The 220,206-nt window shown below is 63.5% G+C and carries 213 protein-coding genes, 2 rRNA genes and 6 pseudogenes (2 of these 221 only partly in view); 99 read left to right on the forward strand and 122 right to left on the reverse strand.

What is annotated here, in order from left to right; genetic code table 11:
* The 3 genes and pseudogenes from ACOAPY_RS09545 to ACOAPY_RS09555 all read left to right on the forward strand — a co-directional run.
* A 23S ribosomal RNA gene (locus ACOAPY_RS09545) occupies positions 1-2,588 on the forward strand (it extends 303 nt beyond the left edge of the window).
* Positions 2,589-2,725: 137 nt separating this feature from the next.
* A 5S ribosomal RNA gene (gene rrf, locus ACOAPY_RS09550) occupies positions 2,726-2,841 on the forward strand.
* Between the two features lie 188 nt (positions 2,842-3,029).
* A pseudogene (locus ACOAPY_RS09555) lies at positions 3,030-3,149 on the forward strand (IS3 family transposase); the annotation flags it as partial.
* Positions 3,150-3,266: 117 nt separating this feature from the next.
* On the opposite strand, the gene fabI reads toward ACOAPY_RS09555, so the two are convergent.
* The 6 genes from fabI to ACOAPY_RS09585 are packed head-to-tail and all read right to left on the reverse strand — an operon-like array spanning position 3,267 to position 11,460.
* The gene (gene fabI / locus ACOAPY_RS09560) at positions 3,267-4,061 is read right to left on the reverse strand and encodes an enoyl-ACP reductase FabI (RefSeq protein ID WP_076583297.1); all 795 of its coding nucleotides are present in this window, start codon (positions 4,059-4,061) and stop codon (positions 3,267-3,269) included.
* 20 nt (positions 4,062-4,081) lie between these two features.
* On the reverse strand, positions 4,082-5,695 hold the full coding sequence (locus ACOAPY_RS09565) for an ABC transporter ATP-binding protein (RefSeq protein WP_465156433.1): 1,614 nt from the start codon (positions 5,693-5,695) through the stop codon (positions 4,082-4,084).
* A gap of 1 nt (position 5,696) precedes the next feature.
* Complete coding sequence (locus ACOAPY_RS09570; protein ID WP_076428791.1) at positions 5,697-6,716, reverse strand: ABC transporter permease; 1,020 nt, start codon at positions 6,714-6,716, stop codon at positions 5,697-5,699.
* 3 nt (positions 6,717-6,719) lie between these two features.
* The gene (locus ACOAPY_RS09575) at positions 6,720-7,805 is read right to left on the reverse strand and encodes a microcin C ABC transporter permease YejB (protein ID WP_076428789.1); all 1,086 of its coding nucleotides are present in this window, start codon (positions 7,803-7,805) and stop codon (positions 6,720-6,722) included.
* The gene (locus ACOAPY_RS09580) at positions 7,805-9,634 is read right to left on the reverse strand and encodes an extracellular solute-binding protein (RefSeq protein ID WP_465156435.1); all 1,830 of its coding nucleotides are present in this window, start codon (positions 9,632-9,634) and stop codon (positions 7,805-7,807) included. Before ACOAPY_RS09580 ends, ACOAPY_RS09575 begins: the two co-directional genes overlap by 1 nt.
* On the reverse strand, positions 9,631-11,460 hold the full coding sequence (locus ACOAPY_RS09585) for an extracellular solute-binding protein (RefSeq protein ID WP_465156437.1): 1,830 nt from the start codon (positions 11,458-11,460) through the stop codon (positions 9,631-9,633). Before ACOAPY_RS09585 ends, ACOAPY_RS09580 begins: the two co-directional genes overlap by 4 nt.
* A 202-nt stretch (positions 11,461-11,662) precedes the next feature.
* Between ACOAPY_RS09585 and ACOAPY_RS09590 the strand changes: the two genes are divergently transcribed.
* The gene (locus tag ACOAPY_RS09590; protein WP_465156760.1) at positions 11,663-13,084 is read left to right on the forward strand and encodes an HDOD domain-containing protein; all 1,422 of its coding nucleotides are present in this window, start codon (positions 11,663-11,665) and stop codon (positions 13,082-13,084) included.
* A gap of 37 nt (positions 13,085-13,121) precedes the next feature.
* On the opposite strand, the gene ACOAPY_RS09595 is transcribed toward ACOAPY_RS09590, so the two are convergent.
* On the reverse strand, positions 13,122-14,699 hold the full coding sequence (locus tag ACOAPY_RS09595) for a LysM peptidoglycan-binding domain-containing protein (RefSeq protein ID WP_465156439.1): 1,578 nt from the start codon (positions 14,697-14,699) through the stop codon (positions 13,122-13,124).
* A 93-nt stretch (positions 14,700-14,792) separates the two neighbouring features.
* Positions 14,793-15,575: a hydroxyacylglutathione hydrolase gene (gloB, locus tag ACOAPY_RS09600; protein ID WP_465156441.1), complete on the reverse strand. Its 783-nt coding sequence runs from the start codon at positions 15,573-15,575 to the stop codon at positions 14,793-14,795.
* A 72-nt stretch (positions 15,576-15,647) separates the two neighbouring features.
* Here gloB and ACOAPY_RS09605 point away from each other — a divergent pair, with 72 nt between their 5' ends.
* The 5 genes from ACOAPY_RS09605 to ACOAPY_RS09625 all read left to right on the forward strand — a co-directional run bounded on the left by ACOAPY_RS09605 (position 15,648) and on the right by ACOAPY_RS09625 (position 21,359).
* Positions 15,648-16,406 carry a class I SAM-dependent methyltransferase gene (locus tag ACOAPY_RS09605; protein WP_465156443.1) on the forward strand — a complete coding sequence of 253 codons (759 nt, stop codon included), beginning with the start codon at positions 15,648-15,650 and terminating at the stop codon, positions 16,404-16,406.
* A gap of 8 nt (positions 16,407-16,414) precedes the next feature.
* A complete protein-coding gene (gene rnhA / locus ACOAPY_RS09610; RefSeq protein ID WP_021699579.1) occupies positions 16,415-16,870 on the forward strand; it encodes a ribonuclease HI in 456 nt (151 codons plus the stop codon).
* Complete coding sequence (gene dnaQ / locus ACOAPY_RS09615) at positions 16,863-17,606, forward strand: DNA polymerase III subunit epsilon (RefSeq protein ID WP_021699578.1); 744 nt, start codon at positions 16,863-16,865, stop codon at positions 17,604-17,606. Before rnhA ends, dnaQ begins: the two co-directional genes overlap by 8 nt.
* A gap of 128 nt (positions 17,607-17,734) precedes the next feature.
* Positions 17,735-19,975 (forward strand): Orn/Lys/Arg family decarboxylase, encoded by a 2,241-nt coding sequence (locus tag ACOAPY_RS09620; protein ID WP_465156445.1) that lies wholly within the window; start codon positions 17,735-17,737, stop codon positions 19,973-19,975.
* A 40-nt stretch (positions 19,976-20,015) separates the two neighbouring features.
* Positions 20,016-21,359 carry an amino acid permease gene (locus ACOAPY_RS09625; RefSeq protein WP_465156447.1) on the forward strand — a complete coding sequence of 448 codons (1,344 nt, stop codon included), beginning with the start codon at positions 20,016-20,018 and terminating at the stop codon, positions 21,357-21,359.
* On the opposite strand, the gene nhaB is transcribed toward ACOAPY_RS09625, so the two are convergent.
* On the reverse strand, positions 21,343-22,845 hold the full coding sequence (nhaB, locus tag ACOAPY_RS09630) for a sodium/proton antiporter NhaB (RefSeq protein ID WP_465156449.1): 1,503 nt from the start codon (positions 22,843-22,845) through the stop codon (positions 21,343-21,345). The two genes, ACOAPY_RS09625 and nhaB, sit on opposite strands and share 17 nt — an antisense overlap.
* A 220-nt stretch (positions 22,846-23,065) precedes the next feature.
* Here nhaB and ACOAPY_RS09635 point away from each other — a divergent pair, with 220 nt between their 5' ends.
* Genes ACOAPY_RS09635 through nudC form a run of 3 tightly spaced genes read left to right on the forward strand, consistent with a single transcriptional unit; the run spans position 23,066 to position 26,412 of the window.
* Entirely contained in the window at positions 23,066-23,878 is an 813-nt protein-coding gene (locus tag ACOAPY_RS09635) for a crotonase/enoyl-CoA hydratase family protein (RefSeq protein ID WP_076583615.1), read from the forward strand.
* Positions 23,879-23,905: 27 nt separating this feature from the next.
* A complete protein-coding gene (locus ACOAPY_RS09640; RefSeq protein WP_465156451.1) occupies positions 23,906-25,579 on the forward strand; it encodes a ferrous iron transporter B in 1,674 nt (557 codons plus the stop codon).
* On the forward strand, positions 25,579-26,412 hold the full coding sequence (nudC, locus tag ACOAPY_RS09645) for an NAD(+) diphosphatase (RefSeq protein ID WP_465156453.1): 834 nt from the start codon (positions 25,579-25,581) through the stop codon (positions 26,410-26,412). Before ACOAPY_RS09640 ends, nudC begins: the two co-directional genes overlap by 1 nt.
* A 3-nt stretch (positions 26,413-26,415) precedes the next feature.
* Here nudC and ACOAPY_RS09650 read toward each other — a convergent pair whose 3' ends face one another.
* Together ACOAPY_RS09650 and ACOAPY_RS09655 are read right to left on the reverse strand one after the other, a co-directional pair.
* Entirely contained in the window at positions 26,416-26,784 is a 369-nt protein-coding gene (locus ACOAPY_RS09650) for a glyoxalase superfamily protein (RefSeq protein WP_465156455.1), read from the reverse strand.
* Between the two features lie 14 nt (positions 26,785-26,798).
* Positions 26,799-27,575 (reverse strand): TSUP family transporter, encoded by a 777-nt coding sequence (locus ACOAPY_RS09655; protein WP_465156457.1) that lies wholly within the window; start codon positions 27,573-27,575, stop codon positions 26,799-26,801.
* A 100-nt stretch (positions 27,576-27,675) separates the two neighbouring features.
* On the opposite strand from ACOAPY_RS09655, the gene ACOAPY_RS09660 reads away from it, so the two are divergent.
* A complete protein-coding gene (locus ACOAPY_RS09660) occupies positions 27,676-28,323 on the forward strand; it encodes a hypothetical protein (RefSeq protein WP_465156459.1) in 648 nt (215 codons plus the stop codon).
* Between the two features lie 186 nt (positions 28,324-28,509).
* On the opposite strand, the gene ACOAPY_RS09665 is transcribed toward ACOAPY_RS09660, so the two are convergent.
* From ACOAPY_RS09665 to ACOAPY_RS09680, 4 genes are all read right to left on the reverse strand, one after another.
* Positions 28,510-29,277, reverse strand: coding sequence for an SDR family oxidoreductase (locus ACOAPY_RS09665; protein ID WP_021699567.1), 768 nt, complete (start codon positions 29,275-29,277; stop codon positions 28,510-28,512).
* 24 nt (positions 29,278-29,301) lie between these two features.
* Complete coding sequence (locus tag ACOAPY_RS09670; RefSeq protein ID WP_465156461.1) at positions 29,302-30,369, reverse strand: phosphotransferase family protein; 1,068 nt, start codon at positions 30,367-30,369, stop codon at positions 29,302-29,304.
* 188 nt (positions 30,370-30,557) lie between these two features.
* Positions 30,558-30,872 (reverse strand): SCP2 sterol-binding domain-containing protein, encoded by a 315-nt coding sequence (locus ACOAPY_RS09675; protein WP_076428759.1) that lies wholly within the window; start codon positions 30,870-30,872, stop codon positions 30,558-30,560.
* Positions 30,873-30,933: 61 nt separating this feature from the next.
* Positions 30,934-31,644, reverse strand: coding sequence for a histidine phosphatase family protein (locus tag ACOAPY_RS09680; RefSeq protein ID WP_465156463.1), 711 nt, complete (start codon positions 31,642-31,644; stop codon positions 30,934-30,936).
* A gap of 211 nt (positions 31,645-31,855) precedes the next feature.
* On the opposite strand from ACOAPY_RS09680, the gene sohB reads away from it, so the two are divergent.
* Together sohB and ACOAPY_RS09690 are read left to right on the forward strand one after the other, a co-directional pair.
* Positions 31,856-32,878 carry a protease SohB gene (gene sohB / locus ACOAPY_RS09685; protein WP_465156465.1) on the forward strand — a complete coding sequence of 341 codons (1,023 nt, stop codon included), beginning with the start codon at positions 31,856-31,858 and terminating at the stop codon, positions 32,876-32,878.
* A 9-nt stretch (positions 32,879-32,887) separates the two neighbouring features.
* Positions 32,888-33,877, forward strand: a complete 990-nt coding sequence (locus ACOAPY_RS09690) for an oxidoreductase (RefSeq protein ID WP_076583252.1) — start codon at positions 32,888-32,890, stop codon at positions 33,875-33,877.
* A 15-nt stretch (positions 33,878-33,892) separates the two neighbouring features.
* Here the strand turns inward: ACOAPY_RS09690 and ACOAPY_RS09695 are convergent, their stop codons facing one another.
* Both ACOAPY_RS09695 and ACOAPY_RS09700 read right to left on the reverse strand, forming a co-directional pair.
* The gene (locus tag ACOAPY_RS09695) at positions 33,893-34,747 is read right to left on the reverse strand and encodes an alpha/beta hydrolase family protein (RefSeq protein WP_465156467.1); all 855 of its coding nucleotides are present in this window, start codon (positions 34,745-34,747) and stop codon (positions 33,893-33,895) included.
* Positions 34,744-35,187, reverse strand: a complete 444-nt coding sequence (locus tag ACOAPY_RS09700; RefSeq protein ID WP_465156469.1) for a hotdog fold domain-containing protein — start codon at positions 35,185-35,187, stop codon at positions 34,744-34,746. The genes ACOAPY_RS09695 and ACOAPY_RS09700 overlap by 4 nt, the downstream gene beginning before the upstream one ends.
* Before the next feature lie 110 nt (positions 35,188-35,297).
* Here ACOAPY_RS09700 and ACOAPY_RS09705 point away from each other — a divergent pair, with 110 nt between their 5' ends.
* Positions 35,298-35,882, forward strand: a complete 585-nt coding sequence (locus ACOAPY_RS09705; protein ID WP_465156471.1) for a TetR/AcrR family transcriptional regulator — start codon at positions 35,298-35,300, stop codon at positions 35,880-35,882.
* 85 nt (positions 35,883-35,967) lie between these two features.
* On the opposite strand, the gene ACOAPY_RS09710 is transcribed toward ACOAPY_RS09705, so the two are convergent.
* Genes ACOAPY_RS09710 through ACOAPY_RS09720 form a run of 3 tightly spaced genes read right to left on the reverse strand, consistent with a single transcriptional unit; the run spans position 35,968 to position 38,287 of the window.
* On the reverse strand, positions 35,968-36,465 hold the full coding sequence (locus ACOAPY_RS09710) for a DUF934 domain-containing protein (RefSeq protein WP_465156473.1): 498 nt from the start codon (positions 36,463-36,465) through the stop codon (positions 35,968-35,970).
* On the reverse strand, positions 36,449-38,107 hold the full coding sequence (locus ACOAPY_RS09715) for a nitrite/sulfite reductase (RefSeq protein ID WP_465156475.1): 1,659 nt from the start codon (positions 38,105-38,107) through the stop codon (positions 36,449-36,451). The genes ACOAPY_RS09710 and ACOAPY_RS09715 overlap by 17 nt, the downstream gene beginning before the upstream one ends.
* A 30-nt stretch (positions 38,108-38,137) precedes the next feature.
* Entirely contained in the window at positions 38,138-38,287 is a 150-nt protein-coding gene (locus tag ACOAPY_RS09720; protein WP_465156477.1) for a hypothetical protein, read from the reverse strand.
* 346 nt (positions 38,288-38,633) lie between these two features.
* Between ACOAPY_RS09720 and ACOAPY_RS09725 the strand changes: the two genes are divergently transcribed.
* On the forward strand, positions 38,634-39,620 hold the full coding sequence (locus ACOAPY_RS09725; protein ID WP_465156479.1) for an ABC transporter substrate-binding protein: 987 nt from the start codon (positions 38,634-38,636) through the stop codon (positions 39,618-39,620).
* Here ACOAPY_RS09725 and ACOAPY_RS09730 read toward each other — a convergent pair.
* From ACOAPY_RS09730 to ACOAPY_RS09740, 3 genes are read right to left on the reverse strand one after another with little or no spacing between them, the layout of a single operon-like run.
* Positions 39,617-39,841: a DUF2970 domain-containing protein gene (locus ACOAPY_RS09730; protein ID WP_021699555.1), complete on the reverse strand. Its 225-nt coding sequence runs from the start codon at positions 39,839-39,841 to the stop codon at positions 39,617-39,619. The genes ACOAPY_RS09725 and ACOAPY_RS09730 overlap by 4 nt on opposite strands.
* Positions 39,842-39,882: 41 nt before the next feature.
* Positions 39,883-40,902, reverse strand: a complete 1,020-nt coding sequence (locus tag ACOAPY_RS09735) for a lipase secretion chaperone (protein WP_465156481.1) — start codon at positions 40,900-40,902, stop codon at positions 39,883-39,885.
* A gap of 51 nt (positions 40,903-40,953) precedes the next feature.
* Positions 40,954-41,898: a lipase family alpha/beta hydrolase gene (locus ACOAPY_RS09740; RefSeq protein ID WP_076583242.1), complete on the reverse strand. Its 945-nt coding sequence runs from the start codon at positions 41,896-41,898 to the stop codon at positions 40,954-40,956.
* A gap of 229 nt (positions 41,899-42,127) precedes the next feature.
* Between ACOAPY_RS09740 and ACOAPY_RS09745 the strand changes: the two genes are divergently transcribed.
* The 3 genes from ACOAPY_RS09745 to ACOAPY_RS09755 all read left to right on the forward strand — a co-directional run bounded on the left by ACOAPY_RS09745 (position 42,128) and on the right by ACOAPY_RS09755 (position 45,079).
* Positions 42,128-43,906 (forward strand): acyl-CoA dehydrogenase C-terminal domain-containing protein, encoded by a 1,779-nt coding sequence (locus ACOAPY_RS09745; protein ID WP_465156483.1) that lies wholly within the window; start codon positions 42,128-42,130, stop codon positions 43,904-43,906.
* A gap of 105 nt (positions 43,907-44,011) precedes the next feature.
* Entirely contained in the window at positions 44,012-44,542 is a 531-nt protein-coding gene (locus ACOAPY_RS09750; RefSeq protein WP_465156485.1) for a chalcone isomerase family protein, read from the forward strand.
* 12 nt (positions 44,543-44,554) lie between these two features.
* Entirely contained in the window at positions 44,555-45,079 is a 525-nt protein-coding gene (locus tag ACOAPY_RS09755; RefSeq protein WP_465156487.1) for a DUF3833 domain-containing protein, read from the forward strand.
* Positions 45,080-45,116: 37 nt separating this feature from the next.
* On the opposite strand, the gene ACOAPY_RS09760 is transcribed toward ACOAPY_RS09755, so the two are convergent.
* On the reverse strand, positions 45,117-45,557 hold the full coding sequence (locus ACOAPY_RS09760) for a PAS sensor domain-containing protein (RefSeq protein WP_021699549.1): 441 nt from the start codon (positions 45,555-45,557) through the stop codon (positions 45,117-45,119).
* A 129-nt stretch (positions 45,558-45,686) separates the two neighbouring features.
* On the opposite strand from ACOAPY_RS09760, the gene ACOAPY_RS09765 reads away from it, so the two are divergent.
* From ACOAPY_RS09765 to ACOAPY_RS09790, 6 genes are all read left to right on the forward strand, one after another.
* Positions 45,687-46,577: a MerR family transcriptional regulator gene (locus tag ACOAPY_RS09765; protein ID WP_076583236.1), complete on the forward strand. Its 891-nt coding sequence runs from the start codon at positions 45,687-45,689 to the stop codon at positions 46,575-46,577.
* A 124-nt stretch (positions 46,578-46,701) separates the two neighbouring features.
* Positions 46,702-47,481 (forward strand): AraC family transcriptional regulator, encoded by a 780-nt coding sequence (locus tag ACOAPY_RS09770; protein ID WP_465156489.1) that lies wholly within the window; start codon positions 46,702-46,704, stop codon positions 47,479-47,481.
* 43 nt (positions 47,482-47,524) lie between these two features.
* Positions 47,525-48,346, forward strand: coding sequence for an AraC family transcriptional regulator (locus tag ACOAPY_RS09775; RefSeq protein WP_203787011.1), 822 nt, complete (start codon positions 47,525-47,527; stop codon positions 48,344-48,346).
* 45 nt (positions 48,347-48,391) lie between these two features.
* The gene (locus tag ACOAPY_RS09780) at positions 48,392-49,798 is read left to right on the forward strand and encodes an NAD(P)/FAD-dependent oxidoreductase (protein ID WP_465156491.1); all 1,407 of its coding nucleotides are present in this window, start codon (positions 48,392-48,394) and stop codon (positions 49,796-49,798) included.
* Between the two features lie 14 nt (positions 49,799-49,812).
* Positions 49,813-50,154 carry a cupin domain-containing protein gene (locus tag ACOAPY_RS09785; RefSeq protein ID WP_465156493.1) on the forward strand — a complete coding sequence of 114 codons (342 nt, stop codon included), beginning with the start codon at positions 49,813-49,815 and terminating at the stop codon, positions 50,152-50,154.
* A gap of 50 nt (positions 50,155-50,204) precedes the next feature.
* Positions 50,205-51,281: a polyamine ABC transporter substrate-binding protein gene (locus ACOAPY_RS09790; protein ID WP_465156495.1), complete on the forward strand. Its 1,077-nt coding sequence runs from the start codon at positions 50,205-50,207 to the stop codon at positions 51,279-51,281.
* A 45-nt stretch (positions 51,282-51,326) separates the two neighbouring features.
* Here ACOAPY_RS09790 and ACOAPY_RS09795 read toward each other — a convergent pair whose 3' ends face one another.
* The 7 genes from ACOAPY_RS09795 to ACOAPY_RS09825 form a co-directional block, all read right to left on the reverse strand.
* Positions 51,327-52,604, reverse strand: coding sequence for a leucine-rich repeat-containing protein kinase family protein (locus tag ACOAPY_RS09795; protein WP_465156497.1), 1,278 nt, complete (start codon positions 52,602-52,604; stop codon positions 51,327-51,329).
* Between the two features lies 1 nt (position 52,605).
* Positions 52,606-53,520 carry an endonuclease/exonuclease/phosphatase family protein gene (locus ACOAPY_RS09800; protein WP_465156499.1) on the reverse strand — a complete coding sequence of 305 codons (915 nt, stop codon included), beginning with the start codon at positions 53,518-53,520 and terminating at the stop codon, positions 52,606-52,608.
* A complete protein-coding gene (locus ACOAPY_RS09805) occupies positions 53,520-54,551 on the reverse strand; it encodes an RNA methyltransferase (protein WP_465156501.1) in 1,032 nt (343 codons plus the stop codon). The genes ACOAPY_RS09800 and ACOAPY_RS09805 overlap by 1 nt, the downstream gene beginning before the upstream one ends.
* A gap of 48 nt (positions 54,552-54,599) precedes the next feature.
* Positions 54,600-54,917: a cupin domain-containing protein gene (locus tag ACOAPY_RS09810; protein ID WP_465156503.1), complete on the reverse strand. Its 318-nt coding sequence runs from the start codon at positions 54,915-54,917 to the stop codon at positions 54,600-54,602.
* Positions 54,918-54,920: 3 nt separating this feature from the next.
* Positions 54,921-55,520 carry a hypothetical protein gene (locus ACOAPY_RS09815; protein ID WP_465156505.1) on the reverse strand — a complete coding sequence of 200 codons (600 nt, stop codon included), beginning with the start codon at positions 55,518-55,520 and terminating at the stop codon, positions 54,921-54,923.
* A 16-nt stretch (positions 55,521-55,536) separates the two neighbouring features.
* Positions 55,537-56,016: a hypothetical protein gene (locus ACOAPY_RS09820; protein WP_465156507.1), complete on the reverse strand. Its 480-nt coding sequence runs from the start codon at positions 56,014-56,016 to the stop codon at positions 55,537-55,539.
* A 66-nt stretch (positions 56,017-56,082) separates the two neighbouring features.
* Positions 56,083-57,822, reverse strand: a complete 1,740-nt coding sequence (locus ACOAPY_RS09825) for an N-acyl-D-amino-acid deacylase family protein (protein WP_465156509.1) — start codon at positions 57,820-57,822, stop codon at positions 56,083-56,085.
* A gap of 112 nt (positions 57,823-57,934) precedes the next feature.
* Here ACOAPY_RS09825 and ACOAPY_RS09830 point away from each other — a divergent pair, with 112 nt between their 5' ends.
* Together ACOAPY_RS09830 and ACOAPY_RS09835 are read left to right on the forward strand one after the other, a co-directional pair.
* On the forward strand, positions 57,935-58,942 hold the full coding sequence (locus ACOAPY_RS09830) for an AraC family transcriptional regulator (protein WP_465156511.1): 1,008 nt from the start codon (positions 57,935-57,937) through the stop codon (positions 58,940-58,942).
* Positions 58,943-58,983: 41 nt separating this feature from the next.
* Complete coding sequence (locus ACOAPY_RS09835; protein WP_021699534.1) at positions 58,984-59,283, forward strand: DUF1883 domain-containing protein; 300 nt, start codon at positions 58,984-58,986, stop codon at positions 59,281-59,283.
* 13 nt (positions 59,284-59,296) lie between these two features.
* Here the strand turns inward: ACOAPY_RS09835 and ACOAPY_RS09840 are convergent, their stop codons facing one another.
* The 5 genes from ACOAPY_RS09840 to metH all read right to left on the reverse strand — a co-directional run bounded on the left by ACOAPY_RS09840 (position 59,297) and on the right by metH (position 66,193).
* A complete protein-coding gene (locus tag ACOAPY_RS09840; RefSeq protein WP_465156513.1) occupies positions 59,297-60,562 on the reverse strand; it encodes a diguanylate cyclase domain-containing protein in 1,266 nt (421 codons plus the stop codon).
* A gap of 84 nt (positions 60,563-60,646) precedes the next feature.
* Positions 60,647-61,300: an ion channel gene (locus tag ACOAPY_RS09845; protein ID WP_465156515.1), complete on the reverse strand. Its 654-nt coding sequence runs from the start codon at positions 61,298-61,300 to the stop codon at positions 60,647-60,649.
* Positions 61,301-61,360: 60 nt separating this feature from the next.
* The gene (locus ACOAPY_RS09850; protein WP_465156762.1) at positions 61,361-61,882 is read right to left on the reverse strand and encodes an AAA family ATPase; all 522 of its coding nucleotides are present in this window, start codon (positions 61,880-61,882) and stop codon (positions 61,361-61,363) included.
* Positions 61,879-62,442 (reverse strand): nicotinamide riboside transporter PnuC, encoded by a 564-nt coding sequence (gene pnuC, locus ACOAPY_RS09855; protein WP_465156517.1) that lies wholly within the window; start codon positions 62,440-62,442, stop codon positions 61,879-61,881. Before pnuC ends, ACOAPY_RS09850 begins: the two co-directional genes overlap by 4 nt.
* A 40-nt stretch (positions 62,443-62,482) precedes the next feature.
* A complete protein-coding gene (metH, locus tag ACOAPY_RS09860) occupies positions 62,483-66,193 on the reverse strand; it encodes a methionine synthase (RefSeq protein ID WP_465156519.1) in 3,711 nt (1,236 codons plus the stop codon).
* Between the two features lie 156 nt (positions 66,194-66,349).
* On the opposite strand from metH, the gene ACOAPY_RS09865 reads away from it, so the two are divergent.
* The gene (locus ACOAPY_RS09865) at positions 66,350-68,626 is read left to right on the forward strand and encodes a fatty acid cis/trans isomerase (protein ID WP_465156522.1); all 2,277 of its coding nucleotides are present in this window, start codon (positions 66,350-66,352) and stop codon (positions 68,624-68,626) included.
* Positions 68,627-68,740: 114 nt separating this feature from the next.
* On the opposite strand, the gene ACOAPY_RS09870 is transcribed toward ACOAPY_RS09865, so the two are convergent.
* Together ACOAPY_RS09870 and ACOAPY_RS09875 are read right to left on the reverse strand one after the other, a co-directional pair.
* A complete protein-coding gene (locus ACOAPY_RS09870; protein WP_465156524.1) occupies positions 68,741-69,529 on the reverse strand; it encodes an outer membrane protein OmpK in 789 nt (262 codons plus the stop codon).
* A gap of 41 nt (positions 69,530-69,570) precedes the next feature.
* On the reverse strand, positions 69,571-70,521 hold the full coding sequence (locus ACOAPY_RS09875) for an adenosine deaminase (protein WP_465156526.1): 951 nt from the start codon (positions 70,519-70,521) through the stop codon (positions 69,571-69,573).
* Positions 70,522-70,656: 135 nt separating this feature from the next.
* Between ACOAPY_RS09875 and nfuA the strand changes: the two genes are divergently transcribed.
* Both nfuA and ACOAPY_RS09885 read left to right on the forward strand, forming a co-directional pair.
* On the forward strand, positions 70,657-71,241 hold the full coding sequence (gene nfuA / locus ACOAPY_RS09880; RefSeq protein WP_021699523.1) for a Fe-S biogenesis protein NfuA: 585 nt from the start codon (positions 70,657-70,659) through the stop codon (positions 71,239-71,241).
* A 124-nt stretch (positions 71,242-71,365) separates the two neighbouring features.
* Positions 71,366-71,776 (forward strand): hypothetical protein, encoded by a 411-nt coding sequence (locus ACOAPY_RS09885; protein ID WP_076583190.1) that lies wholly within the window; start codon positions 71,366-71,368, stop codon positions 71,774-71,776.
* Between the two features lie 20 nt (positions 71,777-71,796).
* On the opposite strand, the gene ACOAPY_RS09890 is transcribed toward ACOAPY_RS09885, so the two are convergent.
* The 4 genes from ACOAPY_RS09890 to ACOAPY_RS09905 all read right to left on the reverse strand — a co-directional run bounded on the left by ACOAPY_RS09890 (position 71,797) and on the right by ACOAPY_RS09905 (position 74,080).
* Positions 71,797-72,318, reverse strand: a complete 522-nt coding sequence (locus tag ACOAPY_RS09890) for a hypothetical protein (RefSeq protein ID WP_465156528.1) — start codon at positions 72,316-72,318, stop codon at positions 71,797-71,799.
* 1 nt (position 72,319) lies between these two features.
* A complete protein-coding gene (locus tag ACOAPY_RS09895) occupies positions 72,320-72,886 on the reverse strand; it encodes a DUF2589 domain-containing protein (RefSeq protein ID WP_076583607.1) in 567 nt (188 codons plus the stop codon).
* A gap of 63 nt (positions 72,887-72,949) precedes the next feature.
* Entirely contained in the window at positions 72,950-73,615 is a 666-nt protein-coding gene (locus tag ACOAPY_RS09900) for a DUF2589 domain-containing protein (RefSeq protein WP_465156530.1), read from the reverse strand.
* An 81-nt stretch (positions 73,616-73,696) separates the two neighbouring features.
* Positions 73,697-74,080, reverse strand: a complete 384-nt coding sequence (locus ACOAPY_RS09905; RefSeq protein WP_076583182.1) for a Mor transcription activator family protein — start codon at positions 74,078-74,080, stop codon at positions 73,697-73,699.
* Positions 74,081-74,247: 167 nt separating this feature from the next.
* On the opposite strand from ACOAPY_RS09905, the gene ACOAPY_RS09910 reads away from it, so the two are divergent.
* Positions 74,248-74,799 (forward strand): pesticin C-terminus-like muramidase, encoded by a 552-nt coding sequence (locus ACOAPY_RS09910; protein WP_465156532.1) that lies wholly within the window; start codon positions 74,248-74,250, stop codon positions 74,797-74,799.
* Between the two features lie 39 nt (positions 74,800-74,838).
* Here the strand turns inward: ACOAPY_RS09910 and ACOAPY_RS09915 are convergent, their stop codons facing one another.
* A complete protein-coding gene (locus ACOAPY_RS09915) occupies positions 74,839-75,288 on the reverse strand; it encodes a hypothetical protein (RefSeq protein WP_465156534.1) in 450 nt (149 codons plus the stop codon).
* A gap of 368 nt (positions 75,289-75,656) precedes the next feature.
* Between ACOAPY_RS09915 and ACOAPY_RS09920 the strand changes: the two genes are divergently transcribed.
* Positions 75,657-76,649, forward strand: coding sequence for a response regulator (locus ACOAPY_RS09920; RefSeq protein ID WP_076583173.1), 993 nt, complete (start codon positions 75,657-75,659; stop codon positions 76,647-76,649).
* 3 nt (positions 76,650-76,652) lie between these two features.
* Positions 76,653-77,609, forward strand: a complete 957-nt coding sequence (locus ACOAPY_RS09925; RefSeq protein WP_465156536.1) for a sensor domain-containing diguanylate cyclase — start codon at positions 76,653-76,655, stop codon at positions 77,607-77,609.
* Here ACOAPY_RS09925 and ACOAPY_RS09930 read toward each other — a convergent pair.
* The 5 genes from ACOAPY_RS09930 to ACOAPY_RS09950 all read right to left on the reverse strand — a co-directional run bounded on the left by ACOAPY_RS09930 (position 77,606) and on the right by ACOAPY_RS09950 (position 80,980).
* The gene (locus ACOAPY_RS09930) at positions 77,606-78,772 is read right to left on the reverse strand and encodes an MFS transporter (RefSeq protein ID WP_465156764.1); all 1,167 of its coding nucleotides are present in this window, start codon (positions 78,770-78,772) and stop codon (positions 77,606-77,608) included. The two genes, ACOAPY_RS09925 and ACOAPY_RS09930, sit on opposite strands and share 4 nt — an antisense overlap.
* 8 nt (positions 78,773-78,780) lie before the next feature.
* Positions 78,781-79,290 (reverse strand): HPP family protein, encoded by a 510-nt coding sequence (locus tag ACOAPY_RS09935; protein WP_465156538.1) that lies wholly within the window; start codon positions 79,288-79,290, stop codon positions 78,781-78,783.
* A 2-nt stretch (positions 79,291-79,292) separates the two neighbouring features.
* Positions 79,293-79,544: a DUF1272 domain-containing protein gene (locus ACOAPY_RS09940; protein WP_465156540.1), complete on the reverse strand. Its 252-nt coding sequence runs from the start codon at positions 79,542-79,544 to the stop codon at positions 79,293-79,295.
* Positions 79,545-79,561: 17 nt separating this feature from the next.
* On the reverse strand, positions 79,562-80,545 hold the full coding sequence (locus ACOAPY_RS09945) for a GlxA family transcriptional regulator (RefSeq protein WP_465156542.1): 984 nt from the start codon (positions 80,543-80,545) through the stop codon (positions 79,562-79,564).
* 168 nt (positions 80,546-80,713) lie between these two features.
* Positions 80,714-80,980, reverse strand: a complete 267-nt coding sequence (locus ACOAPY_RS09950) for a hypothetical protein (RefSeq protein WP_021699508.1) — start codon at positions 80,978-80,980, stop codon at positions 80,714-80,716.
* A 230-nt stretch (positions 80,981-81,210) separates the two neighbouring features.
* On the opposite strand from ACOAPY_RS09950, the gene ACOAPY_RS09955 reads away from it, so the two are divergent.
* Positions 81,211-81,402, forward strand: a complete 192-nt coding sequence (locus ACOAPY_RS09955) for a PLDc N-terminal domain-containing protein (protein WP_061904204.1) — start codon at positions 81,211-81,213, stop codon at positions 81,400-81,402.
* Positions 81,403-81,502: 100 nt separating this feature from the next.
* Positions 81,503-82,363, forward strand: a complete 861-nt coding sequence (speE, locus tag ACOAPY_RS09960) for a polyamine aminopropyltransferase (RefSeq protein ID WP_076426435.1) — start codon at positions 81,503-81,505, stop codon at positions 82,361-82,363.
* A 67-nt stretch (positions 82,364-82,430) separates the two neighbouring features.
* On the opposite strand, the gene ACOAPY_RS09965 is transcribed toward speE, so the two are convergent.
* From ACOAPY_RS09965 to ACOAPY_RS09985, 5 genes are all read right to left on the reverse strand, one after another.
* Positions 82,431-83,876: a methyl-accepting chemotaxis protein gene (locus ACOAPY_RS09965; protein ID WP_143479623.1), complete on the reverse strand. Its 1,446-nt coding sequence runs from the start codon at positions 83,874-83,876 to the stop codon at positions 82,431-82,433.
* Between the two features lie 268 nt (positions 83,877-84,144).
* Positions 84,145-84,939 (reverse strand): CHAD domain-containing protein, encoded by a 795-nt coding sequence (locus ACOAPY_RS09970; protein WP_465156544.1) that lies wholly within the window; start codon positions 84,937-84,939, stop codon positions 84,145-84,147.
* A gap of 19 nt (positions 84,940-84,958) precedes the next feature.
* A complete protein-coding gene (gene ppk2, locus ACOAPY_RS09975) occupies positions 84,959-85,768 on the reverse strand; it encodes a polyphosphate kinase 2 (protein WP_465156546.1) in 810 nt (269 codons plus the stop codon).
* A gap of 14 nt (positions 85,769-85,782) precedes the next feature.
* The gene (locus ACOAPY_RS09980; RefSeq protein WP_465156548.1) at positions 85,783-86,742 is read right to left on the reverse strand and encodes an HlyD family secretion protein; all 960 of its coding nucleotides are present in this window, start codon (positions 86,740-86,742) and stop codon (positions 85,783-85,785) included.
* A gap of 3 nt (positions 86,743-86,745) precedes the next feature.
* Positions 86,746-87,141: a DUF3302 domain-containing protein gene (locus ACOAPY_RS09985; RefSeq protein ID WP_465156550.1), complete on the reverse strand. Its 396-nt coding sequence runs from the start codon at positions 87,139-87,141 to the stop codon at positions 86,746-86,748.
* 171 nt (positions 87,142-87,312) lie between these two features.
* Between ACOAPY_RS09985 and ACOAPY_RS09990 the strand changes: the two genes are divergently transcribed.
* Complete coding sequence (locus ACOAPY_RS09990; RefSeq protein ID WP_465156552.1) at positions 87,313-89,355, forward strand: LTA synthase family protein; 2,043 nt, start codon at positions 87,313-87,315, stop codon at positions 89,353-89,355.
* A gap of 3 nt (positions 89,356-89,358) precedes the next feature.
* Here the strand turns inward: ACOAPY_RS09990 and ACOAPY_RS09995 are convergent, their stop codons facing one another.
* Positions 89,359-90,363, reverse strand: a complete 1,005-nt coding sequence (locus tag ACOAPY_RS09995) for an AraC family transcriptional regulator (RefSeq protein ID WP_465156554.1) — start codon at positions 90,361-90,363, stop codon at positions 89,359-89,361.
* A 108-nt stretch (positions 90,364-90,471) separates the two neighbouring features.
* Here ACOAPY_RS09995 and ACOAPY_RS10000 point away from each other — a divergent pair, with 108 nt between their 5' ends.
* The 4 genes from ACOAPY_RS10000 (at position 90,472) to ACOAPY_RS10015 (ending at position 94,196) form a co-directional block, all read left to right on the forward strand.
* The gene (locus ACOAPY_RS10000) at positions 90,472-91,944 is read left to right on the forward strand and encodes a flavin-containing monooxygenase (RefSeq protein ID WP_465156556.1); all 1,473 of its coding nucleotides are present in this window, start codon (positions 90,472-90,474) and stop codon (positions 91,942-91,944) included.
* Positions 91,928-92,851 carry an alpha/beta hydrolase gene (locus tag ACOAPY_RS10005; protein ID WP_465156558.1) on the forward strand — a complete coding sequence of 308 codons (924 nt, stop codon included), beginning with the start codon at positions 91,928-91,930 and terminating at the stop codon, positions 92,849-92,851. Before ACOAPY_RS10000 ends, ACOAPY_RS10005 begins: the two co-directional genes overlap by 17 nt.
* Positions 92,848-93,609 (forward strand): SDR family oxidoreductase, encoded by a 762-nt coding sequence (locus ACOAPY_RS10010; RefSeq protein WP_465156560.1) that lies wholly within the window; start codon positions 92,848-92,850, stop codon positions 93,607-93,609. The genes ACOAPY_RS10005 and ACOAPY_RS10010 overlap by 4 nt, the downstream gene beginning before the upstream one ends.
* Positions 93,610-93,839: 230 nt before the next feature.
* Entirely contained in the window at positions 93,840-94,196 is a 357-nt protein-coding gene (locus ACOAPY_RS10015) for a ribonuclease E inhibitor RraB (RefSeq protein ID WP_076426445.1), read from the forward strand.
* A 55-nt stretch (positions 94,197-94,251) separates the two neighbouring features.
* Here the strand turns inward: ACOAPY_RS10015 and ACOAPY_RS10020 are convergent, their stop codons facing one another.
* A complete protein-coding gene (locus ACOAPY_RS10020) occupies positions 94,252-95,145 on the reverse strand; it encodes a DUF6685 family protein (protein ID WP_465156562.1) in 894 nt (297 codons plus the stop codon).
* Positions 95,146-95,286: 141 nt separating this feature from the next.
* On the opposite strand from ACOAPY_RS10020, the gene ACOAPY_RS10025 reads away from it, so the two are divergent.
* Both ACOAPY_RS10025 and ACOAPY_RS10030 read left to right on the forward strand, forming a co-directional pair.
* The gene (locus ACOAPY_RS10025) at positions 95,287-95,508 is read left to right on the forward strand and encodes a DUF2835 domain-containing protein (protein WP_465156564.1); all 222 of its coding nucleotides are present in this window, start codon (positions 95,287-95,289) and stop codon (positions 95,506-95,508) included.
* A 110-nt stretch (positions 95,509-95,618) separates the two neighbouring features.
* Positions 95,619-96,644, forward strand: coding sequence for a quinone-dependent dihydroorotate dehydrogenase (locus tag ACOAPY_RS10030; RefSeq protein ID WP_465156566.1), 1,026 nt, complete (start codon positions 95,619-95,621; stop codon positions 96,642-96,644).
* A 100-nt stretch (positions 96,645-96,744) separates the two neighbouring features.
* Here the strand turns inward: ACOAPY_RS10030 and rmf are convergent, their stop codons facing one another.
* Positions 96,745-96,960, reverse strand: coding sequence for a ribosome modulation factor (gene rmf / locus ACOAPY_RS10035; protein ID WP_043216230.1), 216 nt, complete (start codon positions 96,958-96,960; stop codon positions 96,745-96,747).
* Between the two features lie 405 nt (positions 96,961-97,365).
* On the opposite strand from rmf, the gene rlmKL reads away from it, so the two are divergent.
* Both rlmKL and ACOAPY_RS10045 read left to right on the forward strand, forming a co-directional pair.
* Positions 97,366-99,549, forward strand: coding sequence for a bifunctional 23S rRNA (guanine(2069)-N(7))-methyltransferase RlmK/23S rRNA (guanine(2445)-N(2))-methyltransferase RlmL (rlmKL, locus tag ACOAPY_RS10040; RefSeq protein ID WP_465156568.1), 2,184 nt, complete (start codon positions 97,366-97,368; stop codon positions 99,547-99,549).
* A gap of 58 nt (positions 99,550-99,607) precedes the next feature.
* Entirely contained in the window at positions 99,608-101,998 is a 2,391-nt protein-coding gene (locus tag ACOAPY_RS10045) for a diguanylate cyclase (protein WP_465156570.1), read from the forward strand.
* A gap of 7 nt (positions 101,999-102,005) precedes the next feature.
* Here ACOAPY_RS10045 and dacB read toward each other — a convergent pair whose 3' ends face one another.
* Complete coding sequence (dacB, locus tag ACOAPY_RS10050) at positions 102,006-103,439, reverse strand: D-alanyl-D-alanine carboxypeptidase/D-alanyl-D-alanine endopeptidase (protein ID WP_465156572.1); 1,434 nt, start codon at positions 103,437-103,439, stop codon at positions 102,006-102,008.
* Positions 103,440-103,635: 196 nt separating this feature from the next.
* Between dacB and ACOAPY_RS10055 the strand changes: the two genes are divergently transcribed.
* Entirely contained in the window at positions 103,636-103,980 is a 345-nt protein-coding gene (locus ACOAPY_RS10055) for a YggL 50S ribosome-binding family protein (RefSeq protein ID WP_021699483.1), read from the forward strand.
* 57 nt (positions 103,981-104,037) lie between these two features.
* On the opposite strand, the gene ACOAPY_RS10060 is transcribed toward ACOAPY_RS10055, so the two are convergent.
* From ACOAPY_RS10060 to ACOAPY_RS10070, 3 genes are read right to left on the reverse strand one after another with little or no spacing between them, the layout of a single operon-like run.
* Positions 104,038-106,992, reverse strand: a complete 2,955-nt coding sequence (locus tag ACOAPY_RS10060; protein ID WP_465156574.1) for an HD domain-containing phosphohydrolase — start codon at positions 106,990-106,992, stop codon at positions 104,038-104,040.
* 53 nt (positions 106,993-107,045) lie between these two features.
* A complete protein-coding gene (locus tag ACOAPY_RS10065; protein ID WP_465156576.1) occupies positions 107,046-108,095 on the reverse strand; it encodes an FUSC family protein in 1,050 nt (349 codons plus the stop codon).
* 4 nt (positions 108,096-108,099) lie between these two features.
* Positions 108,100-109,431, reverse strand: coding sequence for a deoxyguanosinetriphosphate triphosphohydrolase (locus ACOAPY_RS10070; protein ID WP_465156578.1), 1,332 nt, complete (start codon positions 109,429-109,431; stop codon positions 108,100-108,102).
* Between the two features lie 187 nt (positions 109,432-109,618).
* Here ACOAPY_RS10070 and ACOAPY_RS10075 point away from each other — a divergent pair, with 187 nt between their 5' ends.
* Positions 109,619-110,728 (forward strand): GGDEF domain-containing protein, encoded by a 1,110-nt coding sequence (locus ACOAPY_RS10075; RefSeq protein WP_465156581.1) that lies wholly within the window; start codon positions 109,619-109,621, stop codon positions 110,726-110,728.
* Between the two features lie 7 nt (positions 110,729-110,735).
* On the opposite strand, the gene ACOAPY_RS10080 is transcribed toward ACOAPY_RS10075, so the two are convergent.
* Positions 110,736-111,902: an EAL domain-containing protein gene (locus tag ACOAPY_RS10080; protein ID WP_465156583.1), complete on the reverse strand. Its 1,167-nt coding sequence runs from the start codon at positions 111,900-111,902 to the stop codon at positions 110,736-110,738.
* Positions 111,903-112,379: 477 nt separating this feature from the next.
* Between ACOAPY_RS10080 and ACOAPY_RS10085 the strand changes: the two genes are divergently transcribed.
* On the forward strand, positions 112,380-113,588 hold the full coding sequence (locus ACOAPY_RS10085) for an ammonium transporter (RefSeq protein ID WP_465156585.1): 1,209 nt from the start codon (positions 112,380-112,382) through the stop codon (positions 113,586-113,588).
* Positions 113,589-113,644: 56 nt separating this feature from the next.
* Here ACOAPY_RS10085 and ACOAPY_RS10090 read toward each other — a convergent pair.
* Together ACOAPY_RS10090 and ACOAPY_RS10095 are read right to left on the reverse strand one after the other, a co-directional pair.
* Positions 113,645-114,917: pseudogene (locus ACOAPY_RS10090) on the reverse strand (OprD family porin).
* A gap of 111 nt (positions 114,918-115,028) precedes the next feature.
* Positions 115,029-115,886 carry an MBL fold metallo-hydrolase gene (locus ACOAPY_RS10095; protein ID WP_465156587.1) on the reverse strand — a complete coding sequence of 286 codons (858 nt, stop codon included), beginning with the start codon at positions 115,884-115,886 and terminating at the stop codon, positions 115,029-115,031.
* Between the two features lie 287 nt (positions 115,887-116,173).
* On the opposite strand from ACOAPY_RS10095, the gene ACOAPY_RS10100 reads away from it, so the two are divergent.
* Entirely contained in the window at positions 116,174-116,725 is a 552-nt protein-coding gene (locus ACOAPY_RS10100) for a TetR/AcrR family transcriptional regulator (protein WP_465156589.1), read from the forward strand.
* Position 116,726: 1 nt separating this feature from the next.
* On the opposite strand, the gene ACOAPY_RS10105 is transcribed toward ACOAPY_RS10100, so the two are convergent.
* Complete coding sequence (locus tag ACOAPY_RS10105; RefSeq protein WP_465156591.1) at positions 116,727-118,685, reverse strand: monovalent cation:proton antiporter-2 (CPA2) family protein; 1,959 nt, start codon at positions 118,683-118,685, stop codon at positions 116,727-116,729.
* Positions 118,686-118,837: 152 nt separating this feature from the next.
* Between ACOAPY_RS10105 and ACOAPY_RS10110 the strand changes: the two genes are divergently transcribed.
* The 3 genes from ACOAPY_RS10110 (at position 118,838) to ACOAPY_RS10120 (ending at position 121,801) form a co-directional block, all read left to right on the forward strand.
* Entirely contained in the window at positions 118,838-119,974 is a 1,137-nt protein-coding gene (locus ACOAPY_RS10110) for a DUF5610 domain-containing protein (RefSeq protein WP_465156593.1), read from the forward strand.
* Positions 119,975-120,143: 169 nt separating this feature from the next.
* A complete protein-coding gene (locus tag ACOAPY_RS10115; protein WP_076578321.1) occupies positions 120,144-120,380 on the forward strand; it encodes a glutaredoxin family protein in 237 nt (78 codons plus the stop codon).
* A gap of 179 nt (positions 120,381-120,559) precedes the next feature.
* The gene (locus ACOAPY_RS10120; RefSeq protein WP_465156766.1) at positions 120,560-121,801 is read left to right on the forward strand and encodes a glutamine synthetase family protein; all 1,242 of its coding nucleotides are present in this window, start codon (positions 120,560-120,562) and stop codon (positions 121,799-121,801) included.
* Between the two features lie 30 nt (positions 121,802-121,831).
* Here ACOAPY_RS10120 and ACOAPY_RS10125 read toward each other — a convergent pair whose 3' ends face one another.
* The 4 genes from ACOAPY_RS10125 to flgA all read right to left on the reverse strand — a co-directional run bounded on the left by ACOAPY_RS10125 (position 121,832) and on the right by flgA (position 124,401).
* On the reverse strand, positions 121,832-122,572 hold the full coding sequence (locus ACOAPY_RS10125) for a flagellar brake protein (RefSeq protein ID WP_076578325.1): 741 nt from the start codon (positions 122,570-122,572) through the stop codon (positions 121,832-121,834).
* Between the two features lie 77 nt (positions 122,573-122,649).
* A complete protein-coding gene (locus tag ACOAPY_RS10130; RefSeq protein WP_076578327.1) occupies positions 122,650-123,117 on the reverse strand; it encodes a flagella synthesis protein FlgN in 468 nt (155 codons plus the stop codon).
* A 49-nt stretch (positions 123,118-123,166) separates the two neighbouring features.
* Positions 123,167-123,508 (reverse strand): flagellar biosynthesis anti-sigma factor FlgM, encoded by a 342-nt coding sequence (gene flgM / locus ACOAPY_RS10135; protein ID WP_465156596.1) that lies wholly within the window; start codon positions 123,506-123,508, stop codon positions 123,167-123,169.
* A gap of 134 nt (positions 123,509-123,642) precedes the next feature.
* Positions 123,643-124,401, reverse strand: coding sequence for a flagellar basal body P-ring formation chaperone FlgA (flgA, locus tag ACOAPY_RS10140; RefSeq protein WP_465156598.1), 759 nt, complete (start codon positions 124,399-124,401; stop codon positions 123,643-123,645).
* 80 nt (positions 124,402-124,481) lie between these two features.
* On the opposite strand from flgA, the gene ACOAPY_RS10145 reads away from it, so the two are divergent.
* The 21 genes from ACOAPY_RS10145 (at position 124,482) to fliT (ending at position 149,559) form a co-directional block, all read left to right on the forward strand.
* A complete protein-coding gene (locus ACOAPY_RS10145) occupies positions 124,482-125,414 on the forward strand; it encodes a chemotaxis protein CheV (RefSeq protein ID WP_076426468.1) in 933 nt (310 codons plus the stop codon).
* A 44-nt stretch (positions 125,415-125,458) separates the two neighbouring features.
* Complete coding sequence (cheR, locus tag ACOAPY_RS10150) at positions 125,459-126,286, forward strand: protein-glutamate O-methyltransferase CheR (RefSeq protein WP_076426469.1); 828 nt, start codon at positions 125,459-125,461, stop codon at positions 126,284-126,286.
* Positions 126,287-126,520: 234 nt separating this feature from the next.
* Positions 126,521-126,928: a flagellar basal body rod protein FlgB gene (flgB, locus tag ACOAPY_RS10155; RefSeq protein ID WP_465156600.1), complete on the forward strand. Its 408-nt coding sequence runs from the start codon at positions 126,521-126,523 to the stop codon at positions 126,926-126,928.
* A 14-nt stretch (positions 126,929-126,942) separates the two neighbouring features.
* Positions 126,943-127,386, forward strand: a complete 444-nt coding sequence (gene flgC / locus ACOAPY_RS10160; RefSeq protein WP_076426471.1) for a flagellar basal body rod protein FlgC — start codon at positions 126,943-126,945, stop codon at positions 127,384-127,386.
* Positions 127,387-127,408: 22 nt separating this feature from the next.
* Entirely contained in the window at positions 127,409-128,077 is a 669-nt protein-coding gene (gene flgD / locus ACOAPY_RS10165; RefSeq protein WP_272793744.1) for a flagellar hook assembly protein FlgD, read from the forward strand.
* Between the two features lie 24 nt (positions 128,078-128,101).
* A complete protein-coding gene (gene flgE / locus ACOAPY_RS10170; RefSeq protein WP_465156602.1) occupies positions 128,102-129,451 on the forward strand; it encodes a flagellar hook protein FlgE in 1,350 nt (449 codons plus the stop codon).
* 197 nt (positions 129,452-129,648) lie between these two features.
* Positions 129,649-130,392: a flagellar basal body rod protein FlgF gene (locus ACOAPY_RS10175; protein ID WP_076426474.1), complete on the forward strand. Its 744-nt coding sequence runs from the start codon at positions 129,649-129,651 to the stop codon at positions 130,390-130,392.
* A 46-nt stretch (positions 130,393-130,438) separates the two neighbouring features.
* A complete protein-coding gene (gene flgG / locus ACOAPY_RS10180; protein ID WP_076426475.1) occupies positions 130,439-131,224 on the forward strand; it encodes a flagellar basal-body rod protein FlgG in 786 nt (261 codons plus the stop codon).
* A 58-nt stretch (positions 131,225-131,282) separates the two neighbouring features.
* Positions 131,283-131,996: a flagellar basal body L-ring protein FlgH gene (gene flgH / locus ACOAPY_RS10185; RefSeq protein WP_465156604.1), complete on the forward strand. Its 714-nt coding sequence runs from the start codon at positions 131,283-131,285 to the stop codon at positions 131,994-131,996.
* A gap of 14 nt (positions 131,997-132,010) precedes the next feature.
* Positions 132,011-133,111: a flagellar basal body P-ring protein FlgI gene (locus ACOAPY_RS10190; RefSeq protein ID WP_061904245.1), complete on the forward strand. Its 1,101-nt coding sequence runs from the start codon at positions 132,011-132,013 to the stop codon at positions 133,109-133,111.
* An 11-nt stretch (positions 133,112-133,122) separates the two neighbouring features.
* Entirely contained in the window at positions 133,123-134,277 is a 1,155-nt protein-coding gene (flgJ, locus tag ACOAPY_RS10195) for a flagellar assembly peptidoglycan hydrolase FlgJ (RefSeq protein ID WP_465156606.1), read from the forward strand.
* Positions 134,278-134,287: 10 nt separating this feature from the next.
* A complete protein-coding gene (flgK, locus tag ACOAPY_RS10200; protein WP_465156608.1) occupies positions 134,288-136,351 on the forward strand; it encodes a flagellar hook-associated protein FlgK in 2,064 nt (687 codons plus the stop codon).
* Positions 136,352-136,365: 14 nt separating this feature from the next.
* Entirely contained in the window at positions 136,366-138,045 is a 1,680-nt protein-coding gene (locus tag ACOAPY_RS10205; RefSeq protein WP_465156610.1) for a flagellar hook-associated protein 3, read from the forward strand.
* A gap of 211 nt (positions 138,046-138,256) precedes the next feature.
* The gene (locus ACOAPY_RS10210) at positions 138,257-139,549 is read left to right on the forward strand and encodes a class I SAM-dependent methyltransferase (RefSeq protein ID WP_465156612.1); all 1,293 of its coding nucleotides are present in this window, start codon (positions 138,257-138,259) and stop codon (positions 139,547-139,549) included.
* The gene (locus tag ACOAPY_RS10215; RefSeq protein ID WP_465156614.1) at positions 139,546-144,324 is read left to right on the forward strand and encodes a glycosyltransferase; all 4,779 of its coding nucleotides are present in this window, start codon (positions 139,546-139,548) and stop codon (positions 144,322-144,324) included. The genes ACOAPY_RS10210 and ACOAPY_RS10215 overlap by 4 nt, the downstream gene beginning before the upstream one ends.
* A gap of 258 nt (positions 144,325-144,582) precedes the next feature.
* Positions 144,583-146,085 (forward strand): flagellin, encoded by a 1,503-nt coding sequence (locus tag ACOAPY_RS10220; protein WP_465156616.1) that lies wholly within the window; start codon positions 144,583-144,585, stop codon positions 146,083-146,085.
* A gap of 72 nt (positions 146,086-146,157) precedes the next feature.
* Positions 146,158-146,532: a flagellar protein FlaG gene (locus tag ACOAPY_RS10225; protein ID WP_465156618.1), complete on the forward strand. Its 375-nt coding sequence runs from the start codon at positions 146,158-146,160 to the stop codon at positions 146,530-146,532.
* Positions 146,533-146,598: 66 nt separating this feature from the next.
* Complete coding sequence (gene fliD / locus ACOAPY_RS10230; protein WP_465156620.1) at positions 146,599-148,368, forward strand: flagellar filament capping protein FliD; 1,770 nt, start codon at positions 146,599-146,601, stop codon at positions 148,366-148,368.
* Between the two features lie 2 nt (positions 148,369-148,370).
* A complete protein-coding gene (gene fliS, locus ACOAPY_RS10235) occupies positions 148,371-148,766 on the forward strand; it encodes a flagellar export chaperone FliS (protein ID WP_465156768.1) in 396 nt (131 codons plus the stop codon).
* 86 nt (positions 148,767-148,852) lie between these two features.
* Positions 148,853-149,233 (forward strand): flagellar export chaperone FliS, encoded by a 381-nt coding sequence (fliS, locus tag ACOAPY_RS10240; protein ID WP_465156622.1) that lies wholly within the window; start codon positions 148,853-148,855, stop codon positions 149,231-149,233.
* Positions 149,234-149,262: 29 nt separating this feature from the next.
* Positions 149,263-149,559, forward strand: a complete 297-nt coding sequence (gene fliT / locus ACOAPY_RS10245) for a flagellar protein FliT (RefSeq protein WP_465156624.1) — start codon at positions 149,263-149,265, stop codon at positions 149,557-149,559.
* Between the two features lie 149 nt (positions 149,560-149,708).
* Here the strand turns inward: fliT and cobA are convergent, their stop codons facing one another.
* From cobA to ACOAPY_RS10275, 6 genes and pseudogenes are all read right to left on the reverse strand, one after another.
* Positions 149,709-150,446 carry a uroporphyrinogen-III C-methyltransferase gene (cobA, locus tag ACOAPY_RS10250; RefSeq protein ID WP_465156626.1) on the reverse strand — a complete coding sequence of 246 codons (738 nt, stop codon included), beginning with the start codon at positions 150,444-150,446 and terminating at the stop codon, positions 149,709-149,711.
* Positions 150,443-153,181, reverse strand: a complete 2,739-nt coding sequence (locus ACOAPY_RS10255; RefSeq protein WP_465156628.1) for a nitrate reductase — start codon at positions 153,179-153,181, stop codon at positions 150,443-150,445. Before ACOAPY_RS10255 ends, cobA begins: the two co-directional genes overlap by 4 nt.
* A gap of 1 nt (position 153,182) precedes the next feature.
* Positions 153,183-154,424, reverse strand: a pseudogene (locus tag ACOAPY_RS10260) (NAD(P)/FAD-dependent oxidoreductase); the annotation flags it as partial.
* A 288-nt stretch (positions 154,425-154,712) separates the two neighbouring features.
* Positions 154,713-156,386, reverse strand: coding sequence for a protein kinase domain-containing protein (locus ACOAPY_RS10265; RefSeq protein ID WP_465156630.1), 1,674 nt, complete (start codon positions 156,384-156,386; stop codon positions 154,713-154,715).
* 199 nt (positions 156,387-156,585) lie between these two features.
* Positions 156,586-157,797: a nitrate/nitrite transporter gene (locus ACOAPY_RS10270; RefSeq protein ID WP_465156633.1), complete on the reverse strand. Its 1,212-nt coding sequence runs from the start codon at positions 157,795-157,797 to the stop codon at positions 156,586-156,588.
* A gap of 416 nt (positions 157,798-158,213) precedes the next feature.
* Positions 158,214-158,657: a thioesterase family protein gene (locus ACOAPY_RS10275; protein ID WP_076583386.1), complete on the reverse strand. Its 444-nt coding sequence runs from the start codon at positions 158,655-158,657 to the stop codon at positions 158,214-158,216.
* Positions 158,658-158,729: 72 nt separating this feature from the next.
* Here ACOAPY_RS10275 and ACOAPY_RS10280 point away from each other — a divergent pair, with 72 nt between their 5' ends.
* From ACOAPY_RS10280 to ACOAPY_RS10295, 4 genes are all read left to right on the forward strand, one after another.
* Positions 158,730-159,461 (forward strand): ZIP family metal transporter, encoded by a 732-nt coding sequence (locus tag ACOAPY_RS10280; RefSeq protein WP_465156635.1) that lies wholly within the window; start codon positions 158,730-158,732, stop codon positions 159,459-159,461.
* Between the two features lie 58 nt (positions 159,462-159,519).
* Complete coding sequence (pyrF, locus tag ACOAPY_RS10285; protein ID WP_465156637.1) at positions 159,520-160,209, forward strand: orotidine-5'-phosphate decarboxylase; 690 nt, start codon at positions 159,520-159,522, stop codon at positions 160,207-160,209.
* Positions 160,210-160,354: 145 nt separating this feature from the next.
* The gene (locus ACOAPY_RS10290) at positions 160,355-161,116 is read left to right on the forward strand and encodes an SDR family oxidoreductase (protein WP_465156639.1); all 762 of its coding nucleotides are present in this window, start codon (positions 160,355-160,357) and stop codon (positions 161,114-161,116) included.
* Positions 161,117-161,249: 133 nt separating this feature from the next.
* Positions 161,250-162,146: a bile acid:sodium symporter family protein gene (locus ACOAPY_RS10295; protein ID WP_076429005.1), complete on the forward strand. Its 897-nt coding sequence runs from the start codon at positions 161,250-161,252 to the stop codon at positions 162,144-162,146.
* 220 nt (positions 162,147-162,366) lie between these two features.
* Here ACOAPY_RS10295 and ACOAPY_RS10300 read toward each other — a convergent pair whose 3' ends face one another.
* Together ACOAPY_RS10300 and ACOAPY_RS10305 are read right to left on the reverse strand one after the other, a co-directional pair.
* Positions 162,367-163,563, reverse strand: a complete 1,197-nt coding sequence (locus ACOAPY_RS10300) for a benzoate/H(+) symporter BenE family transporter (protein WP_465156641.1) — start codon at positions 163,561-163,563, stop codon at positions 162,367-162,369.
* Positions 163,563-164,177 (reverse strand): LysE family translocator, encoded by a 615-nt coding sequence (locus ACOAPY_RS10305; RefSeq protein WP_465156643.1) that lies wholly within the window; start codon positions 164,175-164,177, stop codon positions 163,563-163,565. Before ACOAPY_RS10305 ends, ACOAPY_RS10300 begins: the two co-directional genes overlap by 1 nt.
* A 138-nt stretch (positions 164,178-164,315) precedes the next feature.
* Between ACOAPY_RS10305 and ACOAPY_RS10310 the strand changes: the two genes are divergently transcribed.
* Entirely contained in the window at positions 164,316-164,957 is a 642-nt protein-coding gene (locus tag ACOAPY_RS10310) for a hypothetical protein (RefSeq protein ID WP_465156645.1), read from the forward strand.
* On the opposite strand, the gene ACOAPY_RS10315 is transcribed toward ACOAPY_RS10310, so the two are convergent.
* The gene (locus ACOAPY_RS10315; RefSeq protein ID WP_465156647.1) at positions 164,958-165,410 is read right to left on the reverse strand and encodes a MarR family winged helix-turn-helix transcriptional regulator; all 453 of its coding nucleotides are present in this window, start codon (positions 165,408-165,410) and stop codon (positions 164,958-164,960) included.
* A gap of 82 nt (positions 165,411-165,492) precedes the next feature.
* Here ACOAPY_RS10315 and ACOAPY_RS10320 point away from each other — a divergent pair, with 82 nt between their 5' ends.
* Positions 165,493-166,671: an aminotransferase-like domain-containing protein gene (locus ACOAPY_RS10320; RefSeq protein ID WP_465156649.1), complete on the forward strand. Its 1,179-nt coding sequence runs from the start codon at positions 165,493-165,495 to the stop codon at positions 166,669-166,671.
* Positions 166,672-166,673: 2 nt separating this feature from the next.
* Entirely contained in the window at positions 166,674-167,276 is a 603-nt protein-coding gene (locus ACOAPY_RS10325) for a glutathione S-transferase family protein (RefSeq protein ID WP_465156651.1), read from the forward strand.
* A gap of 61 nt (positions 167,277-167,337) precedes the next feature.
* On the opposite strand, the gene folE is transcribed toward ACOAPY_RS10325, so the two are convergent.
* Positions 167,338-167,886: a GTP cyclohydrolase I FolE gene (gene folE, locus ACOAPY_RS10330; protein ID WP_021700179.1), complete on the reverse strand. Its 549-nt coding sequence runs from the start codon at positions 167,884-167,886 to the stop codon at positions 167,338-167,340.
* A 167-nt stretch (positions 167,887-168,053) separates the two neighbouring features.
* Between folE and ACOAPY_RS10335 the strand changes: the two genes are divergently transcribed.
* On the forward strand, positions 168,054-168,503 hold the full coding sequence (locus ACOAPY_RS10335; RefSeq protein ID WP_465156653.1) for a hypothetical protein: 450 nt from the start codon (positions 168,054-168,056) through the stop codon (positions 168,501-168,503).
* Positions 168,500-170,065: an FAD-dependent oxidoreductase gene (locus ACOAPY_RS10340; protein ID WP_465156655.1), complete on the forward strand. Its 1,566-nt coding sequence runs from the start codon at positions 168,500-168,502 to the stop codon at positions 170,063-170,065. The genes ACOAPY_RS10335 and ACOAPY_RS10340 overlap by 4 nt, the downstream gene beginning before the upstream one ends.
* Positions 170,066-170,071: 6 nt before the next feature.
* Here the strand turns inward: ACOAPY_RS10340 and ACOAPY_RS10345 are convergent, their stop codons facing one another.
* From ACOAPY_RS10345 to ACOAPY_RS10355, 3 genes are read right to left on the reverse strand one after another with little or no spacing between them, the layout of a single operon-like run.
* Complete coding sequence (locus tag ACOAPY_RS10345; protein WP_076428988.1) at positions 170,072-170,632, reverse strand: Smr/MutS family protein; 561 nt, start codon at positions 170,630-170,632, stop codon at positions 170,072-170,074.
* 35 nt (positions 170,633-170,667) lie between these two features.
* Positions 170,668-170,997, reverse strand: a complete 330-nt coding sequence (locus ACOAPY_RS10350; RefSeq protein ID WP_374561719.1) for a hypothetical protein — start codon at positions 170,995-170,997, stop codon at positions 170,668-170,670.
* A gap of 57 nt (positions 170,998-171,054) precedes the next feature.
* On the reverse strand, positions 171,055-171,648 hold the full coding sequence (locus tag ACOAPY_RS10355) for a cysteine hydrolase family protein (RefSeq protein WP_465156657.1): 594 nt from the start codon (positions 171,646-171,648) through the stop codon (positions 171,055-171,057).
* 110 nt (positions 171,649-171,758) lie between these two features.
* Here ACOAPY_RS10355 and prmB point away from each other — a divergent pair, with 110 nt between their 5' ends.
* Complete coding sequence (gene prmB / locus ACOAPY_RS10360; RefSeq protein WP_465156658.1) at positions 171,759-172,673, forward strand: 50S ribosomal protein L3 N(5)-glutamine methyltransferase; 915 nt, start codon at positions 171,759-171,761, stop codon at positions 172,671-172,673.
* A gap of 174 nt (positions 172,674-172,847) precedes the next feature.
* Here prmB and ACOAPY_RS10365 read toward each other — a convergent pair whose 3' ends face one another.
* Positions 172,848-173,630, reverse strand: a complete 783-nt coding sequence (locus ACOAPY_RS10365; RefSeq protein WP_465156660.1) for a hypothetical protein — start codon at positions 173,628-173,630, stop codon at positions 172,848-172,850.
* Between the two features lie 156 nt (positions 173,631-173,786).
* Between ACOAPY_RS10365 and aroC the strand changes: the two genes are divergently transcribed.
* The 5 genes from aroC (at position 173,787) to mtnC (ending at position 178,000) form a co-directional block, all read left to right on the forward strand.
* Positions 173,787-174,878: a chorismate synthase gene (gene aroC / locus ACOAPY_RS10370; protein ID WP_465156662.1), complete on the forward strand. Its 1,092-nt coding sequence runs from the start codon at positions 173,787-173,789 to the stop codon at positions 174,876-174,878.
* Positions 174,875-176,029 (forward strand): MFS transporter, encoded by a 1,155-nt coding sequence (locus ACOAPY_RS10375; protein WP_465156664.1) that lies wholly within the window; start codon positions 174,875-174,877, stop codon positions 176,027-176,029. Before aroC ends, ACOAPY_RS10375 begins: the two co-directional genes overlap by 4 nt.
* A complete protein-coding gene (locus ACOAPY_RS10380) occupies positions 176,026-176,637 on the forward strand; it encodes a methylthioribulose 1-phosphate dehydratase (protein ID WP_465156666.1) in 612 nt (203 codons plus the stop codon). The genes ACOAPY_RS10375 and ACOAPY_RS10380 overlap by 4 nt, the downstream gene beginning before the upstream one ends.
* 10 nt (positions 176,638-176,647) lie before the next feature.
* A complete protein-coding gene (locus ACOAPY_RS10385) occupies positions 176,648-177,193 on the forward strand; it encodes a 1,2-dihydroxy-3-keto-5-methylthiopentene dioxygenase (protein ID WP_465156668.1) in 546 nt (181 codons plus the stop codon).
* Positions 177,194-177,316: 123 nt separating this feature from the next.
* Complete coding sequence (gene mtnC / locus ACOAPY_RS10390) at positions 177,317-178,000, forward strand: acireductone synthase (RefSeq protein ID WP_465156670.1); 684 nt, start codon at positions 177,317-177,319, stop codon at positions 177,998-178,000.
* Positions 178,001-178,074: 74 nt separating this feature from the next.
* Here mtnC and ACOAPY_RS10395 read toward each other — a convergent pair whose 3' ends face one another.
* From ACOAPY_RS10395 to ACOAPY_RS10415, 5 genes and pseudogenes are all read right to left on the reverse strand, one after another.
* Positions 178,075-179,220, reverse strand: coding sequence for a catalase family protein (locus ACOAPY_RS10395; protein ID WP_465156672.1), 1,146 nt, complete (start codon positions 179,218-179,220; stop codon positions 178,075-178,077).
* Between the two features lie 12 nt (positions 179,221-179,232).
* Positions 179,233-181,113: a di-heme-cytochrome C peroxidase gene (locus tag ACOAPY_RS10400; protein ID WP_465156674.1), complete on the reverse strand. Its 1,881-nt coding sequence runs from the start codon at positions 181,111-181,113 to the stop codon at positions 179,233-179,235.
* A gap of 99 nt (positions 181,114-181,212) precedes the next feature.
* The gene (locus ACOAPY_RS10405) at positions 181,213-181,827 is read right to left on the reverse strand and encodes a hypothetical protein (RefSeq protein WP_076583326.1); all 615 of its coding nucleotides are present in this window, start codon (positions 181,825-181,827) and stop codon (positions 181,213-181,215) included.
* Between the two features lie 10 nt (positions 181,828-181,837).
* Positions 181,838-182,572, reverse strand: a complete 735-nt coding sequence (locus ACOAPY_RS10410; protein WP_465156770.1) for a methyl-accepting chemotaxis protein — start codon at positions 182,570-182,572, stop codon at positions 181,838-181,840.
* A gap of 123 nt (positions 182,573-182,695) precedes the next feature.
* Positions 182,696-183,532: pseudogene (locus tag ACOAPY_RS10415) on the reverse strand (cache domain-containing protein); the annotation flags it as partial.
* 124 nt (positions 183,533-183,656) lie between these two features.
* On the opposite strand from ACOAPY_RS10415, the gene ACOAPY_RS10420 reads away from it, so the two are divergent.
* Entirely contained in the window at positions 183,657-184,490 is an 834-nt protein-coding gene (locus ACOAPY_RS10420) for an undecaprenyl-diphosphate phosphatase (protein WP_076583319.1), read from the forward strand.
* An 8-nt stretch (positions 184,491-184,498) separates the two neighbouring features.
* Complete coding sequence (locus ACOAPY_RS10425; protein ID WP_465153224.1) at positions 184,499-185,188, forward strand: DUF1294 domain-containing protein; 690 nt, start codon at positions 184,499-184,501, stop codon at positions 185,186-185,188.
* Here the strand turns inward: ACOAPY_RS10425 and ACOAPY_RS10430 are convergent.
* Positions 185,185-185,523, reverse strand: a complete 339-nt coding sequence (locus ACOAPY_RS10430) for an MmcQ/YjbR family DNA-binding protein (RefSeq protein ID WP_465153225.1) — start codon at positions 185,521-185,523, stop codon at positions 185,185-185,187. The genes ACOAPY_RS10425 and ACOAPY_RS10430 overlap by 4 nt on opposite strands.
* A gap of 75 nt (positions 185,524-185,598) precedes the next feature.
* Between ACOAPY_RS10430 and ACOAPY_RS10435 the strand changes: the two genes are divergently transcribed.
* Positions 185,599-186,105 carry a DUF1993 domain-containing protein gene (locus ACOAPY_RS10435; RefSeq protein ID WP_465153226.1) on the forward strand — a complete coding sequence of 169 codons (507 nt, stop codon included), beginning with the start codon at positions 185,599-185,601 and terminating at the stop codon, positions 186,103-186,105.
* A 55-nt stretch (positions 186,106-186,160) separates the two neighbouring features.
* On the opposite strand, the gene ACOAPY_RS10440 is transcribed toward ACOAPY_RS10435, so the two are convergent.
* The 3 genes and pseudogenes from ACOAPY_RS10440 to ACOAPY_RS10450 form a co-directional block, all read right to left on the reverse strand.
* Positions 186,161-187,747, reverse strand: a complete 1,587-nt coding sequence (locus ACOAPY_RS10440; protein ID WP_465153227.1) for an ABC-F family ATPase — start codon at positions 187,745-187,747, stop codon at positions 186,161-186,163.
* Positions 187,748-187,767: 20 nt separating this feature from the next.
* Positions 187,768-188,085, reverse strand: a pseudogene (locus ACOAPY_RS10445) (site-specific integrase); the annotation flags it as partial.
* 10 nt (positions 188,086-188,095) lie between these two features.
* Positions 188,096-189,001: an AraC family transcriptional regulator gene (locus ACOAPY_RS10450; protein WP_465153228.1), complete on the reverse strand. Its 906-nt coding sequence runs from the start codon at positions 188,999-189,001 to the stop codon at positions 188,096-188,098.
* Between the two features lie 103 nt (positions 189,002-189,104).
* Here ACOAPY_RS10450 and ACOAPY_RS10455 point away from each other — a divergent pair, with 103 nt between their 5' ends.
* Genes ACOAPY_RS10455 through ACOAPY_RS10475 form a run of 5 tightly spaced genes read left to right on the forward strand, consistent with a single transcriptional unit; the run spans position 189,105 to position 193,500 of the window.
* A complete protein-coding gene (locus tag ACOAPY_RS10455) occupies positions 189,105-189,665 on the forward strand; it encodes a carboxymuconolactone decarboxylase family protein (protein WP_465153229.1) in 561 nt (186 codons plus the stop codon).
* 29 nt (positions 189,666-189,694) lie between these two features.
* A complete protein-coding gene (locus ACOAPY_RS10460; RefSeq protein ID WP_465153230.1) occupies positions 189,695-190,759 on the forward strand; it encodes an acyl-CoA dehydrogenase family protein in 1,065 nt (354 codons plus the stop codon).
* The gene (locus tag ACOAPY_RS10465) at positions 190,756-191,574 is read left to right on the forward strand and encodes an ABC transporter ATP-binding protein (RefSeq protein ID WP_465153231.1); all 819 of its coding nucleotides are present in this window, start codon (positions 190,756-190,758) and stop codon (positions 191,572-191,574) included. The genes ACOAPY_RS10460 and ACOAPY_RS10465 overlap by 4 nt, the downstream gene beginning before the upstream one ends.
* Positions 191,540-192,739, forward strand: coding sequence for an ABC transporter substrate-binding protein (locus ACOAPY_RS10470; RefSeq protein ID WP_465153232.1), 1,200 nt, complete (start codon positions 191,540-191,542; stop codon positions 192,737-192,739). The genes ACOAPY_RS10465 and ACOAPY_RS10470 overlap by 35 nt, the downstream gene beginning before the upstream one ends.
* Positions 192,736-193,500: an ABC transporter permease gene (locus ACOAPY_RS10475; RefSeq protein ID WP_465153233.1), complete on the forward strand. Its 765-nt coding sequence runs from the start codon at positions 192,736-192,738 to the stop codon at positions 193,498-193,500. The genes ACOAPY_RS10470 and ACOAPY_RS10475 overlap by 4 nt, the downstream gene beginning before the upstream one ends.
* A gap of 6 nt (positions 193,501-193,506) precedes the next feature.
* Here ACOAPY_RS10475 and ACOAPY_RS10480 read toward each other — a convergent pair whose 3' ends face one another.
* From ACOAPY_RS10480 to sph, 13 genes and pseudogenes are all read right to left on the reverse strand, one after another.
* Complete coding sequence (locus tag ACOAPY_RS10480) at positions 193,507-194,160, reverse strand: methionine ABC transporter permease (protein WP_465153234.1); 654 nt, start codon at positions 194,158-194,160, stop codon at positions 193,507-193,509.
* Positions 194,144-195,217: a methionine ABC transporter ATP-binding protein gene (locus ACOAPY_RS10485; RefSeq protein WP_465153235.1), complete on the reverse strand. Its 1,074-nt coding sequence runs from the start codon at positions 195,215-195,217 to the stop codon at positions 194,144-194,146. Before ACOAPY_RS10485 ends, ACOAPY_RS10480 begins: the two co-directional genes overlap by 17 nt.
* A gap of 1 nt (position 195,218) precedes the next feature.
* Positions 195,219-196,025 (reverse strand): MetQ/NlpA family ABC transporter substrate-binding protein, encoded by an 807-nt coding sequence (locus ACOAPY_RS10490; RefSeq protein WP_465153236.1) that lies wholly within the window; start codon positions 196,023-196,025, stop codon positions 195,219-195,221.
* The gene (locus ACOAPY_RS10495; protein WP_465153237.1) at positions 196,018-197,400 is read right to left on the reverse strand and encodes an LLM class flavin-dependent oxidoreductase; all 1,383 of its coding nucleotides are present in this window, start codon (positions 197,398-197,400) and stop codon (positions 196,018-196,020) included. Before ACOAPY_RS10495 ends, ACOAPY_RS10490 begins: the two co-directional genes overlap by 8 nt.
* Positions 197,400-198,599, reverse strand: coding sequence for an SfnB family sulfur acquisition oxidoreductase (locus ACOAPY_RS10500; RefSeq protein ID WP_465153238.1), 1,200 nt, complete (start codon positions 198,597-198,599; stop codon positions 197,400-197,402). The genes ACOAPY_RS10495 and ACOAPY_RS10500 overlap by 1 nt, the downstream gene beginning before the upstream one ends.
* A 3-nt stretch (positions 198,600-198,602) precedes the next feature.
* On the reverse strand, positions 198,603-199,871 hold the full coding sequence (locus tag ACOAPY_RS10505) for an SfnB family sulfur acquisition oxidoreductase (protein ID WP_465153239.1): 1,269 nt from the start codon (positions 199,869-199,871) through the stop codon (positions 198,603-198,605).
* A 213-nt stretch (positions 199,872-200,084) separates the two neighbouring features.
* The gene (locus ACOAPY_RS10510) at positions 200,085-200,444 is read right to left on the reverse strand and encodes a rhodanese-like domain-containing protein (protein ID WP_465153240.1); all 360 of its coding nucleotides are present in this window, start codon (positions 200,442-200,444) and stop codon (positions 200,085-200,087) included.
* 11 nt (positions 200,445-200,455) lie between these two features.
* Positions 200,456-201,289 (reverse strand): taurine dioxygenase, encoded by an 834-nt coding sequence (gene tauD / locus ACOAPY_RS10515; protein WP_465153241.1) that lies wholly within the window; start codon positions 201,287-201,289, stop codon positions 200,456-200,458.
* Positions 201,290-201,304: 15 nt separating this feature from the next.
* Positions 201,305-202,141: a taurine ABC transporter permease TauC gene (tauC, locus tag ACOAPY_RS10520; RefSeq protein WP_465153242.1), complete on the reverse strand. Its 837-nt coding sequence runs from the start codon at positions 202,139-202,141 to the stop codon at positions 201,305-201,307.
* Between the two features lie 13 nt (positions 202,142-202,154).
* Positions 202,155-202,938 (reverse strand): annotated as a pseudogene (gene tauB, locus ACOAPY_RS10525) (taurine ABC transporter ATP-binding subunit).
* A gap of 82 nt (positions 202,939-203,020) precedes the next feature.
* On the reverse strand, positions 203,021-204,001 hold the full coding sequence (gene tauA / locus ACOAPY_RS10530; RefSeq protein ID WP_465153243.1) for a taurine ABC transporter substrate-binding protein: 981 nt from the start codon (positions 203,999-204,001) through the stop codon (positions 203,021-203,023).
* Positions 204,002-204,348: 347 nt separating this feature from the next.
* Positions 204,349-204,555 carry a hypothetical protein gene (locus tag ACOAPY_RS10535; RefSeq protein ID WP_465153244.1) on the reverse strand — a complete coding sequence of 69 codons (207 nt, stop codon included), beginning with the start codon at positions 204,553-204,555 and terminating at the stop codon, positions 204,349-204,351.
* A 535-nt stretch (positions 204,556-205,090) separates the two neighbouring features.
* Positions 205,091-206,602, reverse strand: coding sequence for a sphingomyelin phosphodiesterase (sph, locus tag ACOAPY_RS10540; protein WP_465153245.1), 1,512 nt, complete (start codon positions 206,600-206,602; stop codon positions 205,091-205,093).
* 235 nt (positions 206,603-206,837) lie between these two features.
* Here sph and ACOAPY_RS10545 point away from each other — a divergent pair, with 235 nt between their 5' ends.
* A complete protein-coding gene (locus ACOAPY_RS10545; protein ID WP_465153246.1) occupies positions 206,838-207,278 on the forward strand; it encodes a YqaA family protein in 441 nt (146 codons plus the stop codon).
* Positions 207,279-207,287: 9 nt separating this feature from the next.
* On the opposite strand, the gene ACOAPY_RS10550 is transcribed toward ACOAPY_RS10545, so the two are convergent.
* On the reverse strand, positions 207,288-207,566 hold the full coding sequence (locus ACOAPY_RS10550) for a peptidylprolyl isomerase (protein ID WP_076583303.1): 279 nt from the start codon (positions 207,564-207,566) through the stop codon (positions 207,288-207,290).
* Between the two features lie 135 nt (positions 207,567-207,701).
* On the opposite strand from ACOAPY_RS10550, the gene ACOAPY_RS10555 reads away from it, so the two are divergent.
* Positions 207,702-208,907 (forward strand): PilT/PilU family type 4a pilus ATPase, encoded by a 1,206-nt coding sequence (locus ACOAPY_RS10555; protein WP_465153247.1) that lies wholly within the window; start codon positions 207,702-207,704, stop codon positions 208,905-208,907.
* 24 nt (positions 208,908-208,931) lie between these two features.
* Here the strand turns inward: ACOAPY_RS10555 and ACOAPY_RS10560 are convergent, their stop codons facing one another.
* Both ACOAPY_RS10560 and ACOAPY_RS10565 read right to left on the reverse strand, forming a co-directional pair.
* The gene (locus ACOAPY_RS10560; protein ID WP_465153248.1) at positions 208,932-209,525 is read right to left on the reverse strand and encodes a hypothetical protein; all 594 of its coding nucleotides are present in this window, start codon (positions 209,523-209,525) and stop codon (positions 208,932-208,934) included.
* A 296-nt stretch (positions 209,526-209,821) separates the two neighbouring features.
* Positions 209,822-210,226: a hypothetical protein gene (locus ACOAPY_RS10565; RefSeq protein WP_465153249.1), complete on the reverse strand. Its 405-nt coding sequence runs from the start codon at positions 210,224-210,226 to the stop codon at positions 209,822-209,824.
* Positions 210,227-210,379: 153 nt separating this feature from the next.
* Here ACOAPY_RS10565 and ACOAPY_RS10570 point away from each other — a divergent pair, with 153 nt between their 5' ends.
* On the forward strand, positions 210,380-211,423 hold the full coding sequence (locus ACOAPY_RS10570) for an IS110 family RNA-guided transposase (protein WP_465153250.1): 1,044 nt from the start codon (positions 210,380-210,382) through the stop codon (positions 211,421-211,423).
* A gap of 279 nt (positions 211,424-211,702) precedes the next feature.
* Here the strand turns inward: ACOAPY_RS10570 and ACOAPY_RS10575 are convergent, their stop codons facing one another.
* The 15 genes from ACOAPY_RS10575 to ACOAPY_RS10645 form a co-directional block, all read right to left on the reverse strand.
* Positions 211,703-212,236: a hypothetical protein gene (locus tag ACOAPY_RS10575; protein WP_465153251.1), complete on the reverse strand. Its 534-nt coding sequence runs from the start codon at positions 212,234-212,236 to the stop codon at positions 211,703-211,705.
* An 85-nt stretch (positions 212,237-212,321) separates the two neighbouring features.
* Complete coding sequence (locus tag ACOAPY_RS10580; RefSeq protein WP_465153252.1) at positions 212,322-212,612, reverse strand: toxin-antitoxin system YwqK family antitoxin; 291 nt, start codon at positions 212,610-212,612, stop codon at positions 212,322-212,324.
* 471 nt (positions 212,613-213,083) lie between these two features.
* Positions 213,084-213,626 carry a hypothetical protein gene (locus tag ACOAPY_RS10585; protein WP_465153253.1) on the reverse strand — a complete coding sequence of 181 codons (543 nt, stop codon included), beginning with the start codon at positions 213,624-213,626 and terminating at the stop codon, positions 213,084-213,086.
* A 90-nt stretch (positions 213,627-213,716) separates the two neighbouring features.
* Complete coding sequence (locus ACOAPY_RS10590) at positions 213,717-214,250, reverse strand: hypothetical protein (RefSeq protein ID WP_465153254.1); 534 nt, start codon at positions 214,248-214,250, stop codon at positions 213,717-213,719.
* Positions 214,251-214,335: 85 nt separating this feature from the next.
* Positions 214,336-214,713, reverse strand: coding sequence for a DUF4288 domain-containing protein (locus tag ACOAPY_RS10595; RefSeq protein ID WP_465153255.1), 378 nt, complete (start codon positions 214,711-214,713; stop codon positions 214,336-214,338).
* A 78-nt stretch (positions 214,714-214,791) separates the two neighbouring features.
* The gene (locus tag ACOAPY_RS10600; protein ID WP_465153256.1) at positions 214,792-215,205 is read right to left on the reverse strand and encodes a hypothetical protein; all 414 of its coding nucleotides are present in this window, start codon (positions 215,203-215,205) and stop codon (positions 214,792-214,794) included.
* Positions 215,206-215,302: 97 nt separating this feature from the next.
* On the reverse strand, positions 215,303-215,716 hold the full coding sequence (locus ACOAPY_RS10605; RefSeq protein ID WP_465153257.1) for a DUF4279 domain-containing protein: 414 nt from the start codon (positions 215,714-215,716) through the stop codon (positions 215,303-215,305).
* 85 nt (positions 215,717-215,801) lie between these two features.
* Positions 215,802-216,290 (reverse strand): hypothetical protein, encoded by a 489-nt coding sequence (locus tag ACOAPY_RS10610; protein WP_465153258.1) that lies wholly within the window; start codon positions 216,288-216,290, stop codon positions 215,802-215,804.
* A 125-nt stretch (positions 216,291-216,415) separates the two neighbouring features.
* Positions 216,416-216,889: a hypothetical protein gene (locus tag ACOAPY_RS10615; protein WP_465153259.1), complete on the reverse strand. Its 474-nt coding sequence runs from the start codon at positions 216,887-216,889 to the stop codon at positions 216,416-216,418.
* Between the two features lie 108 nt (positions 216,890-216,997).
* A complete protein-coding gene (locus ACOAPY_RS10620; RefSeq protein WP_465153260.1) occupies positions 216,998-217,315 on the reverse strand; it encodes a hypothetical protein in 318 nt (105 codons plus the stop codon).
* A gap of 361 nt (positions 217,316-217,676) precedes the next feature.
* A complete protein-coding gene (locus ACOAPY_RS10625; RefSeq protein ID WP_465153261.1) occupies positions 217,677-218,006 on the reverse strand; it encodes a hypothetical protein in 330 nt (109 codons plus the stop codon).
* 543 nt (positions 218,007-218,549) lie between these two features.
* On the reverse strand, positions 218,550-219,017 hold the full coding sequence (locus ACOAPY_RS10630; protein WP_465153262.1) for an ankyrin repeat domain-containing protein: 468 nt from the start codon (positions 219,015-219,017) through the stop codon (positions 218,550-218,552).
* An 84-nt stretch (positions 219,018-219,101) separates the two neighbouring features.
* Positions 219,102-219,407 (reverse strand): hypothetical protein, encoded by a 306-nt coding sequence (locus ACOAPY_RS10635; protein WP_465153263.1) that lies wholly within the window; start codon positions 219,405-219,407, stop codon positions 219,102-219,104.
* A gap of 121 nt (positions 219,408-219,528) precedes the next feature.
* Complete coding sequence (locus ACOAPY_RS10640) at positions 219,529-220,095, reverse strand: hypothetical protein (RefSeq protein WP_465153265.1); 567 nt, start codon at positions 220,093-220,095, stop codon at positions 219,529-219,531.
* Positions 220,096-220,182: 87 nt separating this feature from the next.
* Positions 220,183-220,206, reverse strand: partial view of an Imm50 family immunity protein gene (locus tag ACOAPY_RS10645; protein WP_465153266.1) — the 3' end only. 402 nt of this gene lie beyond the right edge of the window; only the last 24 of its 426 coding nucleotides appear in the window; its start codon lies beyond the right edge, outside the window; the stop codon is at positions 220,183-220,185.

Genomic DNA, 220,206 nt, shown 5'->3' on the forward strand with positions numbered 1-220,206 from the left:
AAGTGCGGCCATAGTGGGTGATAGCCCTGTACGCGAAAGGATCTTAGAAGTGAAATCGAGTAGGACGGCGCACGTGAAACGTTGTCTGAATATGGGGGGACCATCCTCCAAGGCTAAATACTACTGACTGACCGATAGTGAACCAGTACCGTGAGGGAAAGGCGAAAAGAACCCCGGAGAGGGGAGTGAAATAGAACCTGAAACCGTATGCGTACAAGCAGTGGGAGCCCACTTTGTTGGGTGACTGCGTACCTTTTGTATAATGGGTCAGCGACTTATATTCAGTGGCGAGCTTAACCGAATAGGGGAGGCGTAGCGAAAGCGAGTCTTAATAGGGCGTTTAGTCGCTGGGTATAGACCCGAAACCGGGCGATCTATCCATGGGCAGGTTGAAGGTTAGGTAACACTGACTGGAGGACCGAACCGACTACCGTTGAAAAGTTAGCGGATGACCTGTGGATCGGAGTGAAAGGCTAATCAAGCCCGGAGATAGCTGGTTCTCCTCGAAAGCTATTTAGGTAGCGCCTCACGTATCACTCCAGGGGGTAGAGCACTGTTTCGGCTAGGGGGTCATCCCGACTTACCAAACCGATGCAAACTCCGAATACCTGGAAGTGCCGAGCGTGGGAGACACACGGCGGGTGCTAACGTCCGTCGTGAAAAGGGAAACAACCCAGACCGTCAGCTAAGGTCCCAAAGTTATGGTTAAGTGGGAAACGATGTGGGAAGGCTTAGACAGCTAGGAGGTTGGCTTAGAAGCAGCCACCCTTTAAAGAAAGCGTAATAGCTCACTAGTCGAGTCGGCCTGCGCGGAAGATGTAACGGGGCTCAAACCATACACCGAAGCTACGGGTATCACGTAAGTGATGCGGTAGAGGAGCGTTCTGTAAGCCTGTGAAGGTGAGTTGAGAAGCTTGCTGGAGGTATCAGAAGTGCGAATGCTGACATGAGTAACGACAATGCGAGTGAAAAACTCGCACGCCGAAAGACCAAGGTTTCCTGCGCAACGTTAATCGACGCAGGGTTAGTCGGCCCCTAAGGCGAGGCAGAAATGCGTAGTCGATGGGAAGCAGGTTAATATTCCTGCACTTCTAGTTACTGCGATGGGGGGACGGAGAAGGCTAGGCCAGCACGGCGTTGGTTGTCCGTGTTTAAGGTGGTAGGCAGAGATCTTAGGTAAATCCGGGGTCTTAATGCCGAGAGCTGATGACGAGTGTCCTTTTGGACATGAAGTGGTTGATGCCATGCTTCCAGGAAAAGCCTCTAAGCTTCAGGTAACTAGGAACCGTACCCCAAACCGACACAGGTGGTTGGGTAGAGAATACCAAGGCGCTTGAGAGAACTCGGGTGAAGGAACTAGGCAAAATGGCACCGTAACTTCGGGAGAAGGTGCGCCGGTGAGGGTGAAGGACTTGCTCCGTAAGCTCATGCCGGTCGAAGATACCAGGCCGCTGCGACTGTTTATTAAAAACACAGCACTCTGCAAACACGAAAGTGGACGTATAGGGTGTGACGCCTGCCCGGTGCCGGAAGGTTAATTGATGGGGTTAGCGCAAGCGAAGCTCTTGATCGAAGCCCCGGTAAACGGCGGCCGTAACTATAACGGTCCTAAGGTAGCGAAATTCCTTGTCGGGTAAGTTCCGACCTGCACGAATGGCGTAACGATGGCGGCGCTGTCTCCACCCGAGACTCAGTGAAATTGAAATCGCTGTGAAGATGCAGTGTATCCGCGGCTAGACGGAAAGACCCCGTGAACCTTTACTGTAGCTTTGCACTGGACTTTGAGCCTGCTTGTGTAGGATAGGTGGGAGGCTTTGAAGCGTGGACGCCAGTTCGCGTGGAGCCATCCTTGAAATACCACCCTGGCATGCTTGAGGTTCTAACTCTGGTCCGTCATCCGGATCGAGGACAGTGTATGGTGGGCAGTTTGACTGGGGCGGTCTCCTCCCAAAGAGTAACGGAGGAGTACGAAGGTGCGCTCAGACCGGTCGGAAATCGGTCGTAGAGTATAAAGGCAAAAGCGCGCTTGACTGCGAGACAGACACGTCGAGCAGGTACGAAAGTAGGTCTTAGTGATCCGGTGGTTCTGTATGGAAGGGCCATCGCTCAACGGATAAAAGGTACTCCGGGGATAACAGGCTGATACCGCCCAAGAGTTCATATCGACGGCGGTGTTTGGCACCTCGATGTCGGCTCATCACATCCTGGGGCTGAAGCCGGTCCCAAGGGTATGGCTGTTCGCCATTTAAAGTGGTACGCGAGCTGGGTTTAGAACGTCGTGAGACAGTTCGGTCCCTATCTGCCGTGGACGTTTGAGATTTGAGAGGGGCTGACCTTAGTACGAGAGGACCGGGTTGGACGAACCTCTGGTGTTCCGGTTGTCACGCCAGTGGCATTGCCGGGTAGCTATGTTCGGAAAAGATAACCGCTGAAAGCATCTAAGCGGGAAACTTGCCTCAAGATGAGATCTCACTGGAGCCTCGAGCTCCCTAAAGGGCCGTCGAAGACTACGACGTTGATAGGTTGGGTGTGTAAGCGCTGTGAGGCGTTGAGCTAACCAATACTAATTGCCCGTGAGGCTTGACCATATAACACCCAAACAATCTGTAGATTGTCGGTGATGGTGAAGTCGACAAACGAACCGAAAGTTCGCTAAGAACAGCAAAGCCAAGATCACATACCCAATTCGCTGTGGCGACTCAACACCGACACAGCAACCGAATTGCTTGACGACCATAGAGCGTTGGAACCACCTGATCCCATCCCGAACTCAGAAGTGAAACGACGCATCGCCGATGGTAGTGTGGGGCTTCCCCATGTGAGAGTAGGTCATCGTCAAGCTCCTATCCCCAAACCCCCATCCGCATTAGCGGGTGGGGGTTTGGCCTTTCTGGGGCTAAAGTTTCAAGGTCTGATGACCGAGCGACGATGCTTAGAACTGGCGTATGCATGAAGCTCAGGCGACGTCTCCCCCGATTTGAGTAGCGTTCAGCTTTAGAGTCCAATCCCAGTATCCAGGAGATTGGACATACGATAGTGATGACTGGAAGCGCTTTTGCGTAGCCAACAACCTGGAGCCTAGCATGAGCCGGCGAGGCAGCTGCTGGGATAACGGGGTAGAACCCACCCGAGCAACTGCTGTTAAAAGGACATAAAAAATCCGATGCCAGTGGTCAGGCATCGGATTTTCGGGGAAGCCCCTCGGGGCTCAAATGTTTATGTGAACAGGTTACTGCAACAAGCCAGGCTTTCAGGGTCAGGGACGATCAGTCCTCAATGGCGCCCATGGCGGTGGTGTTGAAGCCGCCGTCGACGTAGAGGATCTCGCCACTGATGCCCGAGGCCAGGTCGGAGCAGAGGAAGGCGCCGGCGTTGCCGACTTCCTCGATGGTCACGTTGCGGCGCAGCGGGGTCTGCTTCTCGTTGGCGGCGAGCATCTTGCGGAAGCTCTTGATGCCGGAGGCGGCCAGGGTGCGGATCGGGCCGGCGGAGATGGCGTTGACGCGAGTGCCCTCCGGGCCGAGGCTGCCGGCCAGGTAGCGCACGCCGGCTTCCAGGCTGGCCTTGGCCATGCCCATCACATTGTAGTTGGGCATGGTGCGCTCGGCGCCCAGGTAGGAGAGGGTGAGGATGCTGCCGTTGCGACCCTGCATCAGCGGGCGGCCGGCCTTGGCCAGCGCGACCAGGCTGTAGGCGCTGATGTCGTGGGCGATCTTGAAGCCTTCGCGGGTGGTGACTTCGGTAAAGTCGCCGTCCAGTTGGTCGCCCGGGGCGAAGCCGACGGAGTGGACGATGCAGTCCAGGCCGTCCCACTTCTGGCTCAGGGCCTCGAAGACCTTGGCGATTTCTTCATCGCTGGCCACATCGCAGGGGAAGCACAGCTCGGGGCTGGAGCCCCAGCCAGCGGCAAATTCCTCGACGCGGCCCTTGAGCTTGTCGTTCTGGTAGGTGAAGGCGAGCTCGGCGCCCTCGCGGTGCATGGCGGCGGCGATGCCCGAGGCGATCGACAGTTTGCTGGCCACGCCAACGATCAGTACGCGCTTACCGGCGAGAAAACCCATGTGCATCATTCCTCTTTCAGTTAGTCGGTGGTTGCCGGAGCCATGAATGCGGCTTCCAGCAACTGCCGGGTATAGGGGTGCTGCGGCGCGGCGAAAACCTGCTCGGCCGGCCCCTGTTCAACCACCTTGCCCTGCTTGACCACCATCAGCTGGTGGCTCAGGGCCCTGACCACCGCCAGATCGTGGCTGATGAACAGGTACGTCAGGTTGTACTTGGCCTGCAACGAGCGCAGGAGCTCCACCACTTGGCGCTGTACCGTGCGGTCGAGCGCCGAAGTGGGCTCGTCGAGCAGGATCAGCGCCGGTTTCAGCACCAGTGCCCGGGCAATGGCAATCCGCTGCCGTTGCCCGCCAGAAAACTCATGGGGATAGCGAAACCGGGTCTCCGGATCCAGCCCTACCTCCTTGAGCGCGTCGATGACGGCCTGTTCCTGCTCCTCCTCGCTGCCCATGCCGTGGATGCGCAGGCCTTCGCCGACGATCTGGCTCACGCACATGCGTGGGCTGAGACTGCCGAAGGGGTCCTGAAACACCACCTGCATCTGCCGCCGCAACGGCCTCACGGCTTCTTGCGACAACCCGTCCAGCGCCTGGCCCTGGAAGCGGATGGCGCCGCGGCTGGCCAGCAGCCGCAGGATCGCCATGCCGAGGGTGGACTTGCCGGAACCGCTTTCGCCGACGATGCCCAGGGTCTGGCCCTGGGGCAGGCTGAAATCGATACCGTCCACCGCCTTCACATGATCGACCGTACGCCGCAGCACGCCCTTCTTGATCGGGAACCACACGCGCAGGTCGTCCACTTCCAGCAGCGGCGCGCCGGCGGGGTTGGCCGCCGGTGCGCCGCTGGGCTCGGCGCCGAGCAGTTCCTGGGTATAGGGATGCTGCGGAGCGCGGAACAATTCTTCACACGACGCCTGTTCGACGATGCGACCGCGCTGCATGACACATACGCGGTGGGCGATTCTTCGTACCAGGTTGAGATCGTGGGTGATCAGCAGCATGGCCATGCCCAGGCGCGCCTGCAGTTCCTTGAGCAGGTCGAGGATCTTCAGCTGCACGGTGACGTCCAGCGCGGTGGTCGGCTCGTCGGCGATCAACAGTTCGGGCTCGTTGGCCAGGGCCATGGCGATCATCACGCGCTGGCGCTGGCCGCCGGACAGCTCATGCGGATACGACTTGAGGCGCTTGGCCGGGTCGGGAATACCGACCAGCTCCAGCAGCTCGATGATTCTCGCCGTAGCCGCCGCGCCGGTCAGGCCCTTGTGCCAGGCCAGCACTTCACCGATCTGCTTGCCGATGCTGTGCAGCGGGTTGAGCGAAGTCATCGGCTCCTGGAACACCATGGCGATGCGGTTGCCACGGATGCCACGCAGCTTGTCCGGCGGCAGCTGCAGCAGGTCCTGGCCGCCATAGTGGATGCTGCCTGCCGGATGACGGGCAAGCGGGTAGGGCAGCAGGCGCAGGATGGAGTGGGCGGTGACCGATTTGCCTGAGCCGCTCTCGCCGACCAGGGCGACGGTCTCGCCGCGGTGGATGTCGAAGCTGACGCTCTCGATGACCCGCTGGACCTGGCTGCCCATGACGAACTCGACGGCCAGGTCGCGCACTTCGAGCAGGGGTTTGTGTTCGCTCATGTCATTTCCTCGGGTCGAAGGCGTCGCGGGCGGCTTCGCCGATGAACACCAGCAGGCTGAGCATCAGCGCCAGCACGGCGAAGGCGCTGATACCGAGCCAGGGAGCCTGCAGGTTGGCCTTGCCCTGGGCCACCAGCTCGCCCAGCGAGGGCTCGCCGGCCGGCAGGCCGAAGCCGAGGAAGTCCAGCGAGGTCAGGGTGCCTATCGCTCCCGTCAGGATGAAGGGCATGAAGGTCATGGTCGAGACCATGGCATTGGGCAGGATGTGGTGGAACATGATGCCGCCGTTGCCCATGCCCAGTGCACGGGCCGCGCGCACGTACTCCAGGTTGCGGCCGCGGAGGAACTCTGCGCGTACCACGTCGACCAGGCTCATCCAGGAGAACAGCAGCATGATGCCGAGCAGCCACCAGAAGTTCGGCTGCACGAAACTGGCCAGGATGATCAGCAGATAGAGCACCGGCAGGCCGGACCAGACTTCCAGGAAACGCTGCCCGGCCAGGTCGACCCAGCCGCCGTAGTAGCCCTGCAGGGCGCCGGCCAGGACACCGATCAGCGAGCTGAAGAGGGTCAGCGCCAAGGCGAACAGCACCGACACGCGGAAGCCGTAGATCACCCGTGCCAGCACGTCACGACCCTGATCGTCGGTGCCCAGCCAGTTCTGCGCCGAGGGCGGTGCGGGGGCCGGAACCTGCAGTTCGTAGTTGATGCTGGAGTAGCTGAAGGGGATTGGCGGCCAGAGCATCCAGCCATCCTTCGCCGCGATCAGCTCCTGGATGTAGGGACTCTTGTAGTTGGCCTGCAAAGGGAACTCGCCGCCGAAGGCGGTTTCCGGGTAGCGCTTGAACACCGGGAAGTAGAATTCCCCGTCATAGCGCACCACCAGCGGCTTGTCGTTGGCGATCAGTTCGGCGCCCAGGCTCAGTACGAACAGAGCGAGGAACAGCCAAAGCGACCACCAGCCACGGCGGTGGGCCTTGAACAGGGCGAAGCGGCGTTGATTGAGCGGGGAGAGCTTCATTGATCAGTTCTCCCGGCTTTCGAAGTCGATGCGCGGATCGATCAGGGTGTACATCAGGTCGCTCAGTAGCTTGGCCAGCAGGCCGAACAGGGAAAAGATGAACAGGGTGCCGAACACCACCGGGTAGTCGCGGTTGACGATCGACTCGAAGCCCAGCAGGCCGAGGCCGTCGAGCGAGAAAATCACCTCGATCAGCATGGAACCGGCGAAGAAGATGCCGAGGAAGGCGGAGGGGAAACCGGCCACCACGATCAGCATGGCGTTACGGAACACGTGGCCGTAGAGCACCCGGCTATCGGTCAGGCCTTTGGCCCTGGCGGTGACCACGTATTGCTTGCCGATCTCGTCGAGGAAGCTGTTCTTGGTCAGCAGGGTCAGGGTGGCGAAGCTGCCGATCACCAGGGCCGTGACCGGCAGGGCCAGGTGCCAGAAGTAGTCGAGGATCTTGCCGCCCAGGCTGAGTTCGTCGAAGTTGCCCGAGGTCAGCCCGCGCAAGGGGAACCAGTCCCAGTAGCTGCCGCCGGCGAACAGTACGATCAGCAGGATGGCGAAGAGGAAGGCCGGGATGGCGTAGCCGACGATGATCGCCGAGCTGGTCCAGACATCGAAGGCGCTGCCGTGGCGGGTGGCCTTGGCGATCCCCAGGGGGATGGAGATCAGGTAGGTGATCAGGGTGCTCCAGAGTCCCAGGGAGATGGACACCGGCATCTTCTCCAGGATCAGGTCGACCACGCTGGCGTCGCGGAAGAAGCTCTGGCCAAAATCGAGCTGGGCGTAGCTCTTGAGCATCAGCCAGAAGCGTTCCGGTGCCGACTTGTCGAAGCCGTACATCTTCTCGATCTCGGCCACCAGTTCCGGGTCCAGGCCCTGGGCGCCACGGTAGTTGGAGCCGGCCACGGAGACTTCGCCGCCGCCACCGGAGACTCGCGCGGTGGCGCCGCCGGAGGCGGCGTCGAAGCCTTCCAGTTTGGCGATCATCTGTTCCACCGGGCCGCCGGGCGCGGCCTGGACGATGATGAAGTTGATCAGCAGGATGCCCAGCAGCGTGGGGATGATCAGCAGCAGGCGGCGAACGATATAGGCCAGCATTACTGGGCTTCCTGCTTGGCTTCGGGGACGGGCGCGTTCTTCGGCGGATGCAGCGGGCTTTCTTCCCACCAGGTCATCAGGCCGAAGTCATACAACGGCGTGACTGCGGGGCGGCCGAAGCGTGTCCAGTAGGCCACGCGCCAGGTATCCACGTAGTAGTTGGGTACCACGTAGTGGCCCCAGAGCAGGGCGCGATCGAGGGCGCGGGCGTGGGTGATCAGCTCCTCGCGCGAGCCTGAGCGGATCAGGCCCTCCACCAGTTGGTCGATGGCCGGGTCGCGCAGCCCCATCAGGTTGCGGCTACCGGGGTTGTCGGCGCTGCTGGAGTGCCAGAATTCGCGCTGCTCGTTGCCTGGCGAGCTGGATTGCGGCCAGATGGCCGAGGTCATGTCGAAGTCTCGCGAGCGCAGACGATTGATGTACTGCGAGACGTCGACCCGGCGGATCTGCAGGTCGATGCCCAGTTCGGCCAGGTTACGCTTGAACGGCAGCACCACCCGTTCCAGGTTGGGCTGGAAGTTGAGGAATTCGAAGGCCAGCTGCTTGCCGTCCGGGCCGATCATCTTGTCGTTTTCGATACGGTAGCCGGCCTCGGTCAGCAACTGGTAGGCGCGTCGGCTCTGCTCGCGAATGATGCCGCTGCCGTCGCTGACCGGTGGCTCGAACGCCTGGCTGAAAACCTCCGGCGGCAGCTTGTCACGCAGTGGCTCGAGCAGCTTCAGCTCAGCTTCCGAGGGTAGGCCGCGAGCCGCCATCTCCGAGTTCTCGAAGTAGCTGTGGGTGCGTTTGTAGGCACCATAGAACAGCTGCTTGTTGGCCCATTCGAAGTCGAACAGCTGGGCGATGGCCTCACGTACCCGCCGGTCCTGGAAGATGGGGCGGCGCAGGTTGAACACGTAGCCCTGCATGCCGGCTGGGTTGTGGTTGGGAATGGCCAGTTGGACGAATTTGCCGGCACGCAGGGCCGGACTGTCGTAGCCGGTGTTCCAGTCCTTGGCCGAGTATTCGAGGTTGACGTCGAACTGACCAGCCTTGAAGGCTTCCAGGGCCACCTGGCTGTCGCGATAGAAGTCGATCTGGATGCGGTCGAAGTTGTACAGGCCGCGGGTCACCGGCAGATCCTTGGCCCACCAGTCCTTGACCCGTTCGAAGGTCACCGCGCTGCCCGGGGCAACCTTGCCGATCCTGTACGGGCCGCTGCCCAAGGGGGGCTCCAGATCACCCTTGCTGAAGTCGCGGGTGGCCCACCAGTGTTTGGGCAACACCTGGATCTGCCCGAGGATCAGTGGCAGCTCGCGGTTGTCCTTGTGCTTGAAGTCGAAGCGCACCCTGAGCTTGTCCTCGGCCACCACCTGCGCTACGTCGGCGTAGTAGTGGCGATACATGGGATCGCCCTTCTCCAGCAGGATGTTGAAGGTGAAGATCACGTCCTCGGCGGTCACCGGCGTGCCGTCATGGAAGCGTGCCTTGGGGTTGAGGATGAAGCGCACGTAACTGTTGTCCGGCGCCTTGTCGATTTTCTCGGCCAGCAGGCCGTACTCGGTGAACGGCTCGTCCGGCGAGTGGTAGGTCAGGCTGTCGTAGATCAACCCCACGCCCACCGCATTGCCCTTGGGAATGAAGGGGTTGAAGCTGTCGAAGCCGCCGACGCTCTGCTGGCGCAGGGTGCCACCCTTGGGCGCGTCCGGGTTGACGTAGTCGAAGTGCTGGAAATCCGCCGGGTATTTGGGCGGCTCGTCGTACAGGGTGATGGCATGCCGCGGTTCGGCCTGGGCCGCGCCGGCCAATAGCAGCAGGGCGGCGCCCAGGGTGCGCAGGTTCGGTGTCATCGAGCGGTCTCCGTGGGCTTCAGCCACCAGGCCCGCAAGCCCAGGGTGTAGGGCGGGGTGGTGACGAAGGCGAAACGGTTGCGATAGGCCAGGCGGTGATGGCTGACGTACCAGTTGGGAATGCTGTAGTGCTGCCACAACAGCACGCGGTCCAGCGCGCGGGCAGCGGCGACCTGCTGTTCGCGGGTCTGCGCGGCGAGCAGCTTTTCCAGCAGGCTGTCGACCACCGGGTGGCGCACGCCCGCGTAGTTCTTGCTGCCTTTCACCCCGGCCTGGCTGGAGTGGAAGTACAGCAGCTGCTCCAGCCCTGGGCTGAGGCTCTGCGGCAGGGTCATGAGGATCATGTCGTAGTCGAAGTGGTCGAGGCGCTGCTTGTACTGGGCGCGGTCCACGGTGCGCAGCCTGGCCTGGATGCCAATGCTGGCGAGGTTTTCGGTATAGGGCTGGAGGATGCGTTCCAGGTTCGGGTTGACCAGCAGGATCTCGAAACGCAAGCGCTCGCCGCGAGCATTGACCAGATGCTGGCCGGAAGGTTTCCAGCCGGCTTCGGCGAGCAGGGCCAGGGCCTTGCGCAGTGTCTCGCGCGGGATACCTCGGCCATCGGTGGCGGGCAGGGCGAAGGGCTCGGTGAACAGCTTGGCGCGCAGCTGCTTGCGGTAGGGCGACAGCAACAGCCATTCCTGGCCTTCCGGCTTGCCGCTGGCGGCGAATTCGCTGTTGGGGTAGTAGCTGCTGCTGCGCGTATAGGCGCTGTTGAACAGGGTGCGGTTGGTCCACTCGAAGTCGAACATCAGCCCTAGCGCTTCGCGCACCTTGCGTTCGGCAAAGATGTCGCGGCGCGTGTTCATGAACAGGGCCTGGGTCTGGGTGGGGATCTGGTGCGGGATTTCGGCGCGGATCACTTCACCGCGGGCGATGGCCGGGAAGCGGTAGCCGTTGGCCCAGTTCTTCGCCTGGTGTTCGATGTAGAAGTCGAATTCGCCAGCCTTGAAGGCTTCGAAGGCAACGTTGCTGTCGCGATAGAACTCCACTTCGACCCGGTCGAAGTTGTACTTGCCGCGATTGACCGGCAGCTTCTCGCCCCACCAGTCCTTGACCCGCTCGAACACCAGGCGCCGGCCCGGCTCTACCTGGCTGATGCGGTAGGGACCGCTGCCCAGCGGCACCTCGAAGCTGGTGGCGCGAAAATCGCGATTCTTCCAGTAGTGCTGGGCCAGTACCGGCAGCTCGCCCAGGCGCAGGATCAGCAGCGGATTGCCGGCGCGCTTGAAGACGAAACGGATTCGATGGCGGTTGAGGATGTCGACCCTTTTGACTTCCTGCAGGTTGGTGCGGTACTGCGGGTGGCCGTCACGGACCAGGGTGCGGTAGGAAAAGGCCACGTCATAGGCGGTAATCGGCTTGCCGTCGTGGAAGCGCGCCTCCTCGCGCAGGTTGAACACCACCCAGCTGCGGTCCTCGTTGTACTCCACGCTTTTGGCGATCAGGCCGTAGCTCGACGCCGGCTCGTCGCCGGAAGGATCGTAGGCGCCGGTACCCACCATCAGCGGTTCGTTGAATTCGCTGACCCCGTACTGCAGGAAGTTGGGCGCGGCCGACGGGCTACTGCCCTTGAAGCTGTAGGGATTGAGGGTGTCGAACGTACCGTAGGCCATTACCCGCAGGGTGCCGCCCTTGGGCGCATTGGGGTTGACCCAGTCGAAGTGGGTGAAGTTGGCCGGGTATTTCAGCAGGCCGAACTGAGCGTAGCCGTGGCTTTCGCTAAGCGTCGCGAAGGCGGGGGAGCTCATGACCAGGCCGAGGATCAGCGATAGCAGGAGGCGCATCGGGTGCGGGGTCCGGTCCATGGTGCTCGGGCGTCAGCGCTGCAAGGCAGCGGTCGTGCACCCGGTGTCTGTTCGTTTGCCGGTACAGTAACAGCTTGTATAGGCAGGAAAAAGAGTGCCTTTTCCAGGCAGGTGCCATCAATTTGATTACACTGAAACAAATTGAAATGAGGTCCCAGCCTTGGCGGAACGCAGTATCGGTTTGCAGTCATGGATTGATCGATTGAATCAGGCTGAATTGCCTGCATTAGCGTCCGTGGTGCAGGACCTGCATCGCCTGTCCCAGGCCGAAAAGGCCTCGGTGCAGCAGTTGGCGGACCTGTTGCTGCGTGACGCGTCGCTTACCGCCAAGGTGCTACGGGTCGGCAATAGCGTCTACTACAACCCTTCCCAGGAAAGCATCCGTACCATCTCGCGGGCCATCGTGCTGATCGGCTTCGACAATGTGCGGCTGATCGGCATGTCGGTCAGCCTGATCGACAGCCTGCTCACGCGGGTGCCGCGCGAGCAGTTGCAGATGTTGCTGGCACGCTCCTTCCATGCCGCCGTGCAGGCCCGCAACATCGCCGGCTACGTGCTGACCCGGCACCAGGAGGAAGTGTTCATCGCGGCCCTGCTGCACAAGGTCGGCGAACTGGCCTTCTGGGCTTGCGGTGGCGAGCAGGCCGATGAGCTGGCAGACGCCCTGGCGCAGCCCAATGTCGATGTGGACGAGGCGGTGCGCGAGGTGCTGGGAACCAGTTTCCGCCAACTGACCCAGGGCCTGGTGAAGAGCTGGAACCTTGGCGAGCTGGCCAGTTTCGCCCATGGCAGTGGCAACCAGCATGACCCGGCCGTGCGTGCGGTGACGCTGGGCGTGAAGATCAGCGAGGCGGCCCTCGAGGGCTGGGACTCGCCGGAGATGGAAAAACTGGTGCAGCAACTGGCCGACTTCACCGGCGTCAGTGCCGAAGACGCCCTCAAGCAGGTGCTGGAAAGCGCCGAGGAAACGGTCGAGGTGGCCGCCACCTTCGGTGCCAGCCAGCTGTGCCGGCTGATCCCCAATACCGACCCGGAGCAGATCAAGCTGCAACAGCAGGAGCGCAAGGCGCGCCTGCTGCAGCCGGACCTGCTGGTGCTGCAACAGGCACTGCAGGATCTGGGCATGATGGTCAACCAGCGGGGCGATGTCGGTCTGGTCCTCGATACGCTGCTCCGGGGCCTGCATCAGGGCGCCGGCCTGGAGCGGGTGATGCTCGCGGTGCTGGCCGATGGGCAGACCTGTTTCCGCGCCAAGCGGGCAGTGGGCGAGGGGACCGAAAGATGGCTGGCGGAATTCCAGTTGCCGGCCAAGCAGGCCGAGCAGCCGCACATCTTCAGTTATGCGCTGCGCAATCGCGAGGCGATCTGGATGGGAGTGCCGGCCAGCTACAACCTGGCCGAGCTGGTGACCCTGCCGATGCGTCAGTTGCTTGGCCAGGGCATGTTCTTCATTGCCCCGCTGCTGGCGGGAACCCGCGAAATCGGCGTGCTCTATGCCGATAGCCGGGTATCCGGGCGGGCGCTCAAGCATGAGCAGTTCGTGGCTTTCCAGCGTTTCACCCAGCTGACCGGGCGCTGCCTGGAGGCGCTGGGCAAGCGCTGACGAAAAGGCCGCCCGCGGGCGGCCTGGTGGCTGTCGCTCAGTCGAGGTAGAGCGTCAGGGTCTGTCCGGGTTTCAGCGAGCGACTATCGCTGCGCGGGTTCCAGCGCTGCAGGTGCTTGATGTCGACCTTGAAGCGCTGGGCGATCAGGTACATGGAGTCGCCGCTCTTGACCCGGTAGTAGGTGACATTCTGCCGTGCGTCGCTCTTTTTGCTGGTCGCCACCGCGTTGCCGGTGCCGCCGCTGCCGCCACGAATTTCCAGCACCTGGCCCAGGCTCAGCTTGCTGCGGGCATTCAGGCCGTTCCAGCGCTGCAGGTCCTTGAGCGACACGCCGTGAGCGTTGGCGATCTGCCACAGGTTGTCACCGCTCTTGACCGTGTAACGCTGCGGATGGCTGGCCGGCGCCTTGGCCACCTGATGCAGGCCCTGCGCCGGCTCGCGGCCGCCCTGTGCCGGGATGTTCAGCACCTGGCCGACGCGCAGGTGGTTGCTGCGCAGCTTGTTGACGTCCTTCAGGGTATTGACCGTCAGGTGGTAGCGGTTGGCGATGCTGTGCAGGTTGTCGCCCGAGCGCACCCGATACTCCTGCCAGCGCACCAGCTCCTGCGGTTTCATCATCGCCAGGTTGGCGTTGAACTGCTCGGCCTTCTCGATGGGCACCAGCAGGTGCTGAGGGCCATCGATGGTGATGCCTTTCTTGAAGGCCGGGTTGAGGCTCTCCAGTTCGTCCTCCTCCATGTCGACCATGGCGGCCACGCGCGCCAGATCAAGGCCCGGCTTGCTCGCCACCTTCTCGAAGTAGGGCTCGTTGGCGATCGGATTGAGGCGCACGCCGTAGGCCTCGGGCGACAACACGATCTGCGACAGGGCCAGCAGCTTGGGCACATAGTTCTGGGTTTCCTGCGGCAGCGGCAGGTTCCAGTAGTCGGTCGGCAGACCGAGCTTCTGGTTGCGCTCGATGGCGCGGCTGACCGTGCCTTCACCGGCGTTGTAGGCGGCCAGGGCGAGCAGCCAGTCGCCATTGAACATGTCATGCAGGCGGCTCAGATAGCTCAGCGCGGCATTGGTGGAGGCGGTGATGTCGCGGCGGCCGTCGTACCAGTTGGTCTGGCGCAGGTTGAAGTGACGACCGGTGGAGGGGATGAACTGCCAGATGCCGACCGCATGACTGCGTGAATAGGCATAGGGGTTATAGGCGCTCTCGATCACTGGCAGCAGGGCCAGCTCCATCGGCATGTCGCGCTCTTCCAGGCGTTCGACCACGTAGTGGATGTACAGGCTGCCGCGCTCGCTGGCATTCTCCAGGAAGGATGGATTGCTGACGAACCACAGGCGCTGGTTCTCGATGCGCGGGTTGACACCGATCTCGTCCTGCAGCTTGAAGCCGTCGCGCATGCGTTCCCAGATGTCCTTGGGCGGCTCTGGCTCGGTGTCTTCGTTGAGCCATTCGGGCTCCTGCTGCAGGCTCACGGCGCGGTCGGTATCGCGACCGTCGTCATCGCTCGGCCCCATGCTCTGGCAGCCGGCCAGTCCGATGCAGAACAGCAGCGCCAGAGCCTTGCCGCCGCGCGCCAGAGACGCCGTATCGAGAGTTCCGAAAGGTAATAAAAACATCGGTCGCTAGTGTCTGCTGGCGCTAAAAAGTGGAGGGATTCTAGGAATGCCCCCTGGGGTGGTCAAGTTTTCACCAGTGCGACCGGTCGGTTTTTAACCAGCGCGGAACTGGTCTTTCCACTGTCTGAGGGCGGCAAACACCTGTGCGGCTGTGTGTGTGGCAGTGCCATCCCGCTCGTCGACCATTTGTTTAACGGATGTTTCGTCGCAGCGCAGGAAGGGGTTGCTGGCCTTCTCCAGACCGATGGTCGAGGGCAGGCTGATGCGCCCGGCGGCACGCCAGGCGCTGACTTCCGCGAATCGTGCGGCGACAGCCGGATTGTGTGGCTCCACGGCGCGGGCGAAGTGCAGATTGCTCAAGGTGTATTCGTGGGTGCAGTAAACGGCCGTGGCATCCGGCAGCGCCGCCAGGCGCTGCAACGAGTGGTGCATCTGCTCCGGTGTGCCCTCGAACAGGCGCCCACAACCGGCGGCGAACAGGGTGTCGCCACAGAACAGCCAGCCTTCCTCGGCCTGGTAGTAGGCGATGTGCCCGAGGGTATGGCCGGGCAACGCATATATAAGGAAGCGACGCCCCAGTACCTCGATGTCTGCACCCTCGTCCAGGGCCAGGTCGCGGGCTGGGATGTTCTCCCGCGCGGGGCCGCAGACACGCGCGCCGGTCGCCGCTTTGAGCGTAGCCACGCCGCCCACGTGGTCCGGGTGGTGGTGGGTGATCAGGATGTCGCTGAGCTGCCAGTCGCCATGCGCCTGCAGCCAGGCCAGTACCGGCGCGGCATCGCCCGGATCGACGGCGGCGCAGCGTCGCTTGGAGTGGTCCTGCAGCAGCCAGATGTAGTTGTCGCTGAAGGCGGGAAGGGCGTCGATCTGAAACATTTTGCGGGTCGCCAATAGGAGATTAATGACGCATCTTAAGCGCTAACGCGTCCCGTGTTGATGGAGGTGGCAATGAGCGAACAACCTTTCGCCCAGGCCGGTGCCGAGTGGCTGGAGCTGACCTGTGCTGCCCGCGAGTGGCTGGCTTCGCCACTCGGCCAGCTGCTGCTGACGGCTGAACGCCAGGCGCTGGAGGAGGAGCTGGCGCGCTATTTCGGTGGTTATCTGGTGCACTACGGGCCGGCCCAGGCCGAACCGCCGAAGGCACCGCAGATCCGCTGCAACGTGCGCCTCGGGGCGCCGCTGGCCGGCGTACACATCGCCTGCGAGGAGCAGGCCTGGCCGCTGGGCGAGCATGCCGCCGACGTGGTGGTGCTGCAGCACGGCCTGGATTTCTGCCTGTCGCCCCACGGCCTGTTGCGCGAGGCGGCGCGCAGCGTGCGCCCGGGCGGCTATCTGCTGATCAGCGGGGTCAACCCCTGGAGCACCTGGGGCCTGCGCCACTATTTCGCCCGTGACGGCTTCCGCCAGGCCCGCTGCATCTCGCCCAACCGCCTGGCGGACTGGCTCAGCCTGCTTGGCTTCGCGCTGGAGAAACGCCGCTTCGGGTGCTATCGTCCGCCGCTTTCTGCGCCGGCCTGGCAGGCGCGGCTGGCCGGGCTGGAGCGCTGGGGCGCGAGCCTGCATGCACCCGGAGCGGGGTTTTACCTGCTGGTGGCGCGCAAGCTGGTGGTCGGGCTGCGGCCGCTGCGCCCGGTACCGCGCGCCAGCATGGGCAAGCTGTTGCCGATGCCGGTGGCCAAGGTCAGCCGGCGCGATTCCGAGAACTAGAGCATTCGATGAGCGAAGACAAGGTCGAGATCTATACCGACGGCGCCTGCAAGGGCAATCCCGGCCCCGGTGGCTGGGGCGCGCTGATGGTCTACAAGGGCGCCGAGAAGGAGCTGTGGGGCGGCGAGCCCAACACCACCAACAACCGCATGGAGCTGATGGCGGCGATCTGCGCGCTGATGGCGCTGACCCGTTCCTGCCAGGTGCGCCTGACCACCGACTCGCAGTATGTAATGAAGGGCATCCAGGAATGGCTGCCGAACTGGAAGAAGCGCGGCTGGAAGACCGCCAGCAAGGAGCCGGTGAAGAATGCCGACCTCTGGCAGGCACTGGACGAGCAGGTCAACCGTCATCAGGTCGAATGGCAGTGGGTGCGCGGCCATACCGGCCACCCGGGCAACGAGAAGGCCGACCAGTTGGCCAACCGTGGCGTCGAAGAAGCAAGGGGAATGAAGCGTGCGTAGCGTCGTACTGGATACCGAAACCACCGGCATGCCGGTGACCGATGGCCACCGCATCATCGAGATCGGCTGCGTCGAGCTGGAAGGCCGCCGCCTGACCGGGCGCCACTTCCACGTCTACCTCAACCCCGATCGCGAGATCGACGAGGGCGCGATCGCCGTCCACGGCATCACCAACGAGTTCGTCGCCGACAAGCCGCGTTTCAAGGACGTGGCCGACGAGTTCTTTGCCTTCATCGAAGGCGCCCAGCTGATCATCCACAACGCGGCGTTCGACGTCGGCTTCATCAACAACGAGTTCGCCCTGCTCGGGCAGAGCGAGCGCAGCGACGTCAGCGACTACTGCTCGATCCTCGACACCCTGCTGATGGCGCGCGAGCGCCATCCGGGCCAGCGCAACAACCTGGACGCCCTGTGCAAGCGCTACGGCGTCGACAACTCCGGTCGCGACCTGCACGGCGCATTGCTCGACGCCGAGATCCTCGCCGACGTCTACCTGACCATGACCGGTGGCCAGACCCATCTGTCGCTGGCCGGTGACGGCGGCGACGGCTCAGGCCGCGTGCTGCCCAGTCCGATTCGCCGCCTCGACCCGAACCGCGCGCCGATCCGCGTGCTGCGCGCCAGCGAGGAAGAACTGGCTGCGCATGCCGCGCGCCTGGCCATCATCGAGAAATCCGCTGGCGGCCCGTCGCTGTGGGCCAAGATGGAGGCGCCGGCGGAAGAGCCGGCGAGCTGAGGGGCGCGGTCGTACGGCCAATGCGACCTTTTCTTACAGCCTTCCGCACAGGGGGTTCCGCCGCCATCGGCGAACTTCTAACCTGAGGGGATAGGTGCCCCAGAGCACCAACCCCTCAGGAAGGCACAATGTATAAAGACCTGAACTTCCCCATCCTCATCGTTCACCGCGACATCAAGGCCGACACCGTCGCCGGCGAGCGCGTCCGCGCCATCGCCGAGGAACTGGGCAAGGATGGCTTCACCATCCTCTCCACCGCCAGCTCCGCCGAGGGGCGCATCGTCGCCTCCACCCACCACGGCCTGGCCTGCATCCTGGTGGCTGCCGAGGGAGCGGGGGAGAACCAGCGACTGCTGCAGGACATGGTCGAGCTGATCCGCATCGCCCGTGTGCGCGCGCCGCAGCTGCCGATCTTCGCCCTGGGCGAGCAGGTCACCATCGAGAACGCCCCGGCCGACGCCATGGCCGATCTCAACCACCTGCGCGGTATTCTCTACCTGTACGAAGACACCGTGTCCTTCCTCGCCCGCCAGGTGGCGCGCGCGGCGCACAACTACCTGGACGGCCTGTTGCCGCCGTTCTTCAAGGCGCTGGTGCAGCATACCGCGCAGTCCAACTATTCTTGGCACACACCCGGCCACGGCGGCGGCGTGGCCTACCGCAAGAGCCCGGTGGGGCAGGCCTTCCACCAGTTCTTCGGCGAGAACACGCTGCGTTCCGACTTGTCCGTGTCGGTGCCCGAGCTGGGCTCGCTGCTCGACCACACCGGCCCGCTGGCCGAGGCCGAGGCGCGCGCCGCACGCAACTTCGGCGCCGACCACACCTTCTTCGTGATCAACGGCACTTCGACGGCGAACAAGATCGTCTGGCATTCCATGGTCGGCCGCGATGATCTGGTGCTGGTGGACCGCAACTGCCACAAGTCGATCCTGCATTCGATCATCATGACTGGCGCCATCCCGCTGTACCTGTGCCCGGAGCGCAACGAGCTGGGCATCATCGGGCCGATTCCCCTTTCCGAATTCAGCAAGGAATCGATCCAGGCCAAGATCGATGCCAGCCCGTTGGCGCGCGGCCGCGCGCCCAAGGTCAAACTTGCCGTGGTGACCAACTCCACCTACGACGGCCTCTGCTACAACGCCGAGATGGTCAAGCAGGCCCTGGGCGACTCGGTGGAAGTCCTGCACTTCGACGAGGCCTGGTACGCCTACGCCGCCTTCCACGAGTTCTACGCCGGACGCTACGGCATGGGCACCCGCTGCGAGGCGCATTCGCCGCTGGTGTTTTCCACCCACTCCACGCACAAGCTGCTGGCGGCCTTCAGCCAGGCCTCGATGATCCATGTGCAGGACGGTGGCGCGCGCCAGCTGGACCGCGACCGCTTCAACGAAGCCTTCATGATGCACATCTCCACCTCGCCGCAGTACGGCATCATCGCCTCGCTGGACGTGGCCTCGGCGATGATGGAAGGCCCGGCCGGGCGCTCGCTGATCCAGGAGACCTTCGACGAGGCGCTGAGCTTCCGTCGCGCCCTGGCCAACCTGCGGCAGAACCTGGCGGCGGACGACTGGTGGTTCAGCATCTGGCAACCGGAGCAGGCCGGCGGCGAGGGCGTGCACACTGGCGACTGGCTGCTGCAGCCCAACGCCGACTGGCACGGCTTCGGCGAAATCGCCGAGGACTATGTGCTGCTCGACCCGATCAAGGTCACCCTGGTGATGCCGGGGCTGTCCGCCGACGGCAGGCTGACCGCGGCCGGCATTCCCGCGGCGGTGGTCAGCAAGTTCCTCTGGGAACGCGGCCTGGTGGTGGAGAAGACTGGTCTGTATTCCTTCCTGGTGCTGTTCTCCATGGGCATCACCAAGGGCAAGTGGAGCACCCTGCTGACCGAGCTGCTGGAGTTCAAGCGCTTGTACGACGCCAACGTGCCGCTGCTCGATGCGCTGCCGTCGATCGCCCGCGAGGGCGGGGCGCGCTACGCCGGCATGGGCCTGCGCGACCTGTGCGACGAGCTGCACGGCTGCTACCGCGAAAATGCCACGGCCAAGGCACTCAAGCACATGTACACGGTGTTGCCGCAGGTGGCGATCAAACCGGCCGATGCCTACGACAAGCTGGTGCGCGGCGAGGTCGAGGCGGTGCCCATCGAGCAGCTCGAAGGGCGCCTGGCGGCGGTGATGCTGGTGCCTTATCCGCCGGGCATTCCGCTGATCATGCCGGGCGAGCGCTTCACTGCCGAGACCCGCTCGATCATCGACTACCTGCAGTTCGCCCGCACCTTCGACAGCCAGTTCCCCGGCTTCGATGCCGATGTGCACGGCCTGCAGCGCGACGGGGCGTGCTATACCGTGGATTGCATCAAGGAATAACGCCGGCCAGGTGGCCGGGCCTGTGCAATCCGGGGGGAACATGGCTCAGGACAAGAGCAGCAAGGGCGAGATGGGGTTCTGGACCTGCAGTGCCCTGGTGATCGGCAACATGGTCGGCTCGGGAGTGTTCCTGCTGCCGGCCAGCCTGACGCCCTATGGCGGCCTGAGCCTGATCGGCTGGCTGGTGTCGAGTGCCGGGGCCATATTGCTGGCGCTGACCTTCTCGCGCCTGGCGCGTTTCGACCCGGCCGCCGGCGGCCCCTACGCCTATACCCGCGATGCCTTCGGCAGTTTCGCCGGCTACCTGTGCGCCTGGATCTACTGGATGGCCGCCTGGATCGGCAATGCGGCGATCTCGGTGACCCTGGTCGGCTACCTGCAGGTATTCCTGCCGGTACTGCGTGACCCGCTGCTGATGGTCAGTACGGCGATCGGTGCGATCTGGCTGTGCACCCTGATCAACCTGCGCGGCATCCGCTCCTTCGCCGTGGCGCAGAACATCCTCACCCTGCTCAAGCTGGTGCCGCTGCTGCTGGTCGGTTTGCTCGGCTGGTTCTATTTCAACCCGAGCTACCTGCGCATTCCCGAGCCGGCCGCGCTGCCAGGCGGCGGTTATGTGCAGGCCATCGCTACCACGGCGGCGCTGACCCTGTGGTCGTTCATCGGCCTGGAGTCGGCCACGGTGCCGGCCGAGCACGTACGTGACCCGCGCCGCACCATCCCGCGCGCCACTTTGTTCGGCACACTGGTGGCAGCGGCGGTGTACATCCTCTCCAACACGGCGGTACAGGGCATCCTGCCGCCGGATGTGCTGGCCCACTCCAGCGCGCCTTTCGCCGATGCGGCGCGGGTAATGTTCGGCGACTGGGGCTACTACTTCATCGCGGGTGGAGCGGTGATCGCCTGCCTGGGCGCGCTCAATGGCTGGGTCCTGCTGCAGGGGCAGATCCCCATGGCGCCGGCGCGCGACGGTCTGTTCCCGGCGATCCTGGCGAGGACCAGCCGGCGCGGCGTGCCAGCCCACGGCATGCTGATCTCGGGGGTGCTGGTGACCCTGCTGGTGCTGGTGAACGGCCAGGGTGAGCTGGTCGAGGTGTTCAACGTGATCATCCTGCTCGGCACCATGGCTGGGGTGGTGCCCTATGTGCTGTGTGCCGCGGCGCTGCTGCACCTGCTGGCGACCAAGCCCGATGGTTTCAGCGCACGGGAGCGCGGGCGCCAGCTGCTGGTGGGCAGCTGCGCCTTCATCTACTCGGTCTGGGCGCTCTACGGCACGGGTGAGCAGGCGGTGTTCTGGGGCTTCCTGGTGATGATGGTGGGCATCCCGTTCTACACCTGGCGGCAGTGGCGCAACCGGCTGCAGTCCGTCACAGCCAGTAACTGACCGCCCACCAGCCCAGGCCGCCCATGACCACCGTGTAGGGCAGCGCCATCCACACCATGCGCCCGTAGGACAGCCGAATCAGTGGCGCGATGGCCGAGGTGAGCAGGAACAGGAAGGCCGCCTGGCCGTTGGGCGTGGCTACGCTGGGCAGGTTGGTGCCGGTGTTGATGGCTACCGCCAGCACGTCGAAATGCTCACGGCTCATCTGGCCGGCGAGGAAGGCTTGCTTGACCTCGGTGATGTAGATGGTGGCGACGAATACGTTGTCGCTGATGGCCGAGAGCAGGCCGTTGGCGATGAACAGCATGCCGGGCTGCTGCTCCGCTGGCAGTGTCAGGACCCACTGGATGATCGGGCTGAACAGCTGCTGATCGTGGATCACCGCGACCACGGCGAAGAACACCACCAGCAGCGCGGTGAACGGCAGAGCGTCCTGAAAGGCGCGGCCGATCTGGTGCTCATCGGTGATGCCGGAAAACGCGGTGATCAGCACGATCACCAGCAGGCCGATCAGCCCCACTTCGGCGACGTGGAAGGCCAGGCCGAGGATCAGCACCAGTGCGGCCAGGCCCTGCACCAGCAGCGCCGCACGCTGGGCCTGGGTGCGATGGGCATCGTCCTCACGGGCGTGCTCGGCCAGGACCTGACGCACGGCAGCCGGGAGCAGGGCGCCGTAACCGAACCAGCGCAGCTTCTCCAGCAGCACGCAGGTAGCCAGGCCGGCGACCAGTACCGGTAGCGAAACCGGTGCGACTTCGAGGAAGAACTGGCCGAAGTTCCAGCCGACCTCGTGACCGATCAGCAGGTTCTGTGGCTCGCCCACCAGGGTGCACACGCCACCCAGGGCAGTACCGACGGCGCCGTGCATCAGCAGGCTGCGCAGGAAGGCGCGGAACTGCTCCAGGTCCTCGCGGTGCAGCTCCACCACCTCATGGTCGCTGTTGACCCCGACGTCTTCACGCGGGTTCTTGCCGGAGGCGACCCGGTGGTACACGGAGAAGAAGCCGACACCGACGCTGATGATCACCGCCGTCACCGTCAGGGCATCAAGGAAGGCCGAGAGGAAGGCCGAGAACAGGCAGAACAGCAGGGCCAGCAGCGGCTTGGAGCGCACCCCCAGCAGCAGCCGGGAGAACAGGAACAGCAGCAGGCCCTTCATGAAATAGATGCCGGCGACCATGAACATCAGCAGCAGGATCACCGGGAAGTTGTGCGCCAGTTCCTTGTACAGGGCCTGCGGCGTTGTCAGTTGCAGCAGGATCGCCTGCAGCACCAACAGACCGCCTGGCTGCAGCGGATAGCACTTGAGGGCCATGGCCAGGGTGAAGATGAATTCGCCGACCAGCAGCCAGCCGGCCACTGCCGGGCCCAGGCTCCACAGCACCATGGGGTTGGCGATCAGGAAGAAGATGATCGTCAGCTTGTACCAGGACGGGGAGTTGCCCAGGAAGTTGTCGACCAGGGCGTGGGTCAGTGAGCGCTGCATTGCCGATATCCCCAATTCCATGGCCGCTATTGCCGGCCTAGTTCTAAAAAGATCAAGAGTTTAACGAAGATAGTCAGAATTCTTCTTAGCTTTGCCAGCGTGCTCTGGATCACAGTGACCGGCATCGACTTTTGTTTCGTGCTTGTTATAGTGGGCTGATTGATTCCAAAACAACATATCCGCGCGCACCCCGTGCGCCCTGTCACCGAGGATGATCTGCGTGTCCGAATACAAAGCATTCCGCGTCGAGCTGGTCGACAAGATCGCCCATGTGCAGATCAATCGCCCGGAAAAAGTGAACGCGATGAACGCGGATTTCTGGACCGAGATAGTCGACGTCTTCCGCTGGATCGACGACACCGATGACGTGCGCGTTGTGGTCCTTTCCGGTGCCGGCAAGCATTTTTCCTCGGGTATCGACCTGATGCTGCTGGCCCAGGCCGGCAGCCAGCTGGGCAAGGACGTGGGCCGCAATGCCGAGGCGCTGCGCCGCAAGATCCTCCAGTTGCAGGCCTCTTTCAATGCCGTCGACAACTGCCGCAAGCCGGTGCTCGCGGCGATCCAGGGCTACTGCCTGGGCGGCGCGATCGACCTGATCTCGGCCTGTGACATGCGTTACTCCACCGTCGATGCGCAGTTCTCCATCAAGGAAATCGACATGGGCATGGCGGCCGATGTCGGCACCCTGCAGCGCCTGCCGCGCATCATCGGTGACGGCATGATGCGTGAGCTGGCCTTTACCGGCCGCACCATCGACGGCGCCGAGGCGCAACGGATCAATCTGGTCAATCGTACCTATGCCAGCCAGGAAGAACTGCTGGCCGGCGTTTTCGAGATCGCTCGCGAGATCGCTGCCAAGTCGCCAATCGCCATTCGCGGCACCAAACACATGATTCGCTACATGCGTGACCACCGCGTGGATGACGGCCTCGAGTACGTCGCCAACTGGAACGGTGCCATGCTGCAGTCTGCCGACCTGCGCGTGGCCATGGCCGCGCACATGAGCAAGCAGAAGCCGGAATTCGCCGACTGACCCAGCCTAAAGAGGTTCAGCAGACCCATGGTCACTGGAGCGACATCCCTGAGCTTGGTGCGTGACGAACTGTTCACCACCATCGAAGAGACTGAACAGAGTCTCGAGCAGTTCATTGCCGAACGGAACAATGGCAGCCTGTTGCAGCAGGCCGTGGAAAACCTGCAGCAGGTGCGTGGCACCCTGAACCTGATCGAACTGGCCGGCGCCGAGCTGCTGGCCCAGGAAGTGCTGCAACAGGCAACCGACATTCCCGCCGGAGCCGGCGAGGAGCGCGATGGTCAGCTGGCGGCCCTGAGCAGCGCACTGTACGTGCTGCGCCGCTACCTGGAAAACGTCGACGCCCATCGCCAGGAAATGCCTGAGTTGCTGCTGCCGGCCATCAACGAGTTGCGCCAGGCCGGTGCCCAGCCGCCGCTGCCGGAAAGTTTCTTCTTCAGCGTCCGCCTCGACCAGCCGCGCGAGGCCGGCATGCCTAGCACGCCGCTGAGTGTCGAGGATGCCCGGCGCCTGCGCCACATGTTCCAGGTCGGGCTGCTGGGCTTCATCCGCGAAGACAACCTGCAGGCCGGGCTCAAGCTGATGCTGCGGGCGCTCGTGCGCCTGGATGGCCTGTTCTCCGACAAACCGGCCGGACGCCTGTGCTGGATCGGCGCGGCGGCCGTGGAGTCGCAGCTGGAGGGGCAACTGCTGCCGCGCAAGGCGCGCAAGCAACTGTTCTCTCGCCTGGATCGCGAGATCAAGCAGGCCCTGGTGGCCAACGGCAGCTACGAGGCGCCGCGCAGCCTGCTCAAGGAGCTGCTCTACCTGGTGGCCCTGGCCGACAGCCGCGGCCCGCAGTCGAGCGCCGTGCGCGAGGTGTTCGGCCTCACGCCGCTGCCGTTCACCGACCATCTGCTCGACGAGGAATACCAGCGTCTGTCCGGCCCCGGCCAGGGCGTGATGCGCTCGCTGTCCACCGCTATTCGCGAGGAGCTGGCCAGTGTCAAGGATCTGCTCGACCTGATCGAGCGTGGCACCGCCCAGCCGGACAGCTTCGGCAACCTGCATGCACTGCTCGGCAAGCTGTCCAAGACCCTCAACATGGTCGGGCTGAGCTCCGCCGCCAACGCCCTGCAGGTGCAGCTGCCGGTGGTGGGCAGCTGGAGCGAGGAGAGCCTTCCTGCCAACCCCGACCTGCACAAACTGGCGGAGGCGGTGCTCTACGTCGAGAGCATGGTCGCCAGCCTGGAGCGTGGCGAGCAGCGCAACGCCAGGCCACAACAGGCGCAGCCGGGCGACGAGGGCGAGGCATTCGCCGCGCACCAGTTGATCGAGGCGCGCATCGTGGTGGTCGATGAGGCCCAGGGCGGCCTGGCTCTGGCTAAACGTGCCATCACTTCCTATATCGAGGCCAGTGGTGATCGCATCCACCTGGCCAACGTGCCGACCAGCCTGCAGGCCGTACGTGGCGGCCTTTGGTTCCTTGGTCAGGAGCGCGCGGCCAAGCTGATCGGCCTGTGTGCCGACTACATCCAGACGCAGATGCTCGATGCTAGGCAGATGCCCTCCGAGCAGATGCTGGAAACCCTGGCTGACGCGCTCAGTAGCCTGGAGTACTACCTCGAGGGCGGTGCGGTGCTGCGTCCCGAGACCACGCCGAGCGTGCTCGACCTGGCCGAGGAGAGTGTGCGCGCCCTGGGTCTGTCGGTAGCTGCCTGATGGCTTCCGGCTGGCAGACCACGCCGCCGCTGGACAATGCCCAGGCCGGTGGCTGGGCACTGGTACGCAGCCCGCAGGGCTTTCTCGCCGACAGCAACGGCGTCCTTTTCCCGCGCGACTGGCTCAAGCGCCAGGAGTTGCCGGTGATCGCCGAGCACGGCCTGGGGCGTTTCGACGATCAGCCGGTTTGGCTGTTGCAGGTCGAGCACGCCGCCGAGATGCCCGGCTGCTTCTGGCAGGGCTTGCGCCAGTTCATGCTGCAGGCCGACTACCCGACGTTCCGCATGCTGTCGTTTGCCGAGCAGGTGGCGCATTGGGACCTCAATCACCGCTTTTGCGGGCGCTGTGGTAGCCGTAACCGCCAGGTGCCGGGCGAGCGCTGCCTGCGCTGCCCCGAGTGTGGTTTGGACAGCTATGCACGCATCTCGCCGAGCATGATCGTGCTGGTCACCCGTGGCGACGAGCTGCTGCTGGCTCGCTCGCCGCGTTTCGTGCCGGGGGTCTACAGCACCCTGGCCGGTTTCGTCGAGCCCGGCGAGTCGGCCGAGGAGTGCGTGGTACGCGAGGTGCATGAGGAGGTCGGCATCCAGGTCGGCAAGCTGCAGTACCTGGGGAGCCAGGGCTGGCCTTTCCCGCATTCGCTGATGCTCGGTTTCCACGCCGAGTATGCCGGCGGCGAGATCGTGCCGCAGCCCGAAGAGATCGAGGATGCACGCTGGTTCTCCATCGACCAACTACCGCCACTGCCGATGCAGCGCTCCATCGCCCGCTATCTGATCGACCTCTATGTGGCGCGCCGCCTGGGCCACCCGGAGCCGCAGCTGCCGCGTTGAACGTCAGCCGCCGATGCTGTCAGTGAACGTCAGGCGGTTGCCGAAGGGATCACGCAGGCTCATGTCACGACTGCCCCAGGGCATTGTCTCGATGGTCGCATGCGCATAGCCATAGCGCTTCTGTTGCAGTTCCCGAAGCAGATCGTCGAGGTCCTTCGTCGCGATGCGCAGGGCCGCGCCCGGGCAGGCGTCGCCATGGTGCTCGGACAGGTGCAGCACGCAGCCGTCGCGCGATACCTGCAGGTACAGCGGCATCCCGGGGGCAAAGCGGTGTTCCCAGTCGATCTGGAAGCCCAGGTAGTCCACATAGAATTCGCGGGCCTTTGCCTCGTCGAAGATGCGCAGTATCGGAGTGGTATGGCCGAGTCGCATGCTGAAAGGCCCGTTCAGAACCAGTGCTGCCAGGCCAGGCGTGCCGTCAGTGCCAGCACGACCAGGATGAACACCGGGCGGATGAATTTCGAGCCACCGCGGATCGCCGTGCGCGCGCCGAAGAAGGCGCCGGCCATCAGCGCCAGGCCCATGGCGATGCCGAGCAGCCAGGCCACCTGGCCGGCGATGATGAATACCGTCAGGGCCATGGCGTTGCTGACGAAGTTCATGCTGCGCGCCACGCCGCTGGCACGCACCAGGTCCATGGGGTAGAGCAGCAGGGTGCTGACCGTCCAGAAAGCGCCGGTGCCGGGGCCGGCCACCCCGTCATAGAAGCCCAGGCCCAGGCCCTGCGGCCACTGGCGCCCCTGCGCCACCGGCGCGTCCTGCTGGCCGTGGGTCTCCGGCGTCTTGCCGAACAGCAGGTACAGGCCGCAGCCGAATACCACGGCCGGCAGCATCTGGTTGAGCCAGGCGGCGGGTAACCAGTGCGCGATCATTGCGCCAATGGCGGCTCCGATGGCCGTCGCGATCAGCGCATTGCGCCATTGCCGCGGATGGAACAGCTGGCGCCGGTAGAAGGTGTAGCTGGCGGTGGCCGAGCCGAAGGTGGCGCACAGTTTGTTGGTGCCCAGTACCAGATGGGGTGGCAGGCCAGCGGTGAGCAGGGCAGGGATGGTCAGCAGGCCGCCGCCGCCGGCGATGGCGTCGATGAATCCGGCGGTGAAGGCGACCAGGGCGAGAATCAGCAGGGTGGTCGGTTCGACACCCAGCTCGAAGGGAAAGGGCATAAAAAACTCGAAGTGGATTCAATTGTGCGGGGCTGTTGCTGGCCCGTCGCGCAGTAGCTCCGCATAATGCCGGCAAAAAATCGTATAAGGAATCGCTTGCATGCAGTACGACGGCCTGGCCTGGTTCACCGGCTTGCTGGCCCTGCTGGCGCTGTTCATCGCCGCCCGCATCCTGTTCGCTCCCAACTGGTTTCTCGCTTGGCTGCGCGGCACCGCCGGCCTGGCCTTTCTGGCGCTCGCGCTGCTGATCGGGGTGGTTGCCTACGACCTGCGTAGCTATGACCCGCAGGTACGGGACAAGCCGCTGGTGACGCTGAGCTTCAGCGCCGATGGTCCGCAGCGCTATCGCGTCAACCTGCTGGAGGGCGGCGAGGAGCGCGAGGTGACTCTGGAGGGCGATCTCTGGCAGCTGGATGCCCGCCTGCTGGGCTGGAAGGGCCTGGCGGCACTTATCGGCCTGCAGCCGGGCTACCGCCTGGAGAAGCTGTCCGGGCGTTTCCTCGCCATCGAGCAGCAGCAGAGTGCTCGCTTTGCCCAGGTGGCGCTGGCCGAGAGTCCCTATGGCATCGATCTGTGGCGCTGGCTGCGCCTGGGGCAGCGCGATCTGTTCCTGTTCGAGGCGCAGGCCGCGCGTGTCACCTACCTGCCGATTGCCGATGGCGCGGTGTTCAGCGTCAGTCTGGGCCCGACCGGGCTGATGGCGCAGCCGATGAACCAGGTTGCGCAGCAGGCGCTCAAGGACTGGTGAGCGTGGGGCATGGCTTCTAGCGATGGGTACGGTGACCAGGCACGCCGCACGGTCTAAGCAGTTCAATTAGCGGTGCTGGCTAAGCGGGCACTGATGCGATACCGGAGCGGCTGATCACTGCCGGGTGTTGGGTGCGCCAGCCAAAAGGCCGGGCAAAGAGCCCGGCCCGGTGTGACGGTCACGGCCTCAGGAGAGGAAGCCGCCGTCCACGTTCAATGCCACGCCGGTGGTGTAGCTGGAGGCTTCGCTGGCCAGGTACAGCACGGCGCCGGCCATCTCGCTCGGTGCCGCCACGCGCTTGAGCGGGATGCGCTGCAGCGCCATGTTGAGGATGGCATCGTTCTTGGTCAGGGCCGAGGCGAACTTGGTGTCGGTCAGGCCCGGCAGCAGGGCGTTGCAGCGGATGCCGAACTGCGCGCACTCCTTGGCGAAAACCTTGGTCATGCTGATCACGGCAGCCTTGGTCACCGAGTAGATGCCCTGGAATTCGCCCGGCGAGACGCCGTTGATCGAGGCGACGTTGATGATCGAGCCGCCGCCGTTGGCCTTCATCAGCTTGCCGCCTTCGATGGACATGAAGTAGTAGCCGCGGATGTTGACGTCGACGGTCTTCTGGAAGGCGCCCAGGTCGGTGTCCAGCACGTTGCAGAACTGCGGGTTGGTGGCGGCGTTGTTGACCAGGATGTCGAGGCGGCCGAACTGCTCGCGGATAAAGGCAAAGACGCTCTGGATCTGCTCCATCTCGCCGATGTGACAGGCGATGGCAGTGGCCTTGCCGCCGTCGGCGACGATGGCGTCGGCGACCTTCTGGCAGTCGTCGATCTTGCGGCTCGAGACGATCACGTGGGCGCCCTGCTGGGCCAGCAGCTTGGCGATGGCTTCACCGATGCCGCGGCTGGCGCCGGAGACGAAAGCGATCTTGCCGTCGAGGTCGAACAGGTGGGTCTTGGACATTGTGGTTCCCTTGTCTGAGCCGGGTTAGAGGGTGGATTTGCCGATGACCTGCAGGGCCATCTGTTCCAGCAGCTTGTTCATCATGATGAACTGGGCAAAGCGCTTGTCCTTGGTCTGGCCATGGAAGAAGCGGTAGTAGATCTGCTGCACGATGCCGGCCAGACGGAACAGGCCGTACACGTAGTAGAAGTCGAAGTTGTCGATCTGGATGCCGGCGCGCTCGGCGTAATAGTCGACGAACTGCGGGCGGGTCAGCATGCCCGGCGCGTTGCTCGGCTGGCGGCGCATCAGCTGCACGGGCGGCGGGTCGTTCGCCTCAATCCAGTAGGCGAGGGTGTTGCCCAGGTCCATCAGCGGGTCGCCGATGGTGGTCAGTTCCCAGTCCAGCACGCCGATGATCTGCATCGGATTGGCCGGGTCGAGGATCACATTGTCGAAGCGGTAGTCGTTATGCACGATGCCCGGCTTGTGGTGGTCGGCCGGCATCTTCTCGCGTAGCCAGGCCTTGACCTGCTCCCAGACCGGGGCATCGGGGGTCAGTGCCTTCTCGTAGCGGTCGCTCCAGCCTTCGATCTGGCGCTTAACGTAGCCTTCCGGCTTGCCCAGGTCGGCCAGGCCGCAGGCCTGGTAATCGACGTTGTGCAGGTCGACCAGCTTGTCGATGAAGCTCTTGCACAAGGCGTTGGTCTGCTCGGCGCTGAAGTTCAGCTCGGCCGGCATGTCGCTGCGCAGGATGATGCCCTTGACCCGCTGCATCACGTAGAACTCGGCGCCGATCACCGACTCGTCGGTGCAGTGCACGTAGGCCTTCGGGCAATAGGGGAAGCCGGCGTTGAGCTGGTTGAGGATGCGGTACTCGCGGCCCATGTCGTGGGCCGACTTGGCCTTGTGGCCGAACGGCGGGCGGCGCAGGACGAATTCCTGCTCGGGGTATTCCAGCAGGTAGGTCAGGTTGGAGGCACCGCCGGGGAACTGGCTGATGCGCGGCGTGCCGGTGAGGCCGGGGATGTGCGCCTTCAGGTACGGGTCGATCTGCGCGGCATCGAGTTCTTCGCCTTCGCGGATGCCGGTGGACTGGTCTGTCAGCGTCATGCTTATCCCTTCTGCTGATGATGGGGGCCACTAATCATTGGTTAATCTAATAGCGCTATCGAGTGAAGCACAGCTTTATAGATGCGGCTGTTGGCGCCTGATCAAGGGCTCTGATTGCTTGTGCCGGGCGAAAAAAAACCGGAGTCCGAAGACTCCGGTTTTTTGTGCTTCGCGGTAAACCCGAGGGCTTATACCGGGAACAGCTCGGCCAGTTTCATGGCCAGCATCATGTCGCCTTCGGCGCGCAGCTTGCCGCCCATGAAGGCCTGCATGCCATCGGTTTCGCCGGAAGCGATACCGGCCAGGGTGGCGCTGTCCATGATCAGGGTGACGTTGGCGTTCGGGTTGTCGCCCTGTTGCACGTCGCAGGTGCCGTCCTTGACGATCAGCGCGTAGTTTTCACCGTCTTCGATGTTGAACTGGAACACCAGGTCCAGGCCGGCAGCGGCGCTGGCGTTGAACTTGGACTTCATGCTGTTGATGGTGTCGGCAACGGAGCTCATGTTTTCTATCCTTTGTTATCAAGGGTTGCTGGCGGCCTTGCGGGCCGCTGTGGGCCGGTACTCAGCGATAGGTGATGAGTTCCGGGGTCTTCAACAGCTCCAGATGCACACGGCTGTTGAAGGAAGCCAGAGTTGCCTCGTCGCCACGGAAGGTCAGGCGCGAGAGCGAAGTATTGACGATCTGCCAGTTGAGCTCGAAGGCTCGCTCGGCCGGTACGCCGGTCAACAGGTGGAGCAGGGCGGTGATGGTGCCGCCGGAGGTGAATACGGCGATGTTCTGGCCGCGCTCGGCGCGTGCCAGTAGGCGTTGCAGACCGCCGCCGACGGTATCGACGAAAGCTTGCCAGGTTTCGTGGCCCGGTTCGTCATGCTCGCCGCTGACCCAGCGGCGAATGATCCGAGCGAACAGGTGCTGGAAGGCAGCGCGATTATCCTTCGGATTGCGCAGGATGGTCGGGGCATCCGGCTCGTCCGGCAGCATGGCTGGTAGCAGGTTGCGGATCACTGCCTCGGCATCGAATTCATTGAAGGCCGGATCGATCTCCAGTTCCGGCGCGCTCATACCGGCGGCTACGCAGCGCTGCAGGGCCGAGGTGGCGGTATGCTGCTGGCGCCGTAGGCTGCCACTCAGGCAGCGATCCAGAACGATGCCGAGCTGCGCCAGGTGATCGCCCAGCACTTCGGCCTGGCGCACACCGAGCGACGACAGCACGTCGTAGTCGTCGGCGCCGAAGGAGGCCTGGCCATGTCGAATCAGGTAGATGCTGCCCACGTCCGCAGTCGATCCTGCCGGGTTGAAGTCTCGCGAGGTTATGGGCAGAGCCGGGCGCCTGTCAACGAAAAAACATACGCTTGTTTGAATTGCGCGGGGATGCCGACACATGGTCTGCCACGGTTGGCCGGCACGCTCTGGCGCCGGTATGCTTGAGCGGAGTCGTGGCCTTGCCTGGGCCTCGTAAAGGGTTATACACGAGGGGGAATCTGTGGAGTTTCTGTTGGGGTATGCGGACTTCCTGTTGCGCACGTTGACTGTGCTGGTCGCCATCATCGTGGTGCTGCTGACCATCGCCGCCTTGCGTGGCAAGGGCCGCGTTAAGGGCAGCGGTCAACTGCAGGTGAACAAGCTCAACGACTTCTACAAGGCGCTGCGCGAACGCTTGGAGCATGAACTGCTCGACAAGACGCAGCTCAAGGCGCAGCGTAAGGCCGAAGCCAAACAGGCCAAGCAGGCGAAGAAGGACGGCCAGAGCAAGCCTCGGGTGTTCGTGCTCGATTTCGACGGCGACATCAGGGCTTCGGCGACCGACAACCTGCGCCACGAGGTGACCGCATTGCTGTCGCTGGCCAGCCCGCAGGATGAAGTGGTACTGCGCCTGGAAAGCGGTGGTGGCATGGTGCATGGTTATGGCCTGGCTGCCTCGCAACTGGCGCGTATCCGCCAGGCCGGCGTGCCGCTGACCGTGTGCGTGGACAAGGTGGCGGCCAGCGGCGGCTACATGATGGCCTGCATCGGCGACAAGATCCTCAGCGCGCCCTTCGCCATCCTCGGCTCCATCGGCGTGGTGGCCCAACTGCCGAACATCCACCGACTGCTGAAAAAGCATGATATCGATGTGGAGATGCTCACTGCCGGCGAGTACAAGCGTACCCTCACCGTACTGGGCGAGAACACCGAGAAGGGCCGGGAGAAGTTCCAGGAAGACCTGGACACCACCCACGAGCTGTTCAAGAACTTCGTGGCCCGCTACCGGCCGCAGCTGAATATCGACGAGATCGCCACGGGCGAGGTCTGGCTGGGTGTCTCCGCGCTGAACAAGCATCTGGTCGACGAGCTCAAGACCAGCGACGAATACCTGGCTGAGCGTGCTCGCGAGGCCGAACTGTTCCATCTGCATTTCGCCGAGAAGAAGAGCCTGCCGGAGCGTTTCGGCCTGGCGGCCAGCGTGACGCTGGACCGTCTGCTGTTGAACTGGTGGAGCCGCCTCAATCAACAACGTTTCTGGTAGGAGTAAGACATGACTGCCTTCAAGGCTCTGCTGGTCAGTGAGGAAAACGGTGTCTTCGTGCCCAAGGTCGTCGAACGTAGCGTCGCCGACTTGCCGGCCGGCGAGGTGCTGATTCGCGTGCAGTACTCCTCGCTCAACTACAAGGATGCGCTGTCCGCCAGTGGCAACCGCGGGGTGACCAAGGCCTATCCGCATACGCCTGGCATCGACGCCGCCGGCGTGGTGGCCGAGTCCTCGGCCAGCGAGTTCGCGGCGGGCGACGAGGTGATCGTCACCGGTTACGACCTGGGCATGAATACCGCCGGTGGCTTCGGCCAGTACATTCGCGTACCGGCGGCCTGGGTGATCAAACGGCCCAAGGGCTTGTCGCTGCGCGAGGCCATGCTGCTCGGCACTGCCGGCCTGACTGCGGCGCTGTGCGTGGACAAGCTGGAGCAGGCCGGGCTGACCCCGGCAGCCGGCCCGGTGCTGGTCACCGGCGCCACCGGTGGCGTTGGTTCGGTCGCGGTGGCACTGCTGGCGCGGCTTGGCTACAACGTCGCGGCGTCCACCGGCAAGGCCGGGCAGGGCGAGTTCCTGCGCCAGCTCGGCGCCCAGCAGATCGTGCCGCGCGAGGAACTGCAGGAAGGCAGCGACAAGGCCATGCTCAAGGAACGCTGGGCCGGTGCGGTGGATACCGTCGGCGGCGAGATTCTGTTCAACGTGGTCAAGTCGCTGCGCTACGGCGCCAGCGTGGCCTGCTGCGGCCTGACCGCCGGCATGGGCTTCAAGGGCAATGTCGCGCCCTTCATCCTGCGCGGGGTCAACCTGCTGGGGGTGGACTCGGTGGAGCTGCCGCTGGTGGTCAAGGCGTCCATGTGGGACAAGCTGTCCCTGCAGTGGAAGCTGACCAACCTGGAGAGCCTGGCCGAAGAGAAGAGCCTGGAGCAGCTGCCCCAGGCCATCGAGCAGATCCTCGCCGGTCAGCTGGTTGGCCGGGTGCTGGTCAGGCTCGACTGAACCTGACCCGGCTTATTAGTCCAAATCCGGCAGCAGATAGGGCGCCCATAGCGATTCGGCGAACTGGCGGCGGAAGAAGCCAAAGTGGCCGATTCGCTCCGCCCCTATCTGCTTCGGTGCAATGCGCTTGGCCGTCTGTGGCGCGGCGCGATAGAAGCCGTGCAATGATTCAGTGTTACGCCCGGACATCATCTCATCATCGGTGAAGGAGATCGCCGTGATCGGCGTGCGCACGGCCGAATAGGCCTCGCGAACCGCTTTGCCTTCGGCGCCCACAGCGTACTCCGGATGCAGGCACCAGCGCCGCCACTGTTCGATCACCCCGCGCGGCAGGTCGCCGACCATGCCCAGGCGCTGGCCGGGGAAGTAGCCAGCAAGCGGGGTGACCAGTGGTGCGATGAAGTACCACAGCAGCCATGCGCGGTTGCGCAGGCTGCGGGTGTTTTCCCGCCAGTAGCCGCTGCCGGTGGCGATGGTGAAGGCGCGCCGGATGCGCTCGCTGCCGCGCACGAAGGGCAGAATCTGCCCGCCCAGGCTATGTCCGATCCAGAACACCGGCAGCGTGCCGGCCGCCGCTGTCACGGCATCGAGCATGGCGCTGCAGTCGTGTCGGCCCCAGCCAATCACGTCGACGTTCAGATCACGCAGCGGGCCCTGGCGAGAAAGGCCCATGCCGACATAGTCGAAGGTCACCGCGACAAAACCACGCTCGGCCAGCCATTGCGCGAAGGCGGCGTAGAAACGCTGCTCCACGCCCATGGCCGGCACGATCAGGACAACGCCGCGCGCCTCGCCTGCGGGGTGGAACCAGTGGCTGGAGAGTTTGTGTCCGTTGCCGTTGTCCAGCTGGCGATGGAGTGGGCTGGTCATGATGAGCTCCGGCTGACGTACATGGTGATTTCGGCACGGAACACCGGCTTATCGTCTACGTAGGCCACCACCGGTACCTTGATGTCGCCTTCCTGGTTCCATTCGATGGCGCTACCGTCAGCTACTGTGCGCACGTCACCCTGGGCCTTGGCCAGGTATTCCACCGTCATGCCGCGCGGAATCCAGCGGCAGCCTGCCGGGATGGAGGCGTCGGTCATGGTGCCGGCCGCCAGCTCGGCAGCGTTGCACAGGGCGATGGCATGTACGGTGCCGATGTGGTTGAGCACTTCGCGGCGTTTGGGGAAGGTCACTTCCGCATAGCCCGGGCGCAGCTCGACGAACTGCGGGGCAATGCTGGCGAAGTAGGGCGCGACCTGGCCGATCAGGGTGCTGAACTGGGCTGGGCCGACCTGCTGGTACATCTGCATCATCTGACTCATGGGGTGCTCCTGCACAATGGCTGGCATTTGAAGAGAAGCGCGCGCCCAGGCAGTATACGAATACCAGAATTTAATTCTAGAAAAATATTCTAGTTTGTTGAGGAGGCCAGATGGCCCGCCGTTCCCGCAAGGACGAGATACTCCAGGCCGCCCTGGCCTGTTTCACCGATTTCGGCGTGGATGCCACCACCATCGAGATGATCCGTGACCGCTCTGGCGCCAGCATCGGCAGCCTTTATCACCATTTCGGCAACAAGGAACGCATCATCGGTGCCCTGTATCTGGCCGGCACGGCCGAGTACGCGGCGCTGCTCGCCGAGGGCTTCGCCCGTGCCGACAGCGCCGAGGCTTGCGTCAAGTTGCTGGTCACCAGCTATGTCGACTGGGTGGTGGCGAACCCGGACTGGGCGCGCTTCATCCTGCACAGCCGTGGCCGGGTGGAGGCCAGCGAGGTGGGCTCGGAGCTGCGCGAGGTCAACCGGGTGAACTTCCGGCGAATCCTCGATGCGCTTGCCGTGTATCGCGCGCAGGGGCTGTTCAAGGCCATGCCGGTGGACTGCTTCACCTCGGTGGTCATCGGTCCGACCCATGACTTCGCACGCCACTGGCTGGCCGGGCGGACCCAGACATCGCTGGCCGAGTGTCGCGAGCTGCTGGCCCAGGTGGCCTGGGATTCGGTGCGGGCGCCACAGTAGCTAGCGACGCCGCTCCCGGATTGCATGCGGGCTACGGCCTGAAATGAAAAAGCCCCGCAGTGCGGGGCTTTTTCCTGGGGCCGGGTCAGGCGCGGCGGCGGAACAGCGGCAGCGGCTGGTCGGTGGAGGCCTGATAGACCTCGCTGAACTCCTCGAAGGCTTTCAGTGCATCGACCGGGTCCTTGTCCGCGCGCAGGGCGAAGGCGTCGAAGCCCACGCGCTGGTAGGAGAACAACTGGTCGCGCAGCACGTCGCCGATGGCGCGCAGCTCACCCTTGTAGCCATAGCGATTGCGCAGCAGGTAGGCGCTGGAGCAGTGGCGGCCGTCGGTGAAGGCAGGGAAGTTGAGGGCGATCACCTGGAAGCTATCCAGATCGGCGACGATTTCCTCGATTTCCTCACCGGCTTCCAGCCACACGCCCAGGCCGCCATCACGGACCTTGAGGGCGTGGGCATGCTCGCGCCACAGGGCCAGTGGCACGATCAGGTCGTCACTGTTGCTGACGCTGTCGAGGCTGGCGTCGGCCGGCAGCAGGTGCCAGGTTTCGTCCAGAATCTGGCCGTTCTTAATGATTCGCTGCATAGACGCGCTCCTTGAACGGGTCGATTCCGACGCGGCGGAAGGTATCGAGGAAGGACTCCTCTTCGGTGCGATGTTCGACATAGACCTTGATCAGCTTGTCGATCACGTCGGCCATTTCATCCTGGGCGAAGGACGGGCCGAGGATCTGTGCCAGGCTGGCATCACGGCCGGCGCTGCCGCCGAGAGAGACCTGGTAGAACTCCTGGCCCTTCTTGTCGACGCCGAGAATGCCGATGTGGCCGACGTGGTGGTGGCCACAGGCGTTCATGCAGCCGGAGATATTGAGGTCGAGGTCGCCGATGTCGAACAGGTAGTCGAGGTCGTCGAAGCGACGCTGGATGGCCTCGGCGACCGGGATCGACTTGGCGTTGGCCAGCGAGCAGAAATCGCCGCCCGGGCAGCAGATGATGTCGGTCAGCAGGCCCACGTTCGGTGTGGCGAAGCCCAGCTCGCGCAGCTCGCCCCAGAGGGTGAACAGCTGCTGCTGCTCGACGTCGGCGAGGATGATGTTCTGGTTATGGCTGTTGCGTACCTCGCCGAAGCTGTAGCGGTCGGCCAGGTCGGCGATGGCATCCAGCTGCTTGTCGGTGACATCGCCCGGCGCGACGCCGGTCGGTTTCAGCGACAGGGTCACGGCGACATAGCCCGGCTGCTTGTGGGCGAAGGTATTGCGCTGGCGCCAGCGGGCGAAGCCCGGATGCTGGGCGTCGAGGGCGGCCAGTTCGGCGTCCTGGTCGCTCAGGGCCTTGTACGCCGGGTCGACGAAGTGGGCGGAAACGCGCGCCACTTCGGCTTCGGTCAGGGTGGTCGGTCCATCCTTCAGATGGGCGAACTCGGCCTCGACCTTCTCGGCGAAGACTTCCGGAGTCAGTGCCTTGACCAGGATCTTGATGCGCGCCTTGTACTTGTTGTCACGACGGCCGTAGCGGTTGTACACGCGCAGGATGGCGTCGAGGTAGCCCAGCAGATGCTGCCAGGGCAGGAATTCCTTGATGAAGCTACCGACGATCGGGGTACGGCCCAGGCCGCCGCCGACCGAGACGCGGAAGCCCAGTTCGCCGGCCTCGTTGCGTACCGCTTCCAGGCCGATGTCGTGCACCTCGATGGCAGCGCGGTCGCTCACGGCACCGTTGACGGCGATCTTGAACTTGCGTGGCAGGTGGGTGAACTCGGGGTGGAAGGTCGACCACTGGCGGATGATCTCGCACCAGGGGCGCGGATCGACGATCTCGTCCTTGGCCACGCCGGCGAACTGGTCGGTGGTGGTGTTGCGGATGCAGTTGCCGCTGGTCTGGATCGCGTGCATCTGCACGGTGGCCAGCTCGGCGAGGATCTCCGGCACGTCTTCCAGTTCCGGCCAGTTGAACTGCACGTTCTGCCGGGTGCTGATGTGGGCATAGCCCTTGTCGTAGTCGCGAGCGATCTTGGCCATCATGCGCACCTGCTTGGACGACAGCAGGCCGTAGGGCACGGCGACGCGTAGCATCGGCGCGTAGCGCTGGATGTAGAGGCCGTTTTGCAGGCGCAGGGGGCGGAACTCTTCGCCGGAGAGTTCGCCGGCCAGGTAGCGGCGGGTCTGGTCGCGGAACTGCTTGACGCGGTCCTCGACGATCCGCTGATCGTACTCGTCGTATACGTACATAGGGGTCCTGTGGGTCAGGCTACTGCTTCATCAGGCAGCGATGGCTTTCTTGCGCGCACGGTAGACGCGCTCTCTATCAGGGCCGGCGAAAGATACCAGCTCGCAAATATGCGAAAAAGTGAAGTTTTCATATAAGTACATAGCCAAAGTCGATAAGCGGCCGACCTTGAGACTGGACATGGTCTGGTCTTAACTCAGGTGGAACCCATAACCACAACAAAGGGGACAACCATGACCGACCATTCCACGTCGCAGGACCAAGACAGCCTCGTCGATGCCTGGGCCATCTTCATGCTGATTCTCATCGCGGTCAGCACGGCGGTGTTCTGGGTGAGCCAGCAGTAGCGGACGAGCGAGCGGGGCCGGCTCGTTCTTCTCGCCGGCCCCGGCGAGCGCTGGCATTTTGCTATTGCCTGCCCGGTATAATGCGCCACCTACTGCTAAACCCGGGTTCACCGTCGTGGCGTTGCGCGTCCTTTTCCTCTGCTGCCTGAGTCTTTTCTGTGCCACCGTCCAGGCAGCGTCCGTGGTTTTCCTCAATCCTGGCTTCTCTCACGAGCGGTTCTGGCTGGACTACAGCCAGTTTATGCAGGACGCGGCCGACGATCTGGATATGCAGCTTGAGGTGCTCTACGGCGAGCGTGACAAAGAGACCACCTTGCGCAACGCGCGCCATGTGCTCGCCAGCCCGCGAAAGCCGGACTATCTGATTTTCGTCAATGAGCAGTATCAGGGGCCGGAAATCCTGCGCATGTTTGCCGACAGCGGCATTCGCCTGTTTGCCGTACACAGCACCCTGACCGAGGAACAGCAGCAGTTGGTCGGCGGTCCCCGGGACAATTACGCCAACTGGATCGGCAGCCTGGTCACCAATGACGAGGAAGCTGGTTACCTGATGGCCAAGGGGCTGTTGCGCAAGGCAGGCGAAGGCGCCGAGTTGGTGGCGTTCTCCGGCGTGAAGAACACACCCTCCGCGACTCTGCGCGAGGAGGGGCTGCAGCGGGCACTCAAGGAACATCCGCAGATTCGCCTGCGCCAGCTGCTCTACGGCGAGTGGCGCCAGCAGCGTGCGTATGAGCAGGCCAAGCTGCTGCTGCCCCGTTATCCGCAGGTCAACCTGGTCTGGTCCGCCAATGATGAAATGGCTTTTGGCGTCATGCAGGCGGCCGAGGAGCAGGGGCGCCAACTTCGCTACACGGCGCTGAACAACTCGCAGCGTGTTCTGCAGGCGCGTGCCGAGGGCAGAATCGGCGTGCTTGCCACTGGGCACTTTGTTCTAGGGGGCTGTGCCATGGTGATGTTGCATGACCATGCCGCTGGAATGGACTTCGCGGAGCGCGGCGGCAAGGCGCAGATGGCTCGTCTGTTGCGACTGGTGGATGCGCATGAGGCCAGGCACCTGATGTCCAGGCTGGAACGCTCTGGCAAGGGCCTGGACTTCCGCCGTTTCAGCGCCACGCGCAATCCGGCGCTGCGGCAGTATGCCTGCTCCATCGATGAGCTTCTGCGCTAGACGCCTGCCAGATAGAGCACCAGCTGCACCAGGGCGAACAGCACCACCACGAACAGCGCGGTGAACATCAGCCCCAGAGCAATGAAGTGGCTGGGTTTGCCGCGGCTGAAGTCACGCGCACGGTTCTTGCCGCTCTGCACACCAAACGCGGCGGCCAGTACGCTTTGCAGCATCTCGCGAAAGCTCAGTGGCTTGTCGTTATCGTCGTTCTGCCTGTCCATTTGGCACCTCCTGGGCTCAGCTTAGCTCAGCGCTGCGAGGTTCAGAGCTCCGGGTCCAGCGCCTGCACGCGCAAGCGCTCCTGTTCATCGAAGCGGCTGGCCTGCAGCTCGGCGATGGCGGCTTGCAACTGGTTGTCGCTGAGCCCGGACTGGCGCAGGCGGTTGCGCTCGGCCGCATAGTCGCTCAGGCGCCGCTGCCAGGCGGCCTGCTGGCGATCCAGATCGGCCAGTGCATCGGCCGCTGCACTGCCCAGCGCCTGCTCGCGCAGCTGGCGAATCTCCTCGGCGCTGGCGCCTTGCTCCTGCAGCGTCTGGGTGGCGGCGTATAGCTCGCCATGGCGCATGCTCTCGGCACGTGCCATGCGCACCTCCTCCGGCAGTTGCAGCTCCAGTTCGGCCAGCGCCTGGGTGCGTTGCTCCTCGCTGAGGCCGGCCTGCCGGGTCAGCGCCAGGCGCTGCACCATGTACTCGTCCTCGGCGTTCTCGCGGGCGAAGAACAGGGCATATTCATCGGCGCTGAAAAACTGCTGGCGCAGCGCGTTGAGTGCATCAAGGCGCTGGCGCAGGGCACCGGCATCCAGGCTGGCATCGGCTGCGGGCAGGCCCTGCAGGGCAATGCGGTAGTCCACATAGCGGCGCAGCAGGTCGCGTGCCTGGTCCAGCGCGGGCTCGCGGAGCTGGGTGGCGAGGTCGCGATGGATGCGTGTCAGAACCTTGTCCAGGCCTTCTTCTTCGCGACCGGCCAGGTAAAAGTCGAACAGGTGCAGCAGGTCCGCCTGCAGGAGCAGATTGCCCTGGGCGTCCATGCGCAGTTGTACGCCGTGATGAGCGCCTGCCAGCGAGGGTGGCAGCGGGCCGGGGTCAGGCAGGCTGGCGGCTGGCGTTTCACGCAGGTTGTGGTTGAGGTTGCGGGCCTCGCGGCTGCGGTTGTCCTTGGGCACCGCTGCTGCGGTGACGGGAGCTGCCGCGGCGGGCAGGGGCGCCGGTCGGTAGAGCAAAAGGGTGCCACCCACGACGACGGCGCCGAGGGCCAGGGCAGACAGAATGATGCGGCTGGACATCGAAGTCTCCTCGCGGCGGACATGGCGCCCTCGGCGCCATGTCCGTCGGTATTACAGACCGAGGTTCTTCAGGCGGTTGGCCTGGTTCTGATACAGGGTCTTCGGGTTGGTCTCGAACAGCGACACCAGCCCTAGAACCTGGTTGGTGATGTCCAGGTGGTTCATGAAGTAGTTGTCCTTGAGCACCTTGCCGAAATGGCTGGAGCAGCGACCGGTGACGCCGTCATTGGCCTCGCTGAAGCCGAAGGCCAGATAGGTGACACCGAACAGTGGGTCGGAGATGTCCAGCACGTTGGTCAGTGGCGCGGTCCCGCTCATGGAGTACATGCGCACGCTGTTGCCGTTGATGGTGGCGGTTTCCGGACCCTCGCCGCAGGACGTGCTCGGCACGCCGGTGGGGAAGCGCTGGTTGTTGGCCGCAGCGCCCGGTTTGTTGAACTCGGCCAGCATGGCGCGCACGTCCGAGGCGCTCTTCTTGTTGTTCGACAGCAGGTTGACCAAGTTGCCCACGGCGTTGGCGAACACGTCGAAGGCGACGCCCTGCAGGCTGCCGGGCGGGGCGATGCCGGTCACCAGGTCGGCCAGCGGCGAGCCCTTGTGCGGCGAGTTGAGGGTGGTCACCGAGGCTACCAGGTCGGGGCGGGTGTTCATCACGTAGCGGGCGGTGAGGCCACCCTGGCTGTGACCGATCAGGTTGAACTTCTTCACCGTGCCGCCGGACGCGGCGCGGATCTGCTCCAGCTGCGCGATCAGCGACTCGCCACGCTTGGCCGAGCTGTCGAAGGCATTGATCTTTGGTACATGGACCTTGGCCCCCTGGCTCTGCAGGGCACTGGGGATCTGGTACCAGTAATCGATGCTGGCGATTGTGTCGAAGGCGAAGATGCCGGGGACGAGGACGATGGGGTTCTTGGTCTGCGCCTGGGTGTTGGCCAGGGCAGGGAGGGACGCGCACAGACCGAGGGCGGCCAGTGCCGGGACGAGCAGCTTTTTCATGAGGTGTACCTGTGTGTTCGTTTTTTGTTGTTGTAGCTCCGCACACAGCAGCGGAGGTGGCGGCCATCAAACCACCGGCAAGCGGGACTCGGCTTGTAAGAACTGATGATCTGCGGGCAATTGAAATGAAAGGAAATGGATGTCGCAGCGATCAGTGCTTGCCAATCGTGCGTAAAAACTATACAAAAAGCTATACACAAATAACCGATGTACAGTTTTGGAGCGATCAATGCCTGACTATCATGCCCCCCTGCGCGACATGCGGTTCGTTTTCGACGAGGTCCTGGGTGCCTATGGTGCCCTGCAAGCGTTGCCGACGCAGCGCGAGTTCGGTGCCGATCTGGGTGGCACCATTCTCGAGGAGGCAGCCAAACTCGCCGAGAACGTGCTGGCTCCGGTCAATGGTTCCGGCGACAAGCAGGGTTGCCAGTACGATCCGGTGAGCAAGACGGTGAAGACGCCGGAAGGCTTCAAGGCCGCCTACAAGCAGTTCGCCGAGGGTGGCTGGACCGCGCTGGCCTGTACCCCGGAGTTCGGTGGCCAGGGCCTGCCGCACGTGTTGAACATGATGGTCGAGGAGATGGTTTGTTCGGCCAACCTGTCGCTGGGCATGTACCCGGGCCTGACCCACGGTGCGATCAATGCGCTGACCCAGCACGGCACCCGTGAGCAGCAGGAGCAGTACCTGCCCAAACTGATCAGCGGCGAGTGGACCGGCACCATGTGCCTGACCGAACCGCAATGCGGTACCGATCTTGGCTTGATCCGCACCCGCGCCGTGCCGCAGGCCGACGGCAGCTACGCCATCAGCGGTACCAAGATCTGGATCACCGGCGGCGAGCAGGATCTGGTCGACAACATCATCCATCTGGTACTGGCCAAGCTGCCGGATGCGCCGGACAGCGTGAAGGGTATTTCCCTGTTCCTGGTGCCCAAGTTCCTCGAGGACGGCTCGCGCAACCCGGCGTTCTGCGGCGGCCTGGAGCACAAGATGGGCATCAAGGGCTCGGCCACTTGCGTGATGAACTTCGAGGGTGCCAAAGGCTGGCTGATAGGCGAGCCGAACAAGGGCCTCAAGTGCATGTTCACCATGATGAACTCGGCGCGCCTGATGGTCGGCATGCAGGGCCTGGGGATCGCCGAGAGCGCGTACCAGATCAGCCTGGGCTTCGCCAAGGAGCGCCTGCAGAGCCGTTCGCTGTCCGGCCCGAAGGCCGCCGACAAGCCGGCCGATCCGATTCTGGTACACCCGGACGTGCGCCGCATGCTACTGCGCCAGAAAGTGATGATCGAGGGCTGCCGTGCGCTGGCCTACTTCACCGGCCTGCACCTGGATGTCGCCCACGATCACGAGGATCCCGAAGTGCGCCAGCAGGCCGACGACCTGGTGCAGCTGCTGACCCCGGTGGTCAAGGCCTTCCTCACCGACGAGGGCTTTGCCTGCGCCAATGAGGGCCTGCAGGTGCTGGGTGGCTCCGGCTTCACCGAGGACTGGGGCATCGAGCAGCTGGTGCGGGACTGCCGCATCACCCGCATCTATGAAGGTACCAACGGCATCCAGGCCCTGGACCTGGTCGGGCGCAAGCTGGCGCTGGGCGGCGGTCGCGCCGTGCGCGGTTTCTTCGCTCTGGTCGAAGGCTGGCTCAAGGCCAATCCCGAGGCGCCGCACGTTGCCGCCGTCGGCAAGGCGCTCAAGCAGCTGCAGCAGGCGACGCTGTGGATCGCCAGCGAAGGCATGAAGGACCCCGAGCAGGCCGGTGCCGCTTCGGTTCCCTATCTGCGCCTGTTCGCCCTGACCACCCTGGCGTGGCTGTGGTCGCGCATGGCCCAGACTGCCCATGCGGCCCTGCAGGGCGGTAGCAGCGAAACCGTCTTCTACGGTGCCAAGCTGAAGTCGGCCGACTTCTACATGGCACGGGTGCTGACTGAAACCGACAGCCTGCTGGCCGAGGTGTTGGCCGGAAAGACTACCCTGATGGCATTCAGCGAAGAGGAATTTGCTGCCTGATTGAGCACTGTTCGCCTGCGCACTCCGGCAACTTCCCCCCTGTTTCGGTTGCCGGATTTTTTATTCCAAGAGGTCGAGGTGCCCCTCGACCTGGGAGAGAGTCGAATGCATGCCTGGAAGCGAGGCCTGATCTGTCTGCTGTTGCTCTGCGTTGGCGGGCCCGCCGCGGCCGACTGGCGGACCGATCTGCCCCAGGCGCGCCTGTTGGGCGCAGGTGAGTTCACCTGGTTCGGCTTCTCCGTTTATTCAGCACGGCTGTTCGGTGAGCAGACCGAACAGGTCTTCGAACGGCCGTTCGCGCTGGAGCTCACCTACAAGCGCAATATCACCCGTGATGCCCTGGTCGATACCAGTGTCGACGAGATACGCCGGCAGGGCAGCACGGTGGATGAGCGCACCATGGCCCGCTGGGCCGAAGAGATGCGCCAGTCCTTCGTCGATGTCCAGTCGGGGCAGCGCATCACCGGCGTTTATCTGCCCGGCAAGGGCTGTCGGTTCTACGTCGATGGCCGCCTGCAGAGGGAGATCGCCGATCCTGCCTTCGCCCGTGCGTTCTTTTCCATCTGGCTGGGGGCAGGCACGCGCAGCCCCGAGCTTCGTGAAGCCCTGCTGGGGCTCAATGCATCTGACGCCTGAGGTGTTTCGAACATGAGGAAGATATGGCTGCTGGCCTGCTGCTTTCTGCTGGTCAGCTGCGGCAGCGTGTCCGTGGATGACTATGCCGCGGAGCAGCCGGTGCTCAACCTGGAAAGCTATTTCTCCCGGCCGGTGCAAGCCTGGGGCATGTTCCAGGATCGCTCGGGCAAGGTGATCAAGCGCTTCCATGTGCAGATCGACAGTCGCCGTGAAGGCGAGAAGCTGATTCTCGACGAGCGCTTCGTCTACAGCGATGGTGAACGCCAGCGCCGCGTGTGGACGCTGACCCCCGATGGCCCGGGCCGCTGGCGCGGCACGGCAGGGGACGTGATCGGCGAGGCGAGGGGCGAGCTGGCCGGCAATGCCTTGCGCTGGCAGTACCGCTTGCTGCTACCGGTCGATGACACCACCTACGAGGTGGAGTTTGACGACTGGATGTACCTGGTGGATGAGGACACGCTGATCAATCGCTCCTTCATGAGCAAGTTCGGCGTGGAGCTGGGCCAGGTGACCCTGTTCTTCCGGCGCGAGTCCTGAAGGCCGGCGCGTGGCGGCGCCGGCCAAGGTGGGCTAATCAGCGCTCGGCCAGCTGGCGCTTGAGCTCGGCGACTTCCGCCTCCAGCTGGCGCACACGCTCAACGGCTTCCACTTCGGTGGTCACATCGCGCTGGATGCCGATGAAGTAGGTCAGCTGATCTGCCTCGTTGAACACGGGGGTGATCGACAGCTCGTTCCAGAACAGACTGCCGTCCTTGCGGTAGTTGCGCAGGATCTGGCGGCAGGCGCGCCCCTCGTGAATGGCCTGGCGAATGGCATGCAGCCCGGGCTGGTCGCGGTCGCCGGCCTGCAGGAAGCGGCAGTCCTGGTACAGGATCTCCTCGTCGGAATAGCCGCTCAGGCGCTGGAAGGCGGGGTTGGCGTAGATGAGGATGTTGTCATCGCCTTCCTGCTCGGCCACCACGATGCCGTCACTGGATGCTTCTACTACCAGCTGCAGGAGCTTGGCACTGATCATTGCACGGTTCTCTCGTTCGTTTTTTCGGGCCCGCCTAGGTTAGTCTTCACACATGCCACTGCCAAGGCCGGGTACTGTGGCGCCGTCTGGTTTACAATCCCGGTTCGTTTGCATTGCTGCCCGAGCATCATGACCGAGTTACTTGACTCTTCGCCCCGCGGTGACCTGCTGCCCATGCGCGAGGTGGTACGCCAGACCGGTGTCAACCCGGTGACCTTGCGTGCCTGGGAACGCCGCCACGGCCTGATTCGCCCGGTACGCACCGAGGGCGGGCACCGCCTCTATTCGCCACAGGACGTGCAGGCCATCCAGCGCATCATGCTGTGGACCAGCCGCGGTATCGCGGTAGGTCGCATCGGTGAGCTGCTGACCCAGCACGAGACCGACGAAGTGGTACCGGTGGTGGCCGACGACCACCTGGCGCAATGGCGTGATCTGCTGCGCGAGGCGCTGGCCAACTTCGACAGCGCCGAGCTGGAACGCCTGTACGGGCAGCTGTCCACGCTCTATCCGCTCGCCGTGTTGTTCGAGGATGTGCTCCTGCCGCTGTGGCGCGCACTGTTGCCGCGTACCGAGTATGGCGCGCGCAGCCAGTGGCTGATGCTCGATGCCTTCCTGCGCTCGCGGGCGCTGTTGCGCCTGCAGATGAACCGTGGCAACGGCCCTGTGGTCATGCTTGCCGATGGCAGCGGCAACTGTGCCGAGCTCGAGCTGCTGTGCGCAGGGCTGGTGCTGGCCGGAGGCGCTGCGCGGGTGGAAGTGCTGGCATCCGGGCAGCCGCTCGACGAGTTGCCGCTGATCTGTGATGCGCGGCAACCGGCGGTGCTGGTGCTGTTCGGCCATGCGCCGCTGCCGACCGAGGTGGTGCGCCGCCTGCAGATGAAGGTCAGTTGCCCGCTGGCCTTGGCGGGGCAGGGTGGCGGCTTGGTCAAGATTGCCTCGGTCGCCTACCTGGGCGACAGTCCGGCCCTGATGCAGCGTCGCCTCCAGGCCCTGCTGGACGGGCATCTGGATACCTGAACCTGATGGCAGCGCTTTGCTGAGCGCTGCTCATCGTCGCAATAAAACGCGTTGCCGGTCTTTCATGCGTCCTTCGCCTGTGGTACCCATCGGGCCACAACAATGACAAGGGCGAAGAACGTCCATGCAACCGAGCGATGCCCCGGTCCTGCTCTATCTGTGGGACAAGCGCACCTTCTACCTCAGTGCCTTCGCGGAGCCCCTGCAGCTGTCGCAGGCGGCGGCCATGCTGCTGATCGGCCTGGATGACGAACTGCTGATCCATAGCCAGGGTGCTGCCCTGCGCTGCCGCAGCGTGCTGCTGCCGCCGGGCCTGGAGCTGGTGGTGGACAGTCGCGGTTCACGCGTCGCGCTCTGCTACCTGGACGTATTCGGCGAGGACTTTGCCTTGCTGGCGCCGCGCATGGCCGTGAGCGAGGCGGGATTGCTCCACGGGCTGGACGAGCAGGCCCTGTGGATCGGTCGTTTCGATGCGCTGCACCGCAGCAGCGCCGAGCCCGAGGCGATCTGGGACTGGCTTGAGCGCCTGATCAACCCGCATGGCCGGCCGCCGCCCGGTTTCACCAGCGATGCGCGCATCGTGCGTGCCGTGGAGCTGATCAAGGCCGACGTGTCGTGCAACCAGTCCATCGAGTTCCTTGCCGACCAGGTGGGGCTCTCGGTGCCGCGCCTGACCCAATTGTTTCGTCAGAAAGTCGGCATTCCCATCCGCCGCTACCGGCAGTGGCATCGCCTGTTCGTCACTTGCGTCGGCGTGGCGCGCGGCATGAACCTCACCGATGCCGCAGTGAATGCCGGCTTCACCGATTCGGCGCATTTCAGCCATACCTTCCGCAGCATCGTCGGCATGAGCCCCACGGCGGCCTTGGCCCAGCCGCGTGGTATTCGCCTGTTCGCCGGCTGAGGAATAAGGCAAGCTGCGCGGACATCGAATCCGCCGAACCGCCATGCACGACAGCGATTTTCCCGACGACGCCGCGCAAACCGAACGCACCCGCGCGACCATCATGCGCTACCACCTGAGCTGGAAGCACCGCGACCTGGAGGCGGTGCTGGCGCTCTACCACCCGGATATCGAGTACCACGACTTTTTCCAGCAGCGCTGCATGCGCCTGAGCGAACTGCGCCGCTACGTCGAGGACAACCTGCCGCGGCGCCCCGGCGAGCTGCTGGAGCACGTCGACCGCATCCGCATTGATGGCCATACCGCCTTTATCCAGTACCGCACCTGCATCCATGGCAGCGGCGGGCTGGTGTCGTTCCGCACGGGCGAGGCGATCACCGTGCGTGACGGCCTGATCTGGCGCATTCACGAATACGCCACGCTGGTGCGCGAAGCGCGGCCCGGGGAGGGCGAATCCGCGGCCCGGCCGGCGATCAGCCGCCTGGGCCTGTCGGCTCGTCAGCTCGGGCAACTGGCCGAGGACCTGCAGGAATACTTCCAGCGCCAGCGGCCGTTCCTCGATCCGGATCTGGACCTGCAACAGGTGGCCGCGGCCACCGGCTACAGCCGTAACCAGATTTCCCACCTGCTCAACCAGGTGCTGGGGCAGAGCTTCTACCGCTACGTCAACCAGGCCCGCCTGCAGCACCTGCTGGACGGGCTGCAGGCCACCAGTGACGCGGGGCGGATCGACGAACTGGCCTTCGCCGCCGGCTTCAACTCGCTGTCGGCGTTCTACAAGTGCTTCCGCGAGCGCCTGGGCATGACGCCTAAGGCTTACCTCAAACAAATTTCCGCGCGGGCCCGCACGCAAGACAGCGCCTGATCATCCTCACTAGTCTCCGCTCAGCACACGATGACGGAGACACCGATGAACCCCTGGCGCAACCTAAGCCTGTGGATGGACCAGCTCGACGAGCCCCTGGCGGCACGGCCGCGCCTGCAGGCCGAACGGCATGCCGACGTGGCCATCATCGGCGCCGGCTACACCGGGCTGTGGACCGCCTATTACCTCAAGCGCCAGGCGCCGCAGCTGCGCATCGTGGTACTCGAGGCCGAGGTCGCCGGTTTCGGCGCTTCCGGGCGCAACGGTGGTTGGCTGATGGGCAATATCCTCGGCGAGGACCGCCTGCTCGCCGGACTGCCCACGGAGGCGCGGCGCGCGAGCTTCGACCTGCTACATGGCATTCCCGACGAGGTGGCCCGTGTCACCGAGCGCGAAGGCATCGCCTGCGATCTGCGCAAGGGCGGCGTGCTGTACTGCGCGGCGCGCTACCCCGAACAGCTGAGCGGCTTGCAGGAGCACCTGCAGCACCTGCGCGGCCAGGGCCTTGGCGAGGCGGATTACCGCTGGCTGCAGCCGGCCGAACTGGCCGAGCAGCTGCGCGTGGCCAATGCCTACGGGGCGCTGTTCAGCCCGCACTGCGCCACGATCCAGCCCGCCCGCCTGGTGCGCGGCCTGGCGCGCTGCGTCGAGGCCATGGGCGTCGAACTCTACGAACAGAGCCGGGTGATCGACTGGCAGCCGGGGCGGGTCCGTACCGAGGGCGGCAGCGTCAGCGCCGACTGGGTGGTGCCGGCGGTCGAGGGCTATGCCGCCGAGTTGCCACCGCTGGGCCGTCATCAGCTGCCGGTGCAGAGCCTGATCGTCGCCACCGAGCCGCTGCCGGCCGAGGTCTGGGCCGAGATCGGCCTGGAGCGCGGCCAGGCCTTCAGCGAGGCCAGCCGCCAGGTCACCTATGGCCAGCGCAGCGCCGACGACCGCCTGGTGTTCGGTGCCCGCGGCGGCTATCGCTTTGGCGGGCGCCTGCGCACCGATTTCAACCTCACCGAGGACGAGCGCGAACTGCGCCGCTACCTGTTTGGCGAGCTGTTCCCGCAGCTGCGTGACGTGCGCCTGACCCACGCCTGGGGCGGCAACCTGGGCATGGCGCGGCGCTTCCATCCGCACATGCTGCGCGACACGCGCAACCGCATCGCCCTGTCCGGCGGCTACGGCGGCGAGGGTGTCGGCGCCAGCAACCTGGGCGGGCGCACTCTGGCGGCGCTGATCCTCGGCCAGGACAACGAACTGACCCAGCAGCCCTGGGTGTACAGCGATTCGCGCCTGGAACGCCTGCCTGGCTGGGAGCCGGAGCCGTGCCGCTGGCTCGGCTACAACGCCATCATCCAGAGCTTCGTGCACGAGGACCGGGTGCTGGCCGATCCGCACAGCGCGCCTTGGCGCCGCCGTCTGGCCCAGGGCGTGGCGGGCTTTATGGAAGGTTTCATGAAATGACTGCGGAGAATCCGATGAGCATCGACCACTTCAAGAACACGGCCGAGCTGGCCTTGGACGAGGTCAATCCGGTGGCCGTGCCGCTGGGTGAACCGCATGCGCTGACCCGCACCCACAGTGTCGAGCGCGCCGATTGCGTCGAGGCCGGCGTGTGGGAGTGCAGCCCCGGTCGCTGGCGCCGGCAGATCGTGCAGCAGGAGTTCTGCCACTTCATTGCCGGGCGCTGCACCTTCACCCCGGACGGCGGCGAGCCGATCGAGATCCGCGCCGGCGATGCGCTGATGATGCCAGCCAATACAACCGGTATCTGGGACATACAAGAAACTGTACGCAAGACCTTCGTGCTGATCTTCTGATCGGCGCACCCCGAGTCACTGCCTAACAAGAACAATCGACGAGGTCACTCATGCTGAAGAAACTCCTCCCGCTGATGCTTCTGGCATCGGCCAGCCAGGCCGCCGAGGGCGTGCGCGTCTACAACTGGACCGACTACATCGCCCCGGACACCCTGAAGAATTACGAGAAGGCCAGCGGCCAGCACGTGCAATACGACGTCTACGACAGCAACGAGACGCTCGATGCCAAGCTGATGGCCGGCCGCTCCGGCTACGACGTGGTGTTCCCCTCCAACCACTTCATGGCCCGGCAGATCCAGGGCGGTGCATTGAAGAAGCTAGACCGCAGCCAGTTGCCCGGCTGGAGCAACCTCAACCCGGTGCTGATGAAGGCGCTGGAGACCAACGATCCAGGCAACCAGTACGGCTTCCCCTACCTCTGGGGCACCACCGGCATCGGCTACAACGTCGACAAGGTCAAGGCTGTGCTTGGCGAAGGCGCGGCGCTGGACTCCTGGGACCTGATCTTCAAGCCGGAGAACATGGCCAAGCTGGCCCAGTGCGGCGTGGCCATCCTCGACAACGGACCGGAAATGCTGCCTATCGCCCTGCACCAGCTGGGCCTGCCGCACCACAGCCAGAACCTCGACGACTACAAGCAGGCCGAGGCGCTGTTGCTGGAGATGCGCAAGAACGTGCGCTACTTCCATTCCTCGAAGTACGTCGGTGAGCTGGCCAACGGTGATATCTGCCTGGCCGTCGGCTTCTCCGGCGATATCATGCAGGCCGCCAGCCGCGCCGCCGAGGCCGGCAACGGGGTGCAGATCGAGTATGTGATTCCCAAGGAAGGCGCGCCGATGTGGTTCGACATGGTGACCATGCCGGCCGACGCGCCGAACGAGGCGGCCGGCTATGCCTTCATGAACCATCTGCTGCAGCCCGAAGTGATGGCCGGCATCAGCAACCACGTGCACTACGCCAACGGTAACGCGAAGGCCGACGCCCTGGTCGATCCGGCGCTGAAGGCCGACAACAAGGTCTATCCGCCGCAAGAGGTGATGATCAAGCTATACGCACTGGAGGCCATGCCGCTGAAGGTCGACCGGGTGCGTACGCGCATCTGGAGCAAGGTCAAGAGCGGTACCTGAGTTCAGCTCCTGCGTTGATGAAGCCCCGGCCGGTCCGGGGCTTTTTCATTGCAGACAGGCGGCTATCTCGGCGAAGTCCGGGCGCGCCTGCGTGGCCGCTTGCTGGCAGTCGGCGGCCAGTTGCAGCAGGCCTGCCAGCGGCGCGTCGCAGCGTTGCAGCAGTTCTTCCAGGAGGATGCCGAAGGCGCGGCTTTCCAGGCGCTGCAGCGCCGGGCCCTGGGGGCTGCCAGGGGTGAAGAAGGACGCCGCGCCGAAGTCGCTGAGGCGGCAGTCATGGCCGTCGACCAGCAGGTTGTGGGCGTACAGGTCGCCGTGGAGGATGCCGCGGCCATGCAGGTGCGCCAGCGCGGCGGCAACACCACGGGCCAGGTTTTGCACCTGCTCGGCGCTGAAGCGCTGCTCGGGCGCGTAGCAGTCGCGGGTGCAACTGGCCAGCGAAGGTGGCCCGGCCAGCACGCGGAAGCGCGGCTCCAGCAGCTCCAGCAGCAGGCCGTCCGGCTGGCCGGGTTGCGCCTGCAACGGGCCGATCACCGGCAGCAGCTGCGGGTGGCGACCGGCGGACAGGCAGGCGGCCATCTCGCTGTGCGGCAGGCCGTCGCTGGTCATCTGCCCCTTGAACAGCTTCACCGCCACTTCGTGCTCGCCCCAGCGCGCGTGGTGGATCAGGCCGCTGGCGCCCTGGCCGAGCAGTTCGCCCAGTACCAGCTGCTCGCGCGCAATCGGCGCCTGCGGGTGGCTGGCCAGCGCGGCGGCTTCGGCACGGTCGCTGCCCGGGTTGCCGGCGAAGGCCAGCCAGGCCAGGCGCGGCAACTGCAGCAGCCAGTCGGGCAGTGCCTCCAGGCGGTTGGCGGCGATGCGCAGCAGCTCCAACTGGTGCAGGGCGCCCAGGCTTGGCGGCAGCTCGCTGAGACGGTTGCCAGCCAGCATCAGCTTCTGCAGGCGTGGGCGTTCGCCCAGGGCATCCGGCAGCGCTTCGATCTGGTTGTCGGTGAGGATCAGCCAGCGCAGCTGTGCTGGCAGCGCGGCTGCCGGCACCTCGCGCAGGCGGTTGGACTTGAAGCCGACCATTTCCAGCTGGGGGCAGTCGCCGAGCACTTCCGGCAGGGTCTCGAAGGGGTTGTCCGAGCAGAACAACACTTTCAGCCGGTGTAGCCGCGACAGGTCGTGGGGCAGGGCGCGCAGGCGGTTGCCGCTGAGGTTGAGCACCTCCAGGCTGTCGGCCAGGTCGAGGATCTCACGGGGGAATTCGTCGAGGTCGGCGGCCAGGTCCAGGCGATGGATGCCGGCCAGCTCGCCGCAGCGCAGTTGTTCCAGGCTGTGCATGTCAGTGGTTTTCCAGCAATTGCAGGTGCAGGCGGCGCGGCAGGTGGTCGGCGCCAAGGTCCGGCCCCAGACCCTGCTCGGCTACGCGCCAGGGGCCACGGACCAGCACCTGGTCGATGGCGATGCCGAACCAGCCCCGGCCCAGCGCGGGCCAGGTGGCCTGCAGGTCGCTGGCGCGGTACCAGCCGAGTGCGTGCAGCTCGCGCGTGGCCTGCGACCAGGGGCTGGCGTTAAGGTCGCCGGCCAGCAGGCCGGGCAGCCCCCGCGCGGCATTGCGCTGCAGGGCGACCTGCAGGCCGAGGTTGCGCTTGTGGTGCCAGTAGGGCGACAGCGGCGGCATCGGGTGTACCAGGCTGAGGCTGATGGCCTGGGCGCCGCTGCGCAGGGTCGCCTCGATGCTTGGAATGCCGTCGCTGTCGCGCAGGACCTGGCCGTTCTGCAGCGGCAGGCGCGAGAGCAGGGCCAGGCCGAAGGGCGAGTTTTCCGGGGCCAGCACCCGGTGCGGGTAGTCCTGCCAGGCGGCCAGTTGCCGGGCCAGGTCCGGGGTGACTTCCTGCAGCAGTATCAGATCGGCGGGCTGGGCATCGAGCCAGGCACGCAAGGCGGCGGCATCGTCGGTCTGCTGCAGATTGGCGCTGACCAGGCGCAGCTCCAGGCCCACCTTGCCGGTCTGCGCGGGCAGCATTGGCGCCACGCTCAACCAGGGCAGCGCAAGCAGCGGCGCCAGCAGCAGCCAACGTGGCCGGCGCGGTGCCAGCAGTACCAGGCAGCCCAGCAGCAGGGCCAGGTGCAGCCATTGCCAGTGGCTGGCCAGGTCCAGCAGCCAGGCCAGGTGTTGCGAGTGATCCGCCAGCAGCGTCACCAGCCAGGGCGAGAGCAGCCCCAGGGCAGCGGCGAGCGCGAGCAGGCGCAGCATCAGCGCTGCAACCGGCTGGTGTTGACGATGTCCACGGCGCGCGCGCGCAACTGGCCGCAGCCGCCCTCGACATCCTGGCCGGCGCTGTTGCGCACCTTGGTCAGCACGCCGCGGCTGTGCAGGTAGCGCACGATCTGCACGATGCGCTCGCCGTCCGGGCGCTGGTAATCGTCGCCTTCCAGGCTGTTGAAGGGAATCAGGTTGAGCACCGCGTACTTGCCCCTGAACAGGCGCAGGATTTCGTCCAGCTCGTCCTGGCCGTCGTTGATGCCCTTGAGCAGGGTCCACTGGTACTGGATCGGGTAGCCGACCTCACGGGCATAGGCCTCGCCCAGTTCCATCAGCTCGGCCGGGGCGATCTTCGGCGCCTTGGGCAGCAGGTGCTCGCGCAGTTCGGCCTTGGTGGTGTGCAGCGACAAGGCCAGGGCCGGCTTGACCCGCTGCTGTGGCAGGCGCTCGAACACCCGGGGGTCGCCCACGGTGGAGAACACCAGGTTCTTGTGGCCGATGCCACCGTCGGTGCCCAGCACGTCGATGGCTTCCAGTACGTTGTCGAGGTTGTGCGCCGGCTCGCCCATGCCCATGAACACCACTTTCTTTACCGGGCGCTGGCGCCGCGCCAGCACCACCTGAGCGACGATCTCGGCGCTCGACACCTGGCGCAGTAGGCCGCTCTTGCCGGTCATGCAGAAGCGGCAGCCGACCGCGCAGCCAACCTGGGTGGAGACGCAAACGCCGTCGCGTGGCAGCAGTACGCTCTCGACCATCTGGCCGTCGGCCAGGTCCACCAGCAGGCGCGCCGAGCCGTCACCGGCGGGGTGGCTGGAGCGCACCCGCGCCAGGGCTTCGAGTTCTTCGGCCAGTTGCGGCAGGCCGTGGCGTACGGACAGGGGCAGGAAGTGCTCGGTGTGCTGGCGGCGGGTGCCGGCATCCAGCGGCTTGCCCTGCAGCCAGGCGCGCACCACCCGGCCGCGGTGGGCGGGCAGGGCGCCGAGGTCGGCGAGGCGCTGGTGAATGTCGGAGATACGCATGGGGCGCGCATGCTACCACTGGCCGTGGCCGCGGCGTAGGGCTGGCCGTCAGGCCCCGAAGTGCAGGGCCAGCCAGACCGCGTCCAGCGAGCATTCGGCGACCCGGTGCCGGCAGTGCGCGGGGATCAGCAGGGCATCGCCGGCCAGCAGTGGTCGCTCGCCATCGTCGAATTCGAGCCGCGCGCTGCCGCGCAGCAGGGCCACCCATTCAGGCTGTGGCTGGTCGTACCAGAAACCCTCGGGGCTGGCGTGACCGTGCGAGACGATCTGCTCCAGTAGCAGGCCGTCCCGCTGCAGCAGCGGTATGAACTGTTCCGCCGCCGCATCCGGCATGACCTGCAACAGGTTGATCGTCTCCGGTGGCATGGCTTACTGCGGCTGGACGCTGACGGCTACTGCGGTGGTAACGCGTATCACCACCTGGCGGCCGAGGTATTCGGTTTTCATGTCCACGTCCGGGCGGACCTTGATGACCCGTTCGCTGCCGTTAGGCAGCAGCAGGGTGGCGGTGCGCAGGGTAGTGTCCATGCCCTTGACCAGCGCGGTGATCTCCACGGTGTCGGCGGCCAGCATGCCCGGTTTGTCCCCCTGCGGCGCCGTGGCCAGCAAGCCGGCGGCGCCATCATTGGCCACCTCGCCCGGCTGGCGCAGATGGACGATGCGTTCCTGGGACACCACGGCTTTGACGCGGTCACCCACCTTCAGCTGGTTGAAATTTTCCATCTGGGGTGGCGCCACGAAGGTGCGCTGGTTACCCAGGTTGTCACGCAGGGTAAAGGTGCGCTTGGCGCTGTCGATGGCGCTGACACTGGCCAACAGCGTCTCGGTTTCCAACACGGTGCCACCGGGGACGCCCTTGACATAGGCGGCGGTGCGATCGTGCTTGCTGGCGAGCTCATCGTTGTGACTCTGGCAGCCGAGCAACAGGCTGGCGACCAGGGACAGGGAGAGTGCGCGGGTCAGGTTCATGCAGTAGCTCCTTGCTTCAGGGATTCAGTGGCTGCGTTTCGCGAATCTCGTAGACCGCGTCATCGGCGCGCATCGGGCGCAAGTGGATCAGGTAGCTGGGACCGGGGCTGCCGAGGGTCATCTCGCTGAGATTGAAGCGCACATCGAGCTTCATGTACTTGATCTCGCCCGGTGCCAGGCTGAAGTTCTGCTTGATGTCACGCGGTTCCCATTTGGCCTGGCGGGTCAGGCCGGTGATACGGATGGCGTGGCGCCCCGCTGGCAGCTCGATGCGGCGGTAGCTGTTGAAGGGCAGGGTGCCGACGCTCTGCTCGTCGACCAGCACATCCGGGTAGGACAAGCGCAGTGGCTGGCGTCCGGGATTGTCGGCTGCGGGACGGTATAGATACAGCACCGCCTGATCTGCGCTGCTGGGCGGTATGGCCTCGAAATAGCCGGGGCCGGCGCAGCCAGTGAGCAGGAGAAGGGCGGTGAACAGGGCGGTCAGGCGGCGCATGGGCAGTCCTTTTGGGCGGCTTACTGCGCGCAGCGTAGCAGCCCTCCGACAGCCCGCCCAGCCGTCTCAGCGGGCCGCGAGAAACTGGCCGAAGCCGCTCTGCCGCCCCAACTCCGGCGCGATCTGCTCGTCATCCACTGCCAGCTTGCCGTTGATCAGCACATGGCTGACGCAGCCGGGGTTGCGGCAGACCATGCGCGGGATGCCGAAGCCCTGCATCTGGTCCCAGTGCTCCTGCTCCAGGTTCTGACGCAGGCCGGCAGGGTCGAGCACCACCAGGTCGGCGCGGTCGCCGACGCGGATATAGCCGGCGCCGATGCCCAGCCAGTCGGCCTGCTCGCCGGTCAGGCGATGCACGGCCTGCTCCAGGCTCATCACCGGGCGCCCCTCGTCGTGGCTGTCCTGCACCAGCTTGAGGAAGCGCAGTGGCAGGTTATAGAAGGCCATGTTGCGAATATGCGCGCCGGCATCGGAGAAGGTGATCAGGGTGTTCGGGCTGCGCACCATCTCGCGCAATTTGTCCTGGCGGTGGTTGCCGATCACGGTGAACCAGCGCAGCTGACGGCCGTACTGCACCACCATGTCGAGGAATAGGTCGACCACGTGCAGGCCGCGCTCGCGCGCGACCTCGGCGAAGTTGCGGCCGACCAGCGAGGCATCCGGGCAGCCGAGGATTACCGCGTCGCCGAAGTCGCGCTGCCACACCCGTGGCGACAGCTTGTCGGCGTAGAAGCGGCGGAAGGTGCGGCGGTACTGCTCGTCCTGCAGCAACTGGTTGCGTTCGAGCTGGTCCTTGACGTCGAGGGCCATTTCGCCGGCGCCGAATTCCTCGAACAGCACGATGTCCATGCCGTCGGCGTAGATGGCAAAGGGCGTGGGCAGCAGCTGCCAGCGGAAGTCGCCGCCCAGGCGGTTGGTCAGCCAGGCGGAGAAGCGCGCCAGCAAGGCCAGGCTGCGGTTGCCCTTGAGGTCGAGCAGGGAGATCAGCGTGGTCTTCAGCGGCTTGCGCAGCAGGCCGATGGCCTCGCCGATGTACTGGGTGATCTGCAGCGGATTGGCCGCGTTCGGCGCGCCCTGGTGCACCCGTCCGCGCCGGCGCAGCAGGCGGTTGAGGCGGCGCACCTCGCGCCAGCGCGCGTAGGTGCTGGGCAGGCTCTTCGACCATTCGCGGTCGCCGTCGATCTTGTCCCACTTCAGGCACATGGTGGAGAGGCCGAGGAAGCCGCAGTCCAGTGCCTCCTCCAGCAGCGCTTCCATGCGCTGCAGCTCGTCTTCGCTCGGCGTTACCTGGCGGTCGGTGGCGCGGTGCAGGCCCATTACCGCCACGCGCAGGTCGCTGTGGCCGAGGAAGCTGATCAGGTTGGGGCCCAGTGGATGGCGGTCGATGAACGCGCGCCATTGCGCGGGACTGCTCCAGCTCTTGTGCTGATGCAGGATGGGCAGCACCTTCTCGCGTGGCACCGTTTCGACCCGGGTGAAGATGTCGGAGGCATCCTCGGCTGCGCTGCACACCATGCTCAGCGAGCAACTGCCGACCAGCACCGTGGTCACGCCGTGGCGCACCGACTCGCTGAGGCTGGGTGCGACGATCAGTTCGGCGTCGTAGTGGGTGTGGGTGTCGAGAAAGCCCGGGGTGATCCATTTGCCCTGCACGTCGATCACCTGCCCGGCCAGGGCCGGGTCGAGCGGCTCGGCGCTGACCAGGGCGATACGCCCGTCCTTGATGGCCAGGCTGCGGATGGCGGAGGGCGCGCAACTGCCGTCGAAATAGCGGCCACCCTGCAGGATCAGGTCGTACTGAGCCATGAATCACCTCGGATTGTTCTTGTTGTGGACCGAGAGTAGGCGCGGAAGCGGCGCCTGACTTGTCATGACACGACAGTCGCGGCATTGTCGACTTAAACGGCGGAGGCTGAACATGACCATTCGCTACGAAGTGCGCAGCGCGGCGCTCACCGGCCTGCCGGCCGAGGTGGCGAGCCTGGGCGGTGATCTCGATGCGTTGCTCGCTGGCGTCGGTCTCAGCCGTGCGGCGCTGGACGACGGCGACTGCCTGATCGGCATCGAGCAGCTGACCCGCCTGCTGCACGAGGCCGCCGTGCGCCTGCACTGCCCTGACCTGGGCCTGCGCGTGGCGCGTCACCAGGGTGTGGAAATGCTCGGCCTGCTCGGTCGCCTGCTGGCGGGCGAGCCGGATCTGCAGGCGGCCTTTCTCGCTGCCCAGCGTTACCTGGCCCTGCACAACAAGGCCGAGCATTGGCGCCTGCTGCCGCTGGAGGGCCGCGTGCAGGTGCGGCGCATTGAGCACTTCTTTGCTGTGGAGGGCGCCCAGCAGTACCGCGAGATGGCCATCGGCGCCTGCGCGCGACTGGTCCGTGCGATGGGCGGCGCCGACCTGCGCCCGTTGCGTGTGGAGTTCAGTCATAGCCCGGTGGCAGCGCCGGCGCGCTACCGCCAACACCTGGGCTGCGAGGTACTTTTCGACCAGGAGTTCGATGGCCTGGTGTATGACGCGGCGATCCTGCGGCGCCCGGTGTGCGCCCTCGGCGGCGAGGACGCCGGCTACCTGCGCGAGCGACTGGACGGGCTGCAGGACAGCCTGGAGCTGCAGGTGCGCAGCCTGATCATGCAGACGCTGGGCATGCGCCAGCATTCGCTGGGGCACATCGCCGAGCTGCTCGGGCTGCATCCGCGCACGCTGCAGCGTCGGCTGGCGGCCGAGGGGCTCAGTTTCAAGCCGCTGGTGCATCGGGTAAAGATGGACCTGGCTGGCTGGCACGTGCAGGCTTCCAGCATGCCGCTGACCCTGCTCGCTGACGTGCTTGGCTACGCCGACCAGGCGGCCTTCAGCAAGGCTTTCCGCGAAGCTTACGGCATGCCGCCTTTGGCCTGGCGGCGGCTTCATCGGCCCGCGGCGACCGGGTGACGGGCAACGTGCTATCGTGCGCGCTTTTTGCGGAGGCCCCGATGAAGTTCATTCACCAGCGCGAACACCTGGAAGAGGGCGATACGGTGGTCATCCACTGCTCGCAGCCGTGCAACATCCGCCTGATGAGCGATGCCAACTTCCGCAGCTTCAAAAATGGTGGTCGCCATACTTACCACGGCGGCGCCTTCGACAAGTTCCCGGCGCGGATCAAGGTGCCCAGCGACGGTTTCTGGAACATCACCCTGGATACCGTGACCCGCCGCGCCGCCAGCCTGACGCGCAAGCCGCAGATGGAGTACACGATCAAGTTCGTGCGCAGCAAGCGCGTCGGTATCTGATCGCGCCTGGCTTTCAGCCCAGGCCGGCCGGCTGGGCCAGGCGATACTGATTGTCGCCGCTGCGTTTGGCTTCATACATCGCCAGGTCGGCGAGATGGATCAGGCGGTCTTTGCTCTGCGCGTGATCGGGGAACATGGCGATGCCCAGGCTGGCCCCGACCTGTTGCGGGCCTTGTTCCAGCCGCACCGGCGGTGTCAGCGCGGCCAGCAGCTTGCCGGCGACGGCACGGGCTTCGTCGTGCGGCGAGCGTTCGACTGACAGGCTCTCGAGAATCGCGACGAATTCGTCACCACCCAGGCGCGCCACGCTGTCCGAGCCGCGCAGGGCCTCGCGCAGGCGCCTGGCCATGTGCTGCAGCACCTGATCGCCGGCGGCATGGCCGAGCCGGTCGTTGATCGCCTTGAAGCCATTGAGGTCGATGAATACCAGGGCGATACGCGTGCCTGCGCGCCGAGCCCGCTCCAGCGCGCGATCCAGTTGCTCCTCGAAAACCAGGCGATTGGGCAGGCCGGTCAGCGCATCGTGATGGGCCAGGCGGTGCATCTGGCTGGCCCAGGCCTTCTCCTCGGTGATGTCGCGGACCACGCCCATCATCTTCACCGGTATGCCGTGGTCGTCCTTGATGATGTTGCCGGTCTCGCGCAGCCAGTGCAGGCTGCCGTCCGGCCAGATCACCCGGTATTCCTCGTCGTGGTTCTCGCCCGTCTCGATGCAGCGCATTTCGCCGTTGCGCACCTGCTCGCGGTCGTCCGGATGCACGCTCTGGCAGAACAGCTCGTAGCTGGGCGTCACCTCGCCGACGCGGTAGCCGAACATGCCGTAGATCGCATCGGACCAGTACAGGCGGTTGGTGTCGATGTCCCAATCCCAGGTGCCGATGCGGGCGAAGTACTGGCTGCGCTGGTAGCGCTCGGCCTCGGCCAGCACCGGGCGCAGCAGGAAAAGCCTCCGGGTGCCGGGAACAGGGCAGACGTGCAGCATGCGTGACTGCCCGTCACCCCCGCAGACCCGCAGGCTGCGTGCTTCCCCTTGCAGGGCCTCGGCGGGCAGCAGGTCCAGTACGCGGAGTTTGAGCAGCGACTGGCCGGCCCGCCCCAGGAGGTGCGTGGCGGCTTGGTTGTGCCAGGCCACGTGTCCGCGGCTACCGATCTGCAGCACGCCATGATCCTGCTGCTCAAGTAACTCGCGGTATTGCTTGAGCAGGCGGCGGTGGTGGTGCAGGCGGACGGCGAGAATGCTGCCCAGCAACAGGGCTAGTAGGGCAATGAGGAAAGCCAAAGCTGATCCATCAGACAGAAACTCAAGTTGCCGGCATTATGCCTCAACCCGCTATGCATTTTTCTGACGGCCGCTATCGGGCGTTCAGCGCTTCGATACGGACATGGCGATAAGGCGCGACACGACCAATGCGAGGTACATCACGCCGGCGAATTCTTCGATCATCACCAGCGAGCGGGCCACCGGCGTCAGCGGGATGATGTCGCCCAGGCCAACACCCGAGAGCGTGGTGAAACTGAGGAATAGCAGCTCCATCCAGCTGCGTGCGGCCTCCGGGTTGATGGCCGCGGCAAAGCTACCCGGGGCCAGCAGCTGGCACAGTGCAAAGAGGTGGGCAAAGGCCCAGGCCAGCACGGTGAAGGTGGCTCCGACGGCGTAGAGTTCATCGGTACTGGCATGGTCATCGGCGCTCATGTAGGCGATCAGGCTGGCCGCTGCGTAGAAGTAGAAGGCGGCCTCCAGCAGCGCAATCAGTCCCTCCAGTGCGCGGCTGGTGATCAGGATGTCGAGCAGGGTCAGGGCCACGACCAAGGTGGCCAGAAGCGCTGCCACCCAAGTCTGTATCGGGCTGCGTTTGACCACGTGCAGGGCCATGCCCAGCACCAGCAAGCCGAAGGCGCCGAACAGGGCGCGGCCGATCGGCGTGGCCTCCATCCAGGGGTAGAGCAGCACGCCGAGCAACTGCACAAACAGCAGGCCGGCTGAGGGGTGGCGGCGGATGTAGGTGATGGGCGACATGGACTGGCGGCGGTTCCCTGGGAATGGATGAAGCAGTGTAGGCGGCGCGTTGCCGACCTTTCAGCCGATCAGCCGAGCCACCTGCTCGATGACTCGCGCCTCGCGCTGCAACCAATCGCCGTGAACGGCCACCCAGTGCCGCGCGTGCCGCTGGAGCCAGTCGGCGCAGTCCTGATGAAAACGCAGGCGCTCGGCCAGGTCGGGCTGGCAACGCTGGCCGTCGCCCTGCCATGCGACGCCTTCGGGCGAGAGCAGCAGGTGCAGGTCGTAGTGGCGCTCCAGCAGCGCCGGCTCTAGCCAGTCCGGGCAGGCGCCGAACAGGGTCTGGCTCCAGAGGATGTTGCTGAGCAGGTGGGTGTCGAGGATCAGCAGTCCGGGCGCCTGGGCGCGTGCGGCGTCTTCCCATTCGAGCTGGCCACGGGCAATGGCGGGAATATCGGCCAGGCAGGTTTCCCTCTGTTCCTGGTCGATAAAGTGGCGCACATACTCGCCCACCACCAGCCCGCCGAAGCGCTGCTGTAGGCGCTCGGCAAGAAAGGTCTTTCCGCTCGACTCAGGGCCGGTCAGCACCACCACCTTCATGCGAGCGCTGTCCGCGAGGCGCGCCATTCGCGCAGGCCGAGCACAGCCAGGGCGGTGAACACGCCGTACAGGCCGGCGGTCAGCCAGTACTCCTGGAAAGCGAAGAAGCCGACATAGAGCACGTCGACCACGATCCACAGCACCCAGCACTGCCAGCGCTTGAGCGCCATCCACAGCTGGGCCAGCAGGCTGAAGGCGGTGAGCAGGGCGTCCGGCCAGGGGTAGACCGCCTCGGTCAGGCGCTGCATGGCCAGGCCCAACGCCAGGCCGAGCAGCAGGGCGGCGCCCAGGCCGATCAGTACCTCGTTGCGGCCGGCCGTGCTGACCGGCCGCCGCCCGCTGTCATCCACGCCCTGGCGCCATTGCCACCAGCCGTACACTTGCATGGCGGCGAATACGCCGTGCAGCAACACCGCCGAATAGAGGCGGGCATCGAAGAAGAACCAGGCGTAGAGCAGCACCATCAGCAGGCCGATGGGCCAGCACAGCGGGTTCTGCCGCACGGTCAGCCAGACGGAGGTGATGCCGAGGGCAGAGGCGATGATTTCCAGGGGTGTCATTTCGGTAACCAGAAGGGGCGCCGGAGCACCCCTTGCTTCATCAGCTGTCGTAACCCAGGTTCGGCGCCAGCCAGCGCTCGGTCACGGCCAGTTCCTGGCCCTTGCGCTTGCTGTAGCACTGCACCTGATCCTGGTCGACCTTGCCGACGGCGAAGTACTGGGCCTCGGGGTGGGCGAAGTACCAGCCGGAGACGGCGGCGGCCGGGAACATGGCGTAGTGCTCGGTGAGGAACACGCCGCTCTTGCCGGCCTTGTTGTAGTCCGCCTCGGGATCGAGCAGTTTGAACAGGGTGGCCTTCTCGGTGTGGTCCGGGCAGGCCGGGTAGCCGGGGGCCGGGCGGATGCCGACGTATTGCTCGCGGATCAGCGCCTCGTTGTCCAGCGTTTCGTCCTTGGCGTAGCCCCAGTAGTCCTTGCGCACACGTTCGTGCAGCCACTCGGCGCAGGCCTCGGCCAGGCGGTCGGCCAGGGCCTTGACCATGATCGAGCTGTAGTCGTCACCCTTGGCCTCGTAGGCCTTGGCCACTTCCTCGGCGCCGATGCCGGCGGTGGTGATAAAGCCGCCCACGTAGTCGGTTACACCGCTTTCCTTCGGGGCGACAAAGTCGGCCAGCGACAGGTTGGGCTTGCTGTCGGCCTTGATGCCCTGCTGGCGCAGGTGGTGCAGGGTGGCCAGGGGCTGGCCCTCACCGCCGTAGACTTCGATGTCGTCGTGGCGCACCTGGTTGGCCGGCCAGAAACCAAAGACCGCACGGGCCTTGATCAGCTTCTCGCTGATGAGCTTCTCCAGCATCGCCTGAGCGTCGTTGAACAGGCTGGTGGCGGCCTCGCCGACCACCTCGTCGGTGAGGATGCGCGGGTATTTCCCGGCCAGGTCCCAGGAGATGAAGAAGGGCGTCCAGTCGATGTACTGGGCCAGTTCGCGCAGGTCGATGTCGTCCAGCACCTTGACGCCGGTGAAGCTCGGTTTGGGCGCGACGTAGCCGCTCCAGTCGAAGTCCGGTTTGTTGGCGATGGCCTCGGCGTAGGACAGGCGCTCTGTGCGTGAGGCACGCGCGGCGGTGCGCTCGCGGACCACGGCGTAGTCCTCGCGGGTATTGCGCACGAACTCGGCTTTCAGCTCCTTGGACAGCAGGCTGGTGGCCACGCCCACGGCGCGCGAAGCATCGGTGACGTAGACCACCGCGTCGTTGCTGTACTGCGGGTCGATCTTCACCGCCGTGTGCGCCTTGGAGGTGGTGGCGCCGCCGATCATCAGCGGCAGGTTGAAGCCCTGGCGCTGCATCTCCTTGGCGACGTGGACCATCTCGTCCAGCGACGGGGTGATCAGGCCGGACAGGCCGATGATGTCGCACTTCTCGTCGCGCGCGGTCTGCAGAATCTTCTCCGCCGGCACCATCACGCCGAGGTCGACGATGTCGTAGCCATTACAGCCGAGCACCACGCCGACGATGTTCTTGCCGATGTCGTGCACGTCGCCCTTCACGGTGGCCATGAGGATCTTGCCCTTGGCTTCCGGCTTGTCGCCTTTTTCCGCCTCGATGAAGGGGATCAGGTGGGCCACGGCCTGCTTCATCACGCGGGCGGATTTCACCACCTGGGGCAGGAACATCTTGCCGGCGCCGAACAGGTCGCCGACCACGTTCATGCCGCTCATCAGCGGGCCTTCGATCACCTCGATGGGGCGCGCGCACTGCTGGCGGCACTCCTCGGTGTCCTCGACGATAAAGGCGGTGATGCCCTTGACCAGCGCGTGTTCCAGGCGCTTGGCCACCGGCAGCGAGCGCCATTCCTCGTCCTCGGCTTCCTTCACCGCACCGCCGCCGCGGTAGTTGTCGGCGATGGCCAGCAGGGCATCGGTGCCGCCCGGCGTGCGGTTGAGCACCACGTCCTCGACCTTGTCGCGCAGCTCCTTGGGAATCTCGTCGTAGATCTCCAGCTGGCCGGCGTTGACGATGCCCATGGACAGGCCGTTCTGGATGGCGTGGAAGAGGAACACCGAGTGGATCGCCTCGCGCACCGGGTTGTTGCCACGGAACGAGAAGGACACGTTGGATACGCCGCCCGAACTCAGGGCATACGGCAGCTCGTCACGGATGTAGGCGCAGGCCTCGATGAAGTCCACCGCGTAGTTATTGTGCTCCTCGATACCGGTGGCGACGGCGAAGATGTTCGGGTCGAAGATGATGTCTTCCGGCGGGAAGCCGACTTCGTTGACCAGGATGTCGTAGCTGCGCTTGCAGATTTCCTTCTTGCGCGCGGCGGTGTCGGCCTGGCCGACCTCGTCGAAGGCCATCACCACCACCGCGGCGCCGTAGCGCTTGCACAGCTTGGCGTGGTGCTTGAACTGCTCGACGCCTTCCTTCATGGAGATCGAGTTGACGATGCCCTTGCCCTGGATGCACTTGAGGCCCGCCTCGATCACCTCCCACTTGGAGGAGTCGATCATGATCGGCACGCGCGAGATGTCTGGCTCGGAGGCGATCAGGTTGAGGAACTTCACCATGGCGGCCTGCGAGTCGAGCATGCCTTCGTCCATGTTGATGTCGATCACCTGGGCGCCGGCTTCCACCTGCTGCAGGGCGACTTCCAGCGCCTCGGTGTAGTTCTCCTCGCGGATCAGCCGGGCGAACTTGGCCGAACCGGTGATGTTGGTGCGCTCGCCGACGTTCACGAACAGCGAGTTGCGGTCGATGGTGAAGGGCTCCAGGCCGGACAGGCGGCAGGCCTTGGGGATGTCCGGAATCACCCGTGGCGGGTACTTGGCCACGGCCTCGGCGATCGCCTGGATATGTGGCGGGGTGGTGCCGCAGCAGCCGCCGATGATGTTGAGCAGGCCCGATGCGGCGAACTCCTCGACCACCTCGGCCATCTGCGCCGGGGTCTCGTCGTATTCGCCGAAGGCATTAGGCAGGCCGGCGTTGGGGTGGGCGGACACATGGGTGCCGGCCTTGGCCGCGAGTTCGGCCAGGTACGGGCGCAGTTCCTTGGCGCCGAGGGCACAGTTAAGGCCCACGGAGATCGGCTTGGCGTGCGCCACCGAGTTCCAGAAGGCCTCGGTGGTCTGCCCGGACAGGGTGCGGCCGGAGGCATCGGTGATGGTGCCGGAAATCATGATCGGCAGTTCGACGCCGTCCTCCTCGAACACCTGCTGCACGGCAAAGATCGCCGCCTTGGCGTTCAGGGTATCGAAGATGGTCTCGATCAGGATCAGGTCGGCGCCGCCCTCGATCAGGCCACGGGTGGCCTCGGTGTAGTTCTCCACCAGCTCGTCGAAGGTGACGTTGCGGTAGCCCGGGTCGTTGACGTCCGGGGAGATCGAGCAGGTGCGACTCGTGGGACCGAGGACGCCGGCGACGAAACGCGGACGGTCCGGGGTTTCCAGGGTCTTGGCGTCGGCCACCTGGCGGGCGACGCGGGCGCCCTCGACGTTCAGCTCGTAGGCCAGCGCCTCCATGCCGTAGTCGGCCTGGGATACGCGGGTGGCGTTGAAGGTGTTGGTTTCCAGGATGTCGGCGCCGGCATCCAGGTAGGCGCGCTCGATCTCGGCGATGACCTGCGGCTTGCTCAGCAGCAGCAGGTCGTTGTTGCCTTTGACGTCGCTCGGCCAGTCGGCGAAACGCGCGCCACGGTAGTCGGCCTCTTCCAGCTTGTAGCTCTGGATCATGGTGCCCATACCGCCGTCGAGGATCAGGATGCGTTCTTTCAGGGCTTGCGAAAGGGCCTGGAGGCGGGCGCTGCGGTCGGACATGGAGACTACCTGGGGTGAGCGTGTAGAAAGGCCGTGGATGATAGCAAAGCTGCATGGCTCTCAGACGCTGGAGCGATCTGCATGAAAATGGCTCATGTTGGGCTGTTTCGTTGTGCCGGTCGTACAATGCCGGATCGCCGCATAAGGATTTTGCCCATGCTCCGTCGTTTTCTCGCGCCACTGGCGCTGCTGTGCGCGCCTGTGTTCGCTGCCGAGCCGGTCTCCTACAGCCGTGATGTGCAACCGATCCTCAGCCACAAGTGCGTGGCCTGCCACGCCTGCTACGACTCGCCTTGCCAGCTCAATCTGGGCAGCGGTGAAGGCGTGCAGCGCGGTGCCAGCAGGCTTCCGGTATACGACGGCGTGCGCACCAAGGCCCAGGCCACCACACGCCTGTACCTCGACGCGCATGGTGAGGCGGCGTGGCGCGCCAAGGGCTTTCATTCGGTGCTGGATCCGCAGGCCGGCCAGGCGGCGCTGATCGCGCGCATGCTGGAGCTGGGGCGCAATAATCCACCGGTGCCGAATGCCAAGCTGCCGGCGGACCTGGATATTTCCATCGGCCGCGACAACCAGTGCCCACTGCCGGGCGAGTTCGAGGCCTATGCGAAGAAGTTCGCCCACGCCGGCATGCCCTTTGCCGTCACCGGCCTCAGTGACGCCGAGTACGCCACCCTGCAGCGCTGGGTGAAGCAGGGCGCCCCGGTAGAGCAGCAGACGCTGCAGGCCACTGCCATGGAGCAGAAGCAGATCGCCGAGTGGGAGCGCTTCCTCAATGCGCCCGGCGCGCGCGAGAGCCTGGTCAATCGCTGGCTGTTCGAACACCTGTTCCTCGCCCACCTGTACTTCGAGGGTGGCGAGCCGGGGCATTTCTTCCAGCTGGTGCGTTCGCGCACGCCCAGCGGCCAGCCGATCGACCCGATCGCCACACGCCGGCCCAAAGATGACCCGGGCACCGAGGTGTACTACCGGCTGTGGCCGATCCAGGGCGTCATCGTGCACAAGACCCATATCACCTATCCGCTTAGCGCGAAGAAGCTGGAGCGGGTGCGCGAGCTGTTCTACGCCAGCGACTGGACGGTGGATGCGGTACCTGGTTACGGCGCGCAGCGGCGCGCCAACCCCTTCGAGACCTTCCAGGCGATTCCTGCCGAGGCGCGCTACCAGTTCATGCTGGATAACGCCGAGTACTTCGTGCGCACCTTTATCCGTGGGCCGGTGTGCCGCGGGCAGATCGCCACCGACGTGATCCGCGACAACTTCTGGGCGGTGTTCCAGGACCCGCGCCACGATCTCTACATCACCGATGCCGGCTACCGCGCCGAGGCCACGCCGCTGCTGGCCATGCCTGGTCAGTTCGATGAGATCGGCGACCTGCTGGGGCTGTGGAAGGCCTACCGGGACAAGCGCAACCAGTATGAGGAGCTGCGCCGCGACACCTATGCCGAAGCGACGCCACCCAGCTGGTCGCACCTGTGGGCCGGCAACGACAATGCGCTGCTGTCGATCTACCGCCATCACGACAGCGCCATGGTGCGCAAGGGCCTGATCGGCGAAATCCCGCAGACCCTGTGGCTGTTGGACTACCCGCTGTTCGAGCGCACCTATTACCAGCTGGTGGTCAATTTCGACGTGTTCGGTAATGTTGCCCACCAGGCGCAGACGCGCCTGTACTTCGACCTGATCCGCAACGGCGCCGAGCTGAACTTCCTCCGCCTGTTGCCGCCGCAGTCGCGCCAGGCCTACCTGGATGACTGGTATCAGAACAGCGGCAAGCTGAAGATGTGGCTGGACTACACCGAGGCCGATGTCGACACGCCGAGTGCCATGCGGCTGCCGGAGCTGGGGGCCAAGGGCGCGTTCGCCCGCTCGCTGCTGGAGCGTTACGACACGCTCAACGCACGCCCCGACCCGATCAACCGCTGCACCGGCGCCGAGTGCCACAGAACCGGCTTGCCAGCCGATCTGGAGGATGCCGAGCAGGCCCTGAGCCGCCTGACCGGGCGCCCGGCCGGTGGGCTCAAGGTAATCGACCAGTTGCCCGAGGCGACGCTGCTGCGTGTCGAGCGCGCCGACGGCCAGCGCGAGGTCTACAGCCTGCTGCGCAACCGCGCGCACAGCAACGTGGCCTTCATGGCCGGCGAGTCGCTGCGCTATCAGCCGGGGCTGGATACCCTGACGGTCTACCCGGGCGTGCTGACCAGCTACCCGAACTTCATGTTCAGCCTCAGGGCTGACGAGGTGCCGGAGTTCGTCTCGCAGCTGGAGCAGGCCCGCGACCCGGCTGCCTTCGACAAGGTGGTGGCGCGCTGGGGCATCCGCCGCAGCCATCCGCAGTTCTGGCACTACTTCCATGACCTGTCGGCCTATATCCAGGAGACCGAACCGGTGGAGGCGGGCGTGCTGGACATGAACCGCTACCAGAACCTCTGAGGTGCACCACCTAGGTCGGCTGCAACCCGCGCTGCGGCTCTCGTGGGTTGCCCCCTGTACCGAGCGCCCATGAAAAAGCCCGCCGAATGGCGGACTTTTTTTCAGCGGTGGCGCTTAGAAATGCGCCTTGGCCAGCAGGCTGATGGCGCTCTGGTCGGTGCCGCCTAGGATCTCCGAACCGACGAAACCGTTGTCGTCGATGCCGTACTTGTCGCTCCAGTAGTCGTACTCGACGCCCACGTAGAAGCGCTTGCCCCAGCCCATGGCCTTGGCCAGGTCGTACTTGATCTGCGGGTTGAAGTGCAGGTTGGCGTGGTAGCTGTCGTCGTTGTCCACCACCCAGTCCATGAAACCGTCGATCACCAGGTCCGAGTCGCCCACCGGGATGGTGTAGCTCCACACCGGGGTGATCTGCCAGACGTTGTCACCGTCGCGGCGGCCATCGGTGGTGCGCAGGTAGGTGTTGAGCTGGAAGTAGTCGAAACCGGGGATGTTCAGGTCCACGGCCGGGCCGAGCAGGTAGGACTCGACATCGTCCTCGCCGAACTCGTAGGTGGCCGCCAGCAGCACGTCCTTGATCGGGCCGAACGACAGGTCGGCACCGCTGATCTTGCCCAGCGACAGGCGCGGACTGATCTCGCCATAGAAGGTGTGGCCGTCACCGGCGCCGTTGGTGGCTTCGGTGTTGTACTTGATGCCATCGACGAAGACGAACAGGTCGCCGAAGCTCCAGCCACTGGCGTGCTCGAAGGTGACGGTCTGCTGCTTGGGCGGGTCGACTTTGAAGTCGATGCCGTTGAGGTAGGTCAGGCTGTTGTCCTGCCATTGCAGCAGGTCGGCGGCCAGTGCCTGGCCGCTTGCGAGGGTGGCGGCCAGGCTCAGGCCGAGGGCGAAACGGGACATCTACAACTCCGGTTCTTGACTGGGTGGGCGAAAAAAGCGCGCTACTTTACCAGTCTTGCCTCGAGGCTGTTGCTGGCCAGACGGGCGGCCTGCTCGCGGGTCATGCCCAGGTCGCGCTCCAAGGCGGCGAAGTTCTCGCCGACATAGCCGCCGAAGTAGGCCGGGTCGTCCGAGTTCACCGTCACCTTCACGCCACGTTCGAGCATGGTCAGGATGTTGTGCTGGCGCATGTCATCGAACACGCAGAGCTTGATGTTGGACAATGGGCAGACGGTCAGCGGAATCTGCTCGTCGATGATGCGCTGCATCAGGCGCTCGTCCTCGATGGCGCGTACGCCGTGGTCGATGCGCTCGATCTTGAGCAGGTCCAGCGCCTCCCAGATGTACTCGGGCGGGCCTTCCTCGCCGGCATGGGCGACGGTCAGCAGGCCCTCGCTGCGGGCCTTGGCGAATACCCGCTCGAACAGGTGCGGCGGAAAGCCCATCTCGGAGCTGTCCAGGCCGACGGCGACGAAGGCGTCGCGGAACGGCATGGCCTGCTCCAGAGTCTTGAAGGCTGCTTCCTCGGGCAGGTGGCGGAGGAAGCTGAGAATCAGGCCATGGCTGATGCCAAGCTGCTTCTCGCCATCGACCAGCGCCTGCTGGATGCCACGCAGCACCACCTCGAAGGGAATACCGCGGTCGGTGTGGGTCTGCGGGTCGAAGAACGGTTCGGTGTGGATGACGCCCTGTTCCCGGCACTTGAGCAGGTAGGCCCAGGTCAGGTCGTAGAAGTCCTGCTCGGTGCGCAGGACATTGGCGCCCTGGTAGTAGAGGTCGAGGAATTCCTGCAGGTTGTTGAAGGCATAGGCGCTGCGCAGGGCCTCCACATCGGCCCAGGGCAGGGCGATGCGATTGCGCTCGGCCAGGGCGAACAGCAGTTCCGGCTCCAGCGAGCCCTCCAGGTGCAGGTGCAGCTCGGCCTTGGGCAGGGCGGTGATCCAGTCGGTCATGGTGCGGCAAACTCTGGGTGATCGAGCGCCCATTCTAGCGGACTCGGCGCTGGGAATTATTCCTACTAAAACGCTAGGACTTTATCCGGTGGCGGCTATTGGCGTACACTGGCGCCACGTTTGCGAGGAGTTGCCATGAGCGCCATCACCATTACCGAAGCCGCCCACGATTATCTGGCCGATCTGCTGAAGAAGCAGAACACCACCGGCATCGGCATCCGCGTCTTCATCACCCAGCCCGGCACGCCCTACGCGGAAACCTGCATTGCCTACTGCAAGCCGGGCGAGCAGAAGCCCGAGGACACCGCTCTGGCACTGAAGGATTTCACTGCCTGGATCGATGCCGTCAGCGAGCCGTTCCTGGAAGATGCCGTGGTCGACTACGCCACCGACCGCATGGGTGGCCAGCTGACCATCAAGGCGCCGAACGCCAAGGTGCCGATGGTCAACGAGGACAGCCCGATCACCGAGCGCATCAACTATTACCTGCAGACCGAGATCAATCCTGGCCTGGCCAGCCATGGTGGCCAGGTGACCCTGGTCGACGTGGTCGAGGAAGGCATCGCCGTGCTGCGTTTCGGCGGTGGCTGCCAGGGCTGCGGGCAGGCCGACTACACCCTCAAGGAGGGTATCGAGAAGACCCTGCTGGAACGTATCCCCGAGCTCAAGGGTGTGCGTGACGTGACCGACCACAGCAACCGCGAGAACGCATACTACTAAGCGCTCCCGGATACCAAGAAAGGCGCCTGCGGGCGCCTTTTTCGTTGCCGGGGAAATCACTCCCGCTGCTGCACGGACTTTGCTCGGGCAAGGCTGGTGCTCCGATCATTCAGGGAGCATCACCATGAACAAGACCATTATCGTGCACACCAGCGACCCCGGCTGGCTGGACCAGGCCGTGCGTCTGCACCTGATCTACGGCGGCGTGGAAATCGAGGACGACGCCGAGGTTGGGGTCGGGCGCCACGATCTGGAACAGCTAGTCGAGCTGATTCATCGCCACCATGGCCATGCCGCCACCCGCCTGCGCACTCTGCTGGGCGTGGGCGTCGGCCTGTGCCTGTCGGCGATGGGGCTGTGGATGATTCACGCGGCCGCCGCCGACCCTGGCGAGACCAAGGAACTCTGGGTGTTGCTGGCCGGCGGGGTGTTCATGGCCTTTTTTGGCGGGCTCGGGGTGTTCTATGCCCTCGGCCAGCGTTGGCGCATCACCGCGAGCAGCGGCGACCGCAACATGACCCTGGGCTCCGACTGACGGAACACGCGGCGCCGCGGCTAGTCGTCCGCGGCGCTGTGCGGGATCAGCTCCTCCAGCAGGATCAGCAGTCCCGCGCACATCAGGAACAGGCCCCAGTTGTACGAGGCGGTCTGCAGGTGGCGCAGCAGCCGCATCCATTCCTCGTGCTGCGGCGGTATCCAGATCACCGGCAGCATGAAGCCGAGCAGCGCCACCAGGGCGAAGGACATCAGACGCATGAAGGGGCGTGGTGGCGTCTGCTGGTTGACGCCGTAGACCACCGTGGCCACCACCAGGATGCTGGCCGAAGCGGACAGCACCAGGTCGGCACGGCTGTGCAGCACGTCGAACAGCACCGCCTCGAATTCGCCGCCCGGTGCGGCGCCATGCTGAATCGCCAGCAGGGCCGCGGCCAGCTGCACGGCAGTGCCGCCGATCCAGGGCGCGCGTAGCAGCGGATAGCTGCGCAGCAGCACCGGCGCGGCCATGGCCCGGTGCCAGAACAGCAGCCAGGCTGCCGCCGTCAGACCGTAGAGCAGGCCGGCGAGCAGGGCGAACATCTCAACCGGAAGTCGCCTCGCCTTCGCTTGCGCCGGGCTGCGGGCCGCTGGCAGTCGGCGGGTTGCGGATCGGGCTGATCAGGTTGGTGTACTCCTCGAGCAGGCGGTTGACCGCCTCCGGCGGCTCGCAGGCCTTGAACACCATGCTGATGGCGATTTCGTCTGGGTCGCGCTGCTGGTCCTTGCGCTTGTCCTGGCCGAAGGTGACGAAGAAGCGCTCGCTGGCCAGTTCGCCGTTCTGCAGATTGTCGCGTGCCTTCTCCAGTTCGGTGCCCTGCATCTTCACCGACAGATCGACCTTCATCGCGGCCAGCGCCAGGCCGCGCGGCGCTACCAGGGTGATCAGCGGAATATTGAGGGTGTGTCCTTCGTCCAGGGCTACTTCGACCATCTTGGCCTTCATCGGCGTGCCGAGGTCGTTGGGGTCGTAGTCGAAGAACTGGTCGAACAGCTTGATGTACTGCTGGGCGATCACCTGGTGGGTGGCGGCCGCCGCCTGGTGCAAGCCACGGGTGATGTGGCTGAGGTCGCTGGCAGTCATCGGTTCCTTCTTGGAAAACAGCGCCATCATGGGGCTCCTTGCATGTGGGGAAAGGGTGACCCCGCCTGGCGGCGGGGTCGGCTTTAGCGCTTACGGGGTTGTGGGCGTGGAGCTGCCCTGTGCTGCGGGCTTGGACGGATCGGGCAATACGGCGTCGGTGGGCAGGGCATCCTTGCTGGCAGCCTGCGCATTGGGCAGCATCACCGGCTTGGTTGCGGCGTCGGTGAGGAAGTCGATGACCCGCATCAGGGCTTCCGGCGGATCCTGGCGCGCGATCTTGGTGTGGATCGCATAGCGCGCCCGGGTGTCGGTCTTGCGGGTCTGGGTCGACTTGTGGCTGACCGAGCCTTTGACGGTGAGGCTGAAGGGGCCCCAGCCGAGCTTGGCTTCGAAGCTGCCTTCGGCGGCGGTTTCGCTGGTGTCCTCGGCCATCTGGTTGATGGTCAGCTCGAAGTCGATGGTGCCTTCTTCGACGGTGATGTTCGGGTGACTGATGGCCGCCAGCAGCGGAATGCGCATCTTCTTGGTCACCGTGCCCTGGTACACGCCGTTCTCGTCGACCAACGTCTCGTCATAGTCGAACTGTACGGATACCGCCTTGCCGTCCTGGATACATACGGTCAGCAGGAAGTCGGCGTAGGCCTTACTGGCCTGGACCTGGGCGGCGATCATCGCCTGCAGCGGCCCGGAGATCATCCGGTCGAGAGGCAGGGCATTGATAACGGAGCCGATCAGGCCGGTATCTATCTGTGACATGTGTCAATCTCCTTATAAGTTGCGCGAAAGTGCGCAATTCCAGGCTATGACTGCGGGCGCTCTGGATTCAGCGGGAACTGGTTACCTGTGAGTCGCGTGTTCCTGACGGCGGATGTTGCCGATCTGGCGCAGGCTCAGGCCGTACTTGTCGGCCAGGGCGCTGCGTGAAAGCCCGTCGCAGCTTTCCTGGAAGATCTGCTGGTTGCGGATCTGGCGCAGGAAGTGGTCCACCTTGGGGATCTCGATGGACAGACCGGCATAGCGCTCGATCAGGGCGCAAAGGGCTTCCGGGGGAAGGATCAGGGTGAGGGAGGATCGGGAAGGGAACTTGGGAATGTACTTCGGACGTCCGCCGAAGCAGCTGGTCAGCCGGTAGGCATTTTCCAGACCGACACATTCGATCAGTTCTTGCAGCGAGTGGGGCAGTTGTCTGACATCGACCTGCTTGAGGTCATTCTCGTCCATGGTCTTGCTCCTTGTTGGTCTTGTGGACTCGCAAGGATGCTAGGGACGCTCTGGCCTGCGGGTTAATGGGGAAATATCCCCCCTGATTGGTCAGGAAATTGTTCAAGCTGATGTGTACTCCTGCGTGGGTGTTGGACTGGTTGCCCCTTCATTCAAGGAGAACTGCCATGTCCCGTTACGCAATAGACTTCACTTTCATCGCCCGCCTGGAGGGTGGGCCCGCCACCCGCGGTTATGTGCCGGATGCCGCCAATAGCCGCAGCGGAGTGACCATCGCCACCGGTTTCGACCTGGGCCAGCGCCATCTGCAGGACCTGCAGGCCCTGGGTCTGGACCCTGGTTTGGTACAGCGCCTCAGCCCCTATCTCGGGCTGATCGGGCAGCAGGCGGCGGCCAGGCTGGCGCAGCAGCCCCTGACCGTCAGCGCCGCGGAGGCCGAGGCGATCGACGAGGCCTTCAAGCAACCCTTCATCGAGCGCTTGGCTGCCGCTTACACCAAGGCTGGCGGCGGCGACTTCGGCGCCTTGCCGGCGCCGGCGCAGACGGTGATCGCATCGGTGGCCTTCCAGTACGGTGATCTCGCTTCACGCACGCCGAACTTCTGGAAGCAGGTAGTGGCTCACGACTGGGCCGCGGCCTGCGGCAACCTGCAGAACTTCGGTGATCGCTACGCCACCCGCAGGCGCCAGGAGGCTGCGTTGCTGGGCACGCTGCTTTGAGGCAAAACACGGGGCGCGGCGCAACCGCGCCCCGTGTCATCAGTGGCAGGGGTAGGTGAGCAGCAGGTTGGCACCGATCAGCTGTTCCGGTTGCGGGTTGTCGGGCACGCTGCGCCAGTCCACCTGCAGGCAGATGGCCGTGACGTCCTTCAGGGCCTCGACCCCGGTCACGCGTGGCGCGAAGTCGCGCCGGTACAGCACCAGAGTGGACTTCTGCGGCGTGGCGCTATCGGCCTTGGCCAGGGTGTCGCGGACCATTTCGGGAATCTCGGTCATCGGCAGGATGAAGCGTGCCTGTTCACCGCTGGACTGGAAGTGTCCGGCATCGCGGCTGCGCTTCCACAGTTGCTGCCACTGGCTGCTGCCGGCGGAGCTGGCCAGTGCGCTGGAGAGCTCACCGAGGCGGGTGGCGGGCAGGGTATCGGTCTGCAGGGCATGGACGCTGCCGACCTGCAGGGCGATGGCACAGCAGAGGGTACGAATAAGCATCTGGGACTCCTTGTCTCAGTGGGGGCGCAGCGGTTGCAGGCGAACTCTGATGGGCAGAGCTCCGGGAACCGGCGCGTCAACAGGTCTGTTAAGGGGGCCGCGACCAGCAGTGCCCTGTATGGCTCCTGCAGGCCGACGAACCATGCTGGCAGTTGAACTGGCGGTACTTTCAGAGGGAAAGACTTCAGATCAAGCGTGCACGCTGTCGCAAATGGCAGGGCAGATGGCATAGTGATATGGCAAACGGCCAGTAAACATGATTCCTTATGGCCCCCGTACTGCCGCCCTGGCGTGACTCTGCGCGGCAGGAGTGCTAACAAGAAGACAGTCGCTCCTTTCCACCTGCCCCGTGTTCGAGGCTTCTGCCGATGGCAACCACTTCCCTGCTGGTCTGTGACGACTCCGCGATGGCGCGCAAGCAGCTGTTGCGTGCCCTGCCGCCGGAGTGGCCGGTCGAGGTCAGCCAGGCCACCAACGGCGTTGAGGCGCTGCAGCGCATCCGCCAGGGCGGCATCGAGCTGCTCCTGCTCGACCTGACGATGCCGCAGCTGGACGGCTACGGCGTGCTCGCCGGGCTGCGTGACGAAGGCCTGGCGTGCAAGGTCATCGTGGTTTCTGGCGATGTGCAGGACGAGGCCGTGCGGCGCGTCACCGAGCTGGGGGCGCTGGCCTTTCTGAAAAAGCCGGCCGACGCCACGCTGATGCGCGAGACCCTGCAACGCCTGGGCTTGTACCGTGGCGAGGCGGGCGCGCCGCCGGTGCTGCTGGTCGAGCCCAAGGTCAATTTCCGTGATGCCTTCCGTGAAGTCATCAACGTTGCCATGGGGCGCGCCGCCGCGCTGCTGGCGCGGGTGCTGGGGGTGTTCGTCGAGCTGCCGGTGCCCAACGTCAACATCCTCGAAGTGAGCGAGCTGCACATGGCGCTGGCCGACGCGCAGAGCGACGATCGCCTCACTGCCATCTGCCAGGGCTACATCGGCGGTGGGATCGCCGGCGAGGCGCTGCTGATCTTCCATGACTCGGAAGTGACCGACATGGCCAAGCTGCTGCGCCGCAGTGCCAGCGAGAACTCCGCCATGGAAATGCTGCTGGACATGTCCAGCGTGGTGATCGGCGCCTGCCTGAGCGGTATCGCCGAGCAGATCAACATCAAGTTTTCCCAGGGCCACCCGCAGGTCCTCGGCCAGCACTCGTCGATCGACGAGCTGATCCGGCTCAACCAGCAGCGCTGGCGCAAGACCCTGGCGGTGGAGTTCAGCTACAGCATCGAGGGGCACAGTATCCACTTCGACCTGATGCTGCTGTTCACCGAGGACTCTGTGCCGCTGCTGACCAAGAAGCTCGCCTACATGATGGGTTGACCCATGGCCGAAACCGCCGACCTCAACGAGTTCCACTGGTTGCTGACGATCGTGCAGAGCATCGATGTCGGCGTGGTGGTGCTGGACCGCCAGTTCCGCGTGCAAGTGTGGAATGGCTTCATGGAGAACCGCTCCGGGCGTCCGCCGGAGGATGTGCTGCAGAAGTCCTTCTTCGAGCTGTTCCCCGAGATCGAGGAAGACTGGTTCCGCCACAAGGTGGACAGCGTTGCGACCCTCGGCACCCCGGCCTTCACCATCTGGGAGCAGCGCCCCTACCTGGTACGCTTCAAGAACTACCAGCCCATTACCGGGCAGGAAGACTTCATGTACCAGAACACCACCATCCTGCCGCTGCTGGCCACCAACAGCCGCATCGAGCATGTCTGCCTGATCATCTATGACGTCACCAGCGTGGCGGTCAACAAGCACCAGCTGCAGTCGGCCAACCAGCAGCTCAAGCACCTGTCGCGTACCGACCGTCTCACCGGTCTGAACAACCGGGGCTATTGGGAGGAGGAGCTGCGCCGCGAGTACTCGCGTCACTGCCGATACGGCAGCATGGCTTCGCTGGTGATCTTCGATATCGACCACTTCAAGCGCATCAACGACACCTACGGGCACCCGGCCGGTGACAAGGTGATCCAGCTGGTGGCCGAGGTGGTGCGCGAGGTGATTCGCGAGAGCGACATCGCCGGGCGCTATGGCGGTGAGGAGTTCGTGGTGTTGCTACCGGATGTCGACAAGATCGGCGCCAAGCTGTTCGCCGAGCGCCTGCGCCAGCTAGTGGAGGCACTGGTGGTGGATCACGAGGGGCAGGAGATTCGTTTCACCATCAGCCTCGGCGTGGCCGACCTCGGCCAGCGCACGCAGGATCACCAGCAACTGATCGACTGGGCCGATCGCGCCCTTTACCAGTCCAAGCACGGTGGGCGCAACCAGGTCAGTGTGCACGGCGGCTAGGCCGTCCGGGCCTGCCGTGGGCCGCTGGCGACCAACAGCAGGGCCAGCGCCAGCAGACCCAGCATCGCCAGGTTCACCGGAGTCCAGCCCAGGCCGCTGAGCAGCGCGCCGGAGGCAAACGAGGCGAGCGCCGCCACCGTGCCGTTGCCCAGCTCCATCAGGCCCTGCGCCTGGCCGCGCTCCGCCGCGCTGTGGCCCTGGCCGAGCAGGGTGGTGCCGGCCACCAGCATGAGGTTCCAGCCCATCCCCAGCAGCAGTGACGATGCCAGGAAGTGGGGCTGCAGCTCACCGCTCAGGGCGATGGTGGCGCTCGCCGCCAGCAGGCCGATGCCCAGCAGGGCCACGCGCTGGCAGCCCAGTCGGTCGACCAGCGTGCCGGCCACGAAGGCCGGCAGGAACATGCCGACCATGTGCCAGCGGATCACCTCGGCGCCGGCCGCCAGCGGCAGGCCGCAAAAGCTCATGGCCAGTGGTGTGGCGTTCATCACCAGGATCATCAGGCCGTGGCCGATTGCGGTGATGGCCATGGCCGCACGCACTAACGGCCGCGCCAGCAGCATGCGCATGGCCGCCAACGCGCCGCGCGTGGCCGGCGGCAGGGCGCCCTGACGCAACCCGGCGAGCAAAGGGATGGCCAGCGCGGCGAGCAGCGCGACCAGCAGGTAGGCGCCGACAAAAGGGCGCTCCAGCGCATCGCGCGCCCACAGCGTGAGGCTGGGCGCCAGCAGCGCGGCGCACAGGCCGCCGCCGATCACCCAGGCGCTGGCGCGGCCCTGGTGCGCGGCGTCCACGGCCTCCAGGGCGGCGAAGCGGTAGTACATGGCCGAGGCCTGGTACACCCCGATAGGCAGGGCGCCCAGGCAGAACAGCCAGAAATCCGCCAGCCACACGCCAAGCGCACTGAGCAGGCCGCCGAGGATGCCGGCACTGGCGCCCAGCACCAGCCCGGCGCGGCGCCCGCGGCGCTGCATGAAGGCTGACAGTGGCTGGGTCGCCAGCAGGTAGCCCAGCACCAACAACGCCAGCGGCAGGGTGGCCAGGCCGTTGAGCGGTGCCAGCTGCAGGCCGACCAGCGAGGTCAGGGTGATGCCGATCATCGCGCAGCTCCAGAACAGCGCCTGGGCGAGGAATAGACGCAGCAGGGTGGGGTTGCGCAGGAGCAGCATGGCGATCACCAGTACTTGGGGTAGCGCACGGCGCGCGTGGCGTTGTTGTAGATCAGCGCCACCAGCATCAGCAGCAGGGCTCCGCTGAGAGTGGGGAACAGCAGGAAGTCCCAGCCGGGCTGAGCGAGGAAGATGATCACCGGGTTGGAACCGGCAGGCGGGTGCACGGTGCGCGTCGCCATCATCAGGGCAATCGCGGTGCCGACTGCCAGCGCCAGGGCCCACCATTGCGGACCGCAGCCGTGCAACAGGACCAGGCCGACCAGGGAGCTGAGGACGTGCCCGCCGACCAGGTTGCGCGGCTGCGAGAAGGGCAGGTCGGGAAAGCCGAACACCAGCACGCAGGAGGCGCCGAAGGAGCCCAGCAGCATGCTCAGCGACAGCCAGTCGGCGGTGCTGGCAACGCAGGCGATGGCCAGCGCGCCGCCGAGCCAGGCCAGGGCGATCTGCCGCCCGCTGGCGCGGGGTGGCAGGGCGGCGGCGTCGCCGCGCAGTTTGCGCAGGAGTTCGAACATGATCATTCCTCTGTTCCCGGGCAGCCGGCGGGGTTGTGGGTGCGCGCGGTGGCGGCGGGAAAACGGGCCAGCCTGTCAGCCGGGCGAATCGGTCGCCGCACCAGCTCGCCGCCGCAGTTCGGGCAGCGGTTGTGCAGGCGCTGCTCGGTGCAGTCGCGGCAGAAGGTGCATTCGAAGGAGCAGATGCGGGCGTCCGGTGAGTCTGCAGGCAGGTCACGGTCGCAGCATTCGCAGCCGGGGCGTAGTTCGAGCATGGGGGGCTCCTGGGGCGTCAGGCGAAGCGTTCGGCGTAGTCCTGGGGGCTTACCGACAGGTGCTTGTGAAAGGTACGGCGCAGGTTTTCCGGGTGGCGGAAGCCGGTCAGCCGCGCCACGGTGCCGATCGAGGCACCGCTGTCCTGCAGCAGCCCGCGTGCCGCTTCCAGGCGCAGCTGCTCGACGTAGCGTCCCGGACCCACGCCCAGTTCCTGCACGAACAGCCGCGACAGGCTGCGGCTGGACAGATGGGCGCGCTGCGCCAGGGCCTCCAGTGACAGGTCGGCGGCGAGGTTCTGTGCCATCCACTCGAGCAGGCCGAGCAGGCGCGGCGTGCGGCTGGCATCAGGGGCGAGCAGGGCGCTGAACTGCGCCTGGCCGCCGGGGCGCCGCAGGAACATCACCAGGCGCCGGGCCACTGCCAGGGCCAGCGGATGGCCGAGATCGGCTTCGACCAGGGCCAGCGCCAGGTCGATACCGGCGGTCACCCCGGCCGAGGTGAACACATGGGCGTCACCGTCGCGGCCGCTGGGGTCGTAGGTATGCAGGCGGTCGCCATCGACCTCGATGGCCGCATGCTGGCGCAGTGCCGCCGCGTCAGCCCAGTGGGTGGTCGCGCGACGCCCGTCGAGCAGACCGGCGGCGGCCAGGATCAGTGCCCCGGAGCACACCGAGCCGAGGCGACGGACCTGCGGCTCGGCAGCGCGCAGCCAGACCAGCAGCGGCTGGTTGGCGCACTGCGCCGTCTCGCCCAGGCCGCCGGGCACCAGCAGGGTGTCCAGCTCGGCCGCTGCGCAGTCGCGCCAGGCTTGCTCGGCCACCAGCTGGAAGCCGGCCGAGGTCGCGACTGGCCCCGCCTGTTCACCCAGTACGCGCAGGCGGTAGGCCTCGGCCTGGCCCTGGCGGCGCAGCTCGACGTTGGCCGAGGCGAATACCTGCAGCGGGCCGGTGACGTCGAGGCTCATCACGTCCGGGTAGATCAGGCTGGCAATGGTGCGCATGGGGATTCCCTCCAGAAGCTGGAGGCAGTCTGCGCGGATCGCCTCTTGGCGACAATGACAATCACCCCACAGATATGGACAGACGCTGCCCGGAAAATGCGAAGCCCCCTCGCCTGGCGGCAGAGGGGGCTTCGCGGGGTGGCGGCAGGCCGGGGACTTGCGCGTGTGTTACTCGGGCATGCTCCACGGGTCGAGGGCGTAGCCGTCACGGCTGAGCTGTTCGCGCGACTGGGTCAGGGCGTCGGCCAGCTGCGCCGGATCGGCGTAGGTGCGGCTGTCCAGCTGAGCCTGGCCGAGGCGGCGGTTGGTACGGTCAATCACCGCCAGGGTGATCACGCCGGTGCCGTCCTGGGGTTGCCAGGCCACGCACTGGAATGGCTGGAAGGCGCGGCCGGCGATGAGCAGAGCTTCGTTGACGCGGAGCGAGGTGTTCATGGGTCTGTTCTCCAAGGATGCCCAGTGTGCGATCTGGCCAGCGAAAGCACGTATTGCCGCGGCCTGTGAACAATTGATGGCGGAACCTGACCTTCGAGTCACATGCTGTCGTGAAAACATAGAAATATGTCGCATGTTGCCGTTTTTACGTCCGTTTCGGCGGCGCATGGAACGCTGTGGCGCGATCGGTATCCTAGAGTGACGAGGTCCATTCACACAGGAGTGTCGTCATGGGTACTACCCTCAGCGGTTTGCTTAGCCTGGTCATTCTGGCTCTGGACATCTGGGCGATCATCAACGTGATCAAGAGCGGTGCGGAGACCGGGATCAAGATCCTCTGGGTGCTGCTGATCGTCTTCCTGCCGGTGCTGGGGCTGATCATCTGGGCGCTGGCCGGGCCGCGCGGCAACGTCCGGTTCTGAGTCGCTGCGGCTGGAGCCGCTCGGCAGATGTCCTTACAATGCGCGCCTTTTCATGGGCGGCTGGTCCGTCCGCATCCACCAGCGACGAGGGGGACTACCCATGAGTGACTATCAGGAAACGCTCTACGACGGCTACGGCCAGCGCTTTCGCATGGATCGCCTGCTGCATGAGGTGCGCACCGAGCACCAGCATCTGGTGATCTTCGAGAATGCCCGCATGGGGCGGGTGATGGCGCTGGACGGGGTGATCCAGACCACCGAGGCCGACGAGTTCATCTACCACGAGATGCTCACCCATGTGCCGATCCTCGCCCACGGTGCGGCCAAGCGCGTGCTGATCATCGGCGGCGGCGACGGCGGCATGCTGCGCGAGGTGCGCAAGCACCGCAGCGTGGAGAGCATCACCATGGTCGAGATCGACGGCACCGTGGTGGAGATGTGCAAGGAGTTCCTGCCCAACCACAGTTGCGGCGCCTTTGATGACCCGCGCCTGAACCTGGTGATCGATGACGGCATGAACTTCGTCGCGACCACTACCGAGAAGTTCGACGTCATCATCTCCGATTCCACCGACCCGATCGGTCCCGGCGAGGTGCTGTTCTCCGAGAACTTCTACCAGGCCTGCCGGCGCTGCCTGAATGACGGCGGCATCCTGGTGACCCAGAACGGCACGCCGTTCATGCAGCTGGCCGAAGTACAGACCACTGCCGGGCGCATGGACGGGCTGTTCGCCGACTGGCACTTCTACATGGCGGCCGTGCCGACCTACATCGGTGGCAGCATGACCTTCGCCTGGGGCAGCACGGACGCCGAGTACCGCAAGCTGGCGCTGGAAACCTTGCGTCAGCGTTATGCCGGCAGCGGCATCGTGACCCGCTACTACAACCCGGAGATCCATCTGGGGGCTTTTGCGCTGCCGCAGTACGTGTTGCAGGCGGTCAACAAGCCCAGCAACGACTGAGCCCGCGGTAAACCAAGAAAAAGCCGGCGTAAGCCGGCTTTTTCGTGGTCGGCGCAAAGGAGCGGGTTCAGCGCTGCTCGACAACCCGTTGGTGCAAGTGGTGCGACAGCTGATCAAGGCGCTCGCCCAGCTGCACCAGGGATTCCTGGGCCTGCAGCAATTCGGCGCTGGCAGCGCGCTGGCGCAGGCTGGCTTCGCGCTGGGCGGCGCTGTTGTCGCGTACCTGCACCAGTTGGTGGTGAGCCTGGTGCAATGCCTGGCTGTGCTGGAGGATGGCGCCGGAGAGGCTTTCCGTCAGGGCAGCGTTTTCACTCAGAGCATCGCCGACATCGCTTACCTGCTCGGCGCCGGTATTGACGATCTGCTCCGACTGGCCGAGCACGCTCTGCACTGTGTCGGCGGTCTGGTTGCTGCGTTGCGACAGGCTGCGAACCTCGTCGGCGACCACGGCAAAACCCCGCCCGTGCTCGCCGGCGCGGGCGGCCTCGATAGCCGCGTTCAGCGCCAGCAGGTTGGTTTGTTGGGCGATGGCGCTGATCATCTGCATGGATTCAGCAATGCGCTGGTTGCTCTGCTGGATGGCCAGCATGCTGTGCTGCGCCTCCTGCATGCGCTGTGCGCAGGTGGTGACCTGGTTGCTGCTGTGCTGGGTATCCTGGCTCAGCTGCTGCATCTGTGCAGTGCTGGCGGCCAGTTCGTCGAGTACCTGGTGCACGGCCAGGTCGAGTTGCTGCATGGCGTCGGCCTGCTGCTGCACATCGCCGTCGATGCTCTGGCAGCGCTGGCGCATGTTGTCCAGTGTGAGGTAGAGCTGTTGCGATAGCTGACGCAGATCGCCGGCGCTGTGGCGTACCTCATCGAGCAGCACCGCCAGTTGCTGGCTGCTGGCGGTGGCCGCCTTACCCACGCGTTCGGCTTCGTCCAGATGTTGCTGAGCGTCGCTCAGTGCTTGCTGGCGTACATGAGCGCTGTACCACTGGGCCAGCCACATGGTCAGCACCGGCAGCAGGTAGCCGGAGTATTCGTTGAGCATGGCATCGCGTGGGCTCAACTCGAACTGCGGCAAGCTGGCGCCAGCTCGATCCAGGCGGATCAGCCAGAACACGAAAACCAGCTGGACCAGAGCCCAGAACGCCGCGCTGCGACCGCCCAGTAGCAGGTAGCCGAAACCGATCACTACCAGCGGCCAGAAGATGTGGGCCGAATGCACCCCGCCCAGCTGATAGATCAGGATCATGGCGTAGCTGCTGATCAGTGCCATGGCCAGGTTGGCCACGCCACGTGCCGGCAGCCAGGCCTGGCGCACGGTCATCAGTACCAGTGGCATACCGATAATCAGCAGGAACGAGCCCTGCATCAGCGCATCGTTGCCCAGTCGGCCCCATTTGATACCGCTGTACAGACCGATGACGGTGCCGCACACGCAGAAAAAGGACAGCATGCGGCTTAGCGACTCATCGTTGTGACTCTGCGGGGCTTGCGGCAGAGGGTTGGCTAACTGCCCTTGTTGCATGGGAGTGGGCTCCGTTCTTATTGGGTTGCCGAGGATATCGGCGACAGTACGCTGCGTCTTGAGCCAATGCGTGATGGCATTTGGCCTGATGCGCAGCTTACCCAGCCAAAAGAGTGGCGGCGACGATTTGGCGACCAGACGTGTGATCCGGCCGATTCATCGCCCCAAAAGGCTGGAAAGCCTTCTTCTCGCGATCGAATCGGCCTATGCGGAGCCGGCGAGAGTCCTCGGTAGGGGCGGCCAGGCAACGAATTCCCGGGATTGTGACTTAGGCGGCGTGCGGATGTTTTTCCCGCTTGACTCGTTTACGTAGATGCCTGGCGAGGCGTTGCAGCTGCTTTTCCGCCTCCACTAGGGCGTCGTCCCTCCGCGTTTGCCACACCATACGCAGTGGCTCCAGGTCATTCTCCTGGTCGATGCGCAGGCACCACTGAAAGTGGTCGTGCCAGTCGCCCAGCGCCGACTGGGTTTCCTTGAGCAGTCGGAGGCTGCGACGGGGCAGGCCGATCAGCTGCGGATAGGCTTCGCCGGCGTAGCGCACGCGCTTGACCAGCAGGCGCAGGCGATGGCGGTCATAGCCGGGCGTGGCGAGTGCTTGCAGCAGCCGTGTTAGCTGCTTGTGCAGGCGGCGTTCGATCAGGCTGTCGAGGCGGCGCAACTCGCCCGCATGCTGCGCGTCGCGCAGCTCGCCGGGCCAGATGTCGAGGAAGGCCAGCAGGCGCTCCAGTTCACGGCTGTCGAGCACCGCCGCATAGCGCTCTGCCAGCAGGGCGCGGCGCCTGCTGGCAAGCTCGCTGTGGCCGTTGCGCTCGAGTTCCGCCGCCAGCACCTCCAGGTCGCGCACGGGCGCGGTCAGGGCGCCAAGCGCGGCGGCTGCGGTATACAGCGGTGACAGGTCGGCGACCCGCCGCAACGGCGCCAGCAGGCTGCGCAGGCGTTGCAGGGCGATGCGCAGATCGTGCAGGGCCTCGCCGTCGGTGCCTGCCTCCAGGCGCAGTCGTGCGTGCAGCAGGTTGATCTGCAGCTCGAACAGCGAGGCAACAAGCAAGTCGACCCGTTTCATCACGCCTCCTGCGCTCGGTTCAGAAACGCTCTTCCACCCTGCGGAAGGGGTAGTGCGGGCTCTTGTAGCGGCCGATCTTGCCGCGCTTGGGCAGCTCGATCTTCTGTTCCTGGGTGATGTCCTCGTAGGGGACCTGTTCCAGCAGGTGACTGATGATGTTCAGGCGCACCCGTCGCTTGTCCTCGGAATGGGCCATGTACCACGGCGCCCAGGAGGAGTCGGAGGCGGCGAACATCTCGTCGCGGGCGCGGGTGTAGTCGTCCCAGCGGCCGAAGGACTTGAGGTCCATCGGCGATAGCTTCCAGATCTTGCGCCCGTCGTGGATTCGCGCTTCCAGGCGCCGCTGCTGTTCTTCGGCGCTGACTTCCAGCCAGTACTTGATCAGGATGATGCCGGACTCGACGATCATCTTCTCGAACAGGGGGACCAGCGAAAGAAACTTCTTGGCCTGATCCTCGCTGCAGAAGCCCATGACGCGCTCCACCCCCGCGCGGTTGTACCAGCTGCGGTCGAAGATCACCACTTCGCCTGCCGCCGGCATGTGCTGCAGGTAGCGCTGGGCATACATCTGGCTCTTTTCCCGCTCGGTCGGCGCCGGCAGCGCCACCACGCGGAACACGCGCGGGCTGACCCGTTCGGTAAGTGCCTTGATGGTGCCGCCCTTGCCGGCGCCATCGCGGCCCTCGAACACCACGCAGACCTTCAGGCCCTTGGCCACCACCCACTGCTGCAGCTTTACCAGCTCGACATGCAGGCGTTTGAGTTCCTGCTCGTAGTCCTTGCGGGCCATGCGCTGCGCGCTTTGTTCCTTGGCTTTGCTCTTGGCCATGTCGAGTGCCTCGATCAGTGGAAGGGGAAGATGTAGTTCATCCAGGACGCCATGCGCAGGAGGATCTTGCGCATGATGGCGACGTGGTGCAGGTGCTCCGAGTACAGCGCGGCCTGGCCATAGGCGCCGCCTGGCATCAGATCCCGGTATTGCTCGAATTCGGGGTCGATGACTTCCAGCACCACCGGCACCCGTCCGGGGGGCGGCGAGCCGGTGAAGCCGATGAGGTTGCCGCCAGGCTGCACCTGGCCCTCGGCAATCACCGGCAGGACCATCTTTACCTTGGCCTCGAAGACTTCGCCGGGGATGCCGTCGAAGGCTATCTCGGCCTCGTCGCCAATGCTCAGGCGCAGCTGGCTGTTCTGCCGCATCCAGGCCACATAGGCGTAGTCTTCCTGCGGGATGAAGATCATGGCGGGCCGCAGGGGCATCTTCACTGCACGAATGCCCGGGCGCAGCGATACCTGGGTCACGTAGCCGCGCGAGGGCGCGCGCACCACTGTGCTGTCCAGATCATATTGGGCGCCGATGAGCTGGGCCTGCAGGTCCTCCACGCGTGCGGTGGTGATGTCCACGTCGCGGCGATTGCCGACATTGCGGCGAGCCAGCTCGATGGCGCGTGCCTGATCGGCTCTGGCCGAGACCAGCTGGGCCTTGATTGACTTGACCCTGCTTTCGAATGGCGTTGGGTCCATGCGGAACAGGATGTCGCCCTTTTCCAGCATCTGATGCCCCTTGACCGGCACCTCGGTGACCATGCCGCTGACTGCCGGCACTATCGGCGTGCTGACGAAGTAGCTGCGCGACACCTCGGAGTAGGGGTGGTTGTAGTTCATCAGGAAGATCAGCGCGCCGATCAGCACCACACCGCCAAGTGCGGCGGTAGGCACCGTCCACTTGTTCAGTGGAATCCGGAAGATCTTGAAGACGGCGACGCAGATGGCGGTGTAGGTGAGGATGAGCAACAGATCCATGGCTCAACCCTCCTGCCGCGGCAATTCGGGGGCGACAGGCGCCTGAGCGGGTGGCGTCGTTAGCGGGGCTGGCGGTTCCAGGCTGGCCAGGCGCGCCTGCAGCTCTCCGACCTGCTGTTCCAGAGCCTGCAGGCGAGCGTCGTCTGCGGCGGTTGCGGGTGGCGCACTGGAGAAGCCCCAGCCGCGATCCTCACGGTACAGGGTCGCCCAGATCCACAGGAACGGCCAGATGGCGTGCAGGGTGAACAGGCTGATCCAGCCGGCCACGTGAATGGCATCCTGCTGCGGATGCTTGCGGTGCACCGCGATCTCGTAGGGGATGTCATGGATTGCGATCACCCCGTAGAACAGCACGACTGCAGCGAATATCAGTATTCCTAGCGCGACATAGTCCAGCATCCCAGCCCCCTTACCAGTCAGTGGTCACCGGCAGAATAACAGTCGCCCGGTGGCGCCGCGAGATGGCAACTGAACCTGTTTGCGCCGGGCGGGTCTGTTTGCCGCTTCGACGGAATTTTCACCTGTTGCAGCAGAGAATCCTTCGCCCCTACAAACTGGACTCCATTCGTCATGCCTTCAATGGACGCCCTGCGCCCCAACCTGCGTAGCCACCTTGCCTTTACTGCCGCCAGTGCGTTGCTGCTGATGCTGATGTTCGCGGCCCTGCGCCTGGCGCTGCTGCACCACAACGCCGAGTTGATCGGCGAGACCTCGGCCGGCGACCTGTTCGAAGCCTTTTTCAATGGCGCGCGCTTCGACCTGCGTGTGGTGGTGTACGCCGTGGCGCCGCTGCTGCTGTCGATCCTCAGCCTGCGCGCGATGGCCGCGCGGCGCGTTCATGTGCTGTGGTTGAGCGGCGTCGCCAGCCTCAGCCTGCTGCTCGGCATCACCGAGATGGACTTCTACCGCGAGTTTCACCAGCGCCTCAACAGCCTGGTATTCCAGTACCTGGAGGAAGACCTGGGCACGGTCTCCAGCATGCTCTGGAACGGCTTCCCGGTGGCGCGCTACTTGCTGGCCTGGGCCCTGGGCACCGTGGCGATGATCATGCTGCTGCACTGGATCGAGCACATCACCCGGCCGCGCCAGGTGCGTCCGGCGCTGGCCTGGTACCTGCGTTTCGGCGTGTTCTTTGTGTGCCTGCTGCTGGCGGTGATCGCCGCTCGCGGCACCCTCAAGCAGGGGCCGCCGCTGCGCTGGGGCGACGCTTACACCACCGATTCGATCTTCGCCAACCACCTGGGCCTGAATGGCATCCTGACGCTGGTTGATGCCGCCGAAAACAGCTTTTCCGATCATCGCGACAATGCCTGGAAAGCGACCCTGCCGCAGGCCGAGGCCCTGGCCACGGTGCGTCAGATGCTGCTCGGCGAGCACGATGTGCTGGTCGACGCGGACAGCGCAGCGATCCGCCGTGACACCACGCCGCCTGCCGAGGGCACGCTGCCGGTCAAGCACGTGGTGGTGATCCTGATGGAGAGCTTCGCCGGCCGCTGGGTCGGGGCACTGGGCAGCGATGCTGGCATCACCCCCAACTTCGACCGGCTGAGCCAGGAGGGGCTGCTGTTCACCCGTTTCTTCTCCAATGGCACCCACACCCACCAAGGCATGTTTGCCACCATGGCCTGCTTCCCCAACCTGCCGAGTTTCGAGTACCTGATGCGCATGCCCGAGGGCAGCCACCAGTTCTCCGGCCTGCCACAGCAACTCAGTGCCCGCGGCTACGACGATTTGTACGTGTACAACGGCAATTTCCAGTGGGACAACCAGTCCGGGTTCTTCAGCAACCAGGGGATGCGCAACTTCATCGGGCGCGAGGACTTCGTCGACCCGGTGTTCATCGATCCGACCTGGGGGGTGTCCGACCAGGATATGTTCGACCGCGCCGCCGTGGAGTTGGCCAAGAAGGACCCGAGCAAGCCGTTCTACGCGCTGCTGCAGAGCCTTTCCAACCACACTCCCTATGCGCTGCCGGAGCAGCTGCCGGTGGCGCCGGTAACCGACCGTGGTTCCAACAACCAGCACCTGACCGCCATGCGCTACTCGGACTGGGCGCTGGGGCAGTTCTTCGAGAAAGCGAAACAGTCGCCGTACTACAAGGACACCCTGTTCGTGATCGTCGGCGACCACGGCTTCGGCAGTCCGGAGCAGCTCACCGAGATGGATCTGTTCCGTTTCAACGTGCCGCTGCTGTTGATCGGCCCGGGCGTGCGCGAGAAGTTCGGCGAGCACCGGGATACGGTGGGCACGCAGATCGACGTGGTGCCCACCATCATGGGCCGCCTGGGTGGTACCAGCCGTCAGCAGTGCTGGGGCCGCGACCTGCTGACGCTGCCCGAGGGCGATGCCGGTATCGGTGTGATCAAACCGTCGGGTAGCGACCAGACTGTGGCCATCGTCAGTGGCGAGCGGGTGCTGGTGCAGCCCAAGGGCCTGCCGGCCAAGCTCTATCGCTATCAGCTGCAGGAGCGCCGTGTCGAGGTGCTGCAGGGCGATGCCGAACAGGCAGGGCTGCAGAAGCGCCTGGAGGCGTTCCTGCAGGTTGCGACCCAGAGCCTGCTGCACAACACCACCGGCGCAGTCGGCGGCAGCGCTGTGGGCACTCGCCAGTAGGGCTCAGGCGCCGCGCTGGAAACGCCGCGGCGCCACGCCTTTCCAGCGCTTGAAGGCGTGGATGAAGTTGGACACCTCGCCATAGCCGAGGCGCTCGGCAATCTCTTCCAGAGTCAAACCGCCGGTGGCCAGCAGTTCTTCGGCCAGGGCCTGGCGAATCTCGTCCAGCAACTGGCGGAAGTGGCTGCCTTCCTCGTCCAGGCGCCGGCGCAAGGTGCGTGAACTCATGCCCAGGCTGCTGGCCACCTGTTCCATGTCGGGTAGGCGGCCGGGACACGCCAGCAGTTGGGCGCGGATGCGTCCGGCCAGGCCGTCATGCTGGCTGCGCTTGGCCAGCAGGCGCTGGCACTGTTCCTCGCACAGCTGCGCCGCCTGCGGGTGGGCACCGGCCAACGGCAGGTCAAGCAACTGGCGGGGGAAGACGAAGCGCGTGCGTGCCTGGCCGAATAGCGGCCGTAGACCGATCTCCTCGACGAAGGGGCGCGGGTCGTGCGGCTCCGGCAGATTCAACTCCACCCGCAGGATCGGCAGGTCCTGATGAAACAGCTCGCGCAGCACCTGCAGCATGCCGGCGAGATCACGCTCCAGGAGGAAGCCGCGCAGGTCTTCGGGGAGGTTCTGCGTCGTGAGCAGCAGATGCACTTCCTCGCCTGTCTCCTCCAATTGCATGTCGTGGAAGGCGTACGTCAGGTCCAGGTAGCGCAGCCCGAGGTTGGCCGCCTCGCGGAAGGTCGGACTGGCGAGCAGGGCGAAGCCCCAGATACCGTAGCTGTTGAGCCTGTAGCGGCTGCCCAGCGGCAGCCCCAGCCCGGGACGGTAGCCACAGGCCTCGACCAAGTTGCGTACCAGGCGCAGCTCCTGTTCGGCCTCCACTTCGGCACCGGGATCGGCCAGCAGGCGCCAGTCCAGTCCGGTGCCCTGGAGGCAGGTGTCCAGGCTCACCCCCAGGTCCAGGCCATACTGGGTCAGGAGCTGCACGCTGACGGCGCTGCGGCGGGGACGCTTCATGCTCTGTCCGAAAGTCACAATTTATTGGCCGACTATGCCATAAACCTTGGCCGGGGGCGTGGGTAGCATCTCGGTCATCCGCAATACTGGTGGCTCACGGAGATAACAATGAATAACACCACTCCCGAGCAGGCGCCCTTGCGCGTGCTGATCATAGGTGCCGGTTTCGCCGGTCTGGGCCTGGCCATGCGCCTGCGCCAACAGGGCGAGGAGGATTTCCTGATCCTTGAGAAGGGCGCCGAACCTGGCGGTACCTGGCGCGACAACCATTACCCCGGCGCAGCCTGCGACGTGCCTTCGCACCTGTACTCGTTTTCCTTCGAGCCGAAGACCGACTGGAGCCGGCGCTACGCGCCGCAGGCAGAGATCTTCGCCTACGTGCGCCAATGCATCGAAAAATACGCCCTGGCCTCGCGCATTCGCTGCAACAGCGAAGTGGCCGAGGCGCATTTCGACGAGGCTGCCGCCCTGTGGCGGGTGACCACCAGCGATGGCGCCATGTTCAGTGCGCGGGCGCTGGTCAGTGCCTGTGGTCAGCTCAATCGTCCGCTTTACGCCCGTTTGCCGGGCCTGGAGCGCTTTGCCGGAGAGAGTTTTCACTCGGCGCGCTGGCGCCACGACGTCGACCTTGCCGGCAAGCGCGTGGCGGTGATCGGCACGGGGGCCAGCGCCATCCAGTTCGTACCGCAGATCGCGCCGAAAGTCGCGCGCCTGCACCTGTTCCAGCGCACGCCGGCCTATGTGTTACCCAAGCCGGACCGTGCCTACAGCCGCTTCGAGCTGGCGCTGATGCAGCGCTGGCCGTGGACGCAGAAGCTCGACCGCGCCTGGCAGTACCTGTTCCACGAGGTGCGCGGGGTGGCTTTCTTCCTCCTGCCCTGGTTGATGAAACCCTATCGCCAGCTGTTCCTGCGCCATATCGCCCGCGAGGTCGCCGACCCGCTGCTGCGCGCCAAGCTGACCCCGAATTACCCGCTGGGTTGCAAGCGTATCCTGATCAGCAACGACTATTACCCGGCGCTGGTACAGCCGCAGGTGGAGGTGGTCGGCGAGGCGATTCGCGAGGTCACCGAGTGCGGCATCGTTACCGCCGACGGCGTGGAGCGCGAAGTCGACGTACTGATCCACGGTACCGGCTTCGCCGCCAGTGACTTCCTGGCGCCGATGCGCATCCACGGCCGCGGCGGCCTAGACCTCAACCAGGCCTGGCGCGACGGCGCGGAGGCCTACAAAGGCATCAGCGTCAGCGGTTTCCCCAACCTGTTCATCCTCTATGGGCCGAACACCAACCTGGGGCACAACTCGATCATCTATATGCTCGAGAGCCAGTTCCCCTATGTGCTGGATTGCCTGGCGAAGCTGGAGGAGGGCGTGCGCTATCTCGATGTGCGCCGTCATGTGCAGGACGCCTGGAACCGCCAGGTGCAGCACGACATCGAGCATTCGGTGTGGGAGCAGGGTTGCACCAGCTGGTACAAGAATGCGGCCGGCAAGCACACCAACAACTGGTCGGGATTCACCTTCAGCTATCGCAACCATACCCGCCGGCCGCAGTGGAGTGACTATGAACTGGTGCGTTGAGTTGCCCGCGCCGAGCGGTGCGCAGCGCCTGCTCACGGCCGTGCTGCGCGTCAGTACGCGCCTGGTCTTCGCCGCTGGGATGCACCCGCGCCTGTCGCCCGTGACTCAGCGTCGGGTACTGCGCCTGGCTACCCTGATCGCGCCGCGCGCACGGGGGGTGAGCATTGAGGCGGGGCGGCTGGCTGGAGTGCCCTGCGAGTGGTTGCGGGCAGGGCGGGACAATGGCTGGGTGCTGCTGTACCTGCACGGCGGTGCTTTCATGGTCGGCAGCCCGCAGACCCACCGGGCAATCACCAGCCACCTGGCCGCGCAGAGTGGCGCGCGGGTCTGCGCGCTGGACCATCGCCTGGCGCCTGAGCATCCCTGGCCCGCGGCGGCCGACGATGCCCTGGCCGCCTACCGGGCACTGCTGGAGCAGGGCCAGCCGGCGGGGCGGATTGTGCTGGTCGGCGACTCGGCCGGTGGTCAGCTGACCCTGGCCACGGCGCTGCGCCTGCGTGACGAGGGGCTGCCGCTGCCGGCGGCGCTGGTGTGCTTCTCGCCTGTCACCGATCTTACGGGCGATACCTGGCATGAGCCGCCGGCTGGCGACCCGCTGCTTAACCGGGCCTGGCTGGGGCAAGGTGTGGACGCCTACTGCCCGGTGGGCACGGATCGCCGCTCGGCCTTGCTTTCGCCATTGCGGGCCGACCTGGCTGGACTGCCGCCGTTGCTGGTGCAGGTCGGTGAGGACGAGCACCTGCTCAGCCAAAGCCTGTGCCTGCGCGACAGCACCGGGCTGGACCTGCGCCTGGAGGTCTACCCCGGCCAGTGGCATGTGTTCCAGATCAACTGCGGCCTGCTGGAGGTCGCCGCGCTGGCGCTGCGACGCGTCGCCGAATTTCTCGGGGAAAGGGGCTGCCGATGAACACCATCCTGATCACCGGTGCCGCCTCCGGCATCGGCGCCGCCACCGCGCGGCTGTTCCACGCCCGTGGCTGGAGCGTCGGCCTGCTGGATATCGATCAGCCTGCGCTGGCTGCGCTGGCCGCTGAGCTCGGCGGGGCTTGGCATGCTGCGCTTGATGTCGCGGATGCTGATGCAGTGCATGCTGCCCTGGAGCAGTTCTGTCGCCGAGAGGGTGGGCGCTTGCGCGTTCTGTTCAACTCGGCGGGGGTGCTGCGCTTCGGGCACTTCGAGGAGATCACCCCGGAGGAGCACGCGCGCGTCCTGCAGATCAACGTACTGGGCCTGCTGCACATGACCCATGCCGCCTTTCCCTATCTCAAGGGCACGCCAGGTGCCCAGGTGATCAACATGGGCTCGGCTTCCGGGTTGTACGGGACGCCACACATGGTCAGCTACTCGGCCTCGAAGTTTGCCGTGCGGGGCCTGACCGAGGCGCTGGAGCTGGAGTGGCGCCGCCATGGCATCCACGTTGGCGACCTCATGCCGCCGTTCGTCGCCACGCCCATGGTCGACAGTCAGCGCTTCACACCGCCGGCACTGCGGCGCCTGGGCGTCAACCTGCGCGCCGAGGACATCGCGCTCGCGGCTTGGCGCCAGGTCGAGCGACCGCGGGTGCATCGGCCGATCCACTGGCTGTTTCGTCTGATGTATGCGTCCGGCCAGGTCTCGCCGCCGTCTGTCAGCCGCCTTCTGATGGGCTGGCTCAGCCGCGACTGAGCCGCCTGTCGTCCGGCCTGGTTGCTGCCTGCAGGGTAGGCACGCAGACGCTACCCTGACAGAATGGTGTCACCGACCAGTCTGCTTCTGGTCGGCCGTCTGCGAGCGCCTGCTCGCACATGACAGGCCAGGCAGCCATTGCCTGGTTCTCGGGCGGCACCCTGGGGTGTCGCAGGGTCGCCAAATCCGTGGCGACCGCGGTCGATTCATCGCCTGAGAGGAGGTCGTTTATGAGCACAGCCTTCCAAGATGATGTCAGTAACAATGTTCTGCGCCGCATGAAAGAGGGCGGTTTCGACTTCGCCCGCGTCCATCCCATCGAGTTCTACGCCATCTTCCCGAATGAGGAACGGGCCAGAGAGGCAGCCAGACAGTTTCGTGGTGAGTCCCTCAATGCTCAGGTCAGTGTCCGCGAGGACGGTGCCTGGCATCTGCAGGTGAGCAAGGTGATGTATGCCACCCACGCCGGCATCGGTGACTTCGAGCAGGACCTGGAAGCACTGGTAGTGCCACTCGGCGGCGTGTTGGATGGCTGGGGCGTAACCCAGGAAGTGCGGCTCGACGCTCAGATCGCCAGTCGGCCCTGAGCGCAGTGTTACCGGCCAGCCGTTCTGGTTGGCCGGCTTCCGAATTCTCGTTCGATCAGTCTGCGTAGCGCTGTTGCAGCGCTTCGAGGTAGGCGATCACATCCGGCGCGCCGGCCAGCCGCAGTCCCTCACCCAGCGCATGGGCCTGCGGCGAGTCCTTGGGCAGCAGGAGGAACTCCGGGGCATCCGGATAGCGCAGTAGCGACAGGCGCGCGTAGGGCAGGCCATGGTCGAGCAGCAGGCTCATGAAGGCTGGCTCACTCCAGGCCTGCACCGGCATGGCGCTCATGTGATAGCGCCGACGCAGTTCTGCCAGACCGCTGGCACTGAGACGATAGTGGGTGAGTTCGGCCGGCAGGGTGACTTCCAGGCCGCGCAGGCGCGCATAGGCGATGGCGCAGGCGAATTCCTCGCCGTGCTGTTCGCCGGCCCAGAACAGGCGCTCGCCAAACCAGCTGGCCTGGCGCAGCTCCACTGCCTCGGCGGCGAGGAAGCGCGGCATGGCATGGTTGACGGTCTTGAGGAAATCCTTGTAGCTGATGATGCGCGCACAACGCCCCAGCGGGCAGGCGGTCAGCTCCTCGAAACTGGTGAGGTTGCTGTCGAGGCTAGGGGGCGGGCTGCACAGGCCGTCGATGCGGCGCAGGTCGAAGTCGTCGAGGTGCTCGGTGTGTCGCTCCACCACCCCCATCAATACCCCACGTGCAGCGGCTTTATCTTCCTGTACGGGGCCGGAAAGGGCATCGCGTGGCAGGTCCACGAGGCGATGCAGTGGTGGGCCGGCTTGCCACCAGATGCTGGGGACGGGCTCCGGCAGCACGCGGAATGGCAGACGCAGGCTACGGGCTCGTTCAAACACCATGCGCGGCACCCGGCCTCCCAGCCCCAGGCGTTGGGCCAGGGCGGAAAGCCGCGAGGCGATGCTGGTAGGGGACTCGGACAGACTCATGAGCCGCAGGCTACTCCTGGTACTACTGTGCCAGTGTGGCAGAGCTGTCGCCGGGCTGCACTACCGTCATGCGGGCAGGCGCGAGCCGATAGCGCGCTGGCCTGTGGCAGAATGGTGCCAATCATTGTCGAGGGTGCCTCCATGCCCAGCCTAGTGCTGGATATCGCTTTGCCTGCGGAACGCTTTCTGGCTGTTTACCAGGGGCGCGCCAACCGGGTTCTGCTCTACAGTCGTGACGGCCGCAAGGTCAGCCTGCCGGCGCATCATCTGCGTCCTTTCCTGCGCCATGATGGCATTCATGGCGTGTTCGAGCTGGAATTCAGTGCGGCCGGCAAACTGCTCGACCTGCGTCAGCTGCAATAAGGGCCCGAACGGTACTCCTTATTACTCCCTTGCCTCGCCTGAGGCTAGTGCCGGCGGCTATAATCGCGTCCTGCTTCCCACTGAAACCCTTCTTCCGAGCCGATCCGCCCATGTACGACCTGGCCCGCGCGCTGCTGTTCCGTCTTGCCCCCGAAACTTCCCACGAATTGTCCATCGACCTGATCGGTGCTGGCGGTCGCATGGGCCTCAACGGCCTGCTGTGCAAGGCGCCGAGCCAGTTGCCGGTGACCGTGATGGGCCTGGATTTTCCCAACCCCGTGGGCCTGGCCGCCGGCCTGGACAAGAACGGCGATGCCATCGACGGCTTCGCCCAGCTCGGTTTCGGCTTTGTCGAGATCGGCACCGTGACCCCGCGTCCGCAGCCTGGCAATCCCAAGCCGCGCCTGTTCCGTCTGCCGGAAGCGACAGCCATCATCAACCGTATGGGCTTCAACAACCTGGGCGTCGATCATTTGCTGGCGCGGGTTGCCGCGGCCAAGTACAAGGGCGTCCTGGGCATCAATATCGGCAAGAACTTCGATACCCCGGTCGAGCGCGCGGTGGATGATTACCTGATCGGCCTGGACAAGGTCTACGCCCACGCCAGCTATGTCACCGTCAATGTCAGCTCGCCGAACACCCCCGGTCTGCGCAGCCTGCAGTTTGGTGACCAGCTCAAGCAGTTGCTCGAAGCCCTGCGCCAGCGCCAGGAAGACCTGGCCGTGGAGCACGGCAAGCGCGTGCCGCTGGCGATCAAGATCGCCCCCGACATGAGCGACGAGGAAACCGTGCAGGTGGCTCAGGCGCTGGTCGAGACCGGCATGGATGCGGTGATCGCCACCAACACCACCCTCGGCCGCGAGGGCGTGGAGAATCTGCCATTCGGTAACGAGGCCGGCGGTCTGTCCGGCGCGCCGGTGCGCGACAAGAGCACCCATACCGTGCGTGTGCTGGCCGGGGAGCTCAAGGGCCGCCTGCCGATCATCGCCGTGGGCGGCATCACCGAGGGGGCGCATGCAGCTGAGAAGATCGCTGCCGGCGCCAGCCTGGTGCAGATCTATTCCGGGTTCATCTACAAGGGGCCGGCGCTGATCCGCGAGGCGGTGGATGCGATCGCTGCGCTGCCGAGGACCTGAAGGCGCTTTTTACCGGCATTAAAAAGGGCCCCTGAGGGGCCCTTGGGCTCTCGCCCGCCGTCCGGATGGGACGGTCTGGTGAAGTCGGGGTGATCCTGTTTCAGCCGACGGCGTGAAGTTCGTTGAGTCTGTGGATGCCGGCGGTGCCGGTCAGTCCGTCCCAGTTGTCACCACGGCCCTCGCGCCAGCCATTGATCCAGGCTTGACGGGTGGTGGGGTGGGTGAAAGGACACATATCGCGGGATTTACCATGAATGCCGTGCTGATAGCCGCGCAAGAAAGCTCGTTCCAACGGATCACGCTTAAGTCTTCTCATCGGGTGTTGCCCTCACTGTTGACTGTTATGTCCCGTTGGCCCCTTGGTGGGACCGGGCAGAAGATGCTCTGCCAGTGGGGCCCGCTGCCGGCGTGGCGGGCCACCTGCCAGCAGCGTTGCGCTACCGGCCTGAGTTGATTTCTATCCAATGCGTTCCACCCTGTGAATGATCGTTTTGTCATAAGGGCGTAACCTGAGTGGGTTGAGAGCCATAAGGTGCAGCCGCTTTTGGCCAGCACCGACTGCCCCGGCCCGCGCCATTGTTGAGTCGAGGCGCTGTTGGCAGGCGTTTTGCCATTGCGAACTGCTCTCGTCTGCGAGTGTTGTTTATTCCGACGAAGGGTCGTGCCGCGACCTTGCGTCACACTATGGTGGCCGAGTGGCCACTCGATTACTGGATGCCTCATGTCTGACCGCTACGAACTGATCCTGACTTGCCCCAAGAGCCTGGAAAGCCTGCTGCTCGAAGAAGCCAGCGGCCTGGGGCTGGAGGAGGCCCGCGAGCAGACTGCTGCCGTGCGGGGCTTCGCGCCCATCGAGGTGGGCTATCGCCTGTGCCTCTGGTCGCGCCTGGCCAACCGCGTACTGCTGGTGCTGCGCCGTTTCCCGGTGAGCAACGCCGAAGAGCTCTACCAGGGTGTGCTGGCGGTGGATTGGGCCGAGCACCTCGACCCGGCCGGCACCCTGGCCGTGGAGTTCAGCGGCCACGGTGCGGGCATCGACAACACGCACTTCGGCGCCCTGAAGGTCAAGGACGCCATCGTCGACAAGCTGCGCACGGCGGAGGGCATCCGCCCGTCGATCGACAAGGTCGACCCGCACCTGCGTGTGCACCTGCGCCTGGACCGCGGCGAGGCGGTGCTGTCGCTGGATCTCTCCGGGCACAGCCTGCACCAGCGCGGCTATCGCCTGCAGCAGGGCGCCGCGCCGCTCAAGGAAAACCTGGCCGCCGCCATCCTGATCCGTGCCGGCTGGCCGCGCATTGCCGCAGCGGGCGGCGCGCTGGCCGACCCGATGTGCGGGGTCGGTACCTTCCTGGTCGAGGCGGCGATGATGGCTGCCGACCTGGCGCCGAACCTCAAGCGCGAGCGCTGGGGGTTCTCCAACTGGCTGGGCCATGTGCCGGCGATCTGGAAGAAACTGCATGCCGAGGCCGAGCAGCGTGCCGCGGTCGGCCTGGCCAAGTCGCCGCTGTGGATTCGCGGCTATGAAGCCGATCCGCGCCTTATAACGCCGGCGCGCAACAACATAGAGCGCGCCGGGCTGGGCGAGTGGGTCAAGCTGTACCAGGGCGAGCTGGCCACCTTCGAGCCGCGCCCGGACAAGAACCAGACCGGCCTGATCGTCTGCAACCCGCCCTACGGTGAGCGTCTGGGCGATGAGGCGAGCCTGCTCTATCTCTACCAGAATCTTGGCGAGCGTCTGCGTCAGAGCTGCCTGAACTGGGAAGCCGCGGTGTTCACCGGTGCGCCGGAGCTGGGCAAGCGCATGGGCCTGCGCAGCCACAAGCAGTACGCGTTCTGGAACGGCGCGCTGCCGTGCAAGCTGCTGCTGTTCAAGGTGCTGCCCGAGCAGTTCGTAACCGGCGAACGCGGTGAGCGGCGCCAGGGCGAGGAGGGCGCGGCCCCTGTAGCCAGCGAGCCGGCGCGCCTGTCCGAGGGCGGACAGATGTTCGCCAACCGCCTGCAGAAGAACCTCAAGACACTCGGCAAGTGGGCGAAGAAGGCGGGTATCGAGTGTTATCGCCTATATGACGCCGACATGCCCGAGTACGCCCTGGCCGTGGACCTGTACCGCGACTGGGTGCACGTGCAGGAATACGCGCCGCCACGCTCCATCGACCCGGAAAAGGCCCAGGCGCGCCTGCTCGACGCCCTGGCGGCGATCCCGGTGGCCCTGGGCATCTCGCCCGATAAAGTGGTGATCAAGCGCCGCGAGCGGCAGAGCGGCACCAAACAGTACGAACGTCAGGCCAGTCAGGGCCAGTTCATGGAGGTCAGCGAGGGTGGTGTGCGCCTGCTGGTCAACCTGACCGACTACCTGGACACCGGCCTGTTCCTCGATCATCGCCCGCTGCGCCTGCGCATCCAGCAGGAAGCGGCCGGCAAGCGCTTCCTCAACCTGTTCTGCTACACCGCCACGGCCACCGTGCATGCGGCCAAGGGCGGTGCGCGCAGCACCACCAGCGTCGACCTGTCGAAGACCTACCTGGACTGGGCGCGGCGCAACCTGTCGCTCAATGGCTTCTCCGACAAGCAGCGCCTGGAGCAGGGCGACGTGATGGCCTGGCTGGAAGCTGATCGCGGCGAGTACGACCTGATCTTCATCGACCCGCCGACCTTCTCCAACTCCAAACGCATGGAAGGGGTGTTCGACGTGCAGCGCGATCATGTGCGCCTGCTCGACCTGGCCATGGCCCGTCTGGGCAAGGGCGGGGTGTTGTACTTCTCCAACAACTTCCGCAAGTTCCAGCTCGACCCGGGCCTGGCCGAGCGCTATGCGCTGGAGGAGATCAGCGCGGCCACCATCGACACCGATTTTGCCCGCAATACCCGTATTCATCGGGCCTGGCGGCTGACGGCGCGCTAGCAGGCTGGCAAAATGACAGTGTTCGGAGCGCGTTGAGGCTCCCCACGAGTTCGATCGCATGGCGGTATTGCGCAGTTTCCTGCTTCGCGAGACATTCCCGGCTGCTTTGATGGCTGGCGCTGCAGGCCTCATAGGGTTCCTGCTGACGCTCGGCCTGGGTGCGCTGGTCGATCATTTTTATCGGCATCAGCTCGAGCAACGCTTCGCCATCGCGGCGGGCGAGCGAGCCGACGCCATGCAAGCCGGTTTCAGGGCGCACGCCGCCGATCTGGACGGGGTGCGGCGTTTCTTCGTGAATGCGGACAACGTCACGCAGGCCGAGTTTGCCGGCTATGTGCAAGGGCTTGCCCAGCCGGCGCTGTTCTATGCCTGGGTACCGCGCGTTGAACACGCCCAACGGCAGCGCTTCGAAAATGCAGTTCGTGCTGACAGCCTTCCGGGGTTCACGATCCATGATCGCGGGGCAGATGGCTCGCCGGTGCCCGCCGCGCTACGTGACGAGTACTACCCGCTGCTGTTTCTGAGCTCGCAGCTGGCCCGTGAGCCACAGCTCCTGGGGCTGGACATGTCCGGCTTGCCGGGGCGGCTGGAGACGCTGACGCGTGCGGCACGCAGCGGCGAGGTTGCGGCATCCGGAAGGGTTGTTTTTGTTTCGCAGCAGGCCCAAGCGACGGCCCGCGATGGCGGAATCATCCTGGCTGCCCCGGTCGTTGAACCGGGCGCCCCTGAAACCGGGCATGTGCGCGGTTTTGTGATTGCGGCCTTTAGCCAGCAGCAGTTGCTGCACGAGCACGAGAGCATCGAGGCGGCGCTCAATTTGAGTATTGAGCTGGAGGACCTCAGTGATCTGGGGGGCGAGAAGCTCCGTTACAGCGCTGGTAGCGCGAGCGACAGCGCTCTGCAGCTGCGGCGTGAACTCCTGCTAGGTGATCGTCGCTACGGGCTGCACATCCGTCCGACCCTGGCATTTCTGCAGGCCAACAGTTCTCCGATTGTCGCCATTGTGCTGGCTGCGGGCACTCTGCTCAGCCTTATGCTGGCTGCTCTGCTATTCAGTCTGGCCAGCCAGCACCTGCGAACGAGAGCATTGGTGCTGGAGAAGACAGCCGACCTGCGGCAGCGTGAAGCCGAGCTGGCGGCGGTGAACAGCCGCCTGCGCGGTGTACTGGACGCTGCTACTCAGGTGGCGATCATCGCTACCGACCTGCGGGGGACTATTCAAACGTTCAACGTCGGCGCCGAACGCATGCTCGGTTACCGTGCGGCCGAACTGGTAGGGCGGCATACCCCCGAGCTGATGCATCTACCGGAGGAAATTGCCCAGACCGGTCGGGAGCTGAGTCTGCGTCTGGGGCGCAAAGTTGAAGGTTTCGAGGTCTTCATTGCGGAGGCTGGCCTGGCACAGGGGCATGTCGAGCGAGAATGGACCTACATTCGTCGCGATGGCAGCCGGCTGCCGGTCAATCTCATGGTGACGGGGGTATGGGATGCCCATGACGAACTGGTCGGGTACCTGGGGGTTGCCATCGACATCACCGCCAGCCGACAGAACCGCCTGGCGCTGGAGGCACGCGACCGCTTGCTGGAAAAGCTGACGGCGAATGTGCCGGGAGCGATCTATCAGTATCAGCTACGTGCCGATGGTTCCTCCTTTTTCCCCTATACCAGTGCCGGTATTCGTACCATCTACGAAGTGGAACCCGAGCTTGTTCGGCAGGATGCGCAGGTTGTTTTCTCGCGCATCCATCCAGATGATCTGGAGTCGCTGCGCCGCAGCATCCTGCAGTCGGCCGAACTGCTGCAGCCCTGGCGTGCCGATTACCGAGTGCTCTTGCCGCGTCAGGGGTTGCGCTGGCTGCGCGGCGAGGCCTCACCGGAGCCGCTGGAAGATGGCAGTGTGCTCTGGCACGGCTATCTCACCGATATCACCGGGCCCAAGCTGGTCGAGCAGGAGTTGCGGGTACTCTCCATCACCGATGCCCTGACGGGCGCCTACAATCGGCGCTATTTTCAGGAGCGCCTGGATGCCGAGATTTCCCGTGCTCGGCGAACCTCCGGGGAGGGGCCTGCCGTGGTGATGCTGGATATCGACCATTTCAAACTGGTCAACGATCGTTACGGCCACGATGTCGGCGACGTGGTGCTGAAACGGGTCTGCGAGCGCGTGCGTCAGCGTTTGCGCACCATGGACGTGCTCTGTCGTCTGGGCGGCGAGGAGTTCATCGTGCTGGCACCTGGGGTGCGCGCCGAGCAGGCCGCCGTGTTGGCCGAGGCGTTGTGGCAGATCCTGCGCGATGAGCCGATTGAGGGAGCCGGCGTGATTACTGCGAGCTTCGGCGTCACGGACTGGCGTGCCGGAGAGAGTGCGGCGGCGATGCTGACCCGTGTCGATGCGGCGGTATACCAGGCCAAGCAGGAAGGGCGCGACCGGATCGTGATCGCGCCCTGAGCGAGGGTCAGCGGCGGTAGATGTCCAGCAGTACCTGATCGAGGATCGCCGAGGCGCCCCAGGGGCGCTGGTCGTTGAGGATCGCCACCACGACCCAGTTCCGCCCCTTGGCCGTACGAGTGAAGCCGGCGATGGCGCGCACGTTGTTCAGGGTACCGGTCTTGATATGGGCCTGGCCCTCCATGCCGGTGCGCTTGAGACGCTTGCGCATGGTGCCGTCCATCCCTACCAGTGGCATCGAGGCAATGAATTCCGCCGCGTATGGGCTGTGCCAGGCGGCTTGCAGCATGCCGGCCAGTTCGCGGGCGCTGACCCGCTCGGCGCGTGACAGGCCGGAGCCATTCTCGATCACCAGGTGCGGTGCGGTGATGCCCTTTTTCGCCAGCCAGCCGCGGATCACCCGCTGCGCGGCCTTGGCGTCGTCGGCATCGGCGCGGTCGCGGAAGCTCTGCCCAAGGCTGAGGAACAGCTGCTGAGCCATGGTGTTGTTGCTGTACTTGTTGATGTCGCGGATGACCTCGGTGAGGTCCGGCGAGAAGGTGCGTGCCAGCAGCTGGGCCTTCTTCGGCACGTCGCCGACGCGGTCCTTGCCGAGGATGCTGCCGCCCAGTTCCTGCCAGATGGCGCGGACTGCACCTGCGGCATAGCCCGGGTGGTCGAGCAGGGCCAGGTAAGTCTGCGCGCTGCAGCCTTCGGCCAGCTTGCCGGTCACCACCAGCGTGGTGCCGTCGTACTGAGTGACCGGGTTGTAGCGCACATCCGGCCAGGCCGGGCACTTGCCGCCGCCGAGGGCTTTGACCTTGTTGTCGATGCGCACGTTGGTCAGAGGTGGCTCCATCATCACGCTGACCTTGCCGCCGGAGGTGCGTGCCACCATGCGCACGGCCTTGAGGTTGACCAGCAGCGAATCGGGGCCGACCAGGAATGGCTTGTTGGGGTCGCCGCCATCGTCATTGAAGCTCGGCAGGTTCGGGTGCTGGAAATGGCTGCGGTCCAGTACCAGGTCGCCGGTGACGCGCTGCACGCCGTTGGCGCGCAGATCGCGCATCATCAGCCAGAGCTTTTCCATGTTCAGCTTGGGGTCGCCGCCACCCTTGAGGTAGAGGTTGCCGTTGAGCACGCCATCCTTCAGCGGGCCGTCGCCATAGAACTCGGTGCGCCACTGGTGGGTGGGGCCGAGTAGTTCGAGGGCGGCGTAGGTGGTGACCAGCTTCATGGTCGAGGCGGGATTCACCGACACATCGGCGTTGTAGATGATGCCGTTACCCGCACCGTCCAGCGGCAAGGCAACCACCGACAGGCTGTTGGCAGAAATCTTGTTGGCCTTGAGTGACTGCTGCACCTTGGCCGGTAGCACGTTGCTGACCTGGGCGGCAGAGAGGGGAAGGGCGACGGGAAGCAGCAGTGAAGCGACGACGAAATTGCGGAGCGTTCTGATCATTGGCACGGGCCCAGGCAGAATAAAGGGCAAAAAGAAGGTGCAGCGGTACTGAATTTGCCGCGCATTATGCCCCATGCATCTTTTTCTGGGGGCTTGGGTGGCTTCCACAGCGGGTTTTTTCTGAACGGACGGGCGGCTGGGGCAGCAACCTGCTAGAGTGCCGCCCGTTGCAATCAATGAGTATCTAGGAGTGTTTATGGCTACCAACCGTTCCCGCCGCCTGCGCAAGAAACTGTGCGTTGACGAATTCCAGGAACTGGGCTGCGAGCTGACCCTCAGCTTCCACGAAGGCCTGAGCGAAGAAGGCGCCGACAAGTTCGTCGACGAGTTCCTGCTCGAAGGTATCGATGGTAACGGCCTGGGCTATGTCGGTGGCGACGACTACGGCTTCGTCTGCCTGGCCAAGCGTGGCTCGGTCAGCGAGGAGCAGCGTGCCGCCCTGGAAGCCTGGCTGAAAGGTCGCAAGGAGCTGAGCGGCTTCACTCTCAGCCCGCTGATGGACGTGTGGTACCCGGAGAATCCGGTCAGCCCGAAGGCCTGAGCCTCTCGTGTTGGATGAGAAAGCCCGGCCTTGGCCGGGCTTTTTTGTGTGTGGAATTCAGGCCAGGCCGGCCTTGGCCAGGATAGCGGCCTGGTCCACCGCGTCGATCTGTTCCGGGCGCAGGTAGCGCTCGGCATAGGCCTGCGGGATGCCCGTGCAGAGGAACAGGCTGAACAGCTGCGGGTCGACATGGGCGCCACGGCACATGCCCGCCATGATGCCGAGTGCTTCGCTGAGGGTCTTGCCCTTCTTGTATGGCCGGTCCACGGCGGTCAGCGCCTCGAAGATGTCGGCAATGGCCATCATTCGCGCCGGCAGGCTCATCTCCTCGCGGGTCAGGCGTTTCGGGTAGCCGCTGCCATCCATTTTCTCGTGGTGCCCGCCAGCAATTTCCGCGACGTTCGCCAGGTGCTTGGGGAACGGCAGGTGGTCGAGCATGCGGATGGTCTGCACGATGTGGTTGTTGATGATGTAGCGCTCTTCGGCGGTGAGGGTGCCGCGGGCGATGCCCAGGTTGTAGAGCTCGCCGCGGTTGTGCTTGTAGGTTGGTACGTCGAGCTTGAAGCCCCAGGGGTTGTCGGGCGCAATCAACTCGCTGTCCGGACGCTCGAACAGGTGTTCCGGCTTGTCCGCCAGCAGGGGCTCCTGCACTGGCAGTTCGGGTGCTGGCGTTCTGGCCTGGCGCTGGTTCTCTTCCCAGGAAACGCCGATGCGATCATCCAGGGTGCGCGTCCAGGTGCGCGCGGCGATCTGCCGGAGGCGCTCCAGATCGGCATCGGCCATGGCTTCGCCGCCCAGGTTGCAGCGTGCAACGAAGGCGAACTCGTCATCCAGGGCGGCCAGCGTTGCCTCGCGCAACTCGCCCAGCGCGGTTGCGTCGCCGCCTCTGGCGATGCCTTCCCAGTAGGTGACCCAGGCGTCGCGCTTGAGCAGCTCGAAGCGCATGCGCACTTCGTGGATGCGGTCGTAGATGGTTTCCAGCTTGGTCGCCTTGTCCACCACGTACTCCGGCGTGGTGACCTTGCCACAGTCATGCAGCCAGGCGGCGATATGCAGGGCTTCCCATTCCTCGTCGCTGGGCTGGTAGGTCCTGAAGGGCTCGGCGTCACTGGCGGCGGCGGCCTGGGCGAGCATCAGGGTCAGGTCCGGCACCCGCTGGCAGTGGCCGCCGGTGTAGGGACTCTTGGCGTCGATGGCGCCGGCGATCAGCTGGATGAAGGCATCCAGCAGCTTCTTCTGCTGCTCCAGCAGGCGCTGGCTCTCGATGCACAGTGCGGCGACGCCGGATACCGCCTCGACATAGGCGATCCGCTGTGGACGCAGCATCGCAGGCTCCGCTTCCTCGCCGCTATCGCGGTGCAGCAGCAGGAGCACGCCCAGTGTTTCGCCCTGGCGATTATGCAGTCCGGTACCGACCAGATGGATACGTGGGCTGTCCAGGGTACGCAGCAGGCTCTGAAAGCCCTCTGCCTGGTCGAACCCTATGGAGGCCACTGCGGTGTTGCCGCCTTCAGCTGGCTGGAGCACCCACTGTGGAATCGTGCTTGTGCCCGGTATGAGGGTCGGGATGCGATGCTCCTCGAGGCTGTGCTGTTCTCCGTCGATGAACAGCCCGTGTGGCTCCAGCGCACCGCTTGCGTCATTGCGCAAATAAAGCAGGCCGGCGCTGGCCTCGCTCAGGCCCACTGTCTCCTTGAGTACCCGCCTGAGCAGCGCGTCGAAGCGGGTCTCGGCGGACAGGCTCGCCGTAATGTCGAGAAAGCTGGAGATGGTGTCCCTCATCTTGCCCATGGCCACGGCGAGCTGGTCGATCTCCAGTACCGGCGAACGCGCGCTAACGGGATAGGTGAAGTTGAAGCTGCGGATTGCCTCCGCCTCGTCAACCAGGGCGCGCAACGGCTTGACTAACAGTCGCGACATCAACCAGCCCAGGGGAATGCACAGCAACAGAATGACGATGGTCAGTATTGCCCCCTGCCAGCGAATACGATGCGCTTCGGCCAGTAACTCCTCCTCGGGAGCCAGCAGAGCCAGGCGCAGCCCATTGGGGCCACCTTCGGCGAGTTGGCTGTAGGACACTTGCCAACGCTTGCCGGCGAGTTTCATGGCGCCCTGGCGGTCCTCGTCCAGGCCTCTCTCGAACAATTCTCCCAGGGCCGGACTGAGGTGCTCGACCTGTGCCAGGTTGGTGGTGCCGTTATTCACCACCAGCTTGCTGGTGTCCGGGTAGGCCACAGCGGCACCATCTGGGCGATACAGCACCACTTCGGTGGACGCCGTGACCTTGTGCCTGCTCAGCGTCGCGGACAGGTCGGCCAGTGTCAGATCGGCCCCGAGCACCGTATTGCCACTGCTGACGCGCGCCAGTGTGGTGCCCACATCGCCAGTGGAAAAGAACACATAGGGCTCGGTGGTAATCAGCTCGCCCTGTTTCAGCGCGCTCTGATACCAGGGCCGGGTGCGCGGGTCGTACTTCTCGCTGAGGTTCTGTCGGCGGCTGATCCAGTTGAGCTTGGCATCGAAGTACTGGGATTCTGAAATCGGTCTGGCCTGGCCTGTACGGTCAATGGTCCAGACTTGATAGGCGGCCTCGCGCGGTGCATCGAATATCTGCTTTAGACGATCATTGCGCAGCGGTCGGACCATGAAGAAGTCGCCATCCTCATAGCCCAAGTAGAGTGAACCCAGTTTCGGATTGTCGCTCAGCGCCTGGGCAAACATCGGCAGCAGGCTCATGCGCTGGTAGCTGTCGGCGGCCAGGTTGCGTTCGTTGAGGGTCAGCAGGGCCAGCAGGTGGCGAATGGGCTGGTAGGTATGCTGCAGGTCGGCTTCCACTTCCTCGCGGATCTGGGTGAACAGCTGATGACTGCTGGAGAGTATGACCTTGGTGGTCTGGTAGTAATTGAACAGGCCGAGCGCGGCGCCACTGCCGAGCAGCAGCAGGGTGAAGAGGACGCTGATATGCACGTGGAGCGGAAAGCGACGTTCTTTGGCGTGACCTTTGTCCGGCATCGCCTCACTCCTTTGACAAGATACGGGGTCAAGCGAGAAGCATAGTCGTTTCGTCAGGGATGTCGCGGGGGCTCGGTGTTGTGCAGCCGCTGCTCGAGGCCGTGCACAAGCAGTGCTATCAGCAGTGCAATAAAGACGCCGATCAGACTGTTGAGCAGTCGGAGTTGGGGCTGTTGCCAGTCCATGGCCAGGCTTTCGGCCAGCAGTACAAAGCTGATACCTACCTGCACCATGAAGAGTCCGTAGTGCTGGGCCTGAAGGGCTCGGCTGATGATGATCAGCGGCAGTATCGTGGCAACCATCGCGGCGGGACTTTGCAGGCTGTAGCCGAGAGAGATCAGGGCGAGGGCAACAGCCAGGCTGATCATGCTGGCCTGCACGGTACGCGCCAGGCTGCCTCGATTCTCCAGCTGCAAGGTCGCGATGAGTGCCAGTGTGAGCCAGTAGCCACGTGGCAGACCGGCCAGCTGGACGATCAGGCCGGCACTGGCGCAGCCCAGGGTGCAACCCAGCGCATGCAGGCGCCAGCGCTGCTCCGGTAGGCGCCTGGCATAGCGTCGCAGCACCTTGAATACCGCCACCAGACGGGGCATGTAAGGCCACATGCGCAGGCCATGCAGGCCGCGCAGGCCGAAGGCGAGCAGGGCCACCCAGAGACCGCCGAGGATGAACAGCGCCGCTACCGCATCGGGGTTGTGCAGTCCGCTGATGCCGAACTGGCCCTGACCGAGGCACAGGCAGACGATCAAGCCGAGACCGAGTTTGCCGGCCTCGGTGCCGAAGCGCTGCAACCAGGCCAGGAGAAAGCCGTAGGCGGCGAACAGCAGCAGGCTAAGCACTGCATCGCTCGCCGCCCAGAACCCCAGCCCCGCACTGCAGGCGCCGAACAGCGTGAGCAACATCAGCCGCAGCATGCCGAAACGATGCAGTGGGTTGGACTGCGCAGCCAGGAAGGCACCGACCGAAGCCCAGAGAAACCCCGGATGGCCGCTGAGCAGGCCGAGTACCAGCGGCAGTGCACAACCCAGGCCGGCGATCACCGCCGGCCCCCAGGCCGGAGGGCCGGCGTGCCAGCCGAATACCTGCTTGAGCATGCCCTTCATGGTTTTACACCGGGCTCGAGCGCCCGGTCATCTCCCGGGCCATTTCGGTAGCGTAGCTGTCGGTCATGCCGGCGATGAAGTCGACCATACGCAGGAACGATTGGTACAGCGGCCAACCCGGCTCCGGTGCATAGTGTGCCAGCAGATCGAGGATGCGCCGGTTCTTGAATGACAGACCGTTGCCACGGTGGTGTTCCAGCGCTGCACCGCAGAACGCGTTGAGCAGGATCTCCAGGGTGGTGTAGGCGCCGATCTCGTGCAGGGTCTTGCGCTTGTCCTGGAAGATCTTCTCCCGTGCCATGGCCTTGGCGCGCAGCACGCAGCGTTTGGCCGGGCCATGCATGTGTTCCACCAGATCGCCCTCCAGGCTGCCGAGCAGCAGCGCCGGCTGCTGCTCGGCGAAGGCGCGCGCGGCAGCGTTGGTCAGATGCTCGATGGCTTTGCCGCGCAGGATTGCCAGCTTGCGCCGCCGCGAGTCGCCGGGGCCGAGCTGGCGGTAGGTTTGCGGCAGGTCATCACCGACCAGGTCGAACAGCAGGGCCTCGACCTCGGCATAGTCGAGCAGCTCCATTTCCACGCCGTCTTCCAGGTCGATCAGGGCGTAGCAGATGTCGTCCGCGGCCTCCATCAGGTACACCAGCGGGTGGCGTGCCCAGCGCTGCTCGCCGAGCTTGGGCAGGCCAAGCTTGGCGGCGATCTGTTCCAGGCGCGGCAGCTCGTTCTGGTAGCAGCCGAACTTGTGCTTCTTGTAGCCGAGTGCCTCGGCGTGGTGAGCGGTCCAGGGGTACTTCAGGTAGCTGCCGAGCGTGGCATAGGTCAGGCGCATGCCGCCGTCGAACTGGTGATACTCCAGCTGGGTCAGCACACGAAAGCCCTGGGCGTTGCCTTCGAAGCTGAGAAAGTCGCCACGCTCGGCCTCGCTCATATCGTCCAGCCAGCCACGTCCGGCAGCCTGGCGGAACCAGTGGCGGATGGCGTCCTCGCCGGAGTGGCCGAATGGCGGGTTACCAATATCGTGCGCCAGGCAGGCCGACTGTACGATCACCCCCAGATCACTGGGGGCGCACCAGTCCGGAAGCGCCTCGCGCAGCATTTCGCCGACCCGCATGCCCAGGGATCGGCCGACACAGCCAACCTCGAGTGAATGCGTCAGGCGGGTATGGATGTGATCGTTACTGGAAACAGGGTGGACCTGCGTTTTGCGGCCCAGGCGGCGAAACGCGCCAGAGAAGATGATGCGGTCGTGGTCTTTGTGAAAGGGGCTGCGCCCCAGCTCATCGGAGCTGTAAACGGGCTTGCCGAGGCGTTCGCGGGTGAGCAGTGTTTGCCAATCCAAGGCGGTACTCGTCTTCTGCGGATAACTGCGTCCTAGCTTCTGCGTTCACTGCGGTGCCTGCAAGTGTCGTGCAATGCCAACCGCTGCCCGCTGGGCAGGTGACCGGCGGCCAGTGTCTGTTACGGCGGCGGGGTGATATCGTCATGCCATCGCGTACCGACCATAAAAACAAGAGAAGCCGAACGTGATGTCCGAAGCTGGCCTACCCAGAGACCCGCAGCAACAGCTCCGTCTTCGCCGTTTCTTGATGAGCGTGGCCATGTATGTGCTGGCCTGCGTGCCGCAGGGCGTATCGCTGTACAACGGCATCTCGCCCGCCTGGGTCATGGGCACCTGGCTGGTGATCGCGGTGCTGACCAACCTGGGCTTCTTTCTGCTGTTCCACACAGGTCTTAACCTGCGTCTGCGCGATCCGAGCATGACCATGGCGCAGATGGTGGCGGCCATCGCCATGGTGCTGTTCACCCAGACCTACGCCGGCGAGGCCCGCGGCGCCCACCTGGTGGTGCTGCTGATCATCATGGTGTTCGGCTGCTTCCGCCTGCATACCCGCCAGTTGCTCGCCCTGAGCCTGCTGACCATAGTTGCCTACGGCCTGACCCTGCCGCTGATCCAGCGCATCGATGGCGAACGTTTCAACCTGGCTGTGGAGATGGTGCTCTGGTGCAGCTTCTCGGCTTTCCTGCCATTCATCTCGGTTCTCGGCGGCAATATCAGCGACCTGCGCAAGAAGCTCGTGTCCAGCAACGCCCAGCTCCAGGCAGTGCTGCAGCAGGTCACCGAGTTGGCAACCCATGATGAACTGACGGGGGTCTACAACCGACGCTACCTGCTGGAGATGCTGACGCACGAAAAGAACCGCACCGACCGCGGTGGCGCCAGCTTCTGCGTGTGCATCCTGGACCTCGATTACTTCAAACGGATCAACGATACCTACGGTCACACAGTCGGCGACGAGGTGCTCAAGACCTTTGCCCAGACCGTGCAGCCACTGTTGCGCAGCACCGATTTCTTGGCGCGTTATGGTGGTGAGGAGTTTCTCCTTTTCTTGCCACAGACCTCGTTAGAGATGGCCCAGCATTGCGTCAAGCGGATTCAGGATGCCCTGGCCGAGGTGTGCCTGGTCGGGCTGCCGGAAGAAGCCAGAATTACGGCCTCCATCGGCGTGGCGCAGTATTACCTGCAAGAGACGGTGGGTGGGCTGATCGAACGGGCCGACAAAGCCCTCTACCGCGCCAAGCAGAATGGTCGCAACCGCATGGAGCTGGCGCCGTTTCATCGGCCGATTCTGATCTGATTGGAGCTCAGGACAGCCCTGCGGCGTCAACGTCGAGCAGCAACAGGCGGCGACCGTTATCGATGAACTGGCCGGCGGTCAGGCAGTACTGGTTGGTGGTGGCGTCCCGGTAGGTGGTGGACAGGGTGAGCCTGCGCTCCTCCCAGCCCTCGGCCAGCAACTGGTAGAAGTAGGGCCGCCAGGACCAGTTATGGCCCCTGTAGCGTGCATCCTCCTGCCAGCGTTCACCGTTCCAATGCAGGTTGGGACCGAGTTGCGTGCCGTGACGATCGCACTGGTAGATGCGCAACAGCCAGGGGTAGTCGACCGGGTGCAGCAGTGTGTCGAGTGCACCGCCGCATTCAGCCCACTCACGTACGCGGGTCATCAGCTCGCTCAGTTGCTGTCGCAGGCTCATCAGATGGGCGCGTTCGGCCAGCTTGCGCTGCACATACTGATCGCGCAGGCGGGCGAAGCGCTCGACAAAGGCATCGGTTCTGGCGAACTCCAGTGCGGGATGGGCGAACAGGTAGCCTTGTACGTAGCGGGCACCACACTCGAGTGCAAAATCCAGCTCGGCCTCGGTTTCCACACCCTCTGCGATGATCCAACAGCCGGTTTTCTCGGCCATCTGCGCCAGGGCTTTGACCACTTCACCACTGGGGCCGCCGCGAGCGGCTTCCTGGAAAAGTCGCATATCGAGCTTGAGGATATCCGGCTGCAGGGCGAGTACACGGTCCAGTTGCGAGTAACCGGCACCGAAATCGTCGATGGCGATGCGCGCCCCGGCCTCGCGGTAGCGGGCTACCACTTCCGTGAGTTTCTGGCTGCCGCCGCCCAGTTCGGTGATTTCGAACACCACCCGCTGTGCTGGCACACCATGCTTGTCCAGTTGCTTGAGGCTCGGCAATGCCTGGTTGGGGCGCAACCGACCAATCCATCTGGGGGAGATGTTGATGCTGAGAAACCAGTCTGCCGGTGCCTCATGCAGGCGGAGCAGGGCGTTGTCGCGAATCTGCCTGTCCAGACGGCGCAGGGCAGATAGCGAAACGCGCGGATCGGTGAACAGCGGGCCTACCGAGCAGAGGCTGCCGTCGGCCTGACGTACGCGGCCAAGGGCCTCGACGCCGGCGATACAACCCGTGGCCGTATCGATAAAGGGCTGGAAGCAGGCTACTGGTTGCCCTTCGATCACAATCGTTTCCTTGTCCAGTCTGGAGAACTGCAGCCGTTAAGGCATGCCTGGCGGACGGCCGCAGCCGAGCGCAGCATTAAGCAAGAATGCGGCCAGTTGAGTGCAGGGCTTGCAGTCATCCTCGTAATCAAGGCTGCCCGGCCTTGGTGCGTTGCCAGCGGTCTGCGCTCGGCCGGCAAACAGACGATGAGGGGGGAGGCGCGCGGGCTGGTACGGTGGTTGCAATGGTGTGGTGCGCGTAGCTGGCGTAACGCCTTGTTATGGGGCGTTTTGCGAGCCTGGATGGGCTCCGATATGAATTCTTAACCTATTGATAATTAAAGGGATTGGTCAAAAACGGGGATTGCTTGCAAGAGAGGGGTGCGCCAAATGAGGTTTCTGATAAGAACCAATATGGCGCGCAATGGCATCGGGATGGTGCATGGCTTCTTGTGAGTGCCCGTATTTGGTGCCGAATCCGCCGGAGTCTCTCTGCCGATGGAAAACCTGAATAGCGCCGTGGAAACCCTGATTCACGGCTCCAACACACTCTTTATCCTGCTGGGCGCCATCATGGTTCTGGCCATGCACGCCGGTTTCGCCTTCCTCGAGGTGGGCACGGTGCGCCACAAGAATCAGGTCAACGCACTGTCGAAAATCCTTTCGGATTTCGCCATCTCGGCCCTGGCCTACTTCTTTATCGGCTATTGGGTGGCCTACGGCGTAACCTTCCTTGAGCCTGCGAGCACGCTCACGGCCGGTAATGGCTATGCCCTGGTGAAGTTCTTCTTTCTGATGACCTTTGCTGCTGCCATCCCGGCGATCATCTCTGGTGGTATTGCCGAGCGCGCCAAGTTCGGTCCGCAGCTGTGCGCTACCTTGCTCATCGTCGCCTTTGTCTACCCCTTTTTCGAGGGACTGATCTGGAACGGCAACTACGGCCTGCAGGCCTGGCTGACGGAAAGATTCGGCGCCGCCTTCCACGATTTTGCCGGTTCGGTGGTCGTGCATGCGGTTGGCGGGTGGCTGGCCTTCGGAGCAGTGGTGCTGCTTGGCCAGCGCAATGGCCGCTATCGTGACGGCCGTCTGGTAGCGTTCGCACCCTCGAACATCCCGTTCCTTGCGCTCGGCTCGTGGATCCTGATCATCGGCTGGTTCGGCTTCAACGTCATGAGCGCCCAGACCCTCGGCAGCATCAGCGGCCTGGTCGCGGTCAACTCGCTGATGGCGATGGTCGGCGGCACTGTGGCCGCACTGCTGGTGGGGCGTAACGACCCCGGCTTCCTGCACAACGGCCCGCTGGCTGGCCTGGTCGCGGTGTGCGCCGGCTCCGACCTGATGCATCCAGTAGGGGCACTGGCCACCGGTGCCATCGCTGGCGCGCTGTTTGTCTGGGCCTTCACTGCCACCCAGGTGAAGTGGAAGATCGACGACGTACTCGGCGTGTGGCCGCTGCACGGCCTGTGCGGTGTGTGGGGTGGCATTGCCTGCGGCATCTTTGGGCAGACCTGGCTCGGTGGCCTCGGCGGTGTCAGCCTGGTCAGCCAGCTGATCGGGACGGCGCTCGGTGTTCTGGTGGCGCTGGTCGGTGGTTTCCTGGTCTACGGTCTGCTCAAGTCGGTAACCGGCATCCGTCTGAATCAGGAGCAGGAGTACTACGGTGCCGACCTGTCGATTCACAAGATCGGTGCCAACAGCCAGGACTGAGTGGCTGGCAGATAAAAAGGCCCGCCAATCGGCGGGCTTTTTCGTGGCGAGGAAATTTACCAGAGCGCCATGGTGTAGCTGAGGATCAGGCGGTTCTCGTCGAGGTCGTTGCCGAAGTTGGAGCGGGTGGTCGCATTACGCCACCTGATACCGACGTTCTTCAGCGGGCCGTCCTGGAACACGTAGGCGATGTCGGTGTTGCGCTCCCACTCCTTGCCTTCGGACTGGTCCGGCGCCAAGGTCGACATTGTCGCCGGAGAGATAGCGCGTCATGAACGTCAAGCCTGGGATGCCGACGGCGGCAAAGTTGTAGTCGTAGCGTGCCTGCCAGGATTGCTCGTCCTTGAAGGCGAAGTCGCCGATCTGCACGTAGTTGACCAGGAAGGGGTCGGTACCGCCGATATAGGCGTAGCCTGTGTCGCCGCTCATCTTCTGGTAGCCCAGGCCGAAGGCATGGCCGCCGAGGGCATAGGTGAACATCGCGCCGAAAGCTTTGTTGTCGACGTTGGTGTTGCCGTCGTCGGTGGAGCGGGCGAAGCGCAGGTCGCTCTTGAGGCTTTGCTTGTCGCCCAGCGGCAGCACGTGCACCGCACTGAGGATGTGCTGCTGGTAGAAGTTGTCCAGCGCGCCGTAGTGGTAGGCGGTGCTGAGCTGGTCATTCCACTTGTAGGTGGCGCCGGCGAAGTTGAATTCGTCGCTGTCCACCGCAGTTGTACCAGTGAAGCCACGGCCAGTTCCGGTCGTCATGACCATGGTCTCATGGTCGGAAGAGTCACGCTGGTTGACCCGGCTCAGTTGGCCGGCATCAAGTGTCAGCCCGGCGATTTCCTGGGAGTTCACCCAGCCGCCCTGGAAGCTTTGCGGGAGCAGGCGCGAATCGTTGGCCTGGACCACCGGCAGCTTGGGCATCAGGGTGCCGGCCTTGAGTACGCTATTGGACACCTTGACCTTGGCGGTGACGCCCAGATCGCCGTAATCATCCTGAGCGCGCCCGGTCTCCTTGTCGCGTTGCAGCAGTCCCGTGCCGGCGCGATCCGGGCTGGAGTCGAGCTTCAGTCCCAGGGTGCCGATCGCATCGACGCCGAAACCGACGGTGCCCTCGGTGTAACCGGACTCGTAGCGCAGCAGAAAACCCTGCGCCCATTCCTCGGCCTTGGACTGGCCCTTGCTGCCACCCTCCTGGCGGAAGTCGCGGTTCATGTAGAAGTTGCGCAGTTCCACGCTGGCTTTGCTGTCTTCGATGAAGGCGGCCTGGCTGATGGTTGGCAGAGTAAGGCTGGTGCCCAGCGCGGCCAGGGCCACGCTAAGGGCGAGGGGGGACTTGCTCATTGTTATTGTCCTCGGCTGGTGATGGCGACCGGTGTTCCGGTCCGGTTGCAGCGAGGGGGAATAAACCACTTTGCCGCAGTGGCGGCCTCTAGACATTGGTCGAGTCGCGTCTCACTCAATCCATTGCGGGTAATAGCCGAGCGCGCGCTGTGCTGACTCGTCGTGGGCGGGGATAACGGTGAGTTGCGGATACACCTGCAGCAGCCGGTGGACTCTTTCCAGTTGCAGGCGGGTGCCGTCTGGATCGTTGTCGACCATGCGTTTGCTGAGCCAGAACTTCTCTTTGGGGCCGGTGAAACCTTGCAGACGCCAGCTGGTATCGCCGGTGAGGAAAAAGCGTCGGCCGTCGTCGAGGGTCAGGAACAGGCCGATTGAACCGGGGGTGTGCCCCGCCATCGGGACCAGCACCAGGCTGCCATCACCAAACAGATCGTGGCTGGACTCGAAGCCCATGAATGGCTGTGCATCGAACTGGAAGGGGACCCAGCGGATGGCATGGCTGAACTGACTGGGCAGCACAGCGGGCGGGGTGGCGATTCGGCTGAACTCGATCTCGTCATAGGGCGCCCACACCGGCACTTCCGGATAGTCGACCAGGCCCGAGGCATGGTCCCAGTGGCTGTGAGTGAGCAGGATGCGGTCGATACTGATGCCGTCGCGGTCCAGTTGGTCGCGTACCGGCGTGACCTTCCCGTAGCGCAGCAGCGGCTTGTCGTACCAGGGCATTTCCGTTTCGAACTGCTGGTCCACCTGGCGCCCCAGAGAGGTATCCAGCAACAGGGTGGCCGCATGGTGCTCGATCAGCACTGCAACATGATTGGCGATGGCTTTCTCGGTCCATGCGCCGCCCTCCACGGTAAAGGCATCACGGGTTTCGGTCTCTGCCGTCTTAACCAGGGTAAAGCGCAGCCCGGCGGCCTGTGGCGCGGTGCTGATAGCCAGTAGCAGGACGAACAGCAGTAGGCGCATGGCGGTTTCCCTTGTGCGGGCGGATGAGCCGCATGCACAGGTGCGCGCCTCTCCGCGTTGTTGGCGAAACTGAGCCATGCGTTGAGCACGGCGTGACTCAGGGCATTCGTCGTTACAGTGGCTGTCGCATGGATCGGTGTCCGAACCGATGCGCTGGCGCGTTATCGGGGAATGTTCAGAAGCACTGCCGGATTTGGCTGGATATTATACAGACAGGTCTGTATATTCAAGCGCGTATTTTTGACTGGGGCGGGCTAGCCGTCCAGTTGCGACTGCCGGAGGAGTCGATGGCATCCAGCAAACGTGAACAATTACTCAGTACTGCTCAGGTCCTGTTCGCTCGGGAGGGCTATCACGCTACGGGTATTGACCGCATCCTGGCCGAGTCGGGTGTGGCCAAGATGACGCTGTACAAGCACTTTCGCTCCAAGGAAGAGCTGATCCTGGCTGTGTTGGAGCGCCGCGAGCGTGAAACTCTGGAAGGGCTGGCGTTGTTGCGCGCCAGCTGCGAGCCCCGAGAGGCGTTGTTGCGTACCTTCGATGCCCTGCAGCTCTGGATTCATCAGGCGGATTTCTGTGGCTGCAGCTTCATCCATGCCGCCGCCGAGTTTCATGACCGCGAGCACCCGATTCATCAACGGGCGGCAACGTTCAAAGCCGCTGTGTTCGGGCACTTCCACATGCTATTGCAGGTGGTGGAGCCCGCCCGGGCCGAGCAACTGGCATGGCAGCTGATGTTTCTCCTGGAGGGGGCGCTCAGCATCGCTCACGTGCAGGGGCCGGCCGACCAGGCGTTGCATGCGCGGGCTGCTGCCGAAGCCTTGCTGGGCGCTCGCTGACTTAGGCGCCTCCGAGCAGCCGAGCCTCGCCGGCCTCGATCGCCTGCAAGGGGCCGGACAGCAGCACGGTGTCGCCTTCGCGAAGCTGCGGGCGCTGCCCGATGGGCAGATCGATGCCGTCGCGGCGCACCGCTTGTACCTCCAGACCCAGTTCCTCCAGGTTCAGGTCATCCGCGCAGCGTCCGCAGGCAAACGCACTCTCTGGCAGGTTGACTGCATGCAGCAGCAGTCGAGGTTGCCCCTGGGCATCCAGCAGGTTGGCCTGGGCGCCATGGTAAAAGCCATGCAGCATGCGGTAGCGGTTGCGCCTTACCTCGTCCAGGTGCTGCTGTACCCGCTGCTCCGGAATGCCCAGCATCACCAGGGCGTGAGAGGCCAGCATGAGGCTTGATTCAAGGACCTCCGGTACTACTTCGCTGGCGCCGGCGGCCTGCAGTTCGCTGAGACGGCTGTCGTCGCGGGTACGCACCAGAATCTGCAGTTCCGGGCAGTGCTGGCGCGCCTGCTCGACGATGTGCAGGGCCACGTCGGTCTTGTCCACTGCCACCACCAGCAGGCGTGCACGCTCGATACCGACGGCCTCCAGCAGGTCTCGGCGGCGCGAGTCCCCATAGTGCACGTTGCTCTCGCCGGCGCTGGCTTCTTCAACGCGCACGGGGTCGTCGTCCAGGGCGACGAACTCCTGATTCTCGCGCTGCAGAAAACGACCAATGGATTGACCGACCCTACCGTAGCCGCAGATCACGACATGCTGGGAGAGTTCGGCACTGCGGCTGGTGATCTCCTCCAGCGGACTTTCCTGTCCGCTCTGGCGTCGCAGGGCTGCCGCCAATAGCGGCGCCCCTCTCAGCAACAGTGGTGTGAGGGCCATTGAGCAGAAGGCGGCTGCCAGCAGGATGCCGGCCAGGGGTGCCGCAACAAGGTGTTGCTGGCTCATCAGGGCAACCAGCGCGAAGAAGAACTCGCCAGCCTGCGCCAGTGCAACACCGCTGCGCCAGGCGGTCTCGTTGCTCTCGCCGCGCAACCTGACCAGCAGCCATACCAGGCCAAGTTTGAGCGACATCAGCAGCAAGGTAGCTGCCAGAATGGCCAAGCCCTGGTCGGCGAAAAGCCGTAGGTCTATCAGCATGCCGACGCTGACGAAGAACAGGCCCAGGAGAATGTCGCGGAATGGCCGGATATCCGCTTCGATCTGGTGGCGATAGTGGCTTTCGCCAAGCAGCATGCCGGCCAGGAAGGCTCCCAGTGCCATGGACAGGCCGAGCAGATGGGTCAGCCAGGCAGTGAGCAGGACGATGACCAGTGCGAGCATGACGAACAGCTCGGCGGAGTGCGACTGGGCCACTTCGTGAAACAGCCTGGGCAGGAGCCAGCGGCTTGCCAGCAGAAGTCCGAAGAACAGCAACAGGGTTTTCCCGAGGGTCAGCGGCAGCTCCAGGTACCACGGTGCTCCACCCTGGCCGGCGACCACGGGTACCAGGGTCAGCAGCAGTACGGCGACCAGGTCCTGGAAAAGCAGCACGCCCATGGCGTTCTGTCCATGACCGCTGAATACCTCGCCGAGGCTAACCAGTTCCTTGCCGACGATTGCGGTGGAGGAAAGTGCCAACCCCAGGCCCAGCAGAATGGCACTGGCGGGCGAAACCCCGGCGAGCCACAGGCTGACGGCCAGTACTGCGCCGCATAGGGTGACCTGGGCGCTACCCAGGCCGAATACCGTGCTACGCATGGCCAGCATGCGCGGCAGGGAGAACTCGAGCCCCAGGCTGAATAGCAGAAATACCACGCCGAGCTCGGCCAGCCTGGGCAGATCGCGGGCCGAGGTTATCCAGTCCAGGGCGGCAGGGCCGACCAGCAGGCCAACGCAGAGGTAGCCGAGGACCGGCGGCAGTCGCAGGCGGCGGAACAGCGCGATGACCAGCAGCGAGCAGGCCAGAATGATCAGCAGGTCAGTAAACACGCAGGGTCTCCCTATCGACAGGTGCCGAGCATGCCGAAGCCTGACGGGGCCGTCCATGATCCGTGGCAATACCTGGCCGCTGGTCGGCTCCTTCTCAAGTTTCCCAGGTGCACGCCGCCAACCATTCAGATGTCCTGTTCAGGTACGCCGCCATGAATGCTCTGGCTTCGCTTTCCCCGTCGCTGTCCCGTCCGCCGCTGCTCAATGGCCTGCCCGCCTCGCGTGCTCAAGCCGAGGGGCAGAACACCTTGGCCAATCGCCTGGCCGATCGCCTGGGGTTGGATTCCGGTGCGCTGAATGGCGAGCGAGGAGATTTCACACCGGACAAAGTCGCCGAGCGTGTTATCGGCTTCATCGAGCAACGCTTGAAGAGTGAAGCCGCCGCAGGTGCCGATTCCGCCAAGCTGGAGGGGCTGCTGGCGCAGGCCCGTGAGGGGGTGGAGAAAGGCTTTGCCGAAGCGCGCAAGATTCTCGATGGCATGGGGGTGCTCAAGGGCAAGGTGGCCGACGACATCGATGCCACCTACGACAAGATTCAGGACGGACTGCAGGGGCTGCAGTCCGACTATGGCCGCCAGCTGCCCGCCAGTACGGACAATCTGGTGGCCGTGGCTGCCCGCAGCGAGCGTTTTGCCGCGCAGGCCGAGACCTTTGACATGCAGATCACGACCCGCGACGGTGACCGGCTGCAGATATCCATCGCCAGCGCATCCGCCAGCTGGGCGCAGAGCCGCGTGGCGGCTGCCGGCAATGGTGGCTCTGCAGTGGTGGCCGCCAGCAGCAGCTCGGGCAGCATTCAGATCGGCGCCTGGCAGGTACAGGTGGAGGGCGAGCTGGACGACGAGGAGCGTGCCGCCCTGGAGGATCTGTTCAAGCAGGTTCAGGACATATCCAGCGATTTCTATTCCGGAAACCTGAGTGGCGCGTTCGATCGCGCCATGCAGCTCAACATGGACGGTTCGCAGCTGGCTTCCATGTCGCTGCAGCTGACCCAGACCAGCGTACGCCAGGCCACTGATGCCTACGGGGCCGTTGCCCAGCAGGGTGGTCGGGCTGCCAGTGCGGTGAACGATAGCCTGGTCGAGTATGCCCGTGGCCTGCTTGAGGCTCTGCGCACTGCCGATAGGGTTACCGAAGATGCCAAGGGCACGTTGCAGGAGTTGCTGGAGGGCGGTTTCAGCCTCGATGAGCGCTTCGACGAAGGGCTGCTGGCCAAGGCAGGGGAATTCAATAATCGCCTGCTCGACGGTCTGCAGGGCGTACTCGGCCAGTTGCCGGCTGCGGTCTAATCACGATTTGCCGCGCAATGAGTGCGCGGTGCCGAGGACAGCCCGGATTGCCAGCGCGTGAGCCGCTAAGTCCGCGCTTCTGGATTGCCCCTTTGCGCTGTCCGCAGGTCTGAAACGGGGTGCGGGTGGGTGGTAGAATTCGGCCCTGACCGAGTTCGGAGATGCCCCGATGCCACCTGAATGCCAACTTTTCGGCACCCTTGGCTGCCACCTCTGTGAGGTGGCAGAAGCCTTGCTAATGCCTTTTGTCGAACACGGGCTGCTGGTCGAACTCGTGGATATCGCCGAGCGCGAGGACTGGGTCGAGGCCTATGGCTTGCGCATACCGGTTCTGCGCCGCTGCGACACGGGGGCTGAGCTCAACTGGCCTTTCGATGCCGAGCAGCTGGTAACGTTCCTGAGCTGAAACTGTTGGGTTGCGTGCTTGAAATCCTGAACGGGTGATGCGTATTTTGTACGGATCAACAACAAGGAAAAGCCATCATGAATACCCACGGCAGCAGTGCGCTCACGGAGCGTTTGACCGGTGTGGCCGAAATCGAGTGCGTGACCCCGGACCTCAACGGGGTGCCCCGGGGCAAGGTGATGACGGCGGAGGGTTTCCTTGAGGGGCGGCGTCTGCAGCTCGCACGAGGCGTGCTGTTGCAGTGCATCATGGGCGGGTACCCGCCTGCGCGTTTTTACGGCAGTGACGACGGCGATCTGGTGCTGAGCAGCGCGCCAGAGAACGTCTTCCGCCTGCCCTGGAGCGAGTCTCCCCGTGCCATGGCCATCTGTGATGCGGACGAGCTGGATGGTCGCAGCTCCGGGTTGTCGACCCGGGGGTTGCTCAAACGGGTTGTGGCCGCCTATGCCGAGCATGGCTGGCAGCCGGTGGTGGCCACCGAGCTGGAATTCTTCGTGTTCGAGCGGCATCTCGACCCGCAGCGTCCCTTCCTGCCGCCGCTGGGGCTGGATGGCAGTCGTGAGAGCGGTTGCTCGGCCTTCAGTGTGTCGTCCGGCAATGGCCTGCGCCCCTTCTTCGAGGAGGTCTATCGCTGCATGGCGGCGCTCGGGCTGCCGCGTGATACGTTCATGCACGAGATGGGTGTCAGCCAGTTCGAGATCAATCTGCTGCACGGTGACCCTCTTCGGATCGCGGACCAGACCTTTCTGTTCAAGCATCTGTTGCGTGAGGTCGGACTCAAGCATGGCCTGGCCGTGGTGTGTATGGCCAAGCCGCTGCCGCATACGCCGGGCAGCTCCATGCACATCCACCAGAGCGTGGTGGAGCAGGGGAGCGGCCGCAATATCTTCAGCGCCGACAATGGCGAGGCGACGCCCGCCTTCTATCACTTCATCGGTGGGCAGCAGGCGGCGCTGGCAGACTTCACGCTGCTGTTCGCGCCGCATGTGAATTCCTATCAGCGCCTGTGTCATCCCTATGCCTCGCCGAACAACGCCTGCTGGTCCCACGACAACCGCGCAGCCGGTCTGCGTATACCCGCCAGCGCTCCAGCGGCTCGGCGAGTAGAGAACCGCTTGCCCGGCGCCGATGCCAATCCTTACCTGGCCATTGCTGCCAGTCTCGCGGCTGGGCTGCATGGCTTGCAGAGCCAGCTGGCGCCTACCGAGCCGATCCAGGGGGAATTCGAGGTGCCGCCGGCACTCAGCTTGCCTTGTACGCTGCATGCCGCACTGCAGCGCTTGCAGGGCAGTAAGCTGGCTCGACAGTGGTTCGGTGATGAGTTTGTCGGCGGATACTGCGCGACCAAGAGCATGGAGCTGATGAGTTTTCTTGATGAGATCACGCCCTGGGAGCGGCGTGTGCTGGCAAATCAGGTCTGAAACCAAGAGGCCGCCTCGCGGCGGCCTCCCTTATTCCTGCTCGACGCGGCGAGATTCGCGTTGCAGTTGGTAGACGAAGCGCTCTACCTGACGTTGCTCGAGGCCGCTCATGCGATGGAAGCGCAGGCCGACAAAGGTCATGCCGTTCTTCTGGTCAAAGTAGGCATGACGCAACTCGGCGCTAGTCGTCATGCCGCCGATCGGCAGTTGCGCGCTGAAACGTTCATAAACTTCGCCAGGTTGCAGGCGCGCGGTCACGTCACCGGGAAAGCGCAGACGGCAGCCGGTAGCCGAGATGTCCAGCATCTGGCCTCTCAGGCCAGGAGTCAGGCGGCTGCCCGATAGCTCGATATTGACCAGTTGACCCTGGCCCAGGGCGGCGCGGTAGGCATTGCGACGCTGATGGTAGGTGATGCGCTCCGGCATGTAGCACCAGTAGCAACGCGCATTCTCGAGTTCGCCGATGCGTACTGGGTCCTCGCAGCTCCAGGCAATGCGTACGCCCTCGTGGAATGCTTCCACGTGGAATGCCTCGCCGCTCTGAATGAAACGTTCGCCGTCGTTGGGAATGAGTTCGTCCAGAGCAATCAGACCGCGCTCGCGGTTGACTTCGATCAGGTAGCTCTGGAACCGCTGACTGCGGTCCTTGAATGTGATGACCAGTGGATCATTGCCCTGCTGCAGGGTGCGCAGATTGGCAAAAACCTCCAGGGGCGCGGTGAGCACCTTCGGCGGCTGGGGGCCATCATCCTCTTGGAACGGGTTGGACACAGTGCATAACTCCAGGGTACTACCGCACTAGCATACTGGCATATTGCCGGTATGTCCCTGTGCTTGTTGTTATGGTCTCAGGCCTGGCTGAGGGGGCGTTGCTGCGCGATTCTAGCGGCGCTGCCGCGGCTGTCATAGAGCCCCGGCGTTTCGCCGCCGCGAAGAATGCCGAGCACACTCTTCAATGATGCCTGGTTGGCGCGGATCAGTCGGCCATTGCGCTGGTTCGCTTCGCGGCAGCTTTCCAGCAGCCGATTCAACTCGTCGCTGCGTGATAGCAGCTCTTCTCCGTTGGCGCTGCGGCTGGCCATCGCCTCCAGCCCGGCGCGATCAGCGCTCAGCTGCTGCGCGACGAGCAGTTGGCTGCGGGCCGTACCATGCTTCTCAAGCAGGGACAGGAGGGGGAGTTTCTCGCCAAGCAGTTGTTCCAGACGGGGCAGATCACGCTCTCCCATGGCCTGGAATTCGGCGTCGATCAGTTCAAGAAGACGTTGGGCGGTGCCGATATCGTCGTTGAACAGTTGCAGCAGGTCGTTATCTTGCATCGCGGGCTCTGGGGATCGGGCGTCCAACACCCCCAGCGCAGCCCTGGGACTAGCGCTGGGATTCGAAATCGAGGAGCTTGCTGGCCACGCGCTGGGCGTCGACCTGATAGCTACCGTCGGCAATTGCCTGCTTGAGTTTGGCGACGCGCTCTTTGTCCACGGTCGGCAGATCGCGCAGCTTGTCGCCAGCCTTCTGCAGTTGCTGAGCTTCGCGGCTGAGCTGGACGGATTCACCCGTCTTGGCGTTAGCAGCCTGCTCGTCAGCAACCTGTGCCGCATTCTGCGGGGTATTGCTGACAGCCTCGTTGCGGCTGCTGGCCTGAGCGTTGCCGGTGCGACCGCCGTTGGCGGCGCTGGCGGCATTGTTCAGCCGGTTGAAGTCGATAACCATGTTGTGAACCTCGGACGGTAATCTGGACGCTTGACTGGGTTGTCGGCCGGTTCCGTCGAAACTTTAGGGCGCAAGTGTGTGCGTCGTTTAACAGTGTAGGAAATCACCGGGGATTTGCGCTACAAGAATCGTGCCTACATGTCGACCTCGACCTGGCCGGGGCCTGCGATGCGTGCACGGATGATGCGTTGTGAGGCCAGGTTGCGGACGTTGATCTGTTGTCCCAGTGTGCCGCCAGACAATGCCTCGCCTTGCATGCGCACGTTGATTCCGCCACTCCGTGCCGTGATCACCACCTGGTCGCCACGCTGCACGGCGTCCGCAGCCTGCAGCATGGTGGGTGTCAAAACCTGATCAGTCTGTGTCGCGCGCGTCAGTTTTTTGCCGATGGCCTGCTCCGGTGATGTCACATAGCCCCGGCTGAGCAGGCTGACATCCTGCTCGATCAAGGCGATGTCCGCAGGACCGATGATGCTGTCTCGCTTGAGCGGGGCTTTCACGACCACCACCGGGCGGAAAAGGCGTACCTGGGCGGGAACAAAAACGGTCCATGGCTTAGTGCCCTCGCAGCTGATCCGGACGGTCACGCGGCCAAGGGGTTGAGCCGGACTTTCCAGGCTTTGTGTCAAATCACTGTCGCAGGCCGCCAGGCGCAAACGGGGGTCGAGAGTGTTTACCTGAATTTCATATCGGGCCGCGATTTCGCTACGCTCCAGATAGTCCTCTACCATGAATTCAAGAAAGCCTTCGGTAGCGCCGATAAGCTCTTCGGGCAAAGTCAGCTCCGCAGCATGCGCCTGGCTGTAGCCGAATAGCCCCAAAGCGGGTAAAACTCCGACAAGAGCAAGGCGTTTCGCCATCAGGTGTCGGAAAAGTGTCGTGAGCTTTTTCATGCCGCTCACGAAGCAAGCCCCGTGCCGCCTGCTAGGCTTTAGCAGAGTGCGAGGCATTATGAACAATAAGGAGTCTGGGCATGGCCGGAGTATTGGACTCGGTTAACCAGCGTACCCAACTGGTCGGGCAGAATCGTCTGGAGCTCTTGCTGTTCCGTCTGGACGGCCCGCAGCTTTATGGCATCAATGTGTTCAAGGTGAAGGAGGTGCTGCAATGCCCCAAGCTCACCGTGATGCCCAAGTCCAGTCAGGTTGTACGCGGCGTGGCGAACATCCGCGGTGGCACTATTCCCATCCTTGATCTGGCACTTGCCACCGGCAAGTCGGCGCTGGATGACATCCAGAACAGCTTTGTGATCATCACCGAGTACAACACCAAGGTGCAGGGTTTCCTGGTGCGCTCGGTGGAGCGCATCGTCAACATGAACTGGGGCGAGATCCACCCGCCGCCCAAGGGCACTGGTCGCGATCACTACCTCACGGCAGTGACCCGCGTCGACAATAAGCTGGTCGAAGTGATTGACGTCGAGAAGATTCTGGCTGAGGTGGCACCGATGTCGGAGGCGATCTCCGAGGGCGTGGTGGACGTCGAGACCCAGGCCAAGGCCGTTTCCAAGCGTGTGCTGATCTGCGACGACTCCTCGGTGGCGCGCAAGCAGGTTTCGCGTTGCCTGGAGAGCGTCGGGGTCGAGGTTGTGGCCCTCAATGATGGCCGCGAGGCGTACGACTATCTGCGCAAGATGGTGGAGGAGGGCAAGAATCCGGCTGAGGAGTTCCTCATGCTGATCTCCGATATCGAAATGCCAGAGATGGACGGTTACACCCTCACGGCAGAGATTCGTTCCGATCCGAGGATGCAGAACCTTCATGTGATTCTGCATACTTCGCTGTCCGGGGTGTTCAACCAGGCGATGGTGAAGAAGGTCGGCGCAGATGACTTCCTGGCGAAGTTCCGTCCGGACGAGCTCGCTTCACGTGTGGTTGAGCGTGTCCGCGTAGCAGATGGGGGCTGAGGGCTCGGCTCTCGGTTAGGACCATGTTTGGTGAGGCTGCATTAGTGTCTTCAGGCAATTTGGATTTCGAGCAGTTCCGTACCTTTCTGGAAAAGGCCTGCGGCATTTTGCTGGGGAGCAACAAGCAGTACCTGGTGTCCAGTCGTCTGAACAAGTTGATGGAGCAGCAGGGCATCAAGACGCTTGGCGAGCTCGTGCAGAAGATGCAGGCTCAGCCCCGTGGTGGCCTGCGCGAGCAGGTCGTTGATGCCATGACCACCAACGAAACGCTGTGGTTCCGTGACACCTACCCCTTTGAGGTAATGAAGTCTCGGGTACTGCCGGAGTTGATCAAGGCCAATCCCAGTCAGCGTCTGCGTATCTGGTCAGCGGCCTGTTCCTCGGGGCAGGAGCCCTATTCTTTGTCGATGACCATCGATGAGTTCGAAAAAACCAACCTTGGACAGCTCAAGGCGGGTGTGCAGATTGTGGCCACCGACCTGTCTCCATCAATGCTGACCAACTGCAAGTCGGGCGAGTATGATAGCCTGGCCATGGGGCGAGGCTTGTCGCAGGAGCGGCTGCAGCGTTACTTCGATCCCAAGGGGCCGGGCCGTTGGGTGGTCAAGCCGGCCATCAAGAGTCGCGTCGAGTTTCGTCCGCTGAATCTGCTGGAGAGCTACGCCTCGCTTGGCAAGTTCGACGTGGTTTTTTGCCGGAACGTGCTGATCTACTTTTCCGCCGAGGTGAAGAAGGACATCCTCACCCGCATTCATGCCACGCTGAAGCCGGGCGGTTACCTGTTCCTGGGGGCCTCGGAAGCACTCAATGGCTTGCCGGACCTGTACCAGATGGTCCAATGCAGTCCGGGGATTATTTACAAGGTGAAGTGATTGACGCTCAGGCGTACGCAGACGGGAGGCCATTGGCCTCCCGTTTTCGTTTGGGGCGGCAAAGGGTATTGCCGGTTTGCCGCTTTTCGTGGTCGGTAGCGGAAAAGCTTTGCCGCTCAGCGCCTACAGGCATCGATAATATTGTTTAAGTTGTTGAAAAATAAGAATAAATATAAGTGGCATGGCCTTTGCTAAATCTCAGGCACGAAGCCCAAACGGCAAAGGTTCCAGGTCATGAGTATCAGTTTCTCCAAAGCCCTCGGCATCCATGAATCGGCCCTGAACTTCCGCGCTCAGCGCGCCGAAGTGCTCGCCAACAACATCGCCAACGCGGATACCCCGGGTTACAGGGCGCGTGACCTCGATTTCGCTGCCGTACTCGCCGCGCAGAATGAGCAGCAGGGCAGCAAGCAATTTGGCCTGAACCGCACCGACAGCCAGCACATTGCCGCCGACGGCATCCAGCTGGCCGACCCAGGGCTGCGCTACCGCATCCCACTCCACCCGTCCATCGACCAGAACACCGTCGACATGCAGCAGGAGCAGGCCAATTACGCCGAGAACGCGGTGCAGTTCCAGGCCAGCTTCACTTTTCTCAATAGCAAGTTCAAAGGGCTGATTGGCGCCCTGCGCGGCGAATAAGGGAGGTCACGAACATGTCACTCGCCAGTGTCTTCAACATCGCCGGTACCGGTATGAGCGCCCAGAGCACTCGCCTGAACACTATCTCCAGCAACATTGCCAACGCCGAGACGGTTTCTTCCAGCATCGACCAGACCTATCGCGCGCGTCATCCGGTGTTCGCCACGGTGTTCGAGTCGACCATGGATGGTGACCGTGGTTCGTTGTTCGCTGATCAGGATCAGGCTGGTCGCGGCGTGCAGGTGCTGGGCGTGGTCGAGGATCAGAGCAGCCTGATGCCGCGCTATGAACCCAACCACCCGGCGGCGGACGAGAAGGGCTACGTGTACTACCCGAACGTCAACGTGGTCGAGGAGATGGCCGACATGATCTCGGCCAGCCGCAACTTCCAGACCAACGTGGAAATGATGAATACCGCCAAGCAGATGATGCAGCGCGTGCTGACCCTGGGCCAGTAAGCGGCGAACGAGGAGCGAGACAATGAGTGTCAGTGGCGTCAGTTCCGTACTGGACCAGTATCAGATCAAGCAGGAAACCACCCAGAAGAAGGATCTCGGCAAGAACGAGTTTCTGGAACTGCTGGTGGCTCAGTTGAACAACCAGAATCCCCTGGAGCCCCAGGAAAACGGTGAGTTCATCGCCCAGCTGGCGCAGTTCAGTCAGGTCGAGGGCATCGAGAAGCTCAACACCAGCATGGGCTCGCTGCTCTCCGGATATCAGTCCTCGCAGGCCTTGCAAGCGTCTTCGCTGGTCGGGCGCAAGGTGATAGTGCCGACCGAGAAGGCGGTGGTGGACACCAGCGAAACCTTCAAAGGCAGCCTGGTTCTGCCGGTGACCAGCAGCAACGTTTACGTCAACGTTTACGACAGCGCCGGCAAGGCGGTAAGCCGGGTCAACCTCGGGCAGCAGGCGGCAGGCAATGTGAGCTTCATGTGGGACGGCAAGGATTCGAGCGGCAATCTCTTGCCGCCTGGTACCTACAAGTTCGAGGCGCAGGCTACCTACGCCGACGGCACCAAAGGCCTTTACACCCTGTTGCCGGCCAACGTCGACAGCGTCGCGCTGGGGCAGAACGGTGGCGAAATGAAGCTCAACCTGGCGGGTATCGGCAGCGTGCCGCTCTCGCAAGTCCAGATCATCGGTCAGTAACCCTCAGGCTGTAAGGAGTTCACCATGGCTTTCAATATCGGTCTCAGTGGTCTGCGGGCGGCTACCAGCGACCTCAACGTTACTGGTAACAACATCGCCAATGCCGGCACTGCGGGATTCAAGCAGTCGCGTGCCGAGTTTGCCGACGTCTACGCTGCCTCGGTGCTCGGTACGGGCTCCAATCCGCAGGGGAGTGGTGTATTGCTGGCGGACGTGTCGCAGCTGTTCAACCAGGGCAACATCAACTACACCCAGAACGCTCTGGATCTGGCGATCAACGGCAACGGCTTCTTCGTTACCAGCAACAACGGTGAGATCAGCTATACCCGTGCCGGATACTTCGGTACTGATCGAGATGGCTACGTAGTCAACAACTTTGGGTATCGCCTGCAGGGCTACGCGGTGGACGCTGCGGGCAATCTACAGAACGGCATTGTCGATGATATTCAGATTCGTACCGCTGCTCAGTCGCCTCGCGCTACGGAGCAACTGACACAGACTTTCAACCTCAACTCAAACAGCACGGTTCCCACAACGACGCCGTTCAACCCCGCAGATCCGAAAACCTATAACTCGTCGACCTCGACCAACATTTACGACACTCAGGGTAATGCCCACGTTCTAACCCAGTATTTTGTCAAGACTGGCGCCAATACCTGGAACATGAACGTTCTGATCGACGGGCGTAACCCTGCCAACCCGCAAAGTGTCTTGGTTGCTCCTGGTCCGCCCCCTGTTTATGACAACACTGCCGGCACCACGCCCTTTACCGCGGCTCTGACTTTCAGTGCTTCGGGGCAGTTGTTGTCGACGACCAGCACCGACTTCACGGTCAACGCCGATGGCACGCTATCCATGACCAACTGGACGCCGGCAGCGCCTGATAACTCCACTCCGCCGGTGTGGAGCGCCAATGGTGCCAACGATGCGGCGGCTGGTGTGACTATCGATTACCGTGCAGCCACCCAGTTCGCCAGCGCCTTCGCTGTGACTGCCGTCAGCCAGGATGGCTACACCACCGGCGAGCTGGCCGGTCTGGAGATTGATGACACCGGTGTGATCTTCGCGCGCTATACCAATGGTCAGTCGCTGGTTCAGGGGCAGGTTGTGCTCGCCAACTTCGCCAACGTGCAGGGGCTGACGCCGGTCGGCAAGACGGCCTGGGTACAGTCCTTCCAGTCCGGTGAGCCGGTAGTGGGAACGCCGCGCTCCGGCACTCTTGGTGCTCTGCAGGCGGGTGCCCTGGAGGACTCCAACGTCGAGTTGTCGGACCAGCTGGTGAACCTGATCGTGGCGCAGCGCAACTACCAAGCCAACGCCAAGACCATCGAAACCGAAAGCGCCATCACCCAGACCATCATCAACCTGCGTTGATGAGTGGAGGAGGGGCTTGCCGGCAGCGGCAAGCCCTCGCCGCCGGCTGTTGAAAAGGCTTCTCAGGAAGTCTTTTCTTGTTTTAAAAGTTATTAAATATCAATTAGATAGGATTTATATTGGTATCTGGCACAGGGTTTGCTGTAGAGCAGGTAACGAAGTTATGAGCGGCAACAAGCCGACCTGCGGAGCAAACCATGGACAAGATGCTGTACATCTCCATGACTGGCGCCAGCCAGAACACCCTGGCGCAGCGTGCCCACGCCAACAACCTGGCGAACATCTCCACCACCGGTTTTCGTCGCGACTATGAGCAGGCGCGTTCGATGCCGGTGTTCGGCGACAGCTATCCGGCGCGCGTCTATGCGATGACCGAGCGCCCTGCCACCGACTTCACGCCCGGCACCTTGCAGGAAACCGGGAGAGAGCTGGATGTGGCTGTGGACGGGCAGGGCTGGGTGGCCGTGCAGGCGGCCGATGGCAGCGAGGCCTACGTGCGTACCGCTAGCCTGCAGATCGACGCTCTCGGCCAGTTGCGCACCGGCAATGGTTTGCCGGTGCTCGGCAACGGCGGGCCGATTGCCATCCCGCCAGAGCAAAAAGTCGAGATCGGCCAGGACGGCACTATCAGCATCCGAGCGCTTGGCGAGGCGCCGAGCGTGATGGCCGAGGTGGACCGCATCAAGCTGGTTAACCCCGACCCCAAAACCCTGACCAAGGGCACCGATGGCCTGATCCGGGTCAAGGATGCAACGGGGCCCCAGGAGGTGGATGCCAATGTGCGTCTTACCTCGGGGTTCCTCGAATCGAGCAACGTCAATGCCGTCGAGGAGATGACTGCCATCCTCTCGCTGTCCCGCCAGTTCGAATTGCACGTGAAGATGATGCGCACCGCCGAAGACGGTGCGTCGGCCATGGCACGGGTCATGCAAATCAGCTGATTAATAACGCGAAGCGCCATGAAACCGGCGCTCGAGGAGAACGAACATGCTTCCGGCTCTGTGGGTTGCCAAAACCGGTCTGTCTGCTCAAGACATGAACCTGACCACCATATCCAACAACCTGGCCAATGTTTCGACCACCGGCTTCAAGCGCGATCGCGCCGACTTCGAGGATCTGCTGTATCAGATTCGTCGCCAGCCCGGTGGCCAGTCCAGCCAGGACAGCGAGCTGCCCACCGGCCTGCAGCTGGGTACCGGTGTGCGCATCGCCGGCACGCAGAAGATCTTTACCACCGGCAGCCTGCAAACCACCGAGCAACCATTGGACATGGCTGTCAACGGCCGTGGTTTCTTCCAGATCCTGATGCCCGATGGCACGGTCGGCTATACCCGGGACGGCAGTTTTCACCTGGACTCGAACGGTCAGATTGTCACGTCAAACGGTTTCCCTCTGGAGCCGGCCATCGTCCTGCCCGCTGAGGTGCAGACGTTCACCGTCGGTGAGGATGGGACCGTGTCGGTCACTACCGCTGGCAATCCGGCCGCACAGGTGATCGGCAACATCCAGACTGCCGATTTCGTCAACCCGGCCGGCCTGCAGGCCATTGGCAACAACCTGTTCATGGAAACCGCCTCCAGCGGTGCGCCGCAAGTCGGTACGCCCGGCCTGACCGGCCTCGGCACCGTGCTGCAGAACACCCTGGAGAACTCTAACGTCAGCGTGGTCGAGGAGCTGGTCAACATGATCACCACGCAGCGCGCCTACGAGATGAACTCCAAGGTGATCTCCACCTCGGACCAGATGCTCTCCTTCATCACGCAGAACCTTTAATACTGCAGGCGCCCCAGGCGCCAGCAGCTAGCAACACGAACGCCGTGAGGTAGTGGTTATGAACCGGCCGATGATTCTTTTTCCCCTGCTGGCCAGTCTGGTCCTGAGCGGCTGCGTGACGCCGCCGCCGAAGCCGGATGACCCCTACTATGCACCGGTACTGCCGCGCACTCCGCTGCCGGCGGCGCAGAATAGCGGTGCCATCTACCAGCCCGGCTTCGAGACCAATCTGTACGATGATCGCAAGGCCTACCGCGTCGGCGACATCATCACCATCACGCTCAGCGAGCGGACCCAGGCGAGCAAGAAGGCCGGCTCCAGCATGTCCAAGGACAGCAGCGCCAACCTCGGCCTGACCTCGCTGTTCGGGGGTGGCGTCTCCATCGACAACCCCAGCACCAGCCTCAACCCGCTCAAGGCCGAAGACCTCAGCCTGGATGTGGGCTACAGCGGCACCCGCGATACCGATGGCGAGAGCGACGCGAATCAGAGCAACAGCCTGACCGGCTCCATCACCGTGACCGTGGCTGAGGTGCTGCCCAACGGCATCCTCGCCGTGCGTGGCGAGAAGTGGATGACTCTCAACACCGGCGACGAGCTTGTGCGCATCGCCGGGCTGGTGCGTGCCGACGATATTGCCACCGACAACACGGTGTCCTCGACCCGTATCGCCAATGCCCGTATCACCTATTCGGGCACCGGTGCCTTCGCCGATGCCAGCCAGCCAGGCTGGTTCGATCGCTTCTTCATGAACCCGCTGTTCCCGTTCTGAGCAGGTAGACGACCATGAAACGACTGCTTTGCGTCTTCTGCCTGCTGCTCGCCACTAGCGCCGTGCAGGCCGAACGCCTGAAGGATCTGGCCAGCATCCAGGGCGTGCGCAGCAACCAGCTGATCGGCTACGGCCTGGTGGTCGGCCTCAATGGCACCGGCGACCAGACCACGCAGACGCCCTTCACCCTACAGACCTTCAACAACATGCTGGCGCAGTTCGGCATCAAGGTGCCGACCGGTGGCGGCAACGTGCAGCTGAAGAACGTCGCTGCGGTGTCTGTGCACGCCGAGCTGCCGCCGTTCGCCAAGCCCGGGCAGACCCTGGACGTGACCATCTCCTCGATCGGCAACTCCAAGAGCCTGCGCGGCGGCAGCCTGCTGATGACGCCGCTCAAGGGTATCGACGGCAACGTCTACGCCATCGCCCAGGGCAACCTGGTGGTCGGCGGCTTCGACGCCGGCGGCGCCGATGGTTCGCGCATTACCGTCAACGTCCCCTCGGCCGGTCGCATCCCTGCGGGTGCCACCGTCGAGCGTCCGGTGGCGAGCGGTTTCGATCAGGGCAACAGCCTGACGCTGAACCTCAATCGTCCGGATTTCACCACGGCGAAGAACATCGTCGACCAGATCAACGGCCTGCTAGGCCCGGGCGTGGCCCAGGCCATCGATGGCGGCTCGATCCGCGTCAGCGCGCCGCTGGACCCCAATCAGCGCGTCGACTACCTGGCGGTGCTGGAGAACATCGAGATCGAGGCCGGCCAGGCCGCGGCCAAGGTCATCATCAACTCGCGTACCGGCACCATTGTCATCGGCCAGAACGTCAAGGTGCAGCCGGCCGCGGTGACCCACGGCAGCCTGACCGTGACCATCAGCGAAGACCCCATCGTCAGCCAGCCCAACGCGCTGGCCGGCGGCCAGACCGCGGTGGTGCCGAATTCCAAGATCGATGCCGAACAGGAAGCCAAGCCGATGTTCAAGTTCGGTCCTGGCACCACGCTCGACGAGATCGTTCGTGCGGTCAACCAGGTGGGCGCCGCGCCCTCCGACCTGATGGCCATCCTCGAGGCGCTCAAGCAAGCCGGCGCCTTGCAGGCCGACCTGATCGTGATCTGAAGGAGGCTGCCATGGATTCCAGACTCGCAGCCGGCCTTGACAGCGGCGCCTATACCGACCTGAACCGGCTCAACCAGTTCAAGGTCGGCGGCGACAGCGAGAGCAACATCAAGAAGGTGGCTCAGGAGTTCGAGTCGCTGTTTCTCAACGAGATGCTGAAGTCGATGCGCAAGGCGAACGAAGTGTTCGGCGAAGGCAACTTCATGAACAGCAACGAGAGCAAGACCTACCAGGATATGCATGACCAGCAACTGGCCGTGACCCTGTCGAAGAACAAGGGGGGCATCGGCCTGGCGTCGGTGCTGGAGCGTCAGCTCAGCCAGATGAAGAGTGGACCGCAGCGGGTCAATCCGTTTGCCCAGGTCGAGGCGCCGCAGATCAGTGCGCGTGCCGGCGCGTTCAAACCTGCAGGGGAGACCGCTGGCAGCGTCCGTGATGACTCGCAATTGCTCAACCAGCGCCGTTTGAGTCTGCCGAGCAAGCTCACCGACCGCCTGTTGGCCGGCATTGTGCCCGCCACCGAGGGTCAGCCGCTGGCCGCCAGCGACTGGGTCCCGGCGCAGGCCACTGCTGTGGCTGACAGCAAGCCGCTAAGCCTGGTCGACAGCGATGCCATCAGCGGTCGTCGCCTGGCTCAGCCGCCGCTGGCCAAGGGCAAGTCGGCATTCGACTCGGCGGCCGACTTTGTCGCCACCATGTTGCCGCTGGCCGAGGAGGCCGCACAGAAGATTGGTGTCGATGCCCGTTACCTGGTGGCCCAGGCTGCCCTGGAAACCGGCTGGGGCAAGTCGATCATTCGTCAGTCCGATGGCTCCAGCAGTCACAACCTGTTCGGCATCAAGGCTCACGGTGGCTGGCAGGGTGAATCGGCACGGGTGCTGACCACCGAATACAAGGGGGGCGAGGCGGTGAAGGAGTCGGCTTCTTTCCGCGCCTACGACTCCTACCAGCAGAGCTTCAACGACTACGTGAGCTTCCTGCAGGGCAATGGCCGCTATCAGGAAGCACTGGCGGCGGCCGATAACCCGGAACGCTTCGTGCGCGAGCTGCAGGAGGCTGGTTATGCCACCGATCCCCAGTATGCCCGCAAGATCGCGCAGATCGCCCGGCAGATGCAGACCTACCAGGCTGTGGCTGCGGCCGACAGTCCGATCACAAGGACCTGAGAGCTGAATCATGGCTGACCTACTGAGCATTGGCCTGTCGGGCCTCGCCGCGAACAAGACGTCGCTGGCGGTCACCGGCCACAACATCACCAACGTCAATACACCGGGCTTCTCCCGGCAGGACACGGTGCAGGCTACGCGCATTCCGCAGTTCAGCGGCGCCGGATACATCGGCTCGGGTACCAGTTTGGTCGATGTGCGACGTATTTATAATGAATTCCTGACGACGCAGGTGCGCACCAGTACCGCGTTGAACAGCGACGTATCAGCCTACTTGGATCAGATCAACCAGCTGGATTCTTTGTTGGCTGGCAGCACCACTGGTGTCACTCCAGGTCTGAAAAAACTGTTCGCCTCATTGCAGACTGCTGCGGAGGACCCGGCCAATATACCGGCCCGGCAACTGGTGCTGTCCGAAGCCGAAGGCCTTGCCAAGCGCTTTAACACCATTTATGACCGCTTGTATGAGCAGAATGCGTTCATTAACAAGCAGGTGGCAGCGGTTACCGATCAGGTTAATCAGTTGGCCACTTCCATTGCCGGTTACAACAACGCGATCGCGGTAGCTGCAGCCAATGGCAAAGCGCCGAATGACCTCTTGGACGCTCGTGAAGAGGCGGTGCGTAAGCTCGCCGAGTTCATCGGCGTGACTGTTGTGCCGCAGGATGACAACTCCTTCAATCTCTTCATTGGTTCGGGGCAGCCGCTGGTCGTTGGCGCTACAGCAGCTCGGCTGGAAGTAGTGCCCGGTACGGCCGATCCCCTGAGGGCGGAGGTGCAGTTTGTCAGCGGTAACTCTCGTCAGGGAATCACCTCGCTGATTACTGGTGGGGAGATGGGGGGATTGATCCGTTATCGTGAGGATGTACTGGATGAATCCCTGAATGCTGTTGGTCGTCTGGCGCTGTCCATCTCTGATCAGATCAATAGCCAGTTAGGGCAGGGCTTGGACCTCAAGGGTAACTTCGGCGAGCCGTTGTTCCGTGCGATCAATGATCCGCTTTTGATTGGTCAGCGCAGCATTGCCCGGGTTGGTAACAGCGATGCGACTGCCAACCTTAACGTGCTGATTCAGAACACTACAGCACTGACAACCAGCGACTACGAGATCGAATTCACCAGCGCCACCGAGTATACGGTCCGTCGCGTTTCGGACGGTCAGACGGTATCGGCTCTATATGACAATGACGGTGATCCGGACACTCCGCTGGTACCGGCGCCTTCGCCCTATGATATTACCTCTGGTACGCCGTTGGTGTTCGATGGCTTCTCGATGAACGTGGCTGCTGGCACCTTCGCTGCCGGTGATCGCTTCAGGGTTCTGCCAACTCGTAACGCCGGTAGTGATATGCGTGCTGATCTCAAAAACGCGCAGGAACTGGCTTTCGCATCTCCACTCAAGGCCGAGACCAGCCCGGGCAATGTCGGGACCGGCACCATTACCCAGCCCAGCCTGACCACCAAGATCGATATCTACGATCCGGTGACCCAGGCCGCACTGGAGAACAGCCTGCGTACCACGCCGCCGCTGCGTATCGTTTTCACTTCGGCGACTGGGTACGACGTCGTCAATACGGCCGGCACGGTGCTCAGCAGCAATACCATCGTGCCGGGGCAGAACAACACTCAGCAGATTACCGCCGGTACGCCGCCCAACGACTTCACCTTTGAGTTCACCATCAGCGGTCGTCCGACGACCGGCGACAACTTCACGATCGCCTTCAACACCAACGGCGTGTCGGACAACCGTAATGCGCTGAAGCTTGCGGACCTGCAGAACAAAACGACGATTGGTATCGATCCGAACTTCCCTGGCACCACTGGTGCGAGTTTCACTGACTCCTATGGCGATCTGGTGGAGCGGGTAGGGACCCTGACGAGTCAAGCGCGCGTGGATGGTGAGGCCACTGCGTCGATTCTCAAGCAGGCGTCGGACAATCGCGATTCTGTTTCGGCGGTTAACCTCGATGAAGAGGCGGCCAAGCTGATTCAGTTCGAGCAGTATTACCAGGCGTCAGCGCAGATCATTCAAGTCGCGCGCAACCTGTTCGATACTTTGATCAACACCTTCTGAGCCGGATAGTCACCATGGTCATGCGCATCTCCTCCATCCAGGCGTTCAACAACGGCGTGAACGGTATCGGGCGCAACTACTCCGACGTGATCCGTACCCAGGAGCAGATCAGTAGCGGCAAGCGCATTCTTACCCCGGCAGACGATCCGGTCGCTTCCGTACGTCTGCTACAGCTCGAGCAGCAGCAGGCCGTGCTGGGGCAGTACAAGGAGAATCTAACAGCGGCTAAGAACAGCCTGACTCAGGAAGAAACCACCCTCAATTCGGTCAATACGGTTTTGCAACGGATTCGCGAGCTTGCCGTTCAGGCAGGCGGGGGCGCTCTGTCGGCTGAGGACCGCAAGTCAATTGCCAAGGAGTTGAGCGAGCGAGAAAACGAGCTGCTTAACCTGATGAATAGTCGCAATGCTCGTGGTGAGTATCTGTTTGCCGGCTTTCTTGGCAAGACCGAGCCGTTCATACGCAATCCGGACGGTACCTACTCCTACTTCGGCGACGAGGGACAGCGCAGTCTGCAGGTGGCCAGTTCGACTACGGTAGCTATCAACGACAATGGCAAGCGCCTTTTCGAGGACGTTTTGAACGCTGACCGGGTTCTGGAGACGGGAGGGATCAATAATCCCGCTCTGGCGGGCCAGGTTCCGCCGTTGCCTGCTACCACCATACCGCCTGTGCCGGCGGCTGATCAGCGAGTTTTCATGTCTCAGGGGCTGGTAGAAGATCAGGACGCCTTCAATAACAGTTTTCGTACAGGGCAACCCTATTCTTTGGCGTTTGTCAGCGGCAAAGAGTTCCGTATATACGATAGTGCCGGTACTGATGTGACTTCCGAAATTCCTGGGGGAGGGAGGATCGACCCGCTTGCCAACGGCGGCAATGTCATCAACTTCCGTGGAATGCGCTTTCAGCTGGATGTGGTGCTGCAGCCTGGCGACAATGCGCAGGATTTGGACAATCTTCTGGCAGATACAGCTACTCCGGGTACACCTGGGATCGGTACTCATAGTTTCACCTTGCAGGCCGCCCCGACAGAATTTGCAGTGACCCGTTCCTCGACCAATGCCTCCACGGCGGTTGTAGGCGGCGGCACCATCAGTAACCAGGCGACTTTCAACGCGCAATTTCCAACCTCTGGCGTTGTCCTGCGCTTCACCAGTGCTACCAACTATGATGTCTATGCTCAGCCGGTAGGGCCCAGCAGTACGCCAATTGCAACGGGCACGGCCCCTGGCCCGTACCCGTCGACTTTCAACGTGTTCGGGGCTGACTTCACGCTCAGCGCAGCTGCGAGTGCTGGTGATGAGTTTGGCGTGAAGCCGCAGTTCCAGGAGCAGCGCAGCATCCTCAATACCATTTCCCAGCTGCGTCAGTCGCTGGAGTCATCCCCTACCTCTCCGGTCGGCAATCTTGCAATTCGAGACGAGGTCGCCATTGCTCTGAAGAACCTCGATAACGGCATTGGTCAGGTGCTGGAAGTTCAGACCGAGATCGGTGCGCGACTCAATCTTGTTGAGTCAACGGAAACGGATAACGAGGATGTCACCCTGGTCAACAAAGCCGTTCAGGCAGATCTGCGCGAGCTTGACTATGCCGAGGCACTGTCACGTTTGTCCTTCCAGACGATCATTCTTGAAGCGGCTCAGCAGAGTTACGTCAAGGTTGCCGGGTTGAACCTCTTCAATCAGCTGCGTTGAGCAATCCTTCAGCAATAGCTGCTCTCACCTTTTCAGGTGTTTGGCGTGTGTTTTGCTTTGCTCTTGAGGTGTCATGAAGTTGACGCTGGGGTGAGGCATATCGCTATCGATCTCCATCGGCGACATGACGGGTTATATATGACCTGGCCGTTCAGTGGCGGCTGTCGTAGCCTGGTCCGACGTGGATCGATATGCGCATGGGGATGCTGAAGTGAGTCAACAAGAAGGTGATAAGAGTAGAGGCCACGCAGCCGACAGCGACCTGATTCGCTGGAAAACCAATGCCTGGCAGGATCCCAACATGGTGGCCTGGTACTCGGGGCGCATGGTCGAGAACACAGGCACCAATTATCTGAAGAACGCGCTGGAGATAGATATCATTCAGCGCTTTGTCAGCGGTCGAGAGGTCATTGATATCGGTACTGGTACCGGGCGCGCCGCATTGGCGCTGCTGCGGCAAGGCTACCAGGTCACTGGCATCGACAGTTCCCAGGCCATGCTAGATGAGACAAAACGCCTGGCTGGCGGCTCGCCTATCAGTCTGAAGCTTGGCGATATCCAGAAGCTTCCCTGTACCGACGCGAGCTTCGACTCAGCTGTTGCACTTAACGTCATGGTGCATTTCCCAAACTGGCGTGAGGCGTTGCACGAGTGGCGCAGGGTCGTGCGCCCCGGCGGACGCCTGTTGTTCGACATCCACTCCAGCTCGCATGTGCGGATGGCCTACGGCGTGGATCGTGCGCGCTGGCCTGATGCGCTGCGCAAGACAGATGATCCCCACGACTTTGCCAACTACATGGCGCGCCTGGATGTGGCCGAGCTGGTTGAACATGCCAATGCACAAGGCCTGACTGTTCGGGCCGTGGTGCCCTACGGGGCCTTCCTCGGCGGGGGCAACGTCAACTGGCTGCTGTATGAGCAACTGGAGCGGTCGCACCGATGGAAACGAGTGCTGTCCTGGTTTGCCTGTGATCCGGGGCTCGCAGAGCTGGGGCTCTTTCTGGAGCAGAAGCTGGTTGGTCTGCTGTCTCCGAGTCTTGCGGGGCGTGTATTCGTGGTTCTGGAGAATCGCGCCGATCTCGCCGCTAATGCCCGCTTCGTGCAACAAGCCGAGAGTCTGGAAATTGCCTTGAGCCAGCGCTCCTTTTCAGCGTTAAAGCCCTGGCTCGATCAGGGTGGCTGCAACTATGCAGTCGAGTTGCGGCGTTTGCTGCAACCGCTGCGAGCGCGTCATTTCTTCTTCAGTCTGTTTGATGCACTCCTGGAGCGACTGCCGGACTATGACTTCCGTGGGCTGCTAATGCCCGAAGTCGAAGAGCAGCTGCTGACGTGGCGAGCAATGCGCCAGGCCGATAGGCGTGCCATGGCAATCGCGCAGGGCTGGTCGGCAGGTTATGAGCAGCGATTCAGGCATGGTGTGGATGTTGCCCAGGGGAGTGAGTATTTCCTGGTCGAGTCGGTTCTGACTGAGTATTTCGGACTTTTCACTGGGGAGCGCACATGAAGGCGCCGGCGATCATCAGCTTTCTCTGGGCTACGCATTTCGAAGCCTTGCGACTTTTCCTGCAAAAGCGCGGGCCGCTGACCATTTTGACTTCTCGCTCGCAAATCGGTCAGGGCTTGCTCGATCTGGCCAACGAGACAGGCTGCAGCGTAGTGGCTCTGGATGGTCTGCTGGACGAGGCGGGTGTTGCACAATCTGAGCAGCTCGCCGAACAGTTCGCGGCGGGCTTCGCGGATTACCTGAGTGGTGCCAGCTGGCCTGCGACATTGCAGTTGGAGGACCGCGAGCAACTCCGTCCGCTCATCGAGCGGCGGATAGCTGCGGACCTGCCACCTACCGTTGCCATACTGGAGGCGTGCGAGCGCGCACGGGCGGAGTACCAGATTGAGCTGCTGGTGGTCAGTGAAGATGCGCTGCTGCTCGGTAAAACGGTGGTCAACTGGGCTCGCCAGCAGGGTATTCCATCCCTGCAGCTGGCGCACTCCATTGCGCTTTGTGATCCCTATACCGTCCATGCGCACTTGAATACGGACCTGCTGGCGGTTTACGGCGAGCGAGGTCTGGAAGGCTACCTGGATTTGGGGATCGCTCCAGAGCGCCTTCGAGTCACCGGTAGTCCTGCCTGGGATAACTATGCCCAGCTGCGTGGGCAGCGCGAGCAGGTGGTCTCTTTCCTGCGCGCTAAGCATGGTTTGCACGAGGGGCTACCGATTGTGGTGTTCGGTACGACGTGGGCGGCAAACCTGTCAGCGTTTTGCAATGAATCGATTTATGGCGACAGCCTGCTGGCATTTATCGCTGCCTGCGAGACCCTGCGCCAGGCTGGACTGCAGTTCAATGCAGTGATCAAGGATCGCCCATCGAACATGCACTTCGGTGAGCAGCGCTGTGCCGCGCTGCTGGCAGAGTTGGGCGCGAACGACGAGCACTACTTCTACTCCACCGAAGATACCCAGCTGTGGGCAGTGGGCGCCGATTTGCTGGTCGCGGTGGATTCGAACTACAGCGTTGAGGCAATGCTGGCAGGAACGCCGACGATCAACCTGCTTAACACCGCGGGGATGCTGCTGGGTCCAAGCTTCGAGGCTGAAAGTGGAATCGTCGAAGCCGAAGCGCACGAACTGGCTGCAGCCATGCAGCGTCTGCTGAGCGATGCGCCATTTCGTGCACGCCAGCTGGAGAACATGCGTTTGCGCGCGCCTTATTACAACTTGGGCGTGGATGGAAAGGCCGCACAGCGTTTTTGCGACCTGATGCTGGAGCTGGTGGCTGAGAGCCCTGATGAGGGCAAGCGCTATGTCTGGCAGCAGTATCTGGATGTTGAGCATACGGATGTCGAAGTCGCTTACCACGACACCGCACGCAGCCCGTTGATTGATGCCTTTGCCGAGCCGCCGCAGTTCGTTCTGGACATTGGCTGCGCCGCGGGAGCGAATGGGCAGCTGCTCAAACAGCGTTTCCCCCAGGCCAAGGTGTGGGGGCTGGAGATCAACCAGAGTGCTGCGCAGCAGGCCGCTACCAAGCTGGATCGGGTCCTGGTTGGTAAGTTCGAGGACTTCGATCTGGAGGCCGAGGGCATTGCCAGGGGCTCGCTGGATGGTGTCATCCTGGCGGATGTGCTTGAGCACATGTACAACCCCTGGTCGGTGTTGACGGCGCTGAAGCCCTACTTGAGCGCCAACGCGCAGGTCATCATTTCGATTCCCAATGTGCGCAATCTGCGTTTGATGAGCGCGCTGACTGACGGTTATTGGGAGTACGAGGCGGCTGGCCTGCTGGATATCACGCATATCCGCTTTTTTACCCTGACCGAGTTCCGCCGCGTACTGTTCGAGACTGGTTATCACGTCGAGACCTTGCTGTACTCGCTGGATGCCCAGTTACAGGGAGTGTTTGCCGATAACAAGGACAAGTCCTCCATCGATATCCGTGCCGGGCGCATGACGCTTCACGATCTTGGCCCGGACGAGCTTTCCGAGCTTTGTTCCCTGCAGTTCATCATGCGCTGCGGCGTAGGCGCCAAGGCGAGTGATCTGCTCGGGCGCTACAAGGGGCGTGAAAGCAACGCGCCCACCGAGGTAGCTGAAGTACATGAGCCCAGTGCCAGCGAGAAGCTTCAGCGCTGGATGGCAGCGCGTGTGCCCAGCGAATCACAGAATCAGCAGATCAATCGCTACCTGCAGGAACATGCTGGAGGGCCGCTTTTCGGTGTCGTGATCCTCGATCTGCAAGGTGACTCCAAGCGGCTTATGGCGACCATTCGCAGTCTCGGGATGGATCATGGCCTGTACGCCACGCTGAAGATCATTGTCCTTTCCGTTGGCGCGGTTCCGCAGAGCAATCCGGCCGACAAGCTGCATTTTCTACAGGTGGATGGAAGCGCTTATGTACCTGCTCTGAATCAGGCGATCAGTGACTCGGGGGTCGACTGGTTCATGCTGGTTGAGGCGGGCGATGAGTTCACCGTCAGTGGGCTGATGATTGCCGCTCTCGAGCTGACTCGTGCTCCTCAGTGTCGAGCCATATACGGTGATGAACTGCAACGGCAGGCCAATGGTGAGGTCGGTGGCGTATTCCGGCCTGGCGTCAATCTGGACATGTTGCTGAGTTTCCCGCGCGCCATGGCCAGGCACTGGCTGTTTCGCCGGGAAGAGTTTTCCCAGGTCGGTGGTTTTGATTCTGCTTTTGCCGGGGCCCTGGAGTTCGATTTGATCCTGCGTCTGATCGAGCGCGGCGGGTTGGCGGGACTGGGTCATGTCGCTGAGCCGCTGCTGATCACGGATGCCCCCGTGCTGCAGGACAGCCCTGTCGAACGGGCTGCTATCGAGCGTCACCTGGCTACACGAGGTTACGTCGCCGAGGTGAGCTCGGATTGGCCGGCCCGCTACCGCATCAATTACCGGCATGCCGGGAAGCCATTGGTCTCGATCATCATTCCGACCAAAGACCAGCTGCCGATGTTGCGGCGCTGCGTCGAAACACTGCTGGAGAAAACGAGCTACACCCATTTCGAGGTGCTGATCGTTGACAACAATAGCGAGACAGCCGAGGCCCGCGAGTGGCTGGAGGCGGTCGCCAGCATGGGCGAGGAGCAGGTTCGCATCCTGCGCTACCCTCATGCCTTCAACTTCTCAGCCATCAACAATATGGCCGTAAACGAGGCGCGCGGCGAATATGTCGTGTTGCTCAATAACGACACCGCCATTATCAGCGAGAGCTGGCTGGATGAGCTGCTCAACCATGCTCAGCGGCCCGAGGTTGGAATCGTTGGCGCCAAGCTGCTCTACCCGAATGGCCATATCCAGCACGCTGGTGTGGTGCTGGGGCTGCGTGGACCAGCGGACCATCCGTTTATCGATGAACCGATGGATGCCGTTGGCTACATGCACCGCCTGCAAGTTGTGCAGAACTATACGGCAGTGACCGCGGCCTGCCTCATGATGCGCAAGGAGCTGTACCTGGCCGTCGGCGGCATGGATGAGCAGGCCTTCAAGGTTTCTTACAACGATGTCGATCTGTGTCTGAAGGCCCATGATGCCGGCTACCTGATCGTGTGGACGCCACATTCATTGGTGATGCATGAAGGCAGCATCAGTCAGAAAAATGTCGATGCGGCAACCCGTGAGGCCAAGCGTGCACGTTTCGTCGGTGAGCAGGATGCTTTGTATGGCAAATGGCTGTCGTTGCTGGCTCGTGATCCTGCCTATAACAAGAACTTGTCGCTCAATGGCAAGGGTTTTGAGCTGGAGACGGACGTACACCTGACCTGGCAGCCCCTGGTATGGCGGCCGCAGCCTATCGTCCTGGCTCATCCTGCAGATCCCTGGGGGTGTGGCAACTATCGAATCACCAAGCCATTCTCCGCCATGGCTAGGGCTGGCTTGATAGATGGCATGCTCGCCACCGGGCTGCTGCATGTCATGGATCTCGAGCGCTATGACCCGGATGTCATCGTGTTGCAGCGCCAGACGGCCGATGACCAGCTGGAGGCCATACGGCGCATGCAGGCATTCTCGCGTGCCTTCAAGGTGTATGAGCTGGACGACTACCTGCCCAACCTGCCGTTAAAAAGCGTTCACCGCAAGGACATGCCCAAGGATGTGATGCGCTCACTGCGACGGGGCTTGGGTTATGTCGATCGTTTCGTTGTCTCGACGGCGGCCTTGGCTGAGGCATTTTCCGGCCTGCATGGCGATATTCATGTCGTTGAGAATCGCTTGCCGGTGGATTGGTGGAGAGACTTGAGCAGCCAGCGTAGGCGCGGGCGTAAGCCGCGTGTCGGCTGGGCCGGTGGGGTGGGGCATGCCGGAGATCTCGAGTTGATTGTTGATGTGGTCAAGGAACTCGTCGATGAGGTGGAGTGGGTCTTCTTCGGTATGTGCCCGGAGAAACTGCGCGGTTATGTGCATGAGGTGCATCCAGGGATCGATATCGAACGTTATCCGGCTGCGTTGGCCGCTCTGGATCTTGATCTTGCGCTGGCGCCGCTTGAGCAGAACCTATTCAACGAGTGCAAGAGCAACCTACGGCTGCTGGAGTACGGGGCCTGCGGCTTCCCGGTCATCTGCACGGATATCCGTTGCTATGAGGGCAGCTTGCCTGTCACCAGGGTCAAGAACCGCTTCCGCGACTGGGTTGAGGCCATTCGCATGCATATCAGCGATCTCGACGCGACCGCGCGCCAGGGCGATGCGTTGAAAGCTGCTGTGCTGAGTGAGTGGATGCTGGAAGGGGCGAACCTGGAGCTTTGGCGCAAAGCTTGGCTGCCGGCATAGTCCGGTGGCTGAGACATGTGTTCATTCGGCGGGGTCGGATAGCTGTCGTTATCCTGTCGAATGGGCGCATGAGGTCTTCTTGTGCGCTGCAAATGCCTGTCAATACAAGAGAAAAAAATATTTCAAGGAGTGCTAAAGCTCCTACGTGAGGCGCCGATAAATTCTTCGAATGCGAACACTTTGGGCGCCTGAGCAAGCAGGCCCGTTGGTCGCACACTCAGGCAAACCAGTAAGCAAGGTCCTTCGGAGGAATACACCATGGCCCTCACAGTCAACACTAACGTTGCGTCGCTCAACACTCAGCGCAACCTGAATACCTCGTCCAAAGGCCTGGATACTTCCCTCCAGCGCCTGTCTACCGGCTTCCGTATTAACAGCGCCAAGGACGACGCTGCCGGTCTGCAGATATCCAACCGTCTGACCAGCCAGATCAATGGTCTGAACGTAGCCACTCGTAACTCGAACGACGGTATCTCGTTGGCGCAGACCGCTGAAGGTGCCTTGCAGCAGTCCACCGGCATTTTGCAGCGTATGCGTGACCTTGCCCTGCAATCTGCCAACGGCTCGAACGGCGCATCCGAGCGTGCCGCTCTGCAGGGCGAAGTCTCCCAGCTGCAGCAGGAGCTGAACCGTATTGCGGATACCACCAGCTTTGGCGGCCGCAAGATTCTCGACGGCTCTTTCGGTTCGCAGAGCTTCCAGGTAGGCGCCAACGCCTACGAGAACATCAACGTTTCCATCGGTTCTGCTTCTACCGACCGTATCGGTGTAAACCGTTACACCACGTCCGGTGGCGGTGCCTCCGTAACCAGCGGCGCCTTCAGCGCCACCAGCGGCAGTGCCTACACCTCGTCGGGCTTCAGCATCGACTCCAAACTGAACAGCAGCCCGACTGCTGTGACCTTCGCCGCCAGCGGTTCGGCGGGTGAGGTGGCTGCAGCGATCAACGCCAAGAGTGATGAGACTGGCGTAACTGCAAACGCCCGTACCGTTGCTCGCCTGGGCACTATTTCCGCTTCTGGCTCGGTTGCCTTCGATCTGTACGGCGCCAACAGCAAGACCACCTCTACCGAGAACGCCAGCATCTCGGCAGTGATCACCGATACCACTGACCTGTCGGCTCTGGCTGAGGCCATCAACAAGGAAAGCGGCAAGACCGGTATCTCCGCCGTATCCAAAGGCTCCTACGTCGAGCTGGTCAGTGACCGCGGCGATGCGATCAAGATTGATAACTTCGCCATCAGTGGTACTGCCACTGCTTCTCTGCAGGCCTACAACTTCGATGGTTCTTCCGCTGTGGGCGCTGCCGCGACCCTGAACAGTGGTGCGACCAACGATGGTCGTGTCGATGGTCAGGTGATCTTCGAGGCCCCGGATGCCTTCCAGGTAACTGGTATGGGTGCCGGTGTTGCAGGTGCTGCCGGCGCAAGCAGCTTCAGTTCGCTGGATGCGGTGAAGGATATCGATATCAGCACCTCCACTGGTGCTCAGGATGCACTGGGTATCATCAATGGAGCGATCTCCAACATCGACAGTCAGCGAGCCCAGCTTGGTGCTGTGCAGAACCGCTTCGAGAACACCATCTCGAACCTGCAGAACATCGCCGAGAACGCCTCTGCAGCTCGTAGCCGGATCCGCGATACTGACTTCGCTGCCGAGACCTCGGAACTGACCAAGAATCAGATCCTTCAGCAGGCCGGTACCGCAATTCTGGCCCAGGCCAACCAGCTGCCGCAGGCTGTGCTCAGCCTGCTCGGCTAAGGTCAAAGGCGCTAGACTGCGGGGAGAAGGGCTTGGCTCTTCTCCCCGCTACCTCTTTGTGAGGAGAATTTTATGGACGTCGGCTCAATCAAGAATTCGCTGAATCCGATCGTCCCCGGGCGCACGCCCACAGGGGATGAGCGGAAGCAGCAGGTAGGCGGCGCTGAAGTTGGTAAAGAAGAAGCCGCGGCTCAGGTGGCTGCGGGCGAGAAGGTTGCTGTGTCTCGCGAGCAGGTGGAGTCTGCGGTATCAACCATCCAGGAGTTTGTTCAGTCGGTACGACGGAATGTGAACTTCACTCTGGAGGATGCTTCAGGAAGGGTTGTGGTGAAGGTTACCGACGCATCCTCTGGAGACATCATTCGGCAGATTCCTTCGGAAGAGGCGCTTCAACTGGCGGAGAGTCTGGAAGAAGTGCGCAGTTTGCTGTTCAAAGCCGAAGCCTGATTGGCATGGCTTTTGACTGTATTCGCTCACAAGGCGTTTAGAGTCATATTTTTGGCGAGGTGAGAGATGGCTAGAATACTGGGTATTGGAACAGGCATCGATATCGATAGCATTGTTACCGCACTGGTGAATGCCGAAAAAGCCCCGAAAACTCAGCAGCTGGACCGTCTTGAGAAAGCGACTACCTCGCGATTCTCTGCGCTCGGTACGCTGAAGGGGTCGCTGAGTGGTCTACAAACGGCTATTCAGAATCTCAACAAGCCCTCGCTGTTTTCCACGCGCACGGCGTCATCCAGCAGCAGTGCCGTGCTGAGTGCCAAGGCAGATTCTGCCGCCATTGCCGGCAAGTACAGCGTGCAGGTGCAGCAGCTGGCAACCAGCAGTAAAGTGGGTTTGCAGTCGGTTCCTGCTGACGCATCCACCACGTTCAGCAGCGGCAAGATGACCATCTCGGCAGGCTCTACCAGTATCGAGGTGAATGTCAGTGCGACAAACAATACCCTGGCTGGCATGCGCGACAGCATCAATGCTGCGGGTAAGGACAAGGGCATTAGCGCCACAATAGTGACGGATGCTTCTGGGTCACGTCTGGTGTTGAGCTCGACCGCTACGGGGGCGGGTAACGACATCAAGGTTGCTGTTACCGAAGATGGGGTCACCTCCGGCACCGTGTCTCTGGCTTCTCAGGCTTTCCAGCCATCCGCCAGCCTCAAGCTGCCTGCGTTCAGTGGTGCTCCTGCATCGACTCTGTTTCAAAGTGGCAACTTGGCCATCAAGGCCGGTACCTCGACTCTCAATGTGGCTATCAGTGATGGTTCCTCTCTCGAGTCAGTCCGAGATGCCATTAATTCGGCAGGTACTGGGCAGGGGGTTTCAGCCAGTATCGAGACGGATGTCGCTGGCTCCAGGCTAGTATTGAACTCCACCAATGGTACGTCTCTTGAACTCACTGCCAGTGCGGCTGGCGGTACGCCTACCAGCAATCCCCTGACATCGCTGAATCCAGCCAGCGATGTCACCGCAACGTCCTCGGGGCCTAACTCCACTTCGGGCGCGGCAGGTGTCATTACCAAAGCCCAGTCGGCTGTGTTGTTCGTAGATGGTCTTAAGGTAGTGAGCGCCAGCAATACGGTGAGCTCCGCGATCGATGGGGTGACACTGAATCTGGCGAGTGCTCAAAGTGCCAGTGACCTGGCTGCCGGCAAGACGGTGGACGTCACCATCGGTGTCGATAAGGGCTCCGTTAAGAGCAACATCCAGAAGTTTGTCGACTCTTACAACTCGCTGATGAATACCGCGGCCCAGCAGACTGCAGTGGTGCAGGTTGGAGAGGGCACCAAGCCGGTAACCGGCGCTCTTGTCGGAGATGCTACCGTTCGAGGCCTGCTCTCCGGGTTGCGCAACGAACTCGTCAAGATGACAGGAGAGGAAGGCACCAGAGCTCTTGCGGATCTGGGGATAACCACCCAGAAAGACGGGACGCTGAAAATTGACGACGCCAAGCTATCTTCGGCGTTGGACACCAAGTTTGATCAGGTCGCCAACTACTTCACGGGTGACAAGGGGCTTATGGTGCGCCTGGACAAAAATGTCGGCGAGTACCTGAAGGCCGGTGGAGTATTTGATCAGCGTACCAAAGCGCTGCAGAGCACCCTGACCGGTCCCGGTGGCATAGACGAGCAGCGTAAAGCATTGGATCTGCGCGTCAGCAAGATTCAGGAACGCCTGGTGGCTCAATATACCGCCATGGATCAGTTGGTTTCCCGCCTCCAGAAAACCAGTGAGAGCCTGAGTAACCAACTGGCCAGCCTGCCAGGCCTTGTTAAGAAGGATTGATGATGAGCAAGAAGCCGATCGACACCTATAAACAGGTGAAAACCAGTCAGGAGGTCAGTCCTTATCGCGCTGTACAGATGTTGCTGGATGGCGCATTGGAGCGAGTTCTGCTGGCGCGTCAGGCTCAACTGGAGGGGGATATCGAGATTCGCGGCATGGCCGTGGGCAGCACCATCACCATTCTCGGTGTTTTGCAGTCCTGCCTGGACAAGAATCTGGGTGGCGAGATCGCCGAGAATCTCGATGCGCTTTACGACTATATGACCCGTCGTTTGGCTGGTGTGGCGCTCGATGAGACTCCGCGCAGCCTAGATGAAGTGCAGAAGCTATTGAGTCAGCTCAAGTCTGCCTGGGACGGAATCGGCCCGGAAGTCGAACCCGCTGTTACGTCGGAGTAAGTCATTTTTTGCTCTCATGCCCTCTCAAGAGAGAGGCTGCCTTGCCGATACAAAGACGTATCCAGGCAATGTTCAGTGGAGCAATCATGAACGCAATGGCGGCCCTTCGGCAGTACCAAACCGTCAATACTCAGGCTCAACTCAGTGATGCCAGTCCGCATCGTCTAATTCAGATGCTGATGGAGGGAGGGCTGTCGCGTTTGGCGCAAGCTCGTGGCGCCATGCAGCACGGGCAAGTGGCAGCCAAAGGTGAGCTCATCAGTAAAGCCATTGGCATCATTGGCGGCCTGCGTGAGGGGCTGAATCTTCAGAGTGGTGGTGAAATTGCCGCCAACCTCGACCGCCTCTACGAGTACATGATCTCTCGCTTGGTCGAGGCTAACCTGAGCAATGATGTAGCCTTGATTGATGAAGTGGCTGGTCTGCTACGTAATGTGAAGTCGGGCTGGGATGCCATCAGCCACTGAGCGTCCGCGATTGTGAAGAGGAAGTGCCCATGAGTTCATCTGTCCAGCTGCTTGAGGCCACCGGAAGCGCGCTGCGTGATGCTCTCGCTCGTCGCGACTGGGAGGCCATAGGTGAGCTAGATGCACAATGCCGCCAGGCGGTTGATGAGGCCATGGTCGACGCAGTGCGTGACGAAAGTCTCTTGCGTGAGCGTATGCAAGAGTTGCTGGACCTCTATCGCGAGCTGGTCCTGACCTGCCAGGCAGAACAGCGTCGTCTGGCCGGTGAACTGGTCCAGCTCAATCAGTCCCAGCAGGGCGCAAAGGTTTATCAACTGTTTAGCTGATTACATCTCCTCCGGTTTTAGTAGCGCCCAGCTTTAGAGTCCAATCCCCCCACTGACAGACTAACCTTTCAACAATCAACGGGTACATAGCCCAAAAAAAGCCCGGCCATAGGGCCGGGCGAAGCACTACTCCGCAGGAGCGAAGGGGATCAGGCAATCTCTGCCAAAGCTTGAATCTGCTGCTGCGCCGCCACCTCGCCGATCACCAGGATCGCCGGGCTCTTCAGTGCAAAATCGGTGGCCGCCTGCTGCATGGCTGCCAGGGTGCTGCGGCACTCGCGCTGTTGCGGTAGCGAGGCGTTCTCGATCATCGCTACCGGCATATCGGCGCGCATGCCGCCGGCCAGCAGGCTGTCGCGCACTTCTGCCAGCTTCGCCACGCCCATGTATACCACCAGGGTGGTGCCTCCCTGGGCCAGGGCCTGCCAGTTGAGGCTGCTGTCGTCCTGGGTGTGGGCGGTGACCAGGGTCACGCCGCGGGCCACGCCGCGTAGAGTCAGGGGGATGCCGCACTGAGTGGCGCCAGCCAGGCCGGCGGTGATGCCATTGACCATCTCCACCGCGATACCGTGTTCGGCCAACCAGTCGGCTTCCTCGCTGCCGCGGCCGAAGATGCAGGGGTCGCCGCCTTTCAGGCGCACCACGCATTTGCCCTGGCGGGCATAGCGCAGCATCAGCCGGTGGATGAACGCTTGGGGCGTGGAGCGGCAGCCGCCGCGCTTGCCCACCGGCACCACGCGGGCGCCGGGGCAGTGTTCCAGCACGGCCGGGTTGACCAGGTCGTCGATCATCACGATCTCGGCCTGCTGCAGGGCCTTGACCGCCTTGAGGGTCAGTAGCTCCGGGTCGCCGGGGCCGGCGCCCACCAGCCAGACTTTTGCACTCATGCTTCTACTCCTCGGGCTTGCACGGCGACGGCCGCCACACGGGTGGCCAGCAGTCGCTTGATTTCCGGTACGCACGAGCCGCAGCTGGTGCCGCATTTCAGCTCGCGCTTGAGGCCGTCCAGGTCCAGGCCGCGCTCGATACCGGCGCACACCCTGTCCTGGCTGACGTTCATGCAGTTGCACAGCACCTTGCTGGCCTTGAGGCCGCCGCCCGGTGGCGTCGGCAGTGGGGCGAGCAGCCAGCGGCGCAGGTCGGCGTCGGTGCTGCCCTGTTCCCACAGGCCCTTGAGCCAGTCGCGGGCAGCGACTTCACCGGCCAGGCGCACGGCGATGATGCGCCCGTCCGCGAAGCGCACACGCTTGCCCACGCTGCGCTTGGCGTCGTCATAGGCCATGACCGGGCCGGTATCGACGCCGAGCAGGGCGTCGATTTCGGACAGTGTTTCGGCGCCTGGCGGCGTCGCGCTGGCCGCGCGGATCAGCAGGGCCGGGCGCTGTTCGCGGCCGGTGGGGGCCAGGCTGGCGTAGGCGAAATGCTCGAACAGCGGGCGCAGGGCCTCTAGGCGACGCTGCACATCGCCCTCGACCAGGGCGAAGAACTGCCAGGGCAGGTCGGCGCGCTCGACCTGCACGGCGCTGAGCTTCAGCTCCGGCTGCTTGGATAGCGGGTCGAACGCCGGCTGGGTCAGCACATTGGTGCCCAGGCCCTTGAGGAAGCGGTCGCCCCAGTGCATCGGCAGGTAGGCCTGGCCCGGCTGCAGGGCCTCGTCGGCCTGCACCGGGAGGATCAGGCCACCGCGCCGGCTGCGCAGCTGGATCAGCTCGCCGGCCTGCAGGCCACGTCGCTTGAGTTCGTCCGGGTGCAGACCGAGCACGGCTTCCGGCACATGGCCGAACAGCCGTGCGGCGGTGCCGGTGCGGCTCATGCCGTGCCACTGGTCGCGCAGGCGCCCGGTGTTGAGCAGCAGCGGGAAGTCGCTCTCCGGGCGCTCCCGGCCCGGCACGAACGGATCGGCAACAAAGCGTGCGCGGCCGTTGGCGGTGGGGAAGAGGCCGTTCCCGTACAGCCGCGCGGTGCCCTGCTGGGCGCCGGCCGGGAAGGGCCATTGTTGCGGACCTTGGTTGTCCAGGATGGCGTAGCTGAGACCGGAGAGGTCCAGGTCGCGTCCCTGGGTCAGGTGCTTGTATTCCTCGAACAGCGCTTGTGCGCTGGCGAAGTCGAACAGGCTTGGCAGGCCGGGGCGGAGCTGTTGTTCCAGGCGGCGGGCGAAGTCACAGACGATCGCCCAGTCCGGCCGCGCCTCTGCGGGCGCTGGCACGGCTCGGCGCACATGGGTGATGCGCCGCTCGGAGTTGGTCACGCTGCCTTCCTTTTCGCCCCAGCTGGCGGCCGGGAGCAGGAGGTCGGCGTACTTGCAGGTTTCGGTGGTGAAGAAGGCTTCCTGCACCACCACGAAGGGGCACAGGCTCAGGGCCTGGTGGATCTTCTGCTGGTCCGGCAGCGATTGTGCCGGGTTGGTGCAGGCGATCCACAGGGCCTTGATCGTGCCGGCGCGCACCGCCTCGAACAGTTCGATGGCGGACAGACCGGTGCTTTCCGGCAGGCTGTCGACGCCCCAATAGCGCGCCACTTCGGCGCGGTGCTCGGGGTTGGCTGCCTCGCGGTGGCCAGGCAGCAGGTTGCTCAGGCTGCCGGTTTCGCGTCCGCCCATGGCGTTGGGCTGGCCGGTGAGAGAGAAGGGGCCGGCGCCGACCCGGCCGATCTGCCCGGTGGCCAGGTGCAGGTTGATCAGCACGCTGTTCTTGGCGCTGCCGGCCGTGGATTGGTTGAGCCCCATGCACCACAGCGAGAGAAAGGCCGGCGCCTGGCCGATCAATGCGGCGGCGCGACGCAGGTCGGCCACATCGATGCCGCACAGGCGCGCCACTTCGCTCGGCGGGTAGTCGGCCGCCAGCCCGCGCAGGGCCTCGAAGCCCTCGGTGTGGGCGTTGATGTAGGCGGGGTCGTAGTCGCCGTTGGCCAGCAGCAGGTGCAGCAGGCCGTGGAACAGCGCCACATCGGTGCCGGGCGCGATGGCCAGGTGCAGGTCGGCCAGCTCGCAGGTGTCGGTGCGCCGTGGGTCGACGACAATGATCTTCATCTCGGGCCGCGCCGCCTTGGCCGCTTCCAGGCGACGGAACAGGATCGGATGGGCGTAGGCCATGTTGCTGCCGGCGATCAGCAGGCAGTCGGCCTGCTCGATATCCTCGTAGCTGCAGGGCGGGGCGTCGGCACCGAGGCTGCGCTTGTAGCCGACCACCGCCGAGCTCATGCACAGGCGCGAGTTGCTGTCGATGTTGTTGGTGCCGACCAGGGCGCGCGCCAGCTTGTTGAAGGCGTAGTAGTCCTCGGTCAGCAGCTGGCCGGAGATGTAGAAGGCGACGCTGTCCGGGCCGTGCTCGCGAATGGTCTCGGCGAACACATTGGCGGCGTGGTCGAGGGCACTGTCCCAGTCGCTGCGGGCGCGGGCGAGATGCTTGCCCAGGCGCAGCTCGGGGTAGAGGGCGCGGGCGTCGAGGTCGCCGGTCAGGTGCAGGGACGAGCCCTTGCTGCACAGGCGGCCGAAGTTGGCCGGGTGGCCGGGGTCGCCCTGCACGCCGAGGATCTTCTCGCCATCGTGCTCGATCAGCACGCCGCAGCCGACGCCGCAGTAGCAGCAGGTGGCTGCTGTGGTTTGCAGGGTCGCTTCAGGCACGGGCGGCATCCTTCTCGGCGAGGCCGGCGGCCTCCAGGCTGGCGCGACCGAACATCAGGTGGTCGCGCATGCGGCCGATGTCGACGCCCTCGCGGATCTGTTGGAAGTACCAGCTGCCATCGAGGGTGTCGCCGTACAGGCAGCCGCCGACCAGCACGTCGTCCTTGATCACCAGTTTCTTGTACACGCTGCCGATGGGGTCGGAGAGGGTGATGGTCTCGGTGCCGTCGCCACCCATGAAGTCGCCGGCGGAGAACAGCTCGATGCCGGTGACCTTGAGCTTGGTGGAGATCACTGAGCCCTGGTAGCGGGCGGTGCCGAGCATGGCCAGATGGTTGGCGCAGACCTGCGCCTGCTCGAACAGCGGCGCGACCAGGCCGTAGGCGATGCCGCGGTGGTTGGCGCATTCGCCGACCGCGTAAACGCGCGGGTCGAAGGTCTGCAGGCAGTCGTCGACCAGGATGCCGCGGTTGCAGGGCAGGCCGGCCTTTTCCGCCAGTTCGGTGTTGGGGCGCACGCCGGCGGCCATCACCACCAGGTCGGCGGGAATGGTGTCGCCGCTCTTGAACTGCACGGCGCGAACCCGGCCGCTGCCATAGTCGTGCAGTTCCTCGGTCTGTTCGTTGAGGCGGAAATGGATGCCGCGCGCCTCCAGCGCCTGCTTCAGCAGCTCGCCGGCGGTGCGGTCGAGCTGGCGCTCCAGCAGCCAGTCGGCCAGGTGCACCACGGTCACGTGCATGCCGCGCTGGCGCAAGCCATTGGCTGCTTCCAGACCGAGCAGACCGCCGCCGATGACCACCGCATGGCTGTGAGTGCGCGCGGTTTCCATCATCTTCTCGGTGTCGGCGATGTCGCGGTAGGCGATCACGCCCTCCAGGCGGTTGCCTGGAACCGGCAGGATGAAGGGGTTGGAGCCGGTGGCGAGGATCAGCCGGTCGTACTGGGCAGTACTGCCGTCGTCGGCGGTGACCACGCGCTTCTTGCGGTCGATGGCCACTACCTTGCGCCCCAGGCGCAGGTCGATGCCGTGCTGCTGGTACCACTCGATGCCGTTGAGCACGATGTCGGCGAAGCTCTGTTCGCCGGCCAGCACCGGGGAGAGCAGGATGCGGTTGTAGTTGGGGTGCGGCTCGGCACCGAACACGGTGATTTCGTACAGGTCCGGGGCGAGCCGGAGCAGCTCCTCCAGGGTTCTGACCCCGGCCATGCCGTTGCCTACCATCACCAGCTTGAGTTTGTTCATGCCGGTCCTCTCCTGTGTGAAATCGCAAAAACTGTCGGCAACAAAAAAGGCGTCCCGCTAGTGCTCTAGCGAGGACGCCTTTGTCCTTGTCCCGATCGATCGGGAGGCCGTGCCCTCTACGTTGAGGGCGCAGCCTTTATGTACTGTCGAATGGTTATTTGCAGGCCCCGTGCCAACTCTATCGGAGCCCGGTTTTTCCGGCTTTCAGCGGCTCTATGCCGGGTTTTCTGGCGGTTTTGCGCACCCGTTTAAGGCGATGCTGCGTCGTTGTGGTGCGTGCTGCAGAGCTCAACCGCCCTGCAGCAGGACCACCAGCAGGATCAGGTTGAGCATCAGCGAAGCCAGCGCCACGCCGCGCCAGACCTTCAGCGGTTCGCGCTCCAGCAGCGGGCGCGGGCGCAGGTTGAGCGCCTGGCGCTCGCCCTGTTCGACCGCCAGCAGCCACTCCTCGGCGGTTTCGAAACGCTCCTCGGGGTTTGCCGCCACGGCGCGTAACAGGCAGTCGTCGAGCCAGGCGGGAAGGTCCGGGCGGTAGCGGCTGGGGGCGGTCGGTTTGCCGAAGCGCGGGTGCTGGAAGGCCTCGATCTCGCCGTAGGGGTAGTGACCGGTGAGCAGGCGATAGAGGGTCACGCCAGCGGCGTAGAGGTCCTGCTGGCGATCCGGGGCGGCTCCGGCGAAGGCTTCCGGGGCGATGTAGCTGGGTGTGCCGGGCAGGCTGTGCTGCTCGTCGCGCGAAAGGCCGGGGCAATAGGCCAGGCCGAAGTCGAGCAGACGCAGTTCGCCGTCGTCGCACCAGAGCAGGTTCTCCGGCTTGATGTCGCGGTGCAGGATATTGCGTCGGTGCAGCAGGCCCAGGGCCTTGAGCAGGCGCGGCGCCAGGTCCAGCCACTCGGGCAGGCCCAGGGGGCCGGACAGGCGCAGGTGTTCTTCCAGGGGCTGCCCGGCGTATTCGCGTTGCACGTAGTAGAGGTGCTGGCGCTGCGGCAGTGGATGGGCCTCGGCGAAGTGGCGGCCGGCCACGCGGCGCAGGAACCATTCCTCCAGCAGCAGGGCAGGACCAGCCAGGGGCTCGTCGTGGCGGCTGGCCGGCAGAGTCTTGAGCAGCCAGCGCCGGGCCTGGGCGTCGCGCACCCGGTACACCAGCGACTGACGCGATTCGGCCAGCAGGCGCTCGACCTGCCAGCCCTCGAACCCCTGGCCCTCGCGCAGCCTGGGTGGCAGCGGCCACTGTTGCAGCTGCGCCAGGGTATCGGCCAGGTCGTTGTCCGGCAGGGCGTCGACCTGCACCAGCACGGCGCTGGCGTTGTCCTGGCTGCCGGCCAGGTGGGCAGCGGCGACCAGCGCCTGGCAGGCGGCGGCCGGGTCACTCTCGTCCCGCAGCAGGCTGCGGATGCCGGTGTCGCCCAGGGTCGACCATACGCCGTCGCTGACCAGCAGGTAGCGTTCGCCCTCGCGCAGCTCGCCTTCCATGTAGTCCACTACCAGGTGCTGGTCCAGGCCGAGGGCACGCTTGAGCACATGCTGCATGCCCGGCTGCTCCCACACATGGTCCTCGCTGAGGCGCTCCAGTTGGCCCTGGTGCAGGCGGTAGGCGCGGCAATCGCCGACATGCGCCAGGGTAAAGCGTCGACCCCGCAGGATCAGCGCCGAGAGGGTGGTGAGCAGCGGCTGGCCGCCGCTGCCGGCCTGCAGCCAGCGGTTGTGCGCCAGCAGCAGGCGGTCCAGCGATTGCGCCACGGCCCAGGTCTCGGGGGTCGAGTAGTAGTCCAGCGCCAGGGCCTGCAGGGTGGCGCGCGCGGCCAGGCCGCCGTCGGCACACTGGCTGACACCATCGGCCAGGGCCAGCAGGTAGCCCTTGCTGGCGGCCAGGGCGGGCGCCGGGGTGACCACGCGGATCGCGTCCTGGTTTTCCGTGCGCGGGCCGGTGGCAGTGGCTTCGCCGAAGCTCAGTTGCAGGGCCATGCGGGCTCTCTTGTGCGAAGGGCGCCGCGAGGCGCCCGAGGTATTCAAGTCGGTTGAGACAAAGGCCGAGCCGCCGAGGCGTCCAGGAGTGTCGCCACTCCACCTTTCCTGACCAGTGCGGGAGCCCCGTCCAGCCCTGCCTTTGTCGCAACCGTCCTGTGAGCAAGGCCGGGCGCACTGGGCGCCCGGCATGGAAGGCTCAGACGCGGGCGGCGGTGACGGCCGCACTGCCCCAGGTGGTGCGCCAGCGCAGCTTGACGCCGTGCAGGCCGAACCAGGCCAGCACACCCAGGCTGGCGAACAGCCACAGGCCCAGCTGGTAGTCGCCGGTGGACTGCTTGATCGCGCCGAGGCCAGCGGTCAGGCAGAAGCCGCCGATGCCGCCGGCCATGCCGATCAGCCCGGTCATCACGCCAATCTCCTTGCGGAAGCGCTGCGGCACCAGCTGGAACACTGCGCCGTTGCCGGCACCCAGGCTGAGCATGGCGACCACGAACAGGCCCAGGGCGGCGTAGGCGCTGGGCAGGTTGAAGCCGACCGCGGCGATGCAGATCGAGGCGCAGGTGTACATCACCAGCAGCGAGCGGATGCCGCCGATGCGGTCGGCCAGGGCGCCGCCCAGCGGACGCATCAGGCTGCCGGCGAACACGCAGGCAGCGGTGTAGTAGCCGGCCTTGACCGGGTCGAAACCGTACTGGTCGTGAAAGTAGCCAGGCAGGGTGCTGGCCAGGCCGAGGAAGCCGCCGAAGGTGATGCTGTAGAAGAACATGAACCACCAGCTATCGCGGTCACCGAGGGCCTTGAGGTAGTCGGCCATGGACTTGGGCGCCGGGCGCTCGGGGGCGTTCTTGGCCACGCCGGCGAAGATGATCAGGGTCAGCACCAGCGGGATCAGCGCCAGGCCGAACACGTTGCCCCAACCGAAGGCGGCGGCCAGGCCCGGGGCGAACAGGGCGGTCAGCACCGTGCCGGAGTTGCCGGCGCCGGCGATGCCCATGGCCTTGCCCTGATGCTGCGGTGGGTACCACTGCGAGGCCAGTGGCAGGGCTACGGCGAAGGAGGCGCCGGCGAAGCCGAGGAACAGGCCGAGCAGCAGCGCCTGTTCGTAGCTGTGGATGCCGTGCTGCCAGGCCACCGCCAGGGCGGCGATGACGATTACCTGGCCAATCAGGCCTGCGGTCTTCGGCGAGGTACGGTCGGCCAGCAGGCCCATCAGGAAGCGCAGCACGGCGCCAGCCAGGATCGGCGTGGCCACCATCATGGCGCGTTGCTGGGTAGTCAGGCCCAGGTCGCTGGCGATCTGCACGCCCAGCGGGCCAAGCACGTACCAGACCATGAAGCTCAGGTCGAAATAGAGGAAGGCGGCGAACAGCGTCGGTGCGTGGCCGGCTTTCCAGAAACTTGTATTCATCCAACACCTCATCATCGAATTAGAGCCCCGCCAGCCGCGCGGCGACGTGATCGTGGGCACGTCGCCGCGCGGCTGGCGGGAGAAGCCCGGCGCTTGTGGCGCCCGGCCCCGTGGCCGAAGCCACAGCCAGGTTTGTGAGAGTGACCGGCTGGCGCCCGGATCGCGGTGCGCCAACCGCCCCAAGCGCTGGGGCTGAAACGCAAAAGGCGCCGCACCACGGACCGCGAGAGCGGAGGAGGTGCGACGCCTTTGTCGTATCGTTGGCAACCGCCGTTGGATGCCTGTGATGGGGTTAAAGCAAGACTTGGGCCATGTGTTGGAGGGCGGCAAACCGGGGGAGGAGGCAGGGTGTCTGAGGTTGCCTGGGTTCAAGATGGTGCGTGCTGTTTTAAGGTGCACCGCCTTGATGCGTGTGCTCAGGGTAGCCAGTTCACTTCTGGGAACTTGCTCTGGAACTCGGCCGGTATGGCCGTGACCTTGCTCTGGATATAGTCAAAGAATACGAAGCCTGATTTGGCCAGCGCGATCAGCGTGGCGTCGAGCGGGCGAGTGATGCGGAAGATGATGTCGCCGCCGTAGCGGTTGAAGTCCATCACGCCGACCTCGAACAGCAGCTGGTCGCGGGCGTGGGCCTCGGCGCGGTACATGGTGGCAAGATCCGTGACGATGATGCCGGGGCCGTCTTGTGCGGTTTCGCGAATGCCGTGGTCGAACAGAAACCGGGCCCGAGCCTCCGAGATCATCGAGATCATGGCATCGTTGCTCAGGTGGTTGGCCGCATTGATGTCGGTGCTGCGCACCGTCATGTGAGTCTGGTAGCGGAACTGCTGCTGGGAAAAGTCGAGCTGGAGACGGGCCATCGCACTTGCCTGAGGGTTGAGGGGGTACCAGTCTAACCGGCTACTGCGCGTGGGGGCTGCATGGATTGGGGAATGCTGGCGCAGGCCGGCCTGTGGGGAATAGTTGCGGCCAGCAGTCTGTTGCTGGGGGCGCTGCTCGGCGTGCTGCTGCGCCTGCCGCAGCGCTTGGTGGCGGCGCTGATGGCCTATGGCAGCGGCGTACTGATCGCTGCGCTGTGCTTTGAACAGATTCCCGAGGCGTTGCGCCTGGGCGGCCTGGCGCCGACTCTGTGGGGCCTGCTGGCCGGTGGCCTGTGCTTTGTCGCCGCCAACGAGTGGCTAGAGCACCAGGAGCGCCATCAGCGCGGCCGCGAGGCTGGTGGCCAGGCCCATATGGCCGGGCTGCTGATCGCCGCCGGGGCATTTCTCGATGGCATTCCGGAGTCCCTTGGCCTTGGCCTGGGCCTGCTCGACGGCGGCCAGGTCAGCCTGATGCTGCTGGTGGCGATCTTTCTTTCCAACCTGCCGGAAGGCCTGGCCAGCGCCGCCGGTCTGCGTGCCGAGGGACGCAGCCGGCGTTATGTCTTCCGCTTGTGGGGCGGCATCGTGCTGCTTTCGGGGGGCGCCGCCATGGCCGGGCCGGGGCTGTTCGCCGGCCTGTCGCCGCATTGGCTGGCCGTGGCCCTGGGCTTCTCGGCCGGTGCGGTGCTGTGCATGCTGGTCGATGCAATGATTCCCGAGGCTTTCGCCGAAACCCATGCGCTGACCGGGTTGATCACCCTGGCCGGGTTCATCACGGCGCTGGCGCTGGACAAGGCGATCTGACCTGGCGCGTGGCTTCCGCTACAATGCGCGGCGTTTTTGACTTGCCAGTGAGCCCGCCATGTCCACCCCGATCATCGTTGCCCTCGACTTTCCTTCCCGCGATGCGGCCCTGGCCCTGGCCGACCGCCTCGACCCGCAGCTGTGCCGGGTCAAGGTCGGCAAGGAACTGTTCACCCGCAGCGGCCCGGCGGTGGTCGAGGCGCTGCAGGCCAAGGGTTTCGAGGTGTTCCTCGACCTGAAATTCCACGATATCCCCAACACCACGGCGATGGCGGTCAAGGCTGCCGCCGAGCTGGGCGTGTGGATGGTCAACGTGCACTGCTCCGGTGGCCTGCGCATGATGGCGGCGTGCCGCGAGGAGCTGGACAAACTGGCCGGGCGCAAGCCGCTGCTGATCGGCGTGACCGTGCTGACCAGCATGGAGCAGCAGGACCTGGCCGGCATCGGCCTGGACATTGCGCCGCAGGAGCAGGTGCTGCGCCTGGCCGGCCTGGCAGCACAGGCGGGCATGGACGGGCTGGTCTGCTCGGCCCAGGAGGCGCCTGCGCTCAAGGCCAGCCATTCGGCCCTGCGGCTGGTCACTCCGGGCATTCGTCCGGCCGGCAGCAGCGCCGATGACCAGAAGCGCATCCTCACCCCGGCCAAGGCCCTGGCCGCTGGCTCCGACTATCTGGTGATCGGTCGCCCGATCAGCCAGGCTGCCGATCCGGCCCAGGCCCTGGCCGACATCGTCGCCGAGCTGCGCTGAGCTCTCTATCCACAAGAGTGATTAAGCGCTGGTGGCCTTCATCACTCTTGTGGATGATCCTGCACATCGCACCCTGATAGTGCTGCTCGGCGTCTTCGTCGCTGGCTAGACTTCGCTGGATTTCAACTCCTGCGAGGATGCAGACATGAGCATGACGTTCTCCGGCAAAGTAGCCCTGGTCACTGGCGGTGCTGCCGGCATCGGCCGCGCCACCGCCCTGGCATTCGCCGCCGAGGGCCTGCAGGTGGTGGTTTCCGATGTCGACGTGGCGGGCGGTGAGGGCACCGTACAGCTGATTCGCGAGGCCGGTGGCGAAGCGGTCTTTGTGCGCTGCGACGTGACCCGCGAGGCCGAGGTCAAGGTGCTCATGGAGCGCACCCTGGGCGCCTATGGTCGTCTGGACTATGCGTTCAACAACGCCGGCATCGAGATCGAGAAGGGCAAGCTGGCCGAAGGCAGCGAAGCCGAGTTCGACGCCATCATGGGCGTCAACGTCAAGGGCGTGTGGCTGTGCATGAAGCACCAGCTGCCGCTGCTGCTGGCACAGGGCGGTGGTGCCATCGTCAATACCGCCTCCGTCGCCGGCATCGGTGCCGCGCCGAAGATGAGCATCTACGCCGCCTCCAAGCACGCGGTGATCGGCCTGACCAAGTCTGCCGCCGTGGAGTATGCGAAGAAGAAAATCCGCGTCAACGCCGTGTGCCCGGCCGTGATCGACACCGACATGTTCCGCCGTGCCGCCGAAGCCGACCCGAAGAAGGCCGAGTTCGTGGCCGCCATGCATCCGGTCGGTCGCATCGGCAAGGTCGAGGAGATCGCCGCCGCGGTGCTCTACCTGTGCTGCGACGCCGCCGGCTTCACCACTGGCCATTCACTGGTGGTCGATGGCGGAGCAACCGTCATCTGACAAAAAGGGCGCCCTGAGGCGCCCTTTTTGCATTCTGTTACGACAACCCGTTTCCTTGGCCTGAAAAGCCAGTTACAAGGCTTGGCCGGTACGTCAACAATCGCGTGCTAGAGAGATCCGGAGAACAACAAGAATGACCGCAAGTGCCTTGAATACCCTGTTCCTGCCCATCGCCCTGGGCATCATCATGCTCGGGCTGGGCCTGTCGCTGACCCTGGCGGATTTCGCCCGGGTGGTGAAGTTTCCCAAACCGGTACTGATCGGCCTGGGCTGCCAGCTGCTGCTGCTGCCGCTGGTGTGCTTCTTCATCGCCAAGGGCTTTGGCCTCGCTCCGGCCCTGGCGGTCGGTCTGATGTTGCTGGCGGCCTCGCCCGGCGGCACCTCGGCCAACCTCTACAGCCACCTGGCGCACGGCGACGTGGCGTTGAACGTGACCCTCACTGCGGTCAATTCGCTGGTGGCCATCCTCACCATGCCCTTCATCGTCAACCTGTCGCTGGCCTACTTCATGGAGGGTGACCAGGCCATTCCCCTGCAGTTCACCAAGGTGGTGCAAGTGTTCGCCATTGTGCTCGGTCCGGTGGCCATCGGCATGGTCATCCGCAAGCTGGCGCCGGGTTTCGCCAATGTCATGGAAAAACCGGTGAAGATCATCTCCGCGCTGTTCCTGGTGCTGGTCGTTGTGCTGGCCTTTGTCAAAGACTGGCAGACCGTGGTGGATTACGCGCCGGTGGTGGGGCTGGCCGCGTTGCTGTTCAACCTGATCAGCCTGGCCGTGGGCTATGGCGTACCGCGCCTGATGAAGCTGCCACGCCGCCAGGCGGTGGCCATCGGCATGGAAATCGGCATTCACAACGGAACCCTGGCGATTGCCCTGGCGCTCAGCCCGATGCTGCTGAACAACCCGACCATGGCGGTACCGGCGGCTATCTACAGCTTCATCATGTTCTTCACTGCCGCCGCCTTCGGCTGGTGGGTCAACTTTGCCCATGGCAAGGAGTTGGCGGCCGAGGAGGCTCAGGCGGCCTGAGTCTATGAGGCCGTAAAGAAAACGCCGCGCGATTGCGCGGCGTTTTCGTTTCCGATGCTTTGCTTCCCTCTCCCGTTTACGGGAGAGGGGAAGGGGGAGAGGGTGCGGCGCCTAGTCCCCTCTCCCTAGCCCTCTCCCCTCGGGGGAGAGGGGACAGTTAGTGCATACCGAGAATCTTCCTGGGCACCATTTCTTTCTGGCCTGGCCAGGATGCAGTCCGCTACTTCCTCCAGTTCAGGATCAGCAGGGTCACGGCGCCGCCGACCAGGCCCCAGAAGGCCGAGCCGATGCCGAGCAGGGTCATGCCCGAGGCAGTGATCATGAAGGTCACCAGCGCGGCGTCACGCTCGGCCGGTGCCTGCATGGCCTGCGCCAGGCCGTTGCCGATCGAGCCGAGCAGGGCCAGGGCGGCGATCGACAGGATCAGCGCGCTGGGCAGGGCGATGAACAGCGCGGCCAGGGTGGCGGCGAAGATGCCGGCGAGGCCACAGAACACGCCGTTCCACAGCGCGGCGGTGTAACGCTTGCGCTTGTCTTCGTGGGCTTCGGCGCCGGTGCAGATGGCGGCGCTGATGGCGGCCAGGTTGATGCCGTGGGAGCCGAACGGTGCTAGCAACAGCGAGGCAATGCCGGTGGTGGCGATCAGCGGTGAGGGCGGCACGGCGTAGCCGTCGGCGCGCAGCACGGCGAGGCCGGGAATATTCTGCGAGGCCATGGCCACCACGAACAGCGGGATGCCGATGCTGATCGCCGCGTTCAGTGAGAAGCTCGGCGTGGTCCAGACCGGCACCGCCATCTCCAGGCGGACCTGGCTGAAGTCGAGCAGGCCCTGCGCAGCGGCCACGCCTGCGCCCACCAGCAGCGCGCAGAGCACCGCGTAACGCGGCGCCAGGCGCTTGCCGAACAGGAAGGTGAAGAACATCGCCAGCACCAGCAGGGTGCTGGTCTGCGCGGCGACGAAGATTTCGCTGCCGATGCGGAACAGGATGCCGGCCAGCAGCGCCGCTGCGAGCGAAGCGGGGAGGTGACGCATGACCCGCTCGAAGGCGCCGGACAGGCCGAGCAGGCTGAGCAGCAGTGCGCAGACCACGAAGGCGCCGATCGCCTCCGGGTAGCTCACGCCCGGCATGCTGGTGATCAACAGCGCGGCGCCGGGTGTCGACCAGGCCACCACGATGGGCGTGCGGTAGCGCAGGGACAGCACCACGGTGCAGATGGCCATGCCGATCGACAGCGCCCACAGCCAGGAGGCGATCTGCGCGGCATTCAGCCCGGCGGCCTGGCCGGCCTGGAACATCAGCACCAGCGAGCTGGTGTAGCCAGTGAGGGCCGAGACGAAGCCGGCCACCACGGCGGAGGGCGCGGAGTCGGCCAGCGGGCGCAGGCGGGGAGAGGTGTCCATGGCTTCCAGGGTCATCACAGGCTTCCCTTGACGTCGATCAGGATAGGGTAGAGCGAGGCCACCAGCAGCAGGGCCATGCCGATATTGAAGGCGCGCAGTACGCGCGGACGATCCAGCCAGCGCCGCAGCAGGCTGCCGGCCACCGTCCACAGGCCGACGCTGGGGCAGTTGACCAGGGCGAACAGGGCGGCGATCAGCAGCACGTTGACCAGGAAGCCCTCCTGCGGCGTGTAGGTGGTGATGGCGCCGATGGCCATGATCCAGGCCTTGGGGTTGACCCACTGGAAGGCCGCCGCCTGGAGGAAGGTGAAGGGCTTGCCGGTGGTTTTGCCGTCGGCATCCGGTGCGCCGCTGCCGGCGATCTTCCAGGCCAGGTACAGCAGGTAAGCGGCACCGCCGTAGCGCAGCGCGGTGTACAGCGGCGGGAACTGCTCGAACAGCTGGCCGAGGCCCAGGCCCACGGCGGCCACCAGCAGCATGAAGCCTAGGCTGATGCCGAGCATGTGCGGCAGGCTGCGGCGTACGCCGAAGTTCACCCCGGAGGCGAGCAGCATCATGTTGTTGGGGCCGGGCGTCACCGAGGTGACGAAGGCGAAAAGGATAAAGGCGAGCAGCAGTTCCGAGGTCATGGCGATTCTCCGTGGATGCTGGCAGCCTATGCGCAGCCCGCCCGGGCGTCGCGGTACAGCGGTCTCGACAATGGTCGGTACAGTTCTCCGTGAGCCTTGCAGCGGTATGGACTGTTCCCATTACATAAGGAAATCGCCATGGAGCAGAACAACCCTTACGCGGCGCCGCAGGTGACGCTGATCGACCAACAGGTGCCGCAGGGCTTGCCCGGCTGGAGTCCGGGGCAGCTGCGCGTGCTGGGCTGGCTGTGTCTGGCCTCGGTGGTGGTCACCTTGGTCGCCATGGTGGCGGTGTTTTTTTCCGGGGGCGAGGAGAGCAGTCTCGCTGGGCGGATCAGCGACTGGATGGGCACCTTGGCGTCCCTGCTGGGCTGCTACCTGCTGCTGCGCTTCAAAGCGTTCCTCGAACAGCGCTTCGCTGCCGGCGGGCTGACCGCTCCGACCTACCTGATCATCCTCACCAGCCTGACGAGCGAGGCCCTGCACTGGATCTGGGGCGATGCCCTGTTCGCCAGCTTTGACTGGCGGTCGCTACTCTACTTCGCGGTGTTGGTACTGATGGGGGCGGGCACGGTATGGCTGGGTGTGGTCCTGCTCAAGGTGAAGGAACCTTACCCGGTAGTGCGGGTGGTGGCTTGGCTTGAGCTAGTCGGTGGAATCATGGCCGCGTCGGTGATCCTGCTCGTGCTGTCCTTCATCCCACTGCTGGCCGGAACTGTCGCCACGGCGCTGGTGTTCTTCCGCGGCGCCCGCGAGCTGAGCGGCACACAGGCCGCCTGATCAGTCCTCGCCGCCGGTATGGCGGGCCTTGCTCAGGGCCTGGTTGACCGCCAGCCAGGCCTGCACCGCCGGCTCGCCGGCCTCGTTGAATACCCGCTCAAGCAGGCGCACCTGTTCGCGGCGCAGGGTCTGCTCCAGCCTCGCGCCCTCGGCTGTGAGGCCGAGCTGGCGTTTGCGCTTGTCGTCGCTGGCGGCCACGCTCTCGACCATCGACATTTCCTGCAACTGGCGCAACGGCGTGTTCAGCGCCTGCTTGCTCACGCCCAGGTAGCCGAGCAGTTCCTTGACGCTCAGGCCGGGGTAGCGGGCGATGAAGAACAGGATGCGGTGATGCACGCGCGACAGGCCGCGGCGTGCCAGCATCTCGTCGGGTTTGGCGGTGAACGCCTGGTAGCCGAAGAAGAAGGCCTCCATGGCAGCCTGCTGCGCGCTTGGCTTTTTCAGGTCAAGCATATTGACGTATCCATTCCCGGCGTCGTAGTTTCGGTCAAACAGTTTGACCCAATTTATCCTGCCTGTGCTACCGGTGACTTCCATGGCCTTCTCCGAACGCGTTGCCCGTCTGAAAAGCTCCCTGATCCGCGAAATCCTCGCCGCGGCGCAACGTCCGGAGGTGATGTCCTTCGCCGGCGGCCTGCCCGCCGAGCCGATGCTGCCGAAAGTGGACTGGAGCGAAATGCCGGCCTCCATCGGCCAGTACGGCATGAGCGAGGGCGAGCCGGCACTGCGCGAGGCGGTGGCCGCCGAGGCGCGCAAGCTGGGAGTGAACTGCGATGCCAGCCAGGTGCTGATCACCTGCGGCTCGCAGCAGACCCTGGACCTGGCCAGCAAGCTGCTTATCGATCCGGGCACCGAGATCCTGGTCGAGGCACCGACCTACCTGGCTGCGTTGCAGTCCTTCCAGCTGTTCGGCGCCGACTGCATCACCGTGCCGCAGGAAGCCGACGGTCCGGAGCTGGAGGCCCTGCGCGAGCGCCTGCAACAGCACAAGCCGGCCTTCGCCTACCTGATTCCGACTTTCCAGAACCCGTCCGCCGTGCGCTACAGCGAGGCCAAGCGCGACGCCGTGGCGGCGCTGCTCGACGAGTTCAACGTTACCCTGATCGAGGACGAGCCGTACCGCGAGCTGGTGTTCGATGCCGGCAGCGCCACGCCCATCGTCAGCCGCCTCAAACGCACCAGCTGGATCTACACCGGCACCGTGTCCAAGACCCTGCTGCCGGGCCTGCGCGTCGGCTTTCTGATCGCCAGCCCGGACCTGTTCCCGCACCTGCTGCGCCTGAAGCAGGCAGCCGACCTGCACACCAACCGCATCGGCCAGTGGCAGGCCCTGCAGTGGCTGGGCAGCGACAAGTACCAGGCCCACCTGGCCGAGCTGCGCGACTTCTACCGCGTACGCCGCGACGCCATGCAGGTGGCGCTGGAGGAGCATTTCGCCGACCTGGCCAGCTGGCAGGTGCCGCAAGGCGGTCTGTTCTTCTGGCTGACCCTCAACCACAAACTGGATACCCGTACCCTGCTGCAGCCGGCCATGGCGCAGAACGTCGCGTTCATGCCGGGCGAGCCGTTCTTCGTCGAGCCGGACGCCAACCCCGGTCACCTGCGGTTGAACTTCAGCCACGTACCGCCGGAGAAGCTCGGCGAGGGGCTGCGTCGCCTGGCGGCAGTCATCCGTGAGGCGCAAGCTGCTCTAGACGCGCAAGGGAGCAAGTAGCGATGCTCAAGGTTTACGGCGATTACCGTTCCGGCAACTGCTACAAGGTCAAGCTGATGCTGCACCTGCTCGGTCGCGAGTATCAGTGGCTGCCGATCGACATCCTCAAGGGCGAGACGCAGACCGCCGAGTTCCTGGCCAAGAACCCCAACGGCAAGATTCCGGTGCTGGAGCTGGAAGATGGCACCTTCCTCTGGGAGTCCAACGCCATCCTCAATTTCCTCGCCGATGGCAGCGCGTTCATCCCCAGCGAGCCGCGCCTGCGCACGCAGATGCTGCAGTGGCAGTTCTTCGAGCAGTACAGCCACGAGCCCTATGTCGCGGTGGCGCGCTTCATTCAGCTGTACCAGGGCATGCCCGAGGCACGGCGCGAGGAGTATGAGGTGTGCCATGTGCGTGGGCACAAGGCGTTCCGGGTGATGGAGCAGCAGTTGCAGCGCACGCCCTACCTGGTGGGCGAGCAGTACACCCTGGCCGATATCGCCCTGTATGCCTACACCCATGTGGCGCACGAAGGTGGTTTCGACCTGAGCGGTTACCCGGCGATCAATGCCTGGCTTGCGCGCGTTGCCAGCCACCCGCGGCACGTGAGCATGTTCGGTTGAGGTTGACCTGAGGGGCATGAAAAAGCCGGCGCGAAGCCGGCTTTTTCATGCTCGCTGCGTGTCAGTCGCGGATCAGGCTGAGGAACTCGCTGCGGGTGGCGGCGTTTTCGCGGAACTCGCCGAGCATCACCGAGGTGACCATGGAGGAATTCTGTTTCTCCACGCCGCGCATCATCATGCACATGTGCTGGGCCTCGATCACCACGGCGACGCCCAGGGCGCCGGTGACCTGCTGGACGGCCTCGGCGATCTGCCGGCTGAGGTTCTCCTGGATCTGCAGGCGGCGGGCGTACATGTCGACGATGCGCGCCACCTTGGACAGCCCCAGTACCTTGCCGCTGGGAATGTAGGCCACGTGGGCCTTACCGATGAACGGCAGCAGGTGATGCTCGCACAGCGAGTACAGCTCGATGTTCTTCACCAGCACCATCTCGCTGTTGTCGGAGCTGAACAGGGCGCCGTTGGTGACTTCCTCGAGGGTCTGCTGGTAGCCCTTGCACAGGTACTGCATGGCTTTGGCCGCACGCTTGGGGGTATCGAGCAGGCCTTCGCGGGAAACGTCTTCGCCGAGTTGACCGAGAATGGCGGTGTATTGCTGTTCCAGGGACATGGGAATTCCAATCGAAATTGCAGCCCGGCAGGGTAGACGGCGCGCGACGCGCTGGCAAGTGTGCAGCGCCTTGGCGTTTAACCCCGTGGACTTGGCAGATTTGCGGGCTGCCGAACAGGCGGCTGGCGATTAGTCTAGAGCAATAACTCTAATAATCGGGCGGCCGCATGATGCAGACTCTCCATTCGCTTTCCCTGAGCCAGCTGCTGGCCCGCTATCGTCAGCTGCCGGCGGCCGAGCACCTGATCGGGCGCTGGCGCGCCGAATTCATCGGCCCCTGGTGGCTGCGCGGCAGCGCCGGGCCAAGCATCGCGCTGAGCGGCATGCCGGGCTGGTACGGCAAGCGCTTCGTCGATGCGCAGGCGGCGGTCAACCTGCGCCGCCGTGGCGGGCAGCTGCTGGAGCTGCTGCCGATGCGCTACTGCACCCAGCCCTCCTGGCTCGACGGGCAACCCTGCGTGGCCCTGGATTACGGCCAGGCAACGCGCAGGCCCTGGCGCTGGGTGCGTGACGAGCTGCGCCAGCTCGACCCGCAGCACTGCCTGTGCCTGACCTTTGTCGACCTGCCGGGCCTGCGTCGGCTGGGCTTTCCTTTCCTGCTGGTGCGCGAGGCGTGAGCGGCGACTTCGATGTGCTGATCATCGGCTCCGGTTTCGGTGGCAGCGTCAGCGCCTTGCGCCTGGCCGAGAAAGGCTACCGGGTGGCCGTGCTGGAGCAGGGGCGTGAGCACAGCGCGGCCGATCTGCGGCGTGCCGGGCAGTCGATGCGGCACCTGCTGTGGGCGCCCGCGTTGGGGTTGCGCGGGCCGCTGGCGCAGAAGGTCTATCGCAATGTCGGGGTGGTCCACGGTGTCGGCGTCGGCGGTGGCAGCCTGGTCTATGCCGCCGTGTTGCTGGAGCCGCAGGCGGCGTTCTACCGCGATCCGGCCTGGGCGGCGCTGGACGACTGGCAAGCCAGCCTGGCGGCACACTATCAGCGCGCCCGGCAAATGCTCGGCGTGGCCGACAATCCCTACCCGGGGCAGCAGGACCACTGGCTGCAGCGCACGGCCACGGCACTCGGCGTGGCGCAGAGTTATGCGCCTGTGCCGCAGGGCATCTACTTCGGCCCGCCGCAAGCGCTGCCCGATCCGTATTTCGCCGGGCGCGGCCCTCAGCGCAGCGGCTGCAACCGCTGTGGCAGCTGCATCAGCGGCTGTCCGCAGGGGGCGAAGAACAGCCTGGATCTCAACTACCTGTACCTGGCCCGGCAGCTGGGCGTGCAGGTGTTCAGCGAAACCCGGGTCAGCCATATCAGCCGCCACGGCGCGGGCTATCGACTGCATCTGCGCGGCCGCACGCACGCGCTGCGCAGCCTCGACGCGCCCCAGGTGATCCTCGCGGCCGGCGTGCTCGGCAGCCTGGAGATTCTGTTCGCCAGCCGCGACCGCTACCGTACCTTGCCGCACTTGCCGGCAGCGCTGGGTGAGCATGTGCGCACCAACAGCGAGGCGATCGTGGCGATCCGTGGCCGGCCAGGCGTGGACATCAGCCAGGGCACCACCATCTCCAGCCACTTCCACGCGGATGCGCAGACCCACATCACGCAGAACCGTTTTCCGCGCAGCTACAACTTCATGCGCCTGTACATGGGGCCGCTGGTGGACGACACACGGCCGCTGAGGCGCGCGGCCAAGGTCGTGGGCGCGCTGCTGCGGCGTCCCTGGCACTGGCTTGGGCACTGGTTCACGGCCGTTTGGTACCGGCGCATCTCGGTGCTGACGGTGATGCAGCAGGCGGACAACCAGCTGGCCTTCGGTTACCGGCGCCGCGCGTGGCGTCTGGGGGCTTTTGCCCTGGAGTCACGTCTGTCGGTCGGCGCCGCCTCGCCCACCTACCTGCCACAGGCCAACCGGGCGGCGCGTGCCTTTGCCGAGGCCAGTGGCGGAGAGGCGCTGAATGTCCTGCCGGAAAGCCTGGGCAATCGCGCGGTGACGGCGCATCTGCTGGGCGGCGCGGTGATCGCCGGTTCGCCGGCGGAGGGTGTGGTGGATGCGCGGCACCAGGTGTTCGGCCACCCAGGGTTGTATGTGATCGACGGCAGCAGCATCCCGGCCAACGTCGGCGTCAACCCGAGCCTGACCATCGCCGCCCTGGCCGAGCGGGCGATCAGCCTGTGGCCGGCGCGGCAGGCGGACTGACGCGGCTCAGTCCTCGTCGCGGCCTTCCATCATGGTGCGCTTGAGCAGCACATAGACCGCGCCGGTGCCGCCGTGCTTGGCGAGGCAGGAGGTGAAGCCCAGCACCTGTGGGTGCTGGCGCAGCCAGGTGTTGACGTGGCTCTTGATCATTGGCCGCTTGCCGTCCATGCGCGCGGCCTTGCCGTGGGTCACGCGCACGCAGCGTACTTCCATGCGCGCCGCCTCGGCGAAGAATGCCCAGAGCGTCTCGCGGGCCTTCTCCACGGTCATGCCGTGCAGGTCAAGGCTGCCCTCGAACGCCACCTGGCCGGCCTTGAGCTTGCGCATCTGGCCGTCCTGCACGCCGTCGCGGGCCCAGTAGAGTTCGTCCTCGGCGCCGACGTCGATGACGAACTGGTCGGACAAGCCGTCCACCTTGACCGCGTCGGTCCTCACCGTCGCCGCCTGGCGCAGGGTGTTCAGACGCTGGCGGTCGGTCTTCGGCTTGCCGGTGTCGGCGCGGTCATGGCTGATCGGCCTGACCCCGCGCACGGCGGACTGGAACAGGGAAAAATCGTCGTCTTGCATGAATAGCCTCCACGGAAGAGGCCAGTTTACCGGCTTCAGTCGCGCTTTTTCAGCAGCTGTGGCGACAGGCTCAGCTCGTTGCCATGCTGCCTGCGCATGCGCCGGCGGCAACGGCGCCAGACGTTGATCCCGCCCCAGAGCAGGAACAGGCCGAACAGCAGCAGGGTGATGGCGGCGCCGACACTGTCGTTCAGTGGGCCGAGTGCCGGCGGGCGGCCGAGCAGGGTGGCCGCGCCGGCCATGATCAGCAGCACGCCAAAGGCGGCAGACAGCGCGGCGAGGGCGCCGAGAAAACGCCAGCGCCAGCAGCCAGGGCCGCGTGGGCGCAGGCGGCGTGCATCGAATCCGTCGTCGGACAGCTTCATTCCGATTTCCTCTTGGGTTATCGGCGCTATGACCGGCGACTGTCGCCGGGGTTCCGGTCAGAGCAGTGCGCGGGCCTGTGGTACGACCATCGCGTAGTTGTCGGCCAGGGCTGCCAGGGTCATGCGGTGCAGGTCGCGGGCCGGGATCAGTTCGTGCTGGTAGGGCAGGTCGCGGGTTGCGCAGGCGGCATCCACCAGGGTGCAGCGGTAACCATAGTCCTTGGCCGCGCGCACGGTGGTGCTGACACTGGAGTGGGTCATGAAACCGCAGATGATCAGGTCCAGATGGCCGAGCTGCTGCAGATGCTCATGCAGGTCGGTGCCGGCGAAGGCGTTGGGCAGGCGTTTTTCCACCACCGGTTCGCCACCGAGCGGCGCCAGGCCTTCGATGAAGCGTCCGCGCGGGCCCTGCGGGTCGAGCAGGCCGCCAGGGATGCCCAGGTGGCGCACATGCACGACAGGGGCGCCGAGGTTGCGGGCAGCATTGAGCAGGGTGGCGATCTCGCTGATCGCGGCTTCCACGTCCGGCAGTTGCAGGGTACCGCTGCGGTACTCCTCCTGAGCGTCGATGACCAGCAAGGTGGCCTTGCCCAGGGTGGCCGGTGCATAACCGCGTCCGAGCAGCTGGAACAGGGTTTTCGGTTCGGACATGGTTGGGCTCCTGTGACGGCGATGTGTCTATTCTGTGCTTCCCGGTGCGATCTGTGAACCTTTGCCGCGGTTCCGGCTAGAATCGCGCACCCTTTCCTGAGGTGATAGCCGTGTCTGCATCCCGCCTGCGCACCGTGCGCGACCATATCCGCTGGGCCGTCAGCCGTTTCCACGAGGCCGGCCTGTTCTTCGGTCATGGCACCGACAACGCCTGGGACGATGCCCGCCAGCTGGTGCTGGGCGCATTGCACCTGCCCTTCGAGATCGCCGACGGCTACCTGGATTGCCGTCTGGAGGAAGACGAGCAGCAGCACCTGCTGGAGCTGATCCGTCGTCGTGTCGAGGAGCGCGTGCCCACCGCCTACCTGCTCGGTGAGGCCTGGTTCTGCGGCCTGCCGTTCGTGGTCGACGAGCGCGTGCTGGTGCCGCGTTCGCCGATTGCCGAGCTGATCGGCCAGCAGTTCGAACCCTGGCTACCGGCGCTGCCGGCGCGCATCCTCGACCTCTGCACCGGCTCCGGCTGCATCGGTATCGCCTGCGCCTATGCCTTCCCCGAGGCCGAGGTGGTGCTGGGCGACCTGTCCTTCGAGGCCCTGGAAGTGGCCAACCAGAACATCGAGCGGCATGGTCTGGAGGAGCGCGTCTATACCGTGCAGGGCGACGGCTTCGATGGCTTGCCGGGACAGCGCTTCGACCTGATCGTATCCAACCCGCCCTACGTGGATGCCGAGGACTTCGCCGACATGCCGGCCGAGTACCACCACGAGCCGGAGCTGGGCCTGGCCTGCGGTGACGACGGCCTGGATCTGGTGCGGCGTATGCTGGCCGAGGCGGCCGACCACCTGACCGAGAAGGGCATCCTGATCGTCGAGGTGGGCAACAGCCAGGTGCATGTCGAGGCGCTGTACCCGGAAGTGGACTTCACCTGGCTGGAGTTCGAGCAGGGCGGTCACGGCGTGTTCCTGCTGGCGGCGGCGCAGTGCCGCGAGTACCAGAAGCTGTTCCGTTCGCGCGCCAAGGGCTGAGTTCGGGCGGGCACTGGTAGCCCGGATGCAGTCCGGGACCGAGCTGCCTGCTTCCCCCGGATTACATCCGGGCTAAGGGCCGAGCCGCGACAGCGCTTTCCACCTGAGTGCGTGTGGGGAGGGTTGGTGGAAAAGACCGAGGGTCGTTCCCCACCCTGCGACGGCCCAACTGATCTAGCGCGTGGCGATCCAGATCAGCAGGCCGGCCTGGAACAAGGTCAGTGCCACCAGGCAGGCGATGGTGAAGCGCAGCCCGCTGTCCTCGCGTTTGAGCATTTCGACACGATGCTCCAGTTTGCCGATCTTCACCTGTTGCTCGTGCAGGTTCTGGTCGGCCTGTTGCAGCATCGCGCCGCAGTCGAGCAGGTCGATCATCTGCACCTTTTCCCTGTTCCATTCCGGGTTTAGCACGCTGACCCGGCTGGCACTGTAGCTGGCCTTGAGCTGAGCCAGGTCCTGGTAGACCACCTCGAAACCCTGGATACGCAGGACATGGTCTCGCAGCAGGCGTGCGTCCTCGCTGAGTACATCCTTGACTGCCAGCGCCCCGCCTTCGACCGTGTAGCTGCCCCAGCGCTGGCGTGCCCAGGCGATGCCCTGGGCCAGCAGGAAGCGGCCGAGGCCGCGGTTGACCGGATCGATGGCCAGCCCCTTGTCGGCACCAAAGCGCACCTCGCGGATGCGGTGGTCGGCCCATACCTCCAGCAGGTTCTGTTCACGCCTTAGGCGCTGCCCCGGTACCTCTACGGCGAGTCGCAGCAGGCTTTGCTCGTCGCTGTGGCGTTCGGCGCGACCCAAGCGCACGAAGCGCAGCGGGCGCAGCCCGGTAGCGCGGTCGGTGGGCAGGGGAGCCAGGCGCAGCAACTGGAAGTGCTCCGCCTCCAGGCTTTCCCAGGGGTGGGGCGGCGGAGCCTGCTCGGTCTGTTCTTCGGGTTGTTGGGCGTCGGTATCGCTCATCGCGGCGTCCTTGGGCATGCGTACAGGCATTATCGGCAAGTTTCGCCGCCACTGCAGGCTGGTCAACGGCCATTTGCCCGCTGCAGGTGAACTGGGCGTGCGCCGGCGGTATACTCGCCGACCTTTGTTCGAGGCAGATTTCGCGGAGCGCCCTGCATGTCCGGCAACACCTACGGCAAGCTGTTCACCGTCACCACCGCTGGCGAAAGCCACGGCCCGGCCCTGGTCGCCATCGTCGACGGTTGCCCGCCGGGCATCGAGCTGTCCCTGGAAGACATGCAGCGCGACCTCGACCGCCGCAAGCCGGGCACCAGCCGCCATACCACCCAGCGCCAGGAAGACGACGTTGTCGAAATCCTCTCCGGGGTGTTCGAGGGCAAGACCACCGGCTGCTCCATCGGCCTGCTGATCCGCAATACCGATCAGAAGTCCAAGGACTACTCGGCGATCAAGCACCTGTTCCGCCCGGCCCACGCCGACTACACCTACCACCACAAGTACGGCATCCGCGACTACCGCGGCGGTGGCCGCAGCTCGGCGCGCGAAACCGCCATGCGCGTGGCCGCCGGCGCCATCGCCAAGAAGGTGCTGGCTGGCCTGGGCATCCAGGTGCGCGGCTACATGAGCCAGCTCGGCCCGATCGAGATCCCGTTCAAGACCTGGGACTGCGTCGAGCAGAACGCCTTCTTCAGCCCCGACCCGGACAAGGTGCCGGAGCTCGAGGCCTACATGGACCAGCTGCGCCGTGACCAGGATTCGGTGGGCGCCAAGATCACCGTGGTCGCCGAGGGCGTGATGCCGGGCCTGGGCGAGCCGATCTTCGACCGCCTGGACGCGGATCTGGCCCACGCGCTGATGAGCATCAACGCGGTCAAGGGCGTGGAAATCGGCGCCGGCTTTGCCTGCGTGGCCCAGCGTGGCACCGAGCACCGCGACGAGCTGACCCCCGAGGGCTTCCTGTCGAACAACGCCGGCGGTATCCTCGGCGGCATCTCCAGCGGCCAGCCGATCATCGCCCACCTGGCGCTCAAACCGACCTCCAGCATCACCACCCCGGGCCGCTCGATCGACGTCGACGGCAACCCGGTGGACGTGATCACCAAGGGCCGTCACGACCCTTGCGTCGGCATCCGCGCCACGCCCATCGCCGAGGCGATGATGGCCATCGTGCTGCTCGACCACCTGCTGCGCCACCGCGCGCAGAACGCCGACGTGCGGGTCAACACCCCGGTGCTCGGCCAGCTGTGACCGCCCAGCCGCTGCCGTACTGGCGGCTGTCCGCGTTCTACTTCTTCTACTTCGCCATGCTGGGCGCCACCGCGCCCTTCCTGCCGCTGTACTTCCAGCACCTGGGCTTCGCCCCGGCGCGCATCGGCGAGCTGGTGGCCATTCCCATGCTGATGCGCTGCCTGGCACCCAACCTGTGGGGCTGGCTGGGCGACCGCAGCGGCCAGCGCCTGCGCATCGTGCGTTTCGGTGCGCTGTGCACGCTGCTCAGCTTCGCCCTGATCTTCGTCGACCAGGGCTACGCCTGGCTGGCTCTGGTGATGGCGCTGCACGCCTTCTTCTGGCACGCCGTGCTGCCGCAGTTCGAGGTGATCACCCTGGCCCACTTGCGCGAGCAGAGCGCGCGCTATTCGCAGGTCCGTCTGTGGGGTTCGATCGGCTTCATCGTCGCGGTGATAGGCCTGGGCGAGCTGTTCGAGCGCTTCAGCCCCGCGCTGTTCCCGGCGATGGTGGTGATGATCCTCGCCGGCATCCTGCTCGGCAGCCTGTGGGTGCCCAACGCGGTGCCGCAGGCGCGGGCCGGGCAGGGCGGCGAGGGCGGTTTCCTGGCCCAGCTGCTGCGCCCGGGCGTACCGGCGTTCTTCCTCTGCGTGGCGCTGATGCAGCTGTCACACGGCCCGTACTACACCTTCCTGACCCTGCACCTGGAGCGGCTCGGCTACGAGCGAGGCTTTATCGGCCAGATGTGGGCGCTGGGCGTGGTGGCGGAGATCGTGCTGTTCCTGTTCATGGCGCGCATCCTCACGCGCTTCTCGGTGCGCTGGGTGCTGGCGGCCAGTTTCCTGCTGGCGGCGCTGCGCTGGCTGCTGCTGGGCAATCTGGCCGACCACCTGGGTGTGCTGCTGTTCGCTCAGCTGCTGCATGCCGCCACCTTCGGCAGCTTCCACGCGGCGGCCATCCATTTCGTCCAGCGCAGCTTCGGGCCCAACCAGCAGGGCCAGGGCCAGGCGCTGTACGCGGCGCTGGCCGGCACCGGTGGCGCCCTCGGCGCACTGTATGCCGGCTACAGCTGGGAGAGTCTGGGCGCGGCCTGGACCTTCGCCATCGCCAGCTTGGTCGCCCTGGCCGCGGCATTTATCATTGCCATCCGTTTGCACGAGGAGCGGGCATGAACCGTGAACAACTGACCCGGCAGATCATCGAGGCCGGGCAATTCCTGTATGGCCGTGGCTGGTCGCCGGCCACCAGCAGCAACTATTCCGCGCGCCTGAGCACCGACCAGGCGCTGCTCACCGTCTCCGGCAAACACAAGGGCCAGCTGGGCGGGGACGACGTGCTGGCCACCGACCTCGACGGCAACAGCCTGGAACCGGGCAAGAAACCCTCGGCCGAGACGCTCCTGCACACACAGCTGTACCGCTGGCAGCCTGCGATCGGCGCCGTGCTGCACACCCACTCGGTGAATGCCACCGTGCTGTCGCGCCTGACCCTGGCCGACTCGCTGGTATTTGCCGACTACGAGCTGCAGAAGGCCTTCGCCGGCGTTTCCACCCACGAGTGCCAGGTCCTGGTGCCGATCTTTGATAACGATCAGGACATCGCCCGCCTGGCGGCCAAGGTGCAGCCCTGGCTGGATGAACACCCGGATTGCGTCGGCTACCTGATCCGTGGTCACGGTCTGTACACCTGGGGCGCGACCATGGCCGACTGCCTGCGCCAGGTCGAGGCTTTCGAATTCCTGTTCGAGTGCGAACTGAAAGTACGCGCGCTGCAGCGCTAGAGGAGATGTCATGAGCAGCCTGACCGTCTACCACCAGTCCAACCCGGATGTGCCGAACAAGGTGCTGACCCACCTTGAGGACATCGCCGCCACCCTGGCCGAGGTCGGCGTGCGCTTCGAACGCTGGCAGGCCAGTGTGCCGATCCAGCCGGGCGCTGCGCAGGACGAGGTGATTGCCGCCTACCGCCCGCAGATCGACAAGCTGATGGCCGAGCAGGGCTATGTCACCGTCGACGTGGTCAGCCTGAACAAGGACCACCCGCAGAAGGACGAGCTGCGCGCCAAGTTCCTCGACGAGCACCGTCACGGCGAGGATGAGGTGCGCTTCTTCGTCGCCGGCCGCGGCCTGTTCAGCCTGCATATCGACGAGTACGTGTATGCGGTGCTGTGCGAGAAGAACGACCTGATCTCGGTGCCGGCCGGCACCCGCCACTGGTTCGACATGGGCGAGTTCCCGCACTTCGTCGCCATTCGCCTGTTTAACAACCCGGAAGGCTGGGTGGCCAACTTCACCGGCGACGATATCGCCAGTCGTTTCCCGCGTCTGGAAGACTGAAGCTCTTCACCCCTCTCCCGCTTGCGGGAGAGGGGCCGGGGGAGAGGGCTATTTTCCTCACCCTCTCCCCGGCCCTCTCCCATGAATGGGAGAGGGGGCGCCGCCCACATCCCAGGAGTCTCCATGCCCATCAAAGCCATCCTCACCGACATCGAAGGCACCACCAGCGCGGTGAGCTTCGTCTTCGACGTGCTGTTCCCCTATGCCGCCCGGCACCTGCCGCAGTTCATCCTCGATCACGCCGAGGAGCCGGTCGTTGCGGCGCAACTGGACGCCGTGCGGGCCGAGAGCGGCGAGGGCGGGGCGGACCTGATCCGGGTCATCGAGATTCTCCTGCAGTGGCTCGCCGAGGATCGCAAGGCCACGCCGCTCAAGGCGCTGCAGGGCATGGTCTGGCAGCAGGGCTACGCCAGCGGCCAGCTCAAGGGCCATGTCTACCCGGACGCGGTGGAAGCGCTCAAACGCTGGCACCAGGCCGGCTATGCGCTGTATGTCTATTCATCCGGCTCGGTGCAGGCACAGAAGCTGATCTTCGGCTGCTCCGAGGCTGGGGACCTGAGCGGGCTGTTCAGCGGCTTTTTCGACACCACCAGCGGCCCCAAGCGCGAAGTCGAGTCGTACCGCACGATCGCTGCAGCCATCGGCCTGCCGGCCGAGGAAATCCTGTTCCTCTCCGACATCGTCCAGGAGCTGGACGCCGCCCAGCAGGCCGGCCTGCAGACGATCGGCCTGGCCCGCGAGGGCGGTCGCCTGGCTGGGCATGACACGGTGGCCAGCTTCGCGGTCATCGATCTGGATCGCCTGTAGCCCGGCTTTCCCGGATTTCATCCGAGCTATACGAGCATTAAACAACAAGGCCGCCCTGAGGCGGCCTTGGCGTTTCAGTGCGCCTGCGGCGCGGCGTTGCGCTGGTGGCGGTAGACACTGACGGCCTCGTACACCGCCTTGCGCAGGCGGTTGATGCCGCCGATCGGGCGATGCTCGGGCAACGCGTGCCAGGGGTTGAAGGAGAGGTTGTCGCAGGCCAGGTTCTGCTCGCGGGAGTCGAAGTCCTGCGGCTCCACGCGCACCGTCGCCACGGTCTCGAATGGCGAGATGTCCTCGCTCCACTGCACGCTGGTGTCCTCGATGGGCATGTAGTAATCGGCGTTCTGCCGCTGTACCTGCAGGGCGAAGCAGGCTGGCACCCGGTCCAGCGACAGCTGCTGATACAGGGCGTTGCGCAGGAAGTTGGGCAGCGCGGTGTTCTGTTCCGGCAGTTCGTAGGGCGGGCAGCTCTGTGGGTCCGGAATCACGCGATACTTGATGTTGTGCGGTCCGAGCTTGAATGGGGCAATGGAGTTGTAAGTGGCCGTGACCGGGCTCTCCGGTGCAGGTGCCAGGGTCTTCAGCGCAATGATCAGGTGGCGAACCTCCCAGGTACGCGGGTCCCAGCTGGGGAAGAATGCCAGGATCTTGCTGCCGTCGGCCTGCGCTGCGAAGTTCTGCTTGTACTCGGCAACGTCACGGACGAAGAACACCGGGTGGTTGAACATCACGAAGTCCTGGTTGCCGGCCGTGGCCTTGCTGCTCAGCAGCTTGTCACCGGGCACGTCGAGCAGCTTGATGGCCATGCCGCGAGCATCGCGGGCACTGTCGAACTGCGGGTAGGCGTTGCCATTGGATAGGCGCATCCAGGCCTGCCAGGTCTTGCCCGGCTCGGCCAGTACGCCATGGCGCAGTTCCGGGGCCAGGTTCTGCAGCACGGTCATCTGCGCTTTCACGCAGCCGTGGGCCTTGGCGTGGGCATCGCGCAGCACGCGGGTGTTGTCGCGGTGCTGCTCGACGATACGAATGGCATCCTCGATGATGCCCTGGGTCAGCGCCGCCTCATCGGCCGGGATTTCCTCCTCGGTGGACACCGGGCCGGAGAATTTCCAGGCGTAGTAGGCGCTGCCAACAGCCCAGCCGAGGCCACCGACGATCAGGAGCACAAGCAGCAGCTTGCCAAGCAGGCGGCCAAGCCAGAGCCAGATACGTTTGAGCATGGCAACTATTCCTTAGTTGTTGTTCTGGCAGCTGGGGCCGGGGGTCCAGGCGCGGCTCTCGGCGGGTTGCAGCTGGCTCTCCAGCCTCTCGTCGCCCATCACCTTGAGGTACTCGATCAGCGCATAGCGTTCCTCGGGTTCCAGATAGCGCCCGATTACGCCTTCGTTTCGGCATCCGTCACGGAACTCGTGGCCGCGGTTACCGTTGCCGGTGATGCGGGTGTCGAACAGGAAACCGCCTTCGAATTTTTCGGTGAGGAAACCGGCGCGCTTGGGGTCGTACTCGAAGTTGCCGACCCAGAACTGGCTATCGCGCTCGACCACCGGCGACAGCAGCTGGAACAGGTTGGGCACCGAGCCGTTGTGCAGGAACGGCGGTGTGGCCCAGATGCCATGCAGCGGACGCGCCTTGTAGCCGCGTTTCTCCTGTACGCCGATGGCCAGGCCGTAGCCGTCCATGCGCCAGCGTTCGCGCGGCTGGATGCCGGCGTCACGGTAGGCGCGGTCTTCCACATAGGCGGTCACGTAGGCCAGGCCCTTGGCGCTGGAAATGCTGGCGAAGTCGACTTCCTCAAGGCTTGAACCGAACAGCTTGACGTCCAGCTTGGCCAGCTCGTCCTTCTGCCAGCCCAGCTTGCGGATATCGAAGCGGTGGTCGGCGATGTTGTCGGCGGTGGTCGGGTCGGTGCCGATGATGCGAGTCGGCACGATGCGCAGGTGCCATTCCGGGTCGCGTGCCGGGGCCAGGCGCTTGTCGCGCGGCACCGGGTCGGGGGCGTGGCAGTAGGCGCAGTTCTCGGCGAACAGGGCACGGCCCTGGCTGGCCAGCTTGAGGTCGACCTTGCCCAGCACCTGTTCCGGCCAGGTCGGCGGCTTGAGCTGCTTGAGCGTTTCTTCCAGGGTGTACAGGTCGCGCAGGCGCACGCTGGACGGATAGCGCTCGTCGTGCGTCATTGGCTCGCCGTTTTCGTCGAACAGGTGCAGCGTGGCGCCGACTCCCAGTGCCTCACCGATGTTGCGTGCCATGGGCTGCATGGCCGAGCCGTTCCATTGCACCCAGTCGAACTTCCAGATATCCCACACCTGCGGGTAGCTGACTGGGGCGTTGGCCACCCGGTAGTTGCTCTCGTCGATGGCGTCGCCGAAGACGCTGTTGGCGATGCGGCCGAAGGCGTCGGTGCGGCCGAAACCTTCCTCGGTGGGGTAGAGGCCACGGTGCCAGTCGTTCATGGCGGTATCCAGCAGGCGGTCGAGTACGGCCTTGAAGTCCTGGCGCAGCTGCTGCTTGCCACTGTCGTAATTGTCACCCAGCACTTCGCGGGCGAAGCGGTTGAACTTCACCGGGTTGTAGTAGGTGAAGGCCATGCTCATGCCCAGCGCCTGGCCGAAGCCACCCCCCTTGAGCGTGGGCACGGTGGAGGCCAGCGAATGCAGGGCGGCGCCACCATCGATGCGGATGGCCTGGCCCTGGTAGCGCAGCTCGCCGGTGTGGCAGGCGGCGCAGCTGATGTCGAGGTACTGGGCGCCGGTCTCGTCGTCGGCATGGCGGGCGAAGCCGACCGGCAGGTTGCCGGGGTTGAGCGCGCTGGGCCGCTGCTGCGGGTCGGTGAGGAAGCCAAAGCGCGCCAGGTAGTCAGGGCGGGCGAACTTGTCCTTGCTGAAGGGCAGTTCGAGCGCGGTGAACCACTCATACCGCAGACCCTTAACCGTGGTGCCCTGCGGCGTGTAGTAGTAGGTCTGGCGTGCCTGCTCGCTCCACTGGCCGAGGTAATGCACCTGCTGCGGCTTGTCGAACACCGGCAGGTTGGGGTTGGCGATGTAGTAGAGGACGACCGCGAGGGCGGCGAGGACCAGCAACAGGATCAACAGGAGTGCGCGGCGCAGGACTCGCATGACATCAACATCCGTGTGGCGATTTTGTTATGGGGTACGTTATGCCAATCCATAAGGGCGATGGCAAGCGGCCATAACAAATCTATCGCTTTAAACGGGTCAGCAGCCCAGGCTGTCGGCTTGTCGGTAGAGTGTCAGCAGCTTGCGCGTGATGGTCTGCTGGATGTCATCGCGCTCGAAGGACGACAGCAGTCCCAGGCGCTGCACCTGCAGGCGGTGCAGGTGGATGTAGGGCATGCTCTGATCGAACTCGCGCAGGTCGCCTTTCATCAGGATAGGCAGGAAGACGTCGCCGATCTTCTTCTGGTTGCTGATGATCTGTGCCAGGGCCGGTTTGAATGGCATGGTCTTGGGCGCAGGTCCGCCGTCACGGATCTGCGTGGTCAGCATCAGCCCGGGCTTGCCCAGCACGACGCCAGGCAGCACGCAGAGGCCGGTCTTGCGCACCGCCACGGGGTCGATGCCGTGCAGGGTGTCGTGGAAGGCGTAAGGGTTCGGCAGCACCACCATCTTGCGTCCGTAGTCGGCGGGGAAGTGCAGGTCGTAGTTGGTATACAGCTGGCGGGTGGACTCCGAGTAAACGCACAGGCGGTTCTCGAACAGCTTGATGAAGCGTTCGGCCAGTTCGCGGCGAGCAATGCTGTCCAGGTCCCAGATCAGGTCCTGGTTCTGCTGCTGGCCGAAACTGACTTCCTGATGCTCCATGCTGCTCATCTACACCTCTTTACACGCGGAATTGCCCCAACAGGCGGTTCAGTTGCCCGGCCAGTTGCCCCAGATGACGGCTGGCCTCGCTGGACTGGTCGGCTGCCAGCGCGTTCTCGTGCGCCAGCGTGGCCGCCTGGGTGACATTCTGATTGATATCGTCCACGACATGCGACTGTTGCAGCGTGGCACTGGCGATGGAGGCATTCAAGCTGGTCAGGTTGCGCAGGGAGGCGGCGATCTGACTGAGGCTCTCGCCAGCCTTGCGCGCCTGCTCCACGGTCAGCTGCGAAGCTTGGCTGCTGGCGTTGATCACCTTGACCGCGGCCTCCGAATTGCCCTGCAGGCGTTCGATCATGCCCTGGATCTCCGACGTGGACTGCTGGGTCCGCTGCGCCAGCATGCGCACCTCGTCGGCCACCACGGCGAAGCCGCGGCCCTGTTCACCGGCCCGCGCGGCTTCGATGGCGGCGTTCAGCGCGAGCAGGTTGGTCTGCTCGGCGATGGAGCGGATCACTTCCAGTACGCTGCCGATCTGCGTGCTCTCCTGAGCCAGCGTCTGCATGACCTTCACGGCCTCATCGATGGTCGCCGACAGCTGGTCGATCTGCCGGATGCTGCTGTCGATGTTCTGCTGCCCCTGCAGGGCCTGCTGCTCGGCTCCGCTTACCTCGCTGGCGGCATGCTCGGCATTCTTCGCCACATCCTGCACGGCGTAGGACACCTCGTTGATCGCGGTGGCGACCAGCTCCATCTGCTGGGATTGCTGCTGGCTATGCTGCTGCGCATTGCTGGCAATCTCGCCGAGTGACTGCGAGGCCTGGTCGAGCTCGCCAGCTGCCTGCAGCGACTGGCCGACCACGCTACGCAACTTGCCGGTAAAGGCATTGAAGTGCCCGCCCAGCGCGGTCAGTTCGTCGCGGCCATGGTTGTCCAGGCTTCGCGTCAAATCGGCTTCGCCGCTTGCGATGTTGGCCATGGCGCTGACGGCTTCGTCCAGCGGACGGGCGATGCTGCGCGCGATCAGGATGACCAGCGCGGCCAGCAGCAGGGCGATGACGAGCAGGATGGAAAAGGCGCGCAGGGCCTGGTCACGAAACTCCGCCTGCACATCGTCCACGTAAATGCCGGAACCCAGTATCCAGCCCCAGGGCTGGAACAGTTCGACGTAGGAAATCTTCGGCACGGGCTCTTCGGAGCCGGGTTTTGGCCAGCGGTAGTCGACTTGACCCGATCCCTGCTGCCTGGCAATGGCGACCATCTCGTTGAACAGGAACTTGCCATCCGGGTCTTTCAGGCCCGACAGGTTCTGGCCTTCGAGCTTGGGGTTGGTCGGGTGCATGACCATGGTCGGGGTCATGTCGTTGATCCAGAAGTAGTCGTCCTCGTCGTAGCGCAGGCTGCGGATCAGTTCCATCGCCTGTTTCTGTGCATCCGTGCGGCTCAGTCCGGCGTTTTCCAGGCTGTGGAAGTGCTTGATCACGCCCAGAGCGGTCTCCACCACATGGTGCGTCTTCAGCGCCTTGGCCTCATACAGGTCGTGGTGGATCTGCTTCAGCATCAGCCCGGTCAGTGCCAGGAGCATCAGAAACGATGACAGCAGGATCAGCCACAGGCGACGGCTGATGGGAAGATTGCGCAGGCCATTCATGGACGACTCCCGTTTGTATTCCAGATAGACGCTAGCTAATAGCCAGTCTAGAAGCTTTGCCATTAGTCATTGGCAAGGCAGCGTCACGGCGGCCCATCTGGTAGCATGCCGGCCGTTTTCCGCCTGTCAGTCAGGCTCCCATTTTGTTATCGGCCGTTCTGCGGAAAAGGCCAGACCGAGGTATTGCATGGATTTGTGGACCGCCCTGCAGGCAGTGATTCTGGGTGTGGTAGAGGGCCTCACCGAGTTTTTGCCGATCTCCAGTACCGGGCACCAGATCGTGGTGGCCGACCTGCTTGGCTTCGGTGGCGAGCGGGCGATGGCCTTCAATATCATCATCCAGCTTGGCGCCATCCTGGCGGTGATGTGGGAATACCGGCGCAAGATCCTCATCACGGTGTTCAATGTGCCGCGCCAGCGCGAAGCGCAGCGCTTCACCGCCAACCTGCTGATCGCCTTCCTGCCGGCGGTGGTCATCGGTGTGGCCTTCGCCGACCTGATTCACGACTACCTGTTCAACGCCATCACCGTGGCTGCGGCCCTGATCATCGGCGGACTGGTGATGCTGTGGGCCGAACGTCGCCAGCACGAGGTGACGGTCGAGGAGGTGGACGACATGACCTGGAAGGAAGCGCTGAAGATCGGCTTCGCCCAGTGCCTGGCCATGATCCCCGGTACGTCGCGTTCGGCCTCCACCATCATCGGTGGCCTGCTGTTTGGCCTGTCGCGCCGCGCCGCCACCGAGTTCTCGTTCTTCCTGGCCATGCCGACCATGGTCGGTGCCGCCGTGTACTCCGGCTACAAGTACCGTGAGCTGTTCCAGCCGGGGGACTTGCCGGTGTTCGCCCTGGGTTTCGTGGTGTCCTTTATCTTCGCCATGATCGCCGTGCGCGCGCTGCTCAAGTTCATCGCCAACCACAGCTATGCCGTCTTCGCCTGGTATCGCATTGGCTTCGGTCTGCTGATCCTGGCCACCTGGCAGTTTGGTCTGATTGACTGGAGCAGTGCCCAGGCGCACTGAGAAAGCCCATGGAACGACGCGGTGCGTTAAAGAGCTGGAACGACGCCAAGGGATTCGGCTTCATCCAGCCTGAGGACGGCGGCGAGCCACTGTTCGTGCATATTTCGGCGATGCGCGGTAACAGCCGGCCGCAGGTGGGCGACAGCGTGCTCTACGTTGCCGGCCGCGATGCCCAGGGGCGTCCGCGGGCCCAGCACATGCGCCACGCCGGGCTCAGTCTCGATCGCCCGGCGATACGCCGCAAACCGTCCGCGCCCCGGCCACCAACTGCCCGCAACAAGCCGAGATCCCCCAGACGTTCCGATGCCACGGGTATCCGCGATCTACCGCTCAAGTTGTTGATTCTGGCCGGCCTGTGCCTGCTGCCGATCTGGGGTAGCCTGGCGCTGCTTGGCCACGGCGTATGGTGGGTGGCGCTGGCGTATCCGCTGGTCAGCCTGTTCAGCTTCTGCCAGTACTGGCTGGACAAGCAGCACGCGCAGAAGGGTCGCTGGCGCACGCCGGAAAACAGCCTGCACATCGCTGAACTGGCCGGAGGCTGGCCTGGTGCGCTGCTGGCACAGCAGGTGTTCCGCCACAAAACGCGCAAGGCCTCCTTCCAGCTGGTGTGCTGGGCCATCGTCGCGCTGCATCAGGGCTTCTGGCTGGACCACCTGCTGCTCGGCGGCCGCTACCTGGGCCACCTGTTGCCGCTCTAGTCGAGCAGCAAACCCACCTGACGAATCTTCGGCAGCCTGCGCACCACCAGCTGGTGGGCGCGGGTGAGCAACTCCTGCAACTCGGCGTCGCCCAGCGGGAAGGGCTCTCCCATGCTCACCCAGTGGGCGCGTGCCAGGTAGGGCGCTGGACGTATGCCCGGGCGATCGACCATGCCGAGGAACAGTTCCGGCGCCACCTTGAACGCCAGCCCCTCGCTGAGCAGGGCGAACATCTTGTTGCCGGCCACCGAGAACACCCGCACGCCGCCCCATTTGTAATCCTCGCGCGCCCCCGGCAACTGCAGGCAGAAGTCGGCAACCTGTTGTGGTGTCATCGTGGTTTTCCTCCCTGTCGCGGTTGCGGCTAACCTAGCAGAGTCCTGCCCCCTTCACTGCCAAGGAGTCACCCCATGTCGCTGTCTCTGTACCAGGCTTCCGTTCCCGTGTTCGTGCGCATGTTCGGCAACCTGTCGGCCATTCTCGACAAGGCCGCTGCCTATGCGGAAGCCAGGAAGATCGATCCTGCCGTGTTGCTCAACGCCCGCCTGGCGCCGGACATGCACCCGCTGACCCGGCAGATCCAGATCGCCAGCGACGCGGCCAAGGGCTGTGCGGCGCGCCTGGCCGGGGTCGAGGTGCCGAGTTTCGCCGACAGCGAAAGCACCTTCGCCGAGCTGCAGGCACGCATCGCCAAGACCCTGGCGTTCATCAACGGCCTGACGCCGGCGCAGATCGACAGCGGGGAAGGGCGCGAAGTGGTGCTCAAGGTTCCCGGCGCCGAGCTGAAGTTCAAGGGTGAGGACTACCTGCTGCATTTCGTGCTGCCCAACTTCTATTTCCATATCACCACCGCCTACGCCATCCTGCGGCACAACGGTCTGGACATCGGCAAGATGGATTACCTCGGCCGCGTCTGAGTCCGCACATGAAAAAGCCCCGCATTGGCGGGGCTTTTTCGTTGCAGGGCAGGCGTCAGACGATGATGCCCTGGCTACGCAGGTAGTCGTCGTAGTTGCCGCTGAAGTCAGTCACGCCGTTGTCGCTCAGCTCGATGATGCGGGTGGCCAGGGAGCTGACGAACTCGCGGTCGTGGCTGACGAAGATCAACGTGCCCGGATAGTTTTCCAGGGCCAGGTTGAGCGCCTCAATGGACTCCATGTCCAGGTGGTTGGTCGGTTCGTCCATTACCAGCACGTTGGGCTTCTGGCAGGCCAGCTTGCCGAACAGCATGCGGCCCTGCTCGCCACCGGAGAGGACCTTGACCGACTTCTGGATCTCGTCGGAGGAGAACAGCATGCGGCCCAGGGCGGCGCGGATGTTCTGCTCGCCGGTGGTCCACTGGCCCATCCACTCGAACAGGGTGTCGTCGGCCTCGAAGTCGTGGGCGTGGTCCTGGGCGTAGTAGCCGACTTCGGCGCTGTCGGTCCACTTCACGCTACCGGCATCCGGTTGCAGCTCGCCGACCAGGGTCCGCAGCAGGGTGGTCTTGCCAATGCCGTTGGGGCCGATGATGGCTACGCGCTCGCCGGCTTCGACCTGGAAGCTGAAGTTCTTGAACAGCACCTTATCGTCGAAGGCCTTGGACAGCTTCTCGATGGTCACGGCCTGGCGGTGCAGCTTCTTGTTCTGGTCGAAGCGGATGAACGGGCTGACGCGGCTGGACGGCTTGACCTCTTCCAGCTGGATCTTGTCGATCTGCTTGGCGCGCGAAGTGGCCTGCTTGGCCTTGGAAGCGTTGGCCGAGAAGCGGCTGACGAAGGTCTGCAGTTCGGCGATCTGTGCCTTCTTCTTGGCGTTGTCGGCCAGCAGGCGCTCGCGGGCCTGGGTCGAGGCGGTCATGTACTCGTCGTAGTTGCCCGGGAACAGGCGCAGCTCGCCGTAGTCCAGGTCCGCCATGTGGGTACAGACCGAGTTGAGGAAGTGACGGTCGTGGGAAATGATGATCATGGTGCTGTTACGCGCCGTGAGGATACTTTCCAGCCAGCGGATGGTGTTGATGTCCAGGTGGTTGGTCGGTTCGTCCAGCAGCAGCACTTCCGGATCGGAGAACAGCGCCTGGGCCAGCAGCACGCGCAGTTTCCAGCCCGGCGCCACTTCGCTCATCGGGCCGAAGTGCTGTTCCAGCGGAATGCCAAGGCCCAGCAGTAGCTCGCCGGCACGTGACTCGGCGGTGTAGCCGTCCATCTCGGCGAACTCGCCTTCCAGCTCGCCGACCTTCATGCCGTCCTCTTCGCTCATTTCCGGCAGCGAATAGATGCGGTCACGTTCGGCCTTGACCTTCCACAGCTCCTCGTGGCCCATGATCACCGTGTCGATCACGGTGAATTCCTCGTAGGCGAACTGGTCCTGGCGCAGCTTACCCAGGCGTACATTCGGCTCGAGCATCACCTGGCCGGCCGATGGCTCCAGATCGCCACCGAGGATCTTCATGAAGGTCGACTTGCCGCAGCCGTTGGCGCCGATCAGACCGTAGCGGTTGCCGCTGCCGAACTTGACGGAAACGTTCTCGAACAGCGGCTTGGCGCCGAACTGCATGGTGATGTTGGCGGTGGAGATCAAAGGGCTTACCTATCAATGGCTTAGGGGTGTCTGGAGTCGCCTGATACCAATTTGATACCAATATTCAGCTTCTCCAGCTCACTCCAATCGGAGCTTGAGTTAATCCAGCGGGCGTACGTAGACAGCAGCATCTGCACGCTATGGCCGAGCTGCTGGGATATGAATGCGGGGTTCATGCCAGACATTGAGCATATTGTCGCATAGGTATGACGGCAGTTGTACGGCGGCCGATAACGTACACCCAGTGCTTTCAGCACCGGTCGCCACTGATGGGGCAGGTCGGAGGTTTGCTTTACATATTCGTTGTTTTTGGAAGGAGGAAAGACATAGGGCGTTTCATGCAGCCTCTCACCCAAATTGCTTCCGATAAGCCCCAGGCAAAACCCCAATCACTTTGCTGAACGCGCGTGTGAAGGCTGCGGTGGACTGGTAGCCGCAGGCATCGGCCGCTTCGGCCACTGGTTGGCCTTGTTGCAGCAGGCGGCACGCCTGGCGCATGCGCAGGCTGAGCAGCACATGGCCAGGGGAAGTGCCGGCCAGTTCCTGGAAACGTTTGCAGAATGCCGAGCGTGACAGGCCGGTGAGAGCGGCCATGTCTTCGAGTGGCCAGGGCGCCTGGGGTTCTGCAATGAGGCGATCGAGCAGCACGGCGAACTGTGGGTGGCGTGCCAGCCCGAGCAGGCCGCCAAGCTCGGCGACAGCCTGGCTCTGTTCGCGCAGCACATAGAGGAACAGCAGATGGCTGAGTCGTTCCAGTAGTGCGGCGGCGGGCCCCTCGGGGCGCGAGCACTCTTCCATGATCAGTTCGAACAGCCGCCGCGCGGCACTGGAGCCGGGAGCACCGGCGCGCAGTACGAGGTGGTCGGGCAGGGCGTCGATGATCAGGCTGCTCAGCCCAGGGCGGAAGTGGAAGAAGCCACACACCAGGCTCACGCCATCGCGAGCGCTGGCGTCCAGTGGCTGCATCGGGATGCGTGGATTGCATTGTGCTTGCGCCGGTGAGGTCGCGTCGGACAAGCGATATGGCAGGTCGCGCAGCAGGAACACGGCATCACCGCTGTGCAAGGCAATGCTTTCCTCGCGCTCCTGCAGGTGCAACCAGCACTCGCCTTGCACCAGCAGGTGAAAGCTGGCCCGTGCCAGCCCATGAGTGCTGGCCTGCCAACTGCCGCAGTAACGGCCGACATGGAACAGGCTGGCGTCCAGTTCCAGGCTGTCTAATAACCATTCAAAAGGGGCAGTGGAAGAATTCATCTAATGGAAAGACTCAGGAGCAAGTGAACGCGACTTTAGAATATGGCTCACGATTTTTATAACCAAGAAAATAGCGTCACACCTCTTGGTTAGGAGATGAACCATGTCTCGCGTCACCCTACAGACTCTTGAATCCGCCCCACAAGAAGCGCAGCCCTTCCTGCAGAACGCCCTGAAGAATTCTGGCTTCATTCCCAACCTGCTGGCGGTGCTGGCCAACGCGCCGGCGGCGCTGGAAACCTATGTCACCGTCTCTGCGCTCAATGGCAAGGCCAGCCTTGGCCTGGCCGAGCGCGAGGTGATCCAACTGATTGCCGCCACCACCCATGGCTGCAGCTTCTGCGTCGCGGGGCATACGGCCGTGGCGCAGAACAAGGCCAAGCTGCCAGCCGAGGTCATCGAGGCGCTGCGCGCCCGCGGGGAGCTGCCCAACGCACGCTACGAAGCCCTGGCGGCGTTCACCCGCGCGGTGATCGCCACGCGTGGCAACGTCAGTGATGCCGATTACCAGGCTTTCAAGGAAGCCGGCTTCGAAGAGGGTCAGGCGCTTGAAGTGATTCTCGGGGTGAGCCTGGCCACCTTGTGCAACTTCGCCAATAGCTTTGCCCGCACACCGCTCAACCCCGAGCTGGCTCGTTATCGCTGGGAGCAGGCCGAGGCCTGAGCCGGCAACTGTTGAAGGAGATCTGCAGCATGCTCGATCACTCACTGTGCCAATGGCTGGATGCACAGGCCGATGCACTCGACCGTGGCCTGCTCGACGGTGAAGTCCTGCTGGGGCAACTGGCGGCAGCCGACGTATTGCGCCACGGTGTGGCGCCAGCGTTGGGTGGTGCAGGCGGAGACGTTGCCGATGGCGTTGAAGCCATCGCCGAGGTCGCCAGCTACTCGTTGACTGCTGCCTTCGTGTTCTGGGGCCAGCGGGCCTTTATCGAGTACCTGTTGCAGAGCAGCAACGTGGGGCTGCGTGAGCGTCTGCTGGAGGATCTGCTGCAGGGGCGCAGAGCCGGCGCTACGGGCCTGTCCAATGCCATGAAGTTTCTTTCCGGCATCGAGCAGCTCGGCGTGGTCGCCCACCCGCACGATGCCGGGTGGCGACTGGAGGGGGCTCTGCCGTGGGTGACCAACCTGCGCAAGAGTGGCTTCACCGTGGCGGCGGCCATCGATCTGCCGGGAGCCCAACCTTTCGTGGCGGCGCTGCCGGACGACTTGCCGGGGTTGTTACGCAGCGACGATCTGCAGCTGCTCGGCCTGCAATCGAGCAACACCGCCGCGATCCGTATCGAAGGGGCGAGGCTCGGACGTGAATGGCTGATCGCTGACGATGCGCGCAGTTACCTGCCGCGTGTGCGTCCGGCCTTCCTTGGTTTGCAGTGCGGTATGTCGATCGGTCTGGCGCGGCGCTCCCTGGCCGAGGCCAAGTCGCTGCTCAGCGATGCCCGCTCGGTGCTGGAAGGCGAGTGGCAGGCGCTCAGCGATGAGCTCAAGGCTCTGGAGCGCGCATTGCGTGACGGTCTCCGCGGCGATCACTTTGCCGCTGGCCCGGTGCCATTGTTCAAGATCCGTATCGGCCTGGCCCGGGTGGCGGCCGATGCGGTGCAGCTGGAGCTGCAGGCCAGCGGTGGCAAGGCGTATTTGCAGGCGCATGGCAGTGGTTTTGCCCGGCGGTTGCGTGAGTCGGCCTTTGTGCCGGTGGTTACGCCTAGCCTGGTCCAATTGCGCAGCCAGCTGCGCAAGCACGGCGAGTTGGCAGCATGAACGTGCTTCGCGCACATGACATCAGCCTGGGCTATGCCCAGCGTACGGTGTTGGAGCGTTTTCAACTGGAGCTGCGTGCCGGCGAGCTGGTGAGCATTCTGGGGCCCAGCGGGGTCGGCAAGTCGAGCCTGCTGCGTGTGTTGGCCGGTTTGCAGCCTGCGCAACAGGGCAGGGTGGAGCTGTTCGGTGAGGTACTGAGTGGCCCGCATCCTCGGGTTGCGGTGGCTTTTCAGGATCCATCGCTGTTGCCATGGTTGAGTCTGGAGCAGAACGTTGCCTTCGGCCTGGACTTCGCGCGTCAACCACGTCGCGCCGCCGCGCAGCGGCAAGCTTTGATTGATCAGGCAATCGCTGCTGTGGATCTGCAGCATGCCCGGGCCCGTTACCCCAGCGAACTCTCGGGTGGCATGGCGCAGCGCACCGCACTGGCCCGCTGCCTGGCCCGCGAGCCGCATGTGCTGCTGCTCGACGAACCCTTCGGCGCACTGGACGAAGTGACCCGCGCCGACATGCAACAGCTGTTGCTGAACCTGATCCGCGAACGGCAGACCGCCGCCGTGCTGATCACCCATGACATCGACGAAGCATTGCTGCTGTCCGACCGTATTCTGCTACTGGGTGGCACCCCGGCGCACACGCTCGATCAGTGGCACATCGACCTGCCCCAGCCCCGCGCTGACCTGGTCGATGAGCTTGGCGCCCTGCGCGTCGATATCCTCAAAACCCTACGGCGGGCGAGCCGCAACAACGGACCTTCAATTGAACCGCTGGAGCCTTGCCATGTGCCTGGACGATCCCACTCATACACGTCGTGATTTCATTAAACTCACCAGCCTGCTGACCGCAGCCGGTGCCTTTCCGCTGCTGAGCAGCCTGCAGGCGCGTGCCGCCAGCGAGCCGGATGCGCCGGTGCGCATCGGCTACCTGCCGATCACCGATGCCACGCCCTTGTTGGTGGCGCACAACAACGGCCTGTTCGAAGCCGAGGGCATCAAGTCCGAACGCCCGGTGCTGCTGCGCAGCTGGGCACAGGTCATCGAGGCATTCATTTCCGGGCAGGTCAACGTCATTCACCTGCTGTCGCCGATGACCGTATGGGCGCGCTACGGCAGCAAGGTGCCGGCCAAGGTCGTGGCGTGGAACCATGTTGGTGGCTCGGGCCTGACCGTGGCCCCCGGCATCGAGGACGTGAAGCAGCTCGGTGGGCAGTCCATTGCCATACCGTTCTGGTACTCGATCCATAACGTGGTGGTGCAGCAGTTGCTGCGCGATAGCGGCCTGACCCCGGTGAGCAAGCCTGCCAATGCGAGCATCGCTGCGAACGAGGTCAACCTGGTGGTGCTGCCGCCGTCGGACATGCCGCCGGCACTGGCCAGCAAGCGCATTTCCGGCTACATCGTGGCCGAGCCGTTCAACGCGCTGGCGGAGAATCTCAAGGTCGGTCGTATTCAGCGCTTCACCGGTGATGTGTGGCGTAACCATGCCTGCTGCGTGGTGTTCATGCACGAGCATGACCTGAACAATCGGCCCGAGTGGTCGCAGAAGGTGGTCAACGCCATCGTCAAGGCGCAGCTGTGGACTCGGGACAACCGTGAAGAGGCCGCCAAACTGTTGTCCAAGGACGGTGCCAACCGCTATACGCCCCACGCCCCCGAAGTGCTCAGCCGGGTTCTCGCACCCGCGGCCAGTGAACGTGAGGCCTACCTCGCCAGTGGGGCTATCCAGCACGGCGATTGGGCGGACAAGCGCATCGACTTCCAGCCGTACCCGTTCCCCAGTTACACCGAGGAGCTGGTCAAGCGTCTCAAGCACACGCTGATCGAAGGCAACAGCAGTTTCCTTGCTGGCCTGGATCCGGCGGCTACGGCCCGAGATCTGGTCGACGATCGTTTCGTGCGTACCGCACTCGAAGCGGTTGGTGGCCTCAAGGCCTTTGGCGCGCCAGAAAGCTTCGAGCGGGTCGAGGAGATTGCGGTGTGACCATCAAGCTCAGAAGCTGGGGGCTCGGCCTGGCCGGTCTGCTGGGTCTGTTCGGCTTGTGGTGGCTGCTGCTGGCACTGTTCAGCAGCGGCGAGGGTCTGGCGGCGTTATTCACGCCCCAGGCCACCCTGGTCAGCCTGATCGAGCTGCTGCAGCGGCCAGAGCTGTTCGAGCACGTGGTGGTGAGTCTCAAGCGGATCTTCATCGGTCTGGGCCTTGCGCTGCTGGTGGGGGTGCCGCTGGGGCTGCTCGTGGGCAGTTGGCGTAGCCTGGAATGGGCGACCACGCCGGCGTTCCAGTTCCTGCGCATGATTTCGCCATTGTCGTGGATGCCTATTGCCGTGATGGTCATGGGGGTTGGCGACCAGCCGATCTACTTCCTGCTGGCGTTTGCCGCGGTATGGCCGATCCTGCTCAACACTGCCGCGGGCGTGAAGGCGCTGGATGCACGTTGGCTGCAGTTGGCGCGCAGCCTCAGTGCAACGCCCTGGGAGACGCTGACGCGGGTAGTCGTACCGGGTGTGCTCGGGCATGTGCTCACCGGGGTACGGCTGGCAATCGGCATTCTTTGGATCGTCCTGGTACCCTGCGAGATGCTTGGCGTCAGCGCGGGCCTGGGCTACTACATCCTCGATACCAGAGACCGCCTGGCATACTCCGAACTGATGGCGATGGTGCTACTGATCGGTGTGCTGGGGTTCTTCCTCGACGCTGCAGCGCGCGCGTTGTACGCACGCTGGAGCCATGGAGCAGGGCGGTAAAACGGGTCATGTGCGCCTGTTGAACCGTTTGGCCAAGCGGTCGCCGCTCAGCTGGATCAGGCTGACCAGTGCGACCAGCACCACGATCACGGTGAGCATCACCTGGGTATCGAAACGCTGGTAACCATAACGGTAGGCCAGGTCACCCAGACCACCGGCGCCGATCGCGCCGGCCATGGCCGAGGAGTTGATCATGGTCACCAGGGTGATGGTGAAGCCACCAACGATGCCGGGCAGGGCCTCGGGCAGCAACACGTGCCAGATGATGTGCCGGCGCCGGCAGCCCATGGCTTGGGCGGCTTCGATCAGACCATGATCCACCTCACGCATGCTGACCTCGGCGATGCGCGCGAAGAACGGCGTGGCGGCGATGGTCAGCGGCACCACGGCTGCCCATACGCCATAGGTGGTGCCGACCACCAGGCGGGTAAAGGGGATCAGCGCGACCATCAGGATCAGGAAGGGCACCGAGCGGAACAGGTTGACGATGGCGCCGAGCAGGCGGTTCAGGCGTGGCGCCTCGAACAGGCCGCCGCGGCCGCTGGTGACCAGGAACACCGCCAGCGGGATGCCGGCGAGCAGTGCCAGCAGGGATGACACGCCGACCATCAGCAGGGTGTCGAGCAGGCCGTGCCAGAGACGTTCAAGCAGCAGTGGCATAACCGACGACCTCCGCATGGTCCGCCAGGCGGCGGGCGTTATTCAGCAATTGCTCTGGCTCCAGTTCGGAGCCGGCGACTTCTACCAGCAGGCGGCCGAGCGGACGACCCTGGATGCGTTCGATGCCGCCGTCGAGCAGGGTCACCTGGCCGCCGAGGGCGCTGCCGATGCCAAGCAGGTCCGGCGCTGTGCCGTGACCGGCGTAGTGCAGGCGCAGCACCAGATTGTCGTCCGGGGTCAGGCGATAGCTGCGCAGACGTGCTTTCAGATCGTCCGGCAGCTCATGTTGCAGCGGTGCCAGCAGCGTGCGGGTGACTGCATGCCAGGGCGCGCCGAACACCCGCCAAACCGGACCCTGCTCGACGATCTCGCCCTGGTCCAGCACCACCACGCGGTCGCAAATGTCGCGGATCACCGCCATCTCGTGGGTGATCAGCACGATGGTCAGGCCCAGGTTCTGGTTGATCTGCCGCAGCAGGGCAAGGATTGCCTGGGTGGTTTCCGGGTCCAGCGCGCTGGTGGCCTCGTCGCACAGCAGGATGTCCGGGTCGTGCACCAGGGCGCGGGCGATGCCGACGCGCTGCTTCTGTCCGCCGGACAGCTGCGCCGGGTAGGCGTCGTGCTTGCCCTCCAGGCCCACCAGCTTGAGCAGTTCATCCACCTTGCGCCGGCGCTCTTCGCGCGGTGCGCCCGCGACCTTGAGTGGCAGTTCGATGTTCTGCCGCACGGTCTTGGCCGAGAGCAGGTTGAAGTGCTGGAAGATCATGCCGATGCGCCGGCGCAGGGCCACCAGTTGGTCATAGTCGTACTGGCCGATGTCCACGCCGTCGATCAGTACGTGGCCGCTGGTGGGCTGCTCCAGGCGGTTGATGGTGCGCAGCAGTGAGGACTTGCCGGCGCCGCTGCGGCCGATAATGCCGAAGATCTCGCCGCGGTTGATGGCCAGGTCGATGTCGCGCAGGGCGCGCACGCCGGTGACGTAGGTCTTGGTGAGGCCGACGAAGCGCAGCTGCGCCTCGCCGGTGGCTTGTGGCAGATGGGCCTGGAAGCCACTCATCTCAGCTCTCCCAGCCTGCCTGGTAGAGCTTGCCGTGGGCCTTGTCGAGGGCGGCGCGGACCTTGGGTGAACTCTGATAGATGTCGATGAACCGGAGCAGGCGTGCGTCCTTGGCCTTCTGCGGCTGGGCGACGAACTGGATGATGTACTCGGGGTGGTCGAGGCCGTCGAACAGCAGGGCGGACTCGGCGTCCAGGGTGCCGGCCAGGCGGATGTAGTGCGGGTAGCCCTGGGCCAGGTCGACCTCATCGAGTGCACGCACCAGCTGTACGGCCTCCAGCTCGATGATCTTCAGGTGCTTGGGGTTGTCGGTGATGTCTTCCAGGGTGGCCTTGTAGCCGACGCCGGGTTTGAGCTTGATCAGCCCGGCTTTCTCCAGCAGCTGCAGGCCGCGGCCGCCGTTGACCGGATCGTTGGCGATGGCCACGGTGGCGGCTTCCGGCAGGCTGGCGAAGTCCTTGTGCTTCTTGGAGTAGAGGCCGACATTATTGATCACCCCGCGCGCCACCGGCACCAGGTCGTAGCCGCCTTCTTTCTTGGCGTTCTCCAGGAAGGGGATGTGCTGGAAGTAGTTCACGTCGATATCGCCGTTGGCCAGGCTGACGTTGGGCGCGATCCAATCGGTGAACTCCACCAGCTCCACGTCCAGGCCCTGTGCCCTGGCTTCGGCCACGGCCACTTCCAGCGGCGGGGCGAAGGCGGCGGTGGTTCCCAGCTTGAGCGGTTCATCCGCCTGGGCCAGGCCACCGGCCAGCAGCAGGCCGAGGGCGGCGGCGCGCAGGGTGAAGCTTCGTAGGGTTTTACGCATGGCGAGATTCCTTTTCTTCGGTCGGTAGATTCGCTTGCCGCCAGCTGGCGGCCGGGTGCGGTGCGGCCAGGCGCGGGCCCTGGCCGAACAGCTTGTGGCGCAGGGAGCCTTCGGCGTAGGCGGTCTTGTAGCGGCCGCGTTGCTGCAGCTCGGGGATCACCAGGTCGATGAAGTCGACATAGCTCTCCGGGGTCACGGTGCGGGTGAGGTTGAAGCCGTCCAGGCCGGTCTCGTCGATCCAGGCCAGCAGCTGGTTGGCTACCTGACCAGGCGAGCCGACCGCCTGCGGGTAGCGGCCGCCGAGGGCGTGCTGTTCCAGCAGGCGGCGCTTGGTCCAGCCGCTGAAGCTCTTGACCACCGACTCGATGGCGTTGGTCTTGCGCTCGACGATGGGCTCGTCCAGGCCGAAGGCGGCCAGGTCGATGCCGGTGGAGGCAGAGAAGTGCGCGATGCCGGCTTCGGGGCTGGCGTGGCGCTGGTACTCGGCCAGCTTGTCGCGGGCCTCGGCTTCGCTCGGCGCGACCACCACATTGATGCCCATGAATACCTTGATCGCGTCGGCCGGGCGCCCGGCAGCCACGGCCGCGGCACGCACCTTGTCGACCTGGGCGCGCACTGCTTCCTTGTTCTGCCCGCCGATAAACACGCACTCGGCGTGGCTGCCGGCGAACTGCAGGCCGCGCGCGGACGAGCCGGCCTGGAATAGCAGCGGCGTGCGCTGCGGCGAGGGTTGGCTGAGGTGATAGCCCTCGACCTGGTAGAACTCTCCGTGGTGGCGGATCGGGTGCACCTTGTGTGGCTGGGCGTAGATGCGCCGGCTGCGGTCGGCCAGCACGGCGTCGTCTTCCCAGCTGCCCTCCCACAGCTTGTAGAGCACCTCCAGGTACTCGTCGGCCTGGTCGTAGCGGCGGTCGTGTTCCACCTGTTCGCTGTGGCCCATGGCGCGGGCCGCGCTCTCCAGGTAGCCGGTGACGATATTCCAGCCGACCCGTCCGCCGGTGAGGTGGTCCAGCGTGCTCATGCGTCGGGCGAAGGTGAAGGGCGCCTCGTAGCTCAGGTTGGCGGTGACGCCGAAGCCCAGGTGCGAGGTGACGCCGGCCATGGCCGAGACCAGCAGCAGCGGGTCGTTGACCGGCAGCTGGATACTCTCGCGCAAGGTCAGGTCGACATTGCCCTGGTACACGTCGTATACACCGAGGATGTCGGCGAGGAACAGGCCGTCGAACAGCCCGCGCTCCAGCTGGCGGGCTAGGTCGGTCCAGTATTCGAGGCGGTTGAAGTCCACCGAGCGGTCGCGCGGGTGGGTCCACAGGCCGTGGTTGATGTGGCCTACGCAGTTCATGTTGAAGGCGTTGAGCAGCAGCTGCTTGGCCATCAGATGGTCCCCCGGCGCGGCGGCAGGCGCTCGTTGAGGGTGTAGTCGCCGATGGCGTGGTATTTCCAGCGCACCGGGTCGTGCAGGGTGTGGGTACGGGCGTTGCGCCAGTGGCGGTCGAGGCCGTACTCGGCCAGGGTGGCGCGGCTGCCGGACAGCTCCAGCAGCTTGCTGCCGAGCAGCAGCGAGGTTTCGGTGCTGATCGCACGGGCCTCGGCCACGGCGATGGAGGCGGCGGCCACGCTGGCCTCGTCCGGCGCCAACTGGGCGCGATCGACGTACTCGCCGGCGCGCTCCAGCAGCGCCTCGGTGGCGGCCAGGCGTACGCGCAGCTTGCCGATCTCCTGTTGCGTCAGTGGGTCGTCACTGGCCTTGTCGACGCCGGCATCGATCCACGGCCGCGACTTGTGCCGCACGAACTGCAGCAGGTCCTCGTAGGCACCACGGGCGATGCCGCTGTCGATAGCGGCGTGCAGCAGTTGGGCGAAGGGCCCGACCGTGGTCGGTCGCTCGAAGGCGCTCTGGAACGGCACCACGTCTTCGGCGGCCACCGGTACGTTGTCGAACAGCACGCTGCCGCTGCCGGTGGTGCGCTGGCCGAAGCCGCTCCAGTCGTCGATCAGTTGCAGGCCCTTGGCCTCGCGCGGAACGAAGGCGAGGTAGCCGACGCCATGCTCATCTACCGCCAGGGTGGGGATGCGCTGGGCGAACAGCGCGCCAGTGCAGTAGAACTTGCGTCCGTCGATGCGGTAGCCGTCGCCGCTGCGGGTCAGGCGGGTGTTGCGGTCCAGGGCTGTCTTGGTGCCCAGCTCGGCCAGGGCGTTGCCGAAGCGTTTGCCGGCCAGGGCCTCGGCGTACAGGCGGCGCTGCTGCGCCTCGCTGCCGTTCACCCGCAGCACTTCCAGGGCGTAGAAGTGATTCTGCGGAATCTGCCCCAGCGAGCTGTCGGCCTGGGCGATGCGGGCGATGACCTTGGCCAGGGTTACGCTGGACAAGTCGGGGCCGCCAAAGGCCTTGGGTGCGGTGATGCCCCACAGGCCGGAGCGGGAGAAGTGTTCCAGTTCGGCGTGCGGCAGGCGGCGCTCGCGGTCGCGCTCGGCGGCTTCGCGGGCGAAGGCTTCGGCCAGGTTCGCGGCCACGGCCAGCGCTTCGGCGTCGTCACGCAGCAGCGGCGCGCCGGTATTCAAAGGTGCGTTCATGGCTCAGATCCAGGAGTGGCGGTTGGGGTGGCGGCCGTTGAGGTGCCAGGCGCCGATGGCGTGGTACTTCCAGCGCACCGGGTCGTGCAGGGTGTGGGTGCGGGCGTTGCGCCAGTGGCGGTCGAGGCCGAATTCGGCGAGGGTCGCGCGGCTGCCGGCGAGCTCCAGCAGCTTCTCGCTGGCCTGCAGGCTGATCTCGGTGGTCAGCGCCTTGGCCTCGGCCACGGCGATGGAGGCACGGGCAGCGCCGTCGGCATCGATGGGCGCGGCGGCGACTTCATCCAGCACGCGGCCGGCCTTGTGCAGCAGCGCCTCGGCGGCGTGCAGTTCGACCTGCAGGCGGCCGACATCGGCGATCACGTAAGGGTCATCGCCGGCGCGCTCGACCTTGGCGTCGATCCACGGCCGCGCCTTGTCGCGGACGAAGGCGATGGCGTCGCGCAGCGCGGCGTCGGCGATGCCCAGGTCGATGGCGGCCTGGATCAGCTGGGAGAAGGCGCCTTGCAGGCTCGGCTGCTCGGCCAGCGGCCAGAGCGGGATCAGGTTGTCGGCGTCCACTTCCACCTCGTTGAGCAGCACGGTGCCGCTGGCGGTGGTGCGCTGGCCGAAGCCGGACCAGTCGTTGACGATGCGCAGGCCCGGGCGGCCGCGCTGGATAAAGGCCAGCCAGGGGCGGCCGGCTTCGTCCAGGGCCTTGGTGGCGATCCAGTGGGCGAACAGGGCGCCAGTGGAATAGAACTTCTCGCCGCTGAACAGCCAGCGGCCATTGCGCTGGACCAGGCGCGCCTGAATGTCCTGGGTGTGCTTGCTACCACGCTCGGGGCCGCCGTTGCCGATGCGCCAGCCGGCCAGCACGCTGGCGAACAGGCGGCGCTGCTGCTCGGGGCTGGCGACAGCGCGCAGCAAGCCGATGAGACCGAACTGGTTCTGCGGAATCTGTCCCAGGGCCGGGTCGGCAGCGGAGATGATGCGGAACACTTCGGCGATGGTGACGTGCGACAGCTGCGGCCCGCCGAACTCGCGCGGCACGGCGATGCTGCCGAGGCCGCTGATGGTGAAGCGTTCCACCAGTTCCCAGGGCAGGCGGCGCTCGCGGTCACGCACTATGGCTTCGGTGCTGGCTGCGCGGGCCAGCGCGTGGGCGGCCTGCAGGGCTTCGGCGTCGCTGCCGAGAATGGCGGCAGGGAGCAGGACAGGGGCGATGTCCTGGTCGGATGAACGCAGAACTTCGCCGGGGGTGGAGCTGTCCTCAGGGGTAATCGGACTGGTCATGCAAACCTCATCTTGTGGATGCGCCAGCAACGGGCACCGGGGATGAGGGCGCAACGGAGCGGCGAGAAAAGTGCGGTGCTCCGGTGGTCCGGTTTTTATACCGTATCGTGGTTAAATATATTTTTTAAATACGATTATGGAATATTGATGTGCCTGAAAGTTGTTTGGGTGGACAGCTTTCCAGCAAGCACAGAGCGTCTGCGCCGGTGTCGCTCAGTTATCGTCTGGCGATTTCAGGAAGGCCGTCAGCCCACCCTTGATGGAGGCGACATTGACGTAGCCCAGGCGCTGCAGCTCGTCAGCGGCCAAGGCGCCGCGGTTGCCGCCACGGCAATAGCAGAGGATCGGTGCCCGTTTGTCCGGTTGCAGATCGGCGATCTGCCTGGCCAGTTCCTCGGCAGGGAGGTTGTGGGCTCCCTCGATATGGTTCTCGGCATACTCCGCGCTACTGCGTACATCCAGCAGTAGGCCGCCCTGTGCAATCTTCTGGCGTGCTTCCTCAGGCGTCAGCTGTTGGATGCGCGTCCTGGCCTCAGCGGCGCGGCGCAGGAAGTCTTCGTCGTGGGACGCCATTGGCGGCCTCCTCAGCGTGGGCGATCGCCCAGAATCGTCGCCCGGTGCATCACCCGCCGTGCCGGACGGTAGTCGTCCACCGCATAGTGCTGGGTGATTCGATTGTCCCAGAAGGCCACATCGTTCTCCTGCCAGCGCCAGCGAATGCTGAACTCCGGGCGGGTGCTGTGGGCGAACAGGAAGCGCAGCAGGGCTTCGCTCTCGGCAGGTTCCAGCTCGTTGATCCGGGTGGTGAAACCTTCGTTGACGAATAGGCCCTTGCGCCCGGTGACTGGATGAGTGCGCACCACCGGGTGGGTCACCGGTGGGTGCTGGCGCTGCACCTCGTGGTAGCGCTCCAGGGCCTCGGGCGTGTTGCCAAACCGCTCCAGCGGGAAGGAGCGGGTGAAGTCATGACTGGCGGTGAGACCGTCGAGCAGGCGCTGCAGGGGTTTTGACAGCGCTTCGAAGGCCGCACTGCTGCTCGCCCACAGGGTATCACCGCCGTATGCCGGCAGCTGCTTGGCCGCCAGCACGGCGCCCAGGGCAGGGGTTTCGAGGAAGGTCACGTCGGTGTGCCAGATGGCGTTGTCGCGCACATCGGTCACGGAGGTATCGAGCACCAGTACTTCAGGCTGCTCGGGGATGTTCGGGTAGAGCGGGTGGATGTGCAGGTCGCCGAAGCGCGCGGCGAAGGCCGCCTGCTGAGGCGGCTCGATCGGCTGGGCGCGGAAGAACAGCACTTGGTGTTCGAGCAGCGCACGCTCGATGGCTTGCTGGTCGCTGCCAGCCAGCGGATGGCGCAGGTCGATACCGCCAACAATGGCGCCCAGCGCCGGGCTCAGTGGAGTGATATGGATGCTCATGGCTGTTTCTTCCAATCAATGGGTCTGGCCATGCCAGGGCACCAGTTTGCGTTGCAGGGCGCGCAGACCTAACTCCAGGGCGAAGGCGATCACTGCGATCAGCAGGATGCCGAGGATCACTACGTCGGTGACCAGAAACTGGGCGGCCGACTGCACCATGAAGCCGAGGCCGCGTTGGGCGGCGATCAGTTCGGCGGCGACCAGGGTCGACCAACCCACGCCGAGGCCGATGCGGATACCGGTAAGGATGTCCGGCAGGGCGCTGGGCAGGATCACGTGGCGCACCAGTTGCGCCGGAGTGGCACCGAGCGCTTGCGCGGCACGCAGCTTGGCCGGATCGGCGCTGCGCACACCAGTGGCGGTGGCAATCACAATGGGGGCGAAGATCGCGAGATAAATCAGCAGCACCTTGGACAGCTCGCCGATGCCGCACCAGATGACGATGAGTGGCAGGTAAGCCAGGGGTGGAATCGGCCGGTAGAACTCGATCAGCGGATCGATCAGGCCACGCACCCGCCGGCTGCGGCCGATGGCGATGCCGAGCGGAATGGCGGTCAGTACCGCAAAAACCAGCGCCAGGCCTATCCGGCCCAGGCTGGCGCCCAGGTGCTGCCACAGACTGGCGTCCAGATATCCTTCAGTCAGCAGTTTCCAGCCACGCTCCAGTACCGCCTGCGGGCTGGGCAGGAACAGCGGTTCGATCAGACCTGCGGCCGTCACCGCCCACCAGGTCCAGATCAGCGTGCCGATGCTGAGGAGGCCGAGGGCTAGCAGGCTGGGTTCGCGCCGCGGTGTGCGTTCGGCCTGCTGTTCGGCAGCGCTTCGGGAGTAGATGTACTCGTAGCTGCTCATTCGTGTCTCCTTGTCACGCTCTGGGCTTCTGACGCTGGGCAAACACTTGGGCCAGCACTCGTTCGCGGGTTTCGATGAAGACCGGGTCGGATTTGATTGCGCGGGCACTCTCGCCTGCGGCGTAACGACGACCGAAGTCGAGCTTAAGGTGCTCGGCGATGCGTCCGGGGTTGGGCTCCAGCAGCACCAGGTCGGTGGCGAGGAATACCGCCTCCTCAATGTCATGGGTGATCAGCAGTACCGGCTTGGCGGTGCGCCGCCAGACCTGTAGCAGCAGTTCCTGCATCTGCTCGCGGGTGAAGGCGTCCAGCGCGCCAAAGGGCTCGTCCATCAGCAGCAGGCGCGGCTCGGCGGCCAGTGCGCGGGCCAGTCCGACGCGTTGCTTTTGCCCTCCGGACAACTCCCAGACATGGCGTTGCTCGAAGCCGGTCAGGTCGACCAATGACAGAAGCTCTCGGGCCTTGGTCTCGCGCTGTGCTCTCGGCACGCCAGCCAGCTGCAAGCCAAATGCGACGTTGCTCAGCACGTTCTGCCAGGGCAGTAGGGCATCGTCCTGAAACACCACACCGCGTTCGGCAGACGGGCCTGTGACAGGTTGTCCATCGAGGCTGATGCGGCCAGTGCTGGGTGCGGTGAACCCTGCGATCAGGTTCAGCAGGCTGGTCTTGCCGCTGCCGGAGGGACCGAGGGCGACCAGCAACTGATCAGGGCCGAGGGTCAGGGAAATGTCGTGCAGTACCGGCTCGGACCGCGCCGGGGTACTGTGCGCTGATGCGCTCCAGTTCGAGTAGGGCCATGGTGTTCTCTTTATTGAGGTGCATCCGGCGACGGCATCCTTGCCGCCGCCGAACCTTGCCCCGAGGGGCAAGGGCCAGATGCTCAGTTGGTGACGTACTGGTTGCTGACGTAGGGCGCGTAGTCCGGCAGCACGGCGTCGACCTTGCCTTGCTCCTTGAGGAACTTGGCGGTATCGGTGATGGCCTGGGTGGTCGGCGCGCCGAGGGCGGTGACCTGATCGGCGGCCAGCGGGAAGACGTTACCCTGCAGCAGCAGCGGGATGTCTTCGGCCTTGGCGCCGGAGAGTTTCACCACCTTGGCGATGTTGTCCTGATTGGCCAGCCAGGCTTTCGGGTCCTTGCGGTAATCGGCGTAGGCATCGAGGGTTACCTTGGCAAAGGCGCGCACCACTTCCGGATGCTTCTCGGCGAAGTCCTTGCGCACGATCCAGGCATCGAAAGTCGGTGCGCCCAGTTCGCTCAGCTCGCCGGAGGTGATCAGCACCTTGCCGTTTTCCTTGGCTACACCCAGGGCTGGATCCCAGACGTAGGTGGCATCGATATCACCACGTTTCCAGGCGGAGATGATCGCCGGCGGCGCCAGGTTGAGGACCTGCACCTTGGCCGGATCGATGTTCCAGTGCTTGAGCGCGGCCAGCAGGCTGTAGTGACCGGTGGAGACGAAGGGCACGGCGACTTTCTTGCCGATCAGGTCTTGCGGCTTGCTGATGTTGCTGCCGTCACGGGCGACCAGGGCTTCGGCTGCGCCAATCTGAGTGGCGATGAGGAAAGTCTGTACCGGCAGCTGGCGAGTGGCGGCGGCGGCCAGCGGACTGGAGCCGACATAACCGATTTGCACGTCACCAGAGGCGACTGCAGTGATGACCTCGGCACCGCTGTCGAATTTGCGCCAGTCGATCTCGGACTTGCTGGCTTTCTCGTAGGCACCTTCGGCCTGGGCGACTTTGGCCGGGTCGACGGTGGTCTGGTAGGCAACGGTGAAATCGGCGGCCTGGGCCGCCAGGCTCAGGCTGGAGAGGGTCAGTACGGCCAGCAGGCGGCGGGTAAAGGGAACGTGACTCATGGAGACTCCTCGGACGGGCAGGGCCGCAAAGGAGCAGGCCGGGCCACAGGACAGTTGTGATCTTCTGGGTGTCCGGTGGTCCGGTATGGCTAAGCTATTAGAATCAAAAAGTATTTATAAATACTTTTTTAGACTATTTTTATTACTTTTAGGTAGCACTGGACAGTGCCAGGCCAATCTAGGGATTTGCCAGGAAGCTGCTACTGCTAGAGCGAGTCAGGGGCTATTCCTTCAGTACGTAAACACTATAAGTACGGAGGTTAGGTGGCCACTGGCCGGAAGCCATCGCTTGAGGACTTAGGGAGTCCATTCTGAGGCCGGACGGTCTCTAGAAAACCGGGGGCTATTCAGTCACCAGGCTGGCGGTTGGTTGCGTAGAACAATGCCACGTCGGGAATGCGCTCGTCGTCCGTGAGGTGCGCAAAGGGATCAATCACCGCATCCTGGTAAATCACGGGTGTGGACATCAGTGTCAGTGGCGGTGGAGTAGCGCAGGCACTGATTAGAAGCGCCATCAGGATGGTCAGGTGCAATTTTGAAGACAAATGAGGCATGGACCTTTCCGTCTGTGACGCCGCTCATTCGGTCTGCAATGGTGGACCAGACGCCACGGTCCTCAAACACAACATCGCATTGCTGAGCAGCGGCCGCCGATGTCAGAGAGGCTGAACGTCGAGTTTTCTGAGCTGGGACGATCTTTAGAAAACCATAGCTCATGAAGCGGCAGAATGAAGCGTGCTTTGGGCCGATCATCAACGTCATACGAAACGACTAGGTCGTCACTGCGGGACGCCGAAAGGGGGCTGAAACTTAGGGTGCTCAAGCCAAAGCTGATACCCGTTTTGATACCACTCGATGCGTTTGGCTGAGTAGCCAGGTGCCTGAAACCCGCATGTTTTCTAATCATAGATAACCACCAACAGCCATATCGTATTGCATGGTGATCTTGGTAGTGGAGATCACGGCGGAGTCTCTGAAAGGCGGGCGTTTGCGCGCAGAAGGGCGCGGTATAGCGGTTTCCGCCGGGCAAGGCAGCCGTGATTCGTCCGTTGGTGGATCGGCCGATCCTATCCGATCGGCCGGGGTGCCTCAGTAGCGCAGCTGGCCGCTCCAGTCCGCATATTCGGCCGGTTGCTTCAGCTGCACGCGGAACTGTTCGGCCTCGGCGGGGTTGCCGGTCCACAGGTAGAGGTGGTCCTTCCAGCTGCCGGAGGGCCAGCGCAGCAGGTAGTAGTCACTGCCACGCACTGTGTCGCGGTCCAGCAGGCGCACCAGATCGCCGTCGGCCAGGCAGCCGTTGGGCTTGTTCGGCAGCTCGATGCGCAGCTGATTGGAGGAGTCGCCCGCCTTGGGATAGTAGGCGTAGTTGCCGCCACCGCCGCCCAGCCACCAGCTCAGCCAGTGACCGGGGTGGCGCACTGACTCGATTTCCAGGTAGTCGCCACTGCGGATGCAGAAGCTCACCGGGTAGTGCCAGTTGCGTAGGCTGAACAGGCTTTCCGGCTCACTGCCGTCGCCAGTGACGCGCAGCCAGTCGTTGGCTTTGCTGGCGCTGGTGCGCAGGGTCTTGCCATTGCTCTGGCTGCGCAGGGTGACCTGGCCATAGCGGTTGGCTGTCGGCTTGGCCGCGCGGGTCGGGGTGGCGGCCTCGGCGCGGGTGAAGGCGGCGACTGGCGAGTGGTCGGAATAGTCCTGGAACTGCCAGGTGGCGCCCGCCAGGTTGACGCTCCAGCGTGGCGACGGGGTGTCCAGCGCCTGGTTGTGCCAGAACGGCGGTTGGGCGTGATTGCGAGAGACGAAGATGTAGTCCAGGTACTCGGGCGCGTGGTTGGGGTACTGGTAGCTGGCGATGCCGTTGCGCCGCGTGTCGAAGGTGGTGTCGCTGCCGGCGTAGCTGTCCGGAGCATTAACCTGCAGGCGTTCGAGCAGGTCGCGGTATTCGGCGCTGTCGCGGATCACGTTGAAGTCGCCGCCGATGAACAACACCTGGTCTGGTGCGATGCCCTTGGACTCGATGAAGGTGCGCATCTCGTCGAACTGGCTGGCGCGCACGGCCGTGCCCTTGCCATCCGGGCAGCCGGTGTCGGCGGCCTGGGCATGGGTGCCGATCACGTGCAGTGGCTGGCCGTTGCGATCCAGGCGGACGTAGACGAAGCCCTTGTTGGACAGGTAGTCGGCACCGCAGCCCTGGGCGTAGACGTACTGGATGCGCTCGACGATGGGCCAGCGGCTGACGATGGCCACGCCGCCGTCCTCCGGCGTGGTTTCGGCATAGGCGCCCAGGGTCGCGTCCCAGCCGCTGCGCGAGCGGCCGAGAACCGGCGTCTGGTGTGGGTACTCGTGCTTCAGGCCGTCGAGCAGGATGGCCGCCGCCGGGTTATCGAACAGCTCGTTGAGGATCACCGCGTCCTGACCCTTCATGTAGTCGGCCTGGGCGATCAGCCGGGCGCGGGTCTCCTGGCCCCAGCCCGGCTTGAGCGTGCTGGGCAGGAAGAACACGTTGTGGGCCTGCAGCTTGAACTGGTCATTGGCAGCCGCCGGGGCCGGCATGGCGAAGGGGAGTAGGGCGAGGGTGCAGCAGGCGAGCGGGGTTAACTTCATCCTGAAGGCTCCTGGGTGGCCTTGACGGCCTCTTGTGGTGGGCATTCCCGGTCTGTGGAATAGACCAGATGCCAGAAGAATCCTGGAGCACTGTTACAGTTTTGCAAGTCAGCGCGGATACACCCATGACAGAGCTATTGCGGCGCACGGGTGGTTTGGACTAGGCCAGTTTCGGGCTTCGCCTGCAGGGCGGAACAGGCTATAACGCAGGCCCGACCTTTGCCGGATGGCACCTGTGTTCGACTTTTCCGTCTACCTCGGCCTGTTTCTCTCCGCCTTCGGTGCGGCCAGCCTGCTGCCCCTGCAGTCGGAGGCGGTGCTGGCCGGCCTGTTGCTGGGTGGCGCCCAGTCTGCGGCCGTGCTGCTGGCGGTGGCCAGTGTCGGCAATGTACTGGGCTCGGTGCTGAATGCGGCGCTGGGCCGTGGCATCGAGCGCTTTCGTGAGCGGCGCTGGTTCCCGGTCAGCGCGCAACGCCTGGAGCAGGCCAAGCACACCTATCGGCGCTACGGACGCTGGTCGCTGCTGCTGAGCTGGGTGCCGGTGATCGGCGATCCACTGACGCTGATGGCCGGGGTGATGCGCGAGCCCTGGTGGAGCTTCCTGCTGCTGGTGACCCTGGCCAAGACCGGCCGCTACCTGGTGCTGGCCGCCATTACCCTCGGCTGGGCCGGTTAAGCCGCTCGATCACTCGCGGTAGAACACCTGGATCAGGTGATAGCCGAACTGGGTCTTCACCGGTCCGTGCACCTCGCGCAGGGGCTTCTTGAAGATCACCTGGTCCACGGCGCGCACCATCTGCCCCGGGCGCACCTCGCCCAGGTCGCCTCCTTTCTTGCCGGAGGGGCAGGTGGAGTACTTCTTTGCCAGCACATCGAAGGCCTCGCCGGCGGCGATGCGTTTCTTCAGGGCGGTGGCTTCGGCTTCGGTTTTCACCAGGATGTGGCGGGCCATGGCTTTGGGCATGACGGGCTCCTCATTTTGCGATAGCGCTATTGTGCCAGTATTCGCCGCGCCATCAGAATGGCGCCATTTTTCAGGCTGATCGGCCAGGCAAAGCTGGCCTACCTTGTTAACTCCACCCAGATGGAAGCGCGTGCGATGGACCTTTCCCAGATGCTGAAAATCCTGTCCAGTCAGGACGGATCCGACCTCTACCTGTCCACCGGGGCACCGCCCTGCGCCAAGTTCAACGGCGTGCTCAAGCCGCTCAGCCAGGAGCCGCTCAAGCCAGGTGACGTCGCTGCCATCGCCAATAGTGTGATGGACGCCGAACAGCGTGCCGAGTTCGAGAAGGAGCTGGAGATGAACCTGGCCATCTCGGTGCCCAATGTCGGCCGCTTCCGCATCAATATCTTCAAGCAGCGCAACGAGGTGTCCATCGTCGCGCGCAACATCAAGATGGACATACCCAAGTTCGAGGACCTCAAGCTGCCCGAGGTGCTGCTGCAGACGGTGATGGAGAAGCGCGGCCTGGTGCTGTTCGTCGGTGGTACCGGCTCGGGCAAGTCGACCTCCCTGGCGGCGCTGATCGACTACCGCAACCGCAATAGCGGCGGCCACATCATCACCATCGAGGACCCGGTGGAGTACGTGCACCGGCACAAGAAGTCGATCATCAACCAGCGCGAAGTCGGCGTGGACACGCGCAGCTTCCACGCCGCGCTGAAGAACACCCTGCGCCAGGCGCCTGACGTGATCCTGATCGGCGAGATCCGCGACCGCGAAACCATGGAACACGCCCTGGCCTTCGCCGACACCGGCCACCTGGCTATTTCCACCCTGCATGCCAACAACGCCAACCAGGCGTTGGATCGCATCATCAACTTCTTCCCCGAGGAGCGCCGCCCGCAGCTGCTCAATGATCTCGGCAACAACCTGCGCGCCTTCGTTTCCCAGCGCCTGGTCAAGACCGTCGATGGCAAACGCCGTGCCGCCGTGGAGGTGATGCTCGGCACGCCGACCGTACGCGACCTGATCAAGCGCAACGAGTTCTCCGAGCTTAAGGAGATCATGGAGAAGTCGAAGAACCTCGGCATGCAGACCTTCGACCTGGCGCTGATCGACCTCGTCCATGAAGGCGCCATCGACGAGGAAGAGGCGGTGAAGAACGCCGACTCAGCCAACAACGTGCGCCTCAAGCTCAAGCTGTACAAGGACAACCCCACCGCCCCGCAGGCTGCCGCCCCGGCGCCCGCACCCGTCGCAGCGCCCAAGGCCGCACCGGCCAACTGGGCGATGGAGCTCAAGCTCGAGGAAATCGAGGAAGACACGCCGCCGGAAGATCCCGGACGCCCGGGCATCTGAACGGCCCGGGCGCGGGACCAGTGGCTAGCGTAGGTACTTGGCGTACTTGATCTTCTCGTCGAAGCTCAGATCGGACTTGCTCTTGATCGTATAGTCGGTGATCGGCTTGCCGTTGCAGGACTCGATCAAGCTGATCGGCAGATCGTGGAAGAAGGTGATCTCCCGCGTGCCGGTGTGGTGCCCGAAGCCCAGGATGGTTGAGGCCGCCACGGTGGGGGCGTTGAGCACGATGAAGTCGGCCATCACCTGCTCGGGCGTCGTCCACGCGGCGGCAGCGCCCAGGTCCGGGGCATCCTTGGTGCCACCCCAGTAGAAGAAATGTGCATTGGGAATCCGGATCACGTAGTTGTAGTCGGACGTGAAGGAGCCGACATCGGTCCAGGCGGTCGCCAGTGCGAAGGGGCGGCCGGTTGCCCGCAGGTATTGGGCATAGGCGGCGACCTTCTTTTCCAGCGAGGTGCCCAGGGCACCTTTTACCTCGTTTTTTAGTGTGTTCCACAGCGAGCTGATCGCTGTCGGCTGCCAGGGGCTATACAGCGTCATCCCGCAGATCAGTCGCACCTCAGGTGCCGGCCACCAGTTGTTCTTTTCGCCGCGATACAACGTCAGGTTGGGCATGCTCTTGCTCCTTGTAGGTTGGGGCAGCCTAGGCTGCCGACGTGCCCATTAGGAGCGAGGTGGGGGGAGGGGGAGCAGAGGGAAGGTCTTCCTTCGGCCAACCGTAGAACAGGCCGATAACAATCATGATCCTCGGGATCGTTTGAACGCTTGGCCCCCGCTGCGCGAACTACAGAATGCCCCGGGCACCCGCCCATGCAAGGCCGGATATGCGATTGCAACCGCGCTGACGACAGAATCGAAAAAGCTTTCCTCACTGCTTGTGGGGAGAGTCTATATGCGTTGTTAGGCTCTTCTTATGCACAGCTAAATGCTCTTATTAAAATAGCTGTAGCTGTGGCGATTGAGATCAGGCCATGCCATACAGAAACCCATTTGGGATGAATTGATTTTATGCTTTTTAGCGATCCAATAAATTCGGCTGGAATTTCTGCTGGATTATTTGTGCAATATTTCTTTATGGCTAGAGATAATTCCCAAGATTGGCGCTGTGCAGAAAATATGGCGTAATTACTGGCGACAGAGAATATTATAAATGCTACCAAGAGGGCAATTAACACTGGCTGAGATAGAGTTATTTCCTTTTGCCAGGCAATTGCAGCGGAGCCGGCAGCAATAACTTGAAAGTAACCCCAAAACTTATGTGTACCATCAGTTTGGTACTGATGCTGTTCGATTGCCTCCTTCAGGGTGTAGAGCATTTTTCGAGCTCCGTAAAAATTGAAGAGCCTAACGTTTGGTTGAGGGACCGGCTTTAGCCGGTCCCGAGTGAGCAAAGCGAGCAACTTGAAGGCTGTAATGGACTCTCCCCGCACCGCGTTTCTTCTATAAGACTGTTCGCTGGGAGAGTGGCAATGAAACGCATAGCAGTCGATTTGGCCAAGTCCGTTTACCAGGTTGCCGAGAGTATCCATGTCGGCCGGGTGGATCGTCGCAGGCGGCTCGATCCGGAGGCATTCCGGCGATATGTACAGGAGCAGCCGGAGCCTGTCGAGTGGGTGATGGAAGCCTGCGGCACGGCGCATTACTGGGGGCGGGTGGCGCAGGCGCGGGGGCATCGGGTGGTGCTGTTGCACCCGCGCTACGTGCGGCCGTATCGGCGGCGCAACAAGACCGATCGCAACGACTGCGATGCCATCCTCGAAGCAGCGCGTTGTGCCGACATGCACCCGGTGCCGGTAAAAAGCCACGAGCAGCAGCAAGTGCAGCAGCTGCATAACCTGCGCGAGGCCTGGAAAAAGACCCGGGTGCAGCACATCAACCTGCTGCGCGGCATCCTGCGCGAACTGGGCGTGGCGGCGCCGAGTGGCACCCAGGCCTTTCTACGCCAGGCCTGCGAGCTGATCGAGCGTCCAGAAGTTTGCGCCCTGCGCGGCTCGCTGCAGATGGTGTTGGCCGAAATCAGCCTGTGCGAACAGTCGATGCGCGACTGCGAAGAACAACTGGCGCGCTGGCATGTCGACGATGACATCGTGCACAAACTCGACGAAGTCAGCGGTATCGGATTGCTCACCGCCAGCGCCCTGAAAACCGCCGTCGGCAACCCCGAACGCTTCGCCAGCGGCCGACATCTGAGCGCCTGGCTCGGCATGACCCCCAACGAATACAGCAGCGGCGAACGGCGCAGACTCGGGTGCATCAGCTGCAAAGGCAACACCTACGTGCGCACCCTGCTGATCCACGGCGCCCGCGCGGCACTGCTGGCCGCCAAGCGCTGCCAGACGCGAACGCCGGAGCGCCTGACCCAGCTGCAGCGCTGGGCCCTGCAAACGGCCGAACGTATCGGCCACAACAAAGCGGCGGTGGCGCTGGCGAACAAACTGGTGAGGATCTGCTGGGCAGTGTGGTGCCATGAGCGACGTTTCAGCGGCGACTGGCAGAGTGCCAGGCCCGCCTGACGGCGGGGGTAATCAGCAAGACGAGGTGAACTTCCTGCGGTTGTGGTGAGAAGCGAGACTGTCGGAACAGGCGAGTCCTGCAGCGGAACAAGGCCGATAACAATCATGATCCTCGGGATCGTTTGAACGCTTGGCCCCCGCTGCGCGAACTACAGAATGGCCCGGGCACCCGCTCATGCAAGGCCGGATATGCGATTGCAACCGCGCTGACGACAGGATCGAAAAAAGCTTTCCTCACTGCTTGTGGGGAGAGTCCATATGCGCATTGTTAGGTGATGCTCATTGTTGAAAGGATAGCGCCCACTTGCCATTAGCAAGTGAGACTTTGCCTTTAACTGGCTGGGACGCACAGCACAGAGAATCCTTTGACCAGTCAGGTACAAAGCCGGAGAACATAATTTCGCCGTTTTCAAGATAGAGTCGCTCAAGATGCTTTGGAAAATCAGAGGGGGTTTGGGTAGGCGTAGAGAGTTCGGGCACTACATTTATTTTGTGATAGGCGCCATATTTCATGGCGATTAGCAGTGTGCGCCCCATGGCACTACCGCCCGAGCATCCAAAGTCTAAGCCAATTACTGCGACAAAAATTGGTTCTTTTTGAATTTTGTACTTCACCAGATGGCTTGGATTAAAGCTAAAAGAACAACCTATAGCGTTTCCGTAGCTTTCTAGCAAAGCTGGTATCGTTTTTTCGGCTGCTAGTTGCCCTGCGTCCCAAGCTTTTTCTGCTTCTATGTCTTTCTGCGATATCTCTGCCCAGCACGGCATGCAGAATAGGATGAGCGAAAGAGCGCGAAGACTTTGAAGTTCCATCTTTCACCTAACGTTTGGTTAAGGGGCCGGCTTTAGCCGGTCCCAGTGAGCGCAGCGAACGTTTTGAACCAATTGTTAGAGGCATTTAGCCTTCGCTGACACCTTCAGTATTCCAATATTTCCAATTACCTATTTGTTCGCCTGCTTGGTATTCGCCTTCGGCAGCTAGTTTGCCATTTTCGTGAAAGTCACGCCAAAGCCCTTGCTCCGAACCATGCTCATAGTTTCCTTCTGAAGCAACTTTTCCATTGGGATGGTACGCAACAAATAGACCGTGTCTTATCCATCGTGATTCATCCGAGGATAAGTAGCGTGAGTAACGGAATTTAATTTTTCCGTTCTCATATGGGATTTCTGCAATTTGCAGGTCAGCCATGTGGTGCCTCTAACGTTTGGTTAAGGGGCCGGCTTCGCCGGTCCCGAGCGAGCGAAGCGAGCGGCTTGAACCAATTGTTAGAGGGATGCTACGCATATTCAAACTCAGCGTGATATGACCAACCGTCCCCAACCGCATTAGCCCGATAAATTGCCTTGGTGAATAAGCGCTCACCATGGCTGTGGAATAGCTCATCGAGTTGGTAAGTGGCTTCAAATAAGCTCTCTGCTGGACCAACTGGTGCATGCCCTTCAGGACTGGATAACTCATGTGTAAAGTTACCTACACCAGAGGAATTAGATTCGCGTACCAACGTTAGAATAATCTGGCTCCATGTTTCGGGAGTGCTCTCAATCATGGAGTTCACGATTGCTGAGTCAATCGGCGATTGGAGTTCTTGGAGTGATGGCATGCAATCCCCTAACGTTGGAATTCAGCCGCCCGCTTTAGCGGGTCGGCTGGAATGACTTGTTAGGTTTCACTAGGCTCTAGGCCGCGTAGGCGAAGGTAGCCGCATATCTTATCTAGCCGAGCTTCGTTATCACCTTCGTTTACGAAGTATCTACCCGCCATTATTTCATCAAGGCCTGTTGGGAAGGCATAAATGTCTGAGCCTTGGCTCTTGGCCGACCCTTCCAAATAATACGAAAACTTGTTGTCATTGCGCTTGCTTGAATAAATGAGCGTATGCCCAGACAGCCATTTTTTGAATGCAAGACTGATCTTATATAGCAGTGGGTACTGCTGACGAAATGGAGTAGAAAGAAAGTGTACTTCGCCAATAGTCCAAATAATTCCCCTTCTAATTTTTGGAAGAAATATCGTTGCTACAGGCGAAAGTTTAGGGTTTATGTTTCCGCTTTCATCATAGGATAGCTCTCCCATTTCTCGGAAGTACAGGACAAAGCCATACTTGGTTTCAATCTCTGTGGGCGGTGATTCTAAGTTTCTAAACCATTCGATAACTTCTGACGGCTCGTCAGGCTTAGAGATAAATTGATATGTTGTACCCATTTAGTGAAACCTAACGTTTGGTTAAGGGGCCGGCTTTAGCCGGTCCCGAGTGAGCGAAGCGAGCGACTTGAACGCATTGTTAGGTGATGCTCATTGTTGAAAGGATAGCGCCCACTTGCCATTAGCAAGTGAGACTTTGCCTTTAACTGGCTGGGACGCACAGCACAGAGAATCCTTTGACCAGTCAGGTACAAAGCCGGAGAACATAATTTCGCCGTTTTCAAGATAGAGTCGCTCAAGATGCTTTGGAAAATCAGAGGGGGTTTGGGTAGGCGTAGAGAGTTCGGGCACTACATTTATTTTGTGATAGGCGCCATATTTCATGGCAATTAGCAGTGTGCGCCCCATGGCACTACCGCCCGAGCATCCAACGTCTAAGCCAATTACTGCGACAAAAATTGGTTCTTTTTGAATTTTGTACTTCACCAGATGGCTTGGATTAAAGCTAAAAGAACAACCTATAGCGTTTCCGTAGCTTTCTAGCAAAGCTGGTATCGTTTTTTCGGCTGCTAGTTGCCCTGCGTCCCAAACTTTTTCTGCTTCTATGTCTTTCTGCGACATCTCTGCCCAGCACGGCATGCAGAATAGGATGAGCGAAAGAGCGCGAAGACTTTGAAGTTCCATCTTTCACCTAACGTTTGGTTAAGGGGCCGGCTTTAGCCGGTCCCGCAGTGAGCGAAGCGAACGACTTGAACCAAGTGTTAGGAGACTACTGCACGAACTCACCACGCCTCCGAACCATTTTGCGCAGATTCTTTAGCTTTGTAGGCTTATGCTCAGCCCACATTATTTCTGAACCATCCTCTATCTCTTCGTAGATTGGCAGTATCTCTGTTATGCCCTCAAATACCCATTGGACAGGTATGGCATCTGCGCCGCCTAGATATGGTTCAGTTGACTCTTTCGCGATTTTTTCGATTTTGTCATAGGCTTCGTCCATATTTTCTGCTTTTACTATTACTGTATTTTCCCATGACAAAAATCTTTCTTCGCTTTCTTCATTGCTTGGGTCGTTAATTTCAATGAAGCGTAAAAGATAGGCCCCAACGTACCATCCGACTGGCGATATGTTTTTATCTCGGGCCAAAATAGGCTCCTAACGATTAAGCTAAGGGGCCGGCTTTAGCCGGTCCCAGTGAGCGAAGCGAACGATTTGAGCGCATTGTTAGCTGCCAAGGCCGCAGTTTTGTGCATGCTTTATAAGAGCCTTTATTGCACTTTCTTCGTTGAGTGAGTGGCTACAGTAAAACTCCCTGCCAACTAACTCAATTGACTTGTCCGACAATGTGATAATTATGTGCTCTTTGTCAGTGGCTGTGGTCATTCTTGAGTTTAATAAGCGATATATGCGGTAAGACTCCAGCTTTAACTCTTTTGGTGGTTTGCCCTGAATGTTGAAGTAGGATGTTTCTTCAGCGCTCATGTGTATTGTTATAAATTCATGTGGAGCACCGACAGGGCTTGTGCGGAAGGTAAGCATGTAATCGATGATTGGCTCGCAGCCGTCCCAGTGCATGAAAGCGAAATCATCACTTGATGGCGGCAGTATGCCTGTTATTGGTATATAGCTCTGATTCATCTTTGGCTGCTAACGCTTGGTTAAGGGGCCGGCTTTAGCCGGTCCCGCAGTGAGCGAAGCGAACGACTTGAACCATTTGTTAGGGAAGTGCTCGGACTTATTTTGAGGCATCGTATATATCCATATTTAGCTTTATTCCGCGCACCCCAAGGGCGAACAATGCTTCCGGTGAAAGCGTCAAGCCGTCATTAAAGCTTGCCATGAAAATGCCGCAAAATAGGTCAACTTCATAGCGTGAGCTAATGGTTTTCCATGCCGATAGGTCTTGTGATAGCTGGTTTAGTATTTCAAAAATCTGCGAATCAAGGTTTTCTGGGCTTTTGCGTTCAACACTGAAGCGCCAGCTTCCGGTCTTGTGTACACGAACCTTGCCGGTAACAGCTCCAATTTCTTTCTCGCCCTTACGATGAGCTTTGCTCGGCACGGCGCCAAGTAACTTACTTACATCTTCGGGGATAAGGTCATCACCAAAAATACGCAGTGATGCGGCGGATCTGTCGAGGAGTCCCATTTTTTCCCTAACGTTTGGTTAAGGGGCCGGCTTTAGCCGGTCCCGAGTGAGCGGAGCGAACGACTTGAACCACTAGTTAGCGGTTTCATTTATTTTCGGTGGCACGTTGCTTTACTTGGGCGTGAAGCAGTAGCGGAGCTTTTGTAAATATATATAAGCCAAGGTTTCCCATGAGAAATAGAATAAAGCTTGCAAGTGACAGCCATAGCTCGCTTTTTAAACTGAGGTGGTAGAGTGCTCTAGCCGCACGGCCATGCTGTATTGGTGGAAAGCCTGCTGCCCATACATTTGTTATTAGCCAATAAAAGAATAAAAGAAGTGCTCCGCCGAATATAAGGCATCCATACCATTCAAATATCTGTGCTGTTGCAAGATCTTCTTTATTCTGCAGGGAATAAATAACGGTTGCTAACAGGCAGAAAATAATTGAAAGGCTTAGTGATGCGGCTGTGGCTGTGTTGATTTTTGATGCAACACCTTCGGATGAAGGTGTTAGATTAATTAGAAATGAAAGTTGGCTAATGGGTGGTATATTGCCAATAGCATGGCCAAGAGCTATTGCGATAATCGTCAATATGGTTAGTCTTCGAGCTAGCATTTAACTGCCTGGTGTGTGTTTGAGTTTTACCGCTAACGTTTGGTTAAGGGGCCGGCTTTAGCCGGTCCCGAGTGAGCGAAGCGAACGACTTGAACCATTTGTTAGCGGTGATACCACGTGGCATTTTTGATTTTTCCTGCTGGCGTGTGTTTTCTTAAAAGCTCAGCCATTTCTGCTAAATTCTCGTACCCTTCGAAGCGTAGATTGCTGAAAGATTTTGTGGTTAGCAGCAGGGATTTAATATTGCCTTTTATGCTCTGGATTCTAAGGCTTTCTATATCCGATAACGGTATGCTCACAACAGCGCCTTTGTGAGATATTTCGATTTTACTTTCAGGCTCAATTATGGATACGGTCGGATAGGATGAGTCATGATTTTTTATGCTTCTATACGCGCCGGGTAAATGTTTTATGAGTAGTAGGGTAATAATTGTAGCCAATATTTTGTGATATAGGCTGTCACTGGCAATAAACATCCAGGCGGAACCTGCAATTATGCTGATGACCAGTAATGCGGCGAGTATGGTTTTTCGTTTGCCGCTGCTTTTATATTTTTCAGATACGTGGAAATTCATATATGCCGCTAACGTTTAGGTTAAGGGGCCGCGGCACGCGGTCCCAGAGAGCGAAGCGAACGATTTGAACCGCTTGTTAGGCTGCGCACGGACTCAAGCCAAGCATTTTTAGAGCTCACCATACCGCGCATTGATGAGAGCCGTCCAAAGCACTTGTGCAGAGCTAATATCTTTGGCCGGTAATTTTCTCGACTCAATCTCCTCGGACATATCGAAGTCAGAGTACCTGGTGAAAATTGCGTAGCCGGACGAGAACACCGAAAGGGTATGCAGTTCGCCCGCTTGCGTACCGCACTCAATCCAACAATCAGGATGCTCATCGTCTTTTGAAGAAAAGATTTCCTGCAAGGCACTCTTGAGTTGTTCGGAGGTGGGGTTTGCTATGGTATTTCCGTATCTGGTGGTCAGGTTAATCCATTGGTGCATACGCTAATTTCCTTATGGGCCTAACGTTTGGCTAAGGGGCGGCCGCGAGCGTAGCTTGCGGACGTCCAAGTGAGCGCAGCGAACGACTTGAGGCAATTGTTAGGCTCGGTGCTGAGCCGGAAACTGCCGCCGTAAACCCCGCATTTGCTTTACCGCAACGGCCCTGCAAGCGGCGCGATGGCTGCAGCCATGAACTTAATCGGCGGCTTCTTTGCTGCACATTTTTGAAGATGGCCTGCGCGCTTTCCATGCGTTTACTTTCCTGATTGCTCTTGCTGCCTAACGGACAGGTTAAGGGGCGACCGCGAGCGCAGCTTGCGGGCGTCCCGAGTGAGCGAAGCGAACGACTTTGAACCGTTTGTTAGGCATCGCTCGGTTCCATGGTGGATTGCTTGATTTCAAGATTCTTCTTTTGTTTCTCTGCTCGTTTCTGGCTTCTATGGACAGTGCACTTGATGGTTTTGCCAGAATTTCTTTTAGAATTTGCTCTTTCACTGTCTTTGAATATGTTGGGGTTGTTGCCATATTTGATGAAGATGGCGTCAAATTTTGCTTGCAGAGATTTGTATTGTTCTGAGCTGCGGATGCATTGCTCTTGCTCTGGCGAGCACGGGCGTGGAAATAGGGCTTTCTGGGCTTTTGAGATTTTCCGCATTTCCCATAGATCCTGATCTCGTTCGGATGTGCTCATTTGGATTGCCTAACGTTTGGTTAAGGGGCGGGCTTTAGCCCGTCCCAGTGAGCGAAGCGAACGGTTTGAACCATTTGTTAGGTTTTCAGTATTCGTATGTAATGGCTGCAGTTTGAGGATTGAACTCAATTTTGCAAGATTTCCAGTTTCTTTTTGGGGCTTCGAGGTAAGAACTTAGTTGCTCAATGCATTGAGCCGGATATAGGTCGTCAGCAGGTTGGAACGTGGTTACTTCAGCGCCCTTAACAAGGATGCATTTATAGGATAGAGACACCTCATTGCTTGCCGACCTACTGTACTCGACCCATGCGGAATAAAATGAGTCAGGTAAACCCTCCCACATACACCCCGTTGCCCATTGAATTAGCTGTTCTCTGGTATGTGTCGGCTTGCTTTCCGGGGCGGATGGTTTTGATTCGGCAATTCTATTTATGGTGTCAATTACTCTGCGGAGCATGGTGAATACCTAACGTTTGGTTAAGGGGCGGGCTTTAGCCCGTCCCAGCGAGCAGGGCGAGCGATTTGAGCCAATTGTTAGGGGGGCTACACAAGCCGGATAACTCTAAAGTCACTAGGCGGTGCTTCTGCGCCAAATGCTATTAATTTTTGGAGTACGGCATTTGAGCATTGCCCCCACATGGCAAATTTTATAGCACTCATGCCATCTTCCGTGCGTATATATCTAACGTCAGCGCCTGCATCAATTAGGAGAAGAGCAGCATCACTACCTTTTTTCTTTCCCTTGGAGCAAGCGCACATTAGTGGCGTCATTGCATTGCCATCAAGTGCATTCAAGTCAGCGCCAGCGGAAATCAGGAAAGATACAAATTTCGTTGAACCGTTATCGGCGGCAACATGGAGTGCTGTTCGTTGGTATATAGGCTCATGCACTGATACTCCGATGCCTTTCTGTAGTAGCTCTTTGACCTTTGATAAGTCGCTATTCTCTACAGCTGATACCAGTTGATATTCGTCTGTTTTAAATGCGGCTAAGCGTTCGTCCTTAGTCATGTGACCCCTAACGTTTGGTTAAGGGGCGGGCTTTAGCCCGTCCCAGTGAGCGAAGCGAACGATTTGAACCACTTGTTAGGTAATCTATTTGGTGACCTGAATAGGTACGCGAAACTTTACTCTGCTGACTGTTTCTGTGCCATTAGATAGATCTCCTCCAAGAGCTCCAATACCAGCAATGCTCAATTTTGCACCACCTTCTTGCGAGGATGATTCAGTAACAGCAATATCGAAGTCAACATATGTTACGAATGCACTTCCGTGAGAAAACATATTAATTTTGTTTAATCCGGCGACATCTGCCCGGCCATTGCTAAAGGTTGATTGGTTTTCTTGCACTGCCTCAGTCACTTGCCTGAGAGTTTCAGCTACAAATTCTTTAACATCCATGAATAGATCTCCATTTTTTTGAGTATTACCTAACGTTTGGCTAAGGGGCCGGCTTTAGCCGGTCCCGAGTGAGCGGAGCGAACGACTTGAGCCACTTGTTAGGCTCGGTTAACTCGTAACATCACCAGCATCTTTCATGCTCTTGTTTAACATAGGTGACGGGCGTTCTGATAACGGAATTTCCAGCATCAAGAGAGAGGCGGGAAATATCTAGCGTGCAAAATCCATTGCTCATATTGTAAGCAAGCTCATACTCCCCTTGAGGCTCAGGCGTGAATGTTGCTGTTATACGGCAGCTAGAAGTGGCTATTCCACCAGCCACTGCTCTTGCAGGAGTTAACGCTTGGGTTTCTATAGTGAGTGGTACTCTAGCTCTAAATTTGCGTTCAATTTTTGTGTGGTTAGGAATTGAGCTGGAGTCAATCATTTCTAGGTTGCTGACTTCTATGTCACCTTTAGCATTCCAGTTTTCAGAACCTATGATCTGGCCCAAACTGCGCATGTCTTTACAATGGCCGTTAATGTGAACTGCACTAAATAGCCCATAGCCTGCCCCCTGTGCTATTAAGCGAACCTTCGCGGAGGGGCCAGGCACTGGTTCTGTTGCTAAGTAAGGCTTTGCGCAGCCAGCTACTAACAATGAAGTTATGAGGCATGCAATTCTTGGAGCGACTTTCTTAATTTCCATAAGAGCCTAACGATTAAGCTAACGGGCGGCCAAAAGCGCAGCTTTTGGACGTCCAGCGAACGAAGTGAGCGGCAGTTGAGCGCATTGTTAGGCGCACACAACTGGTAGCTC

The organism is Pseudomonas stagnisoli, assembly GCF_048595745.1.
Classification (GTDB): Bacteria; Pseudomonadota; Gammaproteobacteria; order Pseudomonadales; family Pseudomonadaceae; genus Aquipseudomonas; species Aquipseudomonas alcaligenes_A.

Bases quoted from the DNA above. Each gene is read 5' to 3' on its own strand.
- fabI (WP_076583297.1), bottom strand. From the start codon at position 4,061: ATGGGTTTTCTCGCCGGTAAGCGCGTACTGATCGTTGGCGTGGCCAGC.
- ACOAPY_RS09565 (WP_465156433.1), bottom strand. From the start codon at position 5,695: ATGAGCGAACACAAACCCCTGCTCGAAGTGCGCGACCTGGCCGTCGAG.
- ACOAPY_RS09570 (WP_076428791.1), bottom strand. From the start codon at position 6,716: ATGAAGCTCTCCCCGCTCAATCAACGCCGCTTCGCCCTGTTCAAGGCC.
- ACOAPY_RS09575 (WP_076428789.1), bottom strand. From the start codon at position 7,805: ATGCTGGCCTATATCGTTCGCCGCCTGCTGCTGATCATCCCCACGCTG.
- ACOAPY_RS09580 (WP_465156435.1), bottom strand. From the start codon at position 9,634: ATGACACCGAACCTGCGCACCCTGGGCGCCGCCCTGCTGCTATTGGCC.
- ACOAPY_RS09585 (WP_465156437.1), bottom strand. From the start codon at position 11,460: ATGCGCCTCCTGCTATCGCTGATCCTCGGCCTGGTCATGAGCTCCCCC.
- ACOAPY_RS09595 (WP_465156439.1), bottom strand. From the start codon at position 14,699: ATGTTTTTATTACCTTTCGGAACTCTCGATACGGCGTCTCTGGCGCGC.
- gloB (WP_465156441.1), bottom strand. From the start codon at position 15,575: ATGTTTCAGATCGACGCCCTTCCCGCCTTCAGCGACAACTACATCTGG.
- ACOAPY_RS09605 (WP_465156443.1), top strand. From the start codon at position 15,648: ATGAGCGAACAACCTTTCGCCCAGGCCGGTGCCGAGTGGCTGGAGCTG.
- rnhA (WP_021699579.1), top strand. From the start codon at position 16,415: ATGAGCGAAGACAAGGTCGAGATCTATACCGACGGCGCCTGCAAGGGC.
- ACOAPY_RS09620 (WP_465156445.1), top strand. From the start codon at position 17,735: ATGTATAAAGACCTGAACTTCCCCATCCTCATCGTTCACCGCGACATC.
- ACOAPY_RS09625 (WP_465156447.1), top strand. From the start codon at position 20,016: ATGGCTCAGGACAAGAGCAGCAAGGGCGAGATGGGGTTCTGGACCTGC.
- nhaB (WP_465156449.1), bottom strand. From the start codon at position 22,845: ATGCAGCGCTCACTGACCCACGCCCTGGTCGACAACTTCCTGGGCAAC.
- ACOAPY_RS09640 (WP_465156451.1), top strand. From the start codon at position 23,906: ATGGTCACTGGAGCGACATCCCTGAGCTTGGTGCGTGACGAACTGTTC.
- nudC (WP_465156453.1), top strand. From the start codon at position 25,579: ATGGCTTCCGGCTGGCAGACCACGCCGCCGCTGGACAATGCCCAGGCC.
- ACOAPY_RS09650 (WP_465156455.1), bottom strand. From the start codon at position 26,784: ATGCGACTCGGCCATACCACTCCGATACTGCGCATCTTCGACGAGGCA.
- ACOAPY_RS09655 (WP_465156457.1), bottom strand. From the start codon at position 27,575: ATGCCCTTTCCCTTCGAGCTGGGTGTCGAACCGACCACCCTGCTGATT.
- ACOAPY_RS09660 (WP_465156459.1), top strand. From the start codon at position 27,676: ATGCAGTACGACGGCCTGGCCTGGTTCACCGGCTTGCTGGCCCTGCTG.
- ACOAPY_RS09665 (WP_021699567.1), bottom strand. From the start codon at position 29,277: ATGTCCAAGACCCACCTGTTCGACCTCGACGGCAAGATCGCTTTCGTC.
- ACOAPY_RS09670 (WP_465156461.1), bottom strand. From the start codon at position 30,369: ATGACGCTGACAGACCAGTCCACCGGCATCCGCGAAGGCGAAGAACTC.
- ACOAPY_RS09675 (WP_076428759.1), bottom strand. From the start codon at position 30,872: ATGAGCTCCGTTGCCGACACCATCAACAGCATGAAGTCCAAGTTCAAC.
- ACOAPY_RS09690 (WP_076583252.1), top strand. From the start codon at position 32,888: ATGACTGCCTTCAAGGCTCTGCTGGTCAGTGAGGAAAACGGTGTCTTC.
- ACOAPY_RS09695 (WP_465156467.1), bottom strand. From the start codon at position 34,747: ATGACCAGCCCACTCCATCGCCAGCTGGACAACGGCAACGGACACAAA.
- ACOAPY_RS09700 (WP_465156469.1), bottom strand. From the start codon at position 35,187: ATGAGTCAGATGATGCAGATGTACCAGCAGGTCGGCCCAGCCCAGTTC.
- ACOAPY_RS09705 (WP_465156471.1), top strand. From the start codon at position 35,298: ATGGCCCGCCGTTCCCGCAAGGACGAGATACTCCAGGCCGCCCTGGCC.
- ACOAPY_RS09710 (WP_465156473.1), bottom strand. From the start codon at position 36,465: ATGCAGCGAATCATTAAGAACGGCCAGATTCTGGACGAAACCTGGCAC.
- ACOAPY_RS09715 (WP_465156475.1), bottom strand. From the start codon at position 38,107: ATGTACGTATACGACGAGTACGATCAGCGGATCGTCGAGGACCGCGTC.
- ACOAPY_RS09720 (WP_465156477.1), bottom strand. From the start codon at position 38,287: ATGTCCAGTCTCAAGGTCGGCCGCTTATCGACTTTGGCTATGTACTTA.
- ACOAPY_RS09730 (WP_021699555.1), bottom strand. From the start codon at position 39,841: ATGGACAGGCAGAACGACGATAACGACAAGCCACTGAGCTTTCGCGAG.
- ACOAPY_RS09735 (WP_465156481.1), bottom strand. From the start codon at position 40,902: ATGTCCAGCCGCATCATTCTGTCTGCCCTGGCCCTCGGCGCCGTCGTC.
- ACOAPY_RS09740 (WP_076583242.1), bottom strand. From the start codon at position 41,898: ATGAAAAAGCTGCTCGTCCCGGCACTGGCCGCCCTCGGTCTGTGCGCG.
- ACOAPY_RS09745 (WP_465156483.1), top strand. From the start codon at position 42,128: ATGCCTGACTATCATGCCCCCCTGCGCGACATGCGGTTCGTTTTCGAC.
- ACOAPY_RS09750 (WP_465156485.1), top strand. From the start codon at position 44,012: ATGCATGCCTGGAAGCGAGGCCTGATCTGTCTGCTGTTGCTCTGCGTT.
- ACOAPY_RS09755 (WP_465156487.1), top strand. From the start codon at position 44,555: ATGAGGAAGATATGGCTGCTGGCCTGCTGCTTTCTGCTGGTCAGCTGC.
- ACOAPY_RS09760 (WP_021699549.1), bottom strand. From the start codon at position 45,557: ATGATCAGTGCCAAGCTCCTGCAGCTGGTAGTAGAAGCATCCAGTGAC.
- ACOAPY_RS09765 (WP_076583236.1), top strand. From the start codon at position 45,687: ATGACCGAGTTACTTGACTCTTCGCCCCGCGGTGACCTGCTGCCCATG.
- ACOAPY_RS09770 (WP_465156489.1), top strand. From the start codon at position 46,702: ATGCAACCGAGCGATGCCCCGGTCCTGCTCTATCTGTGGGACAAGCGC.
- ACOAPY_RS09775 (WP_203787011.1), top strand. From the start codon at position 47,525: ATGCACGACAGCGATTTTCCCGACGACGCCGCGCAAACCGAACGCACC.
- ACOAPY_RS09780 (WP_465156491.1), top strand. From the start codon at position 48,392: ATGAACCCCTGGCGCAACCTAAGCCTGTGGATGGACCAGCTCGACGAG.
- ACOAPY_RS09785 (WP_465156493.1), top strand. From the start codon at position 49,813: ATGAGCATCGACCACTTCAAGAACACGGCCGAGCTGGCCTTGGACGAG.
- ACOAPY_RS09790 (WP_465156495.1), top strand. From the start codon at position 50,205: ATGCTGAAGAAACTCCTCCCGCTGATGCTTCTGGCATCGGCCAGCCAG.
- ACOAPY_RS09795 (WP_465156497.1), bottom strand. From the start codon at position 52,604: ATGCACAGCCTGGAACAACTGCGCTGCGGCGAGCTGGCCGGCATCCAT.
- ACOAPY_RS09800 (WP_465156499.1), bottom strand. From the start codon at position 53,520: ATGCTGCGCCTGCTCGCGCTCGCCGCTGCCCTGGGGCTGCTCTCGCCC.
- ACOAPY_RS09805 (WP_465156501.1), bottom strand. From the start codon at position 54,551: ATGCGTATCTCCGACATTCACCAGCGCCTCGCCGACCTCGGCGCCCTG.
- ACOAPY_RS09810 (WP_465156503.1), bottom strand. From the start codon at position 54,917: ATGCCACCGGAGACGATCAACCTGTTGCAGGTCATGCCGGATGCGGCG.
- ACOAPY_RS09815 (WP_465156505.1), bottom strand. From the start codon at position 55,520: ATGAACCTGACCCGCGCACTCTCCCTGTCCCTGGTCGCCAGCCTGTTG.
- ACOAPY_RS09820 (WP_465156507.1), bottom strand. From the start codon at position 56,016: ATGCGCCGCCTGACCGCCCTGTTCACCGCCCTTCTCCTGCTCACTGGC.
- ACOAPY_RS09825 (WP_465156509.1), bottom strand. From the start codon at position 57,822: ATGGCTCAGTACGACCTGATCCTGCAGGGTGGCCGCTATTTCGACGGC.
- ACOAPY_RS09830 (WP_465156511.1), top strand. From the start codon at position 57,935: ATGACCATTCGCTACGAAGTGCGCAGCGCGGCGCTCACCGGCCTGCCG.
- ACOAPY_RS09835 (WP_021699534.1), top strand. From the start codon at position 58,984: ATGAAGTTCATTCACCAGCGCGAACACCTGGAAGAGGGCGATACGGTG.
- ACOAPY_RS09845 (WP_465156515.1), bottom strand. From the start codon at position 61,300: ATGTCGCCCATCACCTACATCCGCCGCCACCCCTCAGCCGGCCTGCTG.
- ACOAPY_RS09850 (WP_465156762.1), bottom strand. From the start codon at position 61,882: ATGAAGGTGGTGGTGCTGACCGGCCCTGAGTCGAGCGGAAAGACCTTT.
- pnuC (WP_465156517.1), bottom strand. From the start codon at position 62,442: ATGACACCCCTGGAAATCATCGCCTCTGCCCTCGGCATCACCTCCGTC.
- metH (WP_465156519.1), bottom strand. From the start codon at position 66,193: ATGTCCGACCGCAGCGCCCGCCTCCAGGCCCTTTCGCAAGCCCTGAAA.
- ACOAPY_RS09865 (WP_465156522.1), top strand. From the start codon at position 66,350: ATGCTCCGTCGTTTTCTCGCGCCACTGGCGCTGCTGTGCGCGCCTGTG.
- ACOAPY_RS09870 (WP_465156524.1), bottom strand. From the start codon at position 69,529: ATGTCCCGTTTCGCCCTCGGCCTGAGCCTGGCCGCCACCCTCGCAAGC.
- ACOAPY_RS09875 (WP_465156526.1), bottom strand. From the start codon at position 70,521: ATGACCGACTGGATCACCGCCCTGCCCAAGGCCGAGCTGCACCTGCAC.
- nfuA (WP_021699523.1), top strand. From the start codon at position 70,657: ATGAGCGCCATCACCATTACCGAAGCCGCCCACGATTATCTGGCCGAT.
- ACOAPY_RS09885 (WP_076583190.1), top strand. From the start codon at position 71,366: ATGAACAAGACCATTATCGTGCACACCAGCGACCCCGGCTGGCTGGAC.
- ACOAPY_RS09890 (WP_465156528.1), bottom strand. From the start codon at position 72,318: ATGTTCGCCCTGCTCGCCGGCCTGCTCTACGGTCTGACGGCGGCAGCC.
- ACOAPY_RS09895 (WP_076583607.1), bottom strand. From the start codon at position 72,886: ATGGCGCTGTTTTCCAAGAAGGAACCGATGACTGCCAGCGACCTCAGC.
- ACOAPY_RS09900 (WP_465156530.1), bottom strand. From the start codon at position 73,615: ATGTCACAGATAGATACCGGCCTGATCGGCTCCGTTATCAATGCCCTG.
- ACOAPY_RS09905 (WP_076583182.1), bottom strand. From the start codon at position 74,080: ATGGACGAGAATGACCTCAAGCAGGTCGATGTCAGACAACTGCCCCAC.
- ACOAPY_RS09910 (WP_465156532.1), top strand. From the start codon at position 74,248: ATGTCCCGTTACGCAATAGACTTCACTTTCATCGCCCGCCTGGAGGGT.
- ACOAPY_RS09915 (WP_465156534.1), bottom strand. From the start codon at position 75,288: ATGCTTATTCGTACCCTCTGCTGTGCCATCGCCCTGCAGGTCGGCAGC.
- ACOAPY_RS09920 (WP_076583173.1), top strand. From the start codon at position 75,657: ATGGCAACCACTTCCCTGCTGGTCTGTGACGACTCCGCGATGGCGCGC.
- ACOAPY_RS09925 (WP_465156536.1), top strand. From the start codon at position 76,653: ATGGCCGAAACCGCCGACCTCAACGAGTTCCACTGGTTGCTGACGATC.
- ACOAPY_RS09935 (WP_465156538.1), bottom strand. From the start codon at position 79,290: ATGTTCGAACTCCTGCGCAAACTGCGCGGCGACGCCGCCGCCCTGCCA.
- ACOAPY_RS09940 (WP_465156540.1), bottom strand. From the start codon at position 79,544: ATGCTCGAACTACGCCCCGGCTGCGAATGCTGCGACCGTGACCTGCCT.
- ACOAPY_RS09945 (WP_465156542.1), bottom strand. From the start codon at position 80,545: ATGCGCACCATTGCCAGCCTGATCTACCCGGACGTGATGAGCCTCGAC.
- ACOAPY_RS09950 (WP_021699508.1), bottom strand. From the start codon at position 80,980: ATGAACACCTCGCTCCGCGTCAACGAAGCTCTGCTCATCGCCGGCCGC.
- ACOAPY_RS09955 (WP_061904204.1), top strand. From the start codon at position 81,211: ATGGGTACTACCCTCAGCGGTTTGCTTAGCCTGGTCATTCTGGCTCTG.
- speE (WP_076426435.1), top strand. From the start codon at position 81,503: ATGAGTGACTATCAGGAAACGCTCTACGACGGCTACGGCCAGCGCTTT.
- ACOAPY_RS09965 (WP_143479623.1), bottom strand. From the start codon at position 83,876: ATGCAACAAGGGCAGTTAGCCAACCCTCTGCCGCAAGCCCCGCAGAGT.
- ACOAPY_RS09970 (WP_465156544.1), bottom strand. From the start codon at position 84,939: ATGAAACGGGTCGACTTGCTTGTTGCCTCGCTGTTCGAGCTGCAGATC.
- ppk2 (WP_465156546.1), bottom strand. From the start codon at position 85,768: ATGGCCAAGAGCAAAGCCAAGGAACAAAGCGCGCAGCGCATGGCCCGC.
- ACOAPY_RS09980 (WP_465156548.1), bottom strand. From the start codon at position 86,742: ATGGATCTGTTGCTCATCCTCACCTACACCGCCATCTGCGTCGCCGTC.
- ACOAPY_RS09985 (WP_465156550.1), bottom strand. From the start codon at position 87,141: ATGCTGGACTATGTCGCGCTAGGAATACTGATATTCGCTGCAGTCGTG.
- ACOAPY_RS09990 (WP_465156552.1), top strand. From the start codon at position 87,313: ATGCCTTCAATGGACGCCCTGCGCCCCAACCTGCGTAGCCACCTTGCC.
- ACOAPY_RS09995 (WP_465156554.1), bottom strand. From the start codon at position 90,363: ATGAAGCGTCCCCGCCGCAGCGCCGTCAGCGTGCAGCTCCTGACCCAG.
- ACOAPY_RS10000 (WP_465156556.1), top strand. From the start codon at position 90,472: ATGAATAACACCACTCCCGAGCAGGCGCCCTTGCGCGTGCTGATCATA.
- ACOAPY_RS10005 (WP_465156558.1), top strand. From the start codon at position 91,928: ATGAACTGGTGCGTTGAGTTGCCCGCGCCGAGCGGTGCGCAGCGCCTG.
- ACOAPY_RS10010 (WP_465156560.1), top strand. From the start codon at position 92,848: ATGAACACCATCCTGATCACCGGTGCCGCCTCCGGCATCGGCGCCGCC.
- ACOAPY_RS10015 (WP_076426445.1), top strand. From the start codon at position 93,840: ATGAGCACAGCCTTCCAAGATGATGTCAGTAACAATGTTCTGCGCCGC.
- ACOAPY_RS10020 (WP_465156562.1), bottom strand. From the start codon at position 95,145: ATGAGTCTGTCCGAGTCCCCTACCAGCATCGCCTCGCGGCTTTCCGCC.
- ACOAPY_RS10025 (WP_465156564.1), top strand. From the start codon at position 95,287: ATGCCCAGCCTAGTGCTGGATATCGCTTTGCCTGCGGAACGCTTTCTG.
- ACOAPY_RS10030 (WP_465156566.1), top strand. From the start codon at position 95,619: ATGTACGACCTGGCCCGCGCGCTGCTGTTCCGTCTTGCCCCCGAAACT.
- rmf (WP_043216230.1), bottom strand. From the start codon at position 96,960: ATGAGAAGACTTAAGCGTGATCCGTTGGAACGAGCTTTCTTGCGCGGC.
- rlmKL (WP_465156568.1), top strand. From the start codon at position 97,366: ATGTCTGACCGCTACGAACTGATCCTGACTTGCCCCAAGAGCCTGGAA.
- ACOAPY_RS10045 (WP_465156570.1), top strand. From the start codon at position 99,608: ATGGCGGTATTGCGCAGTTTCCTGCTTCGCGAGACATTCCCGGCTGCT.
- dacB (WP_465156572.1), bottom strand. From the start codon at position 103,439: ATGATCAGAACGCTCCGCAATTTCGTCGTCGCTTCACTGCTGCTTCCC.
- ACOAPY_RS10055 (WP_021699483.1), top strand. From the start codon at position 103,636: ATGGCTACCAACCGTTCCCGCCGCCTGCGCAAGAAACTGTGCGTTGAC.
- ACOAPY_RS10060 (WP_465156574.1), bottom strand. From the start codon at position 106,992: ATGCCGGACAAAGGTCACGCCAAAGAACGTCGCTTTCCGCTCCACGTG.
- ACOAPY_RS10065 (WP_465156576.1), bottom strand. From the start codon at position 108,095: ATGAAGGGCATGCTCAAGCAGGTATTCGGCTGGCACGCCGGCCCTCCG.
- ACOAPY_RS10075 (WP_465156581.1), top strand. From the start codon at position 109,619: ATGTCCGAAGCTGGCCTACCCAGAGACCCGCAGCAACAGCTCCGTCTT.
- ACOAPY_RS10085 (WP_465156585.1), top strand. From the start codon at position 112,380: ATGGAAAACCTGAATAGCGCCGTGGAAACCCTGATTCACGGCTCCAAC.
- ACOAPY_RS10095 (WP_465156587.1), bottom strand. From the start codon at position 115,886: ATGCGCCTACTGCTGTTCGTCCTGCTACTGGCTATCAGCACCGCGCCA.
- ACOAPY_RS10100 (WP_465156589.1), top strand. From the start codon at position 116,174: ATGGCATCCAGCAAACGTGAACAATTACTCAGTACTGCTCAGGTCCTG.
- ACOAPY_RS10110 (WP_465156593.1), top strand. From the start codon at position 118,838: ATGAATGCTCTGGCTTCGCTTTCCCCGTCGCTGTCCCGTCCGCCGCTG.
- ACOAPY_RS10115 (WP_076578321.1), top strand. From the start codon at position 120,144: ATGCCACCTGAATGCCAACTTTTCGGCACCCTTGGCTGCCACCTCTGT.
- ACOAPY_RS10120 (WP_465156766.1), top strand. From the start codon at position 120,560: ATGACGGCGGAGGGTTTCCTTGAGGGGCGGCGTCTGCAGCTCGCACGA.
- ACOAPY_RS10130 (WP_076578327.1), bottom strand. From the start codon at position 123,117: ATGCAAGATAACGACCTGCTGCAACTGTTCAACGACGATATCGGCACC.
- flgM (WP_465156596.1), bottom strand. From the start codon at position 123,508: ATGGTTATCGACTTCAACCGGCTGAACAATGCCGCCAGCGCCGCCAAC.
- flgA (WP_465156598.1), bottom strand. From the start codon at position 124,401: ATGAAAAAGCTCACGACACTTTTCCGACACCTGATGGCGAAACGCCTT.
- ACOAPY_RS10145 (WP_076426468.1), top strand. From the start codon at position 124,482: ATGGCCGGAGTATTGGACTCGGTTAACCAGCGTACCCAACTGGTCGGG.
- flgB (WP_465156600.1), top strand. From the start codon at position 126,521: ATGAGTATCAGTTTCTCCAAAGCCCTCGGCATCCATGAATCGGCCCTG.
- flgC (WP_076426471.1), top strand. From the start codon at position 126,943: ATGTCACTCGCCAGTGTCTTCAACATCGCCGGTACCGGTATGAGCGCC.
- flgD (WP_272793744.1), top strand. From the start codon at position 127,409: ATGAGTGTCAGTGGCGTCAGTTCCGTACTGGACCAGTATCAGATCAAG.
- flgE (WP_465156602.1), top strand. From the start codon at position 128,102: ATGGCTTTCAATATCGGTCTCAGTGGTCTGCGGGCGGCTACCAGCGAC.
- ACOAPY_RS10175 (WP_076426474.1), top strand. From the start codon at position 129,649: ATGGACAAGATGCTGTACATCTCCATGACTGGCGCCAGCCAGAACACC.
- flgG (WP_076426475.1), top strand. From the start codon at position 130,439: ATGCTTCCGGCTCTGTGGGTTGCCAAAACCGGTCTGTCTGCTCAAGAC.
- flgH (WP_465156604.1), top strand. From the start codon at position 131,283: ATGAACCGGCCGATGATTCTTTTTCCCCTGCTGGCCAGTCTGGTCCTG.
- ACOAPY_RS10190 (WP_061904245.1), top strand. From the start codon at position 132,011: ATGAAACGACTGCTTTGCGTCTTCTGCCTGCTGCTCGCCACTAGCGCC.
- flgJ (WP_465156606.1), top strand. From the start codon at position 133,123: ATGGATTCCAGACTCGCAGCCGGCCTTGACAGCGGCGCCTATACCGAC.
- flgK (WP_465156608.1), top strand. From the start codon at position 134,288: ATGGCTGACCTACTGAGCATTGGCCTGTCGGGCCTCGCCGCGAACAAG.
- ACOAPY_RS10205 (WP_465156610.1), top strand. From the start codon at position 136,366: ATGGTCATGCGCATCTCCTCCATCCAGGCGTTCAACAACGGCGTGAAC.
- ACOAPY_RS10215 (WP_465156614.1), top strand. From the start codon at position 139,546: ATGAAGGCGCCGGCGATCATCAGCTTTCTCTGGGCTACGCATTTCGAA.
- ACOAPY_RS10220 (WP_465156616.1), top strand. From the start codon at position 144,583: ATGGCCCTCACAGTCAACACTAACGTTGCGTCGCTCAACACTCAGCGC.
- ACOAPY_RS10225 (WP_465156618.1), top strand. From the start codon at position 146,158: ATGGACGTCGGCTCAATCAAGAATTCGCTGAATCCGATCGTCCCCGGG.
- fliD (WP_465156620.1), top strand. From the start codon at position 146,599: ATGGCTAGAATACTGGGTATTGGAACAGGCATCGATATCGATAGCATT.
- fliS (WP_465156768.1), top strand. From the start codon at position 148,371: ATGAGCAAGAAGCCGATCGACACCTATAAACAGGTGAAAACCAGTCAG.
- fliS (WP_465156622.1), top strand. From the start codon at position 148,853: ATGAACGCAATGGCGGCCCTTCGGCAGTACCAAACCGTCAATACTCAG.
- fliT (WP_465156624.1), top strand. From the start codon at position 149,263: ATGAGTTCATCTGTCCAGCTGCTTGAGGCCACCGGAAGCGCGCTGCGT.
- cobA (WP_465156626.1), bottom strand. From the start codon at position 150,446: ATGAGTGCAAAAGTCTGGCTGGTGGGCGCCGGCCCCGGCGACCCGGAG.
- ACOAPY_RS10265 (WP_465156630.1), bottom strand. From the start codon at position 156,386: ATGGCCCTGCAACTGAGCTTCGGCGAAGCCACTGCCACCGGCCCGCGC.
- ACOAPY_RS10270 (WP_465156633.1), bottom strand. From the start codon at position 157,797: ATGAATACAAGTTTCTGGAAAGCCGGCCACGCACCGACGCTGTTCGCC.
- ACOAPY_RS10275 (WP_076583386.1), bottom strand. From the start codon at position 158,657: ATGGCCCGTCTCCAGCTCGACTTTTCCCAGCAGCAGTTCCGCTACCAG.
- ACOAPY_RS10280 (WP_465156635.1), top strand. From the start codon at position 158,730: ATGCTGGCGCAGGCCGGCCTGTGGGGAATAGTTGCGGCCAGCAGTCTG.
- pyrF (WP_465156637.1), top strand. From the start codon at position 159,520: ATGTCCACCCCGATCATCGTTGCCCTCGACTTTCCTTCCCGCGATGCG.
- ACOAPY_RS10290 (WP_465156639.1), top strand. From the start codon at position 160,355: ATGAGCATGACGTTCTCCGGCAAAGTAGCCCTGGTCACTGGCGGTGCT.
- ACOAPY_RS10295 (WP_076429005.1), top strand. From the start codon at position 161,250: ATGACCGCAAGTGCCTTGAATACCCTGTTCCTGCCCATCGCCCTGGGC.
- ACOAPY_RS10300 (WP_465156641.1), bottom strand. From the start codon at position 163,563: ATGACCCTGGAAGCCATGGACACCTCTCCCCGCCTGCGCCCGCTGGCC.
- ACOAPY_RS10305 (WP_465156643.1), bottom strand. From the start codon at position 164,177: ATGACCTCGGAACTGCTGCTCGCCTTTATCCTTTTCGCCTTCGTCACC.
- ACOAPY_RS10310 (WP_465156645.1), top strand. From the start codon at position 164,316: ATGGAGCAGAACAACCCTTACGCGGCGCCGCAGGTGACGCTGATCGAC.
- ACOAPY_RS10315 (WP_465156647.1), bottom strand. From the start codon at position 165,410: ATGCTTGACCTGAAAAAGCCAAGCGCGCAGCAGGCTGCCATGGAGGCC.
- ACOAPY_RS10320 (WP_465156649.1), top strand. From the start codon at position 165,493: ATGGCCTTCTCCGAACGCGTTGCCCGTCTGAAAAGCTCCCTGATCCGC.
- ACOAPY_RS10325 (WP_465156651.1), top strand. From the start codon at position 166,674: ATGCTCAAGGTTTACGGCGATTACCGTTCCGGCAACTGCTACAAGGTC.
- folE (WP_021700179.1), bottom strand. From the start codon at position 167,886: ATGTCCCTGGAACAGCAATACACCGCCATTCTCGGTCAACTCGGCGAA.
- ACOAPY_RS10335 (WP_465156653.1), top strand. From the start codon at position 168,054: ATGATGCAGACTCTCCATTCGCTTTCCCTGAGCCAGCTGCTGGCCCGC.
- ACOAPY_RS10345 (WP_076428988.1), bottom strand. From the start codon at position 170,632: ATGCAAGACGACGATTTTTCCCTGTTCCAGTCCGCCGTGCGCGGGGTC.
- ACOAPY_RS10350 (WP_374561719.1), bottom strand. From the start codon at position 170,997: ATGAAGCTGTCCGACGACGGATTCGATGCACGCCGCCTGCGCCCACGC.
- ACOAPY_RS10355 (WP_465156657.1), bottom strand. From the start codon at position 171,648: ATGTCCGAACCGAAAACCCTGTTCCAGCTGCTCGGACGCGGTTATGCA.
- ACOAPY_RS10365 (WP_465156660.1), bottom strand. From the start codon at position 173,630: ATGAGCGATACCGACGCCCAACAACCCGAAGAACAGACCGAGCAGGCT.
- aroC (WP_465156662.1), top strand. From the start codon at position 173,787: ATGTCCGGCAACACCTACGGCAAGCTGTTCACCGTCACCACCGCTGGC.
- ACOAPY_RS10380 (WP_465156666.1), top strand. From the start codon at position 176,026: ATGAACCGTGAACAACTGACCCGGCAGATCATCGAGGCCGGGCAATTC.
- ACOAPY_RS10385 (WP_465156668.1), top strand. From the start codon at position 176,648: ATGAGCAGCCTGACCGTCTACCACCAGTCCAACCCGGATGTGCCGAAC.
- mtnC (WP_465156670.1), top strand. From the start codon at position 177,317: ATGCCCATCAAAGCCATCCTCACCGACATCGAAGGCACCACCAGCGCG.
- ACOAPY_RS10395 (WP_465156672.1), bottom strand. From the start codon at position 179,220: ATGCTCAAACGTATCTGGCTCTGGCTTGGCCGCCTGCTTGGCAAGCTG.
- ACOAPY_RS10400 (WP_465156674.1), bottom strand. From the start codon at position 181,113: ATGCGAGTCCTGCGCCGCGCACTCCTGTTGATCCTGTTGCTGGTCCTC.
- ACOAPY_RS10405 (WP_076583326.1), bottom strand. From the start codon at position 181,827: ATGAGCAGCATGGAGCATCAGGAAGTCAGTTTCGGCCAGCAGCAGAAC.
- ACOAPY_RS10410 (WP_465156770.1), bottom strand. From the start codon at position 182,572: ATGGAGCTGGTCGCCACCGCGATCAACGAGGTGTCCTACGCCGTGCAG.
- ACOAPY_RS10420 (WP_076583319.1), top strand. From the start codon at position 183,657: ATGGATTTGTGGACCGCCCTGCAGGCAGTGATTCTGGGTGTGGTAGAG.
- ACOAPY_RS10425 (WP_465153224.1), top strand. From the start codon at position 184,499: ATGGAACGACGCGGTGCGTTAAAGAGCTGGAACGACGCCAAGGGATTC.
- ACOAPY_RS10430 (WP_465153225.1), bottom strand. From the start codon at position 185,523: ATGACACCACAACAGGTTGCCGACTTCTGCCTGCAGTTGCCGGGGGCG.
- ACOAPY_RS10435 (WP_465153226.1), top strand. From the start codon at position 185,599: ATGTCGCTGTCTCTGTACCAGGCTTCCGTTCCCGTGTTCGTGCGCATG.
- ACOAPY_RS10450 (WP_465153228.1), bottom strand. From the start codon at position 189,001: ATGAATTCTTCCACTGCCCCTTTTGAATGGTTATTAGACAGCCTGGAA.
- ACOAPY_RS10455 (WP_465153229.1), top strand. From the start codon at position 189,105: ATGTCTCGCGTCACCCTACAGACTCTTGAATCCGCCCCACAAGAAGCG.
- ACOAPY_RS10460 (WP_465153230.1), top strand. From the start codon at position 189,695: ATGCTCGATCACTCACTGTGCCAATGGCTGGATGCACAGGCCGATGCA.
- ACOAPY_RS10465 (WP_465153231.1), top strand. From the start codon at position 190,756: ATGAACGTGCTTCGCGCACATGACATCAGCCTGGGCTATGCCCAGCGT.
- ACOAPY_RS10470 (WP_465153232.1), top strand. From the start codon at position 191,540: ATGTGCCTGGACGATCCCACTCATACACGTCGTGATTTCATTAAACTC.
- ACOAPY_RS10480 (WP_465153234.1), bottom strand. From the start codon at position 194,160: ATGCCACTGCTGCTTGAACGTCTCTGGCACGGCCTGCTCGACACCCTG.
- ACOAPY_RS10485 (WP_465153235.1), bottom strand. From the start codon at position 195,217: ATGAGTGGCTTCCAGGCCCATCTGCCACAAGCCACCGGCGAGGCGCAG.
- ACOAPY_RS10490 (WP_465153236.1), bottom strand. From the start codon at position 196,025: ATGCGTAAAACCCTACGAAGCTTCACCCTGCGCGCCGCCGCCCTCGGC.
- ACOAPY_RS10495 (WP_465153237.1), bottom strand. From the start codon at position 197,400: ATGGCCAAGCAGCTGCTGCTCAACGCCTTCAACATGAACTGCGTAGGC.
- ACOAPY_RS10500 (WP_465153238.1), bottom strand. From the start codon at position 198,599: ATGAACGCACCTTTGAATACCGGCGCGCCGCTGCTGCGTGACGACGCC.
- ACOAPY_RS10505 (WP_465153239.1), bottom strand. From the start codon at position 199,871: ATGACCAGTCCGATTACCCCTGAGGACAGCTCCACCCCCGGCGAAGTT.
- ACOAPY_RS10510 (WP_465153240.1), bottom strand. From the start codon at position 200,444: ATGGCGTCCCACGACGAAGACTTCCTGCGCCGCGCCGCTGAGGCCAGG.
- tauD (WP_465153241.1), bottom strand. From the start codon at position 201,289: ATGAGCATCCATATCACTCCACTGAGCCCGGCGCTGGGCGCCATTGTT.
- tauC (WP_465153242.1), bottom strand. From the start codon at position 202,141: ATGAGCAGCTACGAGTACATCTACTCCCGAAGCGCTGCCGAACAGCAG.
- tauA (WP_465153243.1), bottom strand. From the start codon at position 204,001: ATGAGTCACGTTCCCTTTACCCGCCGCCTGCTGGCCGTACTGACCCTC.
- ACOAPY_RS10535 (WP_465153244.1), bottom strand. From the start codon at position 204,555: ATGCCTCATTTGTCTTCAAAATTGCACCTGACCATCCTGATGGCGCTT.
- sph (WP_465153245.1), bottom strand. From the start codon at position 206,602: ATGAAGTTAACCCCGCTCGCCTGCTGCACCCTCGCCCTACTCCCCTTC.
- ACOAPY_RS10550 (WP_076583303.1), bottom strand. From the start codon at position 207,566: ATGCCCAAAGCCATGGCCCGCCACATCCTGGTGAAAACCGAAGCCGAA.
- ACOAPY_RS10555 (WP_465153247.1), top strand. From the start codon at position 207,702: ATGGACCTTTCCCAGATGCTGAAAATCCTGTCCAGTCAGGACGGATCC.
- ACOAPY_RS10560 (WP_465153248.1), bottom strand. From the start codon at position 209,525: ATGCCCAACCTGACGTTGTATCGCGGCGAAAAGAACAACTGGTGGCCG.
- ACOAPY_RS10565 (WP_465153249.1), bottom strand. From the start codon at position 210,226: ATGCTCTACACCCTGAAGGAGGCAATCGAACAGCATCAGTACCAAACT.
- ACOAPY_RS10570 (WP_465153250.1), top strand. From the start codon at position 210,380: ATGAAACGCATAGCAGTCGATTTGGCCAAGTCCGTTTACCAGGTTGCC.
- ACOAPY_RS10575 (WP_465153251.1), bottom strand. From the start codon at position 212,236: ATGGAACTTCAAAGTCTTCGCGCTCTTTCGCTCATCCTATTCTGCATG.
- ACOAPY_RS10580 (WP_465153252.1), bottom strand. From the start codon at position 212,612: ATGGCTGACCTGCAAATTGCAGAAATCCCATATGAGAACGGAAAAATT.
- ACOAPY_RS10585 (WP_465153253.1), bottom strand. From the start codon at position 213,626: ATGGGTACAACATATCAATTTATCTCTAAGCCTGACGAGCCGTCAGAA.
- ACOAPY_RS10590 (WP_465153254.1), bottom strand. From the start codon at position 214,250: ATGGAACTTCAAAGTCTTCGCGCTCTTTCGCTCATCCTATTCTGCATG.
- ACOAPY_RS10600 (WP_465153256.1), bottom strand. From the start codon at position 215,205: ATGAATCAGAGCTATATACCAATAACAGGCATACTGCCGCCATCAAGT.
- ACOAPY_RS10605 (WP_465153257.1), bottom strand. From the start codon at position 215,716: ATGGGACTCCTCGACAGATCCGCCGCATCACTGCGTATTTTTGGTGAT.
- ACOAPY_RS10615 (WP_465153259.1), bottom strand. From the start codon at position 216,889: ATGAATTTCCACGTATCTGAAAAATATAAAAGCAGCGGCAAACGAAAA.
- ACOAPY_RS10620 (WP_465153260.1), bottom strand. From the start codon at position 217,315: ATGCACCAATGGATTAACCTGACCACCAGATACGGAAATACCATAGCA.
- ACOAPY_RS10625 (WP_465153261.1), bottom strand. From the start codon at position 218,006: ATGAGCACATCCGAACGAGATCAGGATCTATGGGAAATGCGGAAAATC.
- ACOAPY_RS10630 (WP_465153262.1), bottom strand. From the start codon at position 219,017: ATGACTAAGGACGAACGCTTAGCCGCATTTAAAACAGACGAATATCAA.
- ACOAPY_RS10635 (WP_465153263.1), bottom strand. From the start codon at position 219,407: ATGGATGTTAAAGAATTTGTAGCTGAAACTCTCAGGCAAGTGACTGAG.
- ACOAPY_RS10640 (WP_465153265.1), bottom strand. From the start codon at position 220,095: ATGGAAATTAAGAAAGTCGCTCCAAGAATTGCATGCCTCATAACTTCA.